The 230,686-nt window shown below is 62.2% G+C and carries 200 protein-coding genes, 1 tRNA gene and 1 pseudogene (1 of these 202 cut by a window edge); 70 read left to right on the forward strand and 132 right to left on the reverse strand.

The window, feature by feature from the left end; all coding sequences use genetic code 11:
• Positions 1-398: hypothetical protein (locus JP75_RS26415; protein ID WP_160194630.1), on the forward strand; the 398-nt coding region annotated here is incomplete at its 5' end.
• Positions 399-502: 104 nt separating this feature from the next.
• Here JP75_RS26415 and pobA read toward each other — a convergent pair.
• Entirely contained in the window at positions 503-1,663 is a 1,161-nt protein-coding gene (pobA, locus tag JP75_RS03275; RefSeq protein ID WP_035079284.1) for a 4-hydroxybenzoate 3-monooxygenase, read from the reverse strand.
• 50 nt (positions 1,664-1,713) lie between these two features.
• Here pobA and JP75_RS03280 point away from each other — a divergent pair, with 50 nt between their 5' ends.
• A complete protein-coding gene (locus tag JP75_RS03280) occupies positions 1,714-2,583 on the forward strand; it encodes a helix-turn-helix domain-containing protein (RefSeq protein WP_244446242.1) in 870 nt (289 codons plus the stop codon).
• 210 nt (positions 2,584-2,793) lie between these two features.
• On the opposite strand, the gene JP75_RS03285 is transcribed toward JP75_RS03280, so the two are convergent.
• From JP75_RS03285 to JP75_RS03310, 6 genes are all read right to left on the reverse strand, one after another.
• The gene (locus JP75_RS03285; RefSeq protein ID WP_035079287.1) at positions 2,794-4,248 is read right to left on the reverse strand and encodes an aldehyde dehydrogenase; all 1,455 of its coding nucleotides are present in this window, start codon (positions 4,246-4,248) and stop codon (positions 2,794-2,796) included.
• A gap of 214 nt (positions 4,249-4,462) precedes the next feature.
• Positions 4,463-5,176: an ABC transporter ATP-binding protein gene (locus tag JP75_RS03290; protein ID WP_035079290.1), complete on the reverse strand. Its 714-nt coding sequence runs from the start codon at positions 5,174-5,176 to the stop codon at positions 4,463-4,465.
• Complete coding sequence (locus tag JP75_RS03295; protein WP_035079292.1) at positions 5,169-5,894, reverse strand: ABC transporter ATP-binding protein; 726 nt, start codon at positions 5,892-5,894, stop codon at positions 5,169-5,171. Before JP75_RS03295 ends, JP75_RS03290 begins: the two co-directional genes overlap by 8 nt.
• Complete coding sequence (locus JP75_RS03300) at positions 5,891-6,808, reverse strand: branched-chain amino acid ABC transporter permease (protein WP_035079295.1); 918 nt, start codon at positions 6,806-6,808, stop codon at positions 5,891-5,893. The genes JP75_RS03295 and JP75_RS03300 overlap by 4 nt, the downstream gene beginning before the upstream one ends.
• Entirely contained in the window at positions 6,805-7,677 is an 873-nt protein-coding gene (locus JP75_RS03305; RefSeq protein ID WP_035079298.1) for a branched-chain amino acid ABC transporter permease, read from the reverse strand. Before JP75_RS03305 ends, JP75_RS03300 begins: the two co-directional genes overlap by 4 nt.
• 185 nt (positions 7,678-7,862) lie before the next feature.
• Complete coding sequence (locus tag JP75_RS03310; protein ID WP_035079301.1) at positions 7,863-9,098, reverse strand: amino acid ABC transporter substrate-binding protein; 1,236 nt, start codon at positions 9,096-9,098, stop codon at positions 7,863-7,865.
• Positions 9,099-9,283: 185 nt separating this feature from the next.
• Between JP75_RS03310 and JP75_RS03315 the strand changes: the two genes are divergently transcribed.
• Positions 9,284-10,177: a helix-turn-helix domain-containing protein gene (locus JP75_RS03315; protein WP_051960269.1), complete on the forward strand. Its 894-nt coding sequence runs from the start codon at positions 9,284-9,286 to the stop codon at positions 10,175-10,177.
• On the opposite strand, the gene pcaQ is transcribed toward JP75_RS03315, so the two are convergent.
• On the reverse strand, positions 10,174-11,085 hold the full coding sequence (gene pcaQ / locus JP75_RS03320; protein WP_035080119.1) for a pca operon transcription factor PcaQ: 912 nt from the start codon (positions 11,083-11,085) through the stop codon (positions 10,174-10,176). The genes JP75_RS03315 and pcaQ overlap by 4 nt on opposite strands.
• A gap of 164 nt (positions 11,086-11,249) precedes the next feature.
• Here pcaQ and pcaD point away from each other — a divergent pair, with 164 nt between their 5' ends.
• The 10 genes from pcaD to blaOXA all read left to right on the forward strand — a co-directional run bounded on the left by pcaD (position 11,250) and on the right by blaOXA (position 19,442).
• The gene (gene pcaD, locus JP75_RS03325) at positions 11,250-12,044 is read left to right on the forward strand and encodes a 3-oxoadipate enol-lactonase (protein ID WP_035079304.1); all 795 of its coding nucleotides are present in this window, start codon (positions 11,250-11,252) and stop codon (positions 12,042-12,044) included.
• Positions 12,037-12,426 (forward strand): 4-carboxymuconolactone decarboxylase, encoded by a 390-nt coding sequence (pcaC, locus tag JP75_RS03330; RefSeq protein ID WP_035079307.1) that lies wholly within the window; start codon positions 12,037-12,039, stop codon positions 12,424-12,426. The genes pcaD and pcaC overlap by 8 nt, the downstream gene beginning before the upstream one ends.
• A complete protein-coding gene (gene pcaH / locus JP75_RS03335; RefSeq protein WP_035079311.1) occupies positions 12,423-13,169 on the forward strand; it encodes a protocatechuate 3,4-dioxygenase subunit beta in 747 nt (248 codons plus the stop codon). The genes pcaC and pcaH overlap by 4 nt, the downstream gene beginning before the upstream one ends.
• Positions 13,169-13,777 carry a protocatechuate 3,4-dioxygenase subunit alpha gene (gene pcaG, locus JP75_RS03340; protein ID WP_035079314.1) on the forward strand — a complete coding sequence of 203 codons (609 nt, stop codon included), beginning with the start codon at positions 13,169-13,171 and terminating at the stop codon, positions 13,775-13,777. Before pcaH ends, pcaG begins: the two co-directional genes overlap by 1 nt.
• Positions 13,778-13,783: 6 nt before the next feature.
• Entirely contained in the window at positions 13,784-14,815 is a 1,032-nt protein-coding gene (locus JP75_RS03345) for a 3-carboxy-cis,cis-muconate cycloisomerase (RefSeq protein ID WP_035079317.1), read from the forward strand.
• Positions 14,816-15,059: 244 nt separating this feature from the next.
• Positions 15,060-15,782: a 3-oxoacid CoA-transferase subunit A gene (locus JP75_RS03350; RefSeq protein ID WP_035079320.1), complete on the forward strand. Its 723-nt coding sequence runs from the start codon at positions 15,060-15,062 to the stop codon at positions 15,780-15,782.
• A complete protein-coding gene (locus JP75_RS03355; protein WP_035079325.1) occupies positions 15,779-16,453 on the forward strand; it encodes a 3-oxoacid CoA-transferase subunit B in 675 nt (224 codons plus the stop codon). Before JP75_RS03350 ends, JP75_RS03355 begins: the two co-directional genes overlap by 4 nt.
• A gap of 1 nt (position 16,454) precedes the next feature.
• Complete coding sequence (gene pcaF / locus JP75_RS03360) at positions 16,455-17,657, forward strand: 3-oxoadipyl-CoA thiolase (RefSeq protein WP_035079329.1); 1,203 nt, start codon at positions 16,455-16,457, stop codon at positions 17,655-17,657.
• 163 nt (positions 17,658-17,820) lie between these two features.
• Positions 17,821-18,426, forward strand: a complete 606-nt coding sequence (locus JP75_RS27330; protein WP_425277254.1) for a transglycosylase SLT domain-containing protein — start codon at positions 17,821-17,823, stop codon at positions 18,424-18,426.
• A gap of 209 nt (positions 18,427-18,635) precedes the next feature.
• Positions 18,636-19,442, forward strand: coding sequence for a class D beta-lactamase (gene blaOXA, locus JP75_RS03370; RefSeq protein WP_425277263.1), 807 nt, complete (start codon positions 18,636-18,638; stop codon positions 19,440-19,442).
• 157 nt (positions 19,443-19,599) lie between these two features.
• Here blaOXA and JP75_RS03375 read toward each other — a convergent pair whose 3' ends face one another.
• Both JP75_RS03375 and JP75_RS03380 read right to left on the reverse strand, forming a co-directional pair.
• Positions 19,600-20,523: an ABC transporter substrate-binding protein gene (locus tag JP75_RS03375; protein ID WP_051960274.1), complete on the reverse strand. Its 924-nt coding sequence runs from the start codon at positions 20,521-20,523 to the stop codon at positions 19,600-19,602.
• 155 nt (positions 20,524-20,678) lie between these two features.
• Positions 20,679-21,587, reverse strand: a complete 909-nt coding sequence (locus tag JP75_RS03380) for an ABC transporter substrate-binding protein (RefSeq protein ID WP_035079332.1) — start codon at positions 21,585-21,587, stop codon at positions 20,679-20,681.
• 181 nt (positions 21,588-21,768) lie between these two features.
• Here JP75_RS03380 and JP75_RS03385 point away from each other — a divergent pair, with 181 nt between their 5' ends.
• Genes JP75_RS03385 through JP75_RS03395 form a run of 3 tightly spaced genes read left to right on the forward strand, consistent with a single transcriptional unit; the run spans position 21,769 to position 24,642 of the window.
• The gene (locus JP75_RS03385; RefSeq protein ID WP_244446244.1) at positions 21,769-22,788 is read left to right on the forward strand and encodes a FecCD family ABC transporter permease; all 1,020 of its coding nucleotides are present in this window, start codon (positions 21,769-21,771) and stop codon (positions 22,786-22,788) included.
• Positions 22,785-23,828: a FecCD family ABC transporter permease gene (locus tag JP75_RS03390; protein WP_035079335.1), complete on the forward strand. Its 1,044-nt coding sequence runs from the start codon at positions 22,785-22,787 to the stop codon at positions 23,826-23,828. The genes JP75_RS03385 and JP75_RS03390 overlap by 4 nt, the downstream gene beginning before the upstream one ends.
• Positions 23,821-24,642 (forward strand): ABC transporter ATP-binding protein, encoded by an 822-nt coding sequence (locus JP75_RS03395; protein WP_035079338.1) that lies wholly within the window; start codon positions 23,821-23,823, stop codon positions 24,640-24,642. Before JP75_RS03390 ends, JP75_RS03395 begins: the two co-directional genes overlap by 8 nt.
• Here JP75_RS03395 and JP75_RS03400 read toward each other — a convergent pair.
• From JP75_RS03400 to JP75_RS03425, 6 genes are all read right to left on the reverse strand, one after another.
• Positions 24,639-25,682 (reverse strand): HD domain-containing phosphohydrolase, encoded by a 1,044-nt coding sequence (locus tag JP75_RS03400; RefSeq protein WP_244446245.1) that lies wholly within the window; start codon positions 25,680-25,682, stop codon positions 24,639-24,641. The two genes, JP75_RS03395 and JP75_RS03400, sit on opposite strands and share 4 nt — an antisense overlap.
• Before the next feature lie 106 nt (positions 25,683-25,788).
• Complete coding sequence (locus JP75_RS03405; RefSeq protein ID WP_035079344.1) at positions 25,789-27,075, reverse strand: L-fuconate dehydratase; 1,287 nt, start codon at positions 27,073-27,075, stop codon at positions 25,789-25,791.
• Positions 27,076-27,238: 163 nt separating this feature from the next.
• Positions 27,239-27,970 (reverse strand): SDR family oxidoreductase, encoded by a 732-nt coding sequence (locus tag JP75_RS03410; RefSeq protein ID WP_035079347.1) that lies wholly within the window; start codon positions 27,968-27,970, stop codon positions 27,239-27,241.
• Between the two features lie 171 nt (positions 27,971-28,141).
• Complete coding sequence (locus tag JP75_RS03415) at positions 28,142-29,089, reverse strand: ABC transporter substrate-binding protein (protein WP_035079350.1); 948 nt, start codon at positions 29,087-29,089, stop codon at positions 28,142-28,144.
• Between the two features lie 138 nt (positions 29,090-29,227).
• Positions 29,228-30,226, reverse strand: coding sequence for an ABC transporter permease (locus tag JP75_RS03420; protein ID WP_035079353.1), 999 nt, complete (start codon positions 30,224-30,226; stop codon positions 29,228-29,230).
• Complete coding sequence (locus JP75_RS03425; RefSeq protein WP_210165355.1) at positions 30,223-31,788, reverse strand: sugar ABC transporter ATP-binding protein; 1,566 nt, start codon at positions 31,786-31,788, stop codon at positions 30,223-30,225. The genes JP75_RS03420 and JP75_RS03425 overlap by 4 nt, the downstream gene beginning before the upstream one ends.
• Positions 31,789-32,011: 223 nt before the next feature.
• Between JP75_RS03425 and JP75_RS03430 the strand changes: the two genes are divergently transcribed.
• On the forward strand, positions 32,012-32,704 hold the full coding sequence (locus JP75_RS03430; RefSeq protein ID WP_051960276.1) for a FadR/GntR family transcriptional regulator: 693 nt from the start codon (positions 32,012-32,014) through the stop codon (positions 32,702-32,704).
• A 177-nt stretch (positions 32,705-32,881) separates the two neighbouring features.
• Here the strand turns inward: JP75_RS03430 and JP75_RS03435 are convergent, their stop codons facing one another.
• Positions 32,882-33,889 carry a zinc-binding alcohol dehydrogenase family protein gene (locus tag JP75_RS03435; RefSeq protein WP_035079359.1) on the reverse strand — a complete coding sequence of 336 codons (1,008 nt, stop codon included), beginning with the start codon at positions 33,887-33,889 and terminating at the stop codon, positions 32,882-32,884.
• A 119-nt stretch (positions 33,890-34,008) separates the two neighbouring features.
• On the opposite strand from JP75_RS03435, the gene JP75_RS03440 reads away from it, so the two are divergent.
• Positions 34,009-34,998, forward strand: coding sequence for an aldo/keto reductase (locus JP75_RS03440; RefSeq protein ID WP_152565719.1), 990 nt, complete (start codon positions 34,009-34,011; stop codon positions 34,996-34,998).
• A gap of 181 nt (positions 34,999-35,179) precedes the next feature.
• On the opposite strand, the gene JP75_RS03445 is transcribed toward JP75_RS03440, so the two are convergent.
• Complete coding sequence (locus JP75_RS03445) at positions 35,180-36,991, reverse strand: ABC-F family ATP-binding cassette domain-containing protein (RefSeq protein WP_035080134.1); 1,812 nt, start codon at positions 36,989-36,991, stop codon at positions 35,180-35,182.
• 244 nt (positions 36,992-37,235) lie between these two features.
• A complete protein-coding gene (gene rirA, locus JP75_RS03450; protein WP_051960373.1) occupies positions 37,236-37,727 on the reverse strand; it encodes an iron-responsive transcriptional regulator RirA in 492 nt (163 codons plus the stop codon).
• 189 nt (positions 37,728-37,916) lie between these two features.
• Here rirA and JP75_RS03455 point away from each other — a divergent pair, with 189 nt between their 5' ends.
• Positions 37,917-38,216: an HU family DNA-binding protein gene (locus tag JP75_RS03455; RefSeq protein WP_035079362.1), complete on the forward strand. Its 300-nt coding sequence runs from the start codon at positions 37,917-37,919 to the stop codon at positions 38,214-38,216.
• A gap of 76 nt (positions 38,217-38,292) precedes the next feature.
• Here the strand turns inward: JP75_RS03455 and JP75_RS03460 are convergent, their stop codons facing one another.
• From JP75_RS03460 to JP75_RS03475, 4 genes are all read right to left on the reverse strand, one after another.
• The gene (locus tag JP75_RS03460; protein ID WP_035079365.1) at positions 38,293-39,450 is read right to left on the reverse strand and encodes an ROK family transcriptional regulator; all 1,158 of its coding nucleotides are present in this window, start codon (positions 39,448-39,450) and stop codon (positions 38,293-38,295) included.
• A 345-nt stretch (positions 39,451-39,795) separates the two neighbouring features.
• A complete protein-coding gene (locus tag JP75_RS03465; RefSeq protein WP_035079368.1) occupies positions 39,796-40,734 on the reverse strand; it encodes an aldo/keto reductase in 939 nt (312 codons plus the stop codon).
• On the reverse strand, positions 40,706-41,266 hold the full coding sequence (locus tag JP75_RS03470; RefSeq protein WP_035079371.1) for a hypothetical protein: 561 nt from the start codon (positions 41,264-41,266) through the stop codon (positions 40,706-40,708). Before JP75_RS03470 ends, JP75_RS03465 begins: the two co-directional genes overlap by 29 nt.
• The gene (locus JP75_RS03475) at positions 41,239-41,631 is read right to left on the reverse strand and encodes a VOC family protein (protein WP_244446246.1); all 393 of its coding nucleotides are present in this window, start codon (positions 41,629-41,631) and stop codon (positions 41,239-41,241) included. Before JP75_RS03475 ends, JP75_RS03470 begins: the two co-directional genes overlap by 28 nt.
• Positions 41,632-41,853: 222 nt before the next feature.
• Here JP75_RS03475 and JP75_RS03480 point away from each other — a divergent pair, with 222 nt between their 5' ends.
• From JP75_RS03480 to JP75_RS03505, 6 genes are all read left to right on the forward strand, one after another.
• On the forward strand, positions 41,854-43,449 hold the full coding sequence (locus JP75_RS03480; protein WP_035079379.1) for an ABC transporter substrate-binding protein: 1,596 nt from the start codon (positions 41,854-41,856) through the stop codon (positions 43,447-43,449).
• A gap of 214 nt (positions 43,450-43,663) precedes the next feature.
• A complete protein-coding gene (locus JP75_RS03485) occupies positions 43,664-44,671 on the forward strand; it encodes an ABC transporter permease subunit (protein ID WP_035079381.1) in 1,008 nt (335 codons plus the stop codon).
• A 1-nt stretch (position 44,672) separates the two neighbouring features.
• Positions 44,673-45,566, forward strand: a complete 894-nt coding sequence (locus tag JP75_RS03490) for an ABC transporter permease subunit (protein ID WP_035079384.1) — start codon at positions 44,673-44,675, stop codon at positions 45,564-45,566.
• A gap of 4 nt (positions 45,567-45,570) precedes the next feature.
• Entirely contained in the window at positions 45,571-46,419 is an 849-nt protein-coding gene (locus JP75_RS03495; RefSeq protein WP_051960279.1) for an ABC transporter ATP-binding protein, read from the forward strand.
• Complete coding sequence (locus JP75_RS03500) at positions 46,416-47,246, forward strand: ABC transporter ATP-binding protein (RefSeq protein WP_035079386.1); 831 nt, start codon at positions 46,416-46,418, stop codon at positions 47,244-47,246. Before JP75_RS03495 ends, JP75_RS03500 begins: the two co-directional genes overlap by 4 nt.
• 57 nt (positions 47,247-47,303) lie before the next feature.
• Positions 47,304-48,338 (forward strand): YihY/virulence factor BrkB family protein, encoded by a 1,035-nt coding sequence (locus JP75_RS03505; protein ID WP_051960282.1) that lies wholly within the window; start codon positions 47,304-47,306, stop codon positions 48,336-48,338.
• Here JP75_RS03505 and JP75_RS03510 read toward each other — a convergent pair.
• From JP75_RS03510 to JP75_RS03580, 15 genes are all read right to left on the reverse strand, one after another.
• Positions 48,328-49,359, reverse strand: coding sequence for a Gfo/Idh/MocA family protein (locus tag JP75_RS03510; RefSeq protein ID WP_035079389.1), 1,032 nt, complete (start codon positions 49,357-49,359; stop codon positions 48,328-48,330). The two genes, JP75_RS03505 and JP75_RS03510, sit on opposite strands and share 11 nt — an antisense overlap.
• A gap of 78 nt (positions 49,360-49,437) precedes the next feature.
• A complete protein-coding gene (locus JP75_RS03515; RefSeq protein WP_341872263.1) occupies positions 49,438-52,023 on the reverse strand; it encodes a bifunctional diguanylate cyclase/phosphodiesterase in 2,586 nt (861 codons plus the stop codon).
• Positions 52,024-52,234: 211 nt separating this feature from the next.
• Positions 52,235-52,654 carry a tRNA (adenosine(37)-N6)-threonylcarbamoyltransferase complex ATPase subunit type 1 TsaE gene (tsaE, locus tag JP75_RS03520; protein WP_035079392.1) on the reverse strand — a complete coding sequence of 140 codons (420 nt, stop codon included), beginning with the start codon at positions 52,652-52,654 and terminating at the stop codon, positions 52,235-52,237.
• Positions 52,655-55,039, reverse strand: a complete 2,385-nt coding sequence (locus tag JP75_RS03525) for a sensor histidine kinase (protein WP_035079395.1) — start codon at positions 55,037-55,039, stop codon at positions 52,655-52,657.
• A 458-nt stretch (positions 55,040-55,497) separates the two neighbouring features.
• Positions 55,498-57,543, reverse strand: a complete 2,046-nt coding sequence (locus JP75_RS25045; RefSeq protein ID WP_051960284.1) for a methyl-accepting chemotaxis protein — start codon at positions 57,541-57,543, stop codon at positions 55,498-55,500.
• 253 nt (positions 57,544-57,796) lie between these two features.
• Positions 57,797-59,812: a methyl-accepting chemotaxis protein gene (locus JP75_RS03535; RefSeq protein WP_152565720.1), complete on the reverse strand. Its 2,016-nt coding sequence runs from the start codon at positions 59,810-59,812 to the stop codon at positions 57,797-57,799.
• Positions 59,813-59,996: 184 nt separating this feature from the next.
• On the reverse strand, positions 59,997-62,315 hold the full coding sequence (locus JP75_RS03540) for a methyl-accepting chemotaxis protein (protein WP_035079401.1): 2,319 nt from the start codon (positions 62,313-62,315) through the stop codon (positions 59,997-59,999).
• A gap of 101 nt (positions 62,316-62,416) precedes the next feature.
• The gene (gene ahcY / locus JP75_RS03545; RefSeq protein ID WP_035079403.1) at positions 62,417-63,820 is read right to left on the reverse strand and encodes an adenosylhomocysteinase; all 1,404 of its coding nucleotides are present in this window, start codon (positions 63,818-63,820) and stop codon (positions 62,417-62,419) included.
• Positions 63,821-63,909: 89 nt separating this feature from the next.
• Positions 63,910-64,416, reverse strand: coding sequence for a DUF2937 family protein (locus JP75_RS03550; protein WP_035079405.1), 507 nt, complete (start codon positions 64,414-64,416; stop codon positions 63,910-63,912).
• A gap of 40 nt (positions 64,417-64,456) precedes the next feature.
• Positions 64,457-66,277, reverse strand: a complete 1,821-nt coding sequence (locus JP75_RS25050; RefSeq protein WP_051960286.1) for a glycosyltransferase family 2 protein — start codon at positions 66,275-66,277, stop codon at positions 64,457-64,459.
• Between the two features lie 10 nt (positions 66,278-66,287).
• Positions 66,288-66,932 carry an acyl-homoserine-lactone synthase gene (locus tag JP75_RS03560; protein ID WP_160194631.1) on the reverse strand — a complete coding sequence of 215 codons (645 nt, stop codon included), beginning with the start codon at positions 66,930-66,932 and terminating at the stop codon, positions 66,288-66,290.
• 338 nt (positions 66,933-67,270) lie between these two features.
• Positions 67,271-67,987: a helix-turn-helix transcriptional regulator gene (locus JP75_RS03565; protein WP_035079407.1), complete on the reverse strand. Its 717-nt coding sequence runs from the start codon at positions 67,985-67,987 to the stop codon at positions 67,271-67,273.
• Between the two features lie 114 nt (positions 67,988-68,101).
• A complete protein-coding gene (locus tag JP75_RS03570) occupies positions 68,102-69,094 on the reverse strand; it encodes an Hsp33 family molecular chaperone (RefSeq protein WP_051960374.1) in 993 nt (330 codons plus the stop codon).
• A gap of 182 nt (positions 69,095-69,276) precedes the next feature.
• Entirely contained in the window at positions 69,277-70,209 is a 933-nt protein-coding gene (gene argF / locus JP75_RS03575) for an ornithine carbamoyltransferase (RefSeq protein ID WP_035079408.1), read from the reverse strand.
• Positions 70,210-70,387: 178 nt separating this feature from the next.
• Complete coding sequence (locus JP75_RS03580; protein WP_035079410.1) at positions 70,388-71,587, reverse strand: aspartate aminotransferase family protein; 1,200 nt, start codon at positions 71,585-71,587, stop codon at positions 70,388-70,390.
• A gap of 363 nt (positions 71,588-71,950) precedes the next feature.
• Here JP75_RS03580 and JP75_RS03585 point away from each other — a divergent pair, with 363 nt between their 5' ends.
• Positions 71,951-72,523, forward strand: coding sequence for a GcrA family cell cycle regulator (locus JP75_RS03585; RefSeq protein ID WP_035079412.1), 573 nt, complete (start codon positions 71,951-71,953; stop codon positions 72,521-72,523).
• A 226-nt stretch (positions 72,524-72,749) separates the two neighbouring features.
• Here JP75_RS03585 and JP75_RS03590 read toward each other — a convergent pair whose 3' ends face one another.
• The 6 genes from JP75_RS03590 to cfa all read right to left on the reverse strand — a co-directional run bounded on the left by JP75_RS03590 (position 72,750) and on the right by cfa (position 77,832).
• Positions 72,750-73,019, reverse strand: a complete 270-nt coding sequence (locus tag JP75_RS03590) for a hypothetical protein (protein WP_152565721.1) — start codon at positions 73,017-73,019, stop codon at positions 72,750-72,752.
• Between the two features lie 143 nt (positions 73,020-73,162).
• Positions 73,163-74,365: a beta-ketoacyl-[acyl-carrier-protein] synthase family protein gene (locus JP75_RS03595; protein WP_035079416.1), complete on the reverse strand. Its 1,203-nt coding sequence runs from the start codon at positions 74,363-74,365 to the stop codon at positions 73,163-73,165.
• Positions 74,362-74,706 carry a phosphopantetheine-binding protein gene (locus JP75_RS25055; RefSeq protein WP_051960291.1) on the reverse strand — a complete coding sequence of 115 codons (345 nt, stop codon included), beginning with the start codon at positions 74,704-74,706 and terminating at the stop codon, positions 74,362-74,364. Before JP75_RS25055 ends, JP75_RS03595 begins: the two co-directional genes overlap by 4 nt.
• Before the next feature lie 191 nt (positions 74,707-74,897).
• A complete protein-coding gene (locus tag JP75_RS03605) occupies positions 74,898-76,052 on the reverse strand; it encodes an SGNH/GDSL hydrolase family protein (RefSeq protein ID WP_035079418.1) in 1,155 nt (384 codons plus the stop codon).
• The gene (locus JP75_RS03610; RefSeq protein WP_035079421.1) at positions 76,049-76,618 is read right to left on the reverse strand and encodes a TetR/AcrR family transcriptional regulator; all 570 of its coding nucleotides are present in this window, start codon (positions 76,616-76,618) and stop codon (positions 76,049-76,051) included. The genes JP75_RS03605 and JP75_RS03610 overlap by 4 nt, the downstream gene beginning before the upstream one ends.
• 95 nt (positions 76,619-76,713) lie before the next feature.
• Positions 76,714-77,832, reverse strand: coding sequence for a cyclopropane fatty acyl phospholipid synthase (cfa, locus tag JP75_RS03615; RefSeq protein WP_035079425.1), 1,119 nt, complete (start codon positions 77,830-77,832; stop codon positions 76,714-76,716).
• 147 nt (positions 77,833-77,979) lie between these two features.
• Between cfa and polA the strand changes: the two genes are divergently transcribed.
• Positions 77,980-80,901 carry a DNA polymerase I gene (gene polA, locus JP75_RS03620; protein WP_035079428.1) on the forward strand — a complete coding sequence of 974 codons (2,922 nt, stop codon included), beginning with the start codon at positions 77,980-77,982 and terminating at the stop codon, positions 80,899-80,901.
• A gap of 157 nt (positions 80,902-81,058) precedes the next feature.
• Here the strand turns inward: polA and JP75_RS03625 are convergent, their stop codons facing one another.
• From JP75_RS03625 to JP75_RS03635, 3 genes are all read right to left on the reverse strand, one after another.
• Positions 81,059-82,099 carry a type I restriction enzyme HsdR N-terminal domain-containing protein gene (locus JP75_RS03625; RefSeq protein ID WP_035079430.1) on the reverse strand — a complete coding sequence of 347 codons (1,041 nt, stop codon included), beginning with the start codon at positions 82,097-82,099 and terminating at the stop codon, positions 81,059-81,061.
• A gap of 123 nt (positions 82,100-82,222) precedes the next feature.
• The gene (locus tag JP75_RS03630) at positions 82,223-82,537 is read right to left on the reverse strand and encodes a GIY-YIG nuclease family protein (protein WP_051960293.1); all 315 of its coding nucleotides are present in this window, start codon (positions 82,535-82,537) and stop codon (positions 82,223-82,225) included.
• A 266-nt stretch (positions 82,538-82,803) separates the two neighbouring features.
• A complete protein-coding gene (locus JP75_RS03635) occupies positions 82,804-83,094 on the reverse strand; it encodes a hypothetical protein (RefSeq protein ID WP_035079433.1) in 291 nt (96 codons plus the stop codon).
• A gap of 561 nt (positions 83,095-83,655) precedes the next feature.
• Between JP75_RS03635 and JP75_RS03640 the strand changes: the two genes are divergently transcribed.
• Together JP75_RS03640 and JP75_RS03645 are read left to right on the forward strand one after the other, a co-directional pair.
• A complete protein-coding gene (locus JP75_RS03640) occupies positions 83,656-84,153 on the forward strand; it encodes a cytochrome b (RefSeq protein WP_035079436.1) in 498 nt (165 codons plus the stop codon).
• Between the two features lie 150 nt (positions 84,154-84,303).
• Entirely contained in the window at positions 84,304-84,861 is a 558-nt protein-coding gene (locus JP75_RS03645; RefSeq protein ID WP_035079439.1) for a hypothetical protein, read from the forward strand.
• A gap of 41 nt (positions 84,862-84,902) precedes the next feature.
• Here the strand turns inward: JP75_RS03645 and JP75_RS03650 are convergent, their stop codons facing one another.
• Entirely contained in the window at positions 84,903-86,699 is a 1,797-nt protein-coding gene (locus JP75_RS03650) for an ABC transporter ATP-binding protein (protein ID WP_035079442.1), read from the reverse strand.
• A gap of 715 nt (positions 86,700-87,414) precedes the next feature.
• Between JP75_RS03650 and JP75_RS03655 the strand changes: the two genes are divergently transcribed.
• A complete protein-coding gene (locus tag JP75_RS03655) occupies positions 87,415-88,656 on the forward strand; it encodes an aminopeptidase (RefSeq protein WP_035079445.1) in 1,242 nt (413 codons plus the stop codon).
• A gap of 128 nt (positions 88,657-88,784) precedes the next feature.
• On the opposite strand, the gene JP75_RS03660 is transcribed toward JP75_RS03655, so the two are convergent.
• Complete coding sequence (locus tag JP75_RS03660) at positions 88,785-89,330, reverse strand: DUF924 family protein (protein ID WP_035079448.1); 546 nt, start codon at positions 89,328-89,330, stop codon at positions 88,785-88,787.
• A 45-nt stretch (positions 89,331-89,375) separates the two neighbouring features.
• Positions 89,376-90,299 (reverse strand): VOC family protein, encoded by a 924-nt coding sequence (locus JP75_RS03665; RefSeq protein ID WP_051960295.1) that lies wholly within the window; start codon positions 90,297-90,299, stop codon positions 89,376-89,378.
• A 170-nt stretch (positions 90,300-90,469) separates the two neighbouring features.
• Here JP75_RS03665 and JP75_RS26135 point away from each other — a divergent pair, with 170 nt between their 5' ends.
• A complete protein-coding gene (locus JP75_RS26135; protein ID WP_051960298.1) occupies positions 90,470-90,793 on the forward strand; it encodes a YARHG domain-containing protein in 324 nt (107 codons plus the stop codon).
• Between the two features lie 112 nt (positions 90,794-90,905).
• Here the strand turns inward: JP75_RS26135 and JP75_RS03675 are convergent, their stop codons facing one another.
• From JP75_RS03675 to JP75_RS03695, 5 genes are all read right to left on the reverse strand, one after another.
• A complete protein-coding gene (locus tag JP75_RS03675; protein WP_035079451.1) occupies positions 90,906-91,199 on the reverse strand; it encodes an HPr family phosphocarrier protein in 294 nt (97 codons plus the stop codon).
• Position 91,200: 1 nt separating this feature from the next.
• The gene (locus JP75_RS03680) at positions 91,201-91,605 is read right to left on the reverse strand and encodes a PTS sugar transporter subunit IIA (RefSeq protein WP_035079454.1); all 405 of its coding nucleotides are present in this window, start codon (positions 91,603-91,605) and stop codon (positions 91,201-91,203) included.
• A 142-nt stretch (positions 91,606-91,747) separates the two neighbouring features.
• The gene (locus JP75_RS03685; RefSeq protein WP_035079457.1) at positions 91,748-92,215 is read right to left on the reverse strand and encodes an HPr kinase/phosphorylase; all 468 of its coding nucleotides are present in this window, start codon (positions 92,213-92,215) and stop codon (positions 91,748-91,750) included.
• Positions 92,216-92,421: 206 nt separating this feature from the next.
• The gene (locus tag JP75_RS03690; protein ID WP_084587456.1) at positions 92,422-94,113 is read right to left on the reverse strand and encodes a sensor histidine kinase; all 1,692 of its coding nucleotides are present in this window, start codon (positions 94,111-94,113) and stop codon (positions 92,422-92,424) included.
• 101 nt (positions 94,114-94,214) lie between these two features.
• Complete coding sequence (locus JP75_RS03695; RefSeq protein ID WP_035079460.1) at positions 94,215-94,931, reverse strand: response regulator transcription factor; 717 nt, start codon at positions 94,929-94,931, stop codon at positions 94,215-94,217.
• Positions 94,932-95,171: 240 nt separating this feature from the next.
• Here JP75_RS03695 and pckA point away from each other — a divergent pair, with 240 nt between their 5' ends.
• Positions 95,172-96,764 (forward strand): phosphoenolpyruvate carboxykinase (ATP), encoded by a 1,593-nt coding sequence (gene pckA, locus JP75_RS03700; protein WP_035079463.1) that lies wholly within the window; start codon positions 95,172-95,174, stop codon positions 96,762-96,764.
• Positions 96,765-96,811: 47 nt separating this feature from the next.
• On the opposite strand, the gene JP75_RS25065 is transcribed toward pckA, so the two are convergent.
• Positions 96,812-97,717: a cell wall hydrolase gene (locus JP75_RS25065; protein WP_051960300.1), complete on the reverse strand. Its 906-nt coding sequence runs from the start codon at positions 97,715-97,717 to the stop codon at positions 96,812-96,814.
• A 365-nt stretch (positions 97,718-98,082) separates the two neighbouring features.
• Entirely contained in the window at positions 98,083-98,745 is a 663-nt protein-coding gene (locus JP75_RS03710) for an HAD family hydrolase (RefSeq protein ID WP_035079466.1), read from the reverse strand.
• 88 nt (positions 98,746-98,833) lie between these two features.
• On the opposite strand from JP75_RS03710, the gene JP75_RS03715 reads away from it, so the two are divergent.
• A complete protein-coding gene (locus JP75_RS03715; RefSeq protein WP_035079469.1) occupies positions 98,834-100,243 on the forward strand; it encodes a protein adenylyltransferase SelO in 1,410 nt (469 codons plus the stop codon).
• A gap of 168 nt (positions 100,244-100,411) precedes the next feature.
• On the forward strand, positions 100,412-100,963 hold the full coding sequence (locus tag JP75_RS03720) for a gamma carbonic anhydrase family protein (protein WP_035079471.1): 552 nt from the start codon (positions 100,412-100,414) through the stop codon (positions 100,961-100,963).
• Positions 100,964-101,115: 152 nt separating this feature from the next.
• Here the strand turns inward: JP75_RS03720 and JP75_RS03725 are convergent, their stop codons facing one another.
• A complete protein-coding gene (locus JP75_RS03725; protein ID WP_035079474.1) occupies positions 101,116-102,408 on the reverse strand; it encodes a sensor histidine kinase in 1,293 nt (430 codons plus the stop codon).
• 87 nt (positions 102,409-102,495) lie between these two features.
• Here JP75_RS03725 and ppk2 point away from each other — a divergent pair, with 87 nt between their 5' ends.
• Complete coding sequence (gene ppk2, locus JP75_RS03730) at positions 102,496-103,350, forward strand: polyphosphate kinase 2 (RefSeq protein ID WP_051960302.1); 855 nt, start codon at positions 102,496-102,498, stop codon at positions 103,348-103,350.
• 153 nt (positions 103,351-103,503) lie between these two features.
• Here ppk2 and JP75_RS03735 read toward each other — a convergent pair whose 3' ends face one another.
• Positions 103,504-104,415 (reverse strand): sugar kinase, encoded by a 912-nt coding sequence (locus tag JP75_RS03735; protein ID WP_035080163.1) that lies wholly within the window; start codon positions 104,413-104,415, stop codon positions 103,504-103,506.
• 154 nt (positions 104,416-104,569) lie between these two features.
• On the opposite strand from JP75_RS03735, the gene JP75_RS03740 reads away from it, so the two are divergent.
• On the forward strand, positions 104,570-106,042 hold the full coding sequence (locus JP75_RS03740; protein ID WP_035079478.1) for a mannitol dehydrogenase family protein: 1,473 nt from the start codon (positions 104,570-104,572) through the stop codon (positions 106,040-106,042).
• A 193-nt stretch (positions 106,043-106,235) separates the two neighbouring features.
• On the opposite strand, the gene JP75_RS03745 is transcribed toward JP75_RS03740, so the two are convergent.
• From JP75_RS03745 to JP75_RS03765, 5 genes are all read right to left on the reverse strand, one after another.
• Positions 106,236-107,390, reverse strand: a complete 1,155-nt coding sequence (locus tag JP75_RS03745; protein ID WP_035079481.1) for an iron-containing alcohol dehydrogenase — start codon at positions 107,388-107,390, stop codon at positions 106,236-106,238.
• A gap of 156 nt (positions 107,391-107,546) precedes the next feature.
• The gene (locus JP75_RS03750; protein WP_035079484.1) at positions 107,547-108,929 is read right to left on the reverse strand and encodes an aldehyde dehydrogenase family protein; all 1,383 of its coding nucleotides are present in this window, start codon (positions 108,927-108,929) and stop codon (positions 107,547-107,549) included.
• A 180-nt stretch (positions 108,930-109,109) separates the two neighbouring features.
• Entirely contained in the window at positions 109,110-110,468 is a 1,359-nt protein-coding gene (locus JP75_RS03755) for a glutamine synthetase family protein (protein WP_035079487.1), read from the reverse strand.
• An 89-nt stretch (positions 110,469-110,557) separates the two neighbouring features.
• On the reverse strand, positions 110,558-112,102 hold the full coding sequence (locus JP75_RS03760) for an amino acid permease (RefSeq protein ID WP_035079490.1): 1,545 nt from the start codon (positions 112,100-112,102) through the stop codon (positions 110,558-110,560).
• A 42-nt stretch (positions 112,103-112,144) separates the two neighbouring features.
• Entirely contained in the window at positions 112,145-112,915 is a 771-nt protein-coding gene (locus JP75_RS03765; protein WP_035079494.1) for an N-formylglutamate amidohydrolase, read from the reverse strand.
• A 92-nt stretch (positions 112,916-113,007) separates the two neighbouring features.
• Between JP75_RS03765 and JP75_RS03770 the strand changes: the two genes are divergently transcribed.
• The 4 genes from JP75_RS03770 (at position 113,008) to JP75_RS03785 (ending at position 117,479) form a co-directional block, all read left to right on the forward strand.
• Positions 113,008-113,841, forward strand: coding sequence for a MurR/RpiR family transcriptional regulator (locus JP75_RS03770; protein WP_035079497.1), 834 nt, complete (start codon positions 113,008-113,010; stop codon positions 113,839-113,841).
• Between the two features lie 147 nt (positions 113,842-113,988).
• Complete coding sequence (locus tag JP75_RS03775; RefSeq protein WP_035079500.1) at positions 113,989-114,819, forward strand: amidohydrolase family protein; 831 nt, start codon at positions 113,989-113,991, stop codon at positions 114,817-114,819.
• A gap of 82 nt (positions 114,820-114,901) precedes the next feature.
• Positions 114,902-115,735: a sugar phosphate isomerase/epimerase family protein gene (locus JP75_RS03780; RefSeq protein WP_035079503.1), complete on the forward strand. Its 834-nt coding sequence runs from the start codon at positions 114,902-114,904 to the stop codon at positions 115,733-115,735.
• A 4-nt stretch (positions 115,736-115,739) separates the two neighbouring features.
• On the forward strand, positions 115,740-117,479 hold the full coding sequence (locus JP75_RS03785) for a PAS domain S-box protein (protein WP_051960304.1): 1,740 nt from the start codon (positions 115,740-115,742) through the stop codon (positions 117,477-117,479).
• A gap of 17 nt (positions 117,480-117,496) precedes the next feature.
• Here the strand turns inward: JP75_RS03785 and JP75_RS03790 are convergent, their stop codons facing one another.
• The 14 genes from JP75_RS03790 to JP75_RS03855 all read right to left on the reverse strand — a co-directional run bounded on the left by JP75_RS03790 (position 117,497) and on the right by JP75_RS03855 (position 131,434).
• Positions 117,497-118,255: an iron ABC transporter ATP-binding protein gene (locus JP75_RS03790; RefSeq protein ID WP_035079506.1), complete on the reverse strand. Its 759-nt coding sequence runs from the start codon at positions 118,253-118,255 to the stop codon at positions 117,497-117,499.
• Positions 118,252-119,187 (reverse strand): iron chelate uptake ABC transporter family permease subunit, encoded by a 936-nt coding sequence (locus JP75_RS03795; RefSeq protein WP_035079509.1) that lies wholly within the window; start codon positions 119,185-119,187, stop codon positions 118,252-118,254. Before JP75_RS03795 ends, JP75_RS03790 begins: the two co-directional genes overlap by 4 nt.
• A gap of 130 nt (positions 119,188-119,317) precedes the next feature.
• Positions 119,318-120,280 carry an ABC transporter permease gene (locus JP75_RS03800; RefSeq protein WP_035079512.1) on the reverse strand — a complete coding sequence of 321 codons (963 nt, stop codon included), beginning with the start codon at positions 120,278-120,280 and terminating at the stop codon, positions 119,318-119,320.
• Positions 120,281-120,433: 153 nt separating this feature from the next.
• Positions 120,434-121,357 (reverse strand): siderophore ABC transporter substrate-binding protein, encoded by a 924-nt coding sequence (locus JP75_RS03805; protein WP_035080167.1) that lies wholly within the window; start codon positions 121,355-121,357, stop codon positions 120,434-120,436.
• Positions 121,358-121,538: 181 nt separating this feature from the next.
• On the reverse strand, positions 121,539-122,450 hold the full coding sequence (locus JP75_RS03810; protein WP_160194632.1) for a LysR family transcriptional regulator: 912 nt from the start codon (positions 122,448-122,450) through the stop codon (positions 121,539-121,541).
• Positions 122,451-122,691: 241 nt separating this feature from the next.
• Positions 122,692-123,438 (reverse strand): sulfite exporter TauE/SafE family protein, encoded by a 747-nt coding sequence (locus JP75_RS03815; RefSeq protein ID WP_035080171.1) that lies wholly within the window; start codon positions 123,436-123,438, stop codon positions 122,692-122,694.
• A 212-nt stretch (positions 123,439-123,650) separates the two neighbouring features.
• Entirely contained in the window at positions 123,651-124,952 is a 1,302-nt protein-coding gene (locus JP75_RS03820) for a hypothetical protein (RefSeq protein ID WP_035079514.1), read from the reverse strand.
• A gap of 55 nt (positions 124,953-125,007) precedes the next feature.
• Positions 125,008-125,985: a heparan-alpha-glucosaminide N-acetyltransferase gene (locus JP75_RS03825; RefSeq protein WP_160194633.1), complete on the reverse strand. Its 978-nt coding sequence runs from the start codon at positions 125,983-125,985 to the stop codon at positions 125,008-125,010.
• Between the two features lies 1 nt (position 125,986).
• On the reverse strand, positions 125,987-127,837 hold the full coding sequence (recQ, locus tag JP75_RS03830; RefSeq protein ID WP_035079518.1) for a DNA helicase RecQ: 1,851 nt from the start codon (positions 127,835-127,837) through the stop codon (positions 125,987-125,989).
• 56 nt (positions 127,838-127,893) lie between these two features.
• Positions 127,894-128,211, reverse strand: coding sequence for a hypothetical protein (locus tag JP75_RS03835; protein WP_035079520.1), 318 nt, complete (start codon positions 128,209-128,211; stop codon positions 127,894-127,896).
• Positions 128,212-128,504: 293 nt separating this feature from the next.
• On the reverse strand, positions 128,505-129,053 hold the full coding sequence (locus tag JP75_RS03840) for a DNA-3-methyladenine glycosylase (protein ID WP_051960310.1): 549 nt from the start codon (positions 129,051-129,053) through the stop codon (positions 128,505-128,507).
• 4 nt (positions 129,054-129,057) lie between these two features.
• On the reverse strand, positions 129,058-130,119 hold the full coding sequence (locus tag JP75_RS03845; RefSeq protein ID WP_035079524.1) for a D-TA family PLP-dependent enzyme: 1,062 nt from the start codon (positions 130,117-130,119) through the stop codon (positions 129,058-129,060).
• The gene (locus JP75_RS03850; RefSeq protein ID WP_035079528.1) at positions 130,116-130,895 is read right to left on the reverse strand and encodes an SDR family oxidoreductase; all 780 of its coding nucleotides are present in this window, start codon (positions 130,893-130,895) and stop codon (positions 130,116-130,118) included. The genes JP75_RS03845 and JP75_RS03850 overlap by 4 nt, the downstream gene beginning before the upstream one ends.
• A 155-nt stretch (positions 130,896-131,050) precedes the next feature.
• The gene (locus tag JP75_RS03855; protein ID WP_035079531.1) at positions 131,051-131,434 is read right to left on the reverse strand and encodes a RidA family protein; all 384 of its coding nucleotides are present in this window, start codon (positions 131,432-131,434) and stop codon (positions 131,051-131,053) included.
• Between the two features lie 196 nt (positions 131,435-131,630).
• Here JP75_RS03855 and JP75_RS03860 point away from each other — a divergent pair, with 196 nt between their 5' ends.
• The gene (locus tag JP75_RS03860; RefSeq protein ID WP_035079534.1) at positions 131,631-133,088 is read left to right on the forward strand and encodes a M81 family metallopeptidase; all 1,458 of its coding nucleotides are present in this window, start codon (positions 131,631-131,633) and stop codon (positions 133,086-133,088) included.
• 286 nt (positions 133,089-133,374) lie between these two features.
• On the opposite strand, the gene nudI is transcribed toward JP75_RS03860, so the two are convergent.
• From nudI to JP75_RS03900, 8 genes are all read right to left on the reverse strand, one after another.
• A complete protein-coding gene (gene nudI, locus JP75_RS03865; protein WP_035079538.1) occupies positions 133,375-133,800 on the reverse strand; it encodes a nucleoside triphosphatase NudI in 426 nt (141 codons plus the stop codon).
• 99 nt (positions 133,801-133,899) lie between these two features.
• Positions 133,900-135,912: a beta-N-acetylhexosaminidase gene (locus tag JP75_RS03870; protein ID WP_035079540.1), complete on the reverse strand. Its 2,013-nt coding sequence runs from the start codon at positions 135,910-135,912 to the stop codon at positions 133,900-133,902.
• Positions 135,913-135,995: 83 nt separating this feature from the next.
• The gene (locus tag JP75_RS03875) at positions 135,996-136,862 is read right to left on the reverse strand and encodes a MurR/RpiR family transcriptional regulator (protein ID WP_035079542.1); all 867 of its coding nucleotides are present in this window, start codon (positions 136,860-136,862) and stop codon (positions 135,996-135,998) included.
• Positions 136,863-136,891: 29 nt separating this feature from the next.
• Positions 136,892-137,968 carry an ABC transporter ATP-binding protein gene (locus JP75_RS03880; RefSeq protein ID WP_051960312.1) on the reverse strand — a complete coding sequence of 359 codons (1,077 nt, stop codon included), beginning with the start codon at positions 137,966-137,968 and terminating at the stop codon, positions 136,892-136,894.
• A 175-nt stretch (positions 137,969-138,143) separates the two neighbouring features.
• Positions 138,144-139,340: an ABC transporter substrate-binding protein gene (locus JP75_RS03885; protein ID WP_035080175.1), complete on the reverse strand. Its 1,197-nt coding sequence runs from the start codon at positions 139,338-139,340 to the stop codon at positions 138,144-138,146.
• Between the two features lie 60 nt (positions 139,341-139,400).
• Positions 139,401-140,243 (reverse strand): carbohydrate ABC transporter permease, encoded by an 843-nt coding sequence (locus JP75_RS03890; RefSeq protein ID WP_035080177.1) that lies wholly within the window; start codon positions 140,241-140,243, stop codon positions 139,401-139,403.
• Positions 140,244-140,362: 119 nt separating this feature from the next.
• Positions 140,363-141,250: a carbohydrate ABC transporter permease gene (locus tag JP75_RS03895; protein WP_035080179.1), complete on the reverse strand. Its 888-nt coding sequence runs from the start codon at positions 141,248-141,250 to the stop codon at positions 140,363-140,365.
• Between the two features lie 13 nt (positions 141,251-141,263).
• Positions 141,264-142,418 carry a Gfo/Idh/MocA family protein gene (locus JP75_RS03900; RefSeq protein ID WP_035079545.1) on the reverse strand — a complete coding sequence of 385 codons (1,155 nt, stop codon included), beginning with the start codon at positions 142,416-142,418 and terminating at the stop codon, positions 141,264-141,266.
• Positions 142,419-142,792: 374 nt separating this feature from the next.
• Between JP75_RS03900 and JP75_RS03905 the strand changes: the two genes are divergently transcribed.
• The 5 genes from JP75_RS03905 (at position 142,793) to JP75_RS03925 (ending at position 147,739) form a co-directional block, all read left to right on the forward strand.
• Positions 142,793-143,281 carry a hypothetical protein gene (locus tag JP75_RS03905; RefSeq protein ID WP_035079547.1) on the forward strand — a complete coding sequence of 163 codons (489 nt, stop codon included), beginning with the start codon at positions 142,793-142,795 and terminating at the stop codon, positions 143,279-143,281.
• A gap of 118 nt (positions 143,282-143,399) precedes the next feature.
• Positions 143,400-144,587: an MFS transporter gene (locus JP75_RS03910; RefSeq protein ID WP_051960313.1), complete on the forward strand. Its 1,188-nt coding sequence runs from the start codon at positions 143,400-143,402 to the stop codon at positions 144,585-144,587.
• Positions 144,587-146,020, forward strand: a complete 1,434-nt coding sequence (locus JP75_RS03915; protein ID WP_035079549.1) for a M81 family metallopeptidase — start codon at positions 144,587-144,589, stop codon at positions 146,018-146,020. Before JP75_RS03910 ends, JP75_RS03915 begins: the two co-directional genes overlap by 1 nt.
• Before the next feature lie 202 nt (positions 146,021-146,222).
• Complete coding sequence (locus tag JP75_RS03920; protein ID WP_244446247.1) at positions 146,223-146,978, forward strand: DeoR/GlpR family DNA-binding transcription regulator; 756 nt, start codon at positions 146,223-146,225, stop codon at positions 146,976-146,978.
• Positions 146,979-146,995: 17 nt separating this feature from the next.
• Positions 146,996-147,739, forward strand: coding sequence for a fumarylacetoacetate hydrolase family protein (locus tag JP75_RS03925; protein ID WP_051960315.1), 744 nt, complete (start codon positions 146,996-146,998; stop codon positions 147,737-147,739).
• Between the two features lie 241 nt (positions 147,740-147,980).
• On the opposite strand, the gene JP75_RS03930 is transcribed toward JP75_RS03925, so the two are convergent.
• The 12 genes from JP75_RS03930 to JP75_RS03985 all read right to left on the reverse strand — a co-directional run bounded on the left by JP75_RS03930 (position 147,981) and on the right by JP75_RS03985 (position 163,647).
• On the reverse strand, positions 147,981-149,711 hold the full coding sequence (locus JP75_RS03930) for a coiled-coil domain-containing protein (protein WP_035079553.1): 1,731 nt from the start codon (positions 149,709-149,711) through the stop codon (positions 147,981-147,983).
• Positions 149,708-150,826, reverse strand: a complete 1,119-nt coding sequence (locus tag JP75_RS03935) for a protein-glutamate methylesterase/protein-glutamine glutaminase (RefSeq protein ID WP_035079555.1) — start codon at positions 150,824-150,826, stop codon at positions 149,708-149,710. Before JP75_RS03935 ends, JP75_RS03930 begins: the two co-directional genes overlap by 4 nt.
• 13 nt (positions 150,827-150,839) lie before the next feature.
• The gene (locus tag JP75_RS03940; protein WP_084587459.1) at positions 150,840-151,718 is read right to left on the reverse strand and encodes a CheR family methyltransferase; all 879 of its coding nucleotides are present in this window, start codon (positions 151,716-151,718) and stop codon (positions 150,840-150,842) included.
• 55 nt (positions 151,719-151,773) lie between these two features.
• A complete protein-coding gene (locus JP75_RS03945; RefSeq protein WP_035079557.1) occupies positions 151,774-152,235 on the reverse strand; it encodes a chemotaxis protein CheW in 462 nt (153 codons plus the stop codon).
• Positions 152,236-152,247: 12 nt separating this feature from the next.
• The gene (locus JP75_RS03950) at positions 152,248-154,071 is read right to left on the reverse strand and encodes a methyl-accepting chemotaxis protein (protein WP_051960318.1); all 1,824 of its coding nucleotides are present in this window, start codon (positions 154,069-154,071) and stop codon (positions 152,248-152,250) included.
• 86 nt (positions 154,072-154,157) lie between these two features.
• Complete coding sequence (locus tag JP75_RS03955) at positions 154,158-156,485, reverse strand: methyl-accepting chemotaxis protein (protein ID WP_160194634.1); 2,328 nt, start codon at positions 156,483-156,485, stop codon at positions 154,158-154,160.
• A gap of 100 nt (positions 156,486-156,585) precedes the next feature.
• Positions 156,586-158,679, reverse strand: a complete 2,094-nt coding sequence (locus tag JP75_RS03960; RefSeq protein WP_035079559.1) for a HAMP domain-containing methyl-accepting chemotaxis protein — start codon at positions 158,677-158,679, stop codon at positions 156,586-156,588.
• Complete coding sequence (locus JP75_RS03965; RefSeq protein WP_035079561.1) at positions 158,676-159,173, reverse strand: chemotaxis protein CheW; 498 nt, start codon at positions 159,171-159,173, stop codon at positions 158,676-158,678. The genes JP75_RS03960 and JP75_RS03965 overlap by 4 nt, the downstream gene beginning before the upstream one ends.
• A complete protein-coding gene (locus tag JP75_RS03970) occupies positions 159,170-161,263 on the reverse strand; it encodes a chemotaxis protein CheA (protein WP_035079563.1) in 2,094 nt (697 codons plus the stop codon). The genes JP75_RS03965 and JP75_RS03970 overlap by 4 nt, the downstream gene beginning before the upstream one ends.
• Positions 161,260-161,628 (reverse strand): response regulator, encoded by a 369-nt coding sequence (locus JP75_RS03975; protein ID WP_035079565.1) that lies wholly within the window; start codon positions 161,626-161,628, stop codon positions 161,260-161,262. Before JP75_RS03975 ends, JP75_RS03970 begins: the two co-directional genes overlap by 4 nt.
• 19 nt (positions 161,629-161,647) lie before the next feature.
• Positions 161,648-161,959 (reverse strand): STAS domain-containing protein, encoded by a 312-nt coding sequence (locus JP75_RS03980; protein WP_035079568.1) that lies wholly within the window; start codon positions 161,957-161,959, stop codon positions 161,648-161,650.
• A 629-nt stretch (positions 161,960-162,588) separates the two neighbouring features.
• Complete coding sequence (locus JP75_RS03985; RefSeq protein ID WP_244446248.1) at positions 162,589-163,647, reverse strand: LacI family transcriptional regulator; 1,059 nt, start codon at positions 163,645-163,647, stop codon at positions 162,589-162,591.
• Positions 163,648-163,981: 334 nt separating this feature from the next.
• On the opposite strand from JP75_RS03985, the gene JP75_RS03990 reads away from it, so the two are divergent.
• Positions 163,982-165,082 (forward strand): Gfo/Idh/MocA family protein, encoded by a 1,101-nt coding sequence (locus JP75_RS03990; RefSeq protein WP_035079570.1) that lies wholly within the window; start codon positions 163,982-163,984, stop codon positions 165,080-165,082.
• Positions 165,083-165,252: 170 nt separating this feature from the next.
• Here the strand turns inward: JP75_RS03990 and JP75_RS03995 are convergent, their stop codons facing one another.
• Genes JP75_RS03995 through JP75_RS04010 form a run of 4 tightly spaced genes read right to left on the reverse strand, consistent with a single transcriptional unit; the run spans position 165,253 to position 167,137 of the window.
• Positions 165,253-165,630 (reverse strand): VOC family protein, encoded by a 378-nt coding sequence (locus tag JP75_RS03995; protein WP_035079573.1) that lies wholly within the window; start codon positions 165,628-165,630, stop codon positions 165,253-165,255.
• 35 nt (positions 165,631-165,665) lie between these two features.
• Positions 165,666-166,046: an MmcQ/YjbR family DNA-binding protein gene (locus tag JP75_RS04000; RefSeq protein WP_051960324.1), complete on the reverse strand. Its 381-nt coding sequence runs from the start codon at positions 166,044-166,046 to the stop codon at positions 165,666-165,668.
• A 58-nt stretch (positions 166,047-166,104) separates the two neighbouring features.
• Entirely contained in the window at positions 166,105-166,761 is a 657-nt protein-coding gene (gene msrA, locus JP75_RS04005; protein WP_035079577.1) for a peptide-methionine (S)-S-oxide reductase MsrA, read from the reverse strand.
• A 52-nt stretch (positions 166,762-166,813) separates the two neighbouring features.
• A complete protein-coding gene (locus tag JP75_RS04010) occupies positions 166,814-167,137 on the reverse strand; it encodes a hypothetical protein (RefSeq protein WP_152565723.1) in 324 nt (107 codons plus the stop codon).
• 225 nt (positions 167,138-167,362) lie between these two features.
• Between JP75_RS04010 and JP75_RS04015 the strand changes: the two genes are divergently transcribed.
• Positions 167,363-167,452: transfer RNA gene (locus JP75_RS04015), tRNA-Ser, on the forward strand.
• A 172-nt stretch (positions 167,453-167,624) separates the two neighbouring features.
• Positions 167,625-168,323 (forward strand): annotated as a pseudogene (locus tag JP75_RS04020) (adenine nucleotide alpha hydrolase family protein); the annotation flags it as partial.
• A 427-nt stretch (positions 168,324-168,750) separates the two neighbouring features.
• On the opposite strand, the gene JP75_RS04025 reads toward JP75_RS04020, so the two are convergent.
• The 6 genes from JP75_RS04025 to JP75_RS04050 form a co-directional block, all read right to left on the reverse strand.
• Positions 168,751-169,716 (reverse strand): ABC transporter permease, encoded by a 966-nt coding sequence (locus JP75_RS04025; RefSeq protein WP_035079583.1) that lies wholly within the window; start codon positions 169,714-169,716, stop codon positions 168,751-168,753.
• A gap of 9 nt (positions 169,717-169,725) precedes the next feature.
• Positions 169,726-170,817 carry an ABC transporter permease gene (locus JP75_RS04030; RefSeq protein ID WP_051960326.1) on the reverse strand — a complete coding sequence of 364 codons (1,092 nt, stop codon included), beginning with the start codon at positions 170,815-170,817 and terminating at the stop codon, positions 169,726-169,728.
• The gene (locus JP75_RS04035; protein ID WP_035079586.1) at positions 170,814-172,361 is read right to left on the reverse strand and encodes a sugar ABC transporter ATP-binding protein; all 1,548 of its coding nucleotides are present in this window, start codon (positions 172,359-172,361) and stop codon (positions 170,814-170,816) included. Before JP75_RS04035 ends, JP75_RS04030 begins: the two co-directional genes overlap by 4 nt.
• Positions 172,362-172,455: 94 nt before the next feature.
• The gene (locus tag JP75_RS04040) at positions 172,456-173,598 is read right to left on the reverse strand and encodes a substrate-binding domain-containing protein (RefSeq protein WP_035079590.1); all 1,143 of its coding nucleotides are present in this window, start codon (positions 173,596-173,598) and stop codon (positions 172,456-172,458) included.
• A 316-nt stretch (positions 173,599-173,914) separates the two neighbouring features.
• On the reverse strand, positions 173,915-174,820 hold the full coding sequence (locus tag JP75_RS04045; RefSeq protein WP_035079593.1) for an SMP-30/gluconolactonase/LRE family protein: 906 nt from the start codon (positions 174,818-174,820) through the stop codon (positions 173,915-173,917).
• Between the two features lie 267 nt (positions 174,821-175,087).
• Positions 175,088-175,771 carry a FadR/GntR family transcriptional regulator gene (locus tag JP75_RS04050; protein WP_160194635.1) on the reverse strand — a complete coding sequence of 228 codons (684 nt, stop codon included), beginning with the start codon at positions 175,769-175,771 and terminating at the stop codon, positions 175,088-175,090.
• Between the two features lie 250 nt (positions 175,772-176,021).
• Between JP75_RS04050 and JP75_RS04055 the strand changes: the two genes are divergently transcribed.
• Entirely contained in the window at positions 176,022-176,768 is a 747-nt protein-coding gene (locus JP75_RS04055) for an SDR family NAD(P)-dependent oxidoreductase (protein ID WP_035079596.1), read from the forward strand.
• Positions 176,769-176,779: 11 nt separating this feature from the next.
• Here JP75_RS04055 and JP75_RS04060 read toward each other — a convergent pair whose 3' ends face one another.
• Complete coding sequence (locus JP75_RS04060; RefSeq protein WP_035079599.1) at positions 176,780-177,808, reverse strand: LacI family DNA-binding transcriptional regulator; 1,029 nt, start codon at positions 177,806-177,808, stop codon at positions 176,780-176,782.
• 187 nt (positions 177,809-177,995) lie between these two features.
• Between JP75_RS04060 and JP75_RS04065 the strand changes: the two genes are divergently transcribed.
• The 5 genes from JP75_RS04065 (at position 177,996) to JP75_RS04085 (ending at position 184,835) form a co-directional block, all read left to right on the forward strand.
• The gene (locus tag JP75_RS04065) at positions 177,996-179,276 is read left to right on the forward strand and encodes an ABC transporter substrate-binding protein (protein ID WP_035079602.1); all 1,281 of its coding nucleotides are present in this window, start codon (positions 177,996-177,998) and stop codon (positions 179,274-179,276) included.
• Between the two features lie 104 nt (positions 179,277-179,380).
• Positions 179,381-180,292 carry a carbohydrate ABC transporter permease gene (locus JP75_RS04070; protein WP_035079604.1) on the forward strand — a complete coding sequence of 304 codons (912 nt, stop codon included), beginning with the start codon at positions 179,381-179,383 and terminating at the stop codon, positions 180,290-180,292.
• Positions 180,289-181,137: a carbohydrate ABC transporter permease gene (locus JP75_RS04075; RefSeq protein ID WP_035079607.1), complete on the forward strand. Its 849-nt coding sequence runs from the start codon at positions 180,289-180,291 to the stop codon at positions 181,135-181,137. The genes JP75_RS04070 and JP75_RS04075 overlap by 4 nt, the downstream gene beginning before the upstream one ends.
• A gap of 18 nt (positions 181,138-181,155) precedes the next feature.
• Entirely contained in the window at positions 181,156-183,738 is a 2,583-nt protein-coding gene (locus JP75_RS04080) for a GH116 family glycosyl-hydrolase (protein ID WP_035079610.1), read from the forward strand.
• A complete protein-coding gene (locus JP75_RS04085) occupies positions 183,735-184,835 on the forward strand; it encodes an ABC transporter ATP-binding protein (protein ID WP_280113985.1) in 1,101 nt (366 codons plus the stop codon). The genes JP75_RS04080 and JP75_RS04085 overlap by 4 nt, the downstream gene beginning before the upstream one ends.
• A gap of 46 nt (positions 184,836-184,881) precedes the next feature.
• On the opposite strand, the gene JP75_RS04090 is transcribed toward JP75_RS04085, so the two are convergent.
• From JP75_RS04090 to JP75_RS04120, 7 genes are all read right to left on the reverse strand, one after another.
• Complete coding sequence (locus JP75_RS04090; RefSeq protein ID WP_035079615.1) at positions 184,882-185,574, reverse strand: ABC transporter ATP-binding protein; 693 nt, start codon at positions 185,572-185,574, stop codon at positions 184,882-184,884.
• The gene (locus JP75_RS04095; protein ID WP_035079618.1) at positions 185,567-186,331 is read right to left on the reverse strand and encodes an ABC transporter ATP-binding protein; all 765 of its coding nucleotides are present in this window, start codon (positions 186,329-186,331) and stop codon (positions 185,567-185,569) included. Before JP75_RS04095 ends, JP75_RS04090 begins: the two co-directional genes overlap by 8 nt.
• A 9-nt stretch (positions 186,332-186,340) precedes the next feature.
• Positions 186,341-187,243, reverse strand: coding sequence for a branched-chain amino acid ABC transporter permease (locus JP75_RS04100; RefSeq protein WP_035079620.1), 903 nt, complete (start codon positions 187,241-187,243; stop codon positions 186,341-186,343).
• Positions 187,240-188,097 (reverse strand): branched-chain amino acid ABC transporter permease, encoded by an 858-nt coding sequence (locus JP75_RS04105; protein WP_035079622.1) that lies wholly within the window; start codon positions 188,095-188,097, stop codon positions 187,240-187,242. The genes JP75_RS04100 and JP75_RS04105 overlap by 4 nt, the downstream gene beginning before the upstream one ends.
• A gap of 83 nt (positions 188,098-188,180) precedes the next feature.
• A complete protein-coding gene (locus JP75_RS04110) occupies positions 188,181-189,443 on the reverse strand; it encodes an ABC transporter substrate-binding protein (RefSeq protein WP_035079624.1) in 1,263 nt (420 codons plus the stop codon).
• Positions 189,444-189,583: 140 nt separating this feature from the next.
• Positions 189,584-190,273: a hypothetical protein gene (locus JP75_RS26420; RefSeq protein ID WP_035079626.1), complete on the reverse strand. Its 690-nt coding sequence runs from the start codon at positions 190,271-190,273 to the stop codon at positions 189,584-189,586.
• A gap of 49 nt (positions 190,274-190,322) precedes the next feature.
• Entirely contained in the window at positions 190,323-192,290 is a 1,968-nt protein-coding gene (locus JP75_RS04120; RefSeq protein ID WP_084587463.1) for a primary-amine oxidase, read from the reverse strand.
• A gap of 333 nt (positions 192,291-192,623) precedes the next feature.
• Between JP75_RS04120 and JP75_RS25070 the strand changes: the two genes are divergently transcribed.
• On the forward strand, positions 192,624-193,430 hold the full coding sequence (locus JP75_RS25070) for a helix-turn-helix domain-containing protein (RefSeq protein WP_051960331.1): 807 nt from the start codon (positions 192,624-192,626) through the stop codon (positions 193,428-193,430).
• Between the two features lie 73 nt (positions 193,431-193,503).
• On the forward strand, positions 193,504-195,207 hold the full coding sequence (locus JP75_RS04130) for a GMC family oxidoreductase (protein WP_244446249.1): 1,704 nt from the start codon (positions 193,504-193,506) through the stop codon (positions 195,205-195,207).
• A 39-nt stretch (positions 195,208-195,246) separates the two neighbouring features.
• On the opposite strand, the gene JP75_RS04135 is transcribed toward JP75_RS04130, so the two are convergent.
• The 3 genes from JP75_RS04135 to JP75_RS04145 form a co-directional block, all read right to left on the reverse strand.
• Positions 195,247-196,119 carry a carbohydrate ABC transporter permease gene (locus tag JP75_RS04135; RefSeq protein WP_035079630.1) on the reverse strand — a complete coding sequence of 291 codons (873 nt, stop codon included), beginning with the start codon at positions 196,117-196,119 and terminating at the stop codon, positions 195,247-195,249.
• A 12-nt stretch (positions 196,120-196,131) separates the two neighbouring features.
• Entirely contained in the window at positions 196,132-197,019 is an 888-nt protein-coding gene (locus JP75_RS04140) for a carbohydrate ABC transporter permease (RefSeq protein WP_035079633.1), read from the reverse strand.
• Between the two features lie 81 nt (positions 197,020-197,100).
• Positions 197,101-198,369, reverse strand: a complete 1,269-nt coding sequence (locus JP75_RS04145; RefSeq protein WP_051960334.1) for an ABC transporter substrate-binding protein — start codon at positions 198,367-198,369, stop codon at positions 197,101-197,103.
• Between the two features lie 181 nt (positions 198,370-198,550).
• Between JP75_RS04145 and JP75_RS04150 the strand changes: the two genes are divergently transcribed.
• From JP75_RS04150 to JP75_RS04175, 6 genes are read left to right on the forward strand one after another with little or no spacing between them, the layout of a single operon-like run.
• Positions 198,551-199,576 (forward strand): Gfo/Idh/MocA family protein, encoded by a 1,026-nt coding sequence (locus JP75_RS04150; RefSeq protein WP_035079635.1) that lies wholly within the window; start codon positions 198,551-198,553, stop codon positions 199,574-199,576.
• A 4-nt stretch (positions 199,577-199,580) separates the two neighbouring features.
• Positions 199,581-200,354, forward strand: coding sequence for a GntR family transcriptional regulator (locus tag JP75_RS04155; protein ID WP_035079637.1), 774 nt, complete (start codon positions 199,581-199,583; stop codon positions 200,352-200,354).
• Between the two features lie 51 nt (positions 200,355-200,405).
• Complete coding sequence (locus JP75_RS04160) at positions 200,406-201,410, forward strand: SIS domain-containing protein (protein WP_035079639.1); 1,005 nt, start codon at positions 200,406-200,408, stop codon at positions 201,408-201,410.
• 2 nt (positions 201,411-201,412) lie between these two features.
• Positions 201,413-202,309, forward strand: coding sequence for an N-acetylglucosamine kinase (locus JP75_RS04165; RefSeq protein WP_035079641.1), 897 nt, complete (start codon positions 201,413-201,415; stop codon positions 202,307-202,309).
• 10 nt (positions 202,310-202,319) lie between these two features.
• Entirely contained in the window at positions 202,320-203,321 is a 1,002-nt protein-coding gene (locus tag JP75_RS04170) for an ABC transporter ATP-binding protein (RefSeq protein WP_035079643.1), read from the forward strand.
• A gap of 13 nt (positions 203,322-203,334) precedes the next feature.
• Entirely contained in the window at positions 203,335-204,141 is an 807-nt protein-coding gene (locus JP75_RS04175) for a helix-turn-helix domain-containing protein (protein ID WP_035079645.1), read from the forward strand.
• 46 nt (positions 204,142-204,187) lie between these two features.
• Here JP75_RS04175 and JP75_RS04180 read toward each other — a convergent pair whose 3' ends face one another.
• The 4 genes from JP75_RS04180 to JP75_RS04195 all read right to left on the reverse strand — a co-directional run bounded on the left by JP75_RS04180 (position 204,188) and on the right by JP75_RS04195 (position 208,935).
• Entirely contained in the window at positions 204,188-205,552 is a 1,365-nt protein-coding gene (locus tag JP75_RS04180; protein WP_035079647.1) for an aldehyde dehydrogenase family protein, read from the reverse strand.
• Positions 205,553-205,707: 155 nt separating this feature from the next.
• Positions 205,708-206,586: a carbohydrate ABC transporter permease gene (locus JP75_RS04185; RefSeq protein ID WP_035079649.1), complete on the reverse strand. Its 879-nt coding sequence runs from the start codon at positions 206,584-206,586 to the stop codon at positions 205,708-205,710.
• Positions 206,587-207,507 carry a carbohydrate ABC transporter permease gene (locus JP75_RS04190; RefSeq protein WP_035079651.1) on the reverse strand — a complete coding sequence of 307 codons (921 nt, stop codon included), beginning with the start codon at positions 207,505-207,507 and terminating at the stop codon, positions 206,587-206,589.
• Positions 207,508-207,609: 102 nt separating this feature from the next.
• Entirely contained in the window at positions 207,610-208,935 is a 1,326-nt protein-coding gene (locus tag JP75_RS04195) for an ABC transporter substrate-binding protein (RefSeq protein WP_051960336.1), read from the reverse strand.
• Positions 208,936-209,189: 254 nt separating this feature from the next.
• On the opposite strand from JP75_RS04195, the gene JP75_RS04200 reads away from it, so the two are divergent.
• From JP75_RS04200 to JP75_RS04215, 4 genes are all read left to right on the forward strand, one after another.
• Positions 209,190-210,197 (forward strand): LacI family DNA-binding transcriptional regulator, encoded by a 1,008-nt coding sequence (locus tag JP75_RS04200; protein ID WP_035079653.1) that lies wholly within the window; start codon positions 209,190-209,192, stop codon positions 210,195-210,197.
• A gap of 91 nt (positions 210,198-210,288) precedes the next feature.
• Complete coding sequence (locus JP75_RS04205; RefSeq protein WP_035079655.1) at positions 210,289-211,323, forward strand: hydroxyacid dehydrogenase; 1,035 nt, start codon at positions 210,289-210,291, stop codon at positions 211,321-211,323.
• A 16-nt stretch (positions 211,324-211,339) separates the two neighbouring features.
• Entirely contained in the window at positions 211,340-212,863 is a 1,524-nt protein-coding gene (locus JP75_RS04210; protein WP_035079658.1) for an aldehyde dehydrogenase family protein, read from the forward strand.
• A gap of 10 nt (positions 212,864-212,873) precedes the next feature.
• Positions 212,874-213,953: an ABC transporter ATP-binding protein gene (locus JP75_RS04215; RefSeq protein WP_035079661.1), complete on the forward strand. Its 1,080-nt coding sequence runs from the start codon at positions 212,874-212,876 to the stop codon at positions 213,951-213,953.
• Between the two features lie 63 nt (positions 213,954-214,016).
• Here JP75_RS04215 and JP75_RS04220 read toward each other — a convergent pair whose 3' ends face one another.
• Entirely contained in the window at positions 214,017-215,276 is a 1,260-nt protein-coding gene (locus JP75_RS04220; protein WP_035079664.1) for an NAD(P)/FAD-dependent oxidoreductase, read from the reverse strand.
• On the reverse strand, positions 215,264-216,196 hold the full coding sequence (locus JP75_RS04225; protein ID WP_201772898.1) for a polysaccharide biosynthesis protein: 933 nt from the start codon (positions 216,194-216,196) through the stop codon (positions 215,264-215,266). The genes JP75_RS04220 and JP75_RS04225 overlap by 13 nt, the downstream gene beginning before the upstream one ends.
• A 439-nt stretch (positions 216,197-216,635) precedes the next feature.
• Here JP75_RS04225 and JP75_RS04230 point away from each other — a divergent pair, with 439 nt between their 5' ends.
• The gene (locus JP75_RS04230; RefSeq protein WP_084587492.1) at positions 216,636-217,925 is read left to right on the forward strand and encodes an EAL domain-containing protein; all 1,290 of its coding nucleotides are present in this window, start codon (positions 216,636-216,638) and stop codon (positions 217,923-217,925) included.
• Positions 217,926-218,146: 221 nt separating this feature from the next.
• Positions 218,147-222,643, forward strand: a complete 4,497-nt coding sequence (locus JP75_RS04235; RefSeq protein WP_160194636.1) for a peptidoglycan-binding protein — start codon at positions 218,147-218,149, stop codon at positions 222,641-222,643.
• 41 nt (positions 222,644-222,684) lie between these two features.
• Here the strand turns inward: JP75_RS04235 and JP75_RS04240 are convergent, their stop codons facing one another.
• From JP75_RS04240 to JP75_RS04270, 7 genes are all read right to left on the reverse strand, one after another.
• Positions 222,685-223,428: an ATP-binding cassette domain-containing protein gene (locus JP75_RS04240; RefSeq protein ID WP_035079670.1), complete on the reverse strand. Its 744-nt coding sequence runs from the start codon at positions 223,426-223,428 to the stop codon at positions 222,685-222,687.
• A 9-nt stretch (positions 223,429-223,437) separates the two neighbouring features.
• A complete protein-coding gene (locus tag JP75_RS04245; protein WP_035079673.1) occupies positions 223,438-224,637 on the reverse strand; it encodes an alanine racemase in 1,200 nt (399 codons plus the stop codon).
• An 11-nt stretch (positions 224,638-224,648) separates the two neighbouring features.
• Positions 224,649-225,638: an ABC transporter permease gene (locus tag JP75_RS04250; RefSeq protein WP_035079676.1), complete on the reverse strand. Its 990-nt coding sequence runs from the start codon at positions 225,636-225,638 to the stop codon at positions 224,649-224,651.
• Positions 225,639-225,696: 58 nt separating this feature from the next.
• Positions 225,697-226,749, reverse strand: a complete 1,053-nt coding sequence (locus tag JP75_RS04255; RefSeq protein ID WP_035079679.1) for a substrate-binding domain-containing protein — start codon at positions 226,747-226,749, stop codon at positions 225,697-225,699.
• A 23-nt stretch (positions 226,750-226,772) separates the two neighbouring features.
• Positions 226,773-228,026: a M20 family metallopeptidase gene (locus JP75_RS04260; RefSeq protein ID WP_035079682.1), complete on the reverse strand. Its 1,254-nt coding sequence runs from the start codon at positions 228,024-228,026 to the stop codon at positions 226,773-226,775.
• Positions 228,023-229,237: an ROK family transcriptional regulator gene (locus JP75_RS04265; protein ID WP_035079686.1), complete on the reverse strand. Its 1,215-nt coding sequence runs from the start codon at positions 229,235-229,237 to the stop codon at positions 228,023-228,025. The genes JP75_RS04260 and JP75_RS04265 overlap by 4 nt, the downstream gene beginning before the upstream one ends.
• Before the next feature lie 146 nt (positions 229,238-229,383).
• A complete protein-coding gene (locus tag JP75_RS04270) occupies positions 229,384-230,550 on the reverse strand; it encodes an MFS transporter (RefSeq protein ID WP_035080214.1) in 1,167 nt (388 codons plus the stop codon).
• A 102-nt stretch (positions 230,551-230,652) separates the two neighbouring features.
• On the opposite strand from JP75_RS04270, the gene JP75_RS04275 reads away from it, so the two are divergent.
• Positions 230,653-230,686, forward strand: the 5' portion of a protein-coding gene (locus JP75_RS04275; RefSeq protein ID WP_035079689.1) for a LysR family transcriptional regulator. Its footprint extends 872 nt past the window's final position; only the first 34 of its 906 coding nucleotides appear in the window; it begins with the start codon at positions 230,653-230,655; its stop codon lies beyond the right edge, outside the window.

The raw sequence follows: 230,686 nt of genomic DNA on the forward strand, positions 1-230,686 counted from the left end.
TCAAAGAGCTGACCTTCAAACCACACAGGCAGAACGTCGGTGAGACAACCGTCTCAGATTTGCATCAGACAAAACAAACTCATCATCCGGTTGCCCGGCAGATCGTCTGCCCTGTCAGAAGTCGCTGTCAGTGGGAACAACTTGAAGTCATTCGCGTCGTCAGCGTCGCGGTTTCTAGTGAAGTTCTTTTTCACTGTCAATCGCTTTTTTCGATTTTCTTTTCGGTTCGTTTTGAACTCACCGAGGAGAATTTCGAACTCACCTCTAAGTCAGATTTCTCTTTCTTTTCAGTGGCTTGCCGCAGTTCGTTTCGCCGTTTGGCGCCTCGCTCTGCAGCGGTGAGCGGGGTTATAGGGATGACCTTTGGGGCTGTAAACCCCCTTTTCCAAACTCGATGACATTTCTGTCGTGCTCGAGGGGTGTCGCTGTGGATATCTAGGTGCAAGTGCCGAGAAAACAAGGGGTTTGACCGATTGGTCGATTTTTTGCGGTCATTTGCCGATCAGGACGGCAGGCCTGTGTAATTCTCCGCAAGGCTCTGCTGCGCCACCCGAGAACCGCAGAGATAGTCGAATTCGGCCCGTTGGATGCGGCGTCCGAAGGGACCGGTTTCCGGGAACGTGTGGAGGAGAGAGGTCATCCACCAGGAAAAGCGCTCGGCTTTCCAGATGCGCTGCAGGACTTTTGCCGAGTAGACGTCGATACCGGCGGGCGAGTGATCCAGCGTCGCCTCGATTAGAGCGTCAGCCAAAGTCGCCACATCGCTCATGGCGAGGTTGAGGCCCTTGGCCCCTGTGGGCGGAACGATATGGGCCGCATCGCCCGCGAGGAAGAGGCGGCCGAAGCGCAGGGGTTCGGCGACGAAGCTACGCAGCGGCGCGATCGACTTCTCAATGGACGGGCCCGTTCTCAGCGCTTCTGCGGTTTCGGGATTCAGGCGCAGGCGCAGCTCGTCCCAGAAGCGGGTGTCGGACCAGTCCTCGACCTTTTCGTCCGTCTGCACCTGTACGTAATAGCGGCTGCGCGTATGGGAACGCTGAGAGCAAAGAGCGAAGCCGCGTTCGTGGTGGGCGTAGATGAGTTCGTCGGCGACGGGCGGTTGGTCCACCAGAATGCCGAGCCAGCCGAAGGGGTAGATGCGTTCGAAGGTCGTCAGCGCCTTTTGAGGGACGCTTTGGCGGCTAACACCGTGAAAACCGTCGCAGCCGGCGATGTGGTCGCAGTCGATGCGATGGGTTTTTCCACTCTGGCGGTAAGTGACATAGGGTTTGGCGGTGTCGAAGTCGTAGAGTTCGACGTCCTCAGCGTCGTAGATGCTCTGGGCTTTTCTGACGTTCATGAGGTCTCGGGTGACCTCGGTCTGGCCGTAGACCATGACGTGACGGCCGATGAGGTCCGAGAAATCAAGACGATGGCGGTCGCCGTCGAAACTCAGTTCGACGCCGTGGTGGATGAGGCCTTCGGCATGCATGCGGGCGCCGGCTTCGGCGCGGTCCATCAGGTCGATAGTGCCTTGCTCAAGCACCCCTGCCCTGATGCGGCCGAGGACATAGTCGGGGCTTTTGCGCTCAAGGATGATCGCGTCGACGCCGGCGAGTTCGAGCAGCCGGCCGAGCATCAGGCCTGCTGGCCCGGCGCCGATAATGACAACATTGGTACGCATACTGTTCCCCTCCAGTTAGCACCATCATCAGCGTTTCGGCGAATTGGTGAATGGACAGGGTGCGCAATGACTTGCACTATCCGAACATGAGCACGATCCCCGTCTATGCGCTTTATGGCGAACAGGTCGCGAGCCAGGACTGGCTGCACTGGGAGAGCATCCAGTCACGCAGTCGGCTCTACGGCTATCGGATCGCGCCGCATCGGCATGAGCAGTTTTTCCAGGTGCTGCATCTGACGGGTGGCTGGGCCGGGGTGACGCTCGATGACGGCAAGTTCGATATCCGGCGCGAGGGTGTGGTGGTGGTGCCGGCGCTGACGGTGCATGGCTTTGCCTTCAGCGATGATGTCGAGGGGATCGTTGTTACCTTGATGGAGCGCGATCTCGTCGGGCTGGGGCTCGATCTGCCGGGGCCGATGGTTTTGCAGGGCGCAGCATTTGAGGTGGGCGAGGCGCTGGATCGGTTGATTGCGGAAGCGGATCGGCCGGGGGCGGGACATGAGGCGGCGATGCGAGCGCTGATTACTTTGCTACTGGTGGCCCTTACGCGGGCGCAGCGCGAAGGGCGGCCGGGGGGCGAGGTGGCCGATCGGGCGCTGCTGCATGCCAAGGCGTTTCGGACTCTGGTGGATCACCAGTTTCGGCAATCGCGGAAGATTGGGGAATATGCCGATCAGTTGGGGATCAGCCAGACGCATCTCAATCGGGTGAGCCGGGAGGTGCTGGGAGCTTCGGCGCTGGAGGTGATCGAGCGGCGGATTGCGCTCGAGGCGCGGCGAATGCTGTTGTTCTCGTCGCTCTCGATCAAGGAGATCGGGGCGGAGCTGGGCTATGAGGACCCGGCGTATTTTTCGAGGGTGCTTACGCGGGTGCTCGGGATGTCGCCGGCTGCGTTTCGGAAAGAGGCGCTGGGGCAGTAGGCACGAAGGGCATCGGTCCTAGGTTCTCTTTTCACTTGGAAGAAGGGATTAAGGCCCCCTCACCCGGCCTTCGGCCGACCTCTCCCCCAGAGGGAGAGGTGTCGCTTCGCGACTTTGGTGACCTCCCACCTCTCCCTAGGGGGGAGAGGTCGACGCGGAGCTTCACCGAATTCGCATTCGCGAATTCGGTTGGGGTGAGGGGGCCTTCTCTCAGATCGGGTAATGAATATGTTCGGCGCCCTGGACGGTGATCCAGCGCAGTTCGGTGAATTCGGCGATGCCGGCTTTGCCACCAAAACGGCCGTAGCCGGAGGCTTTGACGCCACCAAAAGGCATTTGGGCTTCGTCGTGCACGGTGGGGCCATTGATGTGGCAGATGCCGGATTCGATGCGGGACGCCACCGACATGGCGCGGGTGAGGTCTTTGCCGAAGACGGCGGCGGAGAGGCCGTATTCGGTGTCGTTGGCGACGCGGATGGCTTCTTCGGTGGTGGCGACGCGGATGACGGCGACAACGGGGCCGAAGGATTCGTCGCGGTAGAGCTTCATGCCCGGGGTGACGTTGTCGACGACGGTTGCCTGCATGATGGTGCCTTCGATGCCGCCGCCGGCGACAACGCGGGCGCCCTTGGAGACTGCGTCCTTGATGAGGGCGTCGATGCGCTGGGCAGCGGAGAGATCGACGAGGCAGCCAAGTGGGGTGTCGCCTTTACGCGGGTCGCCGGCCTTGAGGGAGGCGGCTTTGGTGGCGAGAGCGGCGACAAATTCGTCGGCGATCTTGTCGTCGACGACCACGCGCTCGGTCGACATGCAGATCTGGCCCTGGTTCATGTAGGCACCAAAGGCAGCCGCGGCGACGGCTTCGCCGATATCGGCGTCATCCAAGACGACGAAGGGGGCCTTTCCGCCAAGTTCGAGCAGCGCGGGCTTTAAATTCCGCGCGGCGACTTCGGCGATGTGGCGGCCGACGCGGGTGGAGCCGGTGAAATTGACGCGGCGCACGCCCTTGTGGGCGATGAGCGCTTCGACGAGTTCGGGCGCATCGGCCGGTGCATTGGAGACGACGTTGAGGACGCCCTTGGGGAGGCCGGCTTCAAAGAGTGCATCGGCGATGAGGCGATGGGTGCGCGGGCAGATTTCGCTCGATTTGAAGACGACGGTGTTGCCGCAGGCGAGTGGCGTCGCCAGCGAGCGAACGCCGAGAATGACTGGGGCGTTCCAGGGCGCGATGGAGAGGACGACGCCGGCTGCCTGGCGGATGCCATAGGCCGTGGAGCCGGGGCGGTTCGACGGGATGATCTCGCCGGTAATTTGGGTCGTGAGTGACGCGGCTTCGCGCAGCATTTCGGAAGCCAGCATAACGTTAAAACCGGCCCAGCCGGCGGTCGCGCCGGTTTCGTGGCCCATGGCCTCGATGAATTCGGGGGCTTTGGCGGCGAGCTTGTCGGCGGCGGCGAGGAGGATTTTGCGGCGGGCGCCGGGGCCGGTGCGGCTCCATTCGGGGAAAGCGGCGGTTGCGGCATCGGTGGCGCGCAGGGCGTCATCGACTGTGGCGGCAGCGGCACGCGTGGCCAATTCGCCGGTGATGGGATTGTTTCGTGTGAAGGTTGCCCCGCCGGTGGCTTGGACTTCCTCGTTGTTTATGAGCAGGCCGAGATCGGTCATGCGGGGTCTCCGATGTGGTTATTCTTGGGATTGAGCGTGGGGCGATACCCCCACCTAGCCGCCCCCTCATAGGGGGAGGGACTGATCGAGTTTGTGGCGAGAGCTGATCTCGCCAAGTTCACGATGTCATCCCCGCGAAAGCGGGGACCTCCGTTATCAAACAGGGGTTCCCGCTTTCGCGGGAATGACGCCGAGTGTGGGTGGGGACTGGCGGTCATGCCACCGCTCCCAAAAATGCGCGCTGGACTGCCGGGTCGGCACGGAGGCTGTCGGCTGTCCCTGCCCCGGTGATGCGGCCGGCTTCCATGAGGTAGCCGCGCTGGGCGATGGCGAGGGATGCTTTTACGTTTTGTTCGACGACCAGCATGGCGATGCCGGTTGCGCTGATGCGGCCGAGGGCGGTGAAGAGTTCAGAGGTGACGATGGGCGCGAGGCCGAGGCTTGGCTCGTCGAGCATGAGCAGTTTTGGGCAGCTCATGAGGGCGCGGCCGATGGCGACCATTTGTTGTTCGCCGCCGGACATGGTGCGAGCGATCTGGCCCTGACGTTCGGCAAGGCGCGGGAACAGGTCGAGGACGAGATCGCGCTGGCGCTTTTCGTGCGGGCGGGCATGGGGCGGATGGGCGCCGAGTTGGAGATTTTCGGCAACGGTGAGATCGCCAAAGATACCGCGGCCTTCGGGGACGAGGGCAATGCCCAATTCAGGAAAATCGTGGGCGGGGCGGCCGAGAATGGCTTTGCCTTCGAAGGTCAGGCCAGCGCCGGGTTCGGGGCAGACCAATCCGCCGAGCACTTTTAAGAGCGACGATTTTCCGGCACCATTGGCGCCGAGAACGACGACGGTTTCGGCCGGGGCAATGGAAATGCCGACGCCGTGGAGGGCGAGGTGCTTGCCGTAGCGCAGGGCCGTGTTGGTCAGTTCAAGCATGGTCGTCTCCGAGATAGGCGCGGATGACGGATTTGTCGGCAAGGACATCGGCGGTTGGACCATCGGCTAGGCGGGAGCCCGTGTTCATGACGATGCAGCGGGTGCAGAGCGCTCGCACCGCATCCATAACGTGTTCGACGAGCAGAATGGTGATGCCGCTTTGTCGCAGGCGGGTGATGAGGTCGATGCCGGCGCGCAGTTCCGTTGGGTTGAGGCCGGCGAGCCATTCGTCGAGGAGGAGCAGTTTTGGTTCGGTCGCGAGGGCGCGGGCCAGCTCCATCCGCTTGAGATCAATATAAGTGAGGTTGCTCGCCTGCTCTTGCTGGCGGCCGGCGAGGCCGACATCCGCCAGCAGATTTTCTATCTTTGCTTCGGCTTTGCTACCCCAGAGCGGGTCTTTGCGGAAGGCCAAGGCGGCGAGGACGTTTTCGCCGACTGTGAGGGAGGGCAACGCGCGGACCAATTGGAAAGTACGAGCGACGCCGCGATGGGCGATGCGCTCGGGGCCCAGGGTGCTGATGGTGGTGCCATCGAGGGCGATAGAGCCTGATGTGACGGGCAGATAGCCCGAGATCATGTTGAGCGCCGTGGTCTTGCCCGAGCCGTTGGGGCCGAGGAGGCCGACGGTTTCGCCTGCGGTCAGGGTGAAGGAGAGATCATTCACCGCCGTGAGGCCGCCAAAGCGCTTGGTGACATTGGAGAGAGTGAGAAGGCTCATGCGCGGGCCTCGTTGTTCTTGAAGCGGGCGGTGAGCTTATCCCATGCGGCGAGGACGCCATTTGGCAGGAGGAAGACGATAGCGATGAAGAGGAGGCCCAGAATGATGGAATAGTGATTGGGGAAATTGGCTGAGAGCCACTCGAACAGAAGGAAGAGCGGCACGGCGCCGAGAAGGGGACCGAAGAGACGATTGGGGCCGCCGAGCAGAGCCATGATGACGGTGAGGAAGCTGACCGTTGGATTGAAGACGATGGAGGGCTCGATATAGGTCCAGCGGGGCGCCTGGATGGCGCCGGCAAGGGTCATGACCACTGCGCTCAAGGAGAAGAGTGCGAGTTTGGTGCGCGTGATGCCTATGCCGAGGTGTGAGGCGACGACGGGATCGTCGCCGATGACGCGGAGGGCGAGGCCGATCTTGGCGCGACTGATCCAGAAGGCGAGCGCGAGGGTGACCGCGAGGAGGCCGAGGAGCTGCCAATAGATGTGTTCGGGGCCGATGGGCAGGAACACATAGCGGCCAAGGGTGCGGGTAACGTTGACCTCGTAATAGGTGACGAGCTGGCGCGCGAGTTCGGCGAGGCCGAAGGTGAAGATGACGAAATAGATGCCGGCGAGGCGGAGGGTGGCGAGGCCGACGAGGAGAGCGACGACCAGGCCGATCAGCGCGGCGCAGAGAAGCACCAGCGGATAGGGCATGAGATCGGCGAGGACCGCGACCGTGTAGGCGCCGATGCCGAAGAAGGCGACGGTGGCGAGGGAGATGTAGCGCGTCGGGCCGGAGAAGAGGGCCCAGGCCGTGGCGAGGACGCCGTAGCCAAGAATGCCGATGCCCAAGCCGAGGGGATAAGCGCCGACGAAGAAGGGAACCGCAGCGAGAGCGGCAAGCGCGAGTAGAGGGATCAAAAAAATCATCGGGCGGCCTTTCCGAAGAGGCCCTGTGGCCGGACGACGAGCACGGCGAGGAAGATGAGATAGGTGGCGGCGAGGGTTAGGCCGGGATCGATGAAACTGGAGACCAGGGTTTCGACGACGCCGAGAATGAGGCCGGCGGCGAGCGCGCCGAGGAGATTGCCGACGCCGCCCATGATGACGACGATCAGCGCCTTCATGGTGAAGATGACGCCCATGGTGGCCGAGAAGGTCAGATACATGGAGACGACGACGCCACCGGCCGCGGCGAGGCCACCGCCGAGAGCGAAGGCGAGGCGGGCGACGTGATCGACATTGATGCCGACGAGGGGCGCCGAGCCGGGATTGGCGGCGACGGCGCGAATGACGGTGCCGAAGCGGGTGCGGGTGAGGAGGAGCCAGAGGCCGACGCCGAAGAGCACGGCGAGCGCGAAGGCGAGGAGACGGTTGGCGGCAATGGTGGTGCCGAGGACGTCTATCGGGACCGCGAGGAAAGAATAGCTCTGGTAATTGGCGCCGAAGAGGACGAGCGCAACGCCCTGAATGACGAAGAGGAGGCCGAAGGTGGCGAGGATGGAATCGCCTTCGAGGCGGTCGCGGTTGGGCGAGCGGCGGGCGAGTGGCTGCAGCATGAGGGCGTAGACGAGCCAGGAGAGCGCGAAGCCGAGGGGGACGATTATGAAGAGAGCGATGAGCGGATTGAGGCCCGCGGCAGTGAAGAGGAGCATGGCACCGAAACTGCCGGCGATGATGAGATCGCCATAGGCCAGGTTCATGATGCGGGCGACACCGTATTGGAGGGTCAGGCCCATGGCGATGAGCGCATAGGTGCCGCCGAGGACGAGGCCGGTGAGAATGGCGGAAAAGAGCATGTTTGCTCCTGGAATTGGGGTTCCCGCTTTCGCGAGAAAGACGTGGTGATTTTAGGGTGAATCCGGGGCTCCCCATACCCCCACCCTCATTCCCTCCCCACAAGGGGGAGGGAGGCGCAGGCTGAGATTTCACGGCTCCATCGTCTCCCTCCCCCTTGTGGGGAGGGATTAAGGGTGGGGGTGCCTTAGCTCGCAGGAACCCAAGCCGGTTTCGGCACGACCGGTTCGCGGGCGGCTTTGCCTTCGGTGTGGGCGAGGCCGACGAATTTGCCGTCTTGCCACTGGCCGACGGTCCACAAAGCGCGGAGCTGGTTGTCGACGAGTTTGACCTTGCCAAGGATCGTGTCGAATTCGCCAGAGGCGATTTCGGCAGCGACGGCGGATTTGTCGAGGTCCCCTACCCGCGTAATGGCCTGGCCGAGGATTTCGAGGCTGGCATAGGTGACAGCGCTGGCCCAGCTATCGGGCGCCTGGCCGACGAGGGCGGTGTGGCGCTCGAAGTAAGCAGCGATCGCTTCGCTGTCGGGGTCGATGCCGCCGACGCCCATGACGCCATTGTGGTTAGGCCCCGCGACATTGGGATAGATCGGGAAGGCAGTGCCGACGCCGAGGTAGAAGATTTTCGGGCTGAAATTGGCGACGACGGCCTGCTGGGTCAGTGCGAAGGTATCGGGCGGATAGGAGAAGGCGACGAATGTATCGACGCCGAGGCCCGAGACTTCATTGATGATGGGCGCGAAGTCGGACGTGCCGAGCGGATAGGTCTTGTCGTAGACGAGCTCGAAACCGGCTGCCTGGAAAGCGGGCGTTGCGGCCTTGGAAAGGTCGATACCAAAACCGTCTGCCACTGAGGCAATGGCGACCTTGTTGTTTATCGCGCCGGCATCGCGCTGTTTGACCAGGAGATCGACCAGGGCATTGGCATAGTCGTGGCCGCCGCCGAGGAACCAGAAGGAATTCTTCCAGCGCTGGACCAGTTGTGGGGCCATATCGGTGACCGCCGTGCCGGCGAGCTGGGGGAAGCCGAAGCGATCAAAAGTCGGGCCGGCGGCAAGGTTGGAACCCGTGCCCCAGGAGGGCAGGATGAAATCGACGTTGTCCTGGGTGGCGAGGCGCTCGATGGCCCTGACGGTTTCTTCAGCGGAGGAGCGGTCGTCATATTCGGTGACTTCCAACTTCAGCGTCACGCCGAGTTTTGAGAGCTCAAGGCCGCCGGCCTTGTTCACGTCGTCGACCCAGAGCAGGTAATTAGGAATGGTGGAGATGCCGGCGCCGCCGGCATTGGCGCCGGTCTTGGACACAGCATAGCCGATGCGGATGGCGGTGCGGTCCTGCGCGAAGGTGGGCAGGCTGGCGAGGGCCGTGGCGAGTGCCCCGGTGCCCATGGCTTGAAGCAGCGTTCTACGAGACAGAGTCGTCATGTCGTCCTCCCATGCCCGCTCCTGGCGGGCGCTTCCCAAAATCTCGGCTCCAGACCCATGCCTTTTCGGCGGTTTTGGGTGTCCGGTTCCGACCCTGATGAAACGCTAGGCCGGGTTTGACTCGAGCGAAATGGACAAAACTGAGAGAGTTTTGTATTTTTTGGGACGTTTTTGGGGAGAGGAACGTGCATCAGGCGATTGCTCAAGGGGCGCGGGTCGAGGGGCCGGATGTCGAGGTGACGGACCTGACCGGGAGCCTCGGGCCATCGGAATGGAGTTTTGCCGGGGACCGGGCGCGGCGCTCGGCGCATGGGTTTTTGCTCAATGCCGGCGAGGGCGAAGTGTGGCTGGGCGATATGGTCACGGCGGTCCGGGGGGCGTGCCTCATCTGGTTGCCGGGTGGACGAGGCGGACAGTTGCGGCTGGCGGCGGGGGCACGGGGGGCGGCGCTGACGGTTTCGGATGGCGCGCTGGCGCGGGTGGTGCCGGCCACCGCCATTGCCGGGCCGCTGCGCGAGGGCATGGAGAGGCCGCTGCTCGGCGTGCCGCTCGATGGCAAGGCCGCGCGTGGGATTGGTGCGGATATTGCGGCGCTGAGCGAAGAACTGCTTGAAGATCTGCCGGGGATGCGTGAAGCGGTGATGAGCCGGCTTTGCCTTGTGTTGATCGCCTTTTGGAGGCTGGGCGGCGGGGGCACGCGGCCAGCGCAGAGTTCGCCGCGCATGCTGGTGCAGGGCTTTTTGCAATTGGTGGAGCTCAATGCGCGGCGGCATTGGCGGGTGGCCGATTATGCGCGGGCCATGGGGATCACGACGGATCGGCTGAATACGGCGATCAAGCGGGCGACGGGAGTGACGCCGCTCGACCTGGTGCATCGGCGGTTGCTGGAGGATGCGGAGGCGCTGCTGGAGCGCTCGGCCCTGCAGGTGGGGGAAGTGGCCGATGCGCTGGGGTTTCGCGATGCAGGCTATTTCAGCCGGTTCTTTTCGCAGCGGAAGGGGATTTCGCCGGGACGTTTCCGGCAGCAGGCTGCGCAAAGGCTAGGGCGGCGGGACGGGTCTTATGCGGCTTGGCCCTAGCGGAAACCGGCCGCGACATTGCGGATGGCTTGCATCAGTGCCGTTGCGGCGAGGGTCGGGATGGTGTCGGCGCGCGTCGTAAAGCCGACGGGGCCGGTGGTTTCGCTGGTGTCGATCGGCAGCAAGGCGAGCTGATTTTCTTCGACATCCTTGGCCACCACGCCTTCAGAAATGATCCAGATGGCGTCGGTCTGGCGGACATAGGAGCGGCCGAAGGCGTTGGAGACGGTTTCGACTTCGTCGCGGATGTTGGAAATGCCGTGGGCCAGCAGCATGCGGTCGACATGGTGGCGGATGACGGCATCGGGCGTGGGCATCAGCACCTGATAGGGTTCAATCAGGCCGAGGTTGAAATCGGGCACGCTGAGCAGTGGATGGTCGGGGCGCACGACCATGACGACGCGCTCGGAATAGAGATGCTCGAAGGCGAGGCCGATCATCACATCGGGCTCGGCCATGCGGCCGATGACGAGATCGACATCGCCGGTGCGCAGGAGCGAGAGCAGGTAATTGTTGGGGCCGGTGATGATGCGGGTGTGGACGCCGGGATCGTCGGCGGTGAAGGTTCTTACCGCTTCAGGGAGAATGCGGGCGGAGACCGTCGGGAGGGCGCCAACTTTTACCGTCGTCGCCTCGCCGCCGGAGCGGGCGGCGTCGATGCCCTGGCGGAGGGCGGCGATGGACGTGGAGGCGTAGCGATAAAAGGTTTCGCCGAAGGGGGTGAGAAAAAGCTTGCGGCGGGAGCGATCGAACAGCGTGCTTCCAAGAAACTCTTCGAGCTCCTGGATGGTCTTGCTGGCGGCGGGTTGGGAGATGTTGAGGGCTTCGGCGGCGTTGACGACACTGCGAAGCCGCGCGACTTCGAGGAAGCACGCGATGTGGCGCAGCTTTATGCGCGGATCGATGATGCGTTGCGCCACAGGCGGCTCCTCCGGTTATGCGACTGGCTATTACCGGCGCATTTTCTGCGCTTCTCGAGGTCATCGATAAGTAATAGGTTATAACTCGTCCAGAGCTAATCATTTTACTTGGGGTTTTGGGGGCCTTACACCGAGACTGAGAGGGAGGCCCCATGAACTTTGCCCGCATCAATGGCGTGCTGCTGCATTTTCGCGTTGTCGGCCCTGAAGGCGCGCCGGTCGTTGTGCTCGCCAATTCGCTCGGCACGGATGCACGTATCTGGGACGGAGTAATTTCGCGGCTGGCGACCACCTATCGCGTGGTTTCCTATGACAAGCGCGGGCATGGGCTGAGCGATATTCCGGCGGGCGACTACACGCTGGATGACCATCTCGATGATCTTTTTGGGCTGGCCGACCATCTCGGCATCGAGCGCTTTGCGCTGGGCGGGGTGTCGATTGGCGGGCTGATTACGCAGGGCGCGGCCTTGCGGGCGCCGGAGCGGTTGACGGCTTTGGTGATCTGCAATTCGGCGGCGAAGTCGGGCGACCATGCCTTTTGGGCGGCACGGATGAATGCTGTGCTGGAGAACGGCGTGGCGTCGATTGCCGATGGGATCATGGAGCGCTGGTTCAGCCCGACATTTCGTGCAGAGCGGACAGAAGAATTGGCCGGGTGGCGCAACATGTTTTTGCGCTGTGACTCAGAGGGCTACGCCGCGACCTGCGCGACGCTGCGCGATGCGGATCTGCGGGACAGGATCGGCACCATCAGACTGCCGACGCTGCTGGTGGCGGGGGAAAGGGATCTCGCCATGCCGGTGGCGCAGGTTGAGGCCACGGCCAAAACCATTGCTGGGTCGCGGTTCGAGGTTTTCCCCGGCGTGGGACACATTCCATCCATCGAGGCGCCGGAAAAGCTGGCGCAATTGATGCTCGAATTTTTGAAGGAGGCCGGTCATGGCTGAGACGACGCTTTACGACCGGGGCATGGCGACGCGCCGTTCGGTTCTGGGCGATGCCCATGTGGACAATGCCTCGGCGAAAATGACCGAATTCGATGCCGACTTTCAGCAGTTCATTACTGAGGGCGCCTGGGGCAGCGTGTGGTCGCGGCCGGGGCTGACGAAGCGCGAACGCTCGATGATCACGCTCGCGCTGCTGGCCGCCTTGGGCCATGATGAGGAAGTGGCGATGCATGTGCGGGCCACGGCCAATACGGGCGCGACGCCGGACGACATAAAAGAAGCGCTGTTGCATGTGGCGGTTTATGCCGGGGTGCCGGCGGCCAATCGGGCGTTCAAGATCGCCCGGGAAGAACTGGCGAAGCGGGAAGGGAATGGGCAATGAGCGGTATTATTCTGCCCGGCGCCGATGGCGTTCTTTATCAGCGCGACCGCGCGTGGCATCCGGCGGCGGATACGCCGGGATATAAGAGCACGACGTTTCGCGCGCCCAAGCACAGCCTCCTGGCGCTGGGGCCGACCAAGTCGGAAATGACGGGGCCGACTTTTGGGCACGAGAAGCTTGGGCCGCTCGACAATGATCTCATCCGCAATTTCAGCCAGGACGGCACGGAAGCCATCGGACAGCGGATGATCGTTTATGGGCAGGTGCTCGACGAGAATGCGCGGGCTGTGCCGGGCACGCTGGTGGAATTCTGGCAGGCCAATGCCGGGGGACGCTATCGGCACAAGAAGGAAGCCTATCTCGCAGCGCTCGACCCCAATTTTGCGGGTTTTGGGCGGGCGGTGACCGACGAGAACGGGTTTTATTCGTTCCGCACCGTGAAGCCGGGTGCTTATCCTTGGCCCAATGGTGGCAATGACTGGCGGCCGGCGCACATCCACTTTTCCGTCTTCGGCCATGCCTTTGCGCAGCGGCTGATTACGCAGATGTATTTCGAGGGCGATCCGATGATCTGGCAGTGCCCGATCGTCGCGACGATCAACGACAAGGCGGCGATCGACCAACTGACCGCTCGCCTTGATCGGCACAATACGACGCCGATGGATGCGCTAGCCTATCGCTTCGATATCGTGCTGCGCGGGCGGCGTTCGACCATGTTTGAAAACAAGCTGGAGGGGAACTGATGCTGCATCCCGTTCCGACGCTGAAGGAAAGCCCGTCGCAGACGGCCGGCCCCTATGTGCATATCGGCATGACGCCGAATTTTTGCGACCTGCCGGGGGTCTATGCCGCCGATATGGGCTCGACCATGATCAATGGGGACGTCGAGGGCGAGCGGATTACGCTTTCCATTCGGCTGATCGATGGCGCCGGTGTACCACTTAGCGATGGGCTGGTGGAAATCTGGCAGGCGGATGCGAGCGGCAGTTTCGTTTCGCCGACGGCGCCCAATTCCAATTCCGTGCCGGCCTTTACCGGCTGGGGGCGGCAGGCCTCGGACGCGAACGGCGTGACGGTTTTCGAGACGATCAAGCCGGGGCGCGTGGCGGGACCGGATGGAAAACCGATGGCGCCGCATGTGTCGCTGTGGATCGTGGCGCGCGGCATCAATATCGGGCTGCAGACGCGGCTCTACTTTGAGGACGAGGACAATGAAGGCGACTTCGTGCTCAACAAGATCATGGACAAACGCCGGCGGCAGACGCTGATTGCGCGAAAGGACGGCGCGCGGCGCTATCACCTCGATATCCATCTCCAGGGGGAGAAGGAGACGGTGTTTTTTGATATTTAGGACGACATGACCGCCCTCCTCTCTGCCCTCACCGGCGATCCGGAAATCGAAGACCTGCTCTCGGACGAGGCGCAGCTTGGGGCCATGTTGGCCTTTGAGCGCGCACTGGCCGAGGCGAGTGCGGATTGCGGGTTTGTGCCTGCCGAGGCGGCTAGCGCCATTGTTGCGGCGACGGAGAATTTTGCGCCGGATTGGGCGGAGCTGGCGGCGGGGATGGCGCGGGACGGCGTGGTCGTGCCGGCGCTGGTGAAGCAATTGAAGGCGGCAGTTCCGGAGGAGCACCGCCCTGCCCTGCATAAGGGTGCGACGAGCCAGGATGTCATTGATACGGCGCTGATGCTGCAGGTGGCGAAGGTGCTTGGCGTCTATGAGACGCGGCTGTCCTCGCTTTTAGCGGCGCTGGAAGAGCTGGCGCATTTGCATGGCGACACGACGCTGATGGCGCATACGCGGATGCAGGTGGCATTGCCGACGACTTGGGGCGCGAAGCTGGCGAGTTGGGGCGAGCCTTTGCAGCGGCATCTGCGCGCGATCGCCGGAATGCGACGGAGCCTGCTGGTCATTCAGCTTGGCGGGCCGGTGGGAGATCGCGGGAGCTTTGAGGGATTTGGCGACGCCATAGCCGCGGGCACGGCGAAGCGGCTTGATCTTGGATTGGCGACGCCGTGGCAGGCGCAGCGTGATCCGATTGCGGCGCTGGGGAATTGGCTGGCGCTGATTGCGGGGACGCTGGGGAAGATCGGCGCCGATGTGGCGCTGCTGGCGCAGAACGAGGTGGCCGCAGTGACGCTGGAAGGCGGCGGCGGGTCTTCTGCCATGGCGCACAAGAGCAATCCGGTGAATGCGGAAGTGTTGGTGGCGCTGGCAAGGCAAGTCGCGGGGCTTGCGGGCACGCTCAATCAGGCGCTGGTGCATGAGAATGAGCGCTCGGGCGCTGCCTGGACGCTCGAATGGCTGACGCTGCCGCAGATGCTGGTTTCGACGGGAGCGAGTTTGCGGCTGGCGCAGAAGCTGGTTGAGCAGATCAGGGTTGTCTGAGACCCACCGCGTCATTCCCGCGAAAGCGGGGATCCCCTGTTTTGAAACGGGGGGCCCCGCTTTCGCGGGGATGACACCGAGAGCGACACTAGTATCGGTTATAGATTTTGCCAGTTGCCGCTCATTTTTGGTAGTTCTGCTAATTTAACATAACCCTCAACCTATATATTGGCCTCGCCATTTCATTTCCGTTCGCTGCTCCCCGATGGCAAATATGCTGTCGGCCCAGCCGAAAGGACAGAAAATGGACAAGACAGTGCCCGATCTCGCCGCTGCCGTAGCGGGGATCGAGGACGGCATGGTGCTGATGGTGGGTGGGTTTGGCGGCTCGGGCGCGCCGATTGAGCTTATTCATGCGCTGATTGATCGGTTCAAGGCGACGGGGAGTCCGAAAAACCTCACCGTGGTCAATAACAATGCCGGCAATGGGCGGATCGGCATTGCCGCGATGATCGATGCGGGCATGGTAGCCAAAATGGTGTGCTCGTTTCCGCGCTCGGCTGATCCGCGGGCTTTTACGGAAAAATATCTCGCGGGCGAAATCGGGCTGGAGCTGGTGCCGCAGGGGACGCTGGCCGAGCGCATTCGCGCGGGTGGCGCGGGCATTCCGGCTTTTTATACGCCGGCGAGTTTCGGGACCGATGTGGCCAAGGGCAAGCCGGTCGCCGAGTTCGATGGCAAGAGCTATGTGCAGGAGCGTTGGCTAAAGGCCGATGCGGCGCTGATCAAGGCGGAGCTGGCCGACACGATGGGAAACCTCACCTATCGCAAGGCGGCGCGGAATTTTTCGCCGCTGATGGCGGCGGCGGCGAAGCTGACGATCGTGCAGGCGACAAAAATTGTCGCGCCGGGCGAGATTGATCCCGAGCAGGTCGTCACACCCGGGATTTTTGTGAACCGCGTGGTGGAAGTGGCGAATGCAAGCCAAGAGGAAGCCCTGATGCGCGATGGAGTGGCTTACGCATGAGCACAAAACTTTCCAACGCGCAGATTGCCTGGCGCGCTGCGCAGGATATTGCGGACGGGGCGTATGTGAACCTCGGCATCGGCTTTCCGGAAATGGTCGCCAAATTCCAGCCGCCGGGGCGGCAGGCGATTTTTCATACCGAGAATGGCGTTCTTAATTTCGGCGAGGCGCCGCCGTCGGGTGAGGAAGATTGGGACCTCATCAATGCGGGGAAGAAGGCGATTACGCTGAAACCCGGCGCGGCGTTTTTCCATCATGCCGATAGCTTTGGCATGGTGCGCGGCGGGCATTTGGATGTGGCGATCCTTGGGACCTATGAGGTCGCGGAGAATGGCGACCTTGCCAATTGGTCGACGGGGCCCAAGGGCGTGCCGGCTGTGGGTGGAGCGATGGACCTCGTGCATGGGGCCAAGCGCGTTGCCGTTGTCACCGACCATGTGACCAAGGACGGAAAGCCGAAATTGGTGAAGCGTTGCACCCTGCCGCTGACCGGTGTGGGCTGCGTGACGCGGGTTTATTCGAGCCTGGCAGTAATCGATATCGAGGATGGGCGCTTCGTGCTGCGCGAAAAGCTGGCTTCGATGCGTGTCGAGGAATTGCAGGCGGTGACGGGGGCGGAGCTGGTGCTGCCTGATGTGATTGGCGACCTCGTGGCGCCGGAGGTTTCGTAAAATGGCTGAGGCTTTTATCTGCGCTTATAAGCGCACGCCGATCGGGCGGTTTGGTGGGTCGCTATCTTCTGTAAGGCCGGATGATCTGGGTGCCATTCCGCTAAAGGCGCTGATTGCGGAGCAGGCCGGCGTCGATTGGGAGGCGGTCGACGATGTCATTTTTGGCAATGCCAATCAGGCCGGCGAGGACAATCGCAATGTCGCCCGGATGAGCCTGCTGCTCGCTGGCTTGCCGGTGGGCGTGACGGGGACGACGATCAACCGGCTATGCGGTTCGGGCATGGATGCGGTTATTGCGGCGGCGCGGGCGATCAAGGCGGGCGAAGCTGAACTGGTGATTGCCGGCGGCACCGAGTCGATGTCGCGGGCGCCGTTCGTGTTGCCAAAAGCCGAGACGGCGTTTTCGCGCAATGCGGAGATTTATGACACGACCATTGGCTGGCGCTTCGTCAATCCGGCTATGAAGGCGCTTTATGGTGTCGATTCCATGCCCGAGACCGGCGAGAACGTGGCGCGGGAATTTGGCGTATCGCGGGAGGCGCAGGACGCATTTTCGGTGCGCAGCCAGGACAGGGCTGTGGCGGCGCAGAAGAGCGGGCGGCTCGGGCAAGAGATCGTGCCGGTATCCATCGCCCAAAAGAAAGGCGATCCGGTTGTGGTCGATACCGACGAGCATCCGCGCGCCGGGACGACGGTGGAGACGCTGGCGAAACTGCGGCCGCTTTTTCCCGGTGGGAGTGTGACGGCGGGCAATGCTTCGGGGGTGAATGATGGGGCTGCGGCACTGATCATTGCTTCGGAAGCTGCGGCGAAGAAATACGGCCTGACGCCGATCGCGCGCATTCTGGGTGGCGCCACTGCCGGCGTCGAGCCGCGGATCATGGGCATGGGGCCGGCGCCGGCGAGCAAGAAGCTCTTTGCGCGGCTAAAACTTTCGGCCGGCGATTTTGGTGTGATCGAGCTAAACGAGGCTTTTGCGAGCCAGGGCATTGCTGTGTTGCGCGATCTCGGGATTGCCGAAGATGATCCGCGGGTGAACCCGAATGGCGGAGCGATTGCGCTGGGGCATCCGCTGGGGATGAGCGGCGCGCGGATTACCGGGACGGCGGCATTGGAACTTGCTCTGACCGGCAAGAAAAGGGCGCTGGCGACCATGTGTATCGGTGTCGGCCAGGGTATTGCCGTGGCACTCGAGAGGGTCTAGCCTGGCTCTTTCGATAGACTTGCTTTCATCCTCAAAGCATATGCGGTAAGGAATCGTAAACCTTTTGACGGCAGAAGCCGGCATAGTGATCACAATATGCTTGCGCGGCGCCGGGACATTGTTCTGCCATCAAGGCGCCGCGATTTGGGCTTAGGTGCCGCAATTGAAGCATCCGCAAAAGGACGAAGGCATGACGGCACGGGCCATACCACTGGCGGGACTTTTGGCGCTGGCGGTCATCGTCTCGGGCTGCTCCATGTCCGGCATCAAGCCGCTTCCGGGCAATAAATCGGCCACCGCCGCCATTGCCTCGATGGCTCCCGTGGCCGCGACGCCGACGCCGGCGGGCCATGTGCCCAAGGCCGTCAATGTGCCGCGCGCCGGCTCGGACCTGCTGCTCGGCTTTGCCGCCAGCGAGCGCGGTTCGCTCGATGGGCTGATTTCGCACTATTCGACCGCCTACAGTGTTCCCGAAGCGCTCGTGCGCCGGGTGATCAATAAGGAAAGCGGTTATAACGCCGCGGCGCGCAACGGCCCCTATTACGGGCTGATGCAGATCAGCTATCCCACCGCGCGCGGTATGGGCTTTTCGGGCGAGGCTTCGGGCCTCCTTGATGCGGAAACCAACCTGCGTTTTGCGGTGCGTTATCTCGCCGGTGCCTATGTGACGGCCGGCGGCAACCATGACCGCGCCATGCAGCTCTATGCCAGCGGCTATTACTATGACGCCAAGCGTCAGGGCCTGCTCGAAAAGGCTGGTCTGCGCTAGAGGCCTCGGGCCCCTTCGTATCTTCTCTATCTCATCCCTTCTCTCGTCATTGCCGGGCTTGTCCCGGCAATCCACGGCGCGCGCTGAAGTATGGACCACCGGGACAAGCCCGGTGGCGGCGATGGCTTATGGCTGAGCGCCACAATTGCGACGTTGTGGGACGTGAGAACCGACCCGCGGCCGAAGTGCCGGGGGAGATTCTTGTGCGACTGTCTTTGTTTGCCGCCGCTCTGGCGGGTGTTTTTGCCTTGTCCGTTCCGGCGCAGGCGCGGGATATTTGTACGCTAATTGCCGATGCGGCGACGCGGACGGTCCTTCACCAGGAGGGCGACTGCGAAACGCGGGTGACGCCGGCTTCGACCTTCAAGGTGGCGCTGGCGGTGATGGCTTATGATGCCGGGATCATCACTTCGGCGCATGAGCCGAAATTGCCGTTCAAGGAGGGTTATGCCGACTGGATGGGTGACGCCTGGCGACAGGACACGGACCCGACCATGTGGATGGTCAATTCCACCGTCTGGTATTCGCAGCGGCTAGCCGAGATGCTGGGGGCGGAAAAGCTGACCGCCTACGCCCAAAAGTTTGGCTATGGGAATGCCGATTTTTCCGGCGATCCGGGGCGAAACAATGGGCTCGAACGGTCGTGGATTTCGTCGTCGCTCAAAATTTCGCCGCTGGAACAGGCCGGGTTTGTTGCGGCGCTGGTCGATGGGAAGCTGCCGATATCGGCGGCGGTTATGGCCGGGGCGATGGAACTGGTGCAGCAGGGGGGCGCGAGCGAAGGCTGGACGCTGCGGGGCAAGACCGGCTCGGCCTATCCGCGGCAGGCGGATGGTAATTTTGATCGGGCGCGGGGCTGGGGCTGGTATGTGGGCTGGGCCGAAAAGGGCGACCAAAAGCTGGTCTTCGTCCGGCTGGCGCAGGATGAGCAGCGGCACCAGGTGAGTGGCGGGCTGAGGGCGCGCGACGAGTTGGTAGAAGATTGGGCCGGGTTGGTTGGGGGCTTGGGGCTTTAGGAGCCCCTCCCCCAACTACCGGAGCGTCAGCCTCGGGCTTGTCCCGAGGGTTCCGTGCTTATTGCAGCCTCGGCAAGTGAAGTGTCCTCGGGTCGAGCCCGAGGACGACGTTCGGTGGGGAGATGCATCCCCGTGCGGTCGTCGCGCGCGGAAGGCGTTACTTCCGCGTGCTGTCGAGACCGTAGATCTTCTCGATGTCGTCGAGCATCAGGTTGGCCGAGTAGATACCGCCGCCGGTGTTCCAGATGATTTCGCTGACGCGCTGGGCCTTGCCGGCCTTGACCGCTTCGAGATTGGTCCAGAGCGGATCGGCGAGCCAGTCGGCGAGATTGGCTTCCGGTTCGGCATCCTTGAGATCGCTCGAGAAGTAGAAGATGCGATCGCCGGCCATGTCGGGGATGCGTTCCTTGGTCACTTCCTCGGCGAACTCGTTCTTGTCCTGGGCCGGAGGACGCTTGAAGCCGATCTGGTCGAGGATCAGGCCGCTAAACGTGTCCTTGTAATAGATGCGCGTGCGGTTGGGCGAGAAGCGGACCATGGAGATCTGCTCATTGACGGCATCGCCCAGGGCATCGTGGATGGCCTTGGTGCGGGCGTCGAAGGCGGCGAGTGCGGTTACTGCTTCCGCATCCTTGCCGAGGACGCTGGCATAAAAGGTCATATTGTCCTGCCATTCGCCGCCGATGGTTTCGCTCATCACCGTGGGGGCGATGGCCGAAAGCTGCTCGTAGATCTTTTCCTGGCGCACCTTGGTGCCGATGATGAGATCGGGTTCGAGCGTCGCCAGCACTTCTAGATCGACGGCGAGTTCGGTGCCGAGATCGACGGTGTCGACGAGAAGGTCGGTGAGGTGGGCATGCCAGGGATTGCCGTCCCAGCTCTGGGCCGCGCCGACAGGCTTTACGCCGAGCGCCAGGATCGCCTCGGTGCCCTCATTGGTGAGGATGACGACGCGCTGCGGTGCATCGGGCACTTCGGTCGTTCCCATGGCGTGCGTGACTTCGCGGGCGGAGACCGGCGCGACCAGCGCTGCTGCGGCAATGAAGGCAGCGAAGGCTGCGGAGGAGCGGAGAGAAAACATTCTCGGTTTCCGTTTTTTGGAACTAGAGGTCTGTCTGGAGGGGCGGACCAAGCCGTCCCATCCACCGGCTGTCATCCCGGCGAGGCCGGGAGCCATCTCGAAATTTCAGGATGGGCCCCGGCCTTCGCCGGGGTGACAATCGAGTTGCGAAAATGTCAGCGGGTGCTGGCGAGACCGTAGATCTTTTCGATGTCGTCGAGCATCAGGTTGGCAGCGATATAGCCGCCGGCGGTGTTCCAGATGGCGTCGGAGACCGGGAAGGCCTTGCCGGCCTTGACCACGGCCAGGTTGTTCCAGAGCGGATCGGCCAGCCAGTCCTTGGCCTGGCTATCGCCTTCGCCATTGCCGGTTTCATAGGTGAAGTAGAACAGGCGATCGCCTTCGAATTCGGGGATGCGTTCCTTGGTGATCTCTTCGGCGAATTCGTCCTTGTCCTGGCTGGCGGGACGCTGGAAGCCGAGTTCGGAGAGAGCGAGGCCCGAAAAGCTGTCCTTGAACATGATGCGGGTCTGGCCGGACATGAAGCGGGCGATGGAGATCTTTTCGTCGAGCGAGGCGCCGAGGGCCTCGTGGAGCGCGGCGATGCGCGCGTCGTACTTGGCGAGGGCCGCCTTGCCTTCTTCGCCCTTGCCGGCAGCATCGGTATAAAGCGCCATGTTGATCTTCCAGTCGCCGCGGAGGCGCTCGGAAACCACGGTCGGGGCGATGGCCGAGAGCTGCTCGTAGATCTTTTCGTGGCGCATCTTGTTGCCCAGGATCAGATCGGGTTCGAGCGCGAGCAGCACTTCGAGGTTCACGGCGGATTCTTCGCCCACGACGGTGACATCGGTCATCTCGCCGGCGATGTGGTCGTACCAGGGATCGCCGAGGAAGGATTTTACTGCGCCGACCGGCTTGATGCCGATGGCGAGCAGCGCTTCGGTGCCTTCATTGGTGAGCACGACGATGCGCTGCGGATTGTCCGGCACATCGGTTGTTCCCATGGCATGGGTGATTTCGCGGGCAAAGACCGGGGCGCTCAGCAGCGCCACGGCGGCAACGGCAGTCACGAGACGATGGAACATGGGAGGAGCTCCTGTTGACGATCGGCGATGGAGCGCGGGACCTGAGGAAAGTGTCCGCCTAAGCGGTCTCTCCAACACCCCTCCCCCCATCTTTTCTTGACATCGGTAGTCGGAAATTGGATGGGTGCAAAAAGTCAGAATTTAATTTGACTGTCAACATCAACTATATGAGGGCCCAGTGGTGTCCACACTGGCAATGTCACCGCAATCGCAGGGATTGCGTCTGGGACCGGCGCGGGTCTATGCGGGACTGATCCTGCTGCTCGCCCTGTCCATGCTGATGAGCCTGACGCTGGGCTATAAAATCTATTCGCTGGACCAGGTCTGGATGGCGCTTTTTGCCCATGACGGATCGGAAACGGCCGTGGTGATCGCCGGGCTGCGGCTGCCGCGGGCGCTGATTGCGCCATTGGCCGGCGCTGCGCTCGGCATGGCCGGGGTGATGGTGCAGACCCTCTCGCGCAATCGTATCGCTTCGCCCGATACGCTGGGGCTCAATGCCGGGGCCTCGCTGGCCGTGGTGGTGGCGAGCATCATGCTCGGCGTGCAGTCGCTGGCGGGGCTGTCGCTGGCGGCAGCTTTCGGGGCTTTTGTCACTGCCATTGTGGTGTTCGGCGTGGCCGCAAGCGCGGGCGGGCTGTCGCCGCTGAAAATCGTGCTGGTGGGTGTTACCTTTGCCAGTCTCTCGCATGCCTTTGTGGAAGTGCTTCTTACAAGCAATGAAGCGCAGTTGCAGCAATTGCTCTTTTGGTTGTCCGGGGCGTTTGTCGATCGTCCGATTGCGCTTTTTTACAATGGGCTGCCGGTGGTGATCGTGGGTGGGATCATCGGTATTGGCCTGTCGCGGGCGCTCGATGCCCTGCAGGCAGACGATTCGACGGCGGCCGGGCTCGGGGTGCCATTGGCGGCGGTGCGGGGGCTGGCCTTTGTCGCCGTGGCGCTTCTTACCGGCGCAGCGGTGTCGATGGCAGGGCCGGTGGCCTTTGTGGGTCTGGTCGTGCCGCATGCGGCGCGGCGGCTCGTCGGCTTGCGGCATATTCATCAATTGCCGGCGGCGGCTTTGTTCGGTGCTGTCTATGCGACGCTGGCGGACGTTGCAGCGCGCTTCGTCATTTATCCCGTTGAAGCGCCGGTGGGGGCGATCACGGCCGTGGTCGGGGCTATCGTGCTCCTCGTTCTTCTGATGCGGAGGGCAGCATGAGCACTCTGGCCGTTTCTGCACCGGCCGAGCGCCGGTTTGGCATCGGGGCTATTGTCCTTATCATTGTCGGGCTTTTTGTACTCCTCACCCTGGCCGCCATTGCCTTTGGCTCGACCTGGATTCCGCTTGAAACCGTAGCGCAGGTGATCCTGGGCGGCGGGGAAAAGACGGAAAAGCTGGTGGTCTGGCAATTGCGCATGCCGCGCGTCATGGCGGCGGCGATTGCCGGGGCGGCCATCGCGTTTTCGGGCTATCTCCTGCAGCGCATTACCCGCAATGAACTGGCTTCGCCCGGCGTGCTGGGCGTTGTCGATGGGGCAGCGCTTGGCGTGGTGCTGTTCCTTGCCATCTTCTCCAATGAATCCAATGCGCTGACCGTATCGGTCGCCTGGCAGCCGCTCGCGGCGGCGATCGGGGCGCTGACGGCGATTTCCTTGGTCTTCATTCTCTCGGGGCGGCAATCGTCCTCGGCCATTCGCCTCTTGCTGTTCGGCATTGCCATTGCCGCCGTCGCCAAGGCGCTGACCACCGTCTTCATGCTGATCGGTCCCGTCTATCAGACGGCACAGGCGGCCCGCTGGCTCGCTGGTGCGGTCAATGCCATTTCCTGGAGCGAAATCCAGATCATGGCGATCTGCCTCGTGCCGACGGTGCTGCTGGCAGCGTGGCTCGCGAAAGACCTGCCGCCGGCCGATCTCGACGATGTGTCCTCCCGCAGTATCGGGCTCAACCTGCCGGTCTATCGCATTGCCGTGTTTTTCGTGGCGGCGATGCTGACCTCGATCGCCGTGGCCTTTGTCGGCGGCGTCGGCTTCCTGGGGTTGATCGCGCCGCATCTGGCGCGATTGCTGGTCGGGCGGGCACGCTTTGCGGGGATTCTCGCCTCATGCCTCATCGGGGCGATGATGCTGATCGGCGCCGACCTTCTGGTGCGCGTGGCCTTTACGCCGCTCGAAGTGCCGGCGGGTACGGTGACGGCCATTGTCGGCGCGCCCTATTTCCTCTTCCTTCTCATGCGCAAGGACAAGACCAATGGCTGACCTCGTTCCGAGCCGCATCGAGGTACGCGACCTCACCCTTACTTACGGGCACGACACGGTGCTCGATGCGCTGAACCTGCCGATTCCGCGCGGCAAGGTGACCGTGTTGGCAGGACCGAACGGCTGTGGCAAGTCCACCCTGCTGCGCGCCATTCGGCGGCTGCATACGGGCCAGAAGGGGCAAATCCTTCTCGACAATGTCGACATTGCCTCGCTCGGCGCCAAGGATCTGGCGCGGCAGATCGGGCTGCTCGCCCAAAACCCTTCGGCGCCGCCTGACATGACGGTGGAAGAACTGGTGCGACTGGGGCGCTATCCGCATCAGGCCATGTTGCAGCCCTGGAGCGAGAGGGATGGCGCCGCCGTCAATCGCGCCATGGACGGCACGGGCGTTACCGGGCTCAAGACGCGGCGCATCGGTTCGCTGTCGGGCGGGCAATTGCAGCGGGCGTGGATTGCCATGGTGCTGGCGCAGGAGACCGATGTCATCTGCCTTGATGAGCCCGTCAACCATCTCGACATGGCGCATCAGCTCGATTGCCTCGATCTCGTGTTAAAGCTCAATCAGGAAGACGGGCGCACCATTGTGCTGGTGCTGCACGACCTTAACCTTGCAGCACGCTATGCCGACCAATTGGTGTTTGTGCATGAGGGCCGCGTGCGGGCGCTGGGCCAGCCGGAAGAGTTGATGAAGCCGGAACTGCTGGCCGAAGTCTTCGAGGTCGACGCCGCGATCATGACCGATCCGGTGCATGGACGGCCGATCTGCATTCCGCGCGGGCGGGCCCGGGCGGCAGTGCAGGAAGTCGCCTAGGCGCTTTCGGCGAGCGCAATCGTTTCTTGGCCCATGAGCGCAGAAATCTCGCACCAGCGGGACTGGAACGAGGCAACGCAGGCCGGGTCGAAATGCGTGCCGGAACAGCGCACGATTTCGGCATAGGCCTCGTCGATCGGCCAGGCGCGCTTATAGGGGCGCTCCGAGCAGAGGGCGTCAAAAACGTCGGCCAGGGCGACGATGCGCGCTTCGATGGGGATGGCTGCGCCCGATATGCCATTGGGATAGCCGGTGCCGTCCCACTTTTCATGGTGGCTCTGGGCGATCAGTTCGGCCGTGCGGATGAGGTCGCTATCGGCATCGGCGAGAATGCGGGCGCCGATGGTGACATGCTCGCGCATGCGCGCCATTTCTTCTGCGGTCAGCTTGCCGGGCTTTGAGAGAATGGCATCGGCGATGGCGATCTTGCCGATATCGTGCAGGGGGGCGGCGAGATAGACCATGCGGCAGTGCTGGGGCGTGAGGCCGAGGCCCTGGCCTATGATCTGGCTGATCTGGGCGACGCGCGAGACATGCTCGCCGGTATCGCCATCGCGATATTCGATGGCGCGGGCGAGGCGCCAGATGATTTCTTCCTCGCGGGCGAGAAGATGGGCCGTGGCCTTGGCGACTTCGCGGCTGAGGCGATTGGCGTGATCGGCCAGCTCCACCTGGGCGCCCCGCAGGGCCAGGAGATTGGTGATGCGCGCCTTGAGTTCGATGGGGTCGAAGGGCTTGGTCAGAAAGTCATTGGCGCCGACGCGGATGGCCTCGATGCGGATGGCCTTGTCGATGTCGGAGGTCACCATGACCATGGGGACAGTGCGGTAATTATCGCAATTGCGCAGTGCCTCGATGACGGCGATACCGTCCATTCCGGGCATGATATGGTCGACGAGAAGCAGATCAAATTGCCGTTCTTCGCAACGCCTTAGCGCCTCGAGCGGATCGAGACAGAGCTCGATATCGTCGCCGACTATTTCCCGCACGATCGAGCCCAGCAAGGCCAGACTCGATCGGCTGTCATCTACGATCAGCACGTGCACAATTACAGCCCCCCGGCCAAATGCACTGATGATGATAGGGGCGAGCCCTTAGTCGAAACTTAATGGCTCACATGCATTTAACTCGACTGCTGCAGATGGTTTATTGCGTCTTTCCAGAAGCAATAAATTTATTGCCGGCAATGGAAGCGGGCTTCATTTCGATGGAGAATCCCGGCAGTTCCGGCGGCATATAGGCGGCGTTTTTGATCACGCAGGGATCGATGAAATGCTCGTGCAGATGATCGACATATTCGATCACGCGGCCGTCCTTGCTGCCTGATACGACGAGATAATCGATCATCGAGAGATGCTGCACATATTCGCAGAGGCCAACGCCGCCGGCATGCGGCCAGACGGCCTTTTTGTACTTTGCGGCCATCAAGAGGACCGAGAGCACTTCATTGAGGCCGCCGATGCGGCAGGCGTCGATCTGGACCACGTCGATGGCGTCACGGGTGATGAACTGCTTGAAGATGATGCGGTTCTGGCACATTTCGCCGGTCGCGACCTTTACCGGTGCGATGGCGTCGCGGATTTTCCGATGGCCTTCGATGTCGTCGGGGCTCGTGGGCTCTTCGATGAAATAGGGATTGAAGCGCTTGAGCTCGTTGACCCAGGTGATGGCCTGGTCGACTTCCCAGACCTGGTTGGCGTCGATCATCAGATAGCGATCCGGCCCCATGATGGAGCGGACGATTTCGAGGCGGCGGATATCGTCGGCGAGGTCGCGGCCGACCTTCATCTTGATATGGGTAAAGCCTTCCTGGACGGCTTCCGTCGCCAGGCGCGTCAGCTTTTCGTTGGAATAGCCGAGCCAGCCGGCCGAGGTCGTGTAGCAGGAATAGCCTTCGGCGCGCAGTTTTGCGATACGCTCGGCCTTGCCAGGCTCGGCGGCCTTGAAGATGGCAAGAGCTTCCTCGGGCGTGATGGCGTCGGTCAGGTAGCGGAAGTCGATGATGGAAACGAGCTGTTCGGGGCTCATTTCGGCGACATAGAGCCAGACCGGTTTGCCCGCGCGCTTGGCGAGGAGGTCCCAGACGGCGTTGACGACGGCGCCGGTCGCGAGATGCATGGCGCCCTTGTCGGGGCCGATCCAGCGGAGCTGGCTGTCGCCGGTCATATGGCGCCAGAAGCGGCCGGGATTTTCCTCAACCCAGTCGAGATCGAGACCGCTAACGCGATCGGTCAGCGCGGCGATGGCGGCGCAGACCACTTCATTGCCGCGGCCGATGGTGAAGGTGAGCCCGTGGCCCTCAAGGTCGCCATCGGTGCCGAGGACGACGTAGGCGGCCGAGTAATCTGGATCGGGGTTCATCGCATCGGACCCGTCGAGCGAGGCCGAGGTCGGGAAGCGCAGATCGTGCGTCGTGAGGGTGGTGATCTTCATTTCACAGTTCCAGTCATTGCATCGCGCCCCTCACCCTGGCCCTCTCCCCAGAGGGGCGAGGGGACGCAGGAGCCGATAGAGTAGCGGCGGCTTTTACATTGCAATCTCGCCCATCGTCCCCTCGCCCCTGCGGGGAGAGGGTCAGGGTGAGGGGCTTTTTGTCTCAGGCCGTCCAGCCGCCGTCGATGATGTGGACCTGGCCGGTCGTGTAGGTGGCGCCGGCAAGATAGACCGCAAGATCGGCCACCTCATCGGGGCGGGCGATGCGGCCGATGGGCTGGCGGGCGATGAAGGCCTTTTTCGCACCTTCGAAATCGCCGGTGGCGTGCCAGCGATCGTGGAGGCTCGGCGATTCCACCGTGCCGGGGCAGATGGCGTTCACGCGGATATTGCTGGTCGTATAATCCGAGGCGATCGACTTGGTGAGGCCGATGACGGCGGCCTTGGAAATCGTATAGGCGGCGCGGTTGGGCACGCCTTTGATCGAGGAGGCAACCGTCGCCATGTTGATGATGGCGCCATCCCTACGCTCCAGCATCTGGGGCAGGATAGCCTTGATGGTGCGGACCTGGGCGCGGACGTTGAGGTCGAGCGCGAAGTCCAGATCCTTGTCGCTCATTTCCAAGAGCGTGCCGTTGTGGACGACGCCGGCGCAATTGAAGAGCACGTCGATGCGGCCGATTTCGGCGACGGCCTGCTGCACGGCCTCATCGGAAAGAACGTCGAGCAGGCGCGTCGTGATATTGGGCGTGCCTTCAAGCTCCTTGAGCTTGGCTTCATTGATGTCGGTCGCGATCACCTTAGCGCCCGCCTTGGCGAAAGCGCGGGCCGAAGCCTCGCCGATGCCCTGGGCGGCGGCGGTGATGAAGACGATCTTTCCGTTGAGGTCGGCCATGGTTGTTCCTTGTATCCACACCCACCACCCTGTCATCCCCGTGAAAAAGCGGCAGTCCGCTTTTTCGCGGCGAAAGCGGGGACCTCCGTTATCAAACAGGGGTTCCCGCTTTCGCGGGAATGACACAGTGGGTAAAAGCCCTCCCCCAGCGTGGGGGAGGGCAAGGTAGCCTTAGTCGTAAAGAACGGCCGCGATTTCCGGGTCGTTCATGTTGGAGGCGTCGTAGTAGTAGAAGCCGGTATCGATGATCGGCGGCAGGGTTTCGCCCTTGAGCGCGCCGATGGCGGCCTTGACGGTTTCGTAGCCGATGCCGACCGGGTTCTGGGTGATGGCGCCGTTCATGACGCCCGAGGTGATCATGCCCTTCTGAGCGGCACCGGAGTCAAAGCCGATGACGACGATCTGGCTGCCCAGTTCCTGCTTGCCATTGGCAACGCCGATGGCCGAGCCTTCATTGGCACCAAAAATGCCCTTGAGGTCGGGATTGGCGAGCAGGATCGACTTGGTGATTTCAGTCGACTGGAGCTGATCGCCACCGCCGTACTGAACCGATACCACTTCGATATTGGGATAGGCTTCCTTGATGCGGTTGACGAAGCCGTCGACGCGATCGATGCCGGTGCGGCTGGTCTGGTCGTGGGCCACGACGGCAACCTTGCCTTCGCCGCCGATCAGTTCAGCCATCTTGTCGGCAGCGAGAGCTGCAGCAGCGACGTTGTCGGTGGTAGCGGTCGAGAGCGGAATGTCGCTATCGACGCCAGAGTCGAAAGCGATGATCGGGATGCCGGCATCCTTGGCCTGCTGCAGCAGCGGCACGGCGGCCTGGCTGTCGAGCGCGGCAAAGCCGATGGCGTCGGGGTTGCGCGACAGGGCGGCGGCCAGCATATCCATCTGGCGGTCGACCTGGCTTTCGCTTTCCGGGCCTTCGAACGTCACGGTGGCACCGAACTCGGCCGCGGCCTTGTCGGCACCGGCCTTCACGGCCTGCCAGAACTGATGCTGGAAGCCCTTCGAGATCAGGGCGATATCATAGGAATCCTGCGCGAATGCGGCGCCGTTGGATGCGGCGAGCATTGCCACGGCGCTGAGGGCGCCGAGCAGGGTGCGACGGTTGAGCATGGTTTTCCTCCCACATGCTGCGTTGAATTTTCTGGGCATTTTTCAAAAGGCCTCTTATTGGCGCGGGATGCGCAGTGTGTCGGTGCTCTTTGAGCACCAACGATGTCAGCGCTCAAAGAGCGCCAACGGAACCGGCGCCTAAAGTGTGCGGCGCCGCAGTATGTCGGCATAGACCGCAAGAATGATGATGCAGCCGGTCACCACCGTCTGCCATTCCTGGGCCACCGAAAGGATGCGCAGGCCATTGGCCAGCACGGAGATGATGAGGGCGCCGATCAACGTGCCGAGCACGGTGCCGCGACCGCCCGAAAGCGAGGTGCCGCCGATAACCACGGCCGCGATGGCGTCGAGTTCATAGCCCTGGCCGAGGGCCGGCTGGGCCGAATTGAGGCGCGAGGCGATGAGCACGCCGGCCACGCCGACAATGCCGCCGGCCAGCGCATAGACGCCGATCTTCCAGCGATCGACATTGACGCCGGAGAGACGCACGGCCTCTTCATTGGAGCCGAGGGCAAAGGTGTAGCGGCCAAGCGCGGTCTTTCCGAGGATGAAGGACGCGATCAGCGCCACCGCAAAAAGGATCATCACGCCATTGGGGACCGGTACTGCCGGAATGATCTGGCCCACGACAGAGCCCAGGGCGATCTGGTTGAAGCCGGGCGTGTCATTAAAGTAGATCGGGCGCGTGCCGGAGATGACCAGCGACAGGCCCTTGAGGATCAGCATCATGCCGAGGGTGGCGATGAAGGGCGGAACCTTCAACTTGGCGATGACCGTGCCGGAGATGAGACCGCTCGCCGCACCGGCAAGGATGGCGCCGATGATGCCGAGGGGCATGGGCAGGCCCAGATAGGTGAGGATGACGCCGGCGATGACGGCGCAAAAGGTCATCAGCGTGCCGACCGAGAGGTCGATGCCGCCGGTGATGATGACAAGCGTTGCGGCGATGGCGAGGACGCCATTGACCGAGGTCGCCTGCAGGATGGCCAGGATGTTCTGGGTCTGCATGAAATTGGGCGAGGCCAGCGAGAAGGCGACGACGAGGGCAATAAGACCTGAAAAGGCGAGGAGCCGATGGAAGGCGCCGGAAATGCGCGGGCCCGACTTCTGGGCTGCGGGGGCTGCGGTATCGGTCATGCCGTCCTCCTTTGAGTGGCGCTTTCGGCCACGCTGCTCTGGCGCTGGGTCGCCAGACGCATGATTTCTTCCTGGCTCGCGCCGCCGGGCAACATGCCGGTGAGGCGCCCCTCGCACATCACCGCGATACGGTGGGACAGGCGCAGCACTTCGGGCAGTTCGGAGGAAATGACGATGATCGCCTTGCCTTCGGCCGCCAGCGCATTGAGCAATTTGTAGATTTCGGATTTGGCGCCGACATCGATGCCGCGCGTCGGTTCGTCAAAGATGAGAATGTCGCAATCGCGCAGCAGCCATTTGGCAATGACCACCTTCTGCTGATTGCCGCCCGAGAGCAGGCGCGCTTCCTGCGTGTCGCCGGGCGTCTTGATGGCGAGCTGTTTGATATAACCAACAGCTTCGCGCTGCATCGAGGCTTCGTCGAGCACGCCGCCGAGGCCGGTGAAGCGATCAAGGCTCGCGAGAGCAATATTGTTGCGCACGTCGAGGCCGGTCGCGAGGCCAAAGTGCTTGCGGTCTTCCGAGAGGTAGCCGATGCCGGCTTCCACCGCATCCTTGGGTGAGGCGATGCCGACGCGCTTGCCATGGACCCAGATTTCGCCGCTCTCGCGCCGGTCGGCACCAAAAATGGCGCGGGCGACTTCGGTGCGGCCGGCACCCATGAGGCCCGCAAAGCCGAGGATTTCGCCTTTTTTCACCGCAAAGCTGACATCACGGATTTCGCGGCCGCGATTTAGACCCTTCACTTCCAACGCGACAGGGGCGTCGGTGGTGTTGGGGATGACGAGGGCCTCATTGCTGAGGGTACGGCCGACCATCATGGAGATGATGGTTTCGATGGGTGTATCGGCGGCGGGAACGGTGCCGACATATTCGCCATCGCGCATGATGGTGACGCGGTCGGAGATGCGTTTGATCTCGTCCATCTTGTGCGAGATGTAGACGACGCCGACGCCTTCGGCCTTGAGGCGATTGATGATGGTGAAAAGTTCGGCGATTTCGGCATCGTTCAGCGCCGCGGTCGGCTCATCCATGATGAGGACGCGCGAGCGATAGGAGAGCGCCTTGGCGATCTCGACCATCTGCTGCTTGGCAATCGTGAGGGTTTCGACTTTTACCGTCGGCTCAAGCTTGAGGTTCATCGAGGCGAAGATGGCGGCAGCGTCGCGGTTGAGCTGGCCTTCGTCCAAAATGCCGAAGCGGCGCGGTTCGCGGCCGATGAAAATGTTCTGGGCGGCCGTCAGGTCGCGCATCAGCGCCAGTTCCTGATGGATGATGCCGACGCCGAGCGCCTGGGCTTCGCGCGGCGAGGTGATTTCAACGGGCTGGCCATCGAGAAGGACGGAACCCGCATCGCGGGTGTAAACGCCGGACAGAATCTTCATCAGCGTCGACTTGCCGGCGCCGTTCTCGCCCATCAGGGCATGGACTTCGCCGGGGCGCAGTTCGAAGCGTGCCTTGGATAGGGCCCGGACACCGGGAAAGGATTTGTCGATGTCGGTCATTTCGACCAGCGGAGCCGGTGCATCCCCTGGGGATGCCGGTGCGGAATGCCCAGCCATGAAAAACCTCCCGATACGCATGGCGGCCCGTTCATGCGGAGCCACCTTGGCGATGCGGCGCGAGTGAATGGCAAAACGATCAGGCTGTCAAGTGGTCAGACCAGTGGACAGACGACAAGCGTGGCGCTATGGGTTTAGACAGGGAACGGCAAAGCCGCCTCACTTTAATGAAACGGCTTGGAACGTGCTTCCGCAAAGCGAAAGTACGTTCTAGGGGGAGAGAATGAAACTTCAGGCCGTATCCAACCGCAAACTCTATATCCAGATCGCCGACCAGATCCGGGACCAGATTCTCGCGGGCGCGGTCGAGCCCGGAAGGCAATTGCCCTCGGAGCGCGACCTGGCGGTGAGCCTTGGCGTATCGCGGCCCACGGTGCGCGAGGCGTTGATTGCGCTTGAAGTGGCCGGGTTTGTGGAAGTGCGGGTGGGTGTCGGCGCCTTTGTGCGCGACCAGAGCAAGGGCAGCGCCGCCCTGCCCGACGAGGGGCATTCGCCCATCGAAATCATCCGGGTGCGGCGCCTGCTCGAGCCGGAAGCGGCGGCCCTTGCCAGCCAGAATATTTCGCCCGAAGGCACGGCCCGCATGGCCGAGGCCATGCGGCGGATGCAGGCCGAAACGGCGGGCAATCGCTGGTCTTCGGAAAGCGACCGCATGCTGCATCTGACCATTGCCGAGGGCTCGGGCAATTCCATGCTACGCGAAGTGCTGGACCTATTGTGGAATTCGCGCTTCGAAGTCGTCGATACGAAATTTCACGAGCATCTTGCGAGCATGAGCGAGGTGCGCACGCATATCATGGACGACCATGCGCGGATCGTTGCCGGCATCGTGCAAGGCAATGCCGAGGCGGCGCGGGAGGCGATGGCGGCGCATCTGGATTTTGTGTCGGCCGCAATGCTGGGGGCCTGGGACTAGGGCAAGCCAAATCTCAGTAGCCCTCATGGTGAGGTGCGAAGCGTAGCGTAGCGTAGCCTCGAACCACGAGGGCGTGGCACTGCCGCATCGGGGCACGCCCTCGCCCTTCGAGGCTATGCTGCGCAAAGCGCCTCAGGATGAGGGCTACTTGGGCTTGGCGGCGCTAGGTTCTGCCGCTCAGAACTTCACCAAAATCTTCGTGAAATCACCCGGCCTTGCGTGCCAATCGGCAAGGGCTTCGGCGGCCTCGTCGAGCGTTGCTGTGCGGGTCACGATGAGATCGCCGGCTTCCGGGCGGTTTCGCAGCTCGTCAATGACATCATCAAAATCAGAGCGCAGCGCGTTGCGGGAGCCGCGGATGTCCAATTCCTTGGTGATGAAAAACTTGGTTTCATAGGCGATGGGCGCCTTGGCATAGCCGATATAGACGACGCGGCCGGCCGTGGCGACGAGGTCGATGGCCTGGAGGAACGTCGCTTCGGCACCGACAGCTTCCACGACGACGTCAGGCCCCTCCCCCGTCAGTTCGGCGACGCGCGCCTTCACATCGGTCGAGGCATTGATGATCTCGGTGGCGCCGAGCTTTTTGGCGACGTCCAGCTTGGCGTCGCTCAAATCCACGGCGATGACTTTGGCGCCCTGGCGCAGAGCGCCCAGAATGACGCCGAGGCCGATCATGCCGCAGCCGAGGACGACGACGGTTTCGCCCGATTTCAGCTCGGCGCGGCGCACGGCGTGGAAGCCGACGGCGCAAGGTTCGACCAAAGCCAGATCGCGCTTTGAGATGCCAGTGACCGGGATGACCTTGGCGGCGGGCACGACGACGCGGCCGGTCATGGCGCCCTCGCGCTGCACGCCCATGGTCTGGTTATTGGGGCAGGCATTGGGCCGGCCAGAGCGGCAGGCGCGGCAGGTGCCGCAATTAAAATAGGGCAGCACGGTAACGGCGGTGCCGGGGGCGAGGTTTTCGACGCCCGAGCCGAGTTCGGCAATGGTGCCGGAAATTTCGTGGCCGGGGACGCGGGGATAGCTCACCAATGGATTGAGGCCGCGATAGGAGGTCAGGTCCGAGCCGCAATAGCCGACGAAAGCAAGATCGATGGCGACTTCGCCGGGGCCGGGCACGGGGACCGGCTTATCGGTGAGTGCGGCGGTTCCGGGACGCAGGATGGTCAGGGCTTGCATCGGTCGATCCTTCATCACCGTAACATGTTAGTGTCTTATATCTTCCATACATGACGAGTGACAAGAGAAGCATCGGCGAGTAGACCATGGAAAAACCAGCCGATTTGGAAGGACACGCGATGAAGACGCATCTGCCGACACGAGCCTTTGGCAAGACGGGCATGCAGATCACCAAGCTGGGCATCGGCGCCTGGGCCATGGGCGGCAATATGTGGGGGCCGCAGGACGACGCGGAATCCACGGCGGCGATTCGGCATGCGATCGACAGCGGCATCAACTGGATCGATACGGCAGCGGTCTATGGCAATGGGCATTCCGAGGCGGTCATCGGCGAAGCGCTGACGGGGCTCGCGGCGGATGCGCGGCCACTGGTGTTTACCAAGGGCGGCATTGTGCGCGACGAGAACGGCCAAAACCCGCGGCGGATCGGGGAGCGCGGGCATTTGCGGCAAGAGCTGGAAAACTCGCTGAAGCGCCTGAAGGTGGAGGTGATCGACCTTTACCAGATGCATTGGCCTTCGGATGATGTGCCGCTGGAAGACTATTGGGCAACGCTCTTGGAGCTGAAAGCCGAGGGCAAGGTGCGCCATGTCGGGCTTTCCAACCATGACGAGGAGCAACTGGCTCGCGCCGAGGCGATGGGCCATGTCGAGACGCTGCAGCCGCCATTCTCGATGATCCGGCGCGACAGCGCGGCAAAGATTTTGCCGTGGTGCGCGGAGCATGGCACGGGCGTTATCTGCTATTCGCCGATGCAGGCTGGGCTTCTCACAGGGGCAATGACGGCAGAGCGCGTGGCCGCCATGCCGGACAATGACTGGCGGAAGCAGAACCCGGAATTTCAGGGGGACCGGTTGAAGGCCAATCTGGCTTTGGCCGAGAGCCTCAAGCCGATCGCAGCAAAGCACGGAACCAGTGTGTCGAGCGTGGCTTTGGCCTGGTGCCATGCCTGGCCGGGGCTGACGGGGACCATTGTCGGTGCCCGCTCGCCGGCGCAGGTGGATGGCTGGGTCGATGCGGCGAGCCTGGAACTGGATGCAGGGGATATCGAGGAGATCGCGCAGGCAATCGCGGCGACGGGGGCTGGGCAGGGGCCGGTGCGGGCTTAGTTCTTCGAGCAAGGCGAAGCGGCACAGTAGTCCTCATTCTGAGGTGCGGAGCGTAGCGAAGCCTCGAAGGACGAGGGCGTGGCACGAATAGCATCGGGGCACACCCTCGTGGTTCGAGGCCCCGCTGCGCTCCGCACCTCACCATGAGGGTTACTGGATGGCCGGTAGGGTTAGGCCGTGCCTACCCTTCCAGTTCTTCCCTGAGCATTTCCAGCTCCAACCACTGCTCTTCCGCCGCGGCCTTCTTGGTCGCGGCTTCGCCCAAGGCGGCCGTGTCCTTGGCGAAGCCATTGGGGTCGCGGGTGTAATAGTTGCCGTCGGCGAGACGCTTGTTGATCACCTCCATCAAGGCATCGAGCTTTTCGATGTCCTTCGGTAGCGTCTCAAGCGCGTGCTTTTCCTTGAAACTCAGTTTGCGTTTCGCTGACGCGGCGGCAGCCGGCGCCGCAGCCTTGGGTTTTTCAGCGGGCGCAGCCTTTTCTACCACGCGGGCCGAAACCCCTGCCCCGCGCTGGGCGACCATGTCGGAATAGCCGCCGGCATATTCGAGCCAGTTGCCATTGCCTTCGGCCATGATGATGGAGGTCGCGACGCGATCGAGGAAGTCGCGGTCGTGGCTGACGACGATGACGGTGCCGGAATAGTCCGAGACCATTTCTTCGAGGAGATCGAGGGTTTCGAGATCGAGGTCGTTGGTCGGCTCGTCGAGCACCAGCACGTTGGAGGGCAGCGCCAAAGCGCGGGCCAGGGCAACGCGGGCGCGTTCGCCGCCGGAGAGCTTGCCGATCGGCGTATTGGCCTGTTCGGGGGTGAACAAGAAGTCTTTCATATAGCCGACGACGTGCTTGTTCTCGCCGTTGATTTTGAGCGTGTCGCTACCGCCGCCGGTCAGCGCGTCTTTCAGGCGCGTTTCGGGATCGAGGCGGGCGCGGCCCTGGTCGAGCATGGCGAGTTCGATGGCCGAGCCCAATTTGATCGTGCCGCTATCGGGCTCCAACAGGCCGTTGAGCATCTTGATCAGCGTGGTCTTGCCGGCGCCATTGGGGCCGACGAGGCCGACGCGATCGCCGCGGAGAACGCGCGTCGAGAAATCGCGGACGACGGTTTTTGTCCCAAACGTCTTAGAGATGTTTTCGGCTTCCACCACCAGCGCGCCAGAGGTGCGGCCTTCGGTGACCTGCATATTGACCGCGCCGGTGACGCGCCGTTGCTCGCGGCGATCCTGGCGCAGATTGGCGAGGCGTTCGAGGCGGCCGACATTGCGCTTGCGGCGGGCAGTGACGCCATAGCGCAGCCAATGCTCTTCACGCACGATCTGGCGGTCGAGCTTGTGGCGGTCCTTTTCTTCCTGCTCCAAGACTTCGTCGCGCCAGGTTTCAAAAGACCCAAAACCCTTTTCGATGCGACGCGTGAGGCCGCGATCGAGCCAGACGGTCGAGCGGGAGAGATCGGTGAGGAAGCGGCGGTCGTGGCTGATGAGAACCATGGCCGAGCGCATGGAATCCAGTTCCTGCTGCAGCCATTCGATGACGGGCAGATCGAGATGATTGGTCGGCTCGTCGAGCAGCAAGACGTCGGGCTGCGGCGCGAGCACTCGCGCGAGCGCGGCGCGGCGCCCTTCCCCGCCCGAGAGGGTTTTGGGGTCTTCGCGACCGGTCAGGCCCAGGGCTTCGAGCAGGTATTGGGCGCGATATTCATCGTCGCCCGGCGCGAGGCCGGCTTCGACATAAGCAAGCGTTGTCGCATAGGCGGAAAGGTCCGGCTCCTGAGGCAGGTAGCGGATGGTGGCGCTGGGTTCAGCAAAGCGCTTGCCGCCATCCTGCTGCACGATCCCCGCCGCGATTTTCAAGAGCGTCGACTTGCCCGAGCCATTGCGGCCGACAAGCGCGATGCGCTGGCCGGGCGAGACGATCAGCTCGGCGGATTCGAGCAATTGCGTGCCGCCAAAGGTCAGTTGCACGTCTTGCAGGGAAAGAAGAGGAGGCGGGGCCATGGGCAGAAAATCCGGGAATTTGCCGCGGATAGAGCACAGGCCCGGCGACATATCAATCTGAGGGAAAAACAAAGAGGCCGATCAGGACGTTGAGGATCCTGATCGGCCCGGGGAGACGGCAGCAGCAAGCCCCGTCGTTTTGGCGCTGCACCCCACAGGCCCCACGGGGGCGCTGCACCAATGCGTCCTAATAACCACGGGCAAACTTGATTGTCAAACTCATATTTGAGTTTTGTAGTCAGATTTATGCGGCGACGATGTCACCGACGATATTGCCTTCGGAATCCGCGTTGACCGCTTCGGTGGCGGAAAGGCCCAGGCGTTCGCGGATGGTGCGCTTCTTGGCGGCAAGATCGGCGATGGAATAGCCGGCGAGCACCTCGAAGAAGGCGCCAAGGGCTTCGCGCAGGGCGCCGTTGAGGTCGCATTCGCCGATCAGCGGGCAATCGGCGCCCTCTTCAAAGCATTCGGCGAGGGCGAAGTTTTCCTCGGTCAGGCGAATCGTTTCCAAGAGCGTGATCTGATCGGCAGGCTTGCCCAGCTTGATCCCGCCATGACGGCCGCGCACGGTCTGCAGCAGGCCATTTTCAACGAGCGGCTTGATCAGCTTGAACAGGAAAAGTTCGGAAATGCCATAGGCGCGGGCAATCTCTGCAACCCGGCTCAGTTCAGGATCGTTGACGGCGCAATAGACCAGGGTGCGGATGGCGTAATTGGATTGGCGAGTCAGTCTCACGAGCGAACGATCCTTTGGCTTTGGCAGCGCGGCCATGGCTTCGACCCCATCCATGGCACAGGCCGTAATTTAAAACCATTCTAAAAAATGTCAACCTTATCCTGAACGATCCGATCATATTTAAGGCCCAAAAACCCGACTGGACAGCGACTTAACTTCGGAATATGAAATTATTAGGAGGAGCGTCGCATGCCTACTACCGTCACGCGAGCCATCATCACCGCCTCTGCCAGTGAGGCCACGGGCCTAGCCAAGAACGACGTCACGGCCATTGGCCAGCGCATGTTTGAGTTGATCGGAGATGCACTCAAGGCCGGGGAAACGGTCAAATTGACCGGTTTCGGCACCCTGGCGGTGCGCTCCCGAGCCGAACGCGTGGGGCGCAATCCCCGCACCGGCACCGAGCATCGCATTACCCCACGCCATACCGTGACGTTTACGCCGAGCGCGCGATTGCGCGAAGCGCTTGATGAACTGGTGGATAGCTAGGTTTTTTGGCGCCGCGACGACGATATCCTAGTAAAAATCCCGCTTTCGCGGGATTTTTTGTTTGCGCGGTGGCCGGCTAGTCCTTGGGCTTTTCGAGGAGATTGCGCGAAAAATACCGGTGGTAAAGCGGCAGTTCAGCCGCTCCCAAAGCCGGCGCCAGGCGGCCGATATGGCCCGAAGCGATACTGACGCGGCGCCGGGCCGGCAGGCGCTCGAAATGCACGTCGAGGCGCTCGACGAGACGGGCCGTGATTGATGTCGGTAGGATGGTATCGAGGACGACAAGGCTCGCTTCGACCACGGCATTGGTATTGAAGACGACCAGGGCCAGGGCCTCGGCGCAGTCTTCGAGCCAGGGCGCGACCACGGGTTCGAGCGCGGGCCAATCCCAGTTTTCGACATCGGCGATATCAACCGCAATGCCGGCGGCAGCGAGCCGTTTGACGAGCGCCGATGTCGAGGCGATGGCGTGGGCCGATAGCGGCCCCGCCTCATTGCGATCGACCAGCATGGTGCCGAGATCGGCCGAATGGCCGGTCGGCCCCTGCCAGAGCCGGCCTTCCCCGATCAGCCCGGCGGCGAGATAGGTCGAAACGAGGAGATAAATGAAGCTTGCCGGGCGCGGCGCCGGCTGGGCGATGAGTTCGGCCCAGCAGGCGGCATTGCCATCATTGAAGAGGGTCACGGCAAGGCCGGTTCTTGCCTCGAGATCGGCGGCGAATTCGGCCGGCGACGGGCCGGACTTGCTGCCGGTCCCTTGCTCCAGCGGCCAGGTGGCGGCATGGATGGAGCCGGGCATGCCTATCCCGATATCGGCCAGCCGTTCGCGCTGTTCCTTGGGCCAATCCCCGATCATTTCGCCGATCAGTAGCGCCAGTTGCGGGGCGAGCGCGGCAAGGTCGGCCTCGGCATAATCGAGATGGCGATGGGCGACCACGGCGGCATGGAGGTTGATGGCCAGCACATCGGCATGGCGCCAGCCTATTTCGATGCCGATGGAATAGGCGCCTTCAGCCCTCAGAAAGATCGGGGTCGCCGGCTGGCCGCGGCGACCGCGCAACACTTCGCCGCGCAGGATGAGGCCCGCAGCCTCCACATCGTTGAGAATGGCCGAGACGGTCTGCGGGGCGAGGCCCGACATGCGGGCGATCTCGGCATTGGAAAGGCCGGGATTGAAGCCGACGACCGTAAGAACGGCGCGCTCATTGGCCCGGCGCAGGCCATGGTGCTGCAAGCCCTTGGCTCCCAGGTTGAATAAATCAATTGTCGGGACTGCGGAATCGCTCACGCTGACCTACCCGTCACATAGTTCTGAAAATGGCAAAGCGAATAGGCTCCCGCGCTGCACCCCTGGGATGGAGCAGCAATGGGGCCGGTGCCGATTCTGGCTTGTTCGCTGGCGCCATCATGGCGATGCGACGCGGTAGCGCAAGCTACCATTTCGCCGCTCAGGCAATTTGCCTCATGGCGGGCATTTCTGATCGCCCTTGCCGGAGTTCGTCCGGCAAGGGTGTTGCGGGAGCGCTGGTGCCACCGGGGCAGGCCCGGCGGCACGGCACGTGAAAGCGCCGCTCTTGCTTTAGGCGCCCGCCTTGGTGAGACGCGCATTGGCGTCGTCACCGAGGGTAAGCCGCACGCCGCGGGCAAGGCTTTTCACCTGTTCGACCGAGGTCGCCGAAGCGATGGGCGCGCTGACGCCGGGCTGGGCCACGAGCCAGGCAAGCGCCACTTCGGACGGCGTTGCATCGAGCTCCTTGCCGACCGCATCGAGCGCGTCGAGGATGGCAAGACCCTTGTCGTTGAGGTAGTTTTCGGCCTTGCCACCACGGGGCGATTTGCCGAGATCGGCCTTGGAACGGTATTTGCCGGAGAGGAAGCCGGCGGCGAGGCTGTAATAGGTGATGGCGCCCACTTCGTTTTCGAGCAGGTAGGGACGCAAGGCGTCGAACTGCGCGCGATCGTAGAGATTATAGAGCGGCTGGGTGACTTCGTAGCGTGGCAGCGATTTGACGACGGCGGTATCCTGGGCCGCCTTCATCATGCTCACATCGAAGTTGGAAGCGCCGATGGTGCGCACCTTGCCCGAGCGGATCAGCACGTCATAGGCGGCAAGGGTTTCCTCATGGGTATTTTCGGTTGCCGGCCAGTGGCTGAAATAGAGGTCGATATAGTCGGTCTGCAGGCGCCGCAGCGAATCCTCGATGCCGGTCTTGATGGCGTCGGCGCTGAGGCCCTGCGGCTGATGCGCCGAATTGACCTTGGTGATGATGTGGACCTTGTCGCGATTGCCGCGCGCCTTGAGCCACTTGCCGATAATGGTTTCGCTCATGCCCGGCGGATTGCCCGGCACCCAATTGGGATAGCCCTGGGCCGTGTCGATGGCGGTAAAACCCTCGGCGACATAGGCATCGAGAATCTCGAAGCCGAGTTTTTCGTCGACCGTCCAGCCGAAGACATTACCGCCGAGCACCAGCGGTTCGATCACGAGTTCACTGCGGCCGAGAGGGCGACGGTTCATTGTTCTTCTCCAATTGGGACGGATCGGTAGTAACGTCCGAGACAGCATTTTGTTCTGCGGGCAGTACGCGGGGCGCGCACCAATAGAGCGCCTCGGCAATGGTTTTCATCGAGCCCGAAAGGTCGATGAAAGCGAAGGGCGCGTTTTCATCCCCGCTATGGCGGAGGTAGACGAATGTTCCGTGACGGAGCCGGTCGAGCAGCAGATCCGCATCTTCATGAATGCGCGCGCCATAGGGGCTGTCGGATGTTTCGGCAGCAAAACTGAGATTCTCTCGGTCGAGCGTCATGTCCCAGGTGCCGGCATCGCCGCCGAAACGGCTCGAATGGACATGGAGGCCGGTGGTGAAATCGTCTTCGCAGCGCACGGCAAGGCAGGTGAAATTCTCGGGCGTCGCATCGCGCGCACAGCCCATGGCGGCGCGATCGCCCTCGCCGGGAAGCGGGGAGAAATGCCAGCCGGAGGTCTGCGCAAGCGCCGGCTGGGCAAAGGCCAAAAGAACGATCAGCCCCGCGGCTCGATGAGGTCCCATTTGTTCCCATAAAGATCGGCAAAGACCGCGACCGAGCCATAGGCTTCATGGCGCGGCGCTTCGAGAAAGGTGACGCCCTTTTCGCTCATGCGCGCGAAATCGCCGGCAAAATCGTCGGTTTCGAGAAAGAGCATGACGCGGCCGCCGGTCTGGTTGCCAATGGAAGCGCGTTGTTCCGGGCCATCGGCCTTGGCGAGGAGGAGCCGCGCGCCATTGCCGCCGGGCGGGGCGACCAGCACCCAGCGCTTGCCGGGCCCCAGCGGCGTATCGGCCACAAGGGAAAAACCAAGCTTGTCACGGTAAAACTCGATGGCCTCGTCGTAGTCGGCGACGACGAGAGCGAGAGTGGCAATTTTCTGCGTCATGGCTCTATCGTTCATTACCGATAAGGTGCGGTCAAGCCATGATTACTTGCCGAACGGATTTGGAATCATCCGTCCATTTCTGTGGAAAGCCTTCGCGCCGTCACACGATTGACCAAATGGTCAACTTCGTCATTGCACTTCCTAAAAAACTAGGCTTTGGTGTCGCCCAAGCCTCCAGCCGGGAACGCTGGAGAGCATGAATTACTTCGGGAGACAACAATCATGAAATTGATGAAAACCCTGATGGCCGCGACCGCCATGGTGGCTCTTGCCGCCGGCGCCGCTCAGGCCAAGCAGTTGGTTTACTGCTCGGAAGCCTCGCCGGCTCACTTCGATCCCGGCCCGGTGACCGGTGGCAACGACTTCGACGCCTCTGCCCACACGATCTTCGAACGCCTGGTTGAGTTCGCTCCCGGCTCCACCGAAGTCATCCCGGCCCTGGCTGAAAGCTGGGACGTTTCGGCCGATGGCAAGGAATACACCTTCCACCTGCGCCCCGGCGTCAAGTGGCACACCCAGCCCTATTTCACCCCGACCCGCGACCTCAACGCCGACGACGTGATCTTCTCGTTCGAGCGTCAGTGGAAGGAAGACAACGTCTGGCATAACTACCTCGAAGGCATGACCTGGGACTATTTCCAGGGCATGGAAATGCCGAAGTACATCGCCTCGATCGACAAGGTCGATGACCTGACCGTCAAGCTGACCCTGACCGAACCGAACGCACCGATGCTGGCAAACCTTGCCATGCAGTTCGCTTCGATCGTGTCGAAGGAATATGCCGACCAGCTCGAAGCTTCGGGTGACCTCGCCGCGTTCTCGACCCAGCCTGTCGGTACTGGCCCGTTCCAGTTCGTCGACTACCAGCTCGACACCGTGATCCGCTATTCCGCCTTCCCCGACTACTGGGATGGCAAGCAGCCGATCGACGACCTGATCTTCGCCATCACCACCGATGCTTCGGTGCGCGCACAGCGTCTGCTCGCCGGCGAATGCGATATCATGCCCTACCCGGCTCCGGCCGATCTCGAAGCCCTCAAGGCCGACGAAGATCTGACCGTGCAGGAGCAGGAAGGCCTGAACATCGGCTACATCTCCTACAACACCACCGAAGCACCGTTCGATAATCCGGAAGTGCGCAAGGCCCTGACCATGGCGATCGACAAGGCCGCCATCATCGAGGCCGTCTACCAGGGTGCTGGCCAGGACGCCAAGAACCTGATCCCGCCGACCATGTGGTCCTATGACGATGCCATCGCGGCTGACGTCTATGATCCGGAAGCTGCCAAGGCTGCTCTCGAAGCCGCCGGCGTCACCAACCTGACGACCGACCTCTGGGCCATCCCCGTGTCGCGTCCCTACAATCCGAACGGCCAGCGCGTTGCCGAACTGATCCAGGCCGACTGGGCCAAGGTCGGCGTCACCGCCAATATCGTGACCTACGAATGGACCGAATATCGCGAGCGCGGCAAGCAGGCCGACCGCAAGGGCCCGTTCATGATCGGCTGGACCGGCGACAATGGCGATCCGGACAACTTCTTCGCAACCCTCTTCTCCTGCTCGGCCATCGGCGTCTCGAACTATTCGAGCTGGTGCAATGACGACTTCGAAGCTGCGATCTCCGCCGCCAAGACCTCGTCGGACCCGGCAGAACGCACCGCGCTCTACACCAAGGCCCAGGAAATCTTCAAGGCTGAAGAACCTGCGATCACCCTGGCTCACAGCCGTGTGTTCATGCCGATGAAGAAGACCGTGCTCAACTATGTTATGAGCCCGCTCGGCAGCCACTCCTTCAAGGGCGTGGACGTTCAGGAGTAGGCTTTAGCCTTCTCACCAAACAAGGGGCCTCGGTCCGGCAAAGGCCGGATCGGGGCTCCGCTTTTTAAGATAGAGCGGGGTCAGATGGAACGAAAACGTTTCATCGGGATGGGCCAGCCAAGGTCCACGGACGCGCCTCGCCATAACAGGAAACGGGACCAGTGGGTTCGCCGCCTTTTGCGGCGGGCCTGCACCCAAGAGGCAAGACCCTCACATGCTGAACTATGTTTTGCGCAGAATTGCGCTTCTGGTGCCGACGATCATCGGCATCTCCATCTGCGCTTTTGCGTTTGTCCGCGTTTTGCCGGGCGATCCCATCCTGGCCATGGCCGGGCAACATGGCGTGACGCCGGAACGCTACGAAATCCTGCGCGAGCAGTTCGGCTATAACCTGCCGATCTGGCAGCAATATTTCAATTATCTCTGGAGCGTGATGCAGGGCGATTTCGGTATTTCGCTCGCCACCAAGCGCCCGGTGATCAACGAATTCATGGCGCTGTTCCCCGCGACCATGGAATTGGCTTTCGTCGCCCTGATCTTCGCCGTCGTCATCGGCATTCCCGCCGGCATCTTTGCTGCCATCAAGCGCGGTTCATGGTTCGACCAGATCACCATGGGCGTGGCGCTGACCGGTTATTCCATGCCGATCTTCTGGTGGGGCCTCTTACTCATCATCTTCTTTTCCGGCTATCTGGGCTGGACGCCGGTTTCGGGCCGCATCGCGCTGACCTTCTTTTTGAAGCCCATTACCGGCTTCATGCTGATCGACACGCTGCTTTATGGAAACTGGGCGGCCTTCGTGTCGGCGCTACGCCACCTGATCCTGCCCGCAATCGTGCTCGGCACAATTCCACTTGCCGTCATCGCGCGCCAGACGCGGTCGGCCATGCTCGAAGTTTTGGGCGAAGACTATGTGCGCACCGCACGCGCCAAGGGCATGTCGCCCAATCGCGTCGTCAACGTGCACGCCCTGCGCAATGCCTTGATCCCGGTCGTCACCACGATCGGCCTTCAGGTGGGCCTGCTGCTCGGCGGCGCCATTCTCACCGAGACCATCTTCACCTGGCCGGGCATCGGCAAGTGGATGATCGATTCCATCTCCAAGCGCGACTATGTCGTGGTGCAGTCGGGGCTGCTGATCATCGCTCTCATCGTCATGTCGGTGAACCTGATCGTCGACCTCCTCTACGCGCTTATCAATCCGCGCATCCGGGTGCAGTAACATGGCCACGACCAATACTTCCGCCAGTGCACCGGCCTCGGGCCTGCGTGAATTCTGGTTCTATTTCTCCGTCAATCGCGGCGCCGTCATCGGCCTCACCGTCTTTGCCATCCTGGTCTTCGTCGCGATTTTCGCGCCGTGGATTGCCCCTTTCCCGCCTGACGAGCAGTTCCGCGACGCGCTGCTAAAGCCCCCGATCTGGGATGCCGCCGCCGACCCACGCTTCATCCTCGGCACCGACCCGGTAGGTCGCGACATGCTTTCGCGCCTGATCCATGGCGCGCGCTATTCGTTGTTCATCGGCTTTTTCGTCGTCGTCGGCGCGCTGATCGTGGGCGTGGTGCTCGGCGTCCTTGCCGGCTACTTCCGCGGCTGGGTCGATGTGCTGATCATGCGCATCATGGACATTATCCTCGCCTTCCCGCCGCTGCTGCTGGCCCTGGTGCTGGTGGCCATTCTCGGGCCGGGCCTCTTCAATGCCATGATCGCCATTGCGCTGGTTCTGCAGCCACACTTTGCGCGCCTCGTGCGTGCGGCGGTGATGGCCGAGAAGTCGCGTGAATATGTGGCCGCCGCAAAGCTTTCGGGCGCCGGCCACTTCCGCCTGATGATGGTGACGATCCTGCCCAATTGCCTTGGGCCGCTGATCGTGCAGGCCACGCTGAGCTTTTCCAATGCCATCCTCGAAGCCGCCGCACTCGGCTTCCTCGGCATGGGCGCGCAGCCGCCGACCCCGGAATGGGGCACCATGCTGGCCTCGGCCCGCGAATTCATCCTCAAGGCGCCATGGGTTGTCACATTCCCGGGCCTTGCCATCCTGATCACCGTTCTGGCGATCAATCTCATCGGCGACGGGCTGCGTGATGCGCTCGATCCCAAGCTGAAGAGGAGCTGACGCCATGTCCCTTCTCGAAATCAAAAACCTCACCGTCGCCTTCGACACCTCTGTTGGCCTGTTCAAGGCCGTCGACGGCATCGATATCTCGGTCGACAATCGCGAAGTGCTCGCCATTGTTGGCGAAAGCGGCTCGGGCAAGTCGGTGGCGATGCTCGCCACCATGGGCCTGCTCCCGGCCAGCGCCCGCGTCACCGCCGACGTCATGCGCTTCGAAGGTCGCGACCTCCTCGCCATGTCGGACAGCGAAAAGCGGAAGATCATCGGCAAGGACATTGCCATGATCTTTCAGGAGCCGATTGCCAGCCTCAATCCGTGCTTCACGGTCGGTTTCCAGATCGGCGAAGTGCTCGACAAGCATCTCGACCTCAAGGGCCGGGCGGCGCATGATCGGGCCGTGCAGCTCCTAAACCAGGTCGGCATTCGCGACGCCGAGGACAAGCTGAAAGCCTTTCCGCACCAGATGTCGGGCGGCCAGTGCCAGCGCGTCATGATCGCCATGGCCATTGCCTGCAATCCAAAGCTTCTTATCGCCGACGAGCCGACCACCGCGCTCGACGTGACCATCCAGAAGCAGATCCTCGATCTTCTCGTCGGCCTGCAGCAGCAGACCGGCATGGGCCTGATCATGATCACCCATGACATGGGCGTCGTCGCCGAAACCGCCGACCGCGTCATCGTGCAATATAAGGGGCACAAGATGGAGGAGGCCGACGTGCTCTCCCTCTTTGAAAATCCCCAGTCGAACTATACGCGGGCGCTGCTGTCGGCCCTGCCGGAAAATGCCGTGGGCGATCGCCTGCCGACCGTTTCCGACATGCTGTTCACCGCTGCGCCGGGAGTCTCCCAATGACGACACCCGTTCTCGAAGTCCGCAATCTCAAGCGCGACTATGTCACCTCCGGCGGTTTCCTGAAGCCGGCCAAGGTGCTGCACGCTGTCAAGGGCGTCAGTTTCTCGCTCGAAAAGGGCCGGACGCTGGCCGTGGTGGGCGAAAGCGGCTGCGGCAAGTCGACCCTTGCCCGCATGATCACGCTGATCGACGAGGCAACCTCTGGCGAAATTTTCATCGATGGCATCAAGGCCAGCGCCGCACATGTCACCAAGGAACTGCGCCAGAAGGTGCAGATCGTCTTCCAGAATCCCTATGGCTCGCTCAATCCGCGCCAGAAGATCGGCGACGTGCTCTCCGAACCGCTGCTGCTCAATACCGACATGTCGGCTGCTGAGCGGCGCGAAAAGGCCATGGCCATGCTGACCAAGGTTGGTCTCCAGCCGGAACACTATAACCGCTATCCGCACATGTTCTCGGGCGGCCAGCGCCAGCGCATCGCCATTGCCCGCGCCCTTATGCTGAACCCGAGCTTCCTCGTGCTCGACGAGCCGGTTTCGGCGCTCGACCTTTCGGTGCAGGCGCAGATTCTGAATCTCTTGAAGGATCTGCAGGACGAGTTCGGGCTGACCTATGTGTTCATCAGCCATGACCTCTCGGTCGTGCGCTATATCGCCGATGAAGTCATGGTCATGTACTTTGGCGACGTCGTCGAACACGGCAGCCGTGACGAGGTGTTTTCGGCCCCCAAGCACGACTACACCAAGACGCTCTTTGCCGCGACGCCGCAGGCCGATGTGGAACACATCCGCGCCCGTATCGCGCGGAAAAAGGCCTCCGCGGCCTGATCCCAATGTCGCGACGCCGACGCGGAGCCAAGCGCCCCGCGCCGGCGTTGTCAGGGAATGCCGACGCGGACACAGGAACTCAGAGCCAGACAGCGGGACCGGGGCCGAAGGGCCACGGCGCCGATCGCCATTCCATGGCGCGGGTGGAAGGATATCGCCTATCGGCTCTTCATCGGTTTCACCGAAAACCGCGTGCTTCTTACCGCTGCCGGCGTTGCCTATTTCCTCCTGTTCGCGCTGGTGCCGTCGCTGAGCCTCTTTGTCTCGCTCTACGGGCTCCTCAACGATCCCGTGGGCGTCGTCGATCAGCTCAGCCTGCTCGATGGTCTCGTGCCCGCCAGCGGTCTCGACATCATCCGCGAACAATTGGTGCGGCTGACAAGCCAGGATAGCGGCGAACTTGGGATCGCCCTCGTCGTCTCGCTGGTGGCGGCGCTGTGGGGCGCCAGTGCGGGGATCAAGGCCTTGTTCGACGCCATGAACGTTGTCTATGGCGAACAGGAAAAGCGGAACATCTTTCACATCCACCTGCTCGCCCTCGCCTTCATTTTTGGCGGCCTGGTCATGCTGGTGCTGATGCTGGCGGTGATGCTCGGCGTCCCCGCCCTGCTGCAGGTTCTCGCGCTTGGCGGCTATGAGTGGATCGTGCGGGCCGGCGCCTATGTGCTGATGCTCGTCAGCCTCCTCGTCGCGCTCTCCTCGATCTATCGCTGGGGGCCAAGCCGCGCCGTCGCCAAGTGGCGCTGGATCACGCCGGGCAGCCTTTTTGCCACCGTCGGTATCATGCTGATGTCGGCGGGCTATTCATGGTACGCGGCCAATTTTGCGCGGTTTAGCGCCACTTATGGTTCACTGGGGGCGGTAATTGGTTTTCTCACCTGGATCTGGCTCTCGGTCACCATCGTCATTCTGGGCGGATCGCTGAATTCGGAGAGCGAGCACCAGACGACGGCCGACTCAACCACGGGCGAACCGCGCCCCATGGGAACGCGCGGCGCCTATGTTGCCGATACGGTCGGCGGTCGCTGGCCGGCCAAGGGCGGGGACGCCGCCAAGGAGCAGCCGGCCAGCGAGGATGTGGCTAGACGCTGACGCGGCGACCTTCGCGCGAGGAGGCGATGAGCGCGTCGATCAGCTTATGGACTGCCAGCGCCGAATGGCCGGTCGAGACGGGCTGGCGCCCCTCCTCTACCGCATCGGCGAAATCCTTGATCTGCGCCATGTGCCAGTCGAAGGGAAAAGCCATGGGATCGGCACCGCCGCCGGAATTGCTGGCCTCGCCGATATTCTCCTCGCGGCCGTCGAACCACTTCAAATTCAGATTGCCGCCTGCCAGCGTTGCGCTGGCGTTTTCGAAATTGAGCGTGATGCTTTCGGCCCCGCCGGGGAAATTGGCCGTGGTCGCCATCAGGCCGCCCACCGCGCCATTGGCGAATTCGAGGCCGCCCGCGACAAAATCCTCGGTCTCCATCTGGTGGAAGCCGGTGGTCGCGGCGAGAGCTGTCACCGCCTTGACCGGGCCTGTCAGGCTTAGCATCAGGTCGAGCGAGTGGATGGCTTGCGTGATCAGAACGCCGCCACCGTCCTGGGCAAAACTGCCGCGGCCGGGCCTGTCATAGTATCCCTGCTGAGGGCGCCACCACGGCACGACGAGATGGGCGGCGAAGAGTTTTCCGAGTTCACCGCTCGCAACCCTGTCGGCCAGCGCCTTGGAGGCGGCGCGGAATCGGTGCTGGAAGATGATGCCCAGGGTCACCCCCGCTTTCTCGCAGATATCGACGATGCGGGCAGCGGCTTCCGTCGTGCGCTCGACCGGCTTTTCCATCAGCACATGCTTGCCGGCCGCAGCCGCTGCGGCGACGAATGGCTCGCGGGCGTTGGGCGGTGTGAGAATCAGAACGGCATCGAGGTCGGGATCGGCCAACATCGCTTCGTAGCTTTGGGCCGCCGGAAAACCGTAGAGGTCGCAAAACTCCTGGAGCGCCGCGGGATCGCGCCGCCAGACGCCGCGGACGTCGATCCGGTCTTTCAGTGCATTGAGCGCCAGCGCATGCGGCTTTGCCGCCATGCCGGTGCCGACCACGCCCAGCCCAAATTTCCTGCCCAGCGCCATTTCCGCTCTCCCTCAAAATCGTTCCATACAAGATAGACGGAGGGGGTTTAGCGAAATTCGCGGGGCTTGTCGCCTGTTCTAACTGGCGCGACGCCAGCTTTGTTCGAGGAGAAAACCTTCAAGCGCCTCGCGCGGCATGGGCTTGGCGAAGGCATAGCCCTGCAGGATATCGCAGCCGAGATCGCGCAGGATTTTGGCGTGTTCCATGGTCTCGACGCCCTCGGCGACGATCTCGATATCCATTGATTTGCCGATATCGACGATGGAGGCAACGAGCCGGCGCTGGCCCGGCTCGGTGATGATCGGGTCGACCAATTGCCGGTCGATCTTGAGGCGGCGCGGATGCAGTTTTTGCAGGGAAACGATCGAGGCATAGCCGGTGCCGAAATCGTCGATTTCGACATCGATGCCGAGCGCCTTGATCTGCTCGATATTCCAGGCGATGACGCCGTCGCTTTCGTCGAGATAGATGGATTCAACCAGTTCGAAGGCAACGCGGCCTTCGGGAAGGTCCATTTCCCGCAGCGCCGCGACAAGATTCTCGTCGTGGAGGCGTCGCTGGGAGACGTTGACCGACACCCGCGGCACGCGCAGCCCCATGCGGTCCCAGCGTTCGAGATCCTTAAGACCCTGCTGCAAAATGGCGTGGTCGATTGCCGCGACGACGCTCAGCTCTTCGGCAATCTCCATAAAGCTGTCGGGACTGCGCAGACCCAATGTCGGATGCCGCCAGCGCGCCAGCGCCTCAACACCGACAACATCGAGCGTCCGCGCGTCGAACTGAGGCTGATAGTGGGCGACAAAATCGTGGTTTTCGAGGCTCGATAGGATTTCGTCGGCGACGCGCTTGGTATTGATCACCTCGGCTTGCAATGCGGCCGAGAAGAATTCGAAGCGATTGCGGCCGCGATCCTTGGCGCGATAGAGCGCGATATCGGCATTGATCAGCAATTGCTCGACATCGATGGCGGGCACCATGCCCGTGGCGATGCCGACGCTGACGCCGCACCGGCATTCGTGCCCTTCATGCATCACCGGCTTGCGCATGGATTCCACCAGACGTCCCGCGAGCCGGGCCAAACCCTCCTCGCCATGGCTATTGCTGGAGACAACGACAAATTCGTCGCCGCCGATGCGGGCGACGAAATCGGTGTCGCGGCAGCTTTCGCGCAGCACTTTGCTCGCATGGATGAGCATGGCATCGCCCGCGGCGTGGCCGAGCGTGTCGTTGATCTGCTTGAAGCGGTCGAGATCGATATGCAGCAGCGCGATGGTGCCGGAACCGCCATAGCCGCCGGCGGCATTACTGCGCAGCATTTCGTCGAGATAGCGCCGATTGGGCAGGCCGGTCAGGCTATCATGGAGCGCATTGTGCTCGATGCGGACGCGGGCGGCTTCAAGCTCGGTATTGCGCGCTTCGGTCAGGGCTTTGGCGCGGCGTAAATCTTCGCTCAGTGCCACGTCGGCCGTCACGTCCCAATTGATGCCCATGACGCGGTCATCTTCGCCGGGCGCGCGATAGAGCACGGCAATCGAGCGGATGTGGCGCGTCGTGCCATCGGGCAGCACGATGCGGTAATCGGACTGGTAGCGGCCATTGGCGATGGAGGTGCGGAATTCGCTTTCCGCCCGCGCCTTGTCTTCGGGGTGAACCACTTTCTGCCAGTGGTCGTGCGTGCGCCCGCCGCTATCGACAGACATGCCGTAGATTTCATTGGTGCGCGCGTCCCACACTTCCTCGCCGGTCGCCAGGTCCAGCTCCCAAAGCCCCACTTTCGAGGTTTCGAGGGCAAGGTTGAGGCGCTGGGTCTGCTGGGTCAGCTCGGCCTCGCGGGCGCGCAACTGGGCGATATAGTCGTGGCGCTGGCTGATCATGCGGCCGGCAATGACAAAGGGCAGCAGGATCAGGCAGCCGGCGATGAAAATGGCGCCGCGCAGCATGAACTGGCTCATCATGCCCGATTGCCAGCCGGCCTTGGGCACGGCGGCGATCTGCCAACTGCCGCTGGGCAGGGTGACATTGGCGAGCACGGGCTGGCGGCCAGTGAGGCTGTCGCCGTAAAAGAGCTTGCCGTGGCCGCCCTGACTGTCATGGCCGGTGATGGAAATATCGAGATCGTCGACCGAGGGATCGTAGAGGCCGCTGTCCTTGTAGAGCCGGTCGGTATCGATGACGGCAGAAACGACGCCCCAGAATTTCTTCCAGCCGCCTTCGGTCGTGTAGACAGGGAAGCGGCCGACAAAGCCGCGCCCGCCCTGGACGAGATCGACGGGGCCGGCCAGTACCATCTTGCCGGTAAAGAGCACCTGCTGCACCGCATCCCATTGATTGGGCGTCTGGCGATAGTCGAGCCCGATAGCCTTCTCATTGCCTTCGAGCGGATAGGTCATGCGGATCACGAGATCAGGCGCGGCGGCGACCGAGCGGAGCTGGCTATCTTCTTCGAAGAGATTGCCGACCAGCGCATCGAAGCGGGCCTGATCCATATCGGGTTCGGTGGAAATGACCGAAACGAGACCCCGCACCAATTGCACATTGCTCGAGACATGGCCTTCGAGCTTGGCGCGAATGACGGAGATGCGGCCGAGGACTTCGGAACGGACCCGTTCCTGATTGATGGTTTCGGCCTGCCGGTCGAGCACGAGCCCGGCGACGACGACCACCAGAAACGCCAAAAGGGCGGGCAGGAAACTTGTCCGCCGCCACTCCCGGTTCTTTTGCCTCGCCCCGCCGAAACCCATATTGCCCATATGCCTGCACGGACCAATACTGGCCTCTGGAGGGCATAGTAGTGGGCTGGAATTGACCAGTTCCTTACCGGGCCTACGCAATTAGACGCTTGGTAAATATCTGGCAAAACTTCCGGAAAGTGGCCTAGCGGCGGACGAGGACCAGATTTCGGCCGGAGCCGCCGGGCGGAATGGCGAGGGCGATCACGATGTTGGCAGCATCGGCTACATGGGTTGCGCGTTCGGCCCATTCGACGAGAACGAAAGCATTGGCATTGTCGAGCAGCCCGAGTTCGTCGGCTTCGGCCGCATCGCCAAGCCGGTAGAGATCGGCATGCAGCACCGGGCCGCGGGGCGTCTCATAGGGCTGCACCAGGGCAAAGGTGGGCGACGGGACTTCGAGCTCGGGATCGCCCGCGAGCGCACGGATGGTGGCGCGGGCCAGGGCCGATTTGCCGGCACCGAGTTCGCCTTCGAGGCTGACAATGTCGCCCGGCTGCAGCATGTCCGCCAGTTCCTGCCCAAAGGCGAGGGTCGCCGCGTCATCGGCAAGGAAGCGTTCCATTTATTCGGCGACGCCGGCAAGCGCGCTGTCGCGCGGCAGGTTGACGACGATGCGGCTGCCGCGCGGTTCGCGCTGCTGGGCCGAAATCGTGCCGCCATGGAGATTGACGAAGGTGCGGACGATGGACAGACCAAGACCGGCGCCGCGCAGCCGGCCACCGGCGCTCGGGGTATCGAGGCGCGTCAGGATGGCGGAGCGCAATTCGTCGGTCAGGCCCGGACCTTCATCGTCGATGATGAAAAGGATGCGGTCGGCACGATGGGTGACCGAAAGCCGGATTTCCCCGCCCGGCGGGGAGAAACGTGCCGCATTGGACAGCAGGTTATAGAGCACCTGCACGATGCGCGTGCCGTCGGCGATGAATTCTGGCAGGTTCGGCTCGATCTCGACCACGAGATTGGTTGCATTTCCCGAGACCTCGGGGAAGCTCGCCGAAAGACCGGCTCGCGCCTTGTCGATCAGGACCGACACATTGAGCGGCTCGGGATTAAGCTCGGCAATGCCGGCGTCGACTGAAGCGAGGTCGAGAATATTGTCGATCAGCACGCCCAGCGTCACCGAGGAAGCGCGGATATATTCGATATAGGCCTTTTGCCGCTCGTTGAGGCTGTCGCCCTCGGTGCCGGCAAGGAGGTCGGCAAAGCCGATGATATTGGTCAGGGGGCTGCGCAATTCATAGGAGACGTTCTCGACGAAAGCGTCCTTGAGCCGGTCGGCGGTGACCAGCGCGTCGTTGCGTTCCTTGAGGACTTTTGAATAGCTGGCGCTTTCGGTCACATCGAGGAAAGTCATCATGGTCTGCCCGTCGGACAGGCGGGTGGTCGCATAATCGAGCAGGCGCCCATCGGTGCGCTCGATGCGGCCGGCCTTGTCGGTGCGGGTGGGGTTGAGGTCGATGATATTGCGCTTGAGGTCGGACCAGATCTTGGCGCCGTCGGGCAAGACCTGGCCCGAGGCATCGGCTATCTGGTCGATATGGGGATTGGCGCCGAGCGTGTTCATCGGCAGCTTCCAGAGCGCGGAAAGGCGCGGATTGGAAAGCGTCAGGCGGCCATTGGTGCCGAACACGGCGACGGCTTCGGAGAGCGAATTGATGGTCTCGCGCTGCACATTGGTCATGGCCTTGTTGGCCGATTCCAGTTCCAGGCGCTCGGTGAGGTCTTCAAAGACATAGATCACGCCGCCCTGCGCGCCCGCCGGGGCGGAAATGACCTTGATGGTGCGGCCATCGGGCAGGTGCCAGGGCTCGGCTTCGAAGGGGGCTTTTCGGGTGTAGCTCTCGAGGTGCTTGGCGCGCCAGGTGTGATAGTCGACCTGATTGGGCAGCATGCCTTCGGTGCGCAGCTTGTCGAGAATGGCGCGCTCGTCGAGGCCGGGGGTGAGGAATTTGCGGTCGAGGTTCCAGAGCGCGGCATAGGCGGGGTTGAACTGGATCAGTTCGCGCCGCGCATTGAAAATGGCGATCGGGGTCGCCAGCGCGTCGATGATCCCCGCGATATGGGCAAAGCTCGGTTCGCCCGCCTTGTCGTCGCTGACGACGAGAGGTTCGAGATAGCCGGCGCGGCCTTCGGCAACCGGCACATCGACCAGCTCGAAATCGCCACCCTTGCCCAGCGATACGCGCTGGCGCACCGGTTCTTCATTGCCGCGGCATTGCGCCAAATGGGCCTGCAATTGCTTGGCATCGAGCACTTCGGCCGGCGTTTCGGCGCTGACCGGTTTGCCGAGGGTCCGGCAGAGGTCGAGATAGGGCTGGTTGGCAAAGACCAGACGGCCGCCGGTATCGCGCAGGAATGCCGGGCGGTTGAGGAGGTCGAGCAGCGCCAACACGCTTTCGCGGTCGTCGCCACTGGGCGCCGGGGCATCGGTGCCCGGCTGCGCAAAAGCCGGGCGCAGGCGCAGGGCCGCGCCACCACCGGCCAGCCAGCCGGTCGCACGGATGAGCCGGCCATCGAGCGCCTTGACGCTAGAATTGAAGGGACGACCTTCGACGCGAAGCTGTTCGACCAGTTGCGCCAGATTGTCGGCTTCGCTGCCCGAAAGCCAGGTATCGAAATTGAGCACGCTTTGCGGCTGCCGTCCGGGCGGCAGGACCGCGGCGGCCTGACCCAGGAGGCGTGGCGGCGTGCCCGGCTGTTCGGGCCAGATGACGGTCAGTTCGCGGCTGCCGCCGATGAGATTTTCATAGTCGTCGACCAGGGCGCGGAGATCAGCGATCTGCTCCTGAAACTGCCGTTGCGCCTTGCGCCCGTCCCGGGAAAGCTTGCGCAGTGCGGAGACGGCGACCAGGGCAAAACCGCCCGCGCCAAGCACCACTGCCACCGGCACGATGCCGCCCAGATTTGCCGTAGAAGCTCCCTGAGCGAAGGCTGGGACAGCCGTCATCAGAGTGAGTGGAGCAGACGCAATAATTGCGAATCCCCAATGCTTCCGGAATAGATCCGGCGCCATATATAGCCCTCGCTTCTTTGTTTCGCTGCAAGTCCGGCAGAGCCGGTACGCGTGCACATGAGACAGGCGCCCAAACGCGGAAACCCTCAAACGAGGATTCCAGGTGCCCCCGAGCCGGTTACGTGTCCCCTGACAACCGAATCGCCTCACCATACCGAGGTGGAGAATCGGGAAAAAGAGTCCTTATGGCTGTGCTTTGCGGGCAAAGCGCGAAGGAAGCGCTTGACCGAGAACGAACTAGAAACGATTTATTAACCATTCGGGCCGGTTCGGGTTGGACAGGTCACTTTTCTGCTACCGGTAGGCGATCAGCGATTCTGCCACCAATGCGCCCAAACGAAAACTCCCCAGCCATGGGCCGGGGAGTAATGTGATCGACAGGGGTCCAAAAATCAGAATTCGGACCAGTCATCGGCCTTCACCGCGGCATTGCCATGGCTGAGATAGGCTGAGGCGGCCTGCTTGACCTTGCCCTGAAGGGCCTTGATGCCGCTGGGGCGGGCCGCCGGGGCGGGTTTGGCCGCAACTGCTGCACGCGCGGCGCGTGCGGAGTCGATGGTGAAGACATCGACGATCTGGTCGAGTTCGGTTGCCTGGGCCTCGGTCTGTTCGATGGCCGCATTCACCTCTTCCACCAGCGCCGCATTGTGCTGGGTCATTTCGTCCATCTGGCGGACGGCGGTATTGACCTCGTCGATGGAAGAAGCCTGTTCGCGGCTGGCGCTGGCGATATCGTCGAGGAGCGCGCTATTGGCGCGCACCGCTTCGAGCATGGCCGAGAGCTTGTCGGCGGCGCTGGCCACGAGCTTCGAACCGGTGCCGACTTCCTGGGCGCTCTGCTCGATGAGCAGTTTTACGTCCGAAGACGCGGTCGCTGCCGATTGTGCGAGGCGACGAACTTCGACGGCCACAACCGCAAAACCCTTGCCGGCTTCGCCCGCACGCGCGGCTTCAACCGAGGCGTTAAGGGCGAGAAGGTTGGTCTGGAAGGCGATGTCGTCGATCATGCCGATGATGTTGGAAATCTTGGCCGAGGACTGGGTGATCCGTTCCATGGCCTGGTTGGCTTCGCTCATGACGCGGCCGCCATCTTCGGCCACCAGCGACACGGCATTGGCCTTCTGGCTCGCATCGGCGGCCTTCTTGGCGTTTTCCGTAACCGTCTGGGCAAGTTGCTCCATGGTGGCGGAGGTTTCTTCGATGGTCGCTGCCTGGCGCGTGGTGCGCTCTGAGAGGTCATTGGCGCCGGAGAGGATTTCGCTCGTGGCCGATTTCAGCGTGCCCGACGTGCCGCGCAACTGACCGACGATGGAGGTGAGCTTGTCGGCCACTTCATTGACGTCGGACTGCAGCTTGGCGAAGGCACCGCGGTGCTGGCCTTCCATGCGACGGGTGAGGTCGGTATTGGCGAGCGCCGAGAGTACGGAGCCGGTTTCATCGAGGCCGCGATCGACGCTGTCGACGAGGTTGTTGACCGATTTGGCCAGACCATTGAGTTCGGCATCGGGGAAGGTTGCCGGCACGCGCTTGGTGAAATCGCCATCGATGGCCGAATCCACCACGTCGCCAAAGGCGCGCTGCAGCTCGACCATCATCTTCTGCCGCTCTTCGCTATCGCGGATGATGCGAGCGGCTTCCGCCTCGGTCATTTCGGCGACTTTCAGGCCGTTCTCGCGGAACACTTCCACGGCGCGCGCCATGGCGCCGATTTCGTCGCTCCGATTGGCGCCGACCACTTCGGTATCGAACTGGCCATCGGCCACCTTGTCCATGACATCGGTGAGGCGCGCGATCGGCGTGGTGATGGTGCGGGAAATGAGGAAGGCGACACCCGAAACGACCAGGGCCACGATGAGGGCGATCAGCCCGGTTTCGATCAGGCTGCGCTGGGCGGCGGCGCGCAGATCGTCGATATAGACGCCGGTGCCGACGACCCAACCCCAGGGCTCGAACAGTTTGACATAGGTGCGCTTGTCGACCGGCGGGGTGTCGGGCGTGCGGGCCCACTGATATTCGACAAAGCCCGAACCGCTCTTCTTGGCGAGTTCGATCATCTCGGCAACGAATTTCTTGCCGGTGGGATCGGCCAATTGCGACTGGTCCATGCCGACCATTTCGGGCTTCACGCCATGCATGAGCATGATCGCGTCCATGCCGTTGATGAACATATATTCGTTGCCGCGATAGCGCAGGCTCTGCAGGGCGCTCAGCGCCCCGGCCTTGGCGGCTTCTTCGGTCAGCTCGCCGGCCTGGGCGCGCTTATAGAAGCCATCGACGATGGAGACGGCAGAATCGGTAATGGATTGGAGTTCGGCTGCACGCAGTTGGTCACGCGTCGCATTGATCTGCTGCATGTTCATCCAGCCCATGACGGCCAGCGACACCACAGCGAGGCCGACCAGCAGATAGATGCGGCCCGCGATGTTGAGTTTAAACATTCCTATGCCTTCTCACACCTTCTGGTGTGTCGTTATCCGTGACGCTTGGGGCGCGGGGATAAAGGCATGCAGAACCGGAACGCGGTTTCTCCGCGTCTTGCCCAAACCGATGTGCCCCCGCACTTTTCGAGCTGTGGCCGTCCATCCACGTCTCTCGCGTCCAGTAAGGCACGAACACGGTAAAAATTCCGCTACCGCCTGAAAGCGAAAGGGGCCCCAGAGGGCCCCTTTGCAAACCATATCCTTGCTCGGATCAGAACTCCGACCAGTCTTCCTTGAGGGCCGCATTGCCCTCGGTGAGATAGGCGGCCGCGGCGGCCTTCACCTTGGGCTGGGCCTTGACCGGTGCCGGGCGGGCCATTGCGCTTGGGCGGGCGTCGAGCGCAAAGACATCGACGATCCGGTCAAGCTCGCTTGCCTGGTGTTCGGTCTGCTCGATGGCGGCATTCACCTCTTCCACCAGCGCGGCATTGTGCTGGGTCATCTCGTCCATCTGGCGCACGGCGGTATTGACCTCGTCGATGGCCGAAGCCTGTTCGCGGCTGGCGCGGGCGATGTCGTCGAGCAGCGTCGTATTGGCGCGCAGCGCATCCATCATGGCGGTCAGCTTGCCTGCGGCATCGGCCACGAGCTTGGAGCCGGTGCCGACTTCCTGCGCGCTCTGCTCGATCAGGGCCTTCACTTCCGAGGAGGCGTTGGCGGCAGATTGTGCGAGGCGACGGACTTCCACGGCGACGACGGCAAAGCCCTTGCCGGCTTCGCCGGCACGCGCGGCTTCCACAGAGGCGTTGAGGGCCAGCAGATTGGTCTGGAAGGCGATGTCGTCGATCATGCCGATGATATTGGAGATCTTCGACGACGACTGGGTGATCCGCTCCATTGCCGAATTGGCCTCTTCCATCACCGCGCCGCCTTCTTCGGCGGAACGCGTGACGAGACCCGCCTTCTGGCTGGCATCAGCCGCCTTCCTGGCGTTTTCGGTGACCGTCTGAGCCAGTTGCTCCATCGAGGCCGAAGTCTCTTCGATGGTTGCCGCCTGACGCGTGGTGCGCTCTGAGAGGTCGTTGGCGCCCGAGAGGATTTCGCCGGTCGCGGTTTTGAGCGTGCCCGAGGTGCCGCGGAGCTGGCCGACGATATCGGTCAGCTTGTCGGCCACGGCATTGATGTCGGTCTTCAATTTGGCGAAGGCGCCGCGATGCTCGCCCACCATGCGATGGGTAAGATCGGTATTGGCGAGGGCGGAAAGGACAGAGCCAGTTTCGGTGAGGCCATGGTCGACGCTGTCGACGAGGCGATTGACCGAATTGGCGAGATCGTTGAGCTCGGCATCGGGGAACTGGGCCGGCACGCGCTGGGAGAAATTGCCCTCGACCGCGGAATTGACCACGTCGCCGAACGAGCGCTGCAGTTCCACCATCATCTTCTGGCGGGCTTCCTGATCACGAATGATACGGGCGGCTTCCGCCTCGGTCATTTCAGCGACCTTGAGACCATTTTCGCGGAACACTTCCACGGCGCGCGCCATGGCGCCGATTTCGTCGCGACGGGCCGTGCCGTCGATAACGGTGTCATAGGCGCCATCGGCAACCTGAACCATGGATTTGTTCAGTTCGACCATCGGCTTGGCGATCGAGCGGGCAACGACCACACCGACGATCAGTATGGCCACGATGATGGCGAGCGTGATGCCGCCGCCTTCGAGCACCGACTGCCAGAAGATCGCATCCACCTGGTTGAACAGAATGCCCGAAGCAATGCTCCAGCCCCAGGGCTCGAAACCCTGCGCATAGGACACCTTGTCGGCCAGCCCGCCCTCGGGCTTGGTGAAGAGATAGGTCTGGAAGGCGGAACCATGCGCCTTCACGTTCTCCACCATCTCCTTGATGTAGAGCGTGCCGCGGCCGTCCTTTTCGATGGAACGATCCGAGCCCTGCTTTTCGGGCTTGGTCGGATGCATCAGCATCACGAGGTCGTAGGTATCGACGAAGAAATATTCGTTGCCCTGGTAGCGCAGGGCACGCAGCGTTTCGAGCGCCAGGGATTTGGCCTGGTCTTCGGTGAACTCGCCTGCCTGGGCGCGATCATAAAAGCTCTGCACCGTCGAGACTGCGGTCTGCACCACGCTCTGCAATTCCGTGCGCTTGAACTGCTCGAGGTTCATGCGCTGGTTGTAAAGCTGATAGGAAACGACCCCCATCATGCCGACAGCGAAAATTGCCAGCAGGAAATAAAGCCGACGCGACAAACTACCCGTAACCCAACCCAACACTTGGGGTCCCCTATTCAATGCACCCTAAGCTGACGGCATTCGCAACGGCAGTTCGGTGGTCCTACGCCAGTAAAAATGCGTGGTTGTGATTAAGCGGGCGTAAATGATGCCCCCAAGCGGAAGTTATTTTCCGCCAAAGAAAAAAGGGGCCGCGTGCGGCCCCCTTCCGTCATGCCAAAAGTTGTCAGAACTCGGACCAGTCGTCCTTGAGGGCGGCGTTGCCATTGCTCAGATAAGCCGAGGCCGCAGCCTTGACGCGCGCTACCGGCTTTGCCGGCTGGCGCGGTGCGGTTGCCGGTGCCCGGGCCGCCCTGCCCTGCTCGATCTGGAACACGTCGACGATGCGGTCGAGCTCGCCGGCCTGGTTCTCGGTCTGCTCGATGGCGGCGTTGATCTCTTCCACCAGCGCCGCATTGTGCTGGGTCATTTCATCCATCTGGCGGACGGCGGTATTGACCTCGTCAATGGCCGAAGCCTGCTCGCGGCTGGCGCGGGCGATGTCGTCGAGGAGCGCGGTATTGGCACGCACCGCCTCCATCATCGCGGTCAGCTTGCCCGCGGCATCGGCCACGAGTTTGGAACCGGTGCCGACTTCCTGGGCACTCTGCTCGATCAGGGCCTTCACTTCGGATGAAGCATTGGCGGCCGATTGCGCCAGGCGCCGCACTTCGACGGCAACCACCGCAAAGCCCTTGCCCGCTTCGCCGGCACGCGCGGCTTCCACCGAAGCGTTGAGGGCAAGCAGGTTGGTCTGGAAGGCGATATCGTCGATCATGCCGATGATGTTGGAGATCTTGGCCGAGGACTGGGTAATCCGCTCCATGGCGTCATTGGCTTCGCCCATCACCACCGTGCCATCCTCGGCCGAGCGCGAGACCATGCCTGCCTTCTGGCTGGCATCGGCCGCCTTCTTGGCGTTTTCGGTGACCGTCTGAGCCAGTTGCTCCATCGAGGCAGAGGTTTCTTCGATGGTCGCGGCCTGGCGCGTGGTGCGCTCGGAGAGGTCGTTGGCGCCGGAGAGGATTTCGCCGGTAGCGGTTTTCAGCGTGCCCGAGGTGCCGCGCAACTGACCCACGATGTCGGTCAGCTTTTCGGCCACGGCATTGATGTCGGTCTTCAATTTGGCGAAGGCGCCGTGATGCTGGCCGTTCATGCGGCGGGTCAGGTCGGTATTGGCGAGAGCCGAGAGCACCGAAGCGGTCTCGGTCAGGCCGTGATCGACGCTGTCGACGAGGCGGTTGACGGAATTGGCGAGGTCGTTGAGCTCGGCATCCGGGAACTGGGCCGGCACCCGCTGGGAGAAATTGCCATCGACGGCGGCATCGACCACGTCGCCAAAGGCGCGCTGCAATTCCACCATCATCTGCTGCCGGGCCTCGGAATCGCGGATAATGCGGGCGGCTTCCGCCTCGGTCATCTGGGCGACCTTGAGGCCATTTTCGCGGAACACTTCCACGGCGCGGGCCATGGCGCCGATTTCGTCCTGACGTTCGGCGCCAAGCACTTCGGTTTCGAACTGGCCATCGGCCACCTTGCCCATGACGCTGGTGAGCCGGGCGATCGGCTGGGAAACCAGGGAGCGCAGCACCAGCCAGATGACCAGAACCGACAGCAGGGTAACAAGGACGGTGACGCCGAAGAGAATGCTGCGGGCCTCGGTCAGCGGAGCAAAGGCGGCGGCCTTGTCGCGATCGATGCCGACATACCATTCAACACCCGGCAGGCCCGGAATGGGCGCGAAGCTGACGAGAACCTCGGCGCCGGCAGCGCTGGCAACCACAGGCTGGGTCGAGAGCGCCGGGGCCGTGCCGTCAAAGGCATCGGCCAGGGTCTTGCCCACGAGTTCGGGATTGGCATGGACGAGGATGGTGCCATTGGCACTGGCAAGGAAAAGCTCGCCTTTGCCGCCGAGATCGACCTCGGCCAGCATGGCCACGATGGCGGCAATGGAGAAGTCGGATGCGACGACGCCGGTTACCTGGCCATTGACCGAAACGGGCGTGGCGAGAGACACGATCAGGTCGCCCGAGGAGGCATCGGCATAGGGCTCGGTGAGCACCGTGCCGCCCGCCGCCACAGCGTCCTGATACCAGGGGCGCACGCGCGGATCGTAGCCTTCGGGCAGTTCATTGGCCGGAAAAGTGTCGAACTGGCCGGTGGCGGCGTGACCGAAATAGGTCGAGATGAAATTGTTGATATAGGTGTCGCGGTTGAATGTTTCCGAGACATTCTCGCCGACCGGCAGCTTGGCGACCGACTGCATGGCGGCCTCGATCAGCAGGGTGCGGCCGCCGAACCAGTTGCCGACCGAGCGGGCGGTCGAGGAGGCGACGCTGCGCAGATCAGCTTCGATATCGCTCTCGAGCCGGCGGCTATCGCGCCAGTCCTGATAGAAGGCAAAACTCGCCATGGTGACGAGAACGATGCCGATCGTTGCGATCAGCACCTTGGCGGCGATGCTCGATCGCATAGCGGCCAGTGGATTGGTAATAAAACGGCGCATGTCGCCCCCGACACTGAAATCTCGGGGGCAACCTGCACGATTAAGGTAAATTTCCGATAAAAAGCCCGCAAAAGCGGGCTTTTTCACGTTCCGACAGGGCTTTAGTAGCGGTATTCGTTCGACTTGAACGGGCCGCTCTCGCTGACGCCGATATATTCGGCCTGAACCTTGCTCAGCTTGGTCAGCTTGGCGCCGAGCTTGGCGAGGTGCAGTTCGGCGACCTTTTCGTCGAGATGCTTGGGCAGCACGTGCACCTTCTTTTCGAGCTTTTCGCCATTGGTCCAGAGTTCGATCTGGGCCAGCGTCTGGTTCGAGAACGAAGCAGACATGACAAAGCTCGGGTGACCCGTGGCATTGCCGAGATTCACGAGGCGACCTTCGGAGAGCAGGATCAGGCGCTTGCCATTGGGCTGTTCGATGAGATCAACCTGCGGCTTGACATTGGTCCACTTGAAGTTGCGCAGGCCCAGCACGTCGATTTCGTTGTCGAAGTGGCCGATATTGCAGACGATGGCCATGTCCTTGAGGTTGCGCATATCGTCGACCATCAGCACGTCGCGGTTGCCCGTGGCCGTGACGACGATGTCGGCGCGGTGCGCAGCGTCCTCGAGGGTAACGACCTCAAAACCTTCCATGGCGGCCTGCAGCGCGCAGATCGGATCGACTTCGGTGACGAGCACGCGGGCGCCGGCGCCGCGGAGCGATTCAGCCGAACCCTTGCCCACATCGCCATAGCCGCAGACGATGGCGACCTTGCCAGCCAGCATCACGTCGGTGCCGCGACGGATGGCGTCGACGAGCGATTCGCGGGTGCCGTACTTGTTGTCGAATTTCGACTTGGTGACGGAGTCATTGACGTTGATGGCCGGGAACGGCAGTTCGCCTTTGGCGTGAAGCTGATAGAGGCGCATCACGCCCGTGGTGGTTTCTTCCGAAACGCCGCGGATCGCGTCCTTGATCTTCCCGAAGAAGCCCGGGGTCTTTTCGAGGCGACGCTTGATGGTGGCGAAGAAGATTTCCTCTTCCTCATTGCCGGGCTTGGCGAGGACGGAAATGTCCTTCTCGGCCTTGGCGCCGTTGAGGATGTACATGGTGGCGTCGCCGCCATCATCGAGGATCATGTTGGGGGTGAGGCCATTGCCCCAATCCATCATGCGGTCGGTAAAATCCCAATATTCTTCCAGCGTTTCACCCTTGTGGGCGAAGACCGGGATGCCGGCGGCGGCGATGGCGGCTGCGGCATGGTCCTGGGTCGAGAAGATATTGCACGAGACCCAGCGCACTTCGGCGCCGAGCGCGACCAGCGTCTCGATGAGCACGGCGGTCTGGATGGTCATGTGCAGCGAGCCGGCAATGCGGGCGCCACGCAGCGGCTGGGCCGCGGCATATTCCTCGCGGATTGCCATCAGGCCCGGCATTTCGATCTCGGCGATCTGGATTTCCTTGCGGCCGAAATCGGCCAGCGAAATGTCCCTGACCGCGTAATCGGTGGCTGGACTGGTCATGTTCGGTCTCCGGATGAGGAATTGGTTGGTCTTCCTATACGCAAGCCGAGGGTCGCATTCAACCGGGGATATAAAGGTATGTTTATGTCTTATGAACGGTAATAGACGCGGCGCCGCCGAAATGGCAACGCGCAGAAGCGGATGAGGGCGGAAAGGAGGAGATAGCCGACGCCGAAGCCAGCAGCGGCATAAAAGAGCCCTTCCATGGTGACGGGTACGGCCGGCTGGTAGTTTTCGAGCGTTCGGCGGCCGATCTCGGTATCGAGGAAGGCCGGCAGGTTCCTGAAACGCTCGATGGGATCGGCGCCCTGGATCTTCTGCAGCGTTTGGCTCAACTGGTCATAGCGCACAAAGGTGCGCTCCATGCTCTCGCCGCGATCTGCAAGGAAGGTGTCGCTGGAGGCCTGGTAGCGATCAAGCGCCCCGTCCCGATCCAGTCCCGCCTCCTCGGCCGCATGGTCGAAATCGGTGGTAACGATGCGCAACTCGTCGACGGCCCCGCCCAGGCGCTGGGTATATTGCTGCGCATATTCGGGAAACTGGCTCAGCATCACCGCCAGCCCAACCCCACCGACACTGGCCAGCATGCGCCGCATATCTCACCCTCCTGCCGCAGCGGGCAGTGTGCCCGAGCCGCTATTCGGCGGCAACCTGCCGCCTGCTCGTGTCTGAAACGGGGCGATGGGCTGTCTTGATCCAATCAAAGGGATTTAGGGTTAAATCAACGAGCGCGCGCAAGGTCGCCCAGGCCACGGCAATCCAATAGACCGGCAGCAAGGCCTGGAACGGCAGGAGCCGTGTCTGGCCGGTGCGGAAGAGCCCGAGGATGTGAATGGCAAAGGCGATGCCATAGCCGAGGGCAAAGACCGAGAGACAGCTTGCCGTCCATAGATCGAGCCGCAGCAGGTCGACATGGCCGGTAAAGAAGGCAAAGAGGCAGCTCAGCATGAAGCCGGTATGCAGCAGCGGCGACAGGATCATGCCGAAAACCACGATCTCGAACACCAGGAAGCGCCACCAGCCGAGATCGCGAATCAACTGGCCGGGATGACGATTATGGACGAGTACGGTCTGCATCCAGCCCTTCATCCAGCGTCGTCTCTGCCCCATCCAGACGCGCAGGTTTTCCGGCGCATCCTCAAAAGTCGCGGAACTGCTGGTGCCGCAACTGAGCCGCCGCCGCGCCAGCCGCACGCCGAGATCGGCATCTTCGGTGACATTGTAGGCGTCCCAGCCGCCGGTCGCGCGGAGGCTCGCAAGGCGGAAATGATTGGAGGTGCCGCCAAGCGGCATTACCATGCCCCAGCGTCCCAAAGCCGGGAGAAAGACCGAAAAGAGCGCCGCATATTCGCCGGCAAAGAGCGCCGGCAGCGGGCCTTTTTCGCCATTGGCGATCACCAGCCGCGCCTGGATGCAATGAAGATGCGGCGCGCGACGGAACTGGTTGACGACCTGCCGCAATTGCCCCGGCTCCGGACGATCCTCGGCGTCGAAGACGACGACGAATTCGCCCCGGCAGAAGGGCAGCGCGAAATCGAGCGCCTTGGGCTTGGTCAACGGCAGGGCGTGCGGCACTTCCACCAGCGAAAAACGCGCATCGCCCAGATGCCGGCGCACCGCGTCCACCGTCCGGGGCGAGCGCTGCTCGACGACAAAAATGATATCGAGCCGATGGGCGGGATAATCGAGCGCCATGAGGCCGCGGCAGAGCTGGTCGACCATGTCGGCCTCGTCGCGCAGCGGCACCAGCACCGAATAGAGCGGCAGGTCTTGCGGCTCGACCCGCGCTTCGGGGGCAGTGACGCGATTGGGCATGAAGATGGAGGCGAGGCGAATGAGCGCCGGCAGCAGCATCACCGTGGCCCAGGCCGGCATGGCCCAGGCAGGCGCGAGATAGGGCAGAACCAGCAGCATCGCGACGAGGACCAGCACCAGCGCGCCGAAGGCAAGGCGCACCCCGAGGGTCAATTCAAGGCTGGCCGTGGCGCGCGGCCAGTGCCGCACCAGCCCCTGCCGCGCCGCGACAAGCAGGTCGGGCGCTGCCTCGGCGGCGAGATATTGGCGCAGGGCCGCGCCGGGCACGATGCAGAGCCGCCGGGTCAGCGCCGGATCGGTATCGTAGAGCGCGCCCAGGCGCATGAGCCCGTTGAAGTCGGGCGCCGCATAGGCGACTTCCTCGCCCAGCGTCGTCGCCCGCACGAAATGCACATCGGCGAGACGCTCGATCCGCGGGGGACCGGCCGAACTGCTGCCGGCGGGAATGACATCGAAATAGGTGAGCCCAAAAACCGTCGCGCCCCGCTCGAGCGCGGCACCGATATCGATATTGAGCGAGAAGGCGGCATGAAGGAGCGGATCGACTTCGGTCAGCAGCGCTTCTTCGAGGAGGCGCCTGGCTGTCGCATCGTCGCCGTCCGGCCCGACAATGGCCCGCATGAGCTTGAAGGCGCGCGGCATGGCGCTGCCATCAGGCCGTCAGAACCCCGCTCTGGCCTCGTCGCAGCGCAGAGGCCGGGATGAGCGCATGGCTCATCCCGGTGGCCCGCCGCACATTGTACAGGGCCTGCTCGGAGACCTCGATCCAGGCGGCGACAGTGGCCTTGCCGTCAACCAGGGCTGGTGCTCCGAGCGGGGTAATCCTCCAGCCCACGCTGGTGCCGTGCTCCACCATGGACAGAGAGGAAACGAAGGTGATGAAGGTAAAGCCCTCGGCAAGGGCATATTCCATCATCGCGCAGAAAAGAGCTGCAGACTCGGGTGCGCGCCGCCGGCCTTCGCGTCGATCGGGACGAACATAAAAGCGCGTCCAATCGGCCCCAAGCGAGGGGTCGGCGGGGAGGTCTCCAAGCACAAGCCCGTGAAAGACGGTCTGCAGCAAGTTTGGTCTGTTGAGCGGGGTGATACGCGAGCCGCCAACGAGTTCGTCGCCGTCAGTGAGCAGGATATGGGTTGCGTCCGCATTGTCGAAGTCATCGACATCGCGCCCATCGGGCCGACGCAGGTCGTTCCACCCCTGAAGATCAACGAAAATCTTGTGACGCAGGCGGTAGTTCTCCTCGAGAAGTGGAGGAGATTCGCCGCTGATCGGCGCGCGGATGATATGCACTTGCATTACCTTGCCCCCAAAGCTGCCTGCATCGTTGTCGAGCATTTGGCACGGCGGTCACACGGCTGAAAATCGGCAAATCTCCCAATAGCCATCCGGTCTTTTCCGGCGAAAATACGCAGCTTTTTTGGGATTTGAGTCGCGGCAGAACGCGCAAAAGCGCCCTCCAACCAGGCCGACAAAAGGCAAAGGCTTGGATACAGCGCTGAGAGAGTTCCACACTCGATTGTCATCCCGGCGAAGGCCAGGATCCATCCCGAGATATCAAGATGGGCCCCGGCCTTCGCCGGGGTGACAGCCAGGGTGTGATGAGGTCAGACGTGCCGCAGCGTTGCGCGCACGCCCTAAAGAACGATCAGCTTCTGGCGAATGGCTTCCACTACGGTATGGAGGCGATTATTGGTCCCGAGCCGCCGCTGCGCATTTTCGCAATGCTGATTGACCGTCCGGAAACTGAGGCCAGTGATATCGGCGATTTCCGAAGCCGTCTTGCCCACCGCGACCCATTTGAGCACTTCGGCCTCGCGCGGGGTGATGAGGCGCCGCGCAGGCGTGCGATCCATGGTGTTGAGGAAGCGCAGGCGGCCATGGGCATAGAGCGCCAGCATGTGCAATTCGAGGCGCTGCTTTTCGTCGAGCCAATCGGTCCGGCCGACCAGCGAAACCACGCCCTGCATGCCGCCTTCGAGATGGACCGGCACGCAGAGGCCCTCATCCATGCCGAAATCGCGCGCCTCATCCATGACGCGCCGTGCCGAAAAGTCCTCGGCCCGGTCATAGGGCGCCGCCGACCAATCGAAGGGCAAGGTGGTGGCAAAGCAGTTGCGCGCCACGGGGTCGACATCGACATAGCCGAGCTTGGTATAGCGTTGATACCACTCGTCATCCCAGCCCGAGAGCAGCACGAAGGGGCGCACGTCCATGCCGCGGTCGGGCAGGCCGGAAATGATAAAGCGTTCAAAGCCATATTCACGGATGGCGTCGAGCACCACCGCATGAATGCCTTGCTGGCTTTCCTGATTCTGCAGGGCCTCGATCGTCAACATCAGGTCGGCATTCATTTGGATGCAGCTCCCCCTGCGACCCTTTGTGACACAATTTTGCCGAGGCCCGAAAAAAATTCAAGTCGAGCGCCGAAGAATAGATGTCAAATATATCTTCGGCGCCCGAACGTTTTAGTGCTTTACCTGGAACTGATGCGGGTTGAACCGGTAGGCAGACGAGCAAAACTCGCAAACCACTTCGATTTCGCCATTGACCGCCATATCCTCGCGCTCTTCGTCGGAGAAATTATTGGCCAGCATTTCCTCGATCCGGTCGGCCGAGCAGGTGCAGCGCTCTTCGAGCGGCATGGGCGGAAACACGCGCACGCCGGTCTCGTGATAGAGCCGGAACAAAAGCCGTTCGGGCGACACTTCGGGATCGGCAAGCTCGATGTCCGCAACCGTTGCGAGCATGGAGCGCGCTTCGGCCCAGCCGTTGGCTTCCTGGAAATTCGGGTCGGTGTTCTCGAAATTGCCGTCGCCCGGCAGGTCGGCCATGCGCACAAGGCCGCCTTCGGGCAGGTGCTGGATCAGCATGCCGCCGGCGCGCCAGCGCGGACGATGGTCGCCCTTGACCGACATCTGCGCCACAGCGAGGCGTACCTGGGTTGGGATCTGTTCGGACTGTAGGAAATAGGTGTGCGCCACCTCTTCGAGGCTGTGCCCGTCGAGTGCCACGATGCCCTGATAGCGCTCGGTATGGGCGCCCTGGTCGATGGTCATGGCCAGGTGCCCCTTGCCGAGCAGTTCGGCCGGGCTCGTGCGGCCTTCTTCGGCAGCTTTCAGCACCATATCATGGTCGAAGCGGGCATAGCCGCGCATGCCATCGGGCGCGTCGAAATCGACGACGATGAGGTTCACCGGACCATCGGTCTGGGTCTGGAGGATCAGCCGGCCTTCGAATTTCAACGACGAACCGATGAGCGCAGTCAGCACCACGGCTTCGCCGAGCAGGCGGGCAACCGGAGCAGGATAATTGTGGCGCGACAGGATGGCGTCGAGCGAGGCACCGAGATGCAGAATGCGGCCACGGGTATCGAGCTTTTCGAGGGTGAAGGGCACCACGGCATCGTCGCCGGATTCGGGGCGATCAAGGCCCATGGCGGAAAGGAAGCTGTCAGTCATGGTCGTCGGTTCCGTGGTCATTCGGTTACTCTCATCGTGGCGCACTGCCGGGGCCGATACAACCAGCTTCCAGACAAACACGGTGTCATTCCCGCGAAGGCGGGAACCTCTGTTCCAAAACGGAGGCCCCCGCTTTCGCGGGGGTGACATGGTGGTTTGCCGAAATAACGCGAAAAACGCGCCTAGTTCGTTTCAACCCCGAAGGCCCAGCACAAAATGGCTTTCTGGGCGTGGAGGCGATTTTCGGCCTCGTCGAACACTACCGACTGGGGACCGTCGATCACCTCGTCGGTCACCTCGTCGCCGCGATGGGCGGGCAGGCAGTGCATGAACAGGGCGTCCTTATCAGCCAAGCCCATCAAATTGGTGTTCACCTGATAGGGTTTCAAGACCCGGCGGCGCTCGGCGGCATCGACGTCACCCATGGACACCCAGGTGTCGGTGATGACGAGATCGGCGCCTTCGACGGCCTCGCGTGGGTCCTCGATCAGCTTGGCATATTTGCCGGCCCGGGTGATGTCCTGCATCAGGTCCTTTTCCGGGCTATATTCATCCGGGGTCGCAATGGTGAGCTCGCATTCGAAGAGCTCGGCCGCGTTGACCCAGGAGTGCAGCACATTATTGCTGTCGCCGACCCAGGCGATCTTGGCGCCGCGGATATCGCCGCGGTGCTCTTCGAAGGTCATGAGATCGGCCATGATCTGGCACGGATGCGCGCGACGCGTCAGGCCGTTGATCACAGGCACGGTCGCGGCTTCGGAAAGCTCAAGCAGATCGGCGTGGGAAAGAATGCGGATCATGATGGCATCGACATAGCGGCTCATCACCTTGGCCGTATCGGCCAGGGTTTCCTCGCGCGAAAGCTGCATTTCCTGGCCGGACAGCATGATGGTCTCGCCGCCAAGCTGGCGCATGCCCACGTCGAAGGAAACGCGCGTCCGGGTCGACTGGCGCTCAAAGATCATGGCCAGCACCTTGTCCTTGAGGAGCTGTGGCCGGTCGCCATCCTTAAGGCGTGCCTTCAGCGCGCCTGCCTGGGAGAGCATGCCGCGCAGTTCGGCATAGGAGAAATCATCGATAGAAAGAAAATGCCTGGGGGTACCGGTCGTTGACATGGGCCGGGTTCCTTTGTGACGCTTATGAAATTGGAGCGGCCGCAGCCGCGGTTTTACTCTGCCCTAAGGGCATGTCTCCAGAAAGTGGTTAACGCTTTCCGAAGACACGCGACTTAGCGAGGCGGAGGGAACAAACCGCGTCGGCGACGCCCAAAATGATAAAACGTCAACATGACAATCAGCTCGCAGCCGGCGCCGCAGCCGCTTCCGCCTCAATGGCGTCGAAGGCAGCGGAGATTTTTTCCATGGCCAGCTCGATATCGGCCTCGGAAACGATCAGCGGCGGCAGGAGGCGCAGCACATTGTCGCCCGCCCCGATGCAGAGGAACTGATGATCATCGCGCAGGCGCGTGACCATATCGCGCGCCGGGGTCGAGAGCTTGATGCCCGAAAGCAAGCCCTTGCCGCGCAGCTCCAGCACATAGTCCGGATATTTTTGCGCGAGCTGCTGCAGGTGCCAGGAGAGACGCTGGCCCATGGCGTTGACGTTGTCGATGAAGCCGGGCGCGAGGATCCGGTCGAGCACGGCATTGCCCACGGCCGTCGCCAAGGGATTGCCGCCATAGGTGGAGCCATGCGTGCCGGGCACCATGGAAGCGGCGACATCGCCCTTGGCAAGGCAGGCGCCGAGCGGGAAGCCGCCGCCGATGGCCTTGGCCACGGCCACGATATCGGGCGTGATGCCACTCCACTCATAGGCAAAGAAGCGGCCGGTACGGCCAAAGCCGCACTGCACTTCGTCGAGAATGAGCAGCATGTCATTGTCGTCGCAGAGCTTGCGCAGGCCCTGCATGAATTCACTGGACATGGCGGTCACCCCGCCCTCGCCCTGCACGGGCTCGATGAGGATGGCACACGTCTCAGGCGTGATCAGCGCCTTGACGCTGTCGAGGTCGCCGGGCTTGGCATGCTTGAAGCCGGGCGCAGCGGGCCCGAAACCCTGCAGATAGTCGGGATTGCCGCCGGCCGCGATGGTGCCGAGCGTGCGGCCATGGAAGGAGCCGGAAAAGGCGATCACTTCATAGCGCTCGCCCTGGCCCTTGGCCCAGAAATAATGCCGCGCCGTCTTGATGGCGCATTCGATGGCCTCGGCACCCGAATTGGTGAAAAAGACCGCATCGGCGAAGGTCGCATCGACCAGCCGCTGGCCGAGCCGTTCCTGCTCGGGAATGGTGAAGGTATTGGCCGTGTGCCAGACCTTGTCGGCAGCAGCCTTGAGGGCGCTCACCAGATGCGGGTCGCCATGGCCCAAAGCGTTCACCGCCACGCCCGAATGAAAGTCGAGATATTCTCGTCCATGCTGGTCAAAAAGGCGCATGCCTTCGCCGCGCTCGAACGAAGCTTCGGAACGGGCGTAGGTGGCATAGAGCGCAGACATGGATTTCTCCCCTTTCAGGTTCGGGAGGTGGGATAAAAGCGTGGCAAACCTGCCACACAAATCAAAAACGCTGCTCTGGGGCAGCGCGTTTGGTGGGAAGAAATAGGCGGTTTTTACCCGTTAAGTCAACGCTCTCGGGCCCAAGTGACTGATTTGACTCAAGGATTGTTAGCGTAAAATTAACCACTGATTTTTGGGGGGAAAATGCCCCCGACTCTTGATCCCGATTCCTGCGATGTCGTAGTGTCTAACTCGTTGGGGAACACGAGATATCGTGTGGCGGACCCACTCAGCATACGAGCTGTAGAGTCGAAAAGGCTGCCAGGCCACTTTGGCGGCGTGAGAGAGGATTCTAAGTTGACGATGGTTACCGGAACGCAACCCAATGGTTGGACCGACGAGCGGGTGGAGCTTCTCAAGAAGCTCTGGATGGAAGGCCTGAGCGCCAGCCAGATCGCCGGCGAACTGGGCGAAGGCGTCACCCGCAATGCCGTTATCGGCAAGGTGCACCGTCTCAAGTTGTCGGCTCGTGCCAAGCCCACCAATACCACGCCGCGGGCGCGCCCAGCGCCGCGCCAGGCGCCGCGCCGTCCTTCCGGCCCCAGCCTTTCCGCTGGTGTCAGCTCGATGGCTGCCGCTGCCAAGCCGCGTCCGTCGGTGATGCCGCGTCCGCAGGTCATGGGCGCCACGGCCCTCGCCATGTCGCCGCAGATGGAAGCCGAGCTCTATGTCGCCCCGGCGACCCAGGAGCTGTTCATTCCCGAGGACAAGCGCCTCTCTCTGCTGCAGCTCAACGAGCACACCTGCAAGTGGCCGATCGGCGATCCGCTCAGCAAAGATTTTTATTTCTGCGGCCAGCACAGCCTCGAAACCGGCCCCTATTGCGAATTCCACTCGCGCCGGGCCTATCACCAGATCGACAAGAAGAAGCGCTGAGTTTCGGCAGCTTTCAAAAACAAAGGGCGCCCATCGGGCGCCTTTTTTGTTGGAGACTAGATCAGTTCACGTTCGTTTTGAAACGGCTCCCGCCGAAACCTCATGGTGAGCCTGTCGAACCACGAGGTCGGGCACACTGAGGGTTGCGTGCCACGACCTCGTCCTTCGACAAGCTCAGGATGAGGTCTACTAGTATTTCCGTTGGTACGTGAAACCCCTAGGGGTTTCAGACTGTATCCGAAGCCGGTGCGGGCCGAGCAGGATCGCGCCCTACCACGACCGGCAGGCCGTGTCTTTCGGCAATCACCAATCGCCCCATATGGGTCAGTTTCAGCCCGTTCGGCGTGATGGCGGCGAGCCCATGAAAGCAAAGCGCGCGCTGGATCAACCATTCCACCTGCTTTTGCGGTTCGACCGTCATGGCCAGCAAGACGATATGCTCGGGCAGCGTCAGTTGCGCCCAGCCGACCCGGTCCGCCTTCTGAAAGAGTGCCATCTCATCCTCCGCAACAGCGCCAAGATGATTTCCAAACGTGCTGGTGAGCCTGTGGTTGCGCGGCAATTTCGTTTCGGCGGCACTGAAAAACAGCAAGGGCGCCTCGAGGGCGCCCTTGTTCAATCTCTATTTCCAACCACGCCTCAGGCGGCCGAGAAGACCAGCGAGCAGTTGATGCCGCCAAAGGCAAAGGAATTGCTGATGCCGATCTTGCCGGAGATCGGCTGGGCCGTGTTGGGCACGCAATTGATCGGGTGCATGGCCGGGTCGGGCTCGAGGAAATTGATCGTCGGCGGAGCAATGCCCTCGTTCAGTGCCTTGACGGTGACGATGGCCTCCACCGCACCGGCCGCGCCGATCAGATGGCCATGGACCGGCTTGGTCGAAGACACGGCAAGATTAGGCAGGCTTTCGCCGAAAACCAGCGACAGCGCCTCTGCCTCGGCCACATCATTGGCGATGGTGCCCGTGCCATGCGCATTGCAGTAGGCAATGTCGGACGGTGCAAGCTCGGCATCGGCCAGAGCTCGGCTGATTGCCGCGGACGACCGCACGGGATCGGCCCGCAACAGGTCCTTGGCATCGCTCGTCGTGCCATAGCCACGCAGCATGCCGACGATGGGCGCGCCGCGCTCCTGCGCCAGATCCAAACGCTCCAGCACCAGGACGCCGGCGCCTTCACCCATCATCATGCCGTCGCGACCCTTGGAGAAGGGGCGCTGGGCCGTGGGGGTCAGAACACGCAGCATTTCCCAGGCCAGCATGGACGAGGGAATGACCATGGCTTCCGAACCGCCCACAATGGCGCGGTCGACAATGCCGGCGCGGATCAATTGCAGGCCAAGGCCAATCGCCTGGGCCGAAGACGAACAGGCCCCCGCCGTCGCCAAGAGCGTGCCGGTAATGCCGAAAGCCATTGCGACCTGGCAGGCCGCCGCGTTCGGCATGATTTTTGGGATCGCCATCGGGTCGCCGCGCGTGCCCGAGGTGAAGGAGCCATACATGGAAGCCGTGGTTTCGATACCGCCAATGCCGGTGCCGATGATCAGCGCAACCCGGTCGCCCCATTCCCGCGGCTCGGCCCTGGCGGCCTCGATGGCCTCCTTGGCTGCCACGATGGCGAGCGCCGAAAACCGGTCGAGCGTCCGCGCCTGGTTGGGCGTAAAGTGGTCCGCCATGTCGAAGGGCGCGCGCGCCGCAATTTTCACGTGGCTGCGGGCGAATTCGTCTCCCTCCAGCCGGGAAACCTTGGGGTCGCCATCGCGCGCTGCCTGCCAGAGCGCATCGACGCCCAGGCCCGCAGCCGTCACACACCCCATGCCGGTAATGGCGACCGCAACGCTCACTGTGCAGCGCCCCCGGCAGCAGCCTTGGGCGCCGTCGCGGCCGAAGCCGGCTCGGCGGTCTTGATGCGCGCGACGAGAAGGTCGAGCAGTTCGGACAGCGTATTGACCGTGCTCAACTCGCCGTCGATAGGCAGATAGACGCCGTACTTTTCCTCGACGCCCATGAGCAGCATCACCACGTCGAGCGATTCAAAGCCGAGCGAACGGAAACTGGCTTCCGGCACCAGCTTCTCGCGCTCGACATTGCGTTCGGTCATGATGAGCTGGATGATTTCTTCGCGCAGCACGTCGTCGGACGGCAGGGCGCGGGCGGTAGAAGCGGGGGTACCCGTTTCGCTCATGATAGCTCCTCAAATAAATCCGGCTCAGCCCCAGTTGTGGGAACCGTAAATGCCAAGGACTCAGGCATATATATCAGCGGCAACAAACGCCTCGATCACAATACTGTCGCCGGGTGCGTCCACACGGTCAATAGGCTGGTGACGAAGTTACGGCAAGCAGAACTCGGCGCCGTTAGCCGCGAATGCCTCAGCTATCCGCCCTTTCTAGAAAAAACGCCCGCAAAGGCTTTCTCAGCAAACCGCCGCCCCATGAGCGCATGGACAGCCGCATCCGGATGTAGCTCATCGGGCAAGGGCTGTAGCGCATTGTCATCGGCGCCATAGAGCTCACGCCCATCGAGATAGCGGATATTTGGATCGCTGAGAGACCTTTGCGCGATGATTTCCTCCATCTTCTGGCGAATGGAAACAATCGTCAGCTTGCCTCTGGCCACCTCCTCCGCATTGCCCTCGGCACGGAACCGCAGCCGGCCCTCGGCCAAGGCGGCAAAGTCGAACTGGCAGGGGCCGGGCGTCGTCTCATGGATCGGGCAATAGATCGGGGACACCACCAGCAAGGGCGTATCGGGATGGCCCTCGCGGATCGTATCGAGAAAACCGTACAGGGCCGGGCCAAAGGCGCGCATCCGCATGAGGTCGGCATTGACGAGATTGATGCCCATCTTGACGCTGATGAGATCAGCCTTGGTGTCGCGCATGGCCCGCGCCGTGAAGGGATCGAGCAGCGCATTGCCGCCAAAGCCCATATTCACCAGGTCTACCCCACCCAGCGTCGCCGCCACCGCCGGCCAGATACCGGTCGGCGAGGTGGCGTTGGAACCCTGGCTGATGGAACTGCCATGATGGAGCCAGATTTTTCCTGGCGCGACCGGCACAAGATCAGCATCGGCCCGCAGCGCCACCAACTCAACCATTTCGTCATGCGGCAGCCAGATTTCGACGAGCTTGTCCCGCGTCGGCAGATTTTCGAAGCGCAGCACCTGCACCTCGCCCGGCTCCAGCACCATGGAGGGCGGCGCCATGCCGATGCGCATCACGCGCCCACCGAGCGCACTTCTTTGCTGGGTCAGTTCGCCATCGATCCTGAGATCAAAAACCCCATCCGGCCGCGCCGGCATGCCGGTATAGACGCGCTTGGTCGGCAGCACGTCCAGCTCGATCACGCTTGCCGCCGTGCGGAATTTCAACCGGATACCCGAAGGCTGCCGCTCGGCCATGGAGAAGCCCGCATCCTCGTTCTGCCGCCGCGCCTTCGCCGGCAGGCGATGCGGCTGCAGGCCCATCTCGGTCCGCTCCAGCTCCTGCGCGCCGAAAACCAGATCGGCGGTAATGGCAAAATTCTTCATGTCGTCTTCCAATTCGTGAATGTCACATCGAGCGCATCGAGCCCGCGCCGCCAGGACTGGCCGGGCTCGGGCTGGCTATGGGCAAAACTGCCGCTGCGCTCGAGCAGCGAAAAACCCAGGAAAAAGGAACCGAGCAGCCGCACGGCATGCACCTGATCCGCCTCGGAAAGCTCATAGCCGCGCAGAGCCGCCAGCATGGTCCGCGCCAGCCGCGGGCCACCGCTGCCGGCCGCCTGCTCCGCCGAAAGCGGAAATCGCGCCGCCTCGAAGAGGCCCGGATGCTCCCCGGCAAAACGCCGATGCGCCTCTGCCAAGGCCACCACGGCCTCTTTCCCCGTGCGGCCCGCCACGGCCGCCTCGGCCCATTGGGCCAGGAGGTCGAGCGCCAGCAGGGCGACGCCGGCCTTGAGGTCATCGGAATTGCGCACATGCGCATAAAGGCTGGCGAGCTTTACATCGAACTGGCGGGCCAGCGCCGCCAGCGTGAGGGCAGAAAATCCCTCGCTATCGGCAAGGACGGCGCCTGCCTGGATCAGCTTTTCCCACGAAAGTCCCGCGCGCGGCATAGCGGCATCCTAATGTTATTAGTTTTTTGCCTAATAGCATTAGTTTTGCCGAAATGGCAAGCGGCTACCGTCCCACCCAACCGGCGACGAGAATGTCAGCGAATGCTGCGATATCCGCCCGCGACGCCATTGGGGGAGAGCACGACCTGCCAGAGGTTGATCTTGCGGGCGCGGAACATGGCGGCAAAACTCGAGAGGTAGTAGCGCCACATCCGCCGGAACCGCTCGTCATATTTCTCGCCCTGCAGCGCCGGCCAGGCGGCATCGAAATTGTCGCGCCAGGCCAGCAGTGTCCGGTCGTAATCGGCACCGAAATTATGCCAGTCCTCCATGATAAAATGGCCTTCCAGGGCCCTGCCGATCTGGGTGACCGACGGCAGCATGCCATTGGGAAAAATGTATTTTTCGCTCCAGGGATCGCCATGGGTCGTGGACAGATTGCCGCCGATGGTGTGGAGCAAGAAGAGGCCATCGGGCTTGAGGAGGCGCGCTGCCTTTTCGAAATAGGCGCGATAGTTCTTGTAGCCCACATGTTCGAACATGCCGATCGAAACGATCCGGTCGAACTGCCCGTCGAGCGCCTGATAGTCGAGAAGCCTGGTTTCGACGGGAAGTCCCCGGCTCCGTTCATTGGCCAGCGCCGCCTGCTCCTTGCTGACGGTGACGCCGAGCCCCGACACGCCATATCGCTCGGCCGCAAATTTCAGGAACCCGCCCCATCCCGAGCCGATATCGAGGATGTGCATGCCGGGCGCGAGTCCAAGCTTCCGGCAGATAAGGTCGAGCTTGGCCTCCTGGGCTGCTTCGAGATCGGCAGCATCCTGCCAGTAGCCGCAGGAATAGATCATGCGGCTGTCGAGCATGGCGGCATAGAGATCATTGCCGATGTCATAGTGCTTTTCCCCGACCTCGGTGACCCGCAGGCGCTGGAGATTGAGCAGGCGCCCCTTGGCGAGGCTCCACATGACGGCCAGATCCTTGGGGAAAGCATCCTGGATATTGCTGCTGACGAGGCGGAAGAGGAACTCATCGAGCGCCTCCGCATCCCACCAGCCATCCATATAGCTTTCGCCCAGCCCCAGCGTGCCATCGCGCAACAGCCGCGCCCATAGTCGCTCATTGTGAACCTGCGGCGACCACGGCGCGGGGCCGTTGATTTCCATACCGATGGCCTTGAGCCGGCCGGTGACGAAGTGCTTGGCAGAACTGGACATGGCAACACCAGAAGGGGTCGGCAGTAGGCCAAGGTTAACTCCATCGTCGATTAACGATCAAGCCCTCGCACAAGCCACGCAAAATCCGGGTACCCTATTTGTTCCCGACCCTTTAAAGTCCCGCCCGGACTGAAAGGGAATCGTCTCATGCATCTGCTGCTCGTCGACGGCTCGGGCTATATTTTCCGCGCCTTCCACGCCTTGCCGCCGCTCAGCCGCAAGTCCGATGGCCTGCCGGTCGGCTGCGTGCAGGGGTTCTGCAACATGCTGTTCAAGCTGACGCAGGACATGGACGCCGACGAAGCGCCGACCCACATGGCCGTCATCTTCGACGCCAAGGGCAAGACTTTTCGCGACGATTTGTATCCCGATTATAAAGCCCAACGTCCACCGGCGCCCGAAGAACTGGTTCCGCAATTCCCGCTGACCCGCTCGGCCACCCGCGCCTTTTCCATTCCCTCCATCGAAATGGAGGGCTGGGAGGCCGACGACATCATGGCGACCTATGCCTGCATGGCCAAGGAAGCCGGCTGGAAGGTGACCATTGCCTCGTCCGACAAGGACCTGATGCAGCTCGTCGAACCCGATGGCTCCATTCGCCTCCTCGACACCATTCCCCGCCCCGGCCAGCCCCCGCTGCGTTGGATCGGCCCCGATGAAGTTTTTACAAAATTCGGCGTCACGCCCGACAAGGTCATCGACGTGCAGGCGCTTTGCGGCGACTCTGTCGACAACGTCCCCGGCGTCCCCGGCATCGGTGTCAAAACCGCCGCCGAGCTCATCAATACCTATGGCAATCTCGAAACCCTCTTGGAGCGCGCCGGCGAGATCAAGCAGAACGCCCGCCGCGAAAAGTTGATCGCCAATGCCGATCTCGCCCGCATTTCCAAAAAGCTCGTGACGCTCGAACAAAAGGTCCCGGTCGAAATCGACCTCGATGGCCTCATCCGCCAGCCCATGGCGCCCTCGGCCCTGTTCCCCTTCCTCAAGGCGATGGAATTCGCCACGATCACCAAGCGCCTCGCAACGCTGCTCGAAGCCAATCCCGACGACTTTGAAGCCGATCCCGAGCTGAAGGCCGGCGGCGAGACCCCGGTCCCCGGCGCTCCGCAAAAATCGAGCTCGCTTTCGGTCGCCAAGGCAAAGCTTGCCGCCAATGTCGTGCCCGGCTCAGGCCCCGCCCGCTTTGCCGCCGAAGAACATGCCCGCATCAAGGCGATCCCGGTCAATTACGACGACTACGAAATCGTCACCACGCAAGAGCGCCTCGCCGCCTGGGTCGCAAAGATCCAGGATGTCGGCCTCGTCGCCATCGACACCGAAACCACCGGCCTTGATCCGCAGACAGCCGATCTCGTCGGCATCTGCCTCTCCACCAAGATCGGCGAAGGCTGCTACATCCCCGTCGGCCACGCCCTTGCCGGCGACCTGCTCTCCGGCGGCGGGCTCGTTGAAGGCCAGCTGCCCATTCGCGACGTGCTCGATGCGCTAAAACCGCTCATCGAAAGCGCGGCGATCCTAAAAATCGGCCAGAACGTCAAATATGACATGGAGATCTTCTGGCGCTACGGCATCTCCATGGCGCCGATCGACGACACCATGCTCATTTCCTATGCGCTCGATGGCCCGCGCTACAATGGTATGGACGTGCTCGCCGACCATTGGCTCAGCCACAAGACCATCACCTTTTCCGAGCTTGCCGGCACCGGCAAAGCCCAAAAAACCTTCGACCAGCTCGAAATCCCGGCTGCCGCGCGCTATGCCGCCGAGGATGCCGACATCACGCTCCGTCTCTGGCATGTCCTCAAACCGCGCCTTGCCGCGGAAAATGCCACGACGCTCTACGAAACCCTCGAACGCCCCCTCGCCCCGGTGCTTGCCCGCATGGAAGCGCGCGGGATTACCGTCGATCGCCAGATTCTCGCCCGCCTCTCGGGCGATTTCGCCCAGCGCGCCGCCGCCTTCGAGGCAGAGGCCTATGAACTGGCCGGCGAAAATTTCAATCTCGGCTCGCCCAAACAACTCGGCGACATTTTGTTCGGCAAGATGGGTCTTGAGGGCGGCACCAAGACCAAGACCGGCGCCTGGTCGACCGGCGCCGACGTTTTGGAAGACCTTGCGGCCAAGGGCATTCCCCTCGCCCGCACCATTGTCGACTGGCGCCAGCTCACCAAATTGAAGGGCACCTATACCGATGCCCTCCCCACCTATATGAACCAGCGCACCGGCCGCGTGCACACGTCCTATTCGCAGGCCAGCGTCCTCACCGGGCGCCTCTCCTCCAACGATCCGAACCTCCAAAACATCCCGGTCCGCACCAGCGATGGCCGCAAGATCCGCACCGCCTTCGTCGCCGCGCCGGGCAAGACGTTGATCTCGGCCGACTATTCCCAAATTGAACTGCGCGTCCTCGCCCATATCGCCGATATCCAGGCGCTCAAGGACGCCTTCGAGGAAGGTCTCGACATTCACGCCATGACGGCCTCGGAAATGTTCAACGTGCCGGTGGAAGGCATGCCAAGCGAAGTGCGCCGCCGCGCCAAGGCGATCAATTTCGGTATCATCTACGGCATTTCCGCCTTCGGCCTTGCCAATCAGCTCGGCATCGCCCGCGGCGAAGCCGGCGACTACATCAAAACCTACTTCGAGCGTTTCCCGGGCATTCGCGACTATATGGACGCGCAGAAGGTGAAGGTAAAAGCCGACGGCTTCGTCACCACCATCTTTGGCCGCAAGATCCAGTTCCCCAACGCCAATTCCGGCAATCCCAGCGAACGCAGTTTTGTAGAACGCGCCAGCATCAACGCCCCCATCCAGGGCTCAGCCGCCGACATCATCCGGAGAGCCATGATCCGCATGGAGCCGGAACTGAAAAAGGCTGGGGTCGACGCCGACATGCTGCTGCAGGTCCACGACGAACTGATCTTTGAGGTGCCCGAAGGCACGGAAGGTGCAGCGATCCCGGTGATCAAGCGCGTGATGGAGAATGCGGCGGAACCAGCCGTGCGGCTAACCGTGCCGATCCAGGTCGACGCTCATGCGGCGAAGAATTGGGATGAGGCGCATTGACCACCCCACCCACCGACTGTCACCCCGGGCTTGGCCCGGGGCCCATCCCCTGCGGACGGTGAGCCTCAAAAGAGTGGCTGGAACCCAATCATCTCAAGTTGGGCCCCGGCCTTCGCCGGGGTGACAGCCGGGTGGAGGAAATCCTTGGGGCCAAGCCTTATTCGACGTAGGTGCGCACCACATCCTTGATGGCGCCAGCACAGTGGTAAATATCCTCTACTCGCTCGATATCGTGCCGAACCCCTTCTTTTTCGGCACCAAACACGGTCACGAACCGCGATTTGCCGTTGAAGTGAAGCCGAGCAATGGGTTTGCGATTGTTGTCATCGAACAATATGGCGCAATAAGATTGGGCGTCGCGCAGGGCAATACGTGAGACTGGCGCGACTTCCGCCGCAATCGCACGAATGATCATGAAGCCCTGAATCTCCTCTTCCGTGGTCTCGATTTTCTTATCGTCCACAGTAGGTATAGCCTCGTCTGCCCCGCCATCGAATGCAACGTCAATCTTGTGCTTGGCGCGCTGACGGAAAAGATCATCGAAAGCGCGGCGTACGATGGGCTTGAGTTCGTTCACTACGGCACCGGTGAGCTTGCCTTCATAAAATCCGCGCGCCACCATGCGTACGAATTCCTCGTCGGGCTCGGCCCACTGCGCTTCGATAAAGCTCATCGCCCCGCGGAGATATTTGAGGGATGAGGCAGCCGCCTGAATGGTCTCGATCTTGAAGTTGGCCTTGTGGAATTTCTCCAGCTCTTTGAGATCGTTGTCGTCATATGACAGAAGATCAAACTTGAAGAACGGCGCGGCGTCCATCTTGTTGGGCGCTTCAAGGTCGGTGAAAAACCAGATGTGAAGCCCGTTGGTGAGTATGCCAATGTTGGCATCGCAGGTGTGGAAGTAACGGAACAGTTGGCTGTACTGCGCGTCGCGCAAATTGGTCGAGACCGATTTGGCTTCCACAAGATACTCGATACGATCGCCAATCTTGCAGGCATAGTCGATCTTCTCACCCTTCTTGAGACCCACGTCCGCTACATATTCCGGAATTATCTGTGTCGGGTCGAAAACATCGAAGCCTAGAACACGAAGAAAAGGCATGACGATAGCATTCTTCGTAGCCTCCTCAGTCTGCGCAACTGCCTGGGCACTAATTGCACGCTTCGCCAAGTCGGCGACATCTTCTTTAAATGACATTTGAATCCCCCCAATATTCGAAGCGTAAGGGGAGTTTCAAAGTCTGTAAACTCCTGCGCCGGGGGATGGCTCGTGGGCGAGGTGGCGGCAAGGCAAAGGTATGGCTGGGGCGTGTGATGCCCGCTAGTACGGCGTATTTTCCGCCGATGCCTGCGGCCCAATGATCTCCCACCATAAATCCCGCCAATTCGGGTTCTGCTCCTCGATCAGCCGCTCTTTCCAATCGCGATGCCATTTCTTGATCCGCTTTTCGCGAGTAATGGCGAACTCGATATCGTCGTGCGGCTCGAACCAGACGAGCGTCTTGCAGCCATTGGTCTTGGTGAAGCCGGGCAGAAGCCCCTCGCGATGTTCAGAAGTCCGGCGCAGCAAATCGTTGGTAACGCCTGTATAGAGCGCGCCATGTTTGCGATTGGCCATAATGTAGACGAAGTACATTCGGCGCCCCCGGCCGCGTAGCTTCACTGGGGCGAGAGTGGCATTGCAAATGTGCCTTGTCACGCGGAGGTTTTGACTCGGGCCTCTTCACACTCTCGATGTCACCCCGGCGCAGGCCGGGGCCCATCTCCCGCAATTGGGGAGCCTCGACAGATCGGTGGGGAGAGTTGGTAACTCAGGATGGGCCCCGGCCTTCGCCGGGGTGACAGCCGGTGGGTGGGTGAGTAAGTGAGCGAGTTGGCGCCCTTAAAGGAGCGCGTACCCCGCTACGCCCCGCCTCGCATCACCTCCGCCGCCCCCATCAGCCGCTCCACGCTCGCCTCGTTCCAGCTCTCCACCGCCTGCCGCGCCGCCGTCTCCCTCCGCACAAAGGCCTCGATCCGCTCCTGCCCGATTTCATCCAGCAGGTGCCGGATGGGCGACCACATGGCCCAGTGGGGATTAACCATCCGCATGTGCAGGCGGTCTTCGGTGATATCGAAGGTGACATTGGCCGAGCGCGCCAGGTCGAGAAATTCGGCGATATAGGCGTCGGGCATTGGTTCGGTCGTAGCCATCGGGGCTGCCTCGTATTTGATACAAATACAATGCACCTCCGCCGGACCGGCTCCGCAAAGCCAGTTTTATGGTGAATGAAGGGTTAAGCGGCGCGACTTGTCCCGCTTATCCCCGCCCCTCCCGCGTATTGTATTGTCCTTCGCATCCACCCCGCGCGAGCGGCCTGCAGGCGATCAGTGGCGGGGGGAGCCGGTTGTGGGGAGGTCGCCTTCCTCATAGGTTCGGGAGTCGGTCCCTCGCGACGAGCGATCAAGAGGCGCTGTGGGCTCTGTCCAAACTTCGAGACGTGCCGCCAGGCAAATTCGCTCCAGTGGAGCGAATTTAGGAGAGAAGGCCATGAAGGCTATGCCTGAATGGCAGGCCTCCGGAGCGGTTATCGCTTCACAAATAAAAAAATTCCGAGGCGATTGCCGCTCCGGGGTCCGCTCAAAACCGGAAGTCTTGCGACTGTCCGGCGCACAAACCTGTCCAAAGCTTCATTTGCAACCCCGCGCCCCGGCCGCAATTCTAGCTTCTGCGGCGCATGACACGCGCCCTGGCCCCAAGAGAAAGTGTCGCCCATGTCCTCCACCACTGTTACCACCGGCTATTCCCGCGCCCAGGTCATCATCCATTGGTCGGTCGTCGCCCTCATCCTCTTCCAGTTCTTCTTCCATGACGGCATGGAGACGGCGTTCGATGCGCGCATGGACGGGGAAGGCCCTGCCGGCAATCCGCTGCCCCACATCATCGCCGGCAGCCTGGTGCTGATCCTTGCCGCCCTGCGCGTCATCATCCGCCTGACGCGCGGCTCGCCGCCGCATCCTATGGGCCAGCCGGCCATTTTCGGCGTTTTGGCCAATGTCACCCATGGCCTCATCTATCTCCTGCTCTTTGCCATGCCGCTGTCGGGTGCCGTCGCCTGGTTCGGCGGCATCGAACGGGCAGGCGATATGCATGGCGGGCCGCTGCGCTTTGCCCTCGTCGCCCTTGTCATCGTGCATGTCAGCGGCGCGCTGGTGCAGCAATTCGTGCTGCGGAGTGGCGTGCTCATGCGCATGCTCAAGCCCGAGAGCTGACCACCATATCTTTTACTCTTGATATATTGACCAGACGAAGCAGTACCTTGGTACAGATTAGCGCCGGACTACGCATTAATACGTGATTCAAACAATTTCTGCAAAATAGGTCGGACGATGACTTGAGCAGTTTCTGGGAGGGAACCGGCCATGATCTTGTCTGATACCACCAATATGCTCGCCGATTGTGGCGCCGTTACTTTCGCGCCCAATGATGTCAGCGCCAGCGCGCTCGGCACGCTGGCCACCAAGTTCGGCTTCGGCACGGTGGCGAACTATACCCAGTTCGCCGAGCTGCCGAAAAACCGGCTGACCTATTTCCTGGTCCATGGGCTTTTGCCCGATGGCGCCAAGCAGCGCATCATCCATGGCCTCAGGAGTTCTGACCACATTTTCCGCCGCTTCGCGCCCATCGTCTGTTTCGTCACCACCGGACCGCGGCATCAGATCGTGCCGCTGGTGCAGATGGGGTTCGACGAAGTGCTCTTTGTCAGCGACGGCATTGCCGACATGAGCCACAAGCTCAGCGAGCAATTGCAGCACGAATTGCTCTATGTCGAAGCCGAGCACTATTTCGGCCCCGACCGGCGCCGCATCGAGCGGGTCGATCCCAACGATCCGCGCCGCCGCCTCGGCGGCTCCGAATGCCGCAGGATCCGCGTGGTGCGCGATCCGCGCATGGGCATTTCCACCATGGATGTGGCCTGAATGAAAAAGCCCGCAGATCGCTCCGCGGGCTCTTTTGGATTTCAGGCCACCAGGCCCTTGGTCAGTTCCAGCGCCTGCCGCTCGAACAGCCGGCGATAGATGCCGCCTTGCAAGCGGATCAGCGCCTCGTGATTGCCCTCTTCGACAATCTTGCCCTTGTCGAAAACAAGCAGGCGATCGAGCGCACGAACCGTCGAGAGACGATGTGCGATGACCAGCGTCGTCCGACCGACCATCAGCCGTTCCATCGCCTCCTGGATCATCACCTCGCTCTCGCTGTCGAGGCTCGAGGTCGCCTCGTCGAGAATGAGCACCGGCGCATCGGCGAGGAACGCCCGGGCGATCGCCACACGCTGGCGCTCGCCACCCGAAAGTTTCACGCCGCGCTCACCCACCATGGTCTCAAAGCCCTTGGGGAGCGACATGATGAAATCATACGCATTGGCCTGTTTGGCCGCCTCGATGATTTCATTCCGGCTGGCTTCCGGCCGTCCATAGGCGATGTTCTCGGCGAGAGTCCGGTGAAACAGGATCGGCTCCTGCTGCACGATGGCGATCTGACCGCGGAGGTTCGCCTGCTGCACCTCGGCAATGTTCTGCCCGTCGATGGTGATGGCACCGCTATTGATGTCATAGAGGCGCTGGATCAGTTTTACGAACGTCGTCTTGCCCGAACCCGAATGGCCCACGAGGCCCACCCGTTCGCCCGGCTTGATGGCGACAGAGAAGTCGCGATAAAGCGCGGTCGCGTGGCTGCCATAGCGGAAGGTGACGTGGTCGAAATTAATCGCGCCCTTGCCGATGGCAATCGGCTTTGCCCCCGCCTTGTCCTCGACGCCGAGCGGCATGGCCGAAAGGGCCACAAGCTCTTCCATGTCATTGACCGAGCGCTGCAGGTTGCGGATGTGCATGCCCACGTCGCGCAGATAGCCCTGCAAGACGAAGAACATGGCGAGGACGAAGGTGATATCGCCGGCCGAGGCCAGGCCCTGCGTCCACATATAGAGGCCCGTGCCCAGAATACCAGCCTGCATCAGGGTCATCAAAAACCCCTGGATGGTGCCGTTGAGCGTGCCGCGCTTCCAGGTCCGGCGGGTGCGGGAATCCCACTTGGACATGACATGGCGCAGCCGGTCCTCTTCGCGCTTTTCCGCGCCAAAGGCTTTTACGACCGAGTTGCAGCTTACAGCATCGGCCAGCGCGCCGCCGAGACGGGTGTCCCAGGCATTGGCGAGGCTTGCGGCCGGAGCAACATAGCCCACCGACATCAGGACGGTGAAGGCAATGTAGATGACCGAACCGCCGGCGACGACCAGACCCATGATCGGCCAATAGGAGCCGAGGAGGATCGAGGCGCCGACCAGCATGACAAAGCTCGGCAGTAGCGCGACGAGCAGGATGTCATTGAGCGCATCGAGCGCCCACATGCCGCGCGTCACTTTTCGTACCGTCGAACCGGCAAAACTATTGGCGTGCCAATCGGTCGAAAAACGCTGCACGCGATAAAAACCGTCGTCGACGATCCGCGCCATCATTTTCAGCGTCAGCTTGATGATGCCGTTGAACACGAAGAAGCGCAGCAAGACGCTGGTCACGCCCAGCGCCGCCACGACGGCAAAAGCCCGCAGCGCATCATTGAGCGCGGTATTTTCCCCGCCCGAAATGGCATCGACGATGCGGCCCGAAAACATCGGCACCAGCACTTCGGCAATGGTCGCGACCATGACGAGGCCGGCAATCAGGGCAATGCGCTTGGGCTGGCGGGCCCAGTGACGGAAGGTAAAGCCGAGCACTTGTCGGAAAGCATCGGCGCGAAAGTCGAGTTTCTTGCGACTCATTTGGCAGTCCGGCCCCGTTCTCCGGCAGCCGGCTCCTCAAAAAGGGCTATGAAAGGCACAAAACTGACCGGGCGAGACAATGACCCTGTCGGGCCGGTCGGGTCTGCAGAAGGAAAGGAAGAGAGAAAACCGCGGGCGGCTGGCCTAAACGGCGGGCCGCGGTTGGCAGGGACCTAAGGTCGGCCGATGCCAAACGGGGAAGCGATCATAAATGCTGTCATGCAACGCCTCCCTAGGTTCAAAGAAAATGAAGCGGTGAACGGTTGATAACCAAACCGTTCGCCTTTGCCAATAGGTTTTGTCACAGAAGAAACGTGTGGTGCCGATGAGGCACAGTGGGGCGAGGGGTTCGGCCCCTCAGGCGCGCGTCCTGTTCCGAACCCCTCGTCTGGCGCTGGCGCGCCGCCTTCTCCCGGTCCCCAGGGGAGAAGGAAAGGGTCAGTCGGGCTTCTTGGCGCCCGGGGCATAGATCCCCCGGGTCTGGAATTCGGCATAGGCCATGGCGGCGGCGAAGGCGGCAAAGATCGCGACGACGGCAATGATGAGAACGGTCATGGAAAGAGCCTCCAAAGCTGATGGCTTCCATATCCGCCTGTGCCGGCGCGCCAACCTTGACCCAGATCAACGGATTTTCCGATTTGCGCGGGTGGCGCGCCTCCCATTGGGGCGATAGGCTCGCGGGCAACCGATTCAACGAAAAGAAGGCTTTGCCCCGATGAGCAATTCCCCCATCGATCCCACCAAACTCGACAAACTCGGCGAAGTGGCGATCAAGGTCGGCCTGCAACTGGCCGAGGGCCAGGATCTCATCATCACCGCCCCGATGGTCGCCGCCCCGCTGGTGCGCCGCATCACCGAGCATGCCTACAAGGCCGGGGCAGGCCTCGTCACCTCGATCTATTCGGACGAGGAGGCGACGCTCGCCCGCTACAAATACGCCAACGACAAGAGTTTTGACCGCGCCGCCGGCTGGCTCTATGCCGGCATGGCCGAGGCCTACAAGAACAACGCCGCGCGCCTCGCCATTTCGGGCGACAACCCGATGATGCTGGCCGGCCAGGACCCGGAAAAAGTCTCACGCGCCAACCGCGCCAATTCGGCTGCCTACCGGCCGGCGCTGGAGCTGATCACCGGTTTCGATATCAACTGGAACATCGTCTCCTACCCGACCCCAGCCTGGGCCAAGCTGGTCTTCCCGAACGACGCCGAAGACGTCGCGATCACCAAATTGGCCGACGCGATCTTCAAGGCAAGCCGCGTCGATCAGGACGATCCGATCGCCGCCTGGAAGGCCCACAATGCGAACCTGAAAGCGCGCTGGACCTGGCTCAACGGCAAGAAGTTTTCATCCCTGAAATACAAGGGCCCCGGCACCGATCTCACCATTGGCCTTGCCGATGGTCACCGCTGGAAGGGCGGCGCTTCGGAAGCCAAGAACGGGGTCACCTGCAACCCCAACATTCCGACCGAGGAAGTGTTCACGACCCCGCATCGCCTGCGCGTCGAAGGCACGGTGGCGGCGACCAAGCCGCTCTCGCACAACGGCACGCTGATCGAGAACATCCAGGCGCGTTTCGAAGGCGGCGTTCTCGTCGAGCTTAAAGCCACCAAGGGCCAGGACGTCTTCAACAAGGTCCTGGACACCGACGAAGGCGCGCGTCGCCTCGGCGAAGTGGCCCTCGTGCCGCACTCCTCGCCGATCTCGGCCTCGGGGATCCTGTTCTACAACACGCTCTACGACGAAAACGCCTCGTGCCACATCGCCATGGGCCAGTGCTATGCCGACTGCTTTGAGGGCGGCAAGGAGCTGTCCCAGGACCAGATCTTTGCCCAGGGCGGCAACAAGAGCCTGATCCACATCGACTGGATGATCGGCTCGGACCAGATCGACATCGACGGCGTCCATGCCGACGGCACGGTCGAACCTGTCATGCGCGGGGGTGAATGGGCGTTCTAAGGACGCCCGAGACCCCCACCCACCAAACGTCACCCTCGGGCTTGACCCGAGGGCTCTACACTTGTTGCGCCTACTCAAGTTAAGCGTCCTCGGGTCTAGCCCGAGGAAGACGGCCGGGTGGCGAAAAACTAAAACTTCCGCTCGGCCTGTTCTTCCATATAGGCCAGCTCTTCCTTGGTGCTCTCGCGCCCAAGCGGCGGATTGCGGAAGGGGAAGCGACCGAAGCGGTCGACCGTTTCGCGGTGAGCCACGGCATATTTGAGCTGATCCTCATCGCCCAGCGCCTCATAGAGCCGCACCGAGGCTGACTGAATGGCCGCCGATTCCGCGTGCATGAAGGGCAAATAAATAAAACCCCGCCGCGGCTGCTCGAATTTCATATCGAGCCCCTGCCCCACCATTTCCTGCGCCAGCACCAAAGCCATCTTGTCCTGCGCGAAGGCGATGGGCGAATTGCGGAAGAGCTGGCGCGAAAACTGGTCGAGCACGATGATCTCGGCGAGCCGCCCGGAAGGCTTGGCCCGCCATTCCCAAGCCTCGCCCTTCGCGACATGGGCATGGGTCTGGCCGAAGACTTCGGCGATCTTGGCGTCGAATTCGGCCTTGCCGGCAAACCAGTCTTCCGGTCCGTGCTCGACGAACCAGAAATTCAGAACGTCATCTGCAGTGCGCATGTCTTCCCCCTTGCCCAGCTTGAAGCAAAACGCAGCAGAATGGCTTTAGTTTGCCAGTTCCACGCGAATGCGGTTGCCGAAGGGATCCTGCGTTTCGACGCCCTTGTCCAGCCGCTCGATCGGCGCACCCGCCTTTTCTAGCCGGCTGATGACAGCATCAAAGTGCTCGGCCCCGGGCACGACAATGGTGAACCAGCGCAGGCCCGACGACCCCGCCGGCGGCAGCGCCGCATTGGGCCCCGACCAGATATTGAAGGCGACCGTATGCGGCATGTAGTCGAGCCCGACATCGCCCATCCCGAAGGAATTGATCAGCAGAAACCCGGCGAAGCCGATGACATCGCGATAAAAATCCATGGCCATGTGCAGGTCATTCACATGCACATGGATATGCCCAATGCGCGTCCCCGGCGGCATGCGCGTGGCCAGAACCGGCGCGGGTCCGAGTTCACCAAGCAGGCCATCGAGATCAATCGGCTCGCGCCCCGAATGCGGCTTGCCGTCCGCCGTCAGCGCATAGGTTTCGCCCTTTTCCGGATCGCCCAGCGATCCGCGCCACGGCGTTTCAAAAGTGATCTCGATGCCATTGCCGTCAAAATCCCAGAGATAGATGGCCTCGCTGACGAGGTGATCGGTCGGCGAAATTCGCACATTGCGCTGCAGCGCCCGCACCGCCATCTGCGCTAGGTCCACCCGCGCCGGCACATGCACGGCGACATGATAGAGCCCGATGCTGCGCGGCACGGCGGGGCGCACGGCCCCGGTCTCGAGTACGATCAGCACCTTGCCGCCCGCGCCAAGCTCAAGGAGATTCCCCCTCTCGGCGATCAGCTCGAGCCCAACCACATCCTGCCAGATGGCGAGGGCACGGGCGCGATCGGTCACCGCGATGTGGACCGGCCCCAGCGTCGTGCTGAGCGGCAATTGCGGTTTGGATTTCACCACTGTCTGAACGGATGTGTCGATCATGCCGACCTCCCAAAGGGGCTAAACTTGAATTGACCTCAATCTAGGCCCGCAGCATCGCGACTTCTATGGAAGCCACGGCGAAGGCTTCGTTCGCCCAAACCGCCCCAATCAGCGATCTTCCTGATGTCGCCAAACCATGCTTTGATCGCCGCCAGCAGAGGAGGGTTGCAATGCTCAGAGGGTTTGCCGTGACGCTGGCCATGCTCGCCAGCATGTCGAGTGCATTTGCCAATTGCTATGAAATGATCGGCTGCGACGACAGCGACTATTTCCAGCGCTCGGACCTCAGGCAATTGTCCTGCCAGTCGCTCTGGGAAGTACGCAACTGGATCTACAAGCAAAACGGCTATTGTTTTTCCACGCAGCGCGCCAAGAACGCCTTCGGCAATGACGGCTGCTGGATCACCAATCAGGCCCAGGTAAAACTCAACGCCGTGGAGCGGGAGAACGTGGCAACTATTGCATCCGTGGAGAAATCGCGCGGCTGCAACTAGGCTTCCCCGCTACAGGCCGTCACCCTCGGGCTTGACCCGAGGGCCCTGCACTTGCTGGCAAAACTTGGGTGAAACGTCCTCGGGTCAGGCCCGAGGATGACGGTCAGTGGGCTCAAACGCCCTCATTGTCCTCGTCGAAACCATTGTTGACGAGCTCGACAATGGCTTCCAGCGCCTCGCGGGCCTGCTTACCCGTCGCCTGCACCAAAATGGTCGAGCCCGGCCCGGCGCCGAGCATCATCAGGCCCATGATGGAATTGCCGTTGACCGACTGGCCGTCCTTGATGACGTGCAGCGATGCATCAAAACATTCCGCCGTGCGCACGAAGCGCGCCGATGCGCGCGCGTGCAGACCCTTGCGGTTGACGATGGTCAATTGCTGGGCGACGGCACGATCTCCATCCATTTCAGGATGCTCCACCAAGGATGGAATTGGCGACCGTAATATACTTGCGGCCCGCTTCCTGCGCGAGAGCCACCGCATCGGCCAGAGCAAGATCGCCGCGCACGCGCCCAAGCTTGACCAGCATGGGCAGGTTGACGCCCGCGATCACTTCGACATTGCGGTTCTGCATCACTGAAATCGCCAGGTTCGACGGCGTGCCGCCGAACATATCGGTGAGAATGATCACGCCATCGCCACTATCGGCGCGGTCGATCGCGGCCAAAATGTCCTCGCGCCGGGTTTCGGCGTTGTCTTCCGGACCGATGGCGATGGTCTCACACTGTTCCTGGGGTCCAACAACATGTTCGAGCGCCAGCTTGAACTCATCCGCCAGCGCGCCATGCGTCACCAGAACCAACCCGATCATGTATTCTCCCCAGACGATGGCTGCGTCTTAATCACGGCGCAGCCCCATCCCAGTCCAATAAGCCCCCGCTCCCTGCCTCGGGTGCATTTGGGAGCGGGCGCCAGTCTTGCCCCCGATGACACTGGTTGCAAGCGATAAATTGTCACCCTCCAGAGGGTATAGCGATTGCGCGCAGCGCCTCTTCGATCAAGAGGCGCTGGTGTTCGATTCCAATCACACCCGCCTGCGGCACCGGGCAACGGGCGATTTCAAGGCCCAAAAGCCTGACTTTGAAATCGTTGTTCTCGGGCATGCGTTCAAGGGCCGGCACGAGATCGACCACCAGATCGAGCCTTTTGCCACTTTGATAGGGCCGGCTGACAATGCCGTGACCGCGCAGTTCGATGAGCCCGGCAATGGTGGAAGGGGTGTGGAGCAGGATGGTTTTGCCATCGTGCTCAATGTCCACTCGATCATCGGAGACGAGTGCGGCATCGCGGTTGCGAGAGGCAAAGACATCGAGAAGATAGAGCGCCAGCAGCGATTTTCCGGAGCCGGAGGAGCCACGGATGAGGATACCCTTGCCGTCGAGCAATATCGCGGTTGCGTGGATGTTTTCTCGGGAGGTCATCGTTGCTGAACCATTCCTAGCTCTGACTCCTTCACTCCTTCCACGATGTCATTCCCGCGAAAGCGGGAACCCCTGTTTCAAAACGGAGGTCCCCGCTTTCGCGGGGATGACACAGCGAGAAATGGAGAGACCGAGCCAAGCGCCTCCCTCCCCCTTGTGGGGAGGGAATGAGGGTGGGGGTAGCGGCAAGCACCAATCCCAAAACCCTACCGCCGCGTCTTCGGCAGCGACACAGTAAATAGCGCCCCCGAGCGATCCCTCCGGTTCTGCGCCCTGATCGTGCCCTTGTGCGCATCGACGATCTGCTTGGAAATCGACAGGCCGAGCCCGGAATGATTGCCAAAGCTCTCGGTCTCCGGCCGGTCGGTGTAGAATCGCTGGAAAATCCGGCCGACATCGCCGGTAATCCCCGGCCCCTCGTCCATCACCGTCACGACAATCATGTCGGTCTCGGTAGACACCGTCACCGTCACCGTGCCATCGACCGGCGAGAAGGACACGGCATTGTCGATGAGATTGGCCAGCACCTGCGCCAGGCGGCTTTCATGCCCGGTGATGACGGTCGAGCCGCGCCCCAGGCGCTTGCCCATCACCACATTGACCTGCCGGCCCGCCGCCACATCCTTCTGGATGCCGACCATGGCCTCGGCCAGTTTTTCGACATCGACGAGTTCGGCGCTTTCGCGCGCCAGTTCCGCATCAAGCCGGCTGGCGCTCGAAATATCGGTAATCAGCCGGTCGAGCCGTTTTACGTCATGCTGGATGATGTCATTGAGCCGCTCCCGGTCTTCCGGCTTCTTGGCCAGCGGCAGCGTTTCCACCGCCGAGCGCAGGGAGGTCAGCGGGTTCTTCAATTCATGCGCCACGTCGGCCGCAAAGCGCTCGATGGCTTCGATGCGATTATAAAGCGCATCGGTCATGCGCCGCAGCGCGCCCGAGAGGTGCCCGATTTCGTCGGGGCGGTCTGTCAGGTCCGGAATTTCCGCACGCGCATTGCCCGCCGTCTGCACCCGCTCGGCCGCCGCCGACAGGCGCCGCATCGGACCGGCAATGGTGCCGGCGAGCAGCAGCGATAGCGCGATCTGCACCCCCGCCGCGATCAGTGCAATCCGCAAGATGCTCCAGCGCTCCTGCGCCACCACCGAGTCGATATCGCCCGGCGCCGTCGACAGGAGGATGGCCCCGACCACGGCGCGGAGGCGCTGCACCGGCACCGCCACCGAAACGACGAGCTGATTGTGCTCGTCGACGCGCACGAAATCGGCCGGCGCGCCCTGCAGGGCCGAGGCGACTTCGGGATAGCGCGTGCCCTCGTCCGCCCCATATTCCTGATATTTTGAAAAATTGTCGCCCGGCGCCCAGGCGATGAGCGCATTCCACCAATCGAGCAGGAAGAAATGCTGGGTCTTGGACGTATCGATCTGCTGCCGGATCACCTCGCCCGCGCGCAGGATATTGTCGCTATCGAGAATGAGCAGACCCTGCTGGTCATAGATGCGCGCCCGCGTCCGTGTCGGCGTGATCAGGTTCCTGAGCAGCGGGGCGACCCGCTCGGGGCTGATCGGAAATTCCAGCGAGGGATCGAAATAGGAGAGTGGGGAGACATTGCCCGCCTGCAATTCGATCAGGCGATCGGGATTGACCGAGATGACATCGCTGTCGACGGTCGCCGACGCCGCAATGGCCGCCGCGATGATTTCGCCCTGCACGCGCAGCGATTGCACGCGCGCATCGATGAGGCCGGCGCGCCACTGGTTGAGGTACAGAATCCCAACCACCAGCACGAGGAGGCCCGCGAGATTGAGCACGATAATGCGGCGCGTCAGGCTCGAAAAAATGGTGAAATCAACAAAGCGCCGCAGCGCTGTGATTACCTGGCCAAGCGGTTTTAGCGCCATGCGCCAGCCACGCCTGCTCCCTTTTTGCGCGGGAGCAGGTTCAGCGTCCCGCCCGGGACGCGTTCCCTCGACATGAGGATCGATGCTGGCCACGAAGTTCCTTATTGCTCCTTGAAGCGATAGCCGACGCCATAGAGCGTTTCGATCATTTCAAAGTCGTCGTCGGTCGCCTTGAACTTTTTGCGCAACCGCTTGATGTGGCTGTCGATGGTGCGATCATCGACATAGACCTGATCGTCATAGGCCGCATCCATCAGCGCATTTCGCGATTTTACCACGCCGGGACGCAAAGCGAGCGCCTGGAGGATAAGAAATTCGGTGACGGTCAGCGTCACGCGCTGGCCCTTCCACGTGCAAGTGTGGCGCTCTTCATCCATCACCAGCGAGCCGCGCTCGATCAGCGCCTTGCCCGGTACGGGTTCACCCGCAGGGCCGGCGGCAGCCGAAGGATCGCGCGGGGCGGAACGGCGGAGGATCGCCTTGACGCGCTCCACCAGCAGGCGCTGGCTGAACGGCTTGGTGATGAAATCGTCGGCGCCCATTTTCAGGCCAAACAGCTCGTCGATTTCCTCGTCCTTGGAGGTGAGGAAGATCACCGGCACGTCGGACTTCTGGCGCAGGCGCCGCAGCAGTTCCATGCCGTCCATGCGCGGCATCTTGATATCGAGAATGGCGAGATCGGGCTTGTCGGTGGTCAAGCCTTCGAGGCCCGAGGCCCCGTCGGTATAGGTCGCCACCTGATAGCCTTCCGCCTCGAGGGTGAGGGAAACGGAGGTAAGAATGTTCCGGTCGTCGTCCACGAGGGCGATCTTTGGCATATTCTGCCTTTCTATTTGCGACGCTTGCACCTTGCAGGACCAAAGGCCCCTTCAAGCGACGTTGCAGGCGACAATTACGCGTTAAATAAGGCGGGGCCAAGCCTCTAGCCAGTCCCTCACCCCCTACGAAATACCTGCGACTTCCGTCTTAAGACCGATTTCGGGATGGTTGGCGGGGGATCGGCCCGCCTATTTTTCTCTCCACCTGCTGCCCCGCGCGGCGCCCGATGGAGACGAAAAATGAGTGATTTGGACCACAACACCCTGCGCCGGGCTATCGCCGAAGCCGCACTATCACTCAGTGCAAACGCCATTGCCCCCCAACTGGTTGCCGATGCCCTCGCCTATGGTGGCGCCAAACTCACCACCCATGGCGCCCTTTCGGTCGAAACCGGCGCCTTCACCGGCCGCTCGCCCAAGGACAAGTTCGTGGTTCGCGATGGCCTGACCGAGGAAAAAGTCTGGTGGGACAATTCGGGCGCTCTTACGCCCGCCCAGTTCGACCTGCTCCTCAGCGACATCAAGGCGCACCTTGCAGGCCAGGATCTCTACCAGCAGGACCTCCTCGCCGGGGCCGATCCGCGCCACCAATATGGCGTCACCGTCCTTACCCCCAGCGCCTGGCACGCCCTCTTCATCCGCAATCTGCTCATTCGCCCGGGTGAAGGCATTGCCACTTCGGATGCGGCCACGCCCGTGACCATCATCCACGCGCCGCTGTTCACCGCCGACCCGGCCCGCCATGGCACGCGCACCGAAACCGTCATTGCGCTCGACATGAGCCGCAACGTGGTTCTCATCGGCGGCACGAGCTATGCCGGCGAAATCAAGAAGAGCGTTTTTTCGCTGTTCAATTTCCACGCGCCGGCGGACGACGTGCTGCCCATGCACTGCTCGGCCAATCTCGGGCCGGATGGAGAAGCCGCGCTCTTCTTCGGCCTTTCGGGTACTGGCAAGACGACGCTGTCCAATGATCCCGCCCGGCCGCTAATCGGGGACGACGAACATGGCTGGAGCAAAGACGGCGTCTTCAACCTCGAAGGCGGTTGCTACGCCAAGACGGTGAAGCTCAGCGCGTCGGCCGAGCCCGAAATCTTTACCGCCACCCGCACCTTTGGTACGGTGCTCGAAAACGTCGTGCTCGATGCTAACAGTGTGCCAGCATTTGACGACGTATCCCTCACCGAAAACACGCGCGCGGCCTACCCGCTCGACGTGCTGCCCTCGCTTGCCCCCGGCAGCGTCGGCGGCACGCCAAAAACCGTCGTCTTCCTCACGGCAGACGCTTTCGGCGTCCTCCCGCCGCTTGCAAAGCTCACGCCCGAACAGGCCGTCTACCATTTCCTTTCGGGCTACACCGCCAAGGTTGCCGGCACCGAACGCGGCGTCACCGAACCGCAGGCGACCTTCTCGGCCTGCTTCGGCGCCCCGTTCATGCCGCTGCACCCGACGGTCTACGGCGACATGCTGGCCGAGCGCCTGCGTTCGAGCGGCGCCCAGGCGTGGCTCCTCAATACCGGCTGGATCGGCGGCGCCTATGGGGTTGGAAAACGCATTGATATCGCCTCCACTCGCCGCCTCCTGACCGCGGCGCTCGACGGCACGCTCGACACTGCCCCGACCCGCGTCGATCCGCTCTTCGGCTTCGCCGTTCCCACTGATGTCGCCGGTGTCGACCCACGCCTCCTCGACCCGCGCCAGTGCTGGGCCGATACCGACGCCTATGACGTCCAGGCACTCAAGCTCGTCGATCTATTCCGCAATAATTTCAAGAAGTTCGGCCCCGATGCCGATGCGGAAGCCGGCCCGCAATTATTGCAGGCAGCCGAATAAACAAAGGGCGCCACTGGCGCCCTTTTCGTTTCCCGATCGGGAAGAACTCAGTTCGGCGAATAGAAGATGTGCGCCCCGACTTCGGCCACGCGGCTATAGGTATAGGACCAGGACGGGCGGACATTGGTCGTGTGATAGAACAGCGCCGAATCCGGAATGGCACCGATTTCTGCGCCGGTCGCATATTCGGCATAGACGTCCTTGGCGAGCGCCACGGAGCGGGCCCAGGCCTGACGTTCGCCGGGTGCATCGCCGCGGCCATCACAGGCAAAGGTGAACTGGCAGCGGTAGCGGCCATTATTGGCGCCCTGGTAGATCACGCCGCAGAGCGAGGACGGATACTTGTCCGAGCGGGCGCGGTTGACGATGACATTGGCAACCGCGAGCTGGCCGGCAGCGCTTTCGCCGCGCGCTTCGTGATAGATGGCCTGGGCAAGGCAATCGCGCTCGGCATTGGCGACTTCGGCGCGCTTGGCGGTCGGCTGATAGCCGCTGGCCACATAGGCGGCGAGCAGGTCCGGCGTCACGGTCGGCTGATGCGTCGGCGCGGCGGGCTTCATGAAACTGTCGATGGCCGAAAGGGCCGTATTACCACCATCGAGCGAACCGCGGGCGATATAGCCCATCAGCATTTCGGTCGAGAGCGGGGGCTGCACGCCACCCTCGGTCACGTCCACGGCGCGCAACTGCTGCTGGCGCGCGACATAATTGGAAAGGAGCGCATCGGTCAGCTTCTGCTGGCCCGGAGCCAGCGGCACCATGGTGGCGCCGAGAGCGGGCTGGGCGCGGACCTGAGCGATGGGTGCCGGAATTTCGAGCGGCAGGACGAGGTCGGTTTCGTTGGCATGGACCATGAGGGGCGAGGCGATCACGCCAACGACGAATGCCGTCGCGGCGAGTGCAGCCACTTTGAAAGCGGCGCGCGAGAACTTATGCCCCCAGCGTGAAGTCAATGCCCCGTCCTTGCCCCTGAGCCCATCCGTTACCTCCGGCGGGCCTTCTGGTTGGATCGCATTCGCAATCCGTGTTTGCGGGGGCACCCTAGCCAAGCCCGCAGAGAGATGGAAGCCAAAATTTACGGCTGGTTAACCATGCGCCTTAGCTTCTTAAAACACGGTTAATGCGCAAAGCCGATCTTGAAAACCCATGAAATCCATGGGCTTGCAACGTACTGACCAAAGGTTTTCGGAAAAAATTAGAATTTTATGCGCTTTTTAGCGCGTCTGATTCTTAACAGACCGATGCGGCGGGATCACAGGTTTCATCCCTGCCGTTAACGTCAAGGCGGGCGCAAAATACGCCCACCCAAGTCTTTTCGTCAGTGCGGAAAGGCCGCTTTGTGGACGTGAACTAGGCTCTCCATCACCGAAATACCAAGCGCCAAAACCTCGTCATTGGGATGGACGAGGTCCGGCACCATCACCGTCTGCATGCCGGCGGCATGCGCGGCGTGAACGCCGGCAAGGCTATCTTCGAGCGCGAGGCAATTGGCCGGGCTGATCTTCAGCCGGCTCGCCGCCGTCAGATAGGGCTCGGGATGCGGTTTTGGATGGGTCACATCATCGCGCGTAACGATGGTCTCGAAGAGATCGAGCAGGCCCGCCGCGCTCAGGTGGTGCTGGGCATGCGGGTTTCGCGACGAGGTCGCGACCGCCGTCGGGATATTGTTGGCATGAAGCGCGGCGATGAAATCATGCACGCCGGGCTTTACCGGCACGCCGCCATGCGAGCGCTCACGCATGCTGACGCGGCACTTTTCATCGAAGAGGGCATAGGGAAAACTAACGCCATAGGCTTCGAGCAAGAGTTGGCTCGTGCGCTCATGGCTGCCGCCCACCATGGAACGATGGACGTCGTCGGTCATTTCGAAACCGAGGTCAGTGCAGACCTCGAAGACGATGGTCTTGAAGACCGCTTCGGTGTCGAGCAAAGTGCCGTCCATATCGAAGATGGCGGCCTGAAATGGTGCAAGCTGTATCATCCGCCATGATATAGGCCGATTTGACCCCGCGCGCCAGACACGAGGGCGCAAGCGAGCCTTGCAGCACGGGCCGAAACATAGAGCCGACATGACCCAGTTCATCCCCGCCAAAAGCCATGCCGACCTCGGCCGCGACTTCTTCGATCCTGTGGCAGCAGCCGATTTTCCCAAGACAATCCTGCGCCATCGCGACCAGCGCTGGGCCGAGCGCATCGGTCTCGGCAACCTGACGGAGGAAGAGTGGCTCAAGCATTTCGGCCACTTCGACCCCCTGCCCGGTTCGCTGCCCCAGCCCTTGGCGCTTCGCTATCACGGCCATCAGTTCCGCACCTACAATTCCGACCTCGGCGACGGCCGCGGTTTTTTGTACGCTCAGTGTGTTGACCCTAAGGACGGGCGCCTCCTCGATCTCGCCACCAAGGGTTCCGGCAAGACCCCCTGGTCGCGCGGCGGCGATGGGCGCCTGACGCTCAAGGGCGGTGTGCGCGAAGTGCTGGCGACCGAAATGCTCGAGGCGCTTGGCGTCTATACCTCAAAGAGCTTTTCGCTCGTCGAAACCGGCGAAGAGCTCTATCGCGGCGACGAGCCCTCGCCGACCCGCTCGGCCGTTTTGACCCGCCTCAGCCACAGCCATATCCGCATCGGCACTTTTCAACGTCTCGCCTATCTCGAAGACACGGACAATCTCCGTCGCCTCGTCGATTATTCCATCGCCAACTATTATCCGCACCTCACCGGAGCCGCCGATCCGGCCGCGGCCCTCCTCGAAGCCGTAGTCGAAAAGGTCGCCCTTCTCGGCGCGCAGTGGATCGTTGCCGGCTTTGTCCACGGCGTGCTCAATACCGACAATATCAACATAACAGGCGAAAGCTTCGATTACGGCCCCTGGCGCTTCCTGCCGGTCTACGACCCCGATTTTACCGCCGCCTATTTCGACCAAACGGGCCTCTATAGCTTCGGCCGCCAGCCCGATACGCTCGCCTGGAACCTCACCCGCCTCGCCGAATGCCTGCTGCCGCTCTCGAACATCGAGGCGCTGGAACCAGCCCTCAACACGGTCTGGCCTATCTTTCGCACCCAGCTCCCCCTCGCCATGCTCCGCCGCCTCGGCCTCGCGCCCCGCGACGAAGACAGCAACAACGCCTTCGTCACCGCGCTCTTCGGCTTCCTTTCGGCCAGCAAGGCGCCCTATGAGCAATTCTTCTTCGACTGGCGCGGCGGCGCGCTCAGTGCCGAACGGGCAGCGCGCAGTCCTGCCGCCGAGTTCTACGCAACCGACGCCTTCCGTCCACTCGCGGATCTCCTCGAAACCTTCGCACCATCAGACGACGTCAATCTCGCCCACCCCTATTTCGCCCGCGAAAAGCCCCGCACCATGCTGATCGACGAAATGGAAGCTATCTGGACCCCAATCGCCGAACGCGACGACTGGGGGCTCTTTCACAAGACTCTGGGCGAGATTGCCGAAATGCGCGCGGCCTATGGCGTGAACATCTAGCCGGACATCACCTCCACCCTCATTCCCTCCCCACAAGGGGGAGGGAGGCGCAAGCCTCAGTCTTCTCGGTTCCTCCGTCTCCCTCCCCCTTGTGGGGAGGGATCAAGGGTGGGGGTACCCGCCTCACCGCCAGCCGAGTAGACTGTCGCCAAAACCACGGAGGACCCCATGCCCATCTACGCCCTCGACGGGATCACCCCGGAAATCTCCCCCGAGGTCGGCTGGATTGCGCCAACGGCGGTCCTCCTCGGCGATTGCCATATCGGCCCCGAAGTCGGCATCTGGTTCGGCGTGGTCGCCCGCGGCGATATCGAGCGCATCACCATTGGCGCCCGCTCCAATGTGCAGGAAAACTGCGTCCTCCACACCGACCAGGGCTTTCCCCTCACCATCGGGGAAAACTGCACCATCGGCCACAGCGCCATCATCCATGGCTGTACCATCGGCAACAACACGCTGATCGGCATGGGCGCCACGGTGCTCAATGGCGCAAAAATTGGAAAAAATTGCCTCATCGGCGCCAATGCACTCATCACCGAAGGCAAGGAAATCCCCGACAATTCCCTCGTCGTCGGCGCCCCCGGCAAGGTTATCCGCACGCTCGACGCCGAAGCCATTTCCGGCCTCACGGCCTCGGCCGATCGCTATGTGAAGAACGCCAAGCGCTTTGCCGCGGGTCTTGTGGAAGTGCATCGCCCGGGCGATTTCGACCCGGCCTAGGCGCGTTACCCAGTAGACCTATCCTGAGGCGCTCGCTGCAGGCGAGCCTCGAAGGACGAGGGCGTGGCACGACACCCTCCACGCGCCCGACCTCGTGGTTCGAGGCTACGCTGCGCTTCGCACCTCACCACGAGGTCTTCGAAATCCAGCAATTATGGCAGCATAACATCCACGCGCAGCCCTTCGCCGGGGCGGCTCTTGATGGAAATCTGCCCGCGATGGCGCTGTACGATGTGCTTGACGATGGCTAGGCCCAGGCCCGTGCCCTTCTTCTTGCGGCTGGTTTCGACCTCGATGCGGTAAAACCGCTCGGTCATGCGCGGCACGTGCTCGGGCTCGACGCCCGGACCATGGTCGACGACGCTGACGAGATGCTTGAAGCCGCCGCGATCGACCTTGGTCAGCGACACATCCACCGTCTTGCCCTCGGCGCCATATTTGATGGCGTTGTCGACGAGGTTTTCGAACACTTCATAAAGCTGGTTGCGGTCGCCGATCACTGTTACCGGCCCCTCGGGCAGGTCCAGGACCACATCGAGTTCGGCCGCCTTGGCTTGCGTCTGCAGCCCCTCGCGCACTTCGCGCAAGAGCCCCGCCAGATCCACCGAGCCGGTCGGGCGCACGTGCTGATACATCTCGATACGCGACAGGCTAAGCAGATCATCGATCAGCCGGCTCATGCGATCGGCCTGGCCGCGCATGATGCCGAGGAATTTTTCGCGCGCCACCGCGTCGCGGGCCGCGGGGCCAAGCAGGGTATCGATAAAGCCGAGAAGCGAGGCCAGCGGCGTGCGCAATTCGTGGCTGGCATTGGCGATGAAATCGGTGCGCATGGCATCGACGCGCTTCAATTCCGTCAGGCTCTGGAAGGTCACCAGCAGGTGCCGGTCGTCTTCCTCCAGCCAATCGCTGCCGGGGCTGCGGATGGGCGCCACGGTGACGCGATCCCAGGTTTCGCTCGGCAGCGTTTCGTGCAGTTCAAAACTATGCGGCGTTCCGGTGCGCAGCGCGGCGTCCACCGCCGCGACCAGCTCCGGATTGCGCATGACAAGGGTAAGCACCTTGCCCTTTTGCACATTGGGATATTGGCTCGCCGCCGCCTGGTTGCGATAGGCTACCGTGCCGCGCCGATCGAGCACGAGACAGGCTTCGCCCAAAGCCTCGGCAAAGGCGGCCATGACGTCCTCATCCGGCCCCTGGGGCAGAACGGGAACGGTCGGCGTTTCGACGATCCGCGTCACCGTGCGCACGGGCATGGGCAGGAAAGCGACGAATGCCAGCGCCACGAGATAGCCGAGCGCGGCAAAATCGGGCCGCAGATTGCCAAAAAGGACCAGCGCGACAAAAAGGCCGGCGAGCCCCAGGAGGAGCCCGGCATAATTGATGATGCGCGCCAAAATAGCCTGGCCACGCAGCACTGTCTGGGGCGACTGCGAATCGTCCATTTTTGACTGCCGAATCAAGCGCTTGCTCCCGCCTCTTGCGCGGGATCGAAACTTCTAGCACGTTGCTCGTGACAATGGAGCGACAGTGTGAGCGATCCCCTTACTGGCTTTGACATCGACAATCCCGAGCTTCCCTCCGCCATCAAGAAAGCGGCCCTGAAATCGGGCGGCTATCCCTATGACGAGAAGCTCGATGGCGACGAGTATGACACGCAGCTTTATGCGCTGCAAAAGCAACTCGTGCTGTTGCAGGCTCATATGGCCAAGGCCGGCGAGCGCATCGTGCTCGTCTTCGAGGGGCGCGATGCCGCCGGCAAGGGCGGTACCATCAAGACGATCCTCGAAAACCTCAATCCGCGCTTTAATCTCATCGCCGCACTGCCCAAGCCGAACGACCGCGAGCGCACGCAATGGTATTTTCAGCGCTATATCGACTGGCTGCCGGCCTCAGGCGAAATGGTGCTCTTCGACCGCTCCTGGTACAACCGCGCCGGCGTCGAGCCGGTCATGGGCTTTTGCACGCCGGAACAGACTGAACTCTTTCTCGACGAAGCCCCGGAATTCGAAAAGCGCCTGACCCGTGACGGCATCCGACTCTTCAAATTCTGGCTCTCCATCGGCCGCGAAATGCAATTGAAGCGTTTTCACGATCGGCGACACGATCCGCTCAAAACCTGGAAATTGTCGCCCATCGATCTCGAAGCGCTCCACAAGTGGGACGACTATTCCAAGGCCAGGGACCGGATGCTGGAGCGCACCGATTGCGCCCATGCCCCCTGGACCGTCATCCGCGCCAATGACAAGCGCCGGCTGCGGTTGAACGTCATCCGAACTGTGCTCAACGGCTTCGAATATGAGGGCAAGGACAAGAAGGCGATCGGCAAGATCGACGACAAGATCGTGCTGAGCGCGGAGCAGTTTTTGCAGATGGATGGGGAGTGAGGGGCGCGCTCACCCCCAGTAGACCTCACCCTGAGGCGCGAAGCGCAGCGTAGCCTCGAAGGGCGAGGGCGTGGCACAAAGCCTCCACTCGCCCACCCTCGTGGTTCGAGGCGGCGCCACGCGCCGCACCTCACCATGAGGGTTCCTAGGCCCTCACTTCAAAAACTTCGGCTCCACCAGCGCACCCTTGTGGCCAATGACCACCCCAGCCACGCGATGCGCCTCTTCCGCCGCCTCGCGGATCGACTTGCCGTTGAGCCGCGCTGACAGATAGCCGCCATTAAAACTGTCCCCGGCCCCGGTAGCATCCACCACCTTCTCGGCCGGCTTCGGCGAAATCCGCACGCGCTCACTGGCCGTCGCGATCAGCGCCTCTTTCGCCCCGTCCTTGACCACCACTTCCTCAACACCAAGCTCGAGATAGCGGTCCGCCGTATCGTCCACGCTCTTGTCACCAAAGAGCGGCGCTTCATCGGTGTGTGTGGGCAAGACGATATCGCAAAGGCTCGCCGCCGCCGTCAGCACCGAAGCCATCACCCGCGGGCTCGACCACAAGGCCGGCCGCAGATTGGTATCGAAGGCGATTTTCGCGCCATTATCCCGCGCCTTGACGATAGCCTCGAGCAGCCGCCCGCGCGCCTTGGGCGCCAGAATGGCGAGGGTAATGCCGGAGAAATAGACAAGGCTCGCGCCTTCCACGGCCTTCTGCAGCGCCGACTTATCATCGGCCAGCAGCTTTGCCGCCGACTGGTCGCGCCAATAGGTAAAGTGCCGGTCGCCCTTGTCCTGGTGGATCATATAGAGCCCTGGTCGCCGCTCGGGGATCGTACCGATATGGTCGGTCCCGATATGGTTATCCTTCAGGAAGCCGCGGATATCGTCGGAGTACCGGTCCTTGCCCAGCGCCGTCACATAGTCGACGTCCCAGCCTTTGCCGAGCAGCGCGCGCAAATACCAGGCCGTGTTGAGCGTGTCGCCGGCATAGCCCAGGCGATAGGTGCGATCCTCGCCACCGCTCATTTCGATCATGCACTCGCCGATGCTGACGATCCGCTTGCCGGCCATGGCCATCCTCCCAATTCCTCCAAAGGCTTATGCCGGGCGCCGCTTGCGCGGACAAGCCTTCAGCCCATAAACAGTGTAGCTAGAGCCAGGCAGTCTTCCATACAAGATTGGAAGCCACTATGCTCCACCCCGATTTATCTGTCTTGGAGCCGTCATGACCAGCCCGCGCCTCAGCCCCGCCATCCTTGGCTCCCTCAAGCCGGGCATCGGCGTGCCGAAATATGATCGGGCCAAGGTCACTCCCGGCATCGTGCATCTGGGCATCGGCGCCTTTCACCGTGCGCACATGGCCGTCTATGTCGACGATCTCCTCGCCGACGACCCAAGCTGGGGCATTGTCGGCGCCAGCCTCCGCCGCCCCGACACCAAGGAAGCACTGGAACCGCAGGGCGGCCTCTACACCATCGCCGTCCGCGATGCGGCAGGCACCCATCCGCGCGTCATCGGCTCCATCCTCTCGGTCATGGACGCGAACACCGAGCGCGATGCTCTTCTCGACCTGATGGCATCGCCCAATATCCGCGTCGTCTCGCTGACTGTCACCGAAAAAGGCTACTGCCACGATCCGGCGACCGGCGAACTCGACCAGAACCATCCCGACGTGGTCCACGACCTCGCCAATCCCGCATCGCCGAAATCGGCCCCCGGCATGCTGGTCGAAGCCCTTGCCCGTCGCAAGGCTGCCGGCATCGCGCCCTTCACGGTAATGAGCTGCGATAATCTCCCCTCCAATGGCGAGACCGCCAAGCGCATCGTCACCCGCTTCGCCGCCCTCCGCGACGCCGATCTCGGCGAATGGGTGAAGTCGGTCGCCTTCCCCTCGACCATGGTCGACCGCATCGTGCCTTCCACGACCGATGCCGACCGCGAGGAAGTAACAAGCCTGATCGGCGCTGAAGACGCCTGGCCGATCATGACCGAGCCTTTCACCCAGTGGGTGATCGAGGATCATTTCCCGTCCGGCCGCCCCGCCTTTGAAAAGGTCGGCGGTCAACTGGTGAAAGACGTGGAACCCTTCGAGCACATGAAGCTCAGGATGCTCAATGGCTCGCATTCGACCATGGCCTATCTCGGCTATCTCGGCGGCTATCAATATATCGCCGAGGTCATGGGCGACCCCGCCTATGTAAAGCTGATCCACGGCCTGATGACCGAAGAGGCCATGCCGACGCTCGACATGCCCGGCACCGACCTCGGCTTGTATCGCGACCAACTCCTCGAGCGTTTCCGCAATCCCGCGCTAAAACACCGCACCTGGCAGATCGCCATGGATGGTTCGCAAAAGCTGCCGCAGCGCCTTCTCGGCACCATCCGCGATCGCCTCAAGGCCGGCCAACCGATCACCCGCCTCGCCCTCGGCGTCGCCGCCTGGATGCGCTATGTCACCGGCATTGACGAAGAAGGCAACGAGATCGACGTCAGAGATCCGCATGCACTGAAAATGATGGCGATTTCGGCCGATGCCGGGGATGATCCGGTGGCGCTCTACGAAGGGCTGTCGAGCCTGACGGAGGTTTTTGGGACCGATCTCGCCGAAAACGCCGTGTTCCGCGACACGGTCATCAAGCATCTCGAAAGCCTCTTTGACGAGGGTGCCAAAGCGACGGTGGCGGAGGTTGTCGGCTGATCGAGAGCCACCAGCCTTCCCCTCGCCCCTTGCGGGAGAGGGACCGACTAATTTGCGTTCAGCAAATTGGTCAGGGTGAGGGGTATCCCTCCTCCGCAGAGGAGCAGGTGGATAGATCCAATACCCCTCATCCGCCCTTCGGGCACCTTCTCCCGCAAGGGGAGAAGGGCGAGCCGGCGGTTGGGAAGGGCCCCTAAACCTTCCCCTCCATCGCCCGATCGAAAATCGCCAGCGCCCGCTCCTTGGTCAGTTCCACCGGGTTGCCCCCCGCCGTGGGATCGACAATCGCCATGTCCCCGATCTTGTCCCGCTGCTCGCCATCGACCTTGAAATCCCGCAGCGTGTGCGGCACTTCCAATCGCAGCCGCAGCCCGATCACCGCATGCAGGAACGCATCAAAGCTCGGCGCCAGCCCGATATAGGCCGCCAGCCGCGCGATTTTTCCTTCAATGGCCGACTTATTCGCCTGCAGCACATAGGGCATGAAGACGGCATTGGTCATGCCGTGATGCGTATCATAGAGCGCGCCCACCGGATGGCTCAGCGCATGAATCGCCCCGAGCCCCTTCTGAAACGCCGTCGCCCCCATGGCCGCCGCGCTCATCATGTGGCCGCGCGCCTCGATATCACCGGGATTGGCCGCAACCTTGGGCAGGTTTTCGAACACCAGCCGAATACCCTCAACCGCGATGCCGTCAGCCAGCGGATGATAGCCCGGCGCACAATAGGCCTCCAGACAGTGCGCCAGCGCATCCATGCCCGTGCCCACGGTGATGAACTTTGGCATACCCACCGTCAGTTCGGGATCGGCAATGACAACCTTGGGCATCATCAGCGGATGGAAAATCACCTTCTTAGTATGGGTCGTCTCGTCGGTAATGACGCCCGCGCGCCCCACTTCCGAGCCCGTCCCTGCCGTTGTCGGCACGGCAACGATCGGGAAAATCCCTTTGGGATCGGCGCGCGTCCACCAGTCGCCGATATCCTCAAAGTCCCACATCGGCCGCGTCTGTCCAGCCATGAAGGCAATCACCTTGGCGGTATCGAGCCCGGACCCACCGCCAAAGGCGACGACCCCATCATAGCCGCCCTCGCGCAAAACTTTTATGCCCGCCTCGACATTGGCCGAGATCGGGTTCGGTTTCACGTCTGAGAAAAGCCCGACCTCGATGCCCCCGGCCTTGAGATCGGCCAATACCTTTTGCGTCACCGGCAGCGCCGCGAGCCCCGCATCGGTCACCAGCAGCGGCTTTTTTATCCCCGCCACTTTCAACGCATCGGGCAATTCGGCAATACGCCCCGCCCCGAAGCGGACGGCGGTCGGATAATTCCAGTTGGCTTTGGTCATTCTGGCCTCGTATCCCTGACTAACTCTCCGTCGTCATTGCCGGGCTTGTCCCGGCAATCCATCTCACCTCCGCATGGACCACCGGGACAAGCCCCGGTGGTGACGATAGAACGGAGAGAAATCCTCACTTGTGCCTCGAACCACGAGGGCCTGGCACTAGACCCGCCGGAGATGAAAACTCTTGGGCTGGGTCAAATTGTGGTAGCCAATCTCGCTGAGGCCACCGCCCTTGCCGGTATCCTTCACCCCGGTCCAGACGAGCGCAGGGTCGAGATAGTCGCAACGATTGGCGAAAACCGTACCGGTCTCGACCTCGCCGCCGATCCGCCCGGCCGCCGCGATGTCCTCGGTCCAGATCGACGCCGTCAGCCCATAGGGGCTGTCGTTCATCAAGGTAATCGCCTCAGCGTCGTCTGATACCTTCATGATGCCCACGACCGGCCCAAAGCTCTCCTCGCGCATGACGCTCATCTGGTGATTGACGCCCGTCAGCACTTCCGGCGGCAGATAAGGCGAGCCCGCCACATCGCGCGCATCGCCCCAGTTGAGATGCCGCTTCGCGCCCCCGCGCACGGCCTCTTCCGTCTGCCCGCGCACATGGTCGGCAAAACTGCCCCGTGCCATGGGCCCGACAATGGTTGCAGGATCGAGCGGATCGCCCAGGGTCCAGCCGCGCGCCTGTTCGACAAAGCGCTCGACAAAGCCGTCATAGACCTCCGCATGCACATAGATGCGCTCGACCCCGCAGCACGATTGCCCCGAATTGAAAAAGCTGCCGTCGACAAGGTTTTCCGCGGCAAAATCGAGATTGGCATCGGCTCGGACATAGGCAGGGTCCTTGCCACCGAGCTCAAGGCCCAAAGTGGCAAAAGTCCCGGCCGCTGCCCTCTCGATCCGCCGCCCGCCTTCCACCGATCCGGTGAAATTGATGTGGTCGATCTCGCCCGAGCCGACCAGTTTTTCCGTATCCGCATGGCCGAGCACAAGGTTCTGGAAAATCCCCTCCGGCAACCCTCCGGCCTTCGCCGCCGCCGAAAAGCGCTCGCCCGCCAGCAGCGTCTGGCTCGCATGTTTCAGCAGCACCGCATTGCCCGCCACCAGCGCCGGCACGATGGAATTGACCGCTGTAAGAAACGGATAATTCCAGGGCGCAATGACCAGCACCACGCCCAGCGGTTCATGCGAAATATAGCGCACAAAACCCTCTTTCGCAGGCCGCATCGACGGCGCCAGGGTCGTCTCGGCAATATCGAGCATATGCCGGCTGCGTTCCTCGACCCCACGCTTTTCCGCCCCAAAGCGGATCGGCCGGCCCATCTGCCAGGCGAGTTCGGGCACGATTTCGTCGTTCATTGTAAGCAGGGCATCGACCATGCGCCCCACCGCCGCGACGCGTTCGGCCACCGCTACCGTGCGCCAGGCCCGCTGCGCTGCCTTGGCCCGGCTCACGGCCGCAGCGATAGCAGCGCCATCCAGCGTCTGCCGCTCGGCAAACACTTTTCCGTTCACGGGAGAAATGATCTGGACCGTCTCGGTCATGCTTTTATTCCGTTCAAACTTTGTATCATTGCCGGGTGGCTCTCGAGAGAGCCCACCAGCTGCCCCCATTCCTTCGTCACTACCGGGCTTGTCCCGGTAGTCCATGCGGAGGCAAGATGGATTGCCGGGACAAGCCCGGCAATGACGGCGAACGATGGGTGTTGCTGCAAACGGACCTCTTCAGCTCCGCTCGAACCCGCGTTTGCGCTCCCAGTCGGTCACGCGGCGATCATATTCGAACTGCTCCCAATTGCCCGTGTGCACATAGTGCTCCACTACCTCGGCCCCAAAAGCCTCGATGAGCATTTTTGAACCCTGCAGTGCTGCCACCGCATCGCGCAGCGTCTTGTGCACCTCGCGCAGTTTTTCGCCCGAATAGGCATCGCCCGAAAAGGCAGGCTCCAGCACCAGCTTGTCTTCAATGCCCTTCAACCCCGCAGCCAGCAACGCCGCAAAGGCGAGGTATGGATTGAGATCGGCGCCACCAATCCGGCACTCAACGCGAACACCCCTAGTGTTTTCTCCGCAGAGTCTAAAACCCGCCGTGCGATTATCGCTGCTCCAGATCGCCTTGGTCGGCGCAAAAGTGCCGACCTGGAAGCGCTTATAAGAGTTGATATAGGGCGCGAGGAAATAGGTGATGTCGCCGGCATAGGTGAGCAGTCCGGCCATAAAATGCTTCATCAGCGCCGACATGCCCAGTTCGTCCTTCTTGTCGACAAACTGATTTTTTCCGTCCTTGGCCAGCGACATGTGAATGTGCGCGGAAGACCCGGCGAGGTCGTATGCCCACTTGGCCATGAAGGTGACAGCCTTGCCCTGGCCGAAGGCGATTTCCTTGGTGGCGTTCTTGATGACCACATGCCGATCGGCCATGGTTAGGGCCTCGGCATAGCGCACATTGATCTCTTCCTGGCCCGGGCCCCATTCGCCCTTGGAATTTTCAACCGGAATGCCGGAGGCGTGCAGCTGATTGCGCAGCGCCCGCATCACCCCTTCTTCCTTGGTCGTCTGGAAGATGTGGTAGTCCTCGATGTAATAGCCGGCGGCGGTCAGGTTCTGATAACCCTTGTCATGGGCCGAGCGGAACGTCTCGTCGAAGAGATAGAATTCGAGCTCGCTGGCAAAATTGGCCGAAAGCCCCATGGCCTCCAGCCGCGCCAACTGCTTTTTCAGAATGCTGCGCGGCGCATGCGGAATGGGCTCGTGATGATGGTGATCGACGAGATCGGCCAGCACCAGCGCCGTGCCCTCCAGCCAGGTACACTTCATCAATGTGGACAGATCAGGCTTCATGACGAAGTCGCCATAGCCCTTGCCCCAATTGGCGGCCGCATAGCCGGGCACCGGCTCCATGTCGATATCATCGGCGAGCAGATAATTGCAGCCATGGGTCTCGTCCATGGCGCCATCGAGGAAGAATTCGGCCTGAAACCGCTTACCGATCAGCCGCCCCTGCATATCGGGAAAGGCAACGAGCACCGTATCTATCCGCCCTTCGGCGACGTCCTTGCGCAGTGTGTCGAGCGAATAGCCCACGTTTTTGTTCCCTCTATTTGTCAGCCCGCCGCGTCATTGGTGCGCGATGGGGTCGGGGCGCCGTTCTCCGCGGCGCCCCTTTTTTATGGTCAGGCCTTTGGCGCGACCGCCGCGGCCACGGCGGCATCGCCGCGATGCTCAAGCGCGAACTCTTCTTCGGGCGAGAGGATCAGCTTGTGTCGGCCAACGAGCGCGAAATAGACCACGCCCACCGCACACCAGAGGATCACCCAGATGACGCCCCGGTAAAAATTCGGGTCCTGCAACTGGTAGAACAGCGTCACCGCCGCGATGATGATGGTCAGCACCGCGCCCGGAACGCCCACCGGCGAGCGGAACGGCCGCTCGATATTGGGCTGGTTACGCCTGAGGATGATGAAGCTCAGCGCCTGCATGATGTAACTCAGCATGGCGCCGAACACGGCCATATTGAGCAGTACCGAGCCGATGATGTCGTCGCCAAGCTGCGTTTCGCCCGGTCCGCCGCCACCATTGACGAACCAGATCGCCAGCATGACGACGAGGCCGAGCGTCGCGCCCGAAATCATCGCCAGATGCGGCGTCTTGTACTTGTCATGCGTCACCGAGAGAGCCGACGGGAAATAGCCGGCGCGGCTCAGCGAATAGACCTGGCGGCCCTGCGCATAAAGGATGGTGTGGAACGAGGCGATAAGACCGATCAGCGCCACGATGCCGAAGAGCGGCGCAGCAGCATCGCCATAAATAGCGCGGATACCGTCCAGAGCCGGTTCAAGCGAAGACCCCAGCGCAAAGCTGCCGACACCCGGAATGGAGGGGTTGAGCAGCACAATGAGGAAGGCCGAAAGCAGCAGCGTGCAGAAGCCGAGGAGAATACCGCGCGGCAGATCCCGCTTGGGATCGACGGATTCCTCAGCCGCCAGCGGCACCTGCTCGATGGCAAGGAAGAGCCAGACGGCGAAGGGCAGCGTCGCTAAAACGCCCTGAAACCCAAACGGGAACCACGATCCATTGCCCTCGGGCAATTCGACGGCGCCACCCTCGGGCCCGACACCGATATTGAGCGCCCAGCGGCCAAAATCGATATTGGGGAAGGCACTGACCCAGAAGAAGGCAAGGCCCGCCAGCGAAATCAGGGTAACGACCAGCGTCACCTTATAGGAAAGCGCCACGCCATAGATGTTGAGCGCGAGGAAGATGATGAAGAACACCACCCAGAGGATGGGGTAATAAGCTGTGTCCAGCCCGGTGATCGAGCCGAAATAGCCCGAGATAAAGGTACAGATCACCGCCGGGGTGAGCACATATTCGACGTTCTCGAAGAGCCCCGTGATGAAACCGCCCCATGGCCCCATCGACGTACGCGCGAAAGAATAGGCCGCGCCCGTATGCGGCAGCGCCGGGCTCATTTCCGCGATCGAGGAAACGAGGCCCAGATACATGATGGCGATGATGGCGGCGGCCACGACCATGCCGCCCCAGCCGCCGGTCATGAAGCCAAAATTCCAGCCGGAAAAATGGCCTGAAATCACGGCGCCCACGCCAAGCGCCCAAAGCGACCAGATGCCCGCATAGCGCTGCAGCCCTCGCTTTTCGAAATACGACTTGTCTCGTGTCGCGTAAGCGACACTTCCCACCTTCTTGGTATCAGCCATGGTCCCTGTCCCCTTGGTTATGCTGAACCCTGTGTGTCCCGCCTAATGCGTCCGGGCCTGTTTTCGCGCCTCGCGCGCGTGCTGCAGGCTCCGCGCGACAAGGCCAGCCCATTGGCTGACCCCGTCCGGCGAGAGAATTTCGTCGTTACGAATTTCGATCATGGTGGCTTCGAGCCCGCGCCCGTCGCCGTGCTTTTCAAGCGTTAGGGTCACGCCATTGAGGGCGGCATAGGGCTCGTTCCAGCCGATATTGAGGTCCGGCCGCTCCGCCGCCATGGCATCGCGAAAAGCCTTGGTAAAGCGCTCGTCCCGCCCATGGATGACACCGATGGGCCAGGGCCGCGCCTTGCCGAGGAAGACCGGGGTAAAGGAATGCATGCAGACCACGATTGTCTCGACGCCCGCATGGCGGCGCGCTTCGAGCAGCATGTCGATCGCGCCGTGAAAGGGTCGATGATACTGGGCGATACGATAGTCCCGTTCTTCGGGGGTGATATTTTCATTGGCCGCAATGCGCGTGCGTTCGGAGAGCGTCCAGATCAGGTCCGGCGCATCGAGGGCGCGATTGCAGTCGATGATAAGGCGCGAGACGGTGGATTCCACCAGCGGCGCGTCGAGCAGGTCCGAGAGCACCCGGCTCACCGCCAGCGCACCGGGATCCCAGGCGATATGGCTCAGCCTTTCGCTCGGCGTCAGTCCGAGATCGCCATAGCGTTCGGGAATGCGGTTGGAAGCATGGTCGCAAAGAATGACGAAGGGCGACGCCCCCCGCGCATTGGTCACCAGAACCGATTTTTGCGCCTCGCTGTCCATATTCCCTCTATAGGCAAGCGATCAATTTCTGTAACAGTAGTTCCACAAACGAAACTTCTGTCAATATTGAAACGCAGGGTTCAGGAGGAGAAATGGAGGGCAAGACCGTCGCCGCACGGATTCACGACCTCGACGAGCAGTTGACGTCAGCAGGGAGACGGGCGGCGCGCGGGCTTTTGGGCAATTATCCGCTGCTCGGCCTTGCCCCCGTCGCCGAGTTCGCCGCAGGTGCCGATGTCAGTGCCGCCACCATTGTGCGCTTCGTCGCCCAATTGGGCTTCAAATCCTATCCCGATTTCCAGCGCGCCCTGCGCGAGGAGCTAGAGCAGCGCTCGAAATCGCCGTTGCAGCGCGGCGCCACGCCCGCAGACCATTCGGGCGAAGCCCCCTATCTCTCGGCCTTCCTCGCCCAATCGGCCCACCGCATGGAAGAGTCGGCGGCGCTAATCTCACCCGGCGAATTCGAAACCGTCTGCCGGCGCCTCACCGAAACCAAGCGCAATTGCCACCTGGCCGGCGGCCGTTTTACCGATTTCCTCGCGGGCTATCTCGAAGCCCACCTGCGCCTCATCCGCCCCGGCATTCGCCGCCTCGATGGACGCCCGGCCACCAGTGCCGACCAGCTCATCGACGTCAAACCCGGCGATCTCGCGATCCTCTTCGACGTCCGCCGCTATGATCCGGCCATGCTGGAGGTGGCGCGCACCCTCTCGCGCCGCAAGGCCCATATCGTCCTCATCACCGACGAATGGCTCAGCCCCATCGCCCGCCACGCCCGCTATTGCCTCCCCTGCCGCACAGAAACCGGCCGCACCTGGGACGCCAATGCGGTGCTGCTGGGCCTGGTCGAAGCGATCATCGCGCGGGTGACGGAGCTGGGCTGGCAGACCGCCAGCGAACGCATTGGGGCGCTGGAAGGGGAGTAAGTCTCCTAGAATTCCTCTTCCATCCACCGCGTCATTCCCGCGAAAGCAGGAATCTCTCCTTCGGCACAATGAGATTCCCGCTTTCGTGGGAATGACGCGGTGGTTTGTGCATGCATTTTTCTGCTAGGAGACCCGAGGAGGACGACCATGCGCATAGTAGACACCCACCTGCACCTCATCTATCCCGACCGGCTTTCCTATCCCTGGCTCGGCAATGCTCCGGCCATCAACAAGCCGTGGAGTGTGGACGCCTATTGGGCCGAGGCCAAGCCGCTGGGCATCGAGGCGGCGCTCCACATGGAGGTCGATGTCGCCGAGGCCGATATTTTGGCCGAGACCGAATTCGTCCTCGGCCTCCCCGGCATCATTGGCGCCATCGCCGCCTGCCGTCCCGAAAATCCCGATTTTCCCGCCCAGCTCGAAAAGCTGCTCGCGGTTGGCAAAGGCCGGGTAAAAGGCCTGCGCCGCATTCTTCACGAAGTGCCCGATGATGTCAGCGCGCCACAACTCTTCGCCGACAATCTGCGCCTTCTCGCCCGACACGGTCTCACCTTCGACCTCTGCCTCCGCGCCGACCAACTCCATCTGGGCGTCGCGCTGGCGCAAAAAGCCCCGGAAGTGACCTTCATCCTCGACCATTGCGGCAATCCCGACATCAATAGCATCGGCCTTGATCCATGGCGGCAAAGCCTGCGCGAGATCGCCGCCCTCCCCAATGTCATGGGCAAGGTTTCTGGCATCGTGAACCACTGCGACCCGGATTGGACCCCTGAAACCCTCCGCCCCTATGTCGAGCATGTCATCGACAGCTTTGGCTGGGATCGCGTCGTCTGGGGTTCGGATCATCCGGTCGTGACCCTCACCGGCTCGCTCACAAGCTGGGTCGAAGCCGCGCGCGAAATCGTTGCCGACGAGACGCAGGAAAATCAGGAAAAGCTGTTTTATCGCAATGCCGAGCGCATCTATCGCCTCGGCTAAACGGTTACAGATATAACAAATTGTATTGCAGCCCCTCCGTGCACATGTGATTCTGCGGCCGGAGGAATTGGGGAGAGACTTTATGGCCCAGAGTGCTGACCGCATCGCGGTCTCCACCTGGTCGTTGCATCGCCTTTTGGGCACGACCTATCCGCATGATCTGACGACCACCGCCATCGGCGCCGGAGAAGACACATATGGCGAAGGTAGCGAGTCCTTGCTCGGCCTGCCTTCGGTGCTGGCCAATCACGGCTATCACCGCGTGGAAATCGTCTCCTTCCACATGCGCAGCCGCGATTCCATTTATCTCGCCGAGCTCAAAGACCAGCTCGCCCGCGCCGAGGTGACCCTGCAAACCCTGCTGATCGATGCCGGCGACATCACCCATCCCGAGCACGGCGCGCGCGATGAAGCCTGGATTGCCGGCTGGCTCGAGGTCGCCAATGAGCTTGGTGCAGAAAATGCCCGCGTCATTGCCGGCAAGCAAAAACCCACCAGGGCCAATATCGACCACTCCGTCGCAGCCCTCAAACGCCTCGCCGCCGGCAATGCCGGATCATCGGTGCGGCTGGTGACTGAAAACTGGTTCGACCTGCTCTCGACCCCGGAAACCGTGCACGAAGTGCTCGACCGGCTCGAAGGCCAGGTTGGCCTTTTGGGCGATTTCGGCAATTGGGGCGGCGACAGCAAATACGAAGATCTCGCTTCGATCTTCGCTCGCGCCGAGCTCTGCCACGCCAAGGCGAGCTTTGCCCATGGCCAGCTCGACGAGGCCGATTATGGCGCCTGCGTGGGTGCGGCCGAAGAAGCCGGCTACAAGGGCCCCTATACGCTGATCTTCGATGCCGACCAGCCGCATGAATGGGCGGGCCTCGCGCTCGAGCGCGATTTCATCCTCTCGCTCATCGAGGTCTGAGCGCATGAGTCTGGCGCGCACAGCGCAACGGCGCGTCACCCGGCCACGGCGCACCCAGCGCACCGTGCCGGTGCTGTCGCGCCTTGCCGAGGTGGCGCCGGTCGGCATGCTGGTCACCGGGCTCGACGGCACGGTGCGCTATCTCAATCCCGCCTTTACCCGCCTTCTCGGCCACAGGATGGAAAGCGGCCAGGATCTCGACGGCTTTGGCCTCATCCACCCCGACGACGCCGGCGCGGCGCGGCAGCATCTGGTGCGCCTCGCGCGGGGCGAAACTGCCCATTATCGCGGCGAACATCGTCTCCTTCATGCCGATGGCCACCCGATTTGGGTCATGCTGGCCGGGGCGCTCTCGAGCGATGATGACGGTCATCCCGATTGCTTGATCCTGCAGGTCACCAGCATCGAATTGCAGAAGCGCGCCGAAGAGGCCCTCGCCTATTCGGAAAGCCGCTGGAACCATGCGCTGGAAGGCGCGCGGCAGGGCGTCTGGGACCATGATATCCGCCGGGATACGATGTTCTATTCGCGCATGTGGCGAAAGATGCGCGGCATTCCGGCCGATGAAGAGGTGGATGGCGACCAGCAGAAATGGTTCCAGCGCATCCATCCTGACGACCTTTCCCAGGTCATGGCCAATGTGCATCGGCAGGACCAGGGCGACGACAGTTTTGACGCGCTCGAATATCGCGAACTGACCCGCGACGGACGCTATATCTGGATTCTGAGCCGCGGCCGCCCCGTCGAATGGGACGAGAATGGCGAACCCCTACGCACCATCGGCACCGATACCGACATCACCTATTTGAAGACCATCGAGCAGGAACTGGCGGCTGAAAAGGAACGTCTGCGCGTCACCCTGGAGGCCATTGCCGATGGCATGATCGCCACCGATGCGCAGGGCAGGGTGACCTTCATCAATCCCGCCGCCGAACGCTTTACCGGCTTTTCCGCCGATGAGGCCAAGGGCCTCTTCGCCGAAACCGTCTTTCCCCTGCGCCATGCCCATTCCGACGAGGCGGCCCCCTGCCCGGCCATGGCCTGCCTCACCCATCGCGAGGCGATGGAGGTGGAGGACGAGGTCGTTCTGGTGTCGCGCGATGGCCAGGCGCGCGATATCCGCTGCTCTGCCTCGCCTGTCTTTACACCCGATGGAAAAGTGTCCGGCGCGGTGCTGGTCTTCCAGGACATTACCCAGAGCCGGGCTTTGCAGCGCCAGCTTGTCCATTCGGCCAGCCACGACGTGCTGACGGACCTGCCCAACCGTGCTGCCTTCGATGGGGCGCTGAGCGTCGCCATCGGGTCGGCGCGCGATGGGCAGCGCCAGCATTGCCTGCTCTATGTCGATCTCGACCGCTTCAAGCCGGTCAATGACACAGCCGGCCACGCCGCGGGCGATGCGCTCCTCAAGCAAGTGGCCGATACCATTCGCGGCGCCTGTCGCGGACACGATCTTGCCGCCCGGCTCGGCGGCGACGAATTCGCCGTGCTGCTCGAAGATTGCCCGCTCGCCAATGGCCGCAAGGTTGCCGAAAAGATCGTCAGGGCCATCGGCGCCCTCGCCTTTTCCTGGAACGGCCGCCTCTATCGCATCGGCGCCAGCGTCGGCGTCACCGCCATCAAGTCGCGCTCGGAATCGGGCCTTGGCTATCTCGGCGAGGCGGATGCGGCCTGCTATGCCGCCAAGGCCGGCGGCCGCGGCCAGGTCGTTTGCTTCTCCGAGATGACAATGGATCAGCCGTAGAAGGGGCTGATCCGGGATCAGCCGTAGTAGACGCTGATCCGCTGCCCGGCGATCTCGTGCACGGCGATATCCATTTCATAGACGGATGAAAGCACGTCGGGCCGGATCATCTCGTCCACCGATCCCTGCGCCGCCACCTTGCCATGCTTCATGGCGACGATGTGGGTGGAGTACCAGGAGGCGAAATTGATATCGTGCAGCACCAGCACGACGGTCTTGCCCAATTCGCTCGCCGCCCGCTGCAGGAGCTTCATCATGCCCATGGCATGCTTCATGTCGAGATTGTTGAGCGGCTCGTCGAGCAGCACATAGTCCGTGTCCTGGCACAGCACCATGGCCACAAAAGCCCGCTGCCGCTGCCCGCCCGAAAGCTCGTCCAGAAACCGACCCGACAGGGCGGTGAGATCCAGATAGCCGATGGCCTCGTCGATATGCACCTTGTCATCGGTCGTCAGCCGTCCCTTGGAATAGGGATAGCGCCCGAAGGAGACGAGATCGCGCACCGTCAGGCGCGCGGTCATGTGATTGTCTTGCCTGAGGATCGAGAGCCGCCGCGCCAAGACATCGCCCGGCGTCTTGCTGACATCGAGCCCATCCACCGTCACCGAACCCTTGTCCATGGCCATCAACCGGCTGACCATCGAGAGCAGCGTCGACTTTCCAGCGCCATTAGGCCCGATGATAGAGGTGATACCGCCCCTGGGCAGGCTCAGCGATACCCCGTCCACCACCGTGCTCTCGCCATAGGATTTGCTGACATCGGAGGTGATGATCATCGGGCCGATCTCCGCAGCACCAGGACAATGAAAACGAGGCCGCCCAGAAACTCGATGATGATCGAGAGGGCCGTATCAAAGGCGAAGACGCGCTCAAGCAGGGTCTGTCCACCGACGAGCGCAATGACGCCAAGCAGCACTGCAGCCGGCAGCACATAAAGATGCTTTGAGTTGCCGATCAGCGAATGTGCCAGCGTCGCGACCAACAGGCCGAAAAATGTGACGGGCCCAACCAGCGCCGTCGAGACCGACACGAGAATGGCGACCAGCACCAGAATAACTGCCACGGTGCGCTTGTAATCCACCCCAAGATTAATCGCCTGCGCCCGCCCCAGCGAGAGCACGTCATAGGTGTGCATCAGCCGCCAGCCAACAAAACTGGTGATCGCGACAATGACAGTCGCAATTCCAAGCAGGGTCGGATCGGTCGTCGCAAAAGAGGCAAAGAGCGTGTCCTGCAACACGTTGAAGGCGCCGGGATCGAGCATGCGCTGCATGAGTTGGGAAAGACTGCGGAACAGGATGCCAAAGACGATGCCGACCAGCACCAGGAGGTGCAGGCTCCGCTCCTCGCCCAGAAACAGCCAACGGAACAGCAGGAACGAAAACCCGACCATGACGAGCAGTTCGACGACGAACTGGACCTGGCTATCGATCGACACCAATGCCGAAACACCGAAAAAGAACACGACCGCCGTCTTGATCAGCACATAAAGCGCATCGAACCCCATGATCGAGGGCGTGAGGATTCGGTTATTGGTGACGGTCTGGAACAGCACGGTGGACACGGCCACCGCATAAGCGACCAGCACCAGCGAAAGCAGTTTCTTGCCGCGGAAGGAGAGCACGAAACTCCAGCTTCCCTTGGCATCGAGCGTCATGAAAAGGGCAATGGAGAGGAGCGCCAGGGCCGTGAGCGTAATGAGCACCATCGCCGGCCGCGAAAACCTCTTTCTCTCCGCGCCATCCCCCCGCTCGGTGTCATTCCCGCGAAAGCGGGAACCCCCGTTTGCGGAAACAGAGGTCCCCGCTTTCGCGGGGATGACATCGCGGGAGCTGAAATCACCCTGCATGACGCGGCGTCCTCAGCAGCAGATAGAGGAAAACAGCGCTACCCACGACGCCCATGACCACTGCGATCGGGATTTCATAGGGGAAGCGGATCAAGCGCCCGACGATATCGCAGGCGAGAACAAAACCCGCCCCACCCACCGCCACCCAAGGCACGGTGCGGCGCATGTTGTCGCCGACGATCAAGCTGACGAGATTGGGCACGATCAGCCCGAGGAACGGGATCGAGCCCACCGAAACCAGTACCACGGCGCTGACCACGGAAACGATGACGAGGCCGAGAACCATCACGCGCCGATAGTTGAGCCCGAGATTGGTGGTAAAATCCTTGCCCATGCCGGCAACGGTAAAGCGATCCGCCGCGATATAGGCAAGAATGCCCCCGGCCAGCCCAAGCCAGAGCAGTTCATAGCGCCCGCGCAAGACGCCCGAAAAATCACCCATGTTCCAGGCGAGCAGCGAGGCCATGAGATTGGTGCGATAGGCGATGAAGGCGCTCACCGCGCCGATGACGCCGCCAAGCATGATGCCGACCAGCGGCACCAGCAGCACATCGCGCAGCGGCACCGCGCGCAGGATGCGCAGGAACAGCGCCGTGCCACCCAGCGCAAAGAGCGCCGACACCGCCATCTTGGCCATGAGCGGCCATTCTGGCGCCAGCAGCGTCACAACCAGAAAACCCAGAGCCGCGGATTCACTCGTGCCCGCCGTCGAGGGTTCGACGAAGCGATTGCGCACGACCATCTGCATGACGAGTCCGGCAATGGCCATGGAGGCGCCGGCCAGCATCAGGGCAAGGGTGCGCGGCACGCGGCTGATGAAGAAAATTTCCGTGGCGCGCGCATCCGCCGTGCCCGACAGCAAAGCGGGCAGCGACACATCGCTGACGCCGACAAAGAGGCTGATGAAAGCCAGGACGAGCGTCGCGAGAAAGGCAAGAAGCAGAATGCGCACGGTGGGGCCTAACGCAGGGGGCAGTGAGTGCCGCTCCCCCACCCTTGATCCCTCCCCACAAGGGGGAGGGAGACGATGGACACAAGCATCTCAGCCTGCGCCTCCCTCCCCCTTGTGGGGAGGGAATGAGGGTGGGGGTAAACGAGCTTCAAGTCAGCTATTCAGCCCAGCCAGCACCTGGTCGAGCAGCAGCAGCACGCCCTGGTAGCCGTGCATGGAAATGTAAGAAGCCTGCGGATCGACATAGACCACATGGCCTTCCTTGGCGGCGGTCGTCTGGTTGAAGAGCTCGTTGTCGAGCAGCGCGGCAGCAGCACCGGCGTTTTCACCGGTGCCGGCATCACGGTCGACCACGAACACCCAGTCCGGGTTCACCTCGAGGAGGAATTCGAACGACACGGAGTCGCCGCCGTGATCGCCATCCTTCACATTTTCCAGCGCCGAGGGCATGCCCACTTCGTTGTAGATCCAGGAGACGCGCGAATCCGGGCCATAGACGCCGAGCTTGCCGGCATTGGTCACGAGCACCAGTGCGTTACCCTTGCCTTCAGCTGCGGCCTTCACTTCAGCGACCTTGGCGTCGAGTGCAGCGTTGAGTTCGCTGGCCTTGGCTTCGAGGCCAAAGATGTCGCCGAGCGTGGTCATGTTCTTCTTGACGCCATCGACGATGGAGCCGTTGTCGACCGAGAGGTCGATGGTGGGCAAAATATCCTTGGAGGTGCCGATGGCTTCGCGCGAGCGGGCCGCGATGAAATAGACATCGGCTTCAGCCGCGGCAATGCCTTCAAAATCGGGCTCGAACAGCGAACCGATCTGCAGCGCATCGGCCGGGATCTTGTCCGCCAGATAAGTTGGAGCATTGGACGACGGCAGGCCGGCAACGGTCACGCCCAGCGCATTGAGATCGTCGAACACGGCCCAATCCTGCACCAGCACCTTTGCCGGCACACCGGAAAGCGTGGTTTCACCCTGGGCATGGGTGATCACCTTATCCTGGGCAAAAGCCACGGGGGTGAGCACGGCGGCAGAGGCAAAAAGAGCCGCGGCGAATGCAGTGGTGCGGAAAAGCGATGTCACGGGACGATCCAATCGGTTTGCATCAAGGAACACGCCGCCGAAATCCTGACAGCGCTTATCAAGGTTCATAGCCAGCACATTTGGGTGAGTCAAAGGAAAATATGACGCAGGAAGTCAGACTTTTGTCAGATCAGAATCGTCCTGTTCTGCGCGGTTTACGCGCCCCACAGGCGAAAACGTTTCAAATGGAGGGTGCGTAGGTTTCCGAACAGAGCGCAATAAAGCTCTTCATTGCCGCCGATTGCGGGCTCGACTTGCGGCGAGCCACCAGCAATTGCCGCATGGCCCAGCTTTCGGCCAAAGGCGCACAGACGAGATCGGTGCCGGCAAGCAGATGCAGGCTCGTCGAGCGCAGGAAACCAATGCCGAAGCCGGCTTCCACCATGCGCACCAGCGCCGGAAAACTTTCCACCCGCAGCGTCTCGGTCAGTTTCTGGCCCTTGGCCGCCGCCGCTTCGGACAGCAGGCGATCGAGCGAACCGGTATGGTGCACGCTGACCATGGCATAGGGCAGCGCCGCATCGAAGGAGATGGCCTTGCGCGGCTCGATCTCCTTGGCCAGCGGATGATCGGGCGGCGCCAAAACCCAAACGCGCTCATCCTCGAAGGGCCTGATATCGAAGCGGGCAAAATCGTAATTGTCCGAAACGATGGCCACATCGGCCCGCCCCTCGTCGAGCGCCAGCAGCGCCTTGGCGGCGCCCATTTCCGCGATGGCGATTTCGATGCCGGGAAACTTTTTGGCGTAGCGCGCCAGCAGTTCCGGCAGGCGCCCGGTCAGCGCCGATCCCGTCGAAGCCAGCCGCAAACTGCCCCGCAGGCCCGAGCCGAATTCGGCCATGACGGCATCGAGATCGGCAATGGCGCGCAAAACCGTGCGGCAACCTTCAGCATAGGCTTCCCCGGCACTGGTCAATTTGACCCCCTGCGCCGAGCGGTCGAACAGCACCACGCCAAGCCGCGCCTCGAGATCGGAAACACGCCGGCTGACGGCGGAAGAGGCAATGCCCTCGCGCTCGGCGGCGCGACCAATGGAGCCGGTTTCAGCCAAAAGCAGGATAAGCCGCGCGGTTACGCTATCGAAAGGTGCCATGTCGTCTCCCCCGCGCACCATAGAGGGCGATTGCGGGAGTTCAAAATGGCTCTGCGGGTTTTCGGGCATTTGTTGTGCGTAAGCGGGGGGCGATGGCCCCGTTCCACCTCAAAGCGCGGTTCACCGGCCTTGCCATCCCCGATCCACTCGGGTTCGCCACCACCGGCTTGTCCGGTCGTCCATGGGGAGGCGAGATGGATTGCCGGGACAAGCCCGGCAATGACGACGCGTTGAGATCGCGTTATTGGCCGCCAGCCAGAGCCAAGAGACCGCGGACAAGATAAAAAAGCCCAATCCCGGTGACGATCCAGCGCGTCCATTTGCGGAAATTGTCGTCGGTCAGGCGCTGCAGCACGCGGTAGCCGACATTGGTGCCCAAAATCGCAAAGGGCGCGGCGATGAGAGCGATGCTCCAATCACCCGCACTCATGGCCGAGGCCATGGCGCCATAGAAGACGATCTTTGCGCCATGCGAGAGCACCTGCGCCGCCGCCTTGGTGGCGATCACGGTGCGGCGGTCCATTTCGGTGCGGATGAAGAAGATGTCGATGGTCGGCCCGGCAACGCCCACGGCGAGATTGAGCCCGGAGCCGAAGAAGCCGCAGAGAAAGCCATGCACGGGCTTGCTCGCATCGAGCGCCAGCCAGTCCTTGGGTATCCAGACGAGGATCGGCATCAGCCCCACGGCAAGACAAACGGTGACGAAATCGGGCGTGTAGCGCACGATGAACAGCAGCGTCGCCGCCGCCAGCAGCCCGAGGAGAATGGTGCCCAGAATACGCCAGTCGATATATTGGCGGGAAAAGATGGCGCGCGAGCCATTGGCAATGAGCTGGATCACCCCCTGCACGGCAATGGCCGTCGCCACCGGCAGCACGGTCATCAGCGCGGCGAGGAGGATCATGCCGCCCGCCATGCCGAAAATCCCCGACAGGATCGAGGTGCAGAAGGTCGCTAGGGCAATGACGGCGAGGAGCAGCGGGGACATGACATCTTCATGACCGAGCATTTTCCGTCTTGCCAGCAATGCTTGGGCAAGGGGTCATGCCCGCACCAAACGTCCGCGGTCGCCACCACCCCACCCTCGTTCCCTCCCCATCAAGGGGAGGGAGGCGCAAGCCTCAACCGTCCCAGTTCCATCGTCTCCCTCCCCCTTGTGGGGAGGGATCAAGGGTGGGGGTAGCGGGAGTCACGGCCTAACTACAAAACCCCCGGAAAATACTCCGCCATTCCCTTGGCCAAAAACGGCTTCAACGCCTCGATCCGCACCGAAAACAAGTCGCCATTGCATACCGAAATCGCATGCGGAAAGCCCGACAGGGTGAACATCACGGCATCCCCCGCTTCAAAGCGTATATCGAGTTGATCGACGATGGCCTGGTCCGTCAGGCACTCCTCCGCCAGTCCCTCGTCGAAGAGATCGGCGGGCACATTGTCCCGCACATAGGCGACGAGATCGGCATTCGGCCCCCAGAAGAAGGCATCGGGATTGGCCGCCACCGCCTCGGCATCGGCCACCTCATCGACCGCCCCGCCCCATTGGCGCGGCACGAAGGCGGAAAACACCGTCTTGAGATCAATCGGCTTTCCGGTCTCGACGTCAAAATTGTAGCTGTCGATGTGATTATAGGGATGCGCCCCGGTGCACCACAGGCTCCCCGATTGCACCCAGCTCACCAGTCTTGGCGAGGCATAGCTCAGCGTCACCAGCTCGCCGTCATAGTCGCCCAGCGTGCCGCCCGTCCCGGTCATATATTCGCCCTTGCCATAGGAGGCATAGCGGAAGGCCAGGCAATCGAAGGCTGCAAGGGTCATGCGGCCATGCCGCTCGGCGAGAATGGCATTGACCTTGTCCACCGGCGAACCATCGGCAAAGCCCGTCACCCGCGGAAAGGCGAATTTCGTGCGCGGATCCACGACATCGCGAAAGCTCGCGCCGCCGAGCGTCTGTTCCGGCCCCTCCTCAAAGGCCGTTTCGAGGAGGCTCATTTCATAAGGCGCCGCGCTCCAGTTGAGTCCGGCGCCATCCTGGAAACCGAGGGCGGCGGATCGATCGTGGAGGCCAAAGGGCGTTGGCACCTCGGACGGGTCGAGGTCGCGCCAGGCGAGCACTTCGAGGGTCAGATCGACGGTTTTAGCCTTGCCGTCCAGCGCCGCGCGCGTCCCCGTCGCGATATACTCTTCCGGGTCATAGGTCAGCGTCCAGACCGCAGCCAGCGGCGGATCGACCGCATTGCCGGCGTCATCGGTCCGGCAGGTGGTTTCGTCGCATGGCGCTTCCTCGTGGAGCGTAAAGGCATTGCCCTCCTGCGAAACGGCGAGCAGCGGCACGTCGCCACCGGTATCTTTGTAGGTATATCGACCCACAACCGGCCCGCTTTTGGCATCGGTCAGTTCAACGAGAATCTCACGCCCATTGAGCGTGCCCATAAAAGTTCTGACCTCGTCGCCCAGAGCGGGCGTGGCAGCGAACAAAGCGAGCAGAATAGCGGCGTGGCGCATGGCGGATCTCCTCGCCCTCCATACCATGGCGCCCTGAACCGCGGCTGAAGATTTGTTATTGCGCGGGAGCGTCCAGCAGTTCGGGATAGATCAGCGCCGAACACTGGCGGTTGTTTTCGTCGAGTTTTGTCTGCTGCTCCGGGCTCAGCACGCCGGTATAGACCGCGTCCCACAGATCGTCCTCGTCGAGCCCTTCGAGCCCGCACTGGCAATAGGTGGTGCACATCTCCGCCGAAGTGCCGGCGCTTTCACACGTCGATTGGCACGAGCGCAAAAAGTCGGCTTCGCGCAAAGTGTTCTGCGTCCCCAAAAACATGGAGAGCGGCACGATCACCGCCAACAGGATGGGCTGGTGGATCAAATAGAAGGGCAGGCTCCAGCGCCCCAGAAAGGCAAAGGCGCGCGGCACTTTTCCCTTGGGCTGAATGGTCGCCAGTTTGGGCAGCAGCGCGACCTTGCCGAGCCGCGTCGCCAGGACACCAATCAGCACCGCCCCGAACCAGGGAAAGACCGGCACGAGATCATTGGTAATGGGCGGCACGACCCAGAAGCCGAGCCAGGAGAAAATCTTCTCGTCGAAGAGGATATTGGCAAAGAAGAAGGGCGGCAGGATGAAGGCCAGCGCCACCACCGCCACGACCACCACCGGCACGAAGAGAAACGGCAGCGCCATCAGCATGAAGAGCGCAATGGCATGCAGCACCCCGAAATAGACGAAGCTTTCCGGGAAGGCGATCAGCGTGCCCACGGTGATCGCCACTGCCCCACCAAAGGCAAAAAGCCAGCGCCGCCAGAAACTCTTCCAGCGTATCCCCTCGCCATGCCCAAGCACCAGGCCCACACCGACGAGGAACAAAAAACTGGCAAGGATCGAGCGGGCAAAGAACACCCAGCGCGGGTCGAAACCCACATCGGCCGGCAAGAACCCAAAATACCATAGGTCCCAGCAGAGGTGGTAAAACGCCATGGCCAGAATGGCGACGCCGCGGGCAATGTCGATAACCGGCAGGCGCTGCCGACTGCTCGGAGACACCTCAGGCTCCAGCATAGCCAATTACCACCGCCAGAAAGGCCTCGCCATAACGGTCGAGCTTGCCCTGCCCAACGCCGGGCAGATTGAGCATGTCATGCGGATGCGTCGGCCGCGCCAGCGCCATGGCACGCAAAGTCGCATCGTGGAAAATCACATAGGGCGGCACGCCCTGGCTCTTTGCAATTTTCAGCCGTTCAGAGCGCAAGGCGTCGAAAAGCCCCTGCGCGCTTTCCGGCAAGTTGACCGCCTTGGTGAGCTGCCGACGGACTTCCACGGCCTTCTTCGGCCGGTCCTTCCTCAGGGTCACGCTTTTTTCGCGCTTGAAGACGGCTCGCGCCGCCTCGCCCAGCGTGAGGGCGCCGTGATTGGCATGGTCGACGACAATCAGCCCCATGGCCGTCAATTGCCGCAGCACCGATTGCCAGGATTTTGCATCAAGCTCTCGCCCCTGGCCGAAGACCGGCTGGTTCTGGTGCCCAAAGCGCTGAACCTTCTCGGTCTCCTTGCCCACCAGCACATCGATCACATGCGCCGCGCCAAAGCGCTGCCCGGTGCGATAGATCGCGGCAAGACCCTTGATCGCCGCCTCGGTGCCGTCCCAGCTTTCAACGGGTGAGCGGCAGGTATCGCAATTGCCGCAATTGCCGGCATGCGCCTCGCCGAAATGATTGAGGATGGCCTTGCGCCGGCATTCCGCCGTCTCGCAGACGCCCAAGAGCGCATTGAGCTTGCCGTGTTCGAGGCGTTTCACCTCGTCCGGCGCCCCGCCCTCGTCGATCATGCGCCGGCGCTGCACCACATCGGCCATGCCATAGCTCATCCAGGCATCGGCCGGCTGTCCGTCGCGCCCGCCGCGTCCGGTCTCCTGGTAATAGGCCTCAATCGAAGACGGCAGATCCATATGCGCGACATAGCGCACATCCGGCTTGTCGATGCCCATGCCGAAAGCCACGGTCGCGACCAGGCACAGACCTTCTTCCTTGAGGAACGCATCCTGGTTGGCGCTCCGCAACTCCGCCGACATGCCCGCATGATAGGGCAGCGCCCTGATCCCCTTGCCCGAGAGATACTCGGCCATGTCCTCGACCTTGGCGCGGCTGAGGCAATAGACGATGCCGCTCTCGCCCTTGTGGCCCGAGAGGAAATCCAGCAACTGCTCGCGCGGCTTGTCGCGCTCGACGATGGAATAGGAAATGTTCGGCCGGTCGAAACTGGTCGTAAAAACCTTGGCCTGCTCGAGCCCCAGCCGCTCGATGATATCTTCGCGCGTCGTCGGGTCCGCCGTCGCCGTCAGCGCGATGCGCGGCACGCCGGGAAACAGTTCGACGAGATGGATGAGCTCGCGATATTCCGGCCGGAAATCGTGCCCCCACTGGCTCACGCAATGAGCCTCGTCGATGGCAAAGAGCGCGATATCGACGCCCGAAAGCATATTGGCAAAACCCGGCGTTGCCACCCGTTCCGGCGCCACATAGAGAAGGTCCAGTTCCCCCGACCGCAACTGCCGGCGCACGATACTTGCCTCTTCCGGCGACAGCGAGGAATTGAGCGCTGCCGCCGCCACGCCCGCCTGCTTCAACGCCTCAACCTGATCGCGCATCAGCGCAATCAGCGGCGACACGACGATGCCGACGCCCTGCCGGCAGATGGCCGGGATCTGGAAGCACATGGATTTGCCGGCACCGGTCGGGAACAGCACGACGGCGTCACCGCCGGCGACCAATTGATCGATCACCTGGTCCTGCTGGCCACGAAACTGCTTGTGCCCAAAGATATCGCGCAAAACCTCAAGCGGGGTCGGCCGCTCGGCGCGGTGCGGCGAAAACAGGTCAAATGAATCGAGTGCTTGCACGCCTCTCTTGAATCACGCGACTCAATCGGGCGCAACACACCAATCACTTCTATCACCTAGTGATGAGCGTGGTGCTCGGCATTGCGTTTCCGCGTCGCCGCCGCCTTCTTGGCAGAAGCCGAGCGTTCGGCCGCGGAGCGGCTTGCCGAGGCCTTGCCACCCTTTTCGCCGCCCTTGTGCGCTGCCGGGTGGCCCGTCTCCTTGCCGCGACCGGAGCCCGATTTCTTGCCGCCGCCATCATCTTTGTTGACCGTGGCCCAAGCACGGCGCTCGGCCTCTTCCTTGCCCACGCCCTTTTTCTCGTAGCCATCCTCGATGGCCGCCGCCTTGCGCTTCTGCTTGTCGGTGTAAGCGGATTTATCGCCCTGGGGCATGTCTGCCTCCTCTCGTGAAAACACGAAGGCGTAGCGCGGGTGGGACAGAGGCTCGGCTGCCACTTCGTTGGCCGGGCGGGAAACCGGAAAAACCTGCCCGTTCCTCATACCACCGCGTCCGGTTGACGCGCGCTACCCTTCGCAAAGGGCCAACGGCGCGAGGTGGGTCTGGTTGCCGCCGTGGTGATCACAATGCACTCGACGCAGTCCCACCCACCAGCCGCAACCGAATTCGCATAGCGAATTCGGTGACACCTCCCCGTCGAGGGGAGGGTGCCGCATCGAGTTCTGAACTACTTCAGCGGCTTGCTCAAATAAGCCGATCCCCGCTCGACAAACCGCCAGGGCGTCTCGACACCCTTGGTGATGCCGATCCGCAATCCCGTCGCCACCTCACGCGGCGCCGTCGCCGCCAGCAGTTGAAACGGCGCCTCATCGAGCGCCAAGCCATTCTGCGTGAGATCAAGTCCCAGCGCCTCGGCCAGTTTCCCTGGCCCCGAACAGAGCTGCTTGTCGACCACCCCGCCCCGCCGCTGATGCATGGCGTCAAAACCCGCCGTCGGCCGCAGCGCCCGGATCAGGATGGCGCTACCCGGTTCGCAAACGAAATTCAGGCAAAAGTGAATGCCGTAGATCTTGTAGAGATAGGCATGCCCCGAGGGCCCGAACATGGCGAGATTGCGCGGCGTCGGCCCCCGAAAACTATGCGAAGCCGGATCGCTCTCGTCATAGGCTTCCACCTCGACGATTTCCCCGCCGACCCCATCAACCAGCAAGGTCGCGCCAATCAGCTCCGGCGCAACCTCCAAAACAGGTCGATCAAAAAAGTCGCGAGTGAGCACAGGCTCAGTCCACCCGCCCCCGCGCCGCCACCGGAACGGTCTCGAGCACCTCGTCCCCACGCACCAACGTGACCGTGTCGAAGAGATTGCTCACCGGGCAGCAGTGATTGGGAATGATGCGGATGACATCGCCAATCTTCGGCTTTACCGCACAAGCCGACACATCAAGCGTGCCATGCTCCTCGCTCAGCCCGACGATCTTCGCATCCGGGAAATCGACGACATAGCCATGCCCCTGCATGCCCAAGAGATCGCTGGTCAACGTCTTGGTCCCGGCATCGATAATCGCCCGCCCTTCTGTCGGCCGCGACACCACCGTCGCCAGCACCGTCAGCGCGCATTGCTCGAACGTCGCCGCGCCCGCCACGACCTGCGAGCGATCCATGTAGATATAGGTGCCCGGACGATATTCGGTCGCGACGCCGGCCTCGCTCATATGCCAGATGTCAGGCGTACCGCCCGTCGTGATCTCGGGCAGGCTAACTCCAGCACCGAGGAACAGCGCCTTGGCATCGGCCAGCCACTGCTGGGCTTCCTTATATTTTCCGGCCGCCGGATAGGTCATCAGCCCGGCAAATTTCAGCCCCGGCGCCGCGACAATCTTCTTCGCCATTTCCAGCGCCGCCTGCCCCGACTGCACGCCACAGCGACCCATGCCGGTATCGCATTCAACGAACACGCTCAGCGGCTTGCCGGCATCGACAAACGTCTCGGCCAGCCCCGCCACCGTCTCGGCGCTATCGGCGACGACGCGAATGGTCACCCGGTCATGCAGCGCCTTCAGCCGTGCGCGCTTCTTCGCACCGATAATATTGAAAGTGAGCAAAAGATCGCTCAGCCCGGCATCGGCCATCACTTCGGCCTCGCCCAGCTTCTGCACCGTGATCCCCACCGCCCCCAGCTCCACCTGGCGCTTGGCAAAGCGCGGCAGCTTGTGGGTCTTGATGTGCGGCCGGAGTTTTATCCCTGCCTTGTCAGCCGCATCCTGCGCGTTTTTCAGGTTCGCTTCGACCTTGTCCAAATCGACAAGGACAACCGGGGTTTCGAGTTCAAGAATGGAGGTCATTTGCCCCTCAACACTTCATCGACAAATCGCAGATTACCCGCCGTCAGCCCGGCATCGACCGGCAGCAGCGTGCCGGTAATGCCCGATGCTGCGTCGGAACAGAGGAACAGCGCCGCATTGGCCACCTCAACCGGCGTCACCATGCGCCCCAGCGGATAGTGCGGCAGCACATTATCAAGGAGGGTCGGATCAGCCGCCAGACGATGGTCCCAGGCCGGCGTCCGCACCGAGCCGGGTGCCACGACATTTGCGCGCACGCCCTCCGCCCCGCGCTCGACGGCAATGCCCTTGGCATAGGCGACCAAGCCCGCCTTCGCCGCCGAATAGGCGGGATTGCCATAGTGGCCCATGGCATTGACGGAGGAGATGAACACCAGCGCGCCACGACCCACCTTGCCCATGGCCGCAATGATCGGGTCGGTCAGCGCATAGGCGCCATTGAGATTGATATTGAGTTCGCTCGCCCAGACCTGGTCATCGACCATGCCAAAATGCTCGGCCCGGGTGAAACCCACATTGGCCACCACGGCATCATAAACGCCATGCGCCGCAATATCCGCCGAAACCACCGCCCGCGTCCCTGCCATATCCGCCTGGTCGAACAGCACGTTTCGCACCAGCGGCAAGCCATCGAGCAGCCCTGCCTCGCGGTCAGCCCCGACCACACTGGCACCCGCCTCATGAAACACAGCCACGAGCGACCGCCCGATGCCACCACCGGCCCCGGTGATGAGCACGGTCTTTCCGTCGAGCCGAAAGGGGGAGGTTTGCGTCATTGGATTTCCCTCATTCAATCGGGGCTCTCCACCCCCACCCTCAATCCCTCCCCACAAGGGGGAGGGAGGCGCTTGCCTCGATCTCCCGGTTCCTTCGTCTCCCTCCCCCTTGTGGGGAGGGATCAAGGGTGGGGGTATCCGGCAAGCTCAGAACCTCACGGCCCCTTATACGCCACGCAGTCGATCTCGACCTTGCAGTCCACCATCATGCGACTCTGCACGCAGGCGCGGGCCGGCGGATGCTCGCCAAAATAGCTCTTGTAGACGCCATTAAAACTCCAGAAATCCCGCGGGTCGTCGAGCCACACGCCGACGCGCACGATGTGTTCCGGGCCATAACCAGCCTCTTCCAAAATCGCGAGCACATTCTTGATCGTCAAATGCGTCTCCTCGACGATCCCACCCCGAACGATCTCCCCATCCTTCATCGCCACCTGGCCGGAAACATAGAGAAAGCCGCCGGCTTCCACGGCACGGGCGAAAGGCAGGTTCTGGCCACCGGCGCCGGATTTTTCCGCACCATAACGCTTGATGGGCATGAGGCCCTCCTCTGAGGCAAAATGAAATTCTATTACTCTTTTGGCGCAGGATTGGCCGAAAATATACCCAAAACCACGGCCAGTGGCCCCCAAGAATGTAAATTTCTTACGTGAAGCCCTGCAAACGATATGCTAGTGTCACAATCGCCGACCTCTCTTTCGGCACCTTCATTCGTTCATTTGCTGGAAGCTTCTCGTGCGCGTTTTCACAGCCGCCCTCGCCACCGAGACCAATACCTTTTCTCCCATCGCCGTCGACAAGCGCGCCTTCGAAGCTTCGCTCCATGCCGGCCCCGGCGAACATCCGGCGACCCCGACCCTTTGCACCGCCCCGATCACCGTCGGCCGCGAAGTCTGCGCGAGGGAAGGTTGGACCCTGATCGAAGGCAGCGCCTCCTGGGCTGACCCAGCCGGCCTTGTCGCCCGCACCACCTATGAAGAGCTGCGCGACGCTATTCTGGACCAGCTCCGCGCCGCGATGCCCGTCGATGGCGTCGTCCTCGGCCTCCACGGCGCCATGGTCGCGCAGGGCTATGACGATTGCGAAGGCGATATTCTCTCCCGCGTGCGCGAAATCGTCGGCCCCGACGTCCTCGTCTGTGCCGAACTCGACCCCCATAGCCACCTGACGAAGAAGCGCGCCGAAGCCGCCGATTTCTTCGTCTATTTCAAGGAATTCCCGCATACCGACTTCGTCGATCGCGCTAGGGATCTCTGGGACATCGCCGCCCGCGCCCTCAAGAGTGAGGTCAAGCCGGTTATGACCGTCTTTGATTGCCGCATGATCGACGTCTTCCCGACCTCGCGCCAGCCGATGCGCGGCTTCGTCGACAAGCTGATGGCGCTCGAAAAGTCCGAGCCGGGTCTTTTGTCCCTTTCCGTCGTCCATGGCTTCATGGCCGGCGACGTGCCCGAAATGGGCACCAAGGTGCTTGCGATCACCGACAACGACCCCGAAAAAGGCGCCGCCCTTGCCGAGAAACTCGGCCGCGAACTCTTTGCCATGCGCGGCACCACAATGGTGGCGCAGGTCGATGAAAAGACCGCCGTCGACGCCGCCCTCGCGGCGACAAAGGGGCCAGTCGTCGTCGCCGACGTCTGGGACAATCCCGGTGGCGGCACGGCGGGCGATGCCACCGTGCTCCTCGCCGAATTCATTGCCCGCGGCGCCACCGACGTCGCCGTCGGCACCATCTGGGACCCAATCGCGGTTCAGATCTGCTTTGCCGCCGGCGAAGGCGCCGAAATCCAGCTCCGCTTCGGCGCCAAATCGGCGCCCGATACCGGCAGCCCCATCGACAAGCGCGTCACCGTCAAAAAACTCGTCCGCGACGCCGAAATGCGCTTCGGCGAAAGCTTTGCCCCCTTTGGCGACGCAGCCTGGATTCACTTCGACGGCATCGACGTGATCCTCAACTCAACCCGCGCCCAAAGCTTCGACCCGAGCCTCTATTCGGCATTGGGCATCGATCCAAAGTCGCGAAAAATCCTTCTTATTAAGTCGACCAACCACTTCTACGACTCGTTCTCGAAAATCGCCTCCGAGATCATCTACTGCTCAGCCGGCAAGCCCTACCCCAACCGCCCCGCGGAAACGAACTACCGCAAGGCCCGCAAGGACATCTGGCCGATGGTCGAAAACCCCTGGTTTTGAGCCGGCCATAGGCAAAATCGCTCCAGTGGAGCGATTTTAGGCGAAAAGGCCATGAGAGCTGCGCTCGAATGGCGGGCCATGGGGAGCCACCAGCCCCAACCGAATTCGCAATAGCGAATTCGGTCACCCCTCGCCCCCTGCGGGAGAGGGACCGGAATTTCTTCGTTCAGAAGAAATTCCAGGGTGAGGGGTTCTCTCCCCACGCGCAGTACCATCGGACAGATCGCATACCCCTCATCCGCCCGTTGGGCACCTTCTCCCGCAAGGAGAGAAGGAAGATCGGGGGTTACAAAAACCCCTTCGCCGCAAAAGTCACCCTTGTCGCCGCATTAAGGTCATATCCCGCCAAATCCTCCGGCCGCACCCAGGCGTATTCGTCGAACTCGTCATTGATCACCACATCCCGATTTGCCGCGTGGCAATCGAAGATCAGGTAGATCATGTAAATCTCTTCGGCCCGCCCATCGGCATAGGTTTTCACCCGCCGATCATCTCGAAACCGGAACGGCGTCACCGTCTCGATCACCAAGCGATCACCCAGCTCCTCGCGGATTTCGCGCCGCAACGCTTCTTCCATCGTCTCGCCCGGCTCCATGCCGCCACCCGACAGCGCCCATTGACCGGGAAACACTCCCCGATCCATCGGCATGCGACACAGCAAAATCGCGCCATCATTCTCAATGATCGGACAGACAATGGTACGCTGCTTCATGACATTCCCCATTTCGCCCAAAGGCGACATCAGATGCTAACAGTCTGTCAGCAAAAAGCCGCCGTTTGACAACGGCGGCTTCTCGTTTTTCAGGCCCTGTTATTCGGCAGCCCAGTTGCCGTACATGATCGGCATCAGCCCCACCATGGACTTGAACCGGTCCCAGCTCTTGCGCTCGGGCAGCGTCCAGCCGGCCTCGGCAATGGCGGAGAGACGCGGGAAAACCAGGCGGTCGAAAATCGCGCGATCCGTCATGCTCTCGGACCAGATGCAGCTCTGGATGCCCAGCAGATGTTTTAGGCCCTCTTCCGAGAAACCGGCACGGGCTTCGAACTCATAGGTCTCCTGCGGACCCGACCAGCCGGCCCAGCCGGCGCCCGGTTCAGCCCAGGAAATTCCGTTTGCCATATCAAGGTAGTAACGCTGGCCGGGCGAGACGACGATGTCGAATCCCCTCTCGGCAAGCGCCGCATTGATCTCCACATTGCGCCAGCCGATGACATAGGAGGTCTTCTTGTCCACGGCATCGCCATGGGCCGCTTCTTCCCAACCGCCGGTGACCGCACCCTTGGACGCGATGTACTTATGCACGCGCTTGATGAACTCAGCCTGGATGATCGCGGTAGGCGAGCCTTCGATCTCGTCGGCACCATGGTGATTGCCCAACTGGTTGAATTGTTTGGCATGTTTTTCGCGCATCGCGGGACCCGCGATCTTCTCGATCATGTCGAGCGCCAGCGGCGAACCCGACCATGCCGCCAGCGGCACCTCGTCGGCGCCGAGGTGGAAAATACCCGCCGGGAACATTTCCAGCACTTCGTCGATGACGGTCTCGACGAACTTGTAGACCGGCTCATGCGCGGGATTGAGGCTGTTGTTCGGGAACCCCTGAACCGACTGGTATTCGCCTTGTTCATTGGGATCGCGCAGTTCCGGCAGCGCCTGCAGCGCGGCATAGAAATGGCCGGGCATGTCGACTTCCGGGATCACCGCAATGCCGAGGCTATCGGCCAAAGCGACGATCTGGCGGATGACGTTCTTGGAATAGAACCCGCCCGTCGGCTGCGGACCGGAGCCGAGCAGCGGCGGCAGGGCCTTGCCGTGGCCGCGCCAAGCGGCGACTTCGGTCAGGGCCGGGTAAGCATCGATCTCGATGCGCCAGGCTTCGTCTTCCGTAAGATGCCAGTGGAACTTGTTCATCTTGTTCCAGGCCATGATCTTGATGAGCTGGCTGACTTCGCCGCCGGTATAGAATTGGCGCGCCACATCGAGATGAGAACCGCGGAAGGCAAAGCCCGGCTCGTCGCTGATCACGCCGCCGGTCGGGAAGGTGAAGGTATGCGGATACTGCTTGGCACCGCGCAGGATATGGCCGAGCGTGACCAGACCATAGAACATGCCCTGGCGCGTGCTGGCCGAAATGGTGGCGCTGTTCTCGGAAAAGGCCAGTTCATAGGCTTCCGCGCCCATGCCGACTTTTTCAGTGATATGCACCGGCATGCCGGCTTCCGAAGCCGGGCGCACCAGCGCTTCGACGGCAAAGAGGTCATGCACGAGGCCGGCAAAGGCAGCGGCAGCGCGGTTTGCTGCCTCGCCCTGCGGCTGCAAATCGAGCCCCGCCGGAGCGATGCGCTGACCAGTCGTCGCGACCGATTTCGGCCAGGGGATGATCGAGTGCGGCACGGCCGCCTTGGCCGGCACCGGGAATTTTGCCGTGCCCTTCAGCAGCGGCGAATTGTGGCCCTTGCCCTGGGTCGGCTTGGTCGGGATGACGACCGTCTGGCCGTTCTCGAGCACGACATAGGCCGAATTGGCGCCATCGCTCCAGTGGCGAAGACCATAGGAAAGGCCGCGCGCCGTCGAGGTCCAGGTCGCGCCCGGCTCGAGCACATAGCCATCGGGCGGCGCAATCAGCGTGTGGTTGGAAAGGCGCTTCAGCAGCTTGCCGTTTTCCAACGTCGCGTGCGGATCGACGCGAGCGGGCCCTGAAAAACCGAGCTGGAAATTGGAGACCGGCTCGTCGCCGATATTGGTCAGCTCCAGCCCATAGCCGAGCGGTTCGCTACCCGAAGCCGGGGTCCAGGTGGTCACGAGGGAAAACTTGGCAGTCATTTGCTTCTCATGTTTTGGCAAAGGCACCGCGCAGACCGCGGCACCAAGTTTGATGGATTTTTCTGGACTGTCGTCCTGAGAGCTCAGTCCCCGAGGGGCTGGCCGTCGTCGCCGTCACGATTGACGACGAGCTGATGTTTTATGCGCCGCATGCTGGCGACGGCGGTCGGCCCGAGACGGGTCGCAACGGTCTGGGACAGCACGTCGACCGTGGCGAGAAAAGCGTAGCGGCCGGGCGTCGGCCGCAGGATGTCGGCGTTTTCGTGCCAGTTGACCGGCAGCAGAATGTCGGACTGTGCCGACACCATTGAAGCGGAACGCGTGGCAACGACGCGTGTCAGCCCATATTCGCCGGCAACCGTCAGGGTTTTCGCGAGCTGCGCATTGTTGCCCGAAAGCGAGAAGGCGACGATGACCGTGCCCGGCGGAGCCGCGGCAACGCGCATCAATTGCAATTGGTGATCATCGGTCGAAGCGACCTTCAAACCGAGCCGGAAAAACCGTGTCTCGATCTCACCGGCCATCATCGAGGAAGCGCCGCCCGAGCCGAACGAGAGAATAAAACTCGACTTGGCGATGCTCTCGGCGGCGCGTTCGACCGCGTTGAAATCGAGATGCTCAAAAGTTTCGTAGATGATCGACTGGATGCCGTTGACGACACCCTGGGCGATTTCATGCACCGAAGTCGGGCTCGCGGCCGGCGAAAAATAGCGCTGGCCCACAAAGCGCGACTGGGCCAGCCGCACCTTGAAATCAGCGTAGGAGTCGCAGCCGAGACGCCGGCAGAAGCGGGTCACCGTCGGCGGGGACACGTCGGCCTGGGCGGCGAGGTCCACAATGCTCATTTTCAGAACAGAGTCGACATCGGCGAGAACGATGTCGGTAAGGGCCCGTTCGGAGCGGGTAAAGCCGTTCTTCTCGGTCTGCAAGAGGCCGACGATGTCGAGCATTTTCCCTCTCCCCAGCGGGCTCCTCGGACTTAGTAGACGGCGAGCCCCTTGGCATCGAACAGATGCACATCGGCGATATCGAAGCCCATATCGAGCGCCTTACCGTCCTCGATCGTCGGATTGCCTTCGAAGAGCCCGATAAAGGCTTCGCCGCCCGGCAGGGTCGAATAGGCGATCGTGTGGATGCCCAGGTGCTCGACGATGTTCGGGGTGATGGCGAGGGTGAATTCGCCATTGCCCAGTTGCATGTGCTCGGGGCGAATGCCCACGGTCACGTCCTGGCCGGCAACCGCGGTGCTGGTGCGCGGCAGCACCAGGGTGCCGAGCGAACCGAGGTCGATCGTGACCTTGGCGCCATCGGCGCTGCGCACCTTGCCGTTGATGAAGTTCATCTTCGGCGAACCGATGAAGCCGGCGACGAAGAGATTGTCGGGCTTGTGGTAGAGTTCGAGCGGCGAGCCGACCTGGCTGATTTCGCCGGCATTGAGCACGACGATCTTGTCGGCCATGGTCATGGCTTCGATCTGGTCGTGGGTCACATAGATCATGGTCGAGCCGAGGCGCTTGTGCAGCTCCATCAATTCGATGCGCATTTCCGAACGGAGCGCGGCGTCGAGGTTGCTGAGCGGCTCGTCGAACAGGAAAATCTTGGGCTGGCGCACAATGGCGCGGCCGATGGCGACGCGCTGGCGCTGACCGCCGGAGAGCTGGCCGGGGCGGTGCTGCAAACGGCTCTCAAGCTGGAGCACCTTTGCCGCGGCGCCGACGCGCTTGTCGACTTCTGCCTGGGGCAGTTTTTCGACGCGCAGCGGGAAGGCAATGTTCTCGTAGACGCTCATATGCGGATAGAGCGCGTAGGACTGGAACACCATGGCGATGCCGCGCTGGACCGGCGGCAGGTCGTTGACGACCTTGCCCGCGATCTCGATATCGCCGGCGGTGACGTCCTCGAGCCCTGCAATCATGCGCAGCAGGGTGGATTTGCCGCAGCCCGAAGGACCGACAAACACCACGAACTCACCATCGGCGACTTCGAGGTCGATACCCTTGATGATGCGCGCTTCGTTAAAGCTCTTTTCGAGGCGCTTGAGGCTCAGTTGCGACATGGTTCGCGTCTCCGGTCGGCGGGGCGGTTCCCGCGGGCAGGTATTCTTGGACTTTTAGGTGCCGCCGCCCCAGGGGGCGGCGGCGGAATTTTCTCGCCATCCGGTCATAGCCCGGATGGCCTTCTCTCCTAAAATCGCTCCACCGGAGCGATTTTGCCTTTCGGCCGGTTCGAAGTTACTTGTACTGCTCGAGTTCGGCGGCAGCCTTTTCAAGGGCAGCCTGGGGTTCGGCAGCGCCGGTCACGACCGACTGAACCATTTCGATCATCACGTTCTGCAGACCGATATAGTCGGTGAACAGCGGTTCCGGACCACCGAATTCGATGCCGTCGAGGAACGGCTTCCAGTACGGCTTTTCGGCAACCAGTTCATCGGAGTGCAGCGGACGGAGCGGGGTCAGGCCCTGGGCCATTTCAGCATCCCACTGGCGGTCGCCGGTGGTGATGAACTTGGCAAGGCTGATGGCCTGCTCTTCAACGCCGGTGCCCTTGAAGATGGCGAGAGCGTCGGTGATCAGCAGCGTGCCGGGACCCTTGGCATCCGGACCGAGCGGCAGGTTGGCAACGCCCCAGTTCATGCCGGCTTCTTCAGCGCGGATGGCAGCGCCGGGCGAGGCTTCGATCATGGCAACGCCACCATCGAGCCAGATGGCGCGGACTTCGTTCTGCTCGTAAGCGGTCGGGCCTTCTTCGCCATAGGGAACGATGTCCTTGAGGGCGGTGAGGGCAGCCAGAACCTGCGGCGAGTTCAGGACGATATTGCCGTCGGCATCGATGACGAGACCATCATTGGTGTAAACCCAGTGCAGGAACTGGTGCATGGTGTTGTCAAAGGTCTTGGCGACAACGCCGTAGCCGGCTGCATCGGTGTTTTCAGTGATCTGCTTGGCGAAAGCGATCTTTTCTTCCCAGGTGGCGGGCGGAACTTCCGGATCGAGGCCAGCGGCTTCGAACAGGTCCTTGTTCCAGAACAGGGCCTTGGTCGAGAAAGCGACCGGAACGCCCCACTGGGTGCCGTCGAAGGTCACGGTGTCGGGAACGTAGTTGTAGTAGGAGGCCTTTTCTTCGTCCGTCATCGGCACGGGAACGATCAAGTCGTTCTGGGCGAACTGCTTGAGGGTACGCGAACCGACATAGGCGAGAGCAACCGGCGTACCGGCGGCAGCCAGGGTCGTCACCTTGTCCTGGCACTGGCCCCAGCCAACGATTTCCGGAACGACCTTGAAGCCGGGATTGGCAGCTTCCCACTCGGCGAAGGTTTCGGCATAGCCGGCAGTCAGTTCGTCACCGCAGTTGATGAAGGAGATTTCCTTCACGTCCTGGGCGAAGGCGCCGGTCGACGCGCTGGCAAGAGCCAGCATCGATACGGCCATCAAACCGATAGTCTTGTTCATTGTAGTCTCCCTTGAATTGGGCCCCCTCGGGCCCTCTCACTACTGCTTCACGGCTCCGGCGGTCAGGCCGGCGACGAGATAGCGCTGCAGGAATATGATCACGATCATGACCGGCAGGATTCCGACGAAAGACGCTGCCATCAGCTCGTTCCAGATCACTTCCTGCTTGCCGAAGAAGGCGAAGAGGCCCACCGGCAGCGGCATGAATTCGGTCTTGGAGTTGAAGGTCAGCGCAAAAATGAACTGCTGAGCATAGGCGCCGATGAAGGTCATGATGGCGACCACGACGATGCCGGGCATGGCGAGCGGCAGGATGACGCGACGCAGGGTATAAAGGCGGCTGGCGCCATCGACCCATGCAGCTTCGTCGAGCTCGCGGGGAATGCGCATCATATAGGTGCGCAGGAGCCAGATGGAGGACGGGATGAGGAAGGCCGCACCCGGCACGATCATGGCGAAATAGGTGTTGAGTAGCCCCAGGCTCCGCATCAGGCGGAAGAGCGGGATCAAGAGCACGGCGCCAGAGAACATATTCACGGCAAGGAACATGCCGAGCAGCAGCGCCTGGCCGCCGAAATTGAAGCGGGCGAAGGAATAGGCAGCCGGCACCACGATGGCGACGACGATCAGCGTCACCACGGAGGAGATGAAGAACGAGTTGAAGATGTGCATGCCGAGCGCCGGCACCGAGGTCCACATATTCACATAGGCATCGAACGACCAGGTCTTCGGAATGAAGCTATAGGGGGTCGAAAAGAGCTGAGCCAAGGGCTTCAAGGAAACCAGGAAGCCTTCGATGAACGGCGAAAGCACGAAGAACAGGAAGACCGCGATGCCGGCATAGAGAGCAGCAACTTCGTACCAGTGGTAGCGATCGATCATTGCCTTGGCGGGGCGAGCCTTGGCCTTAACTTTTGGCTTGCTGAGCTCGGCGACCGAACTGGCGGTTGCAGCCAGGGGATTTGCACCGGCAGGCAGAGTTGCCTTGGCGTCATGAAAGCTCATTTGGCTTCTCCCTGCTGGAGCTTGCGGACGGCACGGAAGTAGGCGAGGCAGAACAGCGACACGAAGATACAGATCACCACGGCGCGGGCAGCGCCTTCGCCATATTTGCGGCTGCCGATGGCGGTCTTGTAGGTGTCGATGATCATGGTCGTGGTCGAGCCCGACGGGCCGCCCTGGGTCAGGATCCAGATGATGTCGAACGAGTTGAACGTGGCGATGAGCGAGAGCAGGCTCATGGTGATGATGGCAGGCACCATCAGCGGCACGGTGATGCGGCGGAAGCGATAGAACCGGCCGGCGCCATCGGTCCAGGCAGCCTCATAGAGATCCTTGGGGATCGACTGCATGGCGGCGAGGAAATAGATGGTGACCATGGGCACGCCGATCCACACGTCGGTGACGATGGTGGCCCAAAAGGCGGTGTGGCCATAGGCGAGCCAGGCGACGGGGCCATCGACGAGGCCGAAATTCTGCAGCAGGCCCGAGATCATGCCGAACTGGCCGTTATACATCCAGCTCCACATATAGATGCCGATGGCCATGGGCACGATCCAGGGCGGCATGGTCAGGATGCGGAACACGGCCTGGCCGGGAATGGCGGCATTGAGCAGCACGGCGCCGGCCATGCCGATGATCATCTTGGTCGTGACCGAGAAGAAGGTCCAAACGAAGGTGCGGACGATCACTTCGGTGAAATTGCCGACCCCGAAGATGCGCTGGTAATTGGCCCAGCCGACGAAGTCGTAGCCGGCCTTGAGCGAGGCATTGGTGAAGCTGAGAATGATCGTATCGACCAGCGGATAGGCAACGATGGTCAGGATATAGATCAGTGCCGGAGCCAGAAGGGCGAGGGCGAAGATGGTGGCGCTACGCGAACTGGTCATCGGCTTTTTCTCCTCAGCCCTGTCGCCCGAGGGCAGCATCGAAACGCTGCCAGATGGGCCCCATGTCGACCACGGACTTGTTGCGCATCGCCTCGTCCATGGAGAGTGCCAGAAGCCCTGCTTCGAGTGCGTCGACCACCGAAACCGGCAGCGGCGCGCCGTCGACGAGATGTTTCAGGATATCTTCGGCCATCTGCTCGTCGGCACCATAGTGACTCGAGAGCGAGCTGACCTCATAGGTCTTGTCTTCGAGGCGATCCGAGGTACGGCTATCGGTGACCTTGAAGTAATTGCGCACGAAGTCGCCTTCGGCCATGCCCTTGGCGCCGATCACGGCAAAGCGCCGGAAATCGTCAGCCACGTTGAGATTGGTGTGGAAGGTCAGCGCCGCGCCGTTTTCGTACTGCACGAGGGCGGTCTGGAAATCGATGATGTCGCCATCGCTGTCGAACACCTTGTCGGTGCCCATCCAGCCCGAAGGCTTGCGGTGATAAACTTCGAGATCGTTGATACCGGAAACCTGCGGCGCATTTTCCGGCACGAAGCTGCGGCGACCGCCGAAGCTTGCGACATAGCGCGGACGACAGCCCATGACGCCATTATAGAGGTCGAGGTCGTGGCAGCACTTTTCGAGCATGAAGCTGCCCGAATATTTCCCATAGCGACGCCAGTCGCGCATGAAGAAGGCGCCGTGATAGGGCGGAATGGTTTCGGAGGCTTCGATCGAGGCGATATTGCCCAGCTTGCCCTCGGCCTGCGCCTTGCGCAGATCGACATAGAGCGGCGCATAGCGCAAGACGAGACCGACCATGACATTGTCGGAACCGTATTTGCCGATCAACTCGGCAATGGCCATCGTGTCTTCGACCGAGGTCACGACCGGCTTTTCGGCAAACAGCTTCATGCCGCGCTCGAGGCCGATACGGATATGCTCGAGGTGCATGTGATTGGGCGAACCGACCATCAGCAGGTCGAGATTGCCATTGTCGATCAGCGCTTCGAGGCTGTCATATTGCTTACCGACGGAGACGCCATGCTCCTTGGTATAGGGGAGGCCCGCGGGGGCCGGATCGACATAACCGACGATCTCGAAATCACTCCGGGCAGCGGTGAAAACCCGCGCCAGATAAGCCAAGCGATAGCCAAGGCCGATAATGCCTACCCGCATATTCCCTGTACCCTGTTTTCCGCCAATCTCTTCCGGATTAGTCGGCATTTCTGTAAACGATTTTCAAGACTAGGCGCCTTTATGACACAATGTCAACACAGATTCCGAGCGTTGACAATACCAATTTAAGCCACCTCGTCATGGCGCATTTTTGGGCGGCACTTTGCTGTATTTCTAGGCGTTTGGCAGGGGTTTGGCGGAAAAATCCATGTGGACAAGCCACCCGAAAGCGCGCAGCATGTCGCAATTGGTATCCATGTGGCCTCTTTCAGGAGTGTCACCAGAGATGACATGCCTGAAAATTTCATACAGAGTGCATCGCGCAGCCCAAAACGAGGAGAGGGCTGCCCGAGAGATCACGAAAGACCCCTGAAATGAGCCTTTCCACCAATCCCTTCCCCAATGATGCCGACCGCTCTGCGATCTGGACCATGCTGGTGCCGCGCGACATCGCCGCCTATGTGGCCGCCGACTGGTCGATGGTCGCAGGCGATTTCGTCGCCGATGATTTCATGGGTATCAACGGCAATAAAAACGACAATCCCGACGGCTGGACCATCAGCTACCCCACCCTCGCCGACTATAGCGCCGAATGGCTGCGTCAGGCACACGAAGGGCAGAAGCAATCCTATGCCGAAGACGTCGAGGCCGGCATTCACCGCGCCACGAGCCTCACGGAAATCGAAATCACCGGCGACCGCGCCATCGCGCACAAGAAGTTCAACGGCGAGATCAAGCTTTCCGATGGCGGCGTCGATCGCTTGAACTGGCAAACCCTCTACTTCTGCCGCAAGGTTGCGGGCCAGTGGAAGCTGACGGGGTTCGTGGGATATCTGCCGTACCCAATGGGTAAGCAGGCCTAAGAAAACTCGGTGTCATTCCCGCGAAAGCGGGAACCCCTGTTTGCGTTCGGTCATCCCAAACGGAGGTCCCCGCTTTCGCGGGGATGACACCGCAGGGACAAGCCACGGAATTTCTTCCATGTCCTTCCTCTCCCCCCAGCGCCTGACCATGCTGGTCTTCTTCCTCCAGCCGATCGCCTTCGGCTCCTGGCTGCCGCGCATTCCGGAAATCCAGGCCGGTCTCGGCCTCGGCCCCGCCGCCCTGGCGCTGGCGCTCCTCGGCATGCCCTGCGGCACGCTCATCACCCTGCCCTTTGCCGGCCCGCTGGTCGCCAAGATTGGCGCCCGTTCTGCCATCATCTGGGGCTTTGTCTTCTATTCCATCGCCGCGAGCCTCCCGGTCCTCGCGCCGCACCCGATCCTTCTCTTCATCGCCCTGATGCTGGCCGGCTCCGCCATTTCCTTCGTCGAACTCGGCCTCAACGTACAAGCCGACCTCGTCGAGAAATCCAGCGGCAAGATGATCATGAACACCTCCCATGGCTGCTGGTCGCTCGGCATCATGGCGGGCAGTCTCATCGGCTCCGGCTTTGCCGCGCTCGGCGTCATCCCCCAGATCGCCGTGCCGCTCATCGCGGCCCTCGTCCTACCCGTCGCCATCGCAACCGGCCTCGCCCTGCCAAAACTCAATGACGCCCCCGCCGAGGGCCAGACGCAGAAATCCGCCTGGTCTCTCCCGAGCCCAGCCCTGATCGGCATCTGCCTTTTCGTCTTCGGCATCACCATGACCGAAGGCGCCATGGCCGACTGGTCCGCCATCTTCCTCCGCGACGCCCTTTCTGCCGAAGGCGGCCTCGTCGGCCTCGGCTATTCCTTCTTCGCCTTCATGGTCGCTGCCGGCCGCTTTGGCGGCGACACCCTCAAGCACACCTTTGGCGCCGTCAACACCGCTAGGATCTGCGGCACCCTCGCCGTCCTCGGCGGTGTTTTGCTCTATTTTGCTCCAGGGGTCGAACTGGCGCTGGTGGGTTTTGGCATCATCGGCGTCGGCGTTTCCGTCGGCTTCCCGCTCGCCGTCACCGCCGCTGCCGGCATAGGCGATCGCGCCGCCTCGGCCAATGTTGCCGTCCTCTCCTTCGTCGCGCTGACCGGCTTCCTCATCGGCCCGCCGCTGATCGGCTTCGTTGCCGAGCATTCCGGCATCCGCTTCGGCATTGCCTGCGTCGTGCCGTTCCTCTTGGTCAGCCTTTTCCTCACCGGACGCCTCATCCCGCGCCCGGTCAAAACCAATCACAATCCAGAATCCGAAGTTCCAGGAGTGCTCTGATGCGCATTGCCGTTGCTGGCCTGCATACCGAATGCAGCACCTATAATCCCGTCATCGCCCGCGAGGCCGATTTCCGCGTTCTGCGCGGCCCGAGCATGCTCAAGGACCAATACTTTGATTTCCTGACGCATTTCCCGGCCGAATTCATCACCGTGCTCCACGCCCGCGCCATTGCCGGCGGCCCCGTTGAAAACGCGCTCTACAGCAAGTGGAAAGCCGAAATCCTCGACGGGATCAAAGCCGCCCTCCCGCTCGATGGCGTCTATCTCGCCATGCACGGCGCCATGTTTGTGGAAGGCATGTTCGACGCCGAAGGCGATTTCATCGCCTCCGTCCGCGAAGTCGTCGGCCCCGACGTTATCATCGCCGCCAGCTACGATCTCCATGGCAATGTCAGCCAGAAAATCATCGACGGCCTCGACATCTTTTCCACCTACCGCACCGCGCCCCATATCGACGTGCCCGACACCATGCGCCGCGCCGTCACCATGCTGGTCCGCGCCCTCCGCACCGGCGTCAGGCCCAAAGTCGCCTGGGCCCCCGTCCCGGTCCTCCTGCCCGGCGAACGCACGTCTACGCAGGACGAACCTGCAAAGAGTTTCTACACTCAGCTCCACGAGGTCGAAGAACCGACCGGCATCTGGGATGCCTCCTTCCAGGTCGGCTATGTCTGGGCCGACGAACCCCGCTCCACCGCCTGCGCCGTCATCACCGGCACAGATAAAGCGGCGATGGAAAACGCCGCGACGAAGCTGGCCCAGGACTATTGGGACGTCCGCGAACAGTTCGTCTTCGGCATGGATGTCGGCTCCATCGACGAATGCGTCGACCGCTCCATCGCCAGCACAACGGGCCCCGTGGTCCTCGCCGAATCCGGCGACAACCCCACCGGCGGCGGTGTCGGCGACCGTGCCGAAGTCTTGGCGGCCCTCATCGCCCGCAATGCGCAAGGCGTGATCTTCGCCGGCATTGCCGACAAGGCCGCCACCGAAGCCGCCTATGCCGCCGGCGTCGGCGCGACCATTCCGCTCCACATCGGCGCCAGCCTCGACCCATCCTCGACCCCGGTCGACACATCGGCAGAAGTGCTCTTCCTCCTCGAACACGACAATCCGCTCTTCCGGGAAGCCGTGGTCCGCATCGGCGGCATCGACCTGGTCCTCACCGTCCGCCGCCGCCCCTTTCATAACATTGTCGATTTCACCAAGCTCGGCCTCGATCCGCGCAGTGCAAAGATCGTTGCGGTGAAATCGGGCTATCTCTCCCCCGAACTCGGCCCCATCGCCAATCCCGGCATCATGGCCCTGTCGCCGGGCGTCGTGGACCAGTTCGTCGAACGCACCACCCGCAACCACACTCCGCGCCCAAGCTTTCCATTCGACCGCGATTTCGCGTTCGTGCCGCAGGTGAAGTGGTCGGCGCTGGCGAAGTAGATAGGAGACCTCATGGTGAGCCTGTCGAACCACGAGGTCGGGCACGCGGAGACGCGGGCGCCACGACCTCGCCCTTCGACAGGCTCAGGGTGAGGTCTACTGAAGACCGTAGGCAACGCCCCTCGCACCAAACCACCCTTCCCCCGCCCCCCACTTTCGTTTACTCAAAAACCGAAAGCGGCAGGCCCCCATGAATCCCTTGATGCGACAGGCTCAGATCGTCGAACTCGCCCGCAAAAAGGGCGGGGTCACGGTGGAGCAGCTTGTCGAAGCCTTCGACGTCACTCCCCAAACCATTCGCAAGGACCTCAATCTCCTCTGCGATCGCGGCGCCCTGAAACGCACCCATGGCGGGGCCATGCACCCCTCGGGCGTCGAAAACGTCGAATATGAAGCCCGCCGCCAGATCGCCACCGACGAGAAGCAGGCCATCGGCCGCGCCGCCGCCGCCCTGATCCCCGACAATGCCTCGCTCTTCATCAATATCGGCACGACGACCGAAGCCGTGAGCCAGGCGCTGGCCGAGCACCGCGGCCTCATGGTCATCACCAACAATATCAATGTCGCCAACCGCCTGCGCGTCGCGCCATCGATGGAAGTCGTCATCGCTGGCGGCGTGGTGCGCGCTTCCGATGGCGGCATCGTCGGCGAGGCGGCGGTCGATTTCATCCGCCAGTTCAAGGTCGATTTCGCCGTCATCGGCGTCTCGGCCATCGATGAAGACGGAGCCCTTCTCGATTTCGATTTTCGCGAGGTGAAGGTCGCACAAGCCATCATCGCCAATGCGCGCCATGTCATCCTCGTTTCGGATTCGAGCAAATTCGCCCGCACCGCCCCGGTGCGCATCGGCCACCTTTCGCAGGCCCATACGTTCATCACCGATCACTGCCCCTATGACTCGATCAGAAACCTCTGTGCCGAATCCGGCATCACCCTGATCGAAACGACAGTTTCCTAACCGAACAGGACCCCAAAATGAGTGCAAGCCAAGAGACCCTGGTAAAGGCCCTGATCGCCGCCCATGACGGCGGCCCGCTGGTGGGACCGGTCGACAACGCCGACGTGCCGGCAGATATCGCCGCCGTCTATGCCCTGCAGAACCGCATCATCGCCGGCATCGGCCCGGTCGGCGGCTGGAAAATCCTTGCCGGCGGCCAGGGCGAACCGCTCTGCTCCCCCATTCCGGCCAATCGCTTCTTTGCCAATGGCGCGGTGCTCGACGCCAAGACCCACCGCCACTTCATCGCCGAAGTCGAAGTTGCCGTCCTCCTCGGCGCCGATCTCTTCGGCAAGCCCAATCAGTTCGAAGTCGAAGCCGCCATCGCCTCGGTCAATCCGGTGCTCGAAATGGTCGCCAACCCCTTTGTCGACCGCGACGCCACCCCGCGCAACTTGCAACTGGGCGATCTCCAGAGCAATGGCGCCGTCGTCGTCGGCCCGGCCCTTGCCAGTGAGGTTCGCGGGGCGCTGCCCACCCTCCCCGTCTCGCTGAGCTATGACGGCAAGACCGTGAAGGAGGTTTCGACCGGCGCCTCCTGGGCCGACATCGTCGTCGCCCTCGTCTGGCTCGCGCCGCACGCCGAAGCCCGCGGTTTTCCGCTCAAGGCCGGCCAGACCATCATCACGGGGGCCCGCATCGCGATCCCGCTGGGCACTGCTGACCTCGTCGAAGGCAAGCTCGGCGACTGGGGCAAGGTTTCGGCACGCTGCACGTATTGAGGCGGTCCCCGTCGATCGGAAGCTGTGGAGCCCCAGCCGTCCTCATCTGAGCGGCGATGCCCCAGTAGCCCTCATGGTGAGGTGCTTTGCGCAGCAAAGCCTCGAACCACGGGGGCGTGGCATTGAGGCATCGGGGCACGACCTCGTCCTTCGAGGCTACGCTTTCGCTCCGCACCTCAGGATGAGGTCTACTTAGGTTGCTCTCAAAGAAAAGGCCCGCTTCGGCGGGCCTTTGCCATTTTCAAAACATCAGCGCTTCAAGATCCATGTCATCGGCCGCCTCTTCAACCGGCGCCGAAACGGCACCACCGAAGAGCCGGCTATGGATCTGCCGCTCCGCCTCCATCGTATAGGTTTTTCGCAGGCGTTCGAGCACCGGCACGAGCTCCGCCGCCATCTCCCCGGGCATGGCATCGGAGGAAAGACCTGCGATCTGCATCGCAATATCATCCATGCTTTCAGCCAGGCGCGATTGCCCGTCGATGCCCCTTGCCGCCGCCTGCAGCAGCCCGATAACCTTCGGACCATCGGCATTGAGGCTTTCCATCGCGGCCGAAAGACCTTCGTCGAGACGCGTGAGTAGCGTCATGGCGTGATTGGCCTGCTGTTCGAGCCGCCCGATCTGGCCGGCATTGTCACCGCCCGCCGCGGCGCCAAAGGCACCGGCCAGCGCCGAAGCCTCGTCGAGCTGGGCCATGGCCGCTTCCGCCGCCACCACGGTTTCCGTCGTCAATTCGCGAAGCTGCGAAGCGATCACCGTCAACGAGGCGCCGCGCGGCCCCAATTGGGCGCAACGCACCGCGGCATTGAGCGAGACAAGCCGCATATTGGCTTCAATATCCTGCACGGCCGCGACATGGCCGAGAAGGATCGAGACGGTCTGCTGCACGGCTGCCGCCACGGCCTCAAGCTTGCTGCGCTCCATCTCGCAATCGCGCAGGATTTCCGTCGCCACGCGCAGTTGCGCGCTCAGCACCGTCAAGGCCGAGGCTTCATTGTCGCCGTCGCCATAGAGATTGCGGCTGCGTGCCATGATGGTGCCGGCATCGCTCGCCAGTGCCTGCAATGCCTGCTCGGCCTCGCCCACTTCGCCGGCAAAGTCGGCGGCCGTGGCGCGCAACAGTTCCTGTTCGAGGAGGCTCAACGCCGTCAGCGCCTCGGCGCCGACCGCTTCATCAAACGTTGCTCCATCGACCGGCTTGCCCGCCAAAATATCGGCAAGGCAATCGAGCCCGGCTTCCACATGTTCGAGCCGCTGGCGGGTGGAATCGCCGACCTGCAAGGCCATGACCGCACTACCGATCCGCCCGACGATCTGGCGCGACACGCGACCCGTTTCGGCCGAGCTTTCCACCGCCGATTGACGCTGGTGATCGAGCGCTTCCAGCGTCTCGTCGAGATTATGGGCCAGTTCGGTCAGCGTATGAGCATGGGCGGCGTCGAACCGGTCGCGCTGGTTGGCGGCCTGCGCCACCTCGGTCACCAATTGCCGATAGACCTGGCTGAACTCGTGAATGGTCGAGCGCGCCGAATCCGAAAGCGTCGAGATATCGGTGGTAAAGACTTCAAAGTCTTCGTTGTCGCCAACGATACCGGCCGCCGTCACGCGCGCATTGATCGAGACGATGCCGATCATTTTCACCGTGCGCCGCAGTTCCCCGATCGGGCTATTGGCCGCCGAAACCACTTCGACAAGGCGCGTGAGATCGGCCTTTTCCTTGGCAAAATCTTCGGTGAGCTGCAGCGCCGTGCGCGCCACGGCACGCAACTGGCTACTGGCTTCGATAACCTCCTCGCCCTGCAAGGCCGCCGGCAGCGCTTCGAACTGGCGCGTCAGCTTGTTGAGCATGGCGGCGCCTTCGGAAAGGCGCGAGCCGACGGAAACGAAGGCCTCTTCGATCTCCTGGCGCGGCTTGGCGAGCGCCGCGGAAAGAGCAGAAATATCCCTGGCTTGGGGCTTGTTATTGGTCATGCCATGCCTCCGGCTGGTTTTGCGGCGTTGCGGCCGAAATTGACAATTTCGGTCGCCATGCGCGAGAGCGGCAGCACGCGGCCGGCCGCGCCGCGCTGAATGGCTTCCTTGGGCATGCCGAAGACGACGCTGCTTTCCTCGTCCTGGGCAACGGTCGGGCTGCCCATCTGGCGCATTTCGAGAAGGCCCCGCGCGCCATCGTCACCCATGCCTGTAAGAAGCATGCCGAGCGCATTGCGCCCCGCCGCCTGCGCGGTCGAGCGGAACAGCACGTCGACGGACGGGCGATGGCGCGACACATGCGGGCCTTCGACGATCTTTACCGTATAGCGCGAACCATTGCGCACGAGCTGCATATGCACATTGCCCGGCGCGATCAGCGCGCGGCCGGCGATGACGAGGTCGCCATCTTCGGCTTCCTTGACCTCGATGGCGCAGGTCGAGTCGAGCCGGCGCGCAAAGGCCCCGGTGAATTTTTCCGGCATGTGCTGGACGATGAGAATGGCCGGACTGCTTGCCGGCAATTCCTCCAGCACCTCACGCAGGGCCTCGGTGCCGCCAGTCGAAGCCCCGATCGCAACGATCGGTTCGGTCACCGGCATGCGGGCAATCAGGCTATCGCGGCGCGTGTCGGAAATGGGCGGAATGACGGCGTCGGCCGTGAGCTTGGCTTCGACCTTGAGTTCCGGGGCGGCCTTTTTGAGACCCTTCAATTTCGCATGGGCGGCCGCCTTGGCGGCGTCGCAAATGCGCATGCGCGATTCTTGCAGGAATTGGGCCGTATCGACGCGCGGCTTGGTCACGACATCGACGGCGCCGGCTTCCATGCATTGCATCAGCGTGTCCGAACCGGCCTGCGCCAGGCCCGAACAGATGACGACCGGAATGGGGCGCTGCGACATGATCTTCTTGAGGAAGGTCAGGCCATCCATGCGCGGCATCTCGACATCGAGAAAAATCACGTCGGGCACTTCGTGCCGGATTTTTTCGACCGCCACATAGGGATCGGCCGCCGTCGCCATGACCTCGAGGTCTGGGTCGGCGGAGATGATCTCGCTCAGCGTGGTCCGGACCGAAGCGCTGTCGTCGACGATCAGCACGCGGATCTTACTCATGACTATTCAGCTCTCACACGCGCTGGAAGACGGCAGGCGCAACCTGCCGGACGGGGATCGATGTACCGATCATGGACTCGGAATGACCAAGAAGTAGATAACCGCCGGGCCGAAGGTGGCCGACGAGACGATTGATCACCTTGGCCTGGTCGGCCTTGTCGAAATAGATCAGCACATTGCGCAGGAGGACGATGTCGACATCCTTATCGAAGGGATATTTCTCATCCATCAGGTTGAGCCGGTGGAATTGCACGAGGCGCCGCAATTCCGGCACGATGCGCACATCGGGACGAATGCCGGCCTTGCGCGACCACATCAGATATTGCGCCTGCATGCTCTGCGGCACGGGCACGATCTGCTCGGCCGGATAAACGGCGCGGCGGCCGTGGTCGAGCACGTCGGTCGAAATATCGGTGCCGAGGATCGAGAAGCGGAAATTCTTCTGCGCCTTGGCCATGTCGGCCAGCACCATGGCGCAAGTAAAGGCCTCTGCCCCGGTCGAAGAGGCCGCGCTCCAGATTTTGAGCACCGGATTGCGCTCGCCGTTCCGGGCCGCCAGCAGTTCGGGCACCATCTTGTCACGCATCAGCTCGAAATGCTCGGGCTCGCGGAAAAAGTCGGTCTTGTTGGTCGTCACCACATTGATGAGATAAGGCAGCTCGGCCCTGAGCCCATCCTGGCGGAAAATATAGTTGCAATAGCCATCGAAGGTCGCGATCTGCAGCGCACGCAGGCGGCGGCGCAAGCGGCCTTCCACCATCAGGCGCTTGGCGGGCGGCAGGCGAATACCGGCCTCGGACCCGATCAGGGTCGCGATCTTGGCGAAATCGGCATGGCTCAGATGGTCTTCGCCATCGGCTTCGAGAATTGGGGCACGCGATACAAGAGCCACTCTGGTCTCCAGGGGGAGAGGAGCCCGCGCCAGGAACGGCGCGGGTCGGAAATGATCAGGCGGCCGAGAGGGCTGCCGCCCCCTCGCCCAGAAGCTTGTCGAGATCGAGCACGGTCACGAAGGCGCCGTTGCGCCGCCCGATGCCCTCGATGCAGTGGTCCTGCCAGCGCGCATTGAAGTTCGGCGGCGGATCGAGCTCTTCGCTATCGAGCACCGTCACCTCGAAGACGCGATCGGCCCGAAGGCCAAGGGTCACCGGACCCGCGGCGCTATTGACCGAGAGCACGACGATGCGCGTCGTCTCGGTGTCTTGCGCCGGCTCCATGCCGAGCGTCAGCCGTAGGTCGAGCACGGGCACGCCCTGCCCGCGCACATCGATAATGCCGAGAAAGTTGTCCGGGGCCCGCGGCAGGCGCGAAATGACGCGCATGTCGAGGATCTCCTGGACCTTGGTCACCGGGGCGGCGAAGAGTTCCTCCGCCACGCCCAGGGTCACATATTGGTTGTGGTCTGCCATGGTATCCTCTTGCTAGGCCGAGATGCGGGTGAAGCCTTCGTCGATCTCGTCCGAGGCATTGTCGAGCGACAGGTCGAAGCCGCCGGCATTGGCCTTGGGCCGGGCAGCGGTCTTGTGCATATGGGGCGCGGCCGCCATGACGGCGCTCTTGAGATCGCGCTTGGCCCTCGGGGCCGCGGCCACCGGCACGCCGCCCTTGTTGAGCCGGAAGTAGCTGATCGCGGTCTGAAGCTGTTCGGACTGGCTGGCCAGCTCCTCGGCCGTCGAGGACATTTCCTCGGCAGCGGAAGTGTTCTGCTGGGTCACCTTGTCGAGCTGCTGGATGGCGGTGTTGATCTGGGTTGCGCCGACATTCTGCTCGCGGGAGCCAGCAGAGATTTCTTCCACCAGTTCCGCCGTGCGCTGGATATCGGGCACGAGCTTGTTGAGCATTTCGCCCGCCGACTGCGCAGCCTTGACCGTGGTCCCCGACAATGTCGAGATTTCAGCCGCCGCAGCCTGGCTGCGTTCGGCAAGCTTGCGCACTTCGGAGGCCACAACCGCAAAGCCGCGGCCGTGTTCGCCGGCGCGCGCTGCTTCCACCGCCGCGTTAAGAGCGAGAAGGTCGGTCTGGCGGGCGATTTCCTGCACGACCATGATCTTCTGCGCGATGGTTTCCATGGCGGTCACCGCATCGGCAACGGCCTGGCCCGAGGCGATGGCGTCGGCAGCGGACTGGCGTGCGATCTTCTCGGTCTGGCTGGCATTGTCAGCCGACTGCTTGATGGTCGCGGCCATTTCTTCCATCGAGGCCGAGGCCTCTTCGGTGGACGAAGCCTGTTCGGTCGCGCCCTGGCTGAGCTGTTCGGCCGTGGACGACATTTCCTGGGCGCCGGCCGAGACATTATTGGCCGAGGAGATGGCATCGGCGATCACGTCGCGCAGCTTTTCGACCATGCGTTCGAGGGCAATGCCCAGCGTATCCTTTTCCGACAGACGGCGCGGTTCGACGGTGAGATCGCCGCTGGCGATCTGTTCGGCGACGGAAGCGGAAGTGCGCAGGTTCTGCGTCATGGCATTGAGCGCATCGACGAGATCCCGGACCTCGTCGGCCGAGGTCACGGTGGCCGTAGCTTCGACATCGCCCATGGCGACGGCATTGGCCAGGCCAATGGCCGAGGAGAGGTTGCGCTTGATGCCGGAGGTGATCCAGAGCACGAGGATCGTCGCCAGCACGGTGATCAGCACGCCGCCGCCAATGATCAGCCAGTTGAGGAAGCCGAACAGCGCCATGCCGCTCTCGCGTAGGTCATGCGCGGCAGTAAGCTGGTAGGCCGTCAGTTCGGCGATAACGCCGGTGGTGGGGTCGATCGCCGGATAGAGTTGGCTATCGGCGAAGGAGGCAAGGCGCACGCTGTCCTGGGCGGCGAGAATGTCGCGCAATTCGCTGGTCTTGCGATCGGACAGGGTCTTGGCGGCATCGACCTTGTCGACAAGGGCCTTTTCTTCTTCCGTCAGGCTGGTGCCGAGATAGGCCGACCATTCGCGTTCGATGATCGCTACGGCGCCATCGACGCTTTCAACGCCTGCCGCCCAACCCATCGTGCCCGCCCGCACCTTGTGCGTCGTGTCGACGATATTGACGGCATAGGCGTCCGAGATCTGCTTGAGCTGCTCGAGCGGCACCACGCGGTCGTCATAGACCGAGGTCATGCCGTCGGCCATCTGGGCCATGCCATAATAGCCCAGGCCGCCCACGATCAGGGCGATGGACAGGCTGGATGCCAACTGCACAGCAAGAATCTTGCTGGAAATGCTCCGGAACAGTGGATTCTTCGTCTTGGTGGTCGAGGTCATCTTGAGAGCTCGTTCTGAGGGGGGCGGGGGGTCTTGCTGCCGCGCGTCCTGCGCGGCAGCTTTGGTCACGTTAGCCGGACGCGCGGTCAGGCTGCGCCGGCGCGGGAGAACTCGTTGTCGAGGTCATCCGAAGCGCCGTCGAGTTCGAGGTCGAAGCCGCCCGTATTGCTCTTCGAGCGGTTCACGGGCGCGTTCATGTGCGGAGCCGAGGCGGCGACAGCAGCCCTTATGTCGCGCTTGGCGGCAGCCGGCTTGCGGGCAACCTGGCCGGAAGCCGCGGCCACTGCCGAGGCATTGAGGCGGAAGTAGCTGATCGCGCTCTGCAACTGGTCGGCCTGGCTCGCCAGCTCCTCGGAGGTCGAGGACATTTCCTCGGCCGCCGACGTGTTCTGCTGGGTCACCTTGTCGAGCTGCTGGATAGCGGTGTTGATCTGAGCCGCGCCAACATTCTGTTCGCGGCTGCCGGCAGAGATTTCTTCAACGAGTTCCGCCGTGCGCTGGATGTCTGGCACCAGCTTGGAGAGCATTTCCCCAGCCGACTGCGCAGCCTTCACCGTGGTGCCGGAGAGGGTCGAGATTTCGGCGGCGGCAGCCTGAGACCGCTCAGCCAGCTTGCGCACTTCCGAAGCCACAACCGCAAAGCCGCGGCCATGCTCGCCGGCACGCGCGGCTTCCACCGCCGCGTTGAGCGCAAGCAGATCGGTCTGGCGGGCGATTTCCTGCACCACCATGATCTTCTGCGCGATGGTTTCCATGGCAGCCACGGCGTTATTGACGGCTTCCCCCGAGGCGATCGCGTCGGCAGCGGACTGGCGGGCGATCTTTTCGGTCTGGGAGGCGTTGTCGGCCGACTGCTTGATGGTCGCTGCCATCTCTTCCATCGAGGCGGAAGCCTCTTCGGTGGAGGAAGCCTGTTCGGTCGCGCCCTGGCTCAACTGTTCGGCCGTGGCCGACATTTCCTGGGCGCCGGCCGAGACGTTATTGGCGGAGGTGATTGCGTCGGAAATCACGTCACGCAGCTTTTCGACCATGCGTTCGAGCGCAATGCCCAGCGTATCCTTGTCCGAGAGGCGGCGCGGCTCGACGGTGAGGTCGCCGGCCGAGATCTTTTCGGCAATGGCGGCCGAGGCGCTGAGACCTTCGACCATGCGCTGCATGGCCTGGCCGAGCACGTCCTTGTCGGAAAGCACGGTGGGCTTGGCCGAGAGATCGCCATAGGCCACCTGATCGACGACGGCGGCCGAGGCGCGCAGATTGTCGGTCATGACATTGACGGTGTCGACGAGGTCCTTGATCTCGTCATTGCTCTTGATTTCGACGCGCTGGTCGAGATCGCCGATGGCAACGCCATTGACCACCTGCTTGACCCGGGTGAGGCCACGGCTGATGCCCATGACGATCCAGGTGGCGGCGATACCGGCAATCAGGGCCGAACCAACGAGCAGGCCGATCAGCAGCATGAGGCTGTTCTGATAGGTGGCGCCGGCATCGGCGGCGGCCTGGGCGAGCAGGGTACGCGTCGTATCGATCATGCCCTGCAAGGTGGCGTCGGCCTCGCGACGGAGCACCGAGGCTTCATCGGCGGCCATGGTGGCGGTCAGGTCGGCGCGCGTCATGCTCATGGCCACGGCCTTGTCCATGGCGGCAACCATGGCGGCATAGGCAGTTTCGGCTTCGGCAACGAGGCTCGCTTCCGCGCCGGATACGGCGCGGCGCAGCGCCGGCATGGAGTCGGCAATGGCGGCCAGCCCCGACACATAATCGGCGTGCCACTTTTCCTGCAGTTCCGGATCCATCGAGGCGAGCAGGATATTGCGCTGCTGGCGGAAGATGTCGGTCATGGTCAGGAACATGTCCGAGGCGCGCTGATAGGCGGCAAAGGACGCGAGGTCACCGGCTTCGACGCGGGCGGAAAGGGCCGCCTTGAGGGCGGTCATGGTTTCTTCGACCTGGCCGAGGGAGTCGCTGCCTTCACTGCGGCTGATGGCAAGCGCCTGTACGTCGCTATTGATCTTGGCCGGCTCTTCGGAAGCCAATACGGCGGTCCAGAGTTCGGCGAACTTGGCTTCAAAGCCGTCGATGGTGGCGAGATTATTGGGATCGGTGACATTGCCGCGCAGCGCGGTGATGCCGGCCGTCACTTCGGCGGCGTCCTGCTCGATCTTGACGATATAGTCGTCGATGGTCGCGGGATCGTCGGTCAGGATCAGAGCGCGGGTGCGCGAGCCCATGCTTTCCAGGCTCGTCTGCATCTGCGCGATAGTCAGGGAATTGGCCGTTCGGACGTTAACGATGTAGTTCAGCGAGTCGTTGAGCTGGCCCAGATTCTGGATGGCGATCAACATACTGCCCGCCGACAGCGCGACGACGGTCGCAAAAGTGGCCGCGAGCTTGGCCTTGATAGTCATTCTCATTTGGTCTGTGCCCCTTCTAGGCATTTAACTGGTCGTCGCGTCGCGGCGATCGAAGTGGATGCCGCGTCGTCCACCGCGGCATCCGGATTTGCAGTCAGTCTCAGGCGGCGCCGCGGCGCGAGAACTCGTCGTCGAGCTCGTCCGAGCCGCCTTCAAGGTCGAGGTCGAAACCACCGGAATTGGCCTTGGCGCGGGTCGGGGCTTTGCTCATATGCGGGGCGGTCGCCATCACCGCCGAGCGCAGGTCGCGCTTGGCAGCCTTCTTGGCCGGCGGAGCCGCATGAAGCGCGGCAGCCGAGGTCGCATCGAGCCGGAAGTAGCTGATCGCGGCCTGGAGCTGTTCGGCCTGGCTTGCCAGCTCTTCGGCGGTCGAGGACATTTCCTCGGCAGCGGAAGTGTTCTGCTGGGTCACCTTGTCGAGCTGCTGGATGGCGGTGTTGATCTGGGCAGCACCGGCATTCTGCTCGCGGCTGCCGGCAGAGATTTCTTCCACCAGTTCCGCCGTGCGCTGGATATCGGGCACCAGCTTGCCGAGCATTTCGCCGGCCGATTGCGCAGCCTTCACCGTGGTCCCCGAGAGCGTCGAGATTTCGGCAGCAGCGGCCTGGCTGCGTTCCGCAAGCTTGCGCACTTCCGAAGCCACGACCGCGAAACCGCGACCGTGTTCGCCGGCACGGGCGGCTTCCACCGCCGCGTTGAGCGCGAGAAGGTCGGTCTGGCGGGCGATTTCCTGCACCACCATGATCTTTTCGGCGATGGTCTGCATGGCGGCGACGGCATTGTTCACCGCTTCGCCCGAAGCGATCGCATCGGCAGCGGACTGGCGGGCGATCTTTTCGGTCTGGCTGGCATTGTCGGCCGACTGCTTGATGGTGGAGGCCATTTCTTCCATCGAGGCGGATGCCTCTTCGGTGGACGATGCCTGTTCGGTGGCGCCCTGGCTCAGTTGTTCGGCGGTTGCCGACATTTCCTGGCTGCCCGAAGCGACGTTGCGGGTCGCGGCGGTGACTTCAGCCACGACTTCGCGCAGCTTGGAGGTCATCGAGTTGAGTGCCCTGATCAGGTCGCCGACCTCGTCGTCGCCCTTGACCGAAGCCGTGGCATTGAGGTCGCCGCCGGCCACGTCATTGGCAAGACCCACAGCGCTCGAGAGAGCCTTCGAGATCGACATGACGATCCAGGTGGCGGCGATTGCGGCGATGAGCACCGAGGCGATCAGGAGGCCGATCAGCAGCATGCGGCTCGACTGATAGAGCCCGTCGGCATCCTTGGTCGCCTGCTGCAGCACCTGGTCATTGCGTTCGACCATCGAGGTCAGGAGATCAACAGCGGCGCCGCGCAGCGTCGCGCCTTCGCCATTGGCCAGTTCGTTGGCATTATATTGCGAACGCTGCAGGGAAGCGGCGATGGCCTTGTCCATGGCCGCGACCATGGCCTCATAATCGGCCTTGGCCCGGCCGACCAGCGTGATTTCCGACGGGGTGACGGCGCGTTCGAGTTCGGCGATATCGGCCGCGAGATCGGCAAGATCGGCGCGGTAGAGATTGACCCATTCGTCCTGCTGGGCCGGATCGCTGTCAGCGAGCAGAATGCTGCGCTGCTGCTGGAAGGCGTCACTCGCCTTGAGGAAGAAGGCATTGGCGGCTTCGAAGGCCGGCAGTGCGGCCGCGTCGCCGGCCGACAGGCGCCGGCGCAGTGCGTCGACCAGATTGCCCGTCGAGGTTTCGAGCGCCGCGATGGCCACGCTGCCTTCGGTCGTGGTGATGGTAAAGGCGGCCACGTCGCTGTTCTGCTCGGCGAAATCCTGCACCCGCTGCGACACTGCCCAGTATTGGTCGAGCTTTTCAGCCAGGCTCTGCATGTCGGTATTGAGCTCGGCGACCGAGAAGGCCCCGACAAGCGACTGGGTATCGGCGCGCACTTCGGCAAAGAGGGTGCCAAGACCCTCGCGCTGGGTCGCCAACTGAGCGGGATCCGAGGTCAGGATCATGGCGCGCAGGCTATTGCTGAGATTGGTCAGGTCTTCCTGCATCTCCTTGAGCTGCAGAGAGCGTGCGGCCGGGCCGTTGACGATATGCGCCAGCGTATCGTTGATCGTCCCGAGATTGCCCAGGGCCATGAACATGCTGGCGCCCGAAAGCGCCACGACCGTAGTGAATACCGCGGCAAGTTTGGTCTTGATGGTCAATCTCACGATGCAGCTCTCTCTTCTGGTGCAGCTACGGACGCGCTTCTGCCGCCCGGGGTTTCGAAAATCCGTTCCATGTCGGGGATGATGATGAAGCCGCCATTGCGCTTGCCGATCCCCTTCACAAACTCAGGGCGCCAGCGCATGCCGACCTTGGGCGCCTCCTCGATGGAGGCGGCTTCGATGTCGGTGACGTCATGCACCTTGTCGGCGAGAATGCCGGCAATGGTGGGTTCGCCGTCGATATCGACTTCCATGACCACGATGCGGGTATCCTCATCGGGTTCCGGACGTTCCATGCCGAACATGACCCGCAGGTCCGCCAGCGGCACGACGCGGCCGCGGACATTGATCAACCCGCCCACGAATGCCCGTGCACTCGGCACTTCGGTGATCGGCACGAGATCGAGAATCTCGCGCACCCGGCTCGCCTCGACCGCAAAGAGCTCGTCTTCGAGCCTGATGGTCAGGGCCGTCATAAAATCCTGGTTCTCGCTCATGCGGCCCTCCCCAGATTACGTTCGACATAAGACTGGCCCGAGGCCACGAGATGGGCGGTATCGAGGATCAGGGCCACCGTGCCGTCACCCAGGATGGTGGCGCCGGAGAAGGACTTGATCCCCGAATGCAGCTTTGAAAGCTGCTTGATGACCGTCTGGTTGTTGCCGATGATCTGGTCGACCACCAAGCCGACGCGGCCTTCGCCCGAAGAGACGATGACGACCTTTTCATGCTCGTCGCCCTGGCCCTTGAGGCCAAAAACCTCGCGCAGGCGCAGGTAGGGCACGAGAGAGCCGCGGATATCGAGGAAGTTGCGGCCCTTGGCCGAAGCCTCGAGACCAACCGGCAGCTCGACGCATTCTTCCACCGCCGCGAGCGGGATGGTGTAGCGGCCATCGCCGACGCGGATCAGCATGCCATCGATGATGGCAAGGGTCAGCGGCAGCCGGAGGGTGAAGACCGAGCCCTTGCCCGGCGTCGTCGACACGTCGATCGTGCCGCGCAGCCCGTCAATGGTGCGCTTGACCACATCCATGCCGACGCCGCGGCCGGACAGCGCCGTCACCTCTTTCGCCGTCGAGAAACCGGGCGCGAAGATCAGGTGGTTCAGTTCCTGCTCGGTCAGCTTGGCATCGGCGGTGATGAGGCCGTTTTCCTCGGCCTTGGCGCGAATGCGCTCGTGATTGAGGCCGGCGCCATCATCGGTGACGGAGATCGCCACTTCGGCGCCAGAATAAACAGCCGAGAGACGCACCGTCCCCTTGGGCGACTTTCCGGCAGCGACGCGCTTTTCAGCGCTTTCAAGGCCATGATCGACCGAGTTGCGAATGAGGTGCACCAAGGGATCAGCCAGACGCTCGATAACCGTCTTGTCGAGCTCGGTTTCTTCACCGGTGGTGATGAACTCGATCTGCTTGCCCAGTTCCCCCGAAAGGTCATGCACAAGCCGACGGAAGCGCGAGAAGATCGTCCCGATCGGCACCATGCGGATGCCCATGGTGGTATCGCGCAGGCCCGAAGACAGGCGCTCCAGTTCTTCGGCAATGGTCTTGAGCGCCGTATCGGAGGAAGAATTGGCGATCTGGCTCAAACGCGCCTGGGCAATCACCAGCTCGCCGACGCGATCCATAAGCTCGTCGAGCCGTTCGGCCGGCACGCGCAGCGAGGTCGCCGCGGGCTTTTCGGCCTCGGCCTTTTCGGCAGCCTTTGCCTTTTTGGCGGGCGCCGCCTTGGCGACCGGCGCCTCGGGCACAAAGGGAGCTTCCGGCATCGCGTCGTCAGACGGCGCCGCAACCGCGACTTCGATCACCGGCGCCGGAGCCTCAACCACGGGAGCAACCGCTTCCCCACCCAGCGGGGCCAGCGTCAGTTCCATATTGTCGCGCAGGAACAGGAAGACATCGTCGATCGCCGCCGTCGGATCGTCCGCCACCTCGATATCGACCTGCCAGCCGAGATAGCTGACTTCGGGATCGATGATGTCGAGATCGGGAATGCGGTCGGTCAGCGCCAGGACATCGGTCGGACCGATCCCGGCCAGTTCCTTGAGCAGCAGTTCGGGATTGGTGCCGTAGACCAGCGCGTCCGAGGGCAGATAGAAGGTCAGGCGCCAGCGCTTGGCGCCCGTATCTGCCGGCTTCGGCGCTTCGGCGACCACGGGAGCCGGAGCGGGTGCCGCCACGGGGGCAGGCGCCGCTTCCTCATGACCACCGACCGCGGCGCCATCGACGATGGCGCGCAGTTGCACGAGAATCTCGGTGCCGCCATCGACAGGCGCATCCGGGTTCTCGATCAGCAGGTGAATATGGTCCTTGGCATCGAGCGCCACGCCAATGAGCGCGGTGTTGGCCTTGCTCTGGCCCTTGCGCACACGGTCAAAGGCCGTCTCGAATTCGTGGACGAATTCGGCGACGGCCGTAAACCCGAACATGGCCCCGGAACCCTTGATCGTATGCAGGGCCCGAAAGGTTGAATTGATCAGGTCGTCATTGGAGGGGTCCTGCTCGAGATCGAGCAGACCGGCTTCGAGCTGATCGAGCAGCTCGCGCGCCTCCTGGCGAAATGTCTCGGTGGGATCAGAGATGTTCATGCCCCTGTGACCTTCTTGATAACGGCCAGCAACTGGTCCTGCTTGAAGGGCTTGACGATCCAGCCGGTGGCGCCCGCTTCCTTGGCCTGGCGCTTGAGTTCCTCGTCGGACTCGGTCGTCAAGAGGATGATCGGGATGCCCTTGCTGGCGGGGTGCTGGCGATATTTGCGGATGAATTCGATGCCGTTGAGAACCGGCATGTTGAGGTCGGTGATGATGGCATGGACCGTATTGGTAGTGGCCTTGTCATAGCCGTCCTGCCCGTTGACGGCTTCGATCACGTCGAGGCCGGCCGCGGTCAGGGTCATGGCCACCATCTGGCGGATGGAGGCGGAGTCATCGATGGTGAGGATTGTCTTGGTCATGCCGTCGCGTCCCGTCGCTTTAAATGTGTTCGGTCCAGAAGCGGGCTGTCGGCTGGGCCGGGTTAAGGAACCCCGCCCCTTCGAGTACAGCCTGCAACTTGGGGCCCGGCGGCCCTTTCAATGTCAGTGATTTGCCCAGAGCCTCGGCCTTGCGCCGCGCCGCCAGAAGCGTCTGGACGGTGGTCACGTCGGCCTGCGCGATTTCGCTGGTGTCGAGCGCAATCGCATCCTGCCCGGCAACCGCCTCCTTGAGACGGCCAAGCAGGTCCTGTGCGGACTTGACCGAGGTGTCGCCGGTCAAAACGAGCGTGAAAATGCTGCTCCCGGTCATGGCAGCGACCTGGTCGGAATAAATATCAGCGATGTCATAGTGCTCTCGGGCTTGGCTTAGTTAACAACCGATAAACGGTTCAAAGTATTCAGGCGGCGTGCGAACCCGTCTGGATAGTCATTGGACGATGTTTGCAGCCGTATTCCCATCCGGCCTGGTTATGATCATTCCTTAAATGGCTTAATCATTGGTTACAGGCTGAAGTTTTTTACTAGTCTAGCTTGCCATCCGTTAGTATAACCTGAGAATAAATACAGACTCTCTGCAAGAGTATCCCGCCCTATGATTCTGAATCCAACCGCGCCGGCAGGGAATCGTGGCAAATAGACTCTTGGACGATTCAGAGTCCTGAGCTCCGCAATACTGATTGATTCATTGGCCGCGCTACTGTGCAACGGACCGAAAACGCCGAAAACGGCGCAATTTTATGCAATGCGGGGGGGCGCGGAAACCTGTCACATCCCGCCTTTATTTTGCCCCGATTGCGGCAAGACCAGAATGTGTGCGTACCTCATTGGCACGCATGAAACCGCTATTTGCGAAAATTTTCTTCCGCTATCAGCTAGTTAGGAACCTCAAGAGGCTTTCGCGCCTTTTTTTGCGGGCCTGTTGGGGCTGGCCAGGCAAAATCAGGACGCGACGGGCTCCGACCAATGAAAATCCGGCTTGGCGAGGTGGGACAGGCCCTCGGTCTCCCCGGCAATGCGCCGCAGCAGGATTTGACCAAGCCGGCGCCCGGCCTCGACAAAATCCTCCGCCACCGTTTCGGCGGCCGGTTGGAACTGCATGAACATGGAGGAAGACTGTTTCGTAACGACATGGGCCGTACGGCCCACCGTGTGCCCGGCCTCGGCCAGGCCACCGAGAATGGCCAGCGCTGACACTTCCGAAGCGCAGATATAGCCGTCCGGACTATCGGGGCGCTTGGAGCGCTTGATGACATAGTTGCGGATGGCGTCGGTGGCGCTGTTGAGGTTCACGTCGGCGGCAAATTCATAGGCAATGCCGGCCTCGCGCGCGCCGCGCTCGATGCCGGTCTTGAGATGCTCGGTATAGGTCAGCGCGCTGTCGGGCAGCACGATGGACACCTTCTTGCAGCCCTGCGCCGCCAGGCGGAGCGTGGCGTGATAGGCATAGTCCTCATTGTCGAAATCGACGAAGGGATGCGCTTCCGGCCAATGGCTGCGGCCGTGGCTGACAAAGGGAAAATCGTTGTCGATGAGAAAGCGGATGCGCTCGTCAAAGGTTTCCGACTTGGAGAAGATCACCCCGTCGGCCATGCGATTGCGCACGATGTGCCGGATCGGCTCGATGGGCTGCACATTGCGGAACAGGGGTGTGATGACGAGGTGATAGGAGGTGTCGCGCAGCGATTCGGTGATCCCGGTCACGATCGAAGTGCCAAAGCCATAAATCTGCTCATCGGGCTCGAGCACCAGCGAAATCACATTGGTGCGGCCGGTTTTGAGGCGCAGAGCGGCGCGGTCGGGCAGATAGCCGATTTCGGCGGCGATGCGCTGCACGCGGTCGCGCGTTTCCTGGGCCAGTTCCGGCGCATTGTTGAGCGCACGGGAAATGGTGGTCACGGCAAGGCCCGTCATCTGGGCAATGGTCTTGAGCGTCGGCTTGCCGGAAGGCTTCACGCCGCGCTTGCTGCGCCCGGCGGACGGCAAATCGTCTTGCGACACGGAAATATCCCCTCATCCGTCCTTTCCGGACGGCTTGTGAAGGGAAAACAACATCAGATTGAGCGCCGGAGATCAAGATAAAGCACAAAAGTCCCAACAGGCTCGCGGCCTGTGGGATGCGCTCAACGCTGGTCAGATTGCCAGCCCTGTCATATCCGTGCAGTAAAATCCGGCTGAGGTACGTATGTCAATACATCGCCGACAATATTTACAGCAATCCCTCTTAGCCGTTGTCTTGCCCCAAGCTGACATGTCAGAAGCGAGTTGAGGACGCTGCCATACAAGGCGGCAGGCATTTGGCTGCGGCGCTTTTCCCGCGGCAGGAGGAAAGAAGATGCGCAAGGTTGGCATCGGCATCGTTGGTTTGGGCAATATTTCGGCAGCCTATCTCAAGGCCGCCCAGGGTTTTCCGGTTCTCGACATCAAGGCGGTCGCCGATCTCAATCCGGCCGCCGCGGCAGCGCGCGCCGCCGAGTTCGGCGTCAAGGCCGTCAGCATGGACGAGATCTTTGCCGATCCCGAAATCGAGATCATCCTCAACCTGACCATCCCGAAGGCCCATGTCGACGTGGGCCTGCGTGCCATTGCCGCCGGCAAGCATGTCTATTCGGAAAAGCCGCTCGGCGTCGTCTTTGCCGAAGGCAAGAAGCTGATCGAGGCGGCGCGGGCAAAAAACCTGCGCGTCGGCTCGGCCCCCGACACCTTCCTCGGCGGTTCGCACCAGACCGCCCGCCGCATTGTCGACGAAGGCCAGCTCGGCCAGGCCGTCGGCGGCACCGCCTACTTCATGTGCCCCGGCCACGAGCGCTGGCACCCCAATCCTGCCTTCTATTATGAAGCCGGCGGCGGCCCCATGCTCGATATGGGCCCCTATTACATCACCGACCTCGTCAACCTCCTGGGCCCGGTCGCCAAGGTTTCCGGCTTCGGCACCATGCTGCGCGACACGCGCACCATTACCGCCAAGGAGCGCAATGGCGAGGTGATCCCGGTGCATGTGGCAACCCATGTGTCCGGCACCCTGGTCTTTGCCAATGGCGCCGTGGTGCAGATTTCCATGAGCTTTGACGTGGCCGGCCACAAGCATGTGCCGCTCGAAATCTACGGCACGGACGCGACGCTGATCGTTCCCGATCCCAACCATTTCGGCGGCCAGGTCGAAATCTTCAAAAAGGGCGGCGAGTGGACCAATGTCGACACCGACCAGCCCTATGCCGACGGCAATTACCGCTCCATCGGCCTTGCCGACATGGCCCATGCCATTGTCGAAAATCGCCCGCACCGCTGCAACGGCGACCTGGCGCTGCACGTCCTCGAAGTCATGGAAGCTTTTGAGACCTCCTCGCGCACCGGCCAGGCTGTGGAAATCACCACCCCGGTAACGCGCCCTGCCCCGCTCGGCACGTCGCTGGTGGATGGCAAGTTGGGACGCTAACTTAGCCCAAGGCCATCGCCGGATCGTAGCTTGATCCGGAGCTTTCCAAAACTCCGCGCTGCCCTCGGGCTTGACCCGAGGGCCACTCTCCAAGCTCACTGGCTCTCATAGCGACCCTCGGGTCAAGCCCGAGGGCAGCCCGGCGAATAGGGGTTCAGCAAAGCGAAACCTCACGCGCCCCGCTTCTGCGCCATCAGCGCCAGCGGCCGCCCCTCGAGATCCCCAAAAAATCCCATCCATTCTTCCATCCCGTCTTCATGGCGATGGATAAGATGCGGCACCTGCATGAACTCGACCCCGCGCGCCGCGAGCACCTCATGGGCCGCGTGGATATCCACGACGCGAAAATAGAGCACCGATTCAGGCCCCGCCTCAGCACTTTCCTGCAGATAGAGCCGCATCCCACCGCAGTCGAAAAAGCTCAGAGCGCCGAACTGATAGAGATGTTTCAGCCCCAGCACATCGCGATACCAGGCCGTCGATGCTTCGATATCGCGCACTTGGCGCGAGACCTGCCCCACGGCCTGCAAGAGTCCATCATCTGCCATTTTCTCCTCCCGTTCTCGCCCAATCCAATTGGCGCCTAGAGCGGAGAAAGGTCGAGTCCCAATTGCTGGCGAAGCTTCTTGCTCAGTTTCGCCGCGACCAGCCGATGGGCTTCGACCACATAGGCCTCCACGTCCTCCGCCCCGAGCGGCGCATCGACCGAAATCGCCACCCAACCCGCACGCGCAAAATAGGGCGCGGGGCGAATGCCGGGCAGTTCCGTAAGAAGGTCAAAGGACATGTCCGAGACCTTGCACCAGACCTCGCCGGGATCGCGATCGAGCAGCGCAAAAATCTTGCCGCCCACCTTGGCGACCGAGTCGTCGCGCCATTGGCGCACCAGCGTCACCGCCGGAAGCGCTGAAACGAAGGTCTCAAAGCCCTCGCGTCGCATGATGGGGGGATAGGTGAGGCTCAATGCTAACAGTCTGCTAACGAAAAGCGGCGCGTCGATGACGCGCCGCACAATGATTTGACTACTCGGCGGCAACCCCGAGCCCGATGGGACAGCTCACGCCCGTCCCGTTGAGCCCGCAATAGCCATTGGGGTTCTTGGCCAGATATTGCTGGTGATAGGTCTCGGCATAATAGAAGGGACCCGCCGGAGCAATCTCGGTTGTGATCGCGCCCAAGCCCTTCTCGCGCAAGGCTTTTTCATACATGGCCTTGCTCGCGGCAACGATCTCGGCCTGGTCCGGCGTCGTCGTATAGATGGCCGAGCGATACTGGGTGCCCACGTCATTGCCCTGGCGCATGCCCTGGGTCGGATCGTGCTCTTCCCAGAAAGTTTTCAGCAGCGTTTCCAAAGAGATAGTCTTGGGATCATAGACCACCTTGACGCTCTCGGTATGGCCCGTACGGCCCGAACAGACCTCTTCATAAGAAGCGTTCGGCGTGTGCCCACCCTGGTAACCAACGGCAGTCACGAAAACCCCGGGCAGTTTCCAGAACAGGCGCTCGGCGCCCCAGAAGCAGCCGAGCCCGAAATAGATGGTCTCGGCGCCCTCGGGATAGGGTCCCTTGAGCGGCGCGTCATTGACAAAATGTTGAGAAGCGACAGGCATTTCCATGTCGCGGCCGGGCAGCGCCTCGGCCTCAGTCGGGATGGTAGTCGGCTTGGTGCGGAAGAACATCTGTTTCTCCTTTCGCCGCGTAATATGGGGATTGTCGCCCCGAATTTTTAGATCAGATATCGTCGGTTCGCAAAAACCGTTCGCGCCGCGGCTTTCGTCCCAAAAGCGCCAGAACGATCCCCGGTACCCCGATCACGGCAAAAGCCGGATAGGTCAGAAGCGCATCAAAGACCCGGTCAAGCAGGTTGGCAAAGAACCGGCTATGGAAAAACTCTCTAACACTATCAAGGCTTTGCGCGTGAATTTGCAGCCATATATCGCCCAGCGACGTCATCACGGCAGCATTGGCCGCCAGCGATTTCGTGCCATCGATGACAAGCAAGACCAGCGCCAGGCCGATCAGCCAGGTGCCGACAATTCGCAAGGCTATCCGCATTCACCCCGTCCCGTGCTTCTGGGCGCCGACCGCTGCGCCCCTGCACCCGCCCCTTCTGCCACGCGCCGGGACCGTTTCACAAGAGATCAGCGCGATCGTGAAAAACATACGGGAGAGGGCAAAACTCCCGCTTGCGCCCGAAACGTTCATCAGTATATTGCGCCACGCTCGCAACGGCATAACAAGGCCGTGCACAACCTGGTTCCAGGGTTGCCAAGGCGATGCGGAGAGATGGCCGAGTGGTCGAAGGCGCACGCCTGGAAAGTGTGTAGGCGGGGAACCGTCTCGAGGGTTCGAATCCCTCTCTCTCCGCCAGTTTCTCTAATGCCAGTGTTTTCAATGATTTAGACTCCCGGAGAATCTTCGGGACTCATACACATGCCTGATGCATGTGTCGTCCTAGCAGGCCCCTCCGGCGCTTCCACGCGTGTTCGGAGAAGAGCATTGGCAGCCAAGGCCAGCTATGTCGAAAAGGTCGGTTCCATCTATTATGATCGTCAGCCCCATCATGGGCGCCGCCTTCTGGCGCGATGATGTGGATGTGAAGGCCGAGAAGGTCGTGGTCCGTTTCGTCGAGGGCCAGCCGGTTGCGCTCAACGGCCAGACCTTTGCCGATCCCGTCGCACTGTTCCTCGAAGCCAATGCCATCGGCGGCCGCCACGGCCTCGGCATGAGCGACCAGATCGAAAACCGCATCATCGAGGCCAAGAGCCGCGGCATCTACGAAGCCCCCGGCATGGCGCTGCTGCACATCGCCTACGAGCGGCTGGTAACCGGTATCCACAACGAAGACACCATCGAGCAGTACCGCATTAACGGCCTGCGCCTCGGACGCCTGCTCTACCAGGGCCGCTGGTTCGACTCGCAGGCCCTCATGCTGCGCGAAACTGCGCAGCGCTGGGTGGCAAGCGCCATCACCGGTGAAGTGACCTTGGAGCTGCGCCGCGGCAACGACTATTCGATCATGAAAACCGAAAGTCCGAACCTGACCTATGCGCCTGAGCGGCTAAGCATGGAAAAGGTCGAGGACGCTCCGTTCACACCGGCGGATCGTATCGGGCAACTGACGATGCGCAATCTCGACATTGCGGATACACGCGCCAAACTGGACCTCTACTCGAAAACAGGCCTGATCGCGATTGGCGAGGGCGAGGATATGTTCCGTTTGGAGAGCGGCAAGGAGTGAGGCAGCTTTATTCGTCGCGCCAAACAGCCGGCAATGCTGTGAGACGTGATGGATGAAAGTGGGCTTCGACTAAGCGTATATGTGGTCGCTCCAGAGCGGCCACATTGCCGGGGCCAACACACGCTCGGCTTTACCGGATTGCCCTCATCATAGCCGGCATGCCCTGAAGTCTGCTTCGTGTACGACCTACCCAAATTGCAGACCGTCCGGTTTTCACCCCATTTTTGACTCTTGGTAGCGATGAGAACATTCCCAATAACGGCTCCTTGAAATCGAAATGTGCATGATACACATTGCTTTTTGAGCCTAAACCGATGAAAGCCTCGCGCTTCCAGACTCCCGGAGAGTCCCTCTCTCTCCACAATTTTCAAGCTATTGAAACTTTTGCAATAAATCTCGCTGCGTGGCTTGCGTTGGCGCTTTCCTGTCAACTCGTAACGCGAGCCGTGCGGCCGTAGACGAGCAGCATCACGATGATCACGAGACCATAGATCACCTGCCGGGCAGCATCCGGCATCTGCATGATCGATACGACTGAGTTCAGGAGCACGATCAGGATTACCCCGACCAATGTGCCTATAAAGCGGCCGCGCCCGCCCAGGATATGGGTACCGCCTAGAACCACGGCGGCAATGGCCGGCAGGAGATAGGGCGTCCCCATGCCCTGGAAGGCCTTGTTGGAATAACCCGCCAGAAGCATGCCGGCCACGGCGGCGCAAAGGCCCGAAATGACGAAAGCCCCGACGACGACGCGGCGCGTTCTGACGCCGGAGAGATAGGTCGCGGATTCGCTGTTGCCGGTGGCATAGACCATTTTGCCGAAGGCGGTTCGGCCCAGGATCGTCGCAACCACCAGTGCGACGCCGGCCCAGACGAAGACCGCGACGGGAATGCCCAGGATTTTGTCGGCAGCGAGCCATTTCATCAGGGGTGTCGATTCAGTGCGGGGGGAAAAGCCGCCGGTGAGCATCACCATGAGGCCGCGCATGACCGCATCTACGCCCAGTGTGAAAATCATCGAGGGGATGCGCATATAGGCGACGCCGAAGCCGTTAAACAATCCGACCGCAAGACCGACGGCAAGGCCGGTAGGGATAGCGAGATCGCCGCCCACATAGGTCGCCATCATGGCGGCGGCTGTCATCGTCCAGGGTACGGAAAGGTCAATGTGACCGAGCAGGATCACCACCATCATGCCTGCCGCCACGATGCCGAGGAAGGAGCCGGTCTGAAGCTGAGTAAGGAGATAGTTCGGCGTGAGCAGCGGCGCCGTACCGATGGTGGCCAGCGTATAGATGGTCCCGAGCACCAGGATGACCACGACGAACCCGGCCGATATGACCACGGGCACGTCGTCGGGGCGAACCTTCGGTAGCGAGACCGTATTGGCCATGGCGATCTCCTAGCGGAAGAGTTCGAGGCGGTTTTTAACGCGCAGAATGCGCAGGGTGCCGAGACTTACCGCCGCGAGCAGCACGACGCCTTCCACCAGCGTCTGCATCAACGGATCGATCGACAGGACCCGAAAATAGAAGGAGATGACGCGCAGGATCATCGCGCCGAAGATCGCTCCGACGGCACTGCCGATACCGCCAAGGAGCGAGATGCCGCCGAGCACCACGGCGGCGATGGAATTAAGCGTATAGACCCCTGCCTGCGAAATGTCGGCATTACCGACGCCAGTCTGAATGGCGAGGTAAAGCCCGCCGCAGCCGGCAAAGAAGCCGGCAAGCGTGAACGCCAAGAGCCGGGCCCGGTCTATCGGCAGGCCCGACATATAGGCGGCGCCTTCCGACGAACCGATGGCGTAGAGGGTGCGGCCCGTGACGGTACGACGAAGCGGGATCCAGACCATGCCCACCACCACGATGATAATGAGCAGCGGCACCGGAAACCAGGCGATAGGTTGCAACCAGGGGGCCTCACCGTCGTCAAAAAGGCCATAGGTCTCGAAGAGGTCGCGCAGGGAATTCGTGGCGGCCCAACCGAGATCGCCATCGACGTCGCCGCCGGGCGTGGGCCGCAGCAGCAGGGCCAGCCCCATGGCCACCGCACCCGAGGCGAGCGTGGCGATGATCGGTTGTAGCCGGCCATAAACGATGATCAGCCCATTGACGAAGCCAAAGGCGGTGCCAGAAGCGAGCGTCACCAGGCAACCAAGGATAATCTGCCAGGGTTCGCCGCGCACCAGCCAACTGGCGATGGTGTTCGTCAGGGTCATGACCGCGCCTACCGATAGATCGAGTCCCCCGGTTACGACTGCCAATGCCTGGGCGATGGCGACAAAGCACAGCACCGCCGACTCGTTCGCATTGGCGATCAGCACATTGGCGGTGAAGCCGCGCGGATGGAGGAGGTTGTAGACAAGATAAAGCAGAACAAGCAGCACAATGGCGCCATAGAAGCCGCGGTTCTGCTTGATCGATATCAGAATGGCAGAGCTGCGCGGCGCCGTGGCTTCCGAGACGGACGAACCTTGGGTAATCGCGCTCATTGGCGTGCGCCTTCTCTCGGCGTATCGGTCGACCTGATATTGAGCGCGGCGGCGACGAGGCGCTCTTCGGTCGCCTCGTCGCCGGCAAGCTCGGTCACGATGCGCCCGTCATACATGACGAGAACCCGGTCGCAGAGACCGATAAGCTCGGCATAGTCGGTCGAATAGAAGAGGATCGCCGTACCCTGATCGGCCAGATTTCGCATCAACTGGTAGATTTCCTGCTTGGTGCCCACATCGATGCCGCGGGTGGGATCGTTGAGAAGGACGAGGCCGGGATCGGTCATCAACCACTTGGCGATCACGACCTTCTGCTGATTGCCGCCCGAGAGCGTCGCAACAGCGTCGTCCGGTCTGGCGACCTTGATCTGCAATTTGGCAATGGCGTCGGCCACAGCCCGGCGCGATTTTTCGGGGTCGATGAAGGGGCCGCGCAGCACCTTGTCATAGGCGGCGCTTAAGAGGTTGTCGGCTACCGACATGGGCAGCATGAGCCCCTCGGTCTTGCGATCCTCGGGCACGAGCGCGATACGGTTTGCGCCGCCCTTGGCATCTGCCGGGCTCGACGGCGAGGCCGCCCTGCCTTCGATGGAGACGGTGCCACTGACGCCGCGCAACACACCGAAGAGGGCAAGCAAAAATTCCTTCTGGCCCTGGCCATCGAGACCGCCCAGGCCGACGATTTCGCCCTTACCAACGGTCAACGAGACGCCGTGCAGGCGATCCTCCCATCGGAGCCCCTCAACCACCAGATGCGGCTTGCGCTCCTGCGGCACCGGCGGGGGCGGAAACTGATGGACGATGTCGCGGCCGATCATCAGCTTGACGATCTCGTCCTGGCCATGGGCGCCCTTGGCAAAGGTTTCGATATGGCGGCCATTGCGAAACACCGAAAGCGTGTCGCACAGCGCTTCGACCTCGTGCATGCGGTGCGAGATGAAGAGCATGCCCACCCCATCCTGCCGAAGCTGGTCGAGCACGCGATAGATGGTTTCGACGTCTCTGCTGGTAAGGGCAGACGTGGCTTCGTCGAGAATGAGCAGTTCCGGCGCCTTGCCGATGGCCTTGGCGATCTCGACCATCTGGCGCCGCGACAGCGACAGGTCGCGCACCACGGCACGTGGATCGACATCTTCGCAATGGATGCGCGCCAAGAGCGCTTCGGCACGCCTTGTCTGGGCGCGGCTGTCGATGAGGCCGAAACGGCGTGGCGGATCGGAAATGGAGATGTTCTCCGCCACCGTCAGGTCGGGGATGAGCGAGAGTTCTTGATAGACCGAGACGATGCCGGTCCGCACGGCATCGGCGGGCTTGTTGAACTGGTGCTGTACGCCAGCGACACTGACCGTGCCTGTATCCGGACGCACGACGCCCGACATGATCTTGATCAGGGTCGACTTGCCGGCACCATTCTCGCCCAGAATGGCGTGGATAGACCCTTGCCGGCAGCTCAGATCGACACCTTCGAGCGCGCGAACGCCCGAATAGAACTTCGATACACCGCGTAACTCGACGAATGGCGGCGTCTGCTGCTCAAGCGCCATGCCGGCCCCTCTCCCCGAACCGCGCGTGGACAAAGGCCCACGCCAAAAGAGTGAGAAGGCGGCAACCGGCCCGGCCGCTGCCGCCGTCCACCTGCTACTTCACGTCAGTTTCGTCCTGGGCCATGATCTGCGGCCCGGTGATGTTCACGCCGCAGGGCGGGAATTCATTGACCGTGAAGAAGTTGTCCGGCAGATCGCTCCAATAGTTCTCGCCGTCGACCAGTTCAGTATAGTCCGCTTTCGGCAGCGGAATCGAGGTGAACTGGGGCAAGACATTGCCTTCAAGCGCCGCAATGGCCGCCTTGATGCCGATGGCGACCATGCCCGGCGTATTGCCGACCGACAGGCCCTTGAGGCCTTCGGAAGAATGCGCCGCAACCAGCTTGCGATAGCCATTCTCGGCCTCCCCGCCCACCGGCACGAAGGGGTGGCCAGCGGCCATCAGGGCCTGAACAGCGCCGGTGGTTCCGCCCTGAACCATCACGCCATCAAAGGTATTGCCGTGTACGGCGAGCGCGTCCGCCACAACCTTCTGCGCTACACCATCGTCCCAGCCACCGTTGACGGTCACCACTTCCCACGGGCCGGGAGTCTTGGCCAGCGTTTCATGGACGCCGAGCGAACGGTCGCGATCGACGGCATTGCCCGAAACGCCACGGACTTCTAGTAGCTTTCCGGAGGTCTTGCCCTCGGCGGCCAGTTGATCGATGACCCATTGGGCATAGGCGACACCCTGGTCATACTGGTTCTGATTGACCTGCAGCAACTCGTCGGTGTCGAGCGTATTGTCGAAGGCAACGAGGACCACATTCTCGCGGTCGGCGAGGCGAATGACGCGGTCGAAGCCGTCGGTGGTCACGGCATTGATGATGATGCCGTCAAAACCCTGATTGATGAAGTCTTCGATGGCGCCGAGCTGGGCCGGAGCGTCATTGCCTGTCGAGACGACCTTGAACTCGCTGATCTTCGAGGCGATTTCGGGCAAGGCCGCATAGGCTTTCGCGGTCTGGATCATCTGGATGCGCCAGGTATTGCCCACGAAGCCGTTGACCACGGCGATCTTGTATGGCCCCGGCTTGGCGGGCCACTGGAAATACTTGGTTTCGGCGCTCCACGGCGCGAAACAGGCCGGGTCGACGCCCGGCCCGGCAACAATCTCCGGGCCTGCCCATGTCATACTGGTGCTCGAAAGCACGCCCGCCAGGGCGGCAGCGAGTGCATAGCTTTGCAGTCTCATTGGTTCCCTCCCAAAACGAAACAACGTCACACTGCCCGGCTCTTGGCGCGCGCAGCGTCATCGCAGCCCGATGGTCGCTGCGAACCCTATTGGCACCCGGAGGCGCCATCTCTCCCTGGTGGTTATCAGGCAATGCCAGTCCACCTATTTCTCGTACAATATTACATCAATGCAGGCGGTCAAGTGCCATAAACACGCGGCTATGTCACTTTTGGATCATACGATATCCAAAATGTGCAATTTGCGCGGCTTCTTGTGTCAGAGATGGCTGCACTGAATCTACTGGGAAGCGCGCCCCTTGCCCTGGAGCGCCCAATCAGGCGCCGTTCACCATCAGCCGCACGGCATAAAGCGATGTTGTCCCACAAATATAGAGCACGTTTCGCTTGGCCCCACCGAAGGTGACATTCGAGACGACTTCGGGAACCTTGATCTTGCCGATGAGAGTGCCGTCCGGATGATGGCAATGCACGCCATCACCCGCGCTGGTCCAAATACGGCCTGCCGTGTCCAGCCGGAAGCCATCGAAGAGACCGACCGTGCTGTCTGCAAAGACCTTGCTAGCCCCGACGTGCGCGCCATCAACATCGAAGACCCGGATATGCGCCGGATTGTCCTTGCCATGCGTGCGGCCGGTATCGGCGACATAGAGCTGCGACTCGTCCAGCGAGAAGGCCAAGCCATTGGGCCGGATCATGTCGGTGATGACGGCAGCAACCTCGCCGGTATCCGGATCGACCCGATAAACGTGGCACGCGCCGATCTCGCTTTCCGCCTTGTCGCCTTCGTAGTCGGTTTCAATGCCGTAGGCTGGGTCGGTAAACCAGATCGAGCCATCGGATTTGACGACCACATCATTGGGTGAATTGAGGCGCTTGCCCTGCCAGCGATCAGTGATGGTAACGATTTTGCCATCAAACTCAGTGCGGGAAATGCGCCGGCCGCCATGCTCGGCTGAGACCAGGCGCCCAAGGCGATCGACCGTATTGCCGTTGGAATTTCCGGCAGGCTGCCGGAAGACCGAGACGTGCCCGTCGGTCTCGTCGTAGCGCAGCATGCGGTTATTGGGAATGTCCGACCAGATCAGGTAACGCCCCGCGGCAAACCAGGCAGGACCTTCCGCCCAGCGACAGCCCGTCCACAAACGTTCGACCTGTGCGTTGGAGTTGTAGAGTCGCGCAAACCTCGGATCGAGCAACTCGTAATAGTCCTGCCACGCCATGTTTTCCTCCCACAGATGAATCCGGATCGGGGCGCACGGCGGCTGACATGTTTCCAAAGGATTGCCCCCGCACACACCAAGACAAAGCGCAACACGACAATCGTGCAGCACCGCCGTGACGCGGTGATCCGACCGTTACCCCTCCGCTCAAATGGCGCCTGAGCCGTGCCTTACCGAGCTTTTATTCTCATACTATAGCAATTATTGAGGAGTCAACGAACGGCTATGCCGGGTCAAAGCAGCGATTGGCGGAGATGAAAGGAGCCGTCAAACGCCGCCGGAAAAATCCGTTTGGCTTATCTTGTCCACGTCATGCGTGGCATTGCCCAAAAGAGTCAGAGCCGCCGCCCGCGCCATGGCCGGCTTCCGCTCGATGATGGCGCGGAGCAAATCGCCATGTTCGATCACGGCACGCGGACGATGCGAGCCTTGAGCCAAAAAAGCAAACATCTGACGCAAGGCCACACCGAACATCTGTCCGATCGGCCAGAAGAATTCATTGTGCGTGGCAAGATAGATGGACTTGTGGAACGCCAGGTCGGCCTCGACCCATTTTTCATTGTCAGCCCCGGCATCGACCATTGCCTGATAGGCTTTCGTCATCCGCTCCTGGTCGACCTCGGTCGCTGCTATGGCCGCGAGTGCCGCAGCTTCAGGCTCCGTTGCGCGGCGCAGTTGGAACAGCTTTTTGAGATATGTCTCGGTATCGGTGACCTCGACAGTCCAGCGCAATATGTCTGGGTCGAGGTGATTCCAGTGCTCGGCGCCGCGCACCAATGTACCGCGCTTGGGGCGAGAATCGATCAACCCCTTGGCGGCAAGCGCCCGCACGGCCTCGCGCATGGCGGTGCGGGAAACACCGAGCATTTCGCAAAGCTGCACCTCCGGCGGAAGTGCATCGCCGGGCTTGAAATCGCCGCGCACGATGGCAAGGCCGATTTGATCAGCCACGCGCGCGTGCAGCTTCAACGAAGCTTGCGACAGTACGGAAGAAATGGAGGGGGGTATCGCGAAACTCCCAGGGCAGGCACCGCCCGTTAGACCAATCATCGTTTAGCGCATCACGCCTGCTTCGTCATCTCTGAAATGCGACCCTTGACTCCATATAGCATATTGTATGAGTTAATGTTGTAATTTTCGCGGGCGTTAGGACTGCGAGCCGCGACTAACTTGCCAATCTTTCACTGGAACGGGACCAAAAATGTACGACATCGCCGACAAGCTGGCCGTCATTACCGGAGGCACACGCGGGATCGGCCTGGCGATCGGAGCGGCGATCCTCGCGGCGGGCGGCCGTGTCGTTCTCAATGGCCGGGCCGAAACCGAAGAGGCAATGGCTCTTAGCGCCAAATTCGGTCCTGAGCGGGTCGCAGTGGAACTGGGGGATGTATCCGCCCCCAAACAGGCAACGGCGCTTGTCGAGAATGCCGGCGAGCGTTTCGGTCGCATCGATATCCTCATCCACGCGGCCGGAGGGCCCGCGCCGGGCAAGGTGACAGACCTCACGCCCGAGGCCTGGATGAACGCCTTTGCCATCCATGTGCATCCGGTGTTCCATCTTTTCCGCGCCGCCCATCCCTATCTGAAGCGGGAGGGCGGTGCGGTGCTGCTCGTCTCATCGGTCGCCGGTATTCGCGGCTGCCCCGGCACGCCGGCATACCAGACAGTCAAGGGCGCGCTGATTCCGCTCGCAAAGGCGCTCGCTTTCGACCACGCGAGGGAGAAAATCCGCATCAACGTCATCAATCCCGGCATTATCAGAACGCGTTTCCATGACGCCATGAGCGAAGAGGCGAAAGCGCATAATATCGCCAACCGCATCCTGCTCGGTCGCGAGGGTACGGTCGAGGACGTCGCGGAGGCCGCCATGGCGATGCTCACCAACGATTTTATTACCGGCGAATCCATCACCGTGGATGGCGGCATGTCGATGCGGGTGACCGGCTAGTCGGCGCGTCGCTAGACGCGATCTTGCGGGCTCGTGGAAGGCCGGGACGTTGAGCCACGAATGACCAGTTCGGGTGGGAATACTTCGAGCTTTCCGCTCGGCCGGTCGCGCTTTTCGATTTCGTCGAGCAGCAATTGGATCGAGCGGCGCGCCATTTCCGCTATCGGTGCGCGAATGACGGTCGGCGCCGGATTGAGAAGGTCGGCGAAATCGAGATCATCCACTCCGACAAGAGAGACGTCTCCCGGGACGGACAGTCGCAGATCGCGGAAGGCCTGCAGCGCGCCCATGGTCATGAGATTGGAAAAGGAGATGACGCCGCTAGGCCGGTTCGGCCTTTCCATCACCGCCTTGACGCTCGCATAAGCAGGCTCGAAATCGTAGCCGCCCGCAAGGACATTGGCCTCGCTAAAGGGCAGACCACGAGCTTCGAGGGCGTCCCGGAAACCGCGGAGGCGGTCGGTGCTCGTGAGGAGGCCGGGGAGACCGCCGAGCGCGACGATGTCGGTGTGACCAAGATCGAGCAGGTGGTCGGTGGCCATGCGCGTGGCGCGGGCATTGTCCAGTTTGACGGCGTTGTAGGTAAGCCCCTCCACCGGCATGTCGAGGAGCACGGTGGGCACGTGGATTTGCTCGGCGAGGTAGCGACCGTGATCGGCGTGAGACTGAGTGGGCACGATGATGAGGCCGGCGACGCGCTGCTGGCGCATCATGCGCAGGATCTGGTTTTCGCGGTCCTCGTCCTGCCCGCTGGAATAGACCACGGAGAGATAGCCAGCGCTGAGGCAGACATTTTCGATGACACGCGCCATAGCCGAAAAGTGCGGGTTGGCGACATTGGGAACAAGGAGGCCGATGAGGCGGGACTGGCCGCTGCGGAGGCTCTGCGCGGCGCCGTGCGGCACATAGCCGATCGCGCGCACGGCGGCTTCCACCTTGGCGATGATTTCTTCGCTGACCGGGGCGGAGCGGTTGATGGCTGCCGAGGCCGTCGAGATGGCGACGCCGGCATGCCGGGCAACGTCCTTGATGGTCGGCATCGATCATTTCCTCCGCTGCAACCGGCTTGCGCACCGATTTGAAACATGCTTTATACGAAACGTTTCGTGTAGGCAAATATTGATCGACAGGCGGGTCTGTCGATTTTTTTGTAACAATCACACGAAACGTTTCGTGTTCTGCCCGACGAACGAGAGGAAGTCGCCGGGCTCTGGGAGGAGAGGAACCATGACCACTTTTTCGCGCCGTCAGGTGCTGCTGTCGTCTGTCGCCCTGGCGGCCGGTTTGGGAATGTCGCGCGCCTTTGCGCAGTCCGACGCTTCCGCCACTTTGCGCGTCCAGGCATTCGGCGGCGATGCCGAACTGGCCGGCATCAACAGCGCCATCGGCCGTTTCAATGCCAAATACCCCAATGTGACCGTGGAAGTGTCGATCGATCCGATCTCCACCGGCTGGGGCGACTATGTGACCAAGGTGCTGGGGCAGTTCACCTCGGGCAGCCCGGCCGACATTTATGGCACTGCTATCGAGACGTTCCAGGCGTTCTCGTCGCGCAACCTGTTCATGCCGCTCGATGATTTCGTGGCCGAAAATACCGGCTTCTCGGATTTTGCGCCGAGCCTTTTTGAACAGGGTTCCTACAAGGGGGTGTTGAACTACATCCCCATCGGTTGGAACAATATCATGATCAACTACAATCGTGATCTGTTCGACAAAGCTGGGCTTGCTTACCCCGAGCGCGGCTGGACCTGGGAGCAGTTCCGCGAGACGGCCAAGGCACTGACCGTGCGCGATGCTTCGGGCACGGTCACCCAGTTCGGCTATGAAGTGCCGAACCAGAACTTCTTCGTGCAGCCCTGGTTCTTCTCCAATGGCACCGGCATTCTCAATGCCGACTGGACGGCGTCGAACATGCTCGACCCCAAGGTCGCCGAGACGCTGCAGTTTCTCTATGACCTGATCCATGTCGATGGCGTCTCGCCCATTCCGGGCGCCGAGATGATGGACAACCAGTTCATGGCCGGCCAGGTGGCGATGATCAATCGCGGCCAGTGGATCGTTCAGAATGCCAAGGCCAATGGCCTCAACATGGACATTGCCGTTCCACCCAGGAAGGAAAAGGAAGCGACGATCATCGGCTTTGGTGCCTATGCCATCGCTGGCAATACGTCGAATGCCGACCTCGCCAAGGCGCTGGTGCTCGAACTGACCAGCGAAGAAACCCAGCGCGAGCAGGGCGAGCGTGGTGGTGGTGTGCCGGGCCGCAAGTCGGCGGCCTCGACCGAAGCTTTCCTTGCCTTCCCGCCGAGCGCCTTCCTCTACTACGAGACGTTGCCCTTCACAGTTCCGGTACCGTCGCCGGCCAATTTCCAGGAAGTGGAAAAGATATTCATCCGCCACTACACGGCGATGATGTCCGGCCAGGAAAGCATTGCCGATGGCTGCAAGGCCGCCGATGCCGAACTGACCGAAAGCTTCACCCGCCTCAAGCAACAGATGGGCGGCTGATCCTCACCGAGCCCGCCGCGGGACGTGGCGGGCTCCTCTTTCCTGATCCCAAAAACTGAAGCAGCGTGTCGGCGCGGTCCCTCTCGGGCCGGCGAGGATTTGTCATGTCGCAAACTACCTTCGAGAGGCGCGGCCGCTCGGATCTCGAGCGGGCCCAGGCGCGAACGGGCTATCTCTTCGTGCTGCCGACGACGGTGCTCTATTTCACCTTCGTGCTGGTGCCGGTCGTGCTCACCGTCGTGCTGAGCTTTTCGTTCTACGATCCCATGCTTGGCTCGCGCTGGGTGGGTTTCGAGAATTTCACGCGCTTTTTTACCGATCCGCGCTCGCTGCAGATTTTCTGGAACACGCTGCGTTTCACCTTCTTCGCCGTGACCTTCAATGTCGGGGTGGGTCTGGTGCTGGCCCTGGCGCTCAATCGGGCCATGCCGGGCTGGATGCTCTACCTTTTTCGTCTGGCATTCTTCCTGCCGGTGATGATCGCTATCGCCTTTGCTGCCATCGTCTGGAGCTACTTTTTCGCCGACGACCTGGGTGTGCTCAACTATTATCTGCGCCTCCTCGGCCTGCCCGGCGTGCGCTGGCTGACCGACAGCTCCATGGCCATGACCTCGATCATCATCATGGACGTCTGGAAGAACACCGGCTTCTTCATGATCATCTTCATTGCCGCGCTGCAGGGCGTGCCCAAGCCGCTGATGGAAGCGGCGGCGATGGATGGCACGCCAGCCTGGCGGCGGTTCTTCCGCATCACGCTGCCCTATATCTCGCCAGTTGTTTTCTTCGCCGTGATCTATGCCTCGATCGGCGCACTGCAGGTCTATGAATCCATCGTCATCCTGACCCAAGGCGGGCCGGGCGATGCGACGCGCTCGCTCTCCATTCTCATCGTCGAGCAGGGCTTTGGCTCGTTCCAGATCGGCTATGCCGCGGCGATTTCGGTGGTGATGACGCTGATCATTCTCGCCATCACCGCCGTGCAGCAGGTTCTCTCCAAGAAGTGGGTGCAGCAATGAACGTTCTCGACACCCAAGCTTCGCGCCGCTTGATCGATTGGGCCATCATCGCCTGCACGGCCGTCATGGCGCTGGGCATGCTCATGCCCTTCCTCTGGCTCTTTTCCATGTCGTTCCGGCCCGTCTCGGAGGCCTATCAATTGCCGCCGAGCTTCCTGCCGCCGAACCTCGACTTTTCCAACTATGTCGCAGTGCTCGCCTCGCGCGTGCCGTTCCTGCAGATCTACGCCAATTCGCTGCTGATCGCTGTCGTCGTGACCGTGGGGCAATTGGTCACCTGTAGCCTCGCGGCTTTTGCCTTTGCGCGGCTGAAATTCCGTGGGCGCGATACGCTGTTCTTCATCCTCCTCGTGGGGCTGATGTTTCCTGCGCAGGTGACCATCCTGCCGATTTATCTCGGCTATGCGCGCACCGGGCTCATCAACCAGCCCATTGGCCTCGCGCTCATGTATCTGACCTCGAGCTTTGGCGCGTTCCTGATGCGCCAGTTCATGGTGAGCCAACCCAAGGCGCTGGAGGAAGCCGCCCTGATGGATGGGGCGGGCTACTTCAAGATTTTCTGGCGCATCTCGCTGCCGCAATTGCGGCCGGCCCTCTCGGCGCTTGGGATCATCACCTTCACCCAGACCTGGAACTATTATTTCCAGGCCAAGGTGCTCCTCGGACGCGAGCAATCCATGACCCTGCCGGTGGCCATGGACGTGCTGCGTGGCTATCTCGGCTCGGGCAATCTGAGCCTCGTCATGGCCGCCATGAGCATGTCCATCCTGCCCGCCGTCCTGCTTTTCCTCATCGCCCAGAAGTTCGTGATCGAAGGCATCACGATGACCGGCATCAAGAACTAGATTTTTTAGGACAGACCCATGTGGGACGATCTCGCACAGATTGAGCAGCGCTTTCATTATTCCGGCGAGCGCACCCGTTATCTCGCCTTTCCGCTGGGGGGAATCGGCTCGGGTGGCTTTTCGATCTCGGGCAGTGGGCGGTTGATCGATTGGTCGCTGCGCAACCGCCCGGCCTTGCAAAGTTTCAACGGCTATTCGCACTTCGCCATCAAGGCGGAGCGGGATGGCGAACTAGTCGACGCGCGCGTGCTAAACGGGCCCTATGACCTCAACCCGGCCGGTGCGCCGGGCATGCGAAAAATGTTCGACGGGTTCGGGCACGGCGCCAATCGCCAGACCATGGTCGGCGTGCCGCATTTCAAACAGGTCGATTTCTACGGGCGCTTCCCGACGGCAGACCTCGTCTTTGCCGACGAGCGCTTTCCGGGTGCGGTGCGGATGACGGCGCTCTCGCCCTTCATTCCGCATGACGATCGCAATTCGTCCATGCCGGTGGCGATGATCGAATTCGAGATCGTCAACACGACGGATGGGCCGCTGACCTATCGCCTGGCCGGTACGCTTGGCGGCTATGGCTCCAATAGCGGTGATCATCGCTTCGTCGAGAAGGATGGTGTGAAAGCCATCCACCTGCTGTCGGCTGATAGCAATCCCGACCCTTCGCAGCAGGGCGACCTCACCATCGCTACCGATGCCGAGGAGGTCGAGCACACGGACTATCATTTCCGCGGCCAGTGGTTCGATGACCTCGCGGTGTACTGGAAGGAGTTCGCTCGCCCCGGCGCGCTGCCCACCCGCAGCTATGACAAGCCGCGCAGCCGGCACATGTATGCGCAGCCCGAACATGCGACTCTCGGCGCCAAGCTGACCCTTGCGGCGGGCGAGCGCAGGAAAGTGCGCTTCGTCATCAGTTGGAGCTTTGCCCAGGGCGACATCTATTGGGCGTTTCGCGACAAGCCCGATAGTCCGACGTCAGCCGATCAGGCGACGCCGCATTGGACGAATTACTACTCGACCATCTGGCCGGACTCCCTTGCGAGTGCCCGCGATGCGCTGGCGCGGTGGGACGATCTCGCCGGTCGTACGCTCGCTTTCCGCGACAGCTTTTTCGGTTCGACCCTGCCGGCGGAAGTGAAGGATGCCGCGAGTTCGACGCTGGCCCTCTTGCGCACCGCGACGGTGATCCGCCTGCAGAATGGCGAGCTTTGGGCCTGGGAGGGACAGCACACCAATGACGGCTCCTGCGAAGGCTCGTGTACCCATGTCTGGAACTATCAACAGGCACTCTCGCACCTGTTCCCGGCCATCGAGCGGACGCTGCGCGAAACTGAGCTCAGCTACAACATGCTGCCTTCAGGCGGGCTGACCTTCCGCCAGAAATTGCCGCTCGGGAACGGTTTCGACATTATTGGCCCCTGCGCCGATGGGCATTTTGGCGCGATCATAAAAACCTATCGCGACTGGAAGCTTTCGGGCGATAGCGAGTGGCTGGCAACCTGGTGGCCCAAGGTGAAGAAGGCGCTGGAATATGCCTGGTCGCCGGAAAACCCGGACCGCTGGGATCCTGAAAAATCCGGCATCCTCTCGGGCCGGCAGCACCAGACGCTGGATATGGAACTCTTTGGGCCCAATTCTTGGCTTGGCAGCTTCTATGTCGCGGCGCTGCTGGCGGCTTCCGAAATGGCTGAGGCCGTGGGTGAGGGCGATTTTTCTGCCATGACCCGCAAGATGGGCGAGGCCGGTGCGCGCTATATCGATAGCGAACTCTTCAACGGAAAGTGGTTCTTCCAGAAGATCGATCTCGGCGACCGCTCGGTGCTCGAGCCCTTCGATGTCGGTCGCAATGCCGGCGTTCTCGCCGACAATTTCATGGACGTCTATTGGTCGGAGGAATTCGGCGAGATCAAGTATCAGATGGCTGGGGGCTGCATCTCGGACCAAATCCTTGGCCAGTGGCAGGCAGAGGTAGCGGGGATCGGCACTTTCCTCTCGCCCGAACATGTCGCGACGGCGCTGAAATCGGTGCACCAGCATAATTTCCGCGCCTCGCTCGACGACCATTTCAACCCCTGCCGCAACTACGCCTTCGAGGGAGAGGGTGGACTGCTGATCGCCACCTATCCCGAAGGCGTGCGCCAGCCCATGGTGGCGGCGCCCTATGCGGAAGAGGTCTGGACCGGCATCGAATATATGGCGGCCTCGCACATGATCATGCATGGCCTGGTCGAGGAAGGCATGGATGTGGTCCGCGCCGCGCGCAACCGGCACACCGGGGAGCAGCGCAATCCCTGGAACGACATCGAATGCGGCTCCTACTATGCCCGCTCCATGTCGGCCTGGCAGTTGGTGAATGCCTTTTCGGGGCTCAGCGCCGACTTCGTTGCCAAGACGCTGGAATTCAAGCCGCAAGCGGAAGGCGACTATGTGCTCTTCTGGTCCGCGGGGCAGGGTTTTGGCACGCTTCGCCGCCAGGGTAGCAAGATACAACTCAGCGTCGATGGCGGGAAATTGTCGGCGCGCGAGGTTTTGGTGGATGGCAAGACGACACAGTTGAACGGCACGCTCTCGGCCGGCCAGACTATTGAATTAGGGAATGCATAATGGCCGCGATCGAGCTGCAAAATATCCGCAAGTCGTATCAGGCGGTCGACGTTATCCACGGTCTGGACCTCGTCATTCCCGACGGCTCCTTCACCGTGCTGGTGGGGCCCTCCGGCTGCGGCAAGTCTACCCTGCTGCGCATGATTGCGGGGCTCGAGGACATTACCGGCGGGCAGGTGAGCATAGATGGAGCGCGCTGCGACCACCTGCTGCCTTCGGCACGCGGCATGGCCATGGTTTTTCAGTCCTATGCGCTCTATCCGCATATGTCGGTGGAAGAAAATCTCCGCTTCGGGCTCGAAAACCATCGTCTGCCCAAGGCGGAAATCGACGAGCGCGTGGCCAAGGCCGCCGACATCCTGCAGATCCAGCACCTGCTCAAGCGCCGCCCCAGCCAGCTCTCCGGCGGGCAGAGCCAGCGTGTCGCCATCGGCCGCGCCATCGTCAAGCAACCCAAGGCGTTCCTGTTTGATGAGCCGCTGTCCAATCTCGATGCCGAACTCCGCATCCGGATGCGCCGCGAACTGAGCGCCCTGCACAAGCGGCTCGGCTCCACCATGGTCTATGTGACCCATGATCAAGTGGAAGCCATGACCATGGCCGACCAGATCGTTGTGCTGAATGAGGGTCATATCGAACAGGTTGGCAGTCCGGTGGAACTTTATGCGCGTCCCGCGAGCCTCTTCGTCGCGCGGTTCCTCGGCGCGCCGCCGATGAACCTGCTCAAAGCAACCGTCATCGCTGCGGACACACTGGAGCTTGCCGGGGGAACCCGCGTCGCCCTGCCCGGCCGCAATCTGGGACTGCCACCCGGTGCCGCAGTGACCTTGGGTCTTCGTCCGGAACACGCGCAGGTCGGTGCGGAAGGGCTCCATATCACCGTGACATCGACCGAAATCCTGGGCTCGGGCACGATCCTCCATGGTACCGCTTCGACCGGCGAGGATTTTTCGATCTCCATGCGCGGTATCAGCGGCGCCAAATCAGGCGACACGCTACATGTCGTACTCGATCCGCGCTTCGTTCACGTCTTTGACGGGGCCGGGGTGGCTGTTGGCGCCACCGATGACTGGCAGGCGGACTACCTCGTCTCCTGAGACGTAGTAGTCCGCCGCGCCGGCAGCTTTGCCATTGGCATTGGCGCTAAATGTGGTAGCCGGCTCGGACGCGATCGAAGTCGATGCCTTTAGCCGGTTCGTTGAGGAAGATGGCTCCCAGGCTGAGCACCAGCACGCGATCGGCAATTTCGAGGGCTTTTACCGCATTCTGCTCGGCCAAGAGGATGCCAATCCTGCGCTGTTCGTGGATTTCCCTGATCTTGCGGAAGAGGGAGCTCGCATATTTGGGTGAGAGACCCGTGGTCGGCTCGTCGAGCAGCAGCAGACGCGGCTCTTGCACCAGTGCCCGGCCGACAGCCACCATCTGCGCCTCGCCCCCACTCAGGCTGCCCGCTTTCTGGTCGATGCGCGGCACGAGGTCGGGAAAGAGATCAAAAACCTCATCCATGCGCGCCTTTCGTGGCCGCGTGCCAACCAGCGCGCCAAGGGAAAGATTTTCGCGCACGGTCAGATCAGGAAAGATATTGCCTTCCTGGGGCACAATGGCGAGGCCCATTTCGGCCAGCTTGTTGGGCGCTGTGCGAGTGACATCCCGACCCTCGAAGCTGATCGTGCCACCCTGGGACCGCAGAAGGCCCGCCACGGCCTTCATCAGCGTGCTCTTGCCCGCGCCGTTCGATCCGAGAACGGCGAAAACTTCGCCACCCACATCGAGGTCGATCTCCTTGAGAATGGTGACGTCGCCGTAGCCGCTCGATACCGCGTTGAGCTTAAGCATCGCCTTCCCCCATATATTTCTCGCGCACCATCGTGCTGGTGCGCACCTCGTCGGGCGTGCCCTGGGCCATGATCCGACCGTCGGCCATGAAGTGGATGTATTCGCAGACGTTCCAGATGAGATCGAGATCATGCTCAATGATGACGACCGACATGCCGTCATCCCTGGCAGCCTCGCGCACCACCTCCATCACCTTGTCGGTCTGGTCCTGCGGCAGGCCCACGGTGGGCTCATCCATGAGCAGGAATTTGGGTTTTAGGAGCAGGCACCGAATGATATCGAGCAGCTTCTTTTCGCCGGCCGAAAGCGCATAGCCGCCCGGATCGGAGAAGCGGAACGCTTCAAGGTAACGGTTGATGGCTGGATGGGCCTGCTGCCGCAGTGCGGTTTCGGCGAAGAGCCCTAAGACCGTTTCCTGGGCCGGCTGCACTACCGAGAGCAGCATGGAATCAAGAATTCCAAGACTTTCAAAATCCTGGATGCGCTGATTGGTGCGCACGAGACCGAGGCGCGCCACGGCGTCGAGTTTCTTGCCTGAAATATCGTGGCGATTGCCGTTTTCGAAGAAGAGGATTTCCCCGGCATCCGCGCTGATCTTGCCGGTGATCAAGCTCATCAGCGTAGTCTTTCCCGCCCCGTTAGGGCCAATCAATCCCTCGACGCCATGGCGGCCGAGGGCCAAATCGGCGATATCGGAAACGACCCGCCCGCCATAGCTTTTCTTCACGCCTTTGAGGGTGATCTGGTTGTTGGACATGGCTGGGCCTCAGAGATGACTGGTGGGCTGGCGGCGGTCACCGAGGAGACCAAAGGGCCGGAACAGCAGCACCAGAACCAGTGTCACGCCGTAAAGCATGAGTTTCAGGATAGGGATGATCTGCGCCCAATCGGACGGCACGCGCAGATAGGTCTCGATGAGAAAATCGAAGACGAAAATGGTCAGCAAGACGCCGAGGAGCCCGCCCAAGGGCCAGCGTTTGCCGCCGACGATCAATGCGATCCAGACCGAGAAGGTTACGCCCGGCCCCAGAAGATCGGGTGTCAGGAACTGCCGGACCGGCGCGCTGAGTGCCCCAAAGAGCCCCATGCCGGCCGAGGTCAGCGTGAAGAAGATCAGTTTGGCGCGCGATGTGTCCTTGCCCAGGTTGCGGGCCAAAACCTCATTGTCGCGGATAGCCGCCAGCAGTCGTCCAAACGGGGAGCGACCGAGGAGGCGCGCATAGACGATAACGCCGACCGTCAGCACCAAAAGGATCAGCAGCAGCCAGAGCGCGGACTGTGCGCCGCCGAAAGGATGCGGCACGGTGCCGAGGCCGACAACGCCCTTGGTCAACCATTTTTCGGTGGTGACAAGATCGGCAATCACTGCAGCAAAGGCGAGCGTCGCCACCAATTGCGCCTGGCTATCGAGATCGAGCACGACCCAACCAAGCACGAAGGCCACCAGCGCAACGATGGCGACGGCCAGTATCAGGGCGACGAAATAGGGCAATTGGAAATTGAGCAGTAATATGCCGAAGGCATACATGCCCAGCCCCCAGAAGCCGACGACGCCGAAATTGACGATGCCGGCAAGGCCGAATTGCAGGTGCAGGAGGGTCGCGAGCGCTACGAAGACCAAGACGGTCGAGAGCGAAAAAATCGCATAGCCGGACAGAAGGTCGATCATGCGCGGGCCCTCATCTGACGGATTTTGAGGAAGGCGATGAACAGCACCAGCAGCAGCACTTCGCCGTAAAGCGGGGTCGCCACCAGCGAAATCGAGGAGGTGACGATACCCACCACCACGCTGGCAATGAGCGCGCCGCGAATGCTACCCACCCCGCCGATGATGGAAATCATGATGACGATGAGAATGAGGTTCCACCCAACGAGCGTATTGACGAAGGAAAAGACCCCGAAAAACACCCCGGCGAGCCCACCGGCCACCCCGGCGATGAACCAGATCAGCACCGAAACCAGGGTGGGATTGATGCCGCTTGCCAGCGCCAGTTCTTCATTATTGGCCAGCGCCCGCATCATCTCGCCATAGCGGGTGCGGTAGATGAAGACATAGAGCAGGCTCGCAAGCACGGCCACGAGCACGAGGGCCGTGATCTGGAAGCTCGTCACGCCGACGCCGAGAAAGGCGTAATATTCGGGTGAGACCGTATCGAAATAATAGAGATCGCCACCAAAGATCAGCCGCGCGCCATAGCGCAGCGCAAAAGACAGGCCAACCGAGAGAATGATCATCTCCGTGGGCCCTACCCCGCGCCGCAAGGCGGGCCGGAAAATGCAAAGATATGTCAGCACGCTCACCGCGCCCGAGAGCAGCGAGGCGGGAATGATGCTGAGGTAGAAATCCAGCCCCAGGATTGAGGTGAAAATCACCGCGAAAAAGGCACCGAAGGTGATGTTCTCGGCGAAGGCGACATTGGTGAACCCGTTGAGATAGTAGATGAGCGTAAAGCCCATCGCCGCCAGCACCAGGGGCGCGGCTTCAATCAGGCCCAGCACGAGCGCACTGGTAACGACTGACATTCAGTCCTCGTCAGAAAAGTTGGGACGGAGCGGGCCCTAAACCCGGGAAATTGGATGCGGGGAAGCCCCGCACCCACCTGGGATCATTCAGGCATGGGCGCCGCGTCGAGTTCGAGCACGGCCGTACCGTCGATCAGCGCGGTCTGCTCCCATTCGCTGGGGCTGTTCCAGGAAAAGGCGGCGAACTGGCCTGAGACGACACCGGTATCGGTATAGTCGTAGGAGCCGGTTACGCCCTCATAGTCGATATCTTCGCCGGCTTTCAGGGCTGCGATGCCCTCGGCATAGGAATAGACTTTCTTGCCCGGTGCCATGGAGACTTCGCGCACGTGATTGGCCCATTCGCGCGCGTCGGTGGTGCCGGCCGCCTCGATGGCGAGGGCGGTCATGTTCAGCATGTCATACATCTGCATGGTATAGCTGTCGCCGGCCGGCGAGAGACGGGCATAGTCGGAGGCTTCCCACTTCTCCTTGAAATAGTCCCAGGCCGGGCTGTCGGAATGGGTATAGCCGACGATATAGACGCCCTTCTGCCGGTTGATCGCGCCCATGGTTGCGGTGCGCGGGAATTCCTCGGCCAGCCAGTTGGGCTCGCCCAGGAACAGCACCGACATGCCCATTTCGGCTGCGTTCTTGACGATGATGCCGCCCTCTTCGGCCTGCGAGAAAACGAGAATGGCGTCGGGGTTGAGGCTATTGGCGCGGGCGACTTCCGAGCGATAAGAGGTCTGTTCGGTCTGGATATCGATATCGGCCAGGACTTCCATGCCGAGCACTTTTGCCGCCTTGATCGCCGAATCCTGCGACATCTGCATGCCCGAATCTTCCGAGGCGATGATCACGACGCGGGTCGCGCCGAGCGACTGGGCGTGCTGGGCAACAGCCGCTGCCTGAGCCGTATCCATGGGCGAGCCGCGGAACATCGGCTCTTCGGGCGTGCCGCCCCATTCGACGCGCTGGGATCCGGCAAAGACCGAAGGAATGGCCGGGCGGCCGTTTTGCGCGACAAAGCCAAGTAGCCAATCGCGGTAGGATTCATAATTGTGCGAGATGTTGTAGAGGATATCGACACCCTCCTGCTCGACAAGGCGCCGCGCCACCTGGCCTTCGCCCAGCGTTCCCCAGTCCTGGTGGAAGGCCTGGATGGGCCGGCCGAGCGGCGGGTTTTCGTTGATGAGACCGATGGCAAAGTCGGAAGCGCCATCGAAATGCGGCCCGAAATGGCCATAGGGTCCGGTATGCACCGAAAGGTGGCCGAGCTTGATCGGGTTTTCCTCGGCCGAAGCAATGGCGGTACCGGCCAAGAGCGCCGCGGCGACACCGAATGAGGTGAGAAGTTTCTGCACGTTTACCCTCCTTTGATGGGATAGACGGCTCCGCTGGGTAAGTCGCACCCTCCCGCGCCTCACCGGAGTCCCTCCGTCGTGGAGCGATCCTTGCGCAAGCATTTTGGACCCACCAGCCTTCTGGGGCACCTTGGGGCCGATTATCGGACGATCGGTAAAACCTCGAAAAGGGTGCGCCGATTGCGGCAGATGGGCCAATATTCGCCGACGAGCATCGCAAGGCTCAGAAGAGCCATGGCGCCCAAATTCATAGAACCGAGAGCCAGTTGGATCGAAATCATGGCGAGAAGAATGGGTAGTTGCCGGAGCGCATGATGGACGCCGCAGAGCGCCGGTCCCTGCCCTTGCATGGTCCCAATGCGATGCCGCCGCTGCCATAGCAGGGCCGCCAGACCGGCGCCCAGCAGCAAGGCGGAAACAAGTGGATGGTTCGGTGGCGACCCGCCACTGGCAAGGCCAATGGATTCAAGGGTCCATTCCAGCCCCGCTGCTGCCAGAACCCGTGGCAGGACGACGCCGAAATAGCCCAGCGCATGGCAGAGCGCGCCGGTGAAAAAACCAAAGCTTTCCCGCCAACGCCAACCGCTGGCGACGAGCGCGACGGCGATGCAGGGCACCATCATGGCGATGCCCATGGTGGACCACATGGCGGCAAGCCCGAGAAGGCGTCCGCCATTCCAAGGGGCAACATAGGCGAAGACGCCGTTCTCGCCACAGAGTTCGATCAGCCCGGCCATGCCGGGATTGACGAGCGACAGCCAGGCAAGGGCCGTCGCGGCCCCTGCCACGGCGAGCACCAGCCAACTTTTGGGATGTCGATAGACCGGCATGGCCAAGGCCTCCGCAAAGCAAAGGCCGGGTTACCCCGGCCCTTGTGGTTCAGCAGTGGCAGGCCGGTTCGCCCAGGGCGAGCACGCTCGCCTTATTGGTTTCGCGCGGCAGGTCGTTGGACGGGTTCAGGTTGAAGAAGCCCGAGGGCATCAGGCTGAAGCCGCAGGAAATGCAGGGCTGTACCGGGAAATCCTCGGGTCGCACGACGTGATGAAGGCCAAAGCAATGCCAGACGACGATGTCGGTATTCTCGACATTGCGGTTCTGCTTGACCACTTCGGCGAGGCCATCGCTGCCATCGGAATTGCAGACATATTCGCCCGCCGGATAGCGCTCGTTTTCATTGTAGGGTGTCACCCAGAGGTGATTGCGGATGAAGTTCGAGCGAATACCGGAGGGACCGGCCTCATTAGTCATCGGCGTCACGCAATCAGGCGCATGGAGACGATAGCCGACCGGCTTACCCAAGGCATTGAGTTTGCTGGGGTTGACGATCTTCCAGGTGCGGTGCGTGTCGAGATTGGCTTTTCGCGCGGCCTCGAGTTCGGTCTTGAGCGTGGTTTCCTCGGCATAAAAACCATTGCCGAAGCGGTTGGTCGGACCCATGGGCTCGGCATAACTGTTGGCTTCAACAACGCTATTGCCACCGCCATCGAGGTTCATATCCATGCGCACGCAGAAAATGTGCTGATGGATGGGGGCCGAGAGCCCTGGTGACACTTCGGCAGCGAACTTGCCGGGCTCGCCGGGATCGCAGGCCATGGTGTCGACGATGCCGGTCGCCTTGACCTCGCATTCGATCTGGCCGGCCTGGTCGAAATACCAGTATTGGCCATATTCGTAGTTGCCCACGGTATTGATGCAGGAAATCACGAGGCGCCGCCCACGCCGCACTTCGGTGCGGTCCACGCGGAAATCCCAGTGCTTCCAGAGGACGCCCGTATCCTCCTCGTGGATGCAGATGCCTTTTTCGATGGTGATGACGCCGCCATCGAGCCCGCAGAAATGCGAGTCGAGATAGTGGATGGCGCCGAGACAGTCGCAGCCCAGTTTCAGCGAGTGGTTGAACTTGCCGAAGCCATATTCCCCGATATCGAAGATATTCTTGCGATAGTGCCCGCGTTCCGGCGAGCCATAGGGCACGACCAGTTCGCCCAGCGCCATGCGGCGCACGATGGGGCGGCCATCGTAGCGCACATCGTGAAGAATGATGCCGTCGCGCGGCGAATAGCCGATGCCGAGCGTCCATTTGTCCCAGGCAATGGCATGGCCATCCATGGTGAAGCTCGTGCCCTCCGGCTGCACCACATTGAGCGGCTTCATCGGGGCGCGGGTGGGCATGAAATCGGGATCATAGGGCACGTCGATCATCGGGATTGGCGGACCACCGTGATCGTCGATGCGCAGGATCTCGCCAGTCTTGACGTCGATGGCGACGTTCAGCCCATCGATGGGGTGGGCGTAAAAATTCTCGTTTTCGTAAAGGCGCAGCCAGCAATGGACATAGGAGACCATGTGCCCCTCTTCGCCCGCATCGCCAAAATTGCCGCCCGACCAGCTATCGACGCAGACGCCGGTCATGTCAGTGATACCGCGCTTGCGACAGGCCTCGATGAAGTTGGGATCGGCCTTCACCTTGCGCTCGACATCGAGCAATTGTTCGACCTGGAAGGCCGAATGCGAGGTGGGGAAATGGCGGCGGAAGGTGATGGCGCCATTGTCGAGGGCCACGAAAACCATCCAGACGCCGGGACGGTCGAGATGGGAAATGTTGAGCCGCGCCTCGCGACGGAAGGCTTTACCGGCGAGGTGGTCGCGCCATTCCTGCGGGCTCGGTTCGCGCAGATCGATATTGCCGAACAGGGCCCCCGGTCCCAGATCGGCATCAGTCTTGATGGCATTGACGGCGGAATTGATCTCGGCGGCGCTCAGCGGCGCCAACGCCTGCAGATAGCTCGGGGGCGGGGGAGCAGCCTGTCCCTGCGGCTGGGATGCCGCTGCATGCACGTGGTTCATCGTCCTCTCCTTGAAGTCTGGGCGTCGCACTCCCCGCTCCTGACGGGGACTGCTTCTGGCCGCCATAGTCGTCGCCGAAGAGCTGTGCTTCCAGCGGTCGGAGGGCGTTTCGGGCCAAAGATCGGACGCTGAGTTAACTCCCGCGGCGAGGCCTCAGGGGAGCCGGCAAGACAATTTTGCTTTTGTCACCAATTAGTTACAAACAACACAAAAGTCCGACCGGCGCCTTGAGACAAAAGGCCGATTTATTGACCACCTCGTAACCGTCTGCTGAACTGTGACAGTTCGCTGACGCCAAAACAGCACCGCGAAAACGTCTTGTGGGAGGAAACAATGACGGGAATTCTGGGCGCTTACCGGGGGGATTTCGGCAGGGTCACCTATCTCGACATAACCCGTCCGATCGCAACGCATGCGCATCCCCATATCCACATGCTGTTCAAGGTTTCCGGCGCCGATCGCAGTATGCAGGTCGAAAACAGCGCCATCGAGCTCCACCGTAGCAACTGGATCCTGGTCAATCCCTGGCAGCGGCATTTCGACATTCCGGAGCAGTGCCAGGCGCCCACCCAGATGCTGGCGCTCTATATCGAGAAGGATTGGTGTCGGCAGCGCATGGATTGGCCATCCTTCGCCGGCAGCGAATGCGCCATCACCGCGGGGATGCGTATCCGGGTCGATCTTTTGGCGCGCATGCTCGGCAGAGGCGCCAATGTCGATGGGAACTGGGTCGAACAGATGGTTTCATCCATCATGTGCGAGGCGGCACGGCTGGCGTCGGCACATGACTCTGAACGCGCGGCGATGGATTTCCGTATTCGCCGGGCCCTCCCGGCCCTCCGCGTCCGTACCAAGGGTGGTCCCGATTTCGAGGCGGTGGCGCGCAGCGTCGGTATGTCGCGCTCCCGCTTTTTCGAGCAGTTCCGCAATTCCATGGGCATCGCCCCCAACATGTATGTCGACGCCCTGCTCATCGAGCGCGCCATCTCGCTCCTCGGTGAGGACAAGCCGATCGACGACATTGCCGAAACCCTTGGCTTTTCAGCGCAATCGAGTTTTACGCGGTTCTTCAAGGAGCGGGTCGGCTTCCCACCCAGTTCCCTGCGCCAGGCGCCGCAATTCTCCCAGATGGCGCAATAATTGTCGGACGCTGGGTTAAGCGTCCTTCCCCAAGGCCGGTTTAGTCTCCCCTTGCATCGGCAAGGAGGCAGCGATGGATATGGATGGCACCGCGGATTATCTCATTATCGGCGGCGGCTCGGCCGGTTGCGTTCTTGCGGCCCGGCTCAGCGAGAATCCCAGCACAAGGGTGGTGTTGATCGAAGCGGGTAATGATCTCACCCGCGCGTCCATGGCGCCGCACGTGCGCAGCCGCTATCCCGGCCGGGCCTATCTCGATCCCGGCAATATCTGGCCCGACCTGAAGGCCTATTTCGGCTCGACACCCGATCGGCAATTGCGCCGCTATGAACAGGGGCGCCTTTTGGGCGGCGGTTCGTCCGTCAATGCCATGGTGGCCAATCGCGGCGCGCCCGCCGATTATGACGAATGGGTCGAGGCCGGCGCGCCGGGCTGGTCCTTCGAAGAAGTGCTGCCCTATTTCCGCAAGCTCGAGCGTGATGCCGATTTTTCCGGGCCCTACCACGGCAAGGACGGGCCGCTGCCGATCCATCGGATATCAAAGGAGCGCATGTCGTCCTATGTGCGCGCGCTCTCCGATGTCTTTGCCAAACAGGGCCACAAACCCCGGCAAGACCAGAACGGCCCCTGGGAAGACGGCGTCTATGTCGGCGCCATCGCCGTTACCGACGAGGGCCAGCGCGCGCCGACTTCGGTTGTCTATCTGACACCGGACGTCCGCGCCCGGCCCAATCTGACGGTGCTCACCGGCCATATTGCCGAGCGCCTGCTGCTCGACGGCAAGCGCGTCATCGGTGCCGAAATTGCGCCTTTGTCGGGCGGTGCCACGCATAGGATGCTCGCCGGCAATGTGGTTGTATCGAGTGGAGCTATCCATACACCGACGCTGCTGATGCGCAGCGGCATCGGGCCCGCCGCGCAGCTTCGCCAGCAAGGCATTGCTGTTGTTACCGATCTGCAAGGCGTCGGCCAGAACTTGATGGAGCACGCCTCGACGGCCGTCAGTACCTATCTGCCGGCCGCCATGCGTCTTGGAGACCTCGACGAGCACCACGACCATGCCATCCTGCGCTTCACGTCCGATCTGCCAGAGGCACCGCAGGGCGACATGCATGCCGCCATGATCGCGCGCTCGGCTTGGCACTCCATCGGCCAGCGCATCGGCACGCTCTTCATCTGGCTCAACAAGCCCTTTTCGCGCGGGCAACTGACCCTGACCAGTCCCGATCCAAGGGCAGAGCCCTTGGTCGACTTCGCCATGCTGTCGGACCCGCGCGACCTGCCGCGCCTGCGCTATGGCTTTACCGTCGGGGCGATGGGACTTTTAGGCCTGATGCAGGAAGGTAAGGCAGGACCGGTCTTTCCGACCAGCTATTCGGCGCGTGTCGCCGCCGTTGCAGGACCAGGCCTCTTCAACACGCTGCAGCGTGGTGCTTTCTCGACCATGCTCGATATGGCAGGGCCGCTGCGGCCTTGGCTTGTCCGCAATGTGGTGACGCTCGGTCTCGATCTTGAAAAGCTGCTTGGTGACCGCGACGCGCTCGACGATTTCATCCGCGCCTCTGTCGGCGGCGTCTGGCACGCCTCGGGTACCTGCCGCATGGGCCGGCCGGACGATCCCAAGGCCGTGACCGATGCGTCGGGACGGGTTCACGGCATCGAGGGGCTACGCATTTGCGATGCTTCGCTCATGCCCTCCATCCCGCGCGCCAATACCAATGTGCCTGTCATCATGATGGCCGAGCGGATTGCCGATCTCATCAAGCAGGGGCACTGAGCCCAAAGGGATGGACGCTCTGCGCCCATCCCTTCAACCTTACTTGCTGTAACCCTGGCTGAGCCCGCTGATGAATTGGCGTGAAAACACGGTGAACAGCAGTACCAGCGGCACCGCGCCCAGTGTCAGGGCGGCGAGCAAAGCGGGATAGTCGTTGAGGAACTGCCCGACGAATTGTTGCACGCCCAGCGTCACCGTCTGATTGGCCTTGCCCGGCGCGAGGATCAGCGGGAACCACAGATCGTTCCAGATCGGCAGCATGGTCACCGTCGCTACGGCAGCCAGACCCGGCCGCACCAGCGGCAGAGCGATAAGGAAGGTCTGCCATTCATTGGCACCGTCCATGCGCGCGGCTTCCTTGAGCTCGGTCGGGACGGTGCGGAAATAGGTCATCATCAGGGTGACGGCGAGGGGAATGCTCATGGCCGTGTAGACAAGGATCAGCGCCAGAAGCGTATCCATGATGCCCCAGGCCACCATGATCTTGATGATGGGAATGGTACCAAGGCGGATCGGCAGCATGACGCCGATGAGAAAAAGTCCGGTGAGAATGGGCACGAGCGCCGTCAGCCGATATTCGACCAGCGCGTAAGCGGCGAGGGTCGAGAACACTACAGTCAACGCCACCGCCGAAACGGTGACGATGAGGCTATTGCTGTAATTGGCGATGAAATTGCCACGGGTGAAGACGCGCACATAGCCATCGAGGCTGAAGGTTTCGGCCGTCGGCAAGGCGAAAGGACCGCCGAAAATCGCCGGTGTCGTCTTCAGCGAATTGATGATGACGACGAAGATCGGCCCCAGGGCCAGGACGACGAAAGCAAGCAGGATGACGTGGACAAGGACGCGCTCGGCGCTCCAGCGCCGGTCATCGACGACGGGTTTTGGCGGCTGGTCGGCAATGCTGGTCATATCTGTGCCTTTCTAGACGGTATGGGCACGGAGCCGCCGCTGCACCAGCCAGAAATAGAGTGCGGTGACGAGCAGCATGATGGTGAAGATGACGGTGGCGACAGTAGCGCCGAGATCGAGGTCGGCCACCTGCCCCGAAGACCCAAAGAAGGTCCGGTAGAAATAGGTGCCCAGAATATCGGTCGAATAGTTCGGCCCCGGTGCCGAACCGTTGAGCGCGAAAACCAGATCGAAGCCGTTAAAGGTCCAGATGAAGGTCAGGATCACGATCAGTCCGAATTGCGGGACGATCAGTGGAAACTTTATGTCCCAGAAAGTGCGCCAGGGGCTCGCGCCATCGAGCCGCGAGGCTTCGACGAGATCGTTCGGCACCGCCAGCAGCGCGCTATAGAGGAAGATCATGGGAATGCCGACATATTGCCAGACGCCCATCAGCGAAATGGTCGGCAGCGCAGTCATCTGATTGCCGAGGAGCGGAAAGCCGACGACGCCCCAGAGCGGATTGATGATCAGGCGCCAGATGAAGCCGACGATGACGACCGAGAGCGTCGCGGGAATGAAGAGGATGGTGCGATAGACGCCCTCGCTGCGGCGGAGCGCGCCCGAGGTCAGCAGCGCCGCCATCAGGAGGCCAATGGGCACTTCCACCAGCACGTGAATGGCGAAATACTTGATATTGTTGACCAGCGCGTTCCAGAAACGGGCGCTGACCACCGGCTCGGTGAAGAGATAGATGTAGTTCTCAAAGCCGACGAAAACGCTGCCCAGCGTCCGATCGGTGTTGAAAAAACTCATCACCACCGAAGAGACCAGCGGCGCCACGGCGAACATGACATAGACGGCCAAGGCCGGCAGGACGAAGAGCAGTAGGCTCCAGCGAGCCGTTGCGGGGCGGGTCACGTGCGTGGTCCTTTGGCCGGTCGATAGAGAAATTTGGAACCGGGCAGTGGGGAGGCCGCCCGATTCCGTCCCAGGGAGGGATCAGTTGCCCTTTTGCGGACCGTACCAGGATTCGAGACCGGCCTGGAGCTCCTGCGTCGCCTGTTCGGCCGTCGTGTCGGTAGTCATCATCAGTTGCAACAGCCGCCAGATTTCGTCGTCAAGCGGCGGCGTGCCGGCGCTGAGGCGATCAAGGGCGAGACGCGGGGTCAGCGAGGCGCCGGTCTTGAGATCGGCGAAGCTCTGCGCCAGGGCATTGTCATAGGTGACGGCCTGGTTGCTCATGGCGAAGAAACCCGGAGCGGTATTGACATAGATCTGCTGGAATTCAGGACCGGCAACCCAATCGAGGAAGGTGCGCGCCGCTTCCTGGTTGGGGCTGGCCGCGTTGATGCCGATGGCCATATCAGGCATTTCCTGCAGATAGCGCTGGCCGCCAGCTTCCACGGCCGGCGGACCGAAGACGCCGACATTGAGACCCGTGGAGGTTACCTGGTTGATGTTCCACGACCCGTCGGGAAGAATGGCGGCGCGGCCGAGGGTGAAGAGCTGCGTCATATCGGGATAGGCCAGTGCTTCCTGCCCCGGCGGCAGGAATGGACGCCAGGCGGCGAAGGACTTGAAGGCCTCCACAAATTCCGGATCGGTCAGCTTCTTGGTGCCGTCGATCAGGCCAAGGCGCCCCTCTTCGCCTTTCCAATAGGCCGGACCGACGCTGTAGAGCCCGTTATAGGCAAGCTGCCAGGATTCGGCAGAGCCCATGGCGAGCGGCGTATATTTGCCACTGTCCTGAATGGCTTGCAGCACGGCGATGAATTCGGCCGTGGTGGTCGGCGGGGTCAGCCCAAGCTCGTTGAAGATATCGACATTGTAGTAGAAGCCGGCGAGCACGGCGGCGACCGGCACGCAATAGGCGTGCCCCTCGAAGGTCCAGGCGGCCTTGGCCGTGTCGGTGAAATTGGCCATGCCCGCCAGCCCGTCGAGCTCGGAGAAATAGCCGCGACCGATCCATTCATTGTTCACGTCGAACGGACGGCAGGTGATGAGATCAGGACCCGTGCCGCCCTCGATCTGCGACTGGATGGCGGCATTATATTCATTGGTATTGATCGGCGCGAATTCGACATTGATGTCGGGATGTGCCGCCTCAAAGGCGGGCAGCACCTGGTCCTGCCACACGGCGAGATCCTCGGTCCGCCAGCTTCCCAGCGTAAGCGTGACGGATTGCGCTGTGACCGCGCTGGTCATGGCGGCCAGTGAGACCCCCAGCACCAATGCGCCCGTGGTGACGCCGGTGGATATGCGACGCATGTCTATTCTCCCTTGTGATGCAGCGTGATCCGCGCCCCTCAGCGACAAATCCCGTGTTGTGATTGCGGACTGATACCTCATAATACCACTAGCTACAAGAGGTATAATTTTGTAGCAAATATCTGGCCTTTTGGTTTTTGTGGTATTATGAGGTATGCAAAACCTCGATAGGGAGAGATCGATGATCGGTGTGGGCTTGCTGGGTTCGGGCTTCATTGCAGAATCTTATGCGGATGCGCTGCTGGATGTGCGGAATGCCGAGCTGGTGGCTTGCTTTTCCCGCAACAGCGCCCGCTCCGGCGAATTTGCCGCCAAGTGGAAGGTCGCTGCCCATCCCAGCATGGACGCGCTCTGCGCCGATCCTCGCGTCGATGTGGTGGTGATCGCCCTGCCCAATGAGGTGCATCTGGAGGCCGTGGAGATCGCGGCGCGCCACAAGAAGGCGATCATCTGCACCAAGCCCCTGGCCCGTACCGAGGCCGAGGCGCAGAAAATCCTCGACATCGTCACGCGCGAAGGCGTCTGGCATGGATACGCCGAAAGCTCGGTCTTTTCGCCCAATGTCGCCAAGGCCTATGAAATGGTCAAAGCTGGCGGCATCGGCAAGTTGCTTACGATGCGCGCCCGCGAGGGCCATTCCGGCCCCCATGCGCCCCATTTCTGGGATGCGGAAACCGCCGGCGGCGGGGCTCTGCTCGATATGGGTTGCCACACGGTCGAGTCGGCCCGCCATTTCTTCGGCAAGGACAACAGGGTCGTGGAAGTGATGGCCTGGGGCGCCACCATGGCGCATCAGGACAAGACCACGGGCGAGGACACAGCCATTGCCCTCCTCAAATTCGCCGGCGGGGAAATGGCCACTATCGAATCGAGCTGGATCGAGCGCGGCGGCATGCAATTGCGCCATGAGCTGGTCGGCTCGGCCGGGCGTCTCGTCACCGATAGCTCGGTCGGCCCGGTCTGGGGCTTTATCGAAAATCCCGTCGGCTACACGGTCGAAAAGGCCGATGCCGAAACCGGCTGGGTCTATCCCGTGCCCGAAGAAACCCGGGCCTATGGCTTTTCCCAGCAGATGCGGCATTTCATCGACCATTTGGTCGCGGGGAAAGCGCCATCCGAAACATTCGAGGATGGCGTGGTGGTCAACCGGATCATCGATGCGTGCTATCGCTCGATGAAATCGGGACAATGGGAAAAGGTGGCCTAGGGATATGAGCGGGTTCGAGGGCGCGGCAACCATGCTGGACGCAGATTCGCCGGAGCCGCTATGGCGGCAGGCGGCTGAAGTCATCCGCAACCAGATCGCCAGCGGCAAGCTTGCTGCCGGCGGCCGGATTCCGGCCGAGCGGGACCTGCTCGAACAGCTCTCGATCAGCCGCGTCACCCTGCGTCGCGCCCTTCAGAGCCTTGTCGAAGATGGCGTACTTACGTCATCGCATGGCAGGGGCTGGTATGTTTCGGCCGATGCGCCCCGCGAATTCCCCAATACGCTCGAATCCTTCAGCGAAACCGCGGCGCGGCTGGGGCTGATCCCATCCTCCGACCTGTTGCGCGCCGAGATCAGGCCGGCAACGCTCGACGAGGCGGAGATCCTCAGCATCGCTCCCGGCATCGCGCTCTTCCACCTTGACCGTATCCGTCGCCTCGACGGCGTGCCGGTTGCCGTCGACACCTCCTATTTCCCCGCCACCCTGCGATCGGACTTTTCCGGCGTCGATTTCCGCGATTCCTCGCTTTTCCAACTGCTGCTGGAGGCGGGCGTCGACCTGTCGCGCGGCGAGACCACGATCGAGGCCCGCGCCGCCGATGCGGAACTGGCGGGGCATCTGGGTATCGAGCCGGGCAAGCCGATCCTGGCCATGCAGCAGCTCATCGTCGATGCAGCCGGCAAGCCGGTCCTTTCCTCCACAGTCCGCTATGTCGGCGACCGCTATCGCCTCAGGACTTCGTTTTCACGCTCACGCAAGGCTGGCAGCCGGAGCTGACCGGGCCTTGAGCTGCGCCCCGAGGCGGCGGACGCGGCAAGGAGATACAAATTGGTTGCAGGTTATATCAAGCTCGCCGAGGCCCGCGCCTCGCAGGCCGACCGGCTGGAAGAGGCTTTGCCGCTCCTTGCCGGCCAGATCGGCGCGGCTCAGCGTAGCGGCACGCTGAACGGTCCCGGCCCCATCTTTCTCGGCATCGGCGCGAGCTTTGCCGCCGCCGCAGCCGCCGTCTGGGTGCTGCGTGAGCGCGGCATTCATTCCTGGCGGCTCAACGCCGGGGAATATCCCCTGCCCTTTCCCGCCTCCGACCATCCGCTGATCGGCGTGTCGCAGAGCGGCCGCAGTTCGGAAACCCTAGCCGTCTTCCGCGATGTGCCCCAGGCACAGCGCCTTGCCGTGCTCAATGTCGTGCCCTCGCCCATTGCCGAGATTGCTGCAACGACGTTTGCGCTGGGCAATATTCCGGACAGCTATGCGTCCACCATCGGCTATACGGCCACGGTTGCCACTCTCGCCATGATCGCCGAAGCCTGGAATGGCGGCACGATCGATGCGAGCTGGTCGGCCCTGCCGCAGGCTTTCCGTGCCGTCGAGGCCGAACTTGCCCGCCGCGGCACCGCGCTTGCCGGTCTCCTCGCCCATGCCGTTAGTGTCGATTATGCCGCTGCCGCACCTTCCGTGGGTTCTGCCGAAGTCGGTTCGCTGCTCCTGCGGGAAATCGCCCGCATTTCCGCGAGCGGCTTTTCGACACGGCAATACCTTCACGGCGCCATGGAATCCGCCGGCAAGACCGCTCATGTCCTGGTCGGCGCCGAGCGCGAACTGGGCGCGGCTCATATGCTGGCGCGCGCCGGTCATGCCACGTTGCTGATCACCCCGCTCGACGTGCCGGAGGAAACCAACCTCGCCGTACTGCGCCTGCCCGACCTGCCGCCAGCCCAGCGCAGCATTCTCGAGGCGCTCGTCATGCAGACGCTCGCCGTCGAAGCCGCGCATTTGCGCGGGATCGACCCCGACGCCTTCGTCTTCTTCCATACCGATACCAAGGTGGCCTGAGCATGTCCGATCTCATCGCCGCACTCGACATCGGTGGCACCAAGACCACGCTGGTGATCGAAGATTTGGGTGGCCAACGCCTGCTGGAAGTCACCGAACCCAGCACGCAATGGGATGCGGAGCCGCCCGAGCCGGCCGCCGAATGGATTGCCGGTCTCCTGGCGCGACACTGCCCTAGCGGCTCGCGCATTGTCTCCCTCGCCTTTGGCGCTCAGGGGATCAATCGTGACGATGTCGGCGCGGCCCTTGCGGCCCAGTTGGAGGCCCGCGGCTATCCCACCCGTGCCGTCAACGACGCTTCCCTGATTGTCGCAGCGGCGGGTTTCGAGCGCGGCATCGGTGTCATTTCAGGCACCGGCGCCATTGCCGTCGGCGCTGATGCCGAGGGCCGCTTCATGGCCGCCGGTGGCTGGGGCTGGGTTATTGGCGACGAAGGTGGCGGCGCGGCCCTCGTCCGCGAAGCCGTTCGCGCGGCGCTCTATGCCAATGATGGTGGCGAGCCCGACGATGGGCTCCTCGGCGCCCTGATCAGGGATTTCGGCGTGGCCGATGCCGAACGCCTCACGCGCGTGGTCAATGACGAGCCCACGATGGACAATTGGGCGCCGCACGCTCCGGCGGTCTTTGCTGCCGCCGATGCCGGCTCACCCCTGGCGCAAAAAGTCATTGCAGATGGCGCGCATGCGCTTGCTGCCCTCGTCGGTCAATTGCGCAATCGTGGCGCTGTAGGCAGCGATATCGTCGTCGCCGGCAGCGTCATCGTCAATCAGCCGCGCCTTCTCGGCGGTTTTCGCGCTGCCATCGAGGCTGTCGGCGGCTATTCCGTCCACGTTCTCACCGCACCGCCGGTCGAAGGCGCCGTGCTCCTGGCCCGACGGGCCGCCACTGCGCAACATTAGGAGGCCCGCCATGTCCGACCTCAAGATTACCAATCTCTACAAGAGCTACCAAAACACCCATGTGCTGCACGACATCAACCTGACGATCAATTCGGGAGAATTCGTCGTCTTTGTTGGCCCTTCGGGCTGCGGCAAGTCCACGCTGCTGCGCTGCATTTCCGGGCTCGAAACCATTTCGAGCGGCACGCTCGCCATCGGCGGCGAGGTGATGAACGATGTGACCGCCTCCAAGCGCGGCATTGCCATGGTGTTCCAGTCCTATGCGCTCTATCCGCATATGACCGTCTTCGACAACATGGCCTATGCTCTGAAACTCCAGCATCGCCCGAAGGAAGAAATCCGGGCCAAGGTGGAAGCGGCGGCGGCAAAGCTACAATTGACGCCCTATCTCGATCGCCATCCGCGCACCCTTTCGGGCGGCCAGCGCCAGCGCGTCGCCATCGGCCGCGCCATCGTGCGCGATCCCAAGGTCTTCCTCTTCGACGAGCCGCTCAGCAATCTCGATGCGGCCCTGCGCGTCGCGACCCGTCTCGAAATCGCCAGGCTCAAGGAGAGCCTACCCAATACCACGATGATCTACGTGACCCATGACCAGGTGGAAGCCATGACCCTGGCGGACCGCATCGTGGTGCTCAATGCCGGCCGGGTCGAACAGGTCGGTACGCCCATGGAGCTTTACGAAACGCCGCAATCGCTGTTCGTAGCCGGCTTCATCGGCAGCCCGAAGATGAATTTCCTCACGGGTGCCGACGCGGCTTCCTTCGATGCCCATACGGTTGGCGTGCGCGCCGAGCATATGGAGATCGGTAATGACGGCATCTGGTCGGGCAAGGTGATCTATACGGAGAACCTGGGTTCGGACAGCTATGTCTATGTCGATATGGGCGGGAACGAGCCGGTGGTTCTGCGCCAGGCCGGCAAGACCAACCATCCGCCCGGGGAAGTGCTGCGTTTCTCCCCGCGTCCCGGCAGCTTCCATAGGTTCGACGCTTCCGGTAAACCAATGCGCTAGGGGAGGCACGGCGATGACGGGAATCCTGGGCGCTTATTGCGGAAGTTTCGGTCGCACGACCCTCCTCGATATCCAGCGTCCCATCGCCTCGCATGCACACCCCCATATGCACCTGCTGTTCAAGCTCTCCGGCGCCGATCGGGGCATGCTGGTGGATGACGAGGTGCATATGCTGAGCGAGAACAGTTGTATCCTCGTCAATTCCTGGCAGCGCCACGCGGATGTGGAGGCGCTCTGCATTGCGCCAACCCTGGTTCTGGCGCTCTATATCGATCCGGTCTGGTACGCCGCCCGCACCAACCACTCGGCCGATAGCGTCTTTTCCCGCCTCAGTTGCGATATTGGCCCGGTCACGCGTCAATCGGCGGCGCGCATTGCCGGCTGGCTGGTGCGGCCCCGCCGTCCGGTTGATACCACGCTCGAGCGCGCCATTCTCACTATCATCGAGGATACGGTCGCCCGCGCGCATCTGGCGCCGCGCCAATCGAGCAGCGATTTCCGCATCCGCCGTGCCGCCCGGGCCTTGCGCGACGACATTCACGTGCGCCCCGACCTTGCGGCCCTCGCGCGGCAGGTCGGTCTCTCGCGCTCGCGCTTTTTCGATCAGTTCAAGAATGCCGTGGGCGTGGCCCCGGTCATGTATCTCGATGGGCTGCTGCTCGAACGCGCCATCGATCTCCTGGTCAGTTCACAAGCGCCGCTCGACACCATTTCGCGGCAGTTGGGCTTTTCGGCGCCCTCCAGCTTCACCCGTTTCTTCCGCGAACGTGTGGGCTTTCCCCCGAGCACATTGCGCGCCGCCAGCAGCCCGCAGCACTAAGGCGTAGCGGCCCCACCCTTGCGAATGGAGCCGCCGATGTCTGGGATCAGGCCGGAAGGTTCCAGACCAGCTTGGCATTGGTCAGTTCGCGGGCGCCCAGCGGTCCCAGTTCCCGGCCAAAGCCCGAGCCCTTGACCCCGCCGAACGGCGCACGCGGATCGGAGCGCACGAAGTCGTTGACGAAGACGGCCCCGGCTTCGAGCTGCCCCACAACGCGGCGAGCGCGATGCGGATCGTTGGTCCAGACCGCACCACCCAAGCCAAAATCGGTGGCATTGGCGCGGGCCACGGCCTCGGCTTCGCTGGCAAAGGGGAACATCAGGGCCACCGGACCGAAGAACTCTTCCTGCGCAATGGCGGAATCGGGATCGACGCCGACGATAACGGTCGGTTCGAAGAAATTGCCCGGCCCGTCCTTGGGCTTGCCCCCGGCGATTACCCTACCGCCGGCCGCCACGGCCTCGGCAATCTGCCGTTGTGTGGTTTCGACAAGATCCGCCTTGGCCAGCGGCCCGAGCTTGGTCGCCGGATCCATCGGATCGCCCATCGGCAAGGCGGAGGCCGTCCGTGCAAAAGCCTCGCAATACCTTTCGAAGATCGGCGCGGCGATCAGGAAACGCTTGGCGGCAATGCAGCTTTGCGCATTGTTGGAAAAGCGTGACACGACGCCGATGCTGACCGCCTTGTCGAAGTCGGCGTCCTCGAAGACGATGAAGGGGTCGGAGCCGCCCAGTTCCAGTACGGCCTTCTTGCCGTGAGCGCCGGCGGCCTCGGCAACGGCTCGGCCGGCGGCCGTGCTGCCGGTGACGGTGACCGCGCGGACGCGCGGGTCGGCAATAATGCCGGAGACGGCATCGCGACGAACCCGCAGATTGGTATAGAGGCCGGCCGGTCCACCGGCATCGCGCACCAGATCCTCAAGGGCCTGGGCCGAGCCCTGCACGAGGTCGGCATGCTTGACCAGCACCACATTGCCGGCGATCGCCACCGGAATGAAGAAGCGCAGCACCTGCCAGAAGGGCAGATTCCAGGGCATGACGCCAAAGATCGGGCCGATCGATTCATAGACCACGGTGCCCGCAGTACCTTCGATGGGTTCATTGGCCAGATAGCGCGGCCCGGCCTCGGCAAAATGCCGCGCGCCGCTGGCGGCCTTTATCACTTCGGCCCGCGCCTCGCCCACCGGCTTGCCCATTTCACTGGTGATCAGCGCTGCATATTGGTCGGCGCGCTGCTCCAACAGACCTCCAAGACGAATAAGGAAAGCGGCACGGTCTTCCATAGGCGTGACCGACCAGGCGCGATAGCCGGTCCGGGCCCCCTCCAGCAGCCGTTCGAGATCGGCTTCGCCATGAGCGGAGAACTCGGCGCTCACCACGCCGGTCGCCGGATTGATGGACTTGAAAGACATGGCATTCCTCCCGATAGGCACTTGATTGCTCTATGAGAGGATTGCCCCGGCCGTATGCCTGGGGCCAGTCTTTGCGCCACTTTGAGGGACAAAAAGCGGACGCTCGGTCAAGAGCATCCGCTTTCGCATAGGCGCCAAAGCGCACCTCGAAGAGGTCAGGCCTTCACGCTGCCCGTCGTCAGGCCGCCAAGCCAATAGCGCTGCATGAAGAGGAACAGAATGACCACGGGCACGATGGAAACCACGGCGCCGGTGAGGACGATGGAATAGAGGATGGCGCCACCGGCCCCACCGCCGAGCTTGTACCATTGAGCAAGGCCGACGGTGACGGGCAGCGTATTGGACGAACTCAGCACCACCAGCGGCAGGAAGTAGTTGTTCCAGCTCCAAACGAAATTGAGCAGCACGACGGTAGAAAAACCCGGCGCCATCAGGCGGAAGGCAATGCTCCAGAAGATGCGAAACTCGCTGGCGCCATCGACGCGGGCGGCGTCGATCAGCTCGCTAGGCACCGACTCGTCGATATAGGACTTCATCAGATAGACGCCGAAAGGCGACACCATGGACGGCAGGATGAAAGCCCAGGGCGTGTTGACGAGGCCCATCGAGGTCACGAGCAGAAAGAGCGGCACGACCAATGCCGTCTGCGGGATCATCACGGCGCCGAGCACGACAGCGAAGATCGCCTTCTTGCCCCTGAACTCATACTTCGAGAACGCATAGGCAGCCCAGGTGGACAGCAGAGCCGCCCCCACCGCAATGGTCGTGGAATAGACGAAGCTGTTCCACAGCCAGGTGGAGAAGATGGCGTTCTGATAGGCGAAGACGAGCTGCAGATTGTCCCAGAGGGCAAAGCTGTTGCCGAACCAGAAGCCGAAGGTGGTGAAGAGATCGGCATTGCTCTTGGTGGAGGAGAGCAGCACGTAGACGATCGGCGCGAAGCTATAGAGGATGAAGAGAACCATCAGCGCAGTCAGCATATTGCGGCTGACGCGGAAGGAGCGAGATGAACTGGTCTTGCCGACAATGGCCATTTATTTGCCCTCCCGCCGGGCGCTGACAAGCTGGAACACATAGGAGACGACAGCCACCACGGCGCCGAGCACGAAGGAGATCGCGGCCGAGTAATTGTAGTCCTGGTTCACGAAGGCCAGGTTGTAGGCGTAGATGTTCGGGGTATAGCTGCTGGTGATGACAGCCGGAGCCAATGCCTCGAGCAGATAGGGCTCGGCAAAAAGCTGCAGCGCGCCGATGGTGGCGAAGATCACCGTGACGAGAATGGTGCCGCGGATCAGCGGCAGTTTCACATAGATCACATATTGCCAGGCGCGCGCGCCCGACACCACGGCCGCCTCCTCGAAATCGGCCGGAATGGCCTGGAGGGCGGCGAAATAGATGATCATGAAATAGCCGACATGCTCCCAGATCGAGATATTGGCGATGGCATAGAGCATGGTGTTGGCATTGAAGAGATCGGGGCGCGGCAGGCCGAAATAGTCGGCGATCTGCGTCATGGGTCCGAATGAGGGACCATAGAGATAGCCCCAGATCAGCGCGGCAATGACCGTCGGCACGGCATAGGGCAGGAAAAGGCCGAGCCGGAAGAAGGCCCGGGCCCAAAGCATGCCGCTATCGAGGATCAGCGCCAAAAGTAGCGCGGCGCCGAGCATGACCGGGAGCTGGAAAAGGCCGTAGCGCAGGAGCAGGAGCACGCCGTCCCAGAATTTCTGGTCGGTCAGCGCCTTGCCGTAATTGTCGAGGCCGACAAAGCGTATCCCGCCCACCATGGTTTCGCGGAAGAAGGATAGCTGCAGCGCGTAAAACAGCGGCACGACCAGAAAGACGATGAAAAGCACCAGAAAGGGCGCGAGAAAGAAATAGGGCGCCAGTTTCTGCGCCCATTTGCTGGATCGCCGTCGAGCCGGCCGAAGCGGGCGAGCGGATATATCGGTCATCATTTCGTCCTTGGGCGGCAGAAAACGTCCGCAGGGCGCTGCGCTTGAAAGAAGTTGGGCGCGCCACGGGGAGGCGGCGCGCCCGGAGGTCCTGGGAGGACTTTAGGTGATAACGGTGTAACCCTGCTCGCTGGCATAGGTGACCATGGCTTCCTGCGTGCGGTCGAGCGCATCGGCAAGCGTGCCATTGCCGGCAACGGCAGCGCCGACATTTTCCTGCAGGGCGCTGGTGAAGACGTCATGGAAGGGCGAGAACTGATAGCCCGGAATGACGTGCTCGGCCGCTTCGGCGAAGACTTCGTTGACCGCCTGGCCGCCGTAGAACTCGGAGGGCGTGCCCATCAGGTCCTTGTCGGCCAACAGCTCCTTGCGCACGGGGAACAGGAACTGGTCGGTATTGTAGAGGCGGGTCGCCTCGCCGTCCGTAGCCATGAAGGTTGCGAACAGCGCCGCTTCTTCCGGATGCGCCGTCGGCTTGATGACGCTGAAGGTCGAGCCGCCCCAGTTGGAGGTAAGGAATTCGCCATCCTTCCACTGCGGCAACTGGCCGGCGCGCCACTTGCCGACGCTCTGATTGGCCACATTGGTGAGCTGCACCGGGCTCCAGGCCGCGGCGATCCAGCTGGCAATGGTGCCATTGTCGAAGGCGGTGAACCATTCCGGCGTCCAATTGGGCGTCAGGTCGACGGCCTTGGCATCGAGCAGGTCCTGCCAATAGGCAGCCCAGGCCTTGGCCGGCTCGTCATTGATGCGGATGGTCATGTCGGTGCCGTTGAGCGCGAAGGGCTTGTTGCCCGCCTGCCAGAGCACACCGATCATCCAGCCACCGTTGTTGGCGCCGAAATTGGTGAGGAATTTACCGGGATTGTCGACGGCATACTTCTTGGCGAGTTCGGCAAAACCGGCCCAGGTCGGCGGCACTTCGGCAGCGCCGGCGGCTTCGAAGAGGTCGGCGCGGTAGAGCAGACCCATCGGACCGGAATCCCAGGGCATGGCATAGACGCCGCCGGCAGCGTCGCTCACCGATTCCCAGGACCAGTCCACGAACTGATCCTTGACGTCATTGGCGCCATAAGGCGTCAGATCGAGCAGCGCATCGATGGCGCGGAACGAAGGCAGGCGCTGGAATTCGGCCTGCACGATATCGGGGAATCCCGAGCCAGCGCGCAAGGCGGCGCGCAGCTTGGTGTTCTGGTCTTCGCCGCCGATGCTTTCCAGCGTCACCTTGATATGGGGATATTTCTCCATGAACAGGGCGACCTGATTTTCGGTGCGCGGCGTCCACGCCCAGAAGGTCAGGTTGACGGTTTCCTGCGCGTGGGCAATGCCCGGCAGGTTGGCGAGAGCAGGCGTAGCAAGCCCAGCAGCGGCAGCCTTCAGAAAGCCGCGCCGGCCCAGGCGGAAATCGGGCTTATTAAGATTGGTCATTCGGTCCTCCCCGAAAATGCATCCACTCGACCCCAGCGCGTCCGGGCGTCCCGCCCCTCTTTGATCGCGTGAAAACGGCAAGCCGCAGCGACTGCAATCGTGCCGGCAGGCGTCGAGATCGCCGCTAAAGCATCATACGCAAATTTCCGTGTCAATGCGCAAATTGCTCTTTGCGCAAAACACTTGTTGCGGTTGCTTGGCGGGGGTTGCGCAGCTATGGTCCGCAAAAGTCCGCGTCGGAGCGCTCCAAATCTATGGCAAGGTCAGCAAATCAGGTCGAACTGGCGCGGATTGCAGGGGTCTCCGTCAGCACGGTCTCCCGGGCCTTGTCCAATTCCAGGGGCATTAGCGCGGAGCTGCGCATGCAAATCCTGCAGCTTGCAGACCAGATGGGTTATCGCAGCCGTGGCAGCACGGAGCCGGAAAACCGCAGAATTCGCATGTATGTCACGACCAATGCGGCGACTGGCGGGCTCGCGACCTTTTACAATGTCCTCATCGAGGCCATGCAAACGGCAGCCCGCGAGGCCGAACTCAACCTCGAAATCCGCCTGAGCCACGACAAGGCGCTCGATCTCGCGCGGCTCGAACGCGATGCCGGACCAGACCCGGTAGCCGCGACCCTCGTCATGGGCATCGATCCGCCCGATGAAGTGCTGTCCCAATTCGGCCCCTCGCGGCCGCTGATTCTCGTCAATGCCTTCGACCCGCTGATGCGCTTCGATTGCATTGCCCCCAACAATTACTACGGCGCCCATTGGGCGACGCGCCGGCTCCTCGAAGCCGGACATCGCTCGCTCCTGCATGTGCGCGACCAGCACCGCTGGACGACAACCCAGCGCGAACGCGGCTTTCTTGCGGCCGTCGACGATGTAGAAGGTGCCAAAGGCAGGATCGTCGATATCCGTCTTGGGGACGACGCGCTTCATACCGCCATAGCCGAACGCCAGGCAGGAACTGCCGATTGGACGGGTATTTTCTGCGTGCACGACATGGCCGCGGTTCGCGTCGTGCACGCTCTCGAAGCCGCGCATTTCCGCATCCCACAGGACGTTTCCGTGGTGGGCTTTGACGACTTGCCGGCGGCCTCTCTCATGACCCCCAAACTCTCCACCATGCAGGTGGATTGCGCCGCCATGGGACAGGAAGCCATTGCTCTGGTTCTGCGCCGCCTCGGCCAGCCCAATGCACGGCCAGTTCAGGTGGAAAGTGCCGTCACCTCCACCGAAGGCGGCACAATTGCGAAAATTTCCGCAACTTAAGAAATTTGCGTAGCGTGCTTGCGAATTTGCGCAACGCATGCGATAGGCTCCTCAAGGGTGCGAGAGGCACCGGTATGACCGAGGAAGCGATATGTATGAGGCACGCGACAGGACCGGCCGCAAACCGATACTGGGCTTTGCCTATGATCCCTCGCTGACGCGCGGGGTCTATTCGGATGACGCCCTGGCGCGGCTCAGCGCCTTTTGCGACATTCCCGATCCCCGTCCGGTTCGCAGTTTCGAGCATGCCGAAAGCCGCGAACTGCTGGCCGGGGTCAATATCCTCGCCACTGGTTGGGGCTGCCCAAAACTGGATATCGCGGCGCTGCGCGCCATGCCAAAACTTGCCATGGTGGCTCATGGCGCCGGCACGGTGAAAAACTTCATCTCGCCCGCCATCTACGAAGCCGGCATTGCCGTGACCAATGCGGTCGCAGCCAATGCAGTGCCGGTGGCCGAGTTTACGCTGGCCTCCATCCTCCTCGCCAACAAGCGCGTGCTTTTCCTGCGCGATCTCTATCGCGAAACGCGCGAGGGTCTGCAGCGCCATCCCGTCATGGAATCGTCCCTCGGCAATTACCGCAAGACGATCGGCATTGTCGGCGCCTCGCATATCGGCCGGCTGGTTCTCGACCTGCTTCGCCCCTTCGATTTCACCGTCCTGCTCGCTGACCCCTATCTCTCCGCGGATGCAGCAAGGGCCCTGGGCGCCAAGCTCGTGCCGCTCGATGACCTCCTCGCGCAAAGCGATGTCGTCTCGCTGCATGCACCGGCCCTCGCCAGCACTCGCCACATGATCGATGCCCGACGGCTGGCTTTGCTTGGCGATGGCACAACGTTCATCAACACGGCGCGCGGAAGCCTCGTCGATCAGGATTCGCTCACCGCGGAACTGGTATCGGGGCGCATCGACGCCGTCATCGACGTTACCGAACCCGAGGTCCTGCCCGCGGGTTCGCCGCTTTACGACCTGCCCAATGTGCTGCTGACGCCGCATATCGCCGGCGCGGTCGGCATGGAACGCGAGCGGCTGGGGGATATGGCGGTCGACGAGATCGAGCGCTTCGTGACCGGCCAGCCGCTGCGCCATGCGATCGACCCGGCCTTGCTCGAAAAGATTGCCTAATCATAGAGAGTTGCTCATGACCAGCCAGAGGACCGCCTTCGTCGAACCCCGCCGGGAAGATGCTCGCTTCACCCAGAAGCGGCGCTACCAGATGCTGATCGACGGCAAATCCGTCGAGGCAGAGGGCGGCGAAACCATCACCCGCGAAAGCCCGGCCTATGCCGATCTCGTAGTTTCGGAAATTCCGCGAGCGACGAAGGGTGACGCGGAACGCGCCATTCTGGCGGCGCGGCGGGCCTTTGACACCGGCCCTTGGCCGCGCATGTCGGGCAGCGAACGCAGCCGCATTTTGGCGCGGATCGGCGAAGCCATCTATGAGCATCGCGAAGAATTGGCAGTGATCGAATGCCTTGAAGTGGGCAAGACCATCCGCCAGGCGCGCGGCGAAATGGGCGCTTCGGCCGAATTCTGGCGCTATGCCGCCGGTCACGCCCAGGGTCTGACGGGCGAAACGCATAATAGCCTCGGCGACAATGCCATCGGCCTGATGCTACGCGAGCCTGTCGGCGTCGTCGGCATCATCACGCCGTGGAATTTTCCGCTGCTGATCGGCTCGGAGCGCGTGCCGTGGGCGCTGGGCGCCGGCTGCACCGTGGTGGTCAAGCCGAGCGAATTCACCTCCGGCTCCACCATCCGCATGGCCGAACTGGCCCGCGACTGCGGCTTGCCCGATGGCGTCTTCAACGTCATCACCGGCTATGGCGATCCGGTCGGGCAGCTCCTTGCCGAGCACCCCGCCACCGATTTCCTGTCCTTTACCGGCTCGTTCCGTGTCGGCCAGATCGTAGGTGGGCTTGCCGCCTCCAATATCAAGCGCGTCGGGCTCGAACTCGGCGGCAAAGGCCCGCAGATCATCTTTGCCGATAGCGACCTGGAAGCGGCGTCCGATGCCGTCGCCCGCTCGATCTTCGGCGTGGGCGGCCAGGCCTGCATCGCCGGCAGTCGCCTCATCGTAGAGGCACCGGCGCGCGATGAAATGCTCGAGCGGCTGGTCAAAATCGCCGACAAGGTGGTGATCGGCGATCCGCTCGATGAGAACGTGCATGTCGGCTCGCTCATTCACCGGCCGCATCTGGAAAAAGTGGAGTCCTACGTCAATGCCGGCCGCAAGGCCGGGGCTCGTCTCGTTACCGGCGGTGAGCGGCTGAGCAATGTCGGCAATTATTACGCGCCCACGATTTTTGACGCTGTCGATACCGATATGAGCATCGCCCGCGACGAGATTTTCGGACCGGTGCTGGCGACCTTCGCTTTCGAGACACCGGAACAGGCCGTCGCCCTCGCCAATGACACCCAATACGGTCTTTCGGCCGGCATCTGGAGTCGCGACATCACCAAGGCGATGCGCACCATCCGCCAGGTGCGCGCGGGCCGCACCTGGATCAATTCGGCCGGCGGCGGCGCCCCCGAAATGGGCATTGGCGGCTTCAAGCAGAGCGGCATCGGCCGCGAAATGGGCCATTATGGCTTTGACGAATACAGCACCTTCAAGAACGTGTTCATGGGGCTCAACCCCGTGAATACGCCTTGGGTGGAATAGGGAGGATTGCATGGGTTGGGTTGAGCTGAATGGCGTCCGCAAGACTTTTGGCGGCGTCGAAGTCATTCACGGGGTCGATCTCGACATTGCCGAGGGCGAGTTCGTTGCCCTGGTCGGTCCTTCCGGCTGCGGCAAGTCGACCTTGCTGCGCATGATCGCGGGGCTCGAGGAAGTCACCGGGGGCGAAATTTCCATTGGCGGGGAAGTGGTTAACGACCTCAGCCCGCGCGACCGCAACATCGCCATGGTCTTCCAGTCCTATGCGCTTTATCCGCATATGACCGTGGCCGAGAATATGGGATTCAACCTCAAGCTCTCGGGCATGAGCAAGGCCAGCCAGAAGCCGCTGATCGACGAAGCGGCGCGCATGCTGGACCTGACCGCCCTTCTCGATCGCCGGCCCGCCCAGCTTTCAGGCGGCCAGCGCCAGCGCGTTGCCATGGGCCGTGCCGTGGTGCGCGACCCTTCCGTCTTCCTGTTTGACGAGCCGCTCTCCAATCTTGACGCAAAGCTGCGCGTGCAGATGCGCGCCGAGATCAAGATGCTGCACAAGAAGGTCGGACGGACAGCGATCTATGTCACCCATGACCAGATCGAGGCCATGACGCTGGCGGATCGCGTCGTGGTGCTCAATGGCGGCAAGATCGAGCAAGAGGGCTCGCCCATGGAGCTCTATCTGCGCCCCGCCAATACGTTCGTTGCCGGTTTCATCGGCTCTCCGGCCATGAACCTGCTCGACGCCACCGCGCGCCGTTCCGGCGAAGCCGTCACTGCCGTCATGTCCGATGGCAGCGCCTTGCCGCTGCCTGCCGGCCTCGCGGTGACGGACGGCCAGGCCATCAAGGTCGGGCTGCGCCCCGAACACCTCAACCCTGCCGGCACCGGCGGCGGCTCGCTGGCCGGTCCCGTGGTCCTGACCGAGTTGACGGGCGCACAGGCACACATCGTCTTCCGCTATGCCGGACACGAACTCACCGCCGTCATAGACAGCATGCAGGCTCCCGAACCAAACGGCAATTTTACGGCCCGTATTGCCGCGGACCAGATCCATGTCTTTGACGGTGCTTCGGGCCGCAGCCTGCGGGCCTGATCGAAAGACCACTCGGAAAGCGATGCGGAGCGGCGCCAAGGCGCCGCTCCGCATGCAATAGTCTTACCGGAGACGCCCCGACAGATTGGGCAAGGCCGGCGGGTGCTCAGGCGCCTGAGCGGCCCGGCCACTCGCGGCACCCCATACGTTTCGGGACAGGTGTGAAAGCACCGAGAGGGCTCCGCGACGCGACGGCATGAACCAGGCGAAGAACAGGACGCGGATCACCCAGGCCAGACGGCCGGTGAATTGCAGCCCCCAAAGCTCGGTGACGCCACGCTGGCCGGCAAGGCCGGCAGCCTGTCCAAGTCCGCGGAAATTGAAGCCCTTGACCGACTGGCCCTTGATGGTGCGGGCAATGTTGCGCCCCACGCAATCGCCCTGCTTCATCGCCCAAAGGGCGTTGGCCGGGCAAGGCTCGCCGGTGCCTGGATGCGCCACGGAAGCGATATCGCCGGCCACCCAGATATTGTGGTTTCCGCGGACACGCAGATCGTCATCGGCGATGATCTGGCCCGCTTCGTTGCGCGGCAGGGATTCCGTGCCAGGCAGCACGCGGAAGCTCACGCCGGCGGCCACCACGGAAAGATCGGAGGCAACCGTCTTGCCGTCGGCGAGCTCGACATGGTCCTTGTCGATCCGCGACACACGCACGCCCTGATGGAGCTGCACGCCCTGGCTGACCAACTGGCGCGTGGCCGTCTCGGCGATATGGTTGAAGTTGGGACGCAGCGAGGGCAGGAGCGCTTCGCTCGACGATACCAGGTGGACATTGACCTTGCCCGAACCGGCCCGCCCATAGCGTGCGGCGAGAGCCGAAGCGGTTTCGACACCGGCAAGGCCACCGCCGACCACCACCACATTGCGCGTTCCCTGCGCCGTCGCGTCGCGGCTCTCGAGTTCGCCCACGAGCTTCTGCATGTCGCGCGAATTCTTCACGCACCAGCCGTTCTCGGCCAGTCCGGGAATGCGATCGAACGGATCGATGGAGCCAGCGGCGATCACGAGATGCTCGAAACGGATCTCGCGCTTGCCGCCTTCGCTTTCGACGGTCAGCGTCTGGCCCGGCAGGTCAGCCGAAACGACTTCGCCCTGCACAAAGCTATTGCCCAGGATGGGTTCGAGCGGGGTCAGCGTGCTGCCCACCGCCAGGTCGCCGGACAGCACTTCGCCCGTCCAACCGTGATAGGTATGGTGTCGGTCGCGCGAGACCAGGGTTAGTTCCACCTCGCCGCGTGCGAGCTGAGCACCGAGGCGCGAACGCAGAACCGAAAAGGCATGGAGGCCAGCATAGCCGCCGCCCAGGATGACTATGCGGCGCATGTGACCTGCTCCTCTGCCGGTGCGAATGTCCGGGACGGCGTGTCCTCGATCAGCTTCCCGAATGAGCGGAACGGCGCGAGGTGGAAGCCGAGATGCTCGTGTTCTTTCGCGAGCTTCAGGATGTGCTCGGCCTGATCGACCTGAGCGTCACCCATGCAGAAATGCCCCTGGTGACCGGAAAGGGCGAGCAGCATGGTTTCGGCAAGGCAGGCATAGGCCAGCTTGGGCGCCAATGCGATCGAACCGCGCAGATCAAAGCCCGGAATTTCAACGAGGCCACCGTCCACGATCAGCACGTCCGGACGCTCGGTCAGCAAGCGTTCGTCGGTGTTGCGCGGCACAGTGTCGTCGAGCACGATGGCATTGAGCTTGAGATGCTCGCTGCGCAGCAGGGCGTCGGGAGAAGAGGTCAGCAACACGACGAGATCGGCCTTGGCGACATCGGCCATGTCCGTGCTGACGCTGGCTTCCACACCGTCGCGGCGCACATCGGCAGCCAGCGCCTCTAGGCGCTTCTCGTTGCGTGCAACCAGCAGGAGCCGGCCCGGATGCTGGCGGGCATAGAGCCGGGTCAGGCACGAACCAACGCTGCCCGTCGCGCCGACAATGGCAATCAGGGGATCATGACCGAGCGAGCCCAGGAGCTTTTCGATGGCCTGCAAGGTCATCGCCGCGGTAAAGGCATTGCCATTGGTCACGCCGATATCCTGGCGCTTGGCAAAGGCGCGGCCACCCACGGAGGCCGGCGCGGTCAGCGCGCCAAGGCCCACGACCGAGGCGCCGAGATCGCGCGCCTTGTCGATCGCTGCAGAAATACGGCCCTGCACCTGCGACCGCGGCAGTGTCAGTAACTGGGTTGGCGTAAGGGGAACAGTGATGATCCGGCCGACAACTTTGCCAGGCAGATCAACCCGAGACATCTTGCCGGTGACCATCGGCGGAACCGGGAGATGCTTTAGAGCACTTCTCCAAATGACTTCGGGAACCAGGGAGAACGGCTTGCCGAACAATATCCCCATATCTGCACGCAGCGTATTTCTCGGGTGCACCAAGAACGCAAACTCAGACTGCATAACAACCCCGCCATGGTTGCGCCGCTACTGGCGACGCCGCAGAAAGGGTTTTAGCACAATTTTAAGAAAAGTTTAACGAACTGTTCAGAGACTTTAAGACTTAGTTAACGCGACCCGTTCAAATGCATGAAAACATGGCAACACACGTTTAAGCCTTTGCCTCTATGATGCTATTTTGGAGTATCTCCGTAGCGCCTAGCGTCAGGCCTGTTGCGAATGGCAGGGGGTTCCTGCTTCTCGCCTGAAAATTCGGGGCCTCGCTGCGGCTGGGAAGCAGGGGTTGGTCATGAGTGCAGAGCCGGACATTTTCGACCTCAAGGGTCTGACGACCGCTTTGGACGACAAGGCGGAATATTCGCTGAGACGCGCTCTCGAAGCCGTTCGCGTGCACCTCGGGATGCAGGTGGCCTATGTCTCGGAATTCGTCGGCGACCGTTCCTATTTTCGCGAGGTCGACGCTCCGGGGCTTGAGCATGTCATCAAGCCCGGCGACTCCATGCCGCTCGATTATGTCTATTGCCGGCACATCCTCGAAGGCCGCCTGCCGGAACTGATGCCGGATGTTCTCGACGAGCCCTTCGCAGCCAACATGCCCTTTACCACCGATATGGGCATTCGCGCCCATATGAGCGTTCCCATCAAGCTGCAGGATGGCACGACCCATGGCATGTTCTGCTGCATCAGTACCGAGCCGCAGCCTTCTCTCAATATGCGCGACCTGAAAATGATGCGCGCCGTCGCCGAGTTGACGGCCGTTCTCATTGGTCGCGAAATCGACGCCACAACCGAGCATCGGACCAATCTCGAACGCGTGCAGCGCATCCTTACCAGCGACGAACTCTCCATCGTCGTGCAGCCCATCTACCGGATCGCCGATCACCGGCTGGTCGGGTTCGAATGCCTTTCGCGCTTTGCCGGCCCCGAGGGCTGGGCGCCTGACATCTGGTTCACCATGGCGGCCTCTGTCGGTCTCGGTATCGAGCTTGAAATGATGGCGGTCCGGAAGGGCCTCGAATTCCTCGATCTCTTCCCCAAGGACATCTACCTGACCTTCAACGTCTCACCCGAGACGATCATTTCCGGTGCTGTCGCCGAGGCCATTGCCGGCAAGGACGGACGACGCGTCGTTGTCGAGATCACCGAGCATGCGAGCGTTTCCGACTATGAGGCGCTGGGCCGGGCCTTGAACGATATCCGCGTCAACGGCGTGCGCCTCGCCGTGGACGATGCTGGCGCCGGCTATGCGAGCCTGCGCCATATTCTGGCGTTGCAGCCTGATATCATCAAGCTCGACATCAGCCTCACCCGCAATATCCAGGACGATCTGGCACGTCATGCCCTGGCGGCTGCGCTCGTGCATTTCGGCCGCGAGACCAAGAGCCAGATTCTGGCCGAAGGCGTGGAAACGGCCGTCGAATTCGAAGCCCTGCGCAAACTCGGCGTCGAGACGGCACAGGGATATTTTATCGGCCGGCCGATGCCCTGCGCCGACGCCTGCCTGCTTATTGCGCAGCAGCAGATTGCCGCGCGGCCACGTCCGAAACTGGCAACCCCGAACATAAAGGCCGCCATCTAGCGCGATGCCATCGACGGGTGGTCATTCCCATCCGTCGTCATCTGCCTCTTGCGACCTGCTACCCAGAAATCAGACTTTAGGCCGAAAGAATCTCGGACCTTGATCGGTTCCGGCGCGCCGGCGACGGGGCTAGGCTATCCGCTCGCCAGGCGGGACGGCCCGCCGCGTTCAACCGGCGCGAGGGGCCTGTTGATATGTCTTGGTGGCTTCGATTCTGCTGTGTGACAGTGCTGACCCTGCTGCCGATTGCCCCGACGCAGTCGCAGGACTTCTTTCAGACGCTGATCACCATCATGAACGAGAACGCGCCGGTGACGCCCGGTTCGCGCCTGCCGATCGTGCGCGCTTCAGAGACCGATCCCGGCGTTCTGGAGGTACAGCGTCGGCTTGCCAATCTTGGTTATGATGTCGGGGTTCCCGATGGCGTCATGGGACCGCGGACGCGCCAGGCCATAGCGAACTATCAGCAATCCATCGGCACCATGCCAACCGGCACGTTGACGTCGGCCGAGCGCAGCGCGCTTCTCGGTGGCAGTGCCCCCGCAGCGCAGACGCCCATCGCCATGGCGCCCTTGGACCAAGCCGGGTTCGACCTGCTGCACGATGTCGATCTGCCGGGTAATGATTTCCGCTCCGGCATGAGCGACCCTGCCCTCAAGGGTATCGTGCTCGACGGTTGCATGGCCGCCTGCGCGGCCGACGCCCAATGCCAGGCTTTTACCTACAATGCTTCGGCAAGGGTCTGCTTTCTCAAATCTGCCGCTACCAATCCTTCGGCCTATGGCGGCGCCATCTCCGGCATGCGCAAGGCGGGCGGAAGTTTTTCGCAGACCCCATCGACGATCGCAGCTCTCGCCGCCGGACGGCCGCTATCGCCGGCTGAAGTAGCGCAATTGCAGGCTGGCCTCTCTAAGCGCGGTTATGATGCCGGCGTGCCTGACGGGGTTGCTGGTGGCAAGACGCGCGCCGCGATTGCGCGGTTTCTCGCCGACAATCCCGGCCAGGCGAGCCACGAGATCAATGTCGCGCTGATGCAGGCCGTGCTGGGGCAATCGGCCGTGCCATCGCCTCCGGTCGCCATTGATGCGAGTCAATATCGAACACTTGAGGAAGCCGATCGCGATTTTGCGCTGATTGCCCTGGCCAAGGATCCATCCATTCTCGACCAGTCCGGCGTGCTGCAGACCTGGTTCAGCCGCGACGCCCGCAGCGCCGATTTTGGCGACAATTTTGCGCTTATCACCGCCTATGACAACGGCAATGCGGTCGAGCGCGAAACCATCCTCGCAAACTACCGCCAGACCTTGCTCGACGAAGCCAAGGCATTCGTGGCCGATCCGGCAAATCTGAAATTTCACATCAGGATCACCAATCCCGTCCAGTTCGATGCTTTCGAGCCCGGTCAGGGGCTTCTCATCCGGCTCGGGTCGAGTGACGTGCTGGAAGACAAACGCCTGCTCTATCGCACCGTGGTGATTGGCAAGGTCTTCGGCGGGCTGACGCTGGATGCTCCTGACATTCGTGCCATCCCCGTTGCCGACAAAGCCGCAGCCGCCGCGCTGATCGACCGGGTCGAAGCACAGTCAGGCAACCGCCTGGGCAATATCACCGTCTGGCTGACCATCAGCGAGGTCGGCATCGATCGCAATGCCCAGAGCTCACCCCTCGCCGCCGATATTGCGATGACGGTTGCTGTCGACAAGGTGGCATTGATGACCTTTGGCCGCGATGGCAGAAGCCTCGGCGAAGAGCTGGAAGTGCTCTATCTGCCGTCCGACATGAGGGCGCCCCAGTTGACGCCCACGGACAATCTGCTCGTCGCACAGGCCCTGTCTTTGCCGCTCATCGAAGGGCATCTGGTCATGCCGGGCTCGCGGGGAAATGGCAGTTCGATTGGCTATGCCCTTGGCGCCTCGCCGCAATATGAGGAAAACCTCGGCCGCTTCCTCAATCTGGCATCCATCCGCCTCAACCCCGATCGCGCCGGGGAATGGATCGAGGAACCGGCAACGCGCGTCTTGATGAACCAGGGACAACACCTGCGCGTCTATGGGCAGACCGTCAACGAATTCTCCCGCTTCGCCAATGAGTTCGACCGGCGGCGAGCTATGGCCGTCTATACCGGGGAGGTGGTGCCGGAACTGGTCGCCGCGGCGCCGACATTGCCGGTCAATGTGGTCTCGGTGAGCATTGCCCAACTCGGCGATTATGATTTTGCCACCCAGAGTTTCCCCATTGCCTACCCGGATGGGCAATTGTTCGATTTGCCGGGTAACCTGGGACAGTTGCGCGCCTCGCCGCGCTATTTCGACCTGCCGACCAGCGTCGCCGTCGATGAGGCGAGTGCCGAGGCCATGGTGCGCGCCGCCGCCTATGGCCAGCCCGTCATCTATATCGCGACCTTCGGCACGCTGGCCCTGCCGCCGACCGGTGCCGTCATTGCCAATCCCAATGGCCTTGACGATCCGCTCCTCGGCGCCATGGTTTTTAGCCCTCTGAGGGCAGGCATCTTTGCCGATCCCGCATTGCAGCAGAGCTTGGCTGCCCTCGACCCGGCCGTCGTGGTCAACGATCCCGATGGTCCGCGCCTGCCGCCTCCGCCATCAGCCACCGAACTGGCCCTCAATGATATTGTGGTATCGAACGAACTCGAATTGCTGGCGCTGGCCTATGACCGCTTGGCGCCACAGGGGCTCGCCGCATCGATTATCGAGAGCGCCGAGGCGGTGCGGAATGCCAACGAGTTCGATATCGCCCTCAAGCGCGAGGAGGTCGAACAGTTGCTCAAGGATGCGTCGCGCCGCCCGGTCTGGCTCAAGGGTGTCATTACCTTCGGCACCTACAGCACCGAAACCGGGCGCTTCGATGTCGCGGAAATCAACCTGCAGACGCCGGAAGACAGCGGCTTTGCTGCCAATTATCACTACAGCCTTTCCGATCCGCGCCAACTCGCCAATCTCGCCATTCCCGCCGATGCGGCCAAGACAATCGTCGAGACGGCGTCGCGGCAGACCGCTGTTCTGGCGCAGGTGAACCTCGTCGATATCAGCAGCGATGCCAATCCGCAGACCCCGACCTACAGGATCGCCCTCGATATCGGGGAAATGCTGGTGCTGACCGCTGATGACGGCTCCGGGCGCCGGCCGGAGCTGATCGCCCGACTGCGGCCGGACACCACGGAGGGGTCAGCCGCGACACAGGTGGCCAGCGCCCCGCCCCTGCGGCAGCTTGATCCCGAGGCGCTCGACTATCTTCGGATAAAGTATGCGCCGGAAACGATGGACGATGCCGCCTATGAGCGCATGATGTCGGCTCGCTGGGCCATGGAGCAGACCAAATGGGTGCCCGAGGAAGAATTCTTCTTTCCCCTGGGTACGGACCTTGTCAGCGCCGGAGTGCGCGAGCGCTGGCTGCCCGATTTCAAGCTCTGGACGCAGGCGCGCCTACCTTCCCTCGACGGGCCGTTGCGCCTCGCCTGTGCCAGCGTGATCAATGGCGAAAACTGGCCATCGCCCTTGCATGATCCCATGCTGGTAAAATTGCCCGACCTCGGCGCTGCGGTTCCCATAGATCGCATCGCCGCCCGCTACGCGTCGCCCCATCTCACCGGGCCCGTCTATTTCGAAATACCAGGCTACCTCATGGAGGCAGAGGTCTGCGGCAATGGCGTTGCGCCCTACCCGCTGATCGAAGCGCTGGGCCTGAAGGCGGACGTGCGCAGCGGCGCACTCATCCGCATCGAAGATGTCGTCATGCCGGGCACCGGCGGCGCGGGCAACGGGGTCGAACTTGATCTCGTCGTCGATAGCGTCGAGGTCATGCCGCATCCCGAAGGCGGCAAGCCCATGCTGCTGATCAGAACGCGGTTCGACAGCGCCTGGTATCCGGGCGACCCGCCCGTTGCGGCAACCACCGCCGCGGATCTCGAAGCACTCACAGCGGCAAACAGCGCTCAGGGCGGTTCGGACATTCCAGAGGGATGGGACATCGTCGGCCTACAACCGGGCCAGTCGCTCGAAGAAGCGGATGCCATCATTCGCGACCACATGGAGGTGGCCGCCGTCTATGAACGCCAGCAGGGCCAGCGCCAGCCGCCCTATTTCAGCAACGAGATTTCCTATCTCGACGCAACGCTTTCAGAAGCCATTACGCTGATCTACGAGCCGACCAGGGCCGGCGACATCGTGTTCCTGATCGCGCGTGAAGTCGGTAAGCCCGCCGACACCATGCCGACCGAGGATATCCTTGCGGGGCTACGCAAGAAGTATGGCGCAGAAAATCTGGCGGACCAGGGCATGCCCGGTCAGTTTTTTATCCGCTGGCATTCGCAGGAAACGCCGGGATCGAGCCGCGGCATGAGCGACGTGCAGCATTGCGGCGTGCCTTCTGTGGGTGCCCAGGGCTATTGGACCCCAGTCGAAGGCAGTGTCGAGGCCATGGATCCGAACATAGCGGGCAATATCCAGGTGCGCGGCTATATGGTCCTGCCGGCGCCCTCCGACATCAATTCCGAGCTTCTGGAACTCGGCCAGCTCGATTGCGGCGTCTCGATCATGGCCAATAAGCACAAGACGGGCAACAATGACTCTCTCATGATCCAGATGTTCGACTATGCCGGCTATGCCAGAGCCTTTGCCGAAGCCCAGGAACTAGCAGAAAGTGCCAAAGCCGAAGGCGACGCCTCCGAAGAAGCAGCACCGCTCGATATCGAACTCTGAATGGCGCGGGCGCTGGGCCCGCGCACCAGATATCAAACAGCCTAGACGCCAGTGATCATCGACACGATCTCGTTCTTGTCGGTCTTTGCCGTCTCGCGCACCCCGATCTGCTTGCCGCGGCGCAACACGCAGATGCGGTCGGAAAGGCGAAAGACCTGGTCGAGGCTATGGCTGATGATCAGGACGCCAATGTCACGCGATTTGAGCGCAGCCACGGTTTTTTCGACCTTGGCGGTTTCGGCGACGCCAAGCGCGGCGGTCGGCTCATCGAGCAGCACGAGTTTGCGCGCCCAATGAGTGGCGCGGGCAATGGCGATGCCCTGCCGCTGTCCGCCCGAGAGATCGCTGATGGTCGCGTGGGCCGATGGAATGCGCACATCGAGCTCAGTGACGAGGCGCTCGGTCTCGGCGATCATCTGCCGTCTATCGAGGACGCGGAACGGACCCTTGGTCAGCTCGCGCCCGAGAAAGAGGTTCATATAGACCGGCTGCTGATCGACCAAAGCGAGGTCCTGATAGACGACCTCGATGCCATGCTCGCGCGCCTTGGTGGCGTTGGGCATGGAGACTTCCTGTCCATCGATGCGGATGGCGCCCGAGGTCGGAGCATAGACGCCCGAGATGATTTTAATGAGCGTCGACTTGCCGGCACCATTGTCGCCGACAAGGGCAACGACCTCACCGGCCCGCACATCGAGGGAAAAGTCTTCGATGGCAACAATGCCGCCAAAGGCCTTACGGATATTGCTCAGCTCCAGCACGGGAGCGCTTGCGGTATCGAGCATCGTTCCCTCCTAGACCGGCCAGCTTTCGGGCTCGCCAAACCCGTTCTCAATGCTTTCAACCTTCGGATTGCCCGAGGCAATACCGGAAACGCCGACGACATAGGCGCGGGTGACAAAGGCCTGCCCCCGGAAGCCAAAAACGGCTGTGTCACCGGGACGGGGCACGCGGGCACTCGTGGCGTCGATCATGGCATAATAATCGATCGCCGATGGCGGTGGGATTTCCACTTCGAGGAGAGAAGCGGCATCGGTCGCGGGCTCGGGCGAAACCAGCGCCTTGACCGGATAATCGGGAAAGATCGGATCGATGTAAAAGCCGCCGCCGAAGCAATAGGCCCGCCCGCCCGAGAGGTGGGACACCTCCGTGAGATACAGCACGGCCGGCAGTTCGGGCAGGTCTTCCACCACATGCAGCGCCGTGGTGCCGTGGATGCCATTGCCAGGCTCGCACTGGGTGGCGCCAGCCTCTGCAAGACCCTTCAGCAGCACCGACGAGGTTGTGCCTGGAGCATTGATTTCGATGTCGCGCCGACCGGCCCGGCGCAGGGACTCCGCGGCCCGCGACAGCGTCGTCAGGTTCGGCGTCGGCTTCACTTTCCGGCTCTCGTGATCGAAGAGCAGCGCCGGGAACGTGGTGATACCGGCAAAACGACCGCCTTCGATGCGGTCGAAACCATCGGCGACCGCAGCGATATCAGCCGCCTCGAACCCGCCTTCGTGGCCGCGATAGAAGGTGTCGCCTTCCGCCTTGATGCGCGCGAGGAGGTTCTGGCGATAGCCCGCCTTATGCGCGGCGCGGCCGGCCTCATGTGCCTTCTCGGCGTTGAAGACGGTCCAATAGTCGGGCCTGAAAGTGCGCGCAGCAGCATCGGCTTCGGCGCGGGGGACCTGGGAGAGATGGCCAAGATGCCCCACTTGCATGCCGGCGCGATGGGTGGCGCGAGCACAAGCCATGTCGACGGCCACGGACTTTTCGATGCCGCCGCGCTGAACCGCATGGCAGAAGCTGGACGAGCGCCCGACCTGCTTGGTCATGGCGAAAATCTTGAGGCCGTTCTTGTCGGCCTCGGTCTTGAGCGTGCGGGCATTGTCTTCGACCGCATCGAGATCGAGCACGTAGGAATTGGCCGGGATCTGGCCGGATTGATGCAGCGCCATCGATGCTTCGATGAAGCGCGGATTGCGGCGGCGGAGAACGTCGAGAAACATGGTTTGTTACCTCAGCGAGTCTTTTCGCGCAGCGACACGGCGACTGCGACGAGAATGATGAGACCGCGAACGATCATCTGATCGGAAACCGAGAGCCCCATGAGAATGAGGCCATTGTTGAGCATGCCCATGAGCAGCGAGCCGACCAGCGCGCCGATGACCGAGCCCTTGCCGCCATTGAGCAGCGTGCCACCGACGATGACGGCAGCGATGACCGTCATCAGGTCGGTTTCGCCCAGCGTATATTTGGCGGCCTGGAGACGGCCGGCATAGAGGAGACCCGCGAGACCCGCCAGGCCACCGCTGATCATGAAAACCCAGAGCCGGATGCGCGACACTTTTATGCCGGTAACCTGCGCGGCGCGGGCATTGTCGCCGGTGGCGAGGACATGGGCGCCGAAGCGGGTCTGGCGATAGATGACATGGCCGATGGCCACAGCAACCACCGTCCAGATGACGAGGGACGGAACGCCGAACAGCGAACCGGAGCCAAAGATGCCGGTAAAGAGCGGATCGGTGACCGGGATCGAGCGCAACTGCGTAAGCGAGCGACCAATACCGGCGACGAGCCCCATGGTGGCGAGCGTCACGAGGAAGGACGGCAGGCGCAGCCAGGCGATCAGCACCCCATTGATGGCCCCGACGAGGAGGCCCGCGCCGAGCCCGGCAAGAATGCCGACCGGAAAAGCGGCGGCAGGCATGGCGGCCATGGCCATAGCGGCGCAGAGAGCCGAGACGGCGACGGTCGAGCCGAAGGACAGGTCTATGTCGCCGGCCGACAGCACGAAGACGAGGCCAATGGCCATGATCGTCGCCGGAGCGGTTTGCAGCACGATGTTGACGAGGTTGCGCTGGGTCAGAAACCCGCTATCGCGCAGGACCACGGCGAAGAACAGGAATATGGCGAGGAACCCGACGTAGACAACATATTGCTGGAGATTGATCCGCGCGAGAAGGGCTCGGACAGGACTTGCCGGGGCGGCCGGACTGGACGCGGACATGGCGAAATTTCCTTGCATAGGGAGGCCGGGCAGCGAACTGCCCGGCCGAGCCGAACTATTACTTTGCGCTCAGCACGGAAGCCGGCGCATCGCGATGCAGGGACTGCTGCCAGCCCTCGGCGACATTGTCCGCGGTGACGGTCAGGGCCGGAGCAACGACAAAGGCGGGGACCTCTTCGCCGAGCAGGCCCTTGAGACCGGCAGCAGCCATGGCGCGGCCCAGTTCATAGGCCTCGTCAGCGACGAGACCGACCACATTTCCGCCCTTGACCATGTCGAGCGCTACCGGCTCGGAAAGATCGAGGGTCACGATCTTGGTCGTGGTGTTGCCAGCACTGCGAAGGGCCGCCAGCACGCCATCGGCCGGTTCCGCCCAGGTAACATAGATGCCGTCGAGATCGGGGTTTTGCAGCAGCATGGCATTGGCCAGCTCTTCGGCGCGGGCTGGATCGGAAATGCCCTGTTCGGCGACGATTTCGATGCCGGGATAATCGGCTTCGATCGTGGCTTTGAAGGCATTGTCGCGCTGGTTGGTCACATAATAGTCGGCGTCATGGAAGATCCAGCCGACCGTGCCTTCGCCGCCAATGGATGCTGCGAGAACGTCGGCGGCCTGCTTGCCCATCTGGAAGAGGTCGTCGGTGACGATGGCGGCATAGTCGGTGCCATGGACATAACCGGCGGGCAGGTTGGAGAGGAAAACCAGCTCCGCACCGGCGTCGATGGCGCCACGAAAAGCTTCGGCCGAGGTGACCGGATCGAGCGGCAGCGACAGGATGACATTGGGCGAAGCGGCCAGCGCGGTTTCGATGTCCGAGCGCTGCTTGGCGGCGTCAAAACCGGCGTCGGTGGTGACGACGACATCGACACCCGCGCGGGCGAATTCATCATTGGCGCCGGCGGCGACGGCATTGATGAAATCGGACGAGGTGTGCCAGAGGAGGGCCGCCTTATAGCCCTTGCCCTGAAGCGCCGCGATGTCAGCGTCGGTGAGGACGACTTCCGAACTCGGGGTCGCGGTTTCGCCATTGGGTCCGATGGTCTGGGCCCAAGCAGGTGATGCGATAAGTGTACTGGCGAGCAGGGCTGCCAGCATGGTTGTGGTCTTCATCTTTTGCTCCCTTGATGAAAATCCTAGTTCCCTTCCACCCCGCAGAAGCGGGTCATGAAATCGGCAAAAGCCACCACGCCAGCGAGATATTCCTCGACGCTGACGCGCTCTTCAAAAGTGTGGCAATTGCTGATGTCGCCCGGGGCGCAATAGACCGCCGGGATATTGAGGCCGTTGACGAAGAACGGCGTTTCCGACCAGAAAGGCGCCCCCTCGGCGCCGCCCCGGCCGGGCATGGCTTGCCCCACCGCATCGCCCAGCATGGCAAGCGCGGGATGGTTCGGATCGATCTCGGCCGCCGTGCCGCCCAGCGCGTGGTCGCGGCCGGCGGGATAGGCTATGTCGACGGTAATAGTGGGATCGGCGACGGCACCGCGAATGACCGCTTCGAGTTCGGCCGCCGCCGCGTCGAGGCTTTCGCCGGGCAGCAGTTTTCTGATCAGCGAGAGCGTGCAGCGCTTCGGCACGGCGATGAATCCGCCGCCATTGAGCGTAGTGATGAGCAGGAAGCCACGGCCGACAAGCTTGTGCTCCGCCCGCGCTGAAATCTTGTCCGAATGGGCCCAGAGGGCCGACATGACCGCATGGCTCGCCTTGAGAGCGTCATGGCCAAGTTCGGGCACGCCGAAATAGGCTGATTTTCCGGTGATCGTGATATCGGCGATGAAAAAGCCGATCTGCGCGGCATAGACGGCAAGCTTGGTCGGCTCGGTGTAGACGACGAAATCGGGCCTCGGCAGGTCGCCCGAGGCGATGCGGGTAGTATGGGCCTTCACCCCGGCGGAAACGCCGGTGCCCGGCTCGCCGCTTTCCTCGTCGCCGACAAAGGCGAAATCGACGTCGCCCATAAGCTTTATGCCGGCGCGATCGAGCAGGCTCAGCGCCGCCAGGCTGGTGCAAATGCCGGCCTTGAGGTCGCCGGAACCACGACCCCAGATTTCACCATCGATGATAGGGGCGCCGAATGGGTCCTCACGCTCATCACCGGCCCAATGCTCGCGCCAGCCTTCCACATGGACCGTGTCGGTATGCCCGATAAAGAGCAGGCGTTTTCCCGCTCCACTGCCTTTTCGCGTGCCCCAGACATTGGGACGACCGGGCAGAAAATCTGCTGTTTCGACATTGCCGATGCCGCGTGCGCGCATCTGCTCGGCGAGATAGGAAACGAAATTGGCTTCATTGCCGGTGACACTGTCCCGGCCGATGGCACCGCGCAGAAGCGCAATGGCGTCATCCCGATCGAGCGCGGCGCGCAACTGGTTGCCAAGCCCGCTCATTTGAGCGCCTCGCGCATGGAAACGGCATTGGCCGGCGGCAGGGAAATACGCGATTCCGGCGCATCGGCGCCGAAGAGCGTGTTGTGGAGGTGGCTGAGACCGATGGCCGTCGCGCCGACCAGGGCGGCGTGATCGCCCAATTCGCTGGCCTCCACTTCGACGGGATAGGGGAAGCAGGCGGGCAGGACGCCGATCACCCGCGCCACCAGCTCCTGGCGACTGCCGATGGAGCCGCCGAGAATGACCTTGTCGGGATTGGTGATGGCGGCAATAGCGCCGATGCCGCGTGCCAGCAGCTTTGCGGTTTCGTCGAGCACAGCCACCGCATGTGCTTCATGCGCATTGGCCTTTTCGAAGATCGCCGGCACGGTGGCATCGATGCCCGCCAGCGCGCGATAGCGCGCCACGATGCCGTAGGAGGCGGTCAGGCGCTCAAAGGCGCCCGCGCGCAGTGATTCCGGCTCGAAGGGATCGGCACCGAAAGGCAGGAAACCGAGTTCGCCGGCCGCATTGCCGGCGCCACGAACCAATTGGCCATTGACCATCAAGCCGCTGCCGACACCGGTGCCGAGCGCGATATAGGCAAGGTTATCGAGCCCCTGCCCCACGCCGAGCCAGCTTTCGCCCAGCACTGCGAGATTGACGTCGTTTTCGAGCATGACATCGCAGCCGAGCGCTTTTTGCAGCGCCGAGGCAACGTCCATCTTGTCAAAGCCGGCGATATTGGGCGCCAGCAGCACGCGGCCCGTCTTGGCCTGTGGCGCGCCGGGCACGCCGACAACAGCAATGCGCAACTTGTCCATGGCAACGCCACCCTGGGCGGCCACTTCGCGGGTCAACCGGCCGATCTGGGCAATAATGGCATCACCACCTTCCGGGTCGGTCGGCTCCATCATTTCGGCAATGACGCGCGAGGAAAGATCGCAAATGGCGACCCGCACCTTGGTGCCACCCAGATCCACAGCGCCGATATAGGCGGCAGAGGGAATGATCTCATAGGTGACTGCCGTACGACCCACATGTCCGCTGGTCCGTCCGGTTTCCTGTACCCAACCCTCGTCCTCGAGCTGTCGCATCACTTCGGAAATGGTCTGCTTGGAGAGACCGGTCTGCTTGGCAATGGACGCGCGCGAAATCGGGCCATTCTGAACGATGGCCTCCATCACGGAGCGCAGGGAAAACTGGCGAGAAATGCGAACAGCCTGACTCAAGACGGACGCCTTAATTAGTTCGGTGTGGTGACGAACTAATCATTTAAGCACACAGCGTGTCAAGTGTGAGCACGAGGGGCAAGGCAAGCGCGGCCCCGGACAATGGACATCCGGGGCCGGGCCGCGATGAAGTGCGGCGCACGAAGCTATACTGCGGCCGCCACGGCTGGACGGCCGGACCGGACCGCGGCAAGCGCGATGGCGATCGCCAATAGCGGGAAAATCGCAGCGATCAGCGGCACATAGGCGAGGCCTGGTCCATGATCGATGACCAGACCACCGACCCAGGCGCCGATAGCATTGCCGAGATTAAAGGCGCCGATATTGAAGCTCGACGCCAGGCTCTGGCCAGCGCCCTTGGCATTGGAGAGGACCCACATCTGTAGCGGGGCGACGGTCGCAAAACCGGCGGCGCCGAGAAGACCGGCGAAGAGCACGGCAGCGATGCCATTGTGCAGCGCCAGCGTGGTCACGCCGAGCACCAGCGCCAATGCGCCAAGGGTTACGACGATGGCACGAGCGAGATGGCCATCGGCCAGCCTTCCACCAAGGAGATTGCCGGCCATCATGCCACCGCCGAAGACCAGCAGGATCGGCGAAACGGCACTATCGGGAAAGCCGGTGATTTCGGTCAGGAGCGGCGCGACATAGGTGAAGACGGCGAAGACGCCGGCATAGCCGAGTACGGTCGTCAGGAGGCCTAGCAATACCGGGCCGCTGGCAATGACGCGAAGATCGGCGCGCCAATCGGATGGCTCGGGCTTGCTGCGATCACGCGGCACGAGGGCGGCAACGATGCTCATGGCGATGATGCCGACGGCAGTCACGGCCCAGAATGTCATGCGCCACCCAAAGCTTTGACCGAGCCAGGTGCCGAGCGGCACGCCGAGCACGGTCGCGACGGTGAGGCCGGTGAACATAATGGCAATGGCCGAGGCCTGCCGGTCCTTGGAGACGAGGTCGGTCGCCACCACCGCGCCGACGCCGAAGAAAGTGCCATGGGCAAGAGCCGTCAGAATGCGGGCGGCCATCAGCCATTCATAGCTTGGCGCCAGCGCACAGGCGGCGTTGCCGATGACGAAGATGGCCATGAGACCGACGAGCACGTGCTTGCGCGGAAAGCGGGCACTGAGGGCGGTCAGGATCGGTGCGCCGATGGTGACGCCGAGGGCATAACCGGAAATGAGTAGGCCGGCGGCGGCGATGGTGACGTTGAGTTCCCGGCTGACGTCGAGAAGCAATCCCATGATTACGAATTCGGTGACGCCGATGCCGAAGGCGCCGGCAGTGAGGGCATAGAGTGCCAAAGGCATGATGCAGTCCATCTTGCTGAATGTGGTTGGTGCAAAGATAGACCGAGCTGTTGCGGTGAATTAGACTGCGAGAAAGAACAGCACTTGTGAGTTGAAGTCATCATGGCGCGACTGGAGGTCAATCGATCCGGCGAGA

It is taken from the genome of Devosia riboflavina (assembly GCF_000743575.1).
Classification (GTDB): domain Bacteria; phylum Pseudomonadota; class Alphaproteobacteria; order Rhizobiales; family Devosiaceae; genus Devosia; species Devosia riboflavina.

What these genes read in the sequence shown, in the direction of transcription:
- pobA (WP_035079284.1), bottom strand. Translation starts at nt 1,663, where the DNA reads ATGCGTACCAATGTTGTCATTATCGGCGCCGGGCCAGCAGGCCTGATG.
- JP75_RS03280 (WP_244446242.1), top strand. Translation starts at nt 1,714, where the DNA reads ATGGACAGGGTGCGCAATGACTTGCACTATCCGAACATGAGCACGATC.
- JP75_RS03285 (WP_035079287.1), bottom strand. Translation starts at nt 4,248, where the DNA reads ATGACCGATCTCGGCCTGCTCATAAACAACGAGGAAGTCCAAGCCACC.
- JP75_RS03290 (WP_035079290.1), bottom strand. Translation starts at nt 5,176, where the DNA reads ATGCTTGAACTGACCAACACGGCCCTGCGCTACGGCAAGCACCTCGCC.
- JP75_RS03295 (WP_035079292.1), bottom strand. Translation starts at nt 5,894, where the DNA reads ATGAGCCTTCTCACTCTCTCCAATGTCACCAAGCGCTTTGGCGGCCTC.
- JP75_RS03300 (WP_035079295.1), bottom strand. Translation starts at nt 6,808, where the DNA reads ATGATTTTTTTGATCCCTCTACTCGCGCTTGCCGCTCTCGCTGCGGTT.
- JP75_RS03305 (WP_035079298.1), bottom strand. Translation starts at nt 7,677, where the DNA reads ATGCTCTTTTCCGCCATTCTCACCGGCCTCGTCCTCGGCGGCACCTAT.
- JP75_RS03310 (WP_035079301.1), bottom strand. Translation starts at nt 9,098, where the DNA reads ATGACGACTCTGTCTCGTAGAACGCTGCTTCAAGCCATGGGCACCGGG.
- pcaD (WP_035079304.1), top strand. Translation starts at nt 11,250, where the DNA reads ATGAACTTTGCCCGCATCAATGGCGTGCTGCTGCATTTTCGCGTTGTC.
- pcaC (WP_035079307.1), top strand. Translation starts at nt 12,037, where the DNA reads ATGGCTGAGACGACGCTTTACGACCGGGGCATGGCGACGCGCCGTTCG.
- pcaH (WP_035079311.1), top strand. Translation starts at nt 12,423, where the DNA reads ATGAGCGGTATTATTCTGCCCGGCGCCGATGGCGTTCTTTATCAGCGC.
- pcaG (WP_035079314.1), top strand. Translation starts at nt 13,169, where the DNA reads ATGCTGCATCCCGTTCCGACGCTGAAGGAAAGCCCGTCGCAGACGGCC.
- JP75_RS03345 (WP_035079317.1), top strand. Translation starts at nt 13,784, where the DNA reads ATGACCGCCCTCCTCTCTGCCCTCACCGGCGATCCGGAAATCGAAGAC.
- JP75_RS03350 (WP_035079320.1), top strand. Translation starts at nt 15,060, where the DNA reads ATGGACAAGACAGTGCCCGATCTCGCCGCTGCCGTAGCGGGGATCGAG.
- JP75_RS03355 (WP_035079325.1), top strand. Translation starts at nt 15,779, where the DNA reads ATGAGCACAAAACTTTCCAACGCGCAGATTGCCTGGCGCGCTGCGCAG.
- pcaF (WP_035079329.1), top strand. Translation starts at nt 16,455, where the DNA reads ATGGCTGAGGCTTTTATCTGCGCTTATAAGCGCACGCCGATCGGGCGG.
- JP75_RS03375 (WP_051960274.1), bottom strand. Translation starts at nt 20,523, where the DNA reads ATGTTTTCTCTCCGCTCCTCCGCAGCCTTCGCTGCCTTCATTGCCGCA.
- JP75_RS03380 (WP_035079332.1), bottom strand. Translation starts at nt 21,587, where the DNA reads ATGTTCCATCGTCTCGTGACTGCCGTTGCCGCCGTGGCGCTGCTGAGC.
- JP75_RS03390 (WP_035079335.1), top strand. Translation starts at nt 22,785, where the DNA reads ATGAGCACTCTGGCCGTTTCTGCACCGGCCGAGCGCCGGTTTGGCATC.
- JP75_RS03395 (WP_035079338.1), top strand. Translation starts at nt 23,821, where the DNA reads ATGGCTGACCTCGTTCCGAGCCGCATCGAGGTACGCGACCTCACCCTT.
- JP75_RS03405 (WP_035079344.1), bottom strand. Translation starts at nt 27,075, where the DNA reads ATGAAGATCACCACCCTCACGACGCACGATCTGCGCTTCCCGACCTCG.
- JP75_RS03410 (WP_035079347.1), bottom strand. Translation starts at nt 27,970, where the DNA reads ATGGCCGACCTCAACGGAAAGATCGTCTTCATCACCGCCGCCGCCCAG.
- JP75_RS03415 (WP_035079350.1), bottom strand. Translation starts at nt 29,089, where the DNA reads ATGCTCAACCGTCGCACCCTGCTCGGCGCCCTCAGCGCCGTGGCAATG.
- JP75_RS03420 (WP_035079353.1), bottom strand. Translation starts at nt 30,226, where the DNA reads ATGACCGATACCGCAGCCCCCGCAGCCCAGAAGTCGGGCCCGCGCATT.
- JP75_RS03425 (WP_210165355.1), bottom strand. Translation starts at nt 31,788, where the DNA reads ATGGCTGGGCATTCCGCACCGGCATCCCCAGGGGATGCACCGGCTCCG.
- JP75_RS03430 (WP_051960276.1), top strand. Translation starts at nt 32,012, where the DNA reads ATGAAACTTCAGGCCGTATCCAACCGCAAACTCTATATCCAGATCGCC.
- JP75_RS03435 (WP_035079359.1), bottom strand. Translation starts at nt 33,889, where the DNA reads ATGCAAGCCCTGACCATCCTGCGTCCCGGAACCGCCGCACTCACCGAT.
- JP75_RS03440 (WP_152565719.1), top strand. Translation starts at nt 34,009, where the DNA reads ATGAAGACGCATCTGCCGACACGAGCCTTTGGCAAGACGGGCATGCAG.
- JP75_RS03445 (WP_035080134.1), bottom strand. Translation starts at nt 36,991, where the DNA reads ATGGCCCCGCCTCCTCTTCTTTCCCTGCAAGACGTGCAACTGACCTTT.
- JP75_RS03455 (WP_035079362.1), top strand. Translation starts at nt 37,917, where the DNA reads ATGCCTACTACCGTCACGCGAGCCATCATCACCGCCTCTGCCAGTGAG.
- JP75_RS03465 (WP_035079368.1), bottom strand. Translation starts at nt 40,734, where the DNA reads ATGAACCGTCGCCCTCTCGGCCGCAGTGAACTCGTGATCGAACCGCTG.
- JP75_RS03470 (WP_035079371.1), bottom strand. Translation starts at nt 41,266, where the DNA reads ATGGGACCTCATCGAGCCGCGGGGCTGATCGTTCTTTTGGCCTTTGCC.
- JP75_RS03475 (WP_244446246.1), bottom strand. Translation starts at nt 41,631, where the DNA reads ATGACGCAGAAAATTGCCACTCTCGCTCTCGTCGTCGCCGACTACGAC.
- JP75_RS03480 (WP_035079379.1), top strand. Translation starts at nt 41,854, where the DNA reads ATGAAATTGATGAAAACCCTGATGGCCGCGACCGCCATGGTGGCTCTT.
- JP75_RS03485 (WP_035079381.1), top strand. Translation starts at nt 43,664, where the DNA reads ATGCTGAACTATGTTTTGCGCAGAATTGCGCTTCTGGTGCCGACGATC.
- JP75_RS03490 (WP_035079384.1), top strand. Translation starts at nt 44,673, where the DNA reads ATGGCCACGACCAATACTTCCGCCAGTGCACCGGCCTCGGGCCTGCGT.
- JP75_RS03495 (WP_051960279.1), top strand. Translation starts at nt 45,571, where the DNA reads ATGTCCCTTCTCGAAATCAAAAACCTCACCGTCGCCTTCGACACCTCT.
- JP75_RS03500 (WP_035079386.1), top strand. Translation starts at nt 46,416, where the DNA reads ATGACGACACCCGTTCTCGAAGTCCGCAATCTCAAGCGCGACTATGTC.
- JP75_RS03505 (WP_051960282.1), top strand. Translation starts at nt 47,304, where the DNA reads ATGCCGACGCGGACACAGGAACTCAGAGCCAGACAGCGGGACCGGGGC.
- JP75_RS03510 (WP_035079389.1), bottom strand. Translation starts at nt 49,359, where the DNA reads ATGGCGCTGGGCAGGAAATTTGGGCTGGGCGTGGTCGGCACCGGCATG.
- tsaE (WP_035079392.1), bottom strand. Translation starts at nt 52,654, where the DNA reads ATGGAACGCTTCCTTGCCGATGACGCGGCGACCCTCGCCTTTGGGCAG.
- JP75_RS03525 (WP_035079395.1), bottom strand. Translation starts at nt 55,039, where the DNA reads ATGACGGCTGTCCCAGCCTTCGCTCAGGGAGCTTCTACGGCAAATCTG.
- JP75_RS25045 (WP_051960284.1), bottom strand. Translation starts at nt 57,543, where the DNA reads ATGTTTAAACTCAACATCGCGGGCCGCATCTATCTGCTGGTCGGCCTC.
- JP75_RS03540 (WP_035079401.1), bottom strand. Translation starts at nt 62,315, where the DNA reads ATGCGCCGTTTTATTACCAATCCACTGGCCGCTATGCGATCGAGCATC.
- ahcY (WP_035079403.1), bottom strand. Translation starts at nt 63,820, where the DNA reads ATGACCAGTCCAGCCACCGATTACGCGGTCAGGGACATTTCGCTGGCC.
- JP75_RS03550 (WP_035079405.1), bottom strand. Translation starts at nt 64,416, where the DNA reads ATGCGGCGCATGCTGGCCAGTGTCGGTGGGGTTGGGCTGGCGGTGATG.
- JP75_RS25050 (WP_051960286.1), bottom strand. Translation starts at nt 66,277, where the DNA reads ATGCCGCGCGCCTTCAAGCTCATGCGGGCCATTGTCGGGCCGGACGGC.
- JP75_RS03560 (WP_160194631.1), bottom strand. Translation starts at nt 66,932, where the DNA reads ATGCAAGTGCATATCATCCGCGCGCCGATCAGCGGCGAATCTCCTCCA.
- JP75_RS03565 (WP_035079407.1), bottom strand. Translation starts at nt 67,987, where the DNA reads ATGAATGCCGACCTGATGTTGACGATCGAGGCCCTGCAGAATCAGGAA.
- JP75_RS03570 (WP_051960374.1), bottom strand. Translation starts at nt 69,094, where the DNA reads ATGACTGACAGCTTCCTTTCCGCCATGGGCCTTGATCGCCCCGAATCC.
- argF (WP_035079408.1), bottom strand. Translation starts at nt 70,209, where the DNA reads ATGTCAACGACCGGTACCCCCAGGCATTTTCTTTCTATCGATGATTTC.
- JP75_RS03580 (WP_035079410.1), bottom strand. Translation starts at nt 71,587, where the DNA reads ATGTCTGCGCTCTATGCCACCTACGCCCGTTCCGAAGCTTCGTTCGAG.
- JP75_RS03585 (WP_035079412.1), top strand. Translation starts at nt 71,951, where the DNA reads ATGGTTACCGGAACGCAACCCAATGGTTGGACCGACGAGCGGGTGGAG.
- JP75_RS03590 (WP_152565721.1), bottom strand. Translation starts at nt 73,019, where the DNA reads ATGGCACTCTTTCAGAAGGCGGACCGGGTCGGCTGGGCGCAACTGACG.
- JP75_RS25055 (WP_051960291.1), bottom strand. Translation starts at nt 74,706, where the DNA reads ATGAGCGAAACGGGTACCCCCGCTTCTACCGCCCGCGCCCTGCCGTCC.
- JP75_RS03605 (WP_035079418.1), bottom strand. Translation starts at nt 76,052, where the DNA reads ATGAAGAATTTTGCCATTACCGCCGATCTGGTTTTCGGCGCGCAGGAG.
- JP75_RS03610 (WP_035079421.1), bottom strand. Translation starts at nt 76,618, where the DNA reads ATGCCGCGCGCGGGACTTTCGTGGGAAAAGCTGATCCAGGCAGGCGCC.
- cfa (WP_035079425.1), bottom strand. Translation starts at nt 77,832, where the DNA reads ATGTCCAGTTCTGCCAAGCACTTCGTCACCGGCCGGCTCAAGGCCATC.
- polA (WP_035079428.1), top strand. Translation starts at nt 77,980, where the DNA reads ATGCATCTGCTGCTCGTCGACGGCTCGGGCTATATTTTCCGCGCCTTC.
- JP75_RS03625 (WP_035079430.1), bottom strand. Translation starts at nt 82,099, where the DNA reads ATGTCATTTAAAGAAGATGTCGCCGACTTGGCGAAGCGTGCAATTAGT.
- JP75_RS03630 (WP_051960293.1), bottom strand. Translation starts at nt 82,537, where the DNA reads ATGTACTTCGTCTACATTATGGCCAATCGCAAACATGGCGCGCTCTAT.
- JP75_RS03635 (WP_035079433.1), bottom strand. Translation starts at nt 83,094, where the DNA reads ATGGCTACGACCGAACCAATGCCCGACGCCTATATCGCCGAATTTCTC.
- JP75_RS03640 (WP_035079436.1), top strand. Translation starts at nt 83,656, where the DNA reads ATGTCCTCCACCACTGTTACCACCGGCTATTCCCGCGCCCAGGTCATC.
- JP75_RS03645 (WP_035079439.1), top strand. Translation starts at nt 84,304, where the DNA reads ATGATCTTGTCTGATACCACCAATATGCTCGCCGATTGTGGCGCCGTT.
- JP75_RS03650 (WP_035079442.1), bottom strand. Translation starts at nt 86,699, where the DNA reads ATGAGTCGCAAGAAACTCGACTTTCGCGCCGATGCTTTCCGACAAGTG.
- JP75_RS03655 (WP_035079445.1), top strand. Translation starts at nt 87,415, where the DNA reads ATGAGCAATTCCCCCATCGATCCCACCAAACTCGACAAACTCGGCGAA.
- JP75_RS03660 (WP_035079448.1), bottom strand. Translation starts at nt 89,330, where the DNA reads ATGCGCACTGCAGATGACGTTCTGAATTTCTGGTTCGTCGAGCACGGA.
- JP75_RS03665 (WP_051960295.1), bottom strand. Translation starts at nt 90,299, where the DNA reads ATGATCGACACATCCGTTCAGACAGTGGTGAAATCCAAACCGCAATTG.
- JP75_RS26135 (WP_051960298.1), top strand. Translation starts at nt 90,470, where the DNA reads ATGCTCAGAGGGTTTGCCGTGACGCTGGCCATGCTCGCCAGCATGTCG.
- JP75_RS03675 (WP_035079451.1), bottom strand. Translation starts at nt 91,199, where the DNA reads ATGGATGGAGATCGTGCCGTCGCCCAGCAATTGACCATCGTCAACCGC.
- JP75_RS03680 (WP_035079454.1), bottom strand. Translation starts at nt 91,605, where the DNA reads ATGATCGGGTTGGTTCTGGTGACGCATGGCGCGCTGGCGGATGAGTTC.
- JP75_RS03685 (WP_035079457.1), bottom strand. Translation starts at nt 92,215, where the DNA reads ATGACCTCCCGAGAAAACATCCACGCAACCGCGATATTGCTCGACGGC.
- JP75_RS03690 (WP_084587456.1), bottom strand. Translation starts at nt 94,113, where the DNA reads ATGGCGCTAAAACCGCTTGGCCAGGTAATCACAGCGCTGCGGCGCTTT.
- JP75_RS03695 (WP_035079460.1), bottom strand. Translation starts at nt 94,931, where the DNA reads ATGCCAAAGATCGCCCTCGTGGACGACGACCGGAACATTCTTACCTCC.
- pckA (WP_035079463.1), top strand. Translation starts at nt 95,172, where the DNA reads ATGAGTGATTTGGACCACAACACCCTGCGCCGGGCTATCGCCGAAGCC.
- JP75_RS03710 (WP_035079466.1), bottom strand. Translation starts at nt 98,745, where the DNA reads ATGATACAGCTTGCACCATTTCAGGCCGCCATCTTCGATATGGACGGC.
- JP75_RS03715 (WP_035079469.1), top strand. Translation starts at nt 98,834, where the DNA reads ATGACCCAGTTCATCCCCGCCAAAAGCCATGCCGACCTCGGCCGCGAC.
- JP75_RS03720 (WP_035079471.1), top strand. Translation starts at nt 100,412, where the DNA reads ATGCCCATCTACGCCCTCGACGGGATCACCCCGGAAATCTCCCCCGAG.
- JP75_RS03725 (WP_035079474.1), bottom strand. Translation starts at nt 102,408, where the DNA reads ATGGACGATTCGCAGTCGCCCCAGACAGTGCTGCGTGGCCAGGCTATT.
- JP75_RS03735 (WP_035080163.1), bottom strand. Translation starts at nt 104,415, where the DNA reads ATGGCCGGCAAGCGGATCGTCAGCATCGGCGAGTGCATGATCGAAATG.
- JP75_RS03740 (WP_035079478.1), top strand. Translation starts at nt 104,570, where the DNA reads ATGACCAGCCCGCGCCTCAGCCCCGCCATCCTTGGCTCCCTCAAGCCG.
- JP75_RS03745 (WP_035079481.1), bottom strand. Translation starts at nt 107,390, where the DNA reads ATGACCAAAGCCAACTGGAATTATCCGACCGCCGTCCGCTTCGGGGCG.
- JP75_RS03750 (WP_035079484.1), bottom strand. Translation starts at nt 108,929, where the DNA reads ATGACCGAGACGGTCCAGATCATTTCTCCCGTGAACGGAAAAGTGTTT.
- JP75_RS03760 (WP_035079490.1), bottom strand. Translation starts at nt 112,102, where the DNA reads ATGGCTGATACCAAGAAGGTGGGAAGTGTCGCTTACGCGACACGAGAC.
- JP75_RS03765 (WP_035079494.1), bottom strand. Translation starts at nt 112,915, where the DNA reads ATGGACAGCGAGGCGCAAAAATCGGTTCTGGTGACCAATGCGCGGGGG.
- JP75_RS03770 (WP_035079497.1), top strand. Translation starts at nt 113,008, where the DNA reads ATGGAGGGCAAGACCGTCGCCGCACGGATTCACGACCTCGACGAGCAG.
- JP75_RS03775 (WP_035079500.1), top strand. Translation starts at nt 113,989, where the DNA reads ATGCGCATAGTAGACACCCACCTGCACCTCATCTATCCCGACCGGCTT.
- JP75_RS03780 (WP_035079503.1), top strand. Translation starts at nt 114,902, where the DNA reads ATGGCCCAGAGTGCTGACCGCATCGCGGTCTCCACCTGGTCGTTGCAT.
- JP75_RS03785 (WP_051960304.1), top strand. Translation starts at nt 115,740, where the DNA reads ATGAGTCTGGCGCGCACAGCGCAACGGCGCGTCACCCGGCCACGGCGC.
- JP75_RS03790 (WP_035079506.1), bottom strand. Translation starts at nt 118,255, where the DNA reads ATGATCATCACCTCCGATGTCAGCAAATCCTATGGCGAGAGCACGGTG.
- JP75_RS03795 (WP_035079509.1), bottom strand. Translation starts at nt 119,187, where the DNA reads ATGGTGCTCATTACGCTCACGGCCCTGGCGCTCCTCTCCATTGCCCTT.
- JP75_RS03810 (WP_160194632.1), bottom strand. Translation starts at nt 122,450, where the DNA reads ATGGCACCTTTCGATAGCGTAACCGCGCGGCTTATCCTGCTTTTGGCT.
- JP75_RS03815 (WP_035080171.1), bottom strand. Translation starts at nt 123,438, where the DNA reads ATGTCCCCGCTGCTCCTCGCCGTCATTGCCCTAGCGACCTTCTGCACC.
- JP75_RS03820 (WP_035079514.1), bottom strand. Translation starts at nt 124,952, where the DNA reads ATGCGCCACGCCGCTATTCTGCTCGCTTTGTTCGCTGCCACGCCCGCT.
- JP75_RS03835 (WP_035079520.1), bottom strand. Translation starts at nt 128,211, where the DNA reads ATGCCCCAGGGCGATAAATCCGCTTACACCGACAAGCAGAAGCGCAAG.
- JP75_RS03845 (WP_035079524.1), bottom strand. Translation starts at nt 130,119, where the DNA reads ATGACCTCCATTCTTGAACTCGAAACCCCGGTTGTCCTTGTCGATTTG.
- JP75_RS03850 (WP_035079528.1), bottom strand. Translation starts at nt 130,895, where the DNA reads ATGACGCAAACCTCCCCCTTTCGGCTCGACGGAAAGACCGTGCTCATC.
- JP75_RS03855 (WP_035079531.1), bottom strand. Translation starts at nt 131,434, where the DNA reads ATGCCCATCAAGCGTTATGGTGCGGAAAAATCCGGCGCCGGTGGCCAG.
- nudI (WP_035079538.1), bottom strand. Translation starts at nt 133,800, where the DNA reads ATGAAGCAGCGTACCATTGTCTGTCCGATCATTGAGAATGATGGCGCG.
- JP75_RS03870 (WP_035079540.1), bottom strand. Translation starts at nt 135,912, where the DNA reads ATGACTGCCAAGTTTTCCCTCGTGACCACCTGGACCCCGGCTTCGGGT.
- JP75_RS03875 (WP_035079542.1), bottom strand. Translation starts at nt 136,862, where the DNA reads ATGCTCGACATCGTCGGCCTCTTGCAGACCGAGAAGAACGGCTTTACC.
- JP75_RS03880 (WP_051960312.1), bottom strand. Translation starts at nt 137,968, where the DNA reads ATGTCGCAACTGAGCCTCAAGCGCCTCGAAAAGAGCTTTAACGAAGCG.
- JP75_RS03885 (WP_035080175.1), bottom strand. Translation starts at nt 139,340, where the DNA reads ATGGCCGTATCGATGCTGGCTCTTGCCAGCGCGTCGACCGGCGCCTTC.
- JP75_RS03890 (WP_035080177.1), bottom strand. Translation starts at nt 140,243, where the DNA reads ATGATCGATCGCTACCACTGGTACGAAGTTGCTGCTCTCTATGCCGGC.
- JP75_RS03895 (WP_035080179.1), bottom strand. Translation starts at nt 141,250, where the DNA reads ATGACCAGTTCGCGTAGCGCCACCATCTTCGCCCTCGCCCTTCTGGCT.
- JP75_RS03900 (WP_035079545.1), bottom strand. Translation starts at nt 142,418, where the DNA reads ATGCGGGTAGGCATTATCGGCCTTGGCTATCGCTTGGCTTATCTGGCG.
- JP75_RS03905 (WP_035079547.1), top strand. Translation starts at nt 142,793, where the DNA reads ATGAGCCTTTCCACCAATCCCTTCCCCAATGATGCCGACCGCTCTGCG.
- JP75_RS03910 (WP_051960313.1), top strand. Translation starts at nt 143,400, where the DNA reads ATGTCCTTCCTCTCCCCCCAGCGCCTGACCATGCTGGTCTTCTTCCTC.
- JP75_RS03915 (WP_035079549.1), top strand. Translation starts at nt 144,587, where the DNA reads ATGCGCATTGCCGTTGCTGGCCTGCATACCGAATGCAGCACCTATAAT.
- JP75_RS03920 (WP_244446247.1), top strand. Translation starts at nt 146,223, where the DNA reads ATGCGACAGGCTCAGATCGTCGAACTCGCCCGCAAAAAGGGCGGGGTC.
- JP75_RS03925 (WP_051960315.1), top strand. Translation starts at nt 146,996, where the DNA reads ATGAGTGCAAGCCAAGAGACCCTGGTAAAGGCCCTGATCGCCGCCCAT.
- JP75_RS03930 (WP_035079553.1), bottom strand. Translation starts at nt 149,711, where the DNA reads ATGACCAATAACAAGCCCCAAGCCAGGGATATTTCTGCTCTTTCCGCG.
- JP75_RS03935 (WP_035079555.1), bottom strand. Translation starts at nt 150,826, where the DNA reads ATGAGTAAGATCCGCGTGCTGATCGTCGACGACAGCGCTTCGGTCCGG.
- JP75_RS03945 (WP_035079557.1), bottom strand. Translation starts at nt 152,235, where the DNA reads ATGGCAGACCACAACCAATATGTGACCCTGGGCGTGGCGGAGGAACTC.
- JP75_RS03950 (WP_051960318.1), bottom strand. Translation starts at nt 154,071, where the DNA reads ATGACCTCGACCACCAAGACGAAGAATCCACTGTTCCGGAGCATTTCC.
- JP75_RS03955 (WP_160194634.1), bottom strand. Translation starts at nt 156,485, where the DNA reads ATGAGAATGACTATCAAGGCCAAGCTCGCGGCCACTTTTGCGACCGTC.
- JP75_RS03965 (WP_035079561.1), bottom strand. Translation starts at nt 159,173, where the DNA reads ATGAGCGAGAACCAGGATTTTATGACGGCCCTGACCATCAGGCTCGAA.
- JP75_RS03970 (WP_035079563.1), bottom strand. Translation starts at nt 161,263, where the DNA reads ATGAACATCTCTGATCCCACCGAGACATTTCGCCAGGAGGCGCGCGAG.
- JP75_RS03975 (WP_035079565.1), bottom strand. Translation starts at nt 161,628, where the DNA reads ATGACCAAGACAATCCTCACCATCGATGACTCCGCCTCCATCCGCCAG.
- JP75_RS03980 (WP_035079568.1), bottom strand. Translation starts at nt 161,959, where the DNA reads ATGACCGGGAGCAGCATTTTCACGCTCGTTTTGACCGGCGACACCTCG.
- JP75_RS03990 (WP_035079570.1), top strand. Translation starts at nt 163,982, where the DNA reads ATGCGCAAGGTTGGCATCGGCATCGTTGGTTTGGGCAATATTTCGGCA.
- JP75_RS03995 (WP_035079573.1), bottom strand. Translation starts at nt 165,630, where the DNA reads ATGGCAGATGATGGACTCTTGCAGGCCGTGGGGCAGGTCTCGCGCCAA.
- msrA (WP_035079577.1), bottom strand. Translation starts at nt 166,761, where the DNA reads ATGTTCTTCCGCACCAAGCCGACTACCATCCCGACTGAGGCCGAGGCG.
- JP75_RS04010 (WP_152565723.1), bottom strand. Translation starts at nt 167,137, where the DNA reads ATGCGGATAGCCTTGCGAATTGTCGGCACCTGGCTGATCGGCCTGGCG.
- JP75_RS04025 (WP_035079583.1), bottom strand. Translation starts at nt 169,716, where the DNA reads ATGGCCAATACGGTCTCGCTACCGAAGGTTCGCCCCGACGACGTGCCC.
- JP75_RS04030 (WP_051960326.1), bottom strand. Translation starts at nt 170,817, where the DNA reads ATGAGCGCGATTACCCAAGGTTCGTCCGTCTCGGAAGCCACGGCGCCG.
- JP75_RS04035 (WP_035079586.1), bottom strand. Translation starts at nt 172,361, where the DNA reads ATGGCGCTTGAGCAGCAGACGCCGCCATTCGTCGAGTTACGCGGTGTA.
- JP75_RS04040 (WP_035079590.1), bottom strand. Translation starts at nt 173,598, where the DNA reads ATGAGACTGCAAAGCTATGCACTCGCTGCCGCCCTGGCGGGCGTGCTT.
- JP75_RS04045 (WP_035079593.1), bottom strand. Translation starts at nt 174,820, where the DNA reads ATGGCGTGGCAGGACTATTACGAGTTGCTCGATCCGAGGTTTGCGCGA.
- JP75_RS04055 (WP_035079596.1), top strand. Translation starts at nt 176,022, where the DNA reads ATGTACGACATCGCCGACAAGCTGGCCGTCATTACCGGAGGCACACGC.
- JP75_RS04060 (WP_035079599.1), bottom strand. Translation starts at nt 177,808, where the DNA reads ATGCCGACCATCAAGGACGTTGCCCGGCATGCCGGCGTCGCCATCTCG.
- JP75_RS04065 (WP_035079602.1), top strand. Translation starts at nt 177,996, where the DNA reads ATGACCACTTTTTCGCGCCGTCAGGTGCTGCTGTCGTCTGTCGCCCTG.
- JP75_RS04070 (WP_035079604.1), top strand. Translation starts at nt 179,381, where the DNA reads ATGTCGCAAACTACCTTCGAGAGGCGCGGCCGCTCGGATCTCGAGCGG.
- JP75_RS04075 (WP_035079607.1), top strand. Translation starts at nt 180,289, where the DNA reads ATGAACGTTCTCGACACCCAAGCTTCGCGCCGCTTGATCGATTGGGCC.
- JP75_RS04080 (WP_035079610.1), top strand. Translation starts at nt 181,156, where the DNA reads ATGTGGGACGATCTCGCACAGATTGAGCAGCGCTTTCATTATTCCGGC.
- JP75_RS04090 (WP_035079615.1), bottom strand. Translation starts at nt 185,574, where the DNA reads ATGCTTAAGCTCAACGCGGTATCGAGCGGCTACGGCGACGTCACCATT.
- JP75_RS04095 (WP_035079618.1), bottom strand. Translation starts at nt 186,331, where the DNA reads ATGTCCAACAACCAGATCACCCTCAAAGGCGTGAAGAAAAGCTATGGC.
- JP75_RS04100 (WP_035079620.1), bottom strand. Translation starts at nt 187,243, where the DNA reads ATGATCGACCTTCTGTCCGGCTATGCGATTTTTTCGCTCTCGACCGTC.
- JP75_RS04105 (WP_035079622.1), bottom strand. Translation starts at nt 188,097, where the DNA reads ATGTCAGTCGTTACCAGTGCGCTCGTGCTGGGCCTGATTGAAGCCGCG.
- JP75_RS26420 (WP_035079626.1), bottom strand. Translation starts at nt 190,273, where the DNA reads ATGCCGGTCTATCGACATCCCAAAAGTTGGCTGGTGCTCGCCGTGGCA.
- JP75_RS04120 (WP_084587463.1), bottom strand. Translation starts at nt 192,290, where the DNA reads ATGAACCACGTGCATGCAGCGGCATCCCAGCCGCAGGGACAGGCTGCT.
- JP75_RS25070 (WP_051960331.1), top strand. Translation starts at nt 192,624, where the DNA reads ATGACGGGAATTCTGGGCGCTTACCGGGGGGATTTCGGCAGGGTCACC.
- JP75_RS04130 (WP_244446249.1), top strand. Translation starts at nt 193,504, where the DNA reads ATGGATATGGATGGCACCGCGGATTATCTCATTATCGGCGGCGGCTCG.
- JP75_RS04135 (WP_035079630.1), bottom strand. Translation starts at nt 196,119, where the DNA reads ATGACCAGCATTGCCGACCAGCCGCCAAAACCCGTCGTCGATGACCGG.
- JP75_RS04145 (WP_051960334.1), bottom strand. Translation starts at nt 198,369, where the DNA reads ATGCGTCGCATATCCACCGGCGTCACCACGGGCGCATTGGTGCTGGGG.
- JP75_RS04150 (WP_035079635.1), top strand. Translation starts at nt 198,551, where the DNA reads ATGATCGGTGTGGGCTTGCTGGGTTCGGGCTTCATTGCAGAATCTTAT.
- JP75_RS04155 (WP_035079637.1), top strand. Translation starts at nt 199,581, where the DNA reads ATGAGCGGGTTCGAGGGCGCGGCAACCATGCTGGACGCAGATTCGCCG.
- JP75_RS04165 (WP_035079641.1), top strand. Translation starts at nt 201,413, where the DNA reads ATGTCCGATCTCATCGCCGCACTCGACATCGGTGGCACCAAGACCACG.
- JP75_RS04170 (WP_035079643.1), top strand. Translation starts at nt 202,320, where the DNA reads ATGTCCGACCTCAAGATTACCAATCTCTACAAGAGCTACCAAAACACC.
- JP75_RS04175 (WP_035079645.1), top strand. Translation starts at nt 203,335, where the DNA reads ATGACGGGAATCCTGGGCGCTTATTGCGGAAGTTTCGGTCGCACGACC.
- JP75_RS04180 (WP_035079647.1), bottom strand. Translation starts at nt 205,552, where the DNA reads ATGTCTTTCAAGTCCATCAATCCGGCGACCGGCGTGGTGAGCGCCGAG.
- JP75_RS04185 (WP_035079649.1), bottom strand. Translation starts at nt 206,586, where the DNA reads ATGGCCATTGTCGGCAAGACCAGTTCATCTCGCTCCTTCCGCGTCAGC.
- JP75_RS04190 (WP_035079651.1), bottom strand. Translation starts at nt 207,507, where the DNA reads ATGACCGATATATCCGCTCGCCCGCTTCGGCCGGCTCGACGGCGATCC.
- JP75_RS04195 (WP_051960336.1), bottom strand. Translation starts at nt 208,935, where the DNA reads ATGACCAATCTTAATAAGCCCGATTTCCGCCTGGGCCGGCGCGGCTTT.
- JP75_RS04200 (WP_035079653.1), top strand. Translation starts at nt 209,190, where the DNA reads ATGGCAAGGTCAGCAAATCAGGTCGAACTGGCGCGGATTGCAGGGGTC.
- JP75_RS04205 (WP_035079655.1), top strand. Translation starts at nt 210,289, where the DNA reads ATGTATGAGGCACGCGACAGGACCGGCCGCAAACCGATACTGGGCTTT.
- JP75_RS04210 (WP_035079658.1), top strand. Translation starts at nt 211,340, where the DNA reads ATGACCAGCCAGAGGACCGCCTTCGTCGAACCCCGCCGGGAAGATGCT.
- JP75_RS04215 (WP_035079661.1), top strand. Translation starts at nt 212,874, where the DNA reads ATGGGTTGGGTTGAGCTGAATGGCGTCCGCAAGACTTTTGGCGGCGTC.
- JP75_RS04220 (WP_035079664.1), bottom strand. Translation starts at nt 215,276, where the DNA reads ATGCGCCGCATAGTCATCCTGGGCGGCGGCTATGCTGGCCTCCATGCC.
- JP75_RS04225 (WP_201772898.1), bottom strand. Translation starts at nt 216,196, where the DNA reads ATGTCTCGGGTTGATCTGCCTGGCAAAGTTGTCGGCCGGATCATCACT.
- JP75_RS04230 (WP_084587492.1), top strand. Translation starts at nt 216,636, where the DNA reads ATGAGTGCAGAGCCGGACATTTTCGACCTCAAGGGTCTGACGACCGCT.
- JP75_RS04240 (WP_035079670.1), bottom strand. Translation starts at nt 223,428, where the DNA reads ATGCTCGATACCGCAAGCGCTCCCGTGCTGGAGCTGAGCAATATCCGT.
- JP75_RS04245 (WP_035079673.1), bottom strand. Translation starts at nt 224,637, where the DNA reads ATGTTTCTCGACGTTCTCCGCCGCCGCAATCCGCGCTTCATCGAAGCA.
- JP75_RS04250 (WP_035079676.1), bottom strand. Translation starts at nt 225,638, where the DNA reads ATGTCCGCGTCCAGTCCGGCCGCCCCGGCAAGTCCTGTCCGAGCCCTT.
- JP75_RS04255 (WP_035079679.1), bottom strand. Translation starts at nt 226,749, where the DNA reads ATGAAGACCACAACCATGCTGGCAGCCCTGCTCGCCAGTACACTTATC.
- JP75_RS04260 (WP_035079682.1), bottom strand. Translation starts at nt 228,026, where the DNA reads ATGAGCGGGCTTGGCAACCAGTTGCGCGCCGCGCTCGATCGGGATGAC.
- JP75_RS04270 (WP_035080214.1), bottom strand. Translation starts at nt 230,550, where the DNA reads ATGCCTTTGGCACTCTATGCCCTCACTGCCGGCGCCTTCGGCATCGGC.